Annotated in this window: 207 protein-coding genes and 1 riboswitch (2 of these 208 only partly in view); of the genes, 88 read left to right on the forward strand and 119 right to left on the reverse strand. The window is 62.1% G+C overall.

Annotation, left to right across the window (positions count from 1 at the left end):
* A protein-coding gene (locus tag AB8B02_RS15810; RefSeq protein WP_439064385.1) for a TonB-dependent siderophore receptor crosses the window boundary here: on the forward strand, positions 1-2,121 show its 3' portion. 207 nt of this gene lie to the left of the window's left edge; only the last 2,121 of its 2,328 coding nucleotides appear in the window; its start codon lies beyond the left edge, outside the window; the stop codon is at positions 2,119-2,121.
* 9 nt (positions 2,122-2,130) lie between these two features.
* Complete coding sequence (locus AB8B02_RS15815; RefSeq protein WP_439064386.1) at positions 2,131-3,168, forward strand: substrate-binding domain-containing protein; 1,038 nt, start codon at positions 2,131-2,133, stop codon at positions 3,166-3,168.
* Positions 3,169-3,363: 195 nt separating this feature from the next.
* On the opposite strand, the gene AB8B02_RS15820 is transcribed toward AB8B02_RS15815, so the two are convergent.
* On the reverse strand, positions 3,364-4,386 hold the full coding sequence (locus AB8B02_RS15820; protein WP_439064387.1) for an LLM class flavin-dependent oxidoreductase: 1,023 nt from the start codon (positions 4,384-4,386) through the stop codon (positions 3,364-3,366).
* A gap of 271 nt (positions 4,387-4,657) precedes the next feature.
* Between AB8B02_RS15820 and AB8B02_RS15825 the strand changes: the two genes are divergently transcribed.
* Complete coding sequence (locus tag AB8B02_RS15825; protein WP_439064388.1) at positions 4,658-6,658, forward strand: phospholipase D-like domain-containing protein; 2,001 nt, start codon at positions 4,658-4,660, stop codon at positions 6,656-6,658.
* A 33-nt stretch (positions 6,659-6,691) separates the two neighbouring features.
* On the opposite strand, the gene AB8B02_RS15830 is transcribed toward AB8B02_RS15825, so the two are convergent.
* Positions 6,692-7,756, reverse strand: coding sequence for an alpha/beta fold hydrolase (locus AB8B02_RS15830; protein WP_439064389.1), 1,065 nt, complete (start codon positions 7,754-7,756; stop codon positions 6,692-6,694).
* Positions 7,757-7,974: 218 nt separating this feature from the next.
* Here AB8B02_RS15830 and AB8B02_RS15835 point away from each other — a divergent pair, with 218 nt between their 5' ends.
* The gene (locus tag AB8B02_RS15835) at positions 7,975-8,640 is read left to right on the forward strand and encodes a hypothetical protein (RefSeq protein WP_439064390.1); all 666 of its coding nucleotides are present in this window, start codon (positions 7,975-7,977) and stop codon (positions 8,638-8,640) included.
* 114 nt (positions 8,641-8,754) lie between these two features.
* On the opposite strand, the gene AB8B02_RS15840 is transcribed toward AB8B02_RS15835, so the two are convergent.
* The 5 genes from AB8B02_RS15840 to AB8B02_RS15860 all read right to left on the reverse strand — a co-directional run bounded on the left by AB8B02_RS15840 (position 8,755) and on the right by AB8B02_RS15860 (position 17,752).
* Complete coding sequence (locus AB8B02_RS15840) at positions 8,755-13,323, reverse strand: NACHT domain-containing protein (protein WP_439064391.1); 4,569 nt, start codon at positions 13,321-13,323, stop codon at positions 8,755-8,757.
* Positions 13,324-13,704: 381 nt separating this feature from the next.
* Positions 13,705-14,193, reverse strand: coding sequence for a cyanase (cynS, locus tag AB8B02_RS15845; RefSeq protein ID WP_092146678.1), 489 nt, complete (start codon positions 14,191-14,193; stop codon positions 13,705-13,707).
* Between the two features lie 39 nt (positions 14,194-14,232).
* Entirely contained in the window at positions 14,233-15,120 is an 888-nt protein-coding gene (locus tag AB8B02_RS15850; RefSeq protein WP_439064392.1) for an ABC transporter ATP-binding protein, read from the reverse strand.
* 201 nt (positions 15,121-15,321) lie between these two features.
* Positions 15,322-16,161, reverse strand: a complete 840-nt coding sequence (ntrB, locus tag AB8B02_RS15855; protein WP_093756500.1) for a nitrate ABC transporter permease — start codon at positions 16,159-16,161, stop codon at positions 15,322-15,324.
* Positions 16,162-16,366: 205 nt separating this feature from the next.
* Positions 16,367-17,752, reverse strand: coding sequence for a CmpA/NrtA family ABC transporter substrate-binding protein (locus AB8B02_RS15860; protein ID WP_093756501.1), 1,386 nt, complete (start codon positions 17,750-17,752; stop codon positions 16,367-16,369).
* A gap of 166 nt (positions 17,753-17,918) precedes the next feature.
* Between AB8B02_RS15860 and AB8B02_RS15865 the strand changes: the two genes are divergently transcribed.
* From AB8B02_RS15865 to AB8B02_RS15875, 3 genes are all read left to right on the forward strand, one after another.
* Positions 17,919-19,823, forward strand: coding sequence for a sigma 54-interacting transcriptional regulator (locus AB8B02_RS15865; RefSeq protein ID WP_439064393.1), 1,905 nt, complete (start codon positions 17,919-17,921; stop codon positions 19,821-19,823).
* A gap of 116 nt (positions 19,824-19,939) precedes the next feature.
* Positions 19,940-21,085 (forward strand): tetratricopeptide repeat protein, encoded by a 1,146-nt coding sequence (locus AB8B02_RS15870; protein WP_439064394.1) that lies wholly within the window; start codon positions 19,940-19,942, stop codon positions 21,083-21,085.
* 65 nt (positions 21,086-21,150) lie between these two features.
* Positions 21,151-21,858: a hypothetical protein gene (locus AB8B02_RS15875; protein ID WP_439064395.1), complete on the forward strand. Its 708-nt coding sequence runs from the start codon at positions 21,151-21,153 to the stop codon at positions 21,856-21,858.
* Between the two features lie 224 nt (positions 21,859-22,082).
* Here the strand turns inward: AB8B02_RS15875 and AB8B02_RS15880 are convergent, their stop codons facing one another.
* From AB8B02_RS15880 to AB8B02_RS15900, 5 genes are all read right to left on the reverse strand, one after another.
* On the reverse strand, positions 22,083-22,943 hold the full coding sequence (locus AB8B02_RS15880) for a DUF3800 domain-containing protein (protein ID WP_439064396.1): 861 nt from the start codon (positions 22,941-22,943) through the stop codon (positions 22,083-22,085).
* 87 nt (positions 22,944-23,030) lie between these two features.
* A complete protein-coding gene (locus AB8B02_RS15885) occupies positions 23,031-23,357 on the reverse strand; it encodes a hypothetical protein (protein WP_439064397.1) in 327 nt (108 codons plus the stop codon).
* Between the two features lie 94 nt (positions 23,358-23,451).
* On the reverse strand, positions 23,452-24,216 hold the full coding sequence (locus AB8B02_RS15890; protein WP_439064398.1) for a hypothetical protein: 765 nt from the start codon (positions 24,214-24,216) through the stop codon (positions 23,452-23,454).
* A gap of 310 nt (positions 24,217-24,526) precedes the next feature.
* A complete protein-coding gene (locus tag AB8B02_RS15895) occupies positions 24,527-25,345 on the reverse strand; it encodes an isocitrate lyase/PEP mutase family protein (RefSeq protein WP_439064399.1) in 819 nt (272 codons plus the stop codon).
* 203 nt (positions 25,346-25,548) lie between these two features.
* Complete coding sequence (locus AB8B02_RS15900) at positions 25,549-26,763, reverse strand: TrmJ/YjtD family RNA methyltransferase (RefSeq protein ID WP_439064400.1); 1,215 nt, start codon at positions 26,761-26,763, stop codon at positions 25,549-25,551.
* Between the two features lie 288 nt (positions 26,764-27,051).
* Between AB8B02_RS15900 and AB8B02_RS15905 the strand changes: the two genes are divergently transcribed.
* From AB8B02_RS15905 to AB8B02_RS15930, 6 genes are all read left to right on the forward strand, one after another.
* Entirely contained in the window at positions 27,052-28,782 is a 1,731-nt protein-coding gene (locus tag AB8B02_RS15905) for an alpha/beta hydrolase (protein WP_439064401.1), read from the forward strand.
* Positions 28,783-29,033: 251 nt separating this feature from the next.
* Positions 29,034-30,758, forward strand: a complete 1,725-nt coding sequence (locus AB8B02_RS15910) for a carbamoyltransferase C-terminal domain-containing protein (RefSeq protein ID WP_439064402.1) — start codon at positions 29,034-29,036, stop codon at positions 30,756-30,758.
* A gap of 206 nt (positions 30,759-30,964) precedes the next feature.
* Positions 30,965-32,179: an NADP-dependent isocitrate dehydrogenase gene (locus AB8B02_RS15915; protein WP_068735892.1), complete on the forward strand. Its 1,215-nt coding sequence runs from the start codon at positions 30,965-30,967 to the stop codon at positions 32,177-32,179.
* A gap of 94 nt (positions 32,180-32,273) precedes the next feature.
* Positions 32,274-34,340 (forward strand): prolyl oligopeptidase family serine peptidase, encoded by a 2,067-nt coding sequence (locus tag AB8B02_RS15920; RefSeq protein ID WP_439064403.1) that lies wholly within the window; start codon positions 32,274-32,276, stop codon positions 34,338-34,340.
* A gap of 45 nt (positions 34,341-34,385) precedes the next feature.
* Positions 34,386-34,913, forward strand: a complete 528-nt coding sequence (locus AB8B02_RS15925) for a DUF3455 domain-containing protein (protein ID WP_439064404.1) — start codon at positions 34,386-34,388, stop codon at positions 34,911-34,913.
* Between the two features lie 140 nt (positions 34,914-35,053).
* Complete coding sequence (locus AB8B02_RS15930; protein ID WP_439064405.1) at positions 35,054-35,758, forward strand: SDR family oxidoreductase; 705 nt, start codon at positions 35,054-35,056, stop codon at positions 35,756-35,758.
* Positions 35,759-35,780: 22 nt separating this feature from the next.
* On the opposite strand, the gene ybaL is transcribed toward AB8B02_RS15930, so the two are convergent.
* Complete coding sequence (gene ybaL, locus AB8B02_RS15935) at positions 35,781-37,472, reverse strand: YbaL family putative K(+) efflux transporter (RefSeq protein WP_439064406.1); 1,692 nt, start codon at positions 37,470-37,472, stop codon at positions 35,781-35,783.
* Positions 37,473-37,730: 258 nt separating this feature from the next.
* A complete protein-coding gene (gene alaS / locus AB8B02_RS15940; RefSeq protein ID WP_439064407.1) occupies positions 37,731-40,412 on the reverse strand; it encodes an alanine--tRNA ligase in 2,682 nt (893 codons plus the stop codon).
* 272 nt (positions 40,413-40,684) lie between these two features.
* Positions 40,685-40,779, forward strand: a riboswitch (glycine riboswitch).
* A gap of 141 nt (positions 40,780-40,920) precedes the next feature.
* Here alaS and gcvT point away from each other — a divergent pair.
* The 3 genes from gcvT to gcvP all read left to right on the forward strand — a co-directional run bounded on the left by gcvT (position 40,921) and on the right by gcvP (position 45,373).
* Positions 40,921-42,069, forward strand: coding sequence for a glycine cleavage system aminomethyltransferase GcvT (gene gcvT / locus AB8B02_RS15945; RefSeq protein WP_439064408.1), 1,149 nt, complete (start codon positions 40,921-40,923; stop codon positions 42,067-42,069).
* Positions 42,070-42,080: 11 nt separating this feature from the next.
* A complete protein-coding gene (gene gcvH, locus AB8B02_RS15950; protein ID WP_439064409.1) occupies positions 42,081-42,446 on the forward strand; it encodes a glycine cleavage system protein GcvH in 366 nt (121 codons plus the stop codon).
* 62 nt (positions 42,447-42,508) lie between these two features.
* Positions 42,509-45,373 (forward strand): aminomethyl-transferring glycine dehydrogenase, encoded by a 2,865-nt coding sequence (gene gcvP, locus AB8B02_RS15955; RefSeq protein ID WP_439064410.1) that lies wholly within the window; start codon positions 42,509-42,511, stop codon positions 45,371-45,373.
* Positions 45,374-45,574: 201 nt separating this feature from the next.
* Here the strand turns inward: gcvP and AB8B02_RS15960 are convergent, their stop codons facing one another.
* Both AB8B02_RS15960 and AB8B02_RS15965 read right to left on the reverse strand, forming a co-directional pair.
* Positions 45,575-46,072, reverse strand: coding sequence for a YciE/YciF ferroxidase family protein (locus AB8B02_RS15960; protein ID WP_089265675.1), 498 nt, complete (start codon positions 46,070-46,072; stop codon positions 45,575-45,577).
* A 113-nt stretch (positions 46,073-46,185) separates the two neighbouring features.
* Positions 46,186-47,358: a M20 aminoacylase family protein gene (locus tag AB8B02_RS15965; protein ID WP_093756520.1), complete on the reverse strand. Its 1,173-nt coding sequence runs from the start codon at positions 47,356-47,358 to the stop codon at positions 46,186-46,188.
* A 165-nt stretch (positions 47,359-47,523) separates the two neighbouring features.
* On the opposite strand from AB8B02_RS15965, the gene AB8B02_RS15970 reads away from it, so the two are divergent.
* Positions 47,524-49,143, forward strand: coding sequence for a GMC family oxidoreductase (locus AB8B02_RS15970; protein ID WP_439064411.1), 1,620 nt, complete (start codon positions 47,524-47,526; stop codon positions 49,141-49,143).
* Positions 49,144-49,146: 3 nt separating this feature from the next.
* Here AB8B02_RS15970 and hpnO read toward each other — a convergent pair whose 3' ends face one another.
* Entirely contained in the window at positions 49,147-50,538 is a 1,392-nt protein-coding gene (hpnO, locus tag AB8B02_RS15975; protein WP_439064412.1) for an aminobacteriohopanetriol synthase HpnO, read from the reverse strand.
* A gap of 99 nt (positions 50,539-50,637) precedes the next feature.
* Between hpnO and AB8B02_RS15980 the strand changes: the two genes are divergently transcribed.
* Complete coding sequence (locus AB8B02_RS15980; RefSeq protein ID WP_439064661.1) at positions 50,638-51,345, forward strand: DUF2147 domain-containing protein; 708 nt, start codon at positions 50,638-50,640, stop codon at positions 51,343-51,345.
* On the opposite strand, the gene AB8B02_RS15985 is transcribed toward AB8B02_RS15980, so the two are convergent.
* Positions 51,335-53,923 carry an MMPL family transporter gene (locus AB8B02_RS15985; protein WP_439064413.1) on the reverse strand — a complete coding sequence of 863 codons (2,589 nt, stop codon included), beginning with the start codon at positions 53,921-53,923 and terminating at the stop codon, positions 51,335-51,337. The genes AB8B02_RS15980 and AB8B02_RS15985 overlap by 11 nt on opposite strands.
* A 394-nt stretch (positions 53,924-54,317) precedes the next feature.
* Here AB8B02_RS15985 and ispH point away from each other — a divergent pair, with 394 nt between their 5' ends.
* Both ispH and hpnH read left to right on the forward strand, forming a co-directional pair.
* On the forward strand, positions 54,318-55,283 hold the full coding sequence (ispH, locus tag AB8B02_RS15990) for a 4-hydroxy-3-methylbut-2-enyl diphosphate reductase (RefSeq protein WP_439064414.1): 966 nt from the start codon (positions 54,318-54,320) through the stop codon (positions 55,281-55,283).
* Between the two features lie 21 nt (positions 55,284-55,304).
* On the forward strand, positions 55,305-56,474 hold the full coding sequence (hpnH, locus tag AB8B02_RS15995) for an adenosyl-hopene transferase HpnH (protein WP_439064415.1): 1,170 nt from the start codon (positions 55,305-55,307) through the stop codon (positions 56,472-56,474).
* Between the two features lie 105 nt (positions 56,475-56,579).
* On the opposite strand, the gene AB8B02_RS16000 is transcribed toward hpnH, so the two are convergent.
* The 6 genes from AB8B02_RS16000 to AB8B02_RS16025 all read right to left on the reverse strand — a co-directional run bounded on the left by AB8B02_RS16000 (position 56,580) and on the right by AB8B02_RS16025 (position 62,783).
* Entirely contained in the window at positions 56,580-57,314 is a 735-nt protein-coding gene (locus AB8B02_RS16000) for a phosphorylase (RefSeq protein ID WP_093756529.1), read from the reverse strand.
* A complete protein-coding gene (gene shc / locus AB8B02_RS16005) occupies positions 57,311-59,284 on the reverse strand; it encodes a squalene--hopene cyclase (RefSeq protein ID WP_439064416.1) in 1,974 nt (657 codons plus the stop codon). The genes AB8B02_RS16000 and shc overlap by 4 nt, the downstream gene beginning before the upstream one ends.
* A gap of 42 nt (positions 59,285-59,326) precedes the next feature.
* Positions 59,327-60,577: a hydroxysqualene dehydroxylase HpnE gene (gene hpnE, locus AB8B02_RS16010; RefSeq protein WP_231079998.1), complete on the reverse strand. Its 1,251-nt coding sequence runs from the start codon at positions 60,575-60,577 to the stop codon at positions 59,327-59,329.
* Positions 60,577-61,431 carry a presqualene diphosphate synthase HpnD gene (gene hpnD / locus AB8B02_RS16015; protein ID WP_374725736.1) on the reverse strand — a complete coding sequence of 285 codons (855 nt, stop codon included), beginning with the start codon at positions 61,429-61,431 and terminating at the stop codon, positions 60,577-60,579. The genes hpnE and hpnD overlap by 1 nt, the downstream gene beginning before the upstream one ends.
* Positions 61,428-62,309 carry a squalene synthase HpnC gene (hpnC, locus tag AB8B02_RS16020; RefSeq protein WP_068735856.1) on the reverse strand — a complete coding sequence of 294 codons (882 nt, stop codon included), beginning with the start codon at positions 62,307-62,309 and terminating at the stop codon, positions 61,428-61,430. Before hpnC ends, hpnD begins: the two co-directional genes overlap by 4 nt.
* Positions 62,310-62,540: 231 nt before the next feature.
* Entirely contained in the window at positions 62,541-62,783 is a 243-nt protein-coding gene (locus tag AB8B02_RS16025) for a cysteine rich repeat-containing protein (protein WP_068735855.1), read from the reverse strand.
* A 439-nt stretch (positions 62,784-63,222) separates the two neighbouring features.
* Here AB8B02_RS16025 and AB8B02_RS16030 point away from each other — a divergent pair, with 439 nt between their 5' ends.
* Positions 63,223-63,723, forward strand: coding sequence for a hypothetical protein (locus tag AB8B02_RS16030; protein WP_184518503.1), 501 nt, complete (start codon positions 63,223-63,225; stop codon positions 63,721-63,723).
* A gap of 83 nt (positions 63,724-63,806) precedes the next feature.
* Here the strand turns inward: AB8B02_RS16030 and AB8B02_RS16035 are convergent, their stop codons facing one another.
* The 13 genes from AB8B02_RS16035 to AB8B02_RS16095 all read right to left on the reverse strand — a co-directional run bounded on the left by AB8B02_RS16035 (position 63,807) and on the right by AB8B02_RS16095 (position 84,415).
* Positions 63,807-66,146: an efflux RND transporter permease subunit gene (locus AB8B02_RS16035; protein WP_231079997.1), complete on the reverse strand. Its 2,340-nt coding sequence runs from the start codon at positions 66,144-66,146 to the stop codon at positions 63,807-63,809.
* 247 nt (positions 66,147-66,393) lie between these two features.
* Complete coding sequence (gene eutC / locus AB8B02_RS16040; RefSeq protein WP_439064417.1) at positions 66,394-67,179, reverse strand: ethanolamine ammonia-lyase subunit EutC; 786 nt, start codon at positions 67,177-67,179, stop codon at positions 66,394-66,396.
* A 16-nt stretch (positions 67,180-67,195) separates the two neighbouring features.
* Entirely contained in the window at positions 67,196-68,779 is a 1,584-nt protein-coding gene (locus AB8B02_RS16045; protein ID WP_439064418.1) for a B12-binding domain-containing radical SAM protein, read from the reverse strand.
* A gap of 225 nt (positions 68,780-69,004) precedes the next feature.
* The gene (locus tag AB8B02_RS16050) at positions 69,005-70,387 is read right to left on the reverse strand and encodes an ethanolamine ammonia-lyase subunit EutB (RefSeq protein ID WP_439064419.1); all 1,383 of its coding nucleotides are present in this window, start codon (positions 70,385-70,387) and stop codon (positions 69,005-69,007) included.
* A gap of 32 nt (positions 70,388-70,419) precedes the next feature.
* A complete protein-coding gene (locus AB8B02_RS16055; protein WP_439064420.1) occupies positions 70,420-71,619 on the reverse strand; it encodes an NAD(P)/FAD-dependent oxidoreductase in 1,200 nt (399 codons plus the stop codon).
* The gene (locus AB8B02_RS16060; RefSeq protein WP_439064421.1) at positions 71,616-72,494 is read right to left on the reverse strand and encodes a transglutaminase family protein; all 879 of its coding nucleotides are present in this window, start codon (positions 72,492-72,494) and stop codon (positions 71,616-71,618) included. The genes AB8B02_RS16055 and AB8B02_RS16060 overlap by 4 nt, the downstream gene beginning before the upstream one ends.
* Positions 72,491-74,998: a circularly permuted type 2 ATP-grasp protein gene (locus tag AB8B02_RS16065; protein ID WP_439064422.1), complete on the reverse strand. Its 2,508-nt coding sequence runs from the start codon at positions 74,996-74,998 to the stop codon at positions 72,491-72,493. Before AB8B02_RS16065 ends, AB8B02_RS16060 begins: the two co-directional genes overlap by 4 nt.
* A 31-nt stretch (positions 74,999-75,029) precedes the next feature.
* Entirely contained in the window at positions 75,030-78,317 is a 3,288-nt protein-coding gene (locus AB8B02_RS16070; protein WP_439064423.1) for a DUF2126 domain-containing protein, read from the reverse strand.
* Positions 78,318-78,551: 234 nt separating this feature from the next.
* Positions 78,552-80,075, reverse strand: a complete 1,524-nt coding sequence (locus AB8B02_RS16075; RefSeq protein WP_231079989.1) for a UxaA family hydrolase — start codon at positions 80,073-80,075, stop codon at positions 78,552-78,554.
* Positions 80,076-80,955: 880 nt separating this feature from the next.
* Positions 80,956-81,954, reverse strand: a complete 999-nt coding sequence (locus tag AB8B02_RS16080; RefSeq protein WP_231079988.1) for a Bug family tripartite tricarboxylate transporter substrate binding protein — start codon at positions 81,952-81,954, stop codon at positions 80,956-80,958.
* 174 nt (positions 81,955-82,128) lie between these two features.
* A complete protein-coding gene (locus tag AB8B02_RS16085; protein WP_439064424.1) occupies positions 82,129-83,079 on the reverse strand; it encodes a polysaccharide deacetylase family protein in 951 nt (316 codons plus the stop codon).
* On the reverse strand, positions 83,058-84,218 hold the full coding sequence (locus tag AB8B02_RS16090) for an FAD-dependent oxidoreductase (protein ID WP_439064425.1): 1,161 nt from the start codon (positions 84,216-84,218) through the stop codon (positions 83,058-83,060). The genes AB8B02_RS16085 and AB8B02_RS16090 overlap by 22 nt, the downstream gene beginning before the upstream one ends.
* Entirely contained in the window at positions 84,167-84,415 is a 249-nt protein-coding gene (locus AB8B02_RS16095) for a hypothetical protein (RefSeq protein ID WP_439064426.1), read from the reverse strand. Before AB8B02_RS16095 ends, AB8B02_RS16090 begins: the two co-directional genes overlap by 52 nt.
* 101 nt (positions 84,416-84,516) lie before the next feature.
* On the opposite strand from AB8B02_RS16095, the gene AB8B02_RS16100 reads away from it, so the two are divergent.
* From AB8B02_RS16100 to AB8B02_RS16115, 4 genes are all read left to right on the forward strand, one after another.
* Complete coding sequence (locus AB8B02_RS16100) at positions 84,517-85,485, forward strand: ABC transporter substrate-binding protein (protein ID WP_439064427.1); 969 nt, start codon at positions 84,517-84,519, stop codon at positions 85,483-85,485.
* Entirely contained in the window at positions 85,485-86,306 is an 822-nt protein-coding gene (locus tag AB8B02_RS16105; protein ID WP_439064428.1) for an ABC transporter ATP-binding protein, read from the forward strand. The genes AB8B02_RS16100 and AB8B02_RS16105 overlap by 1 nt, the downstream gene beginning before the upstream one ends.
* A 1-nt stretch (position 86,307) precedes the next feature.
* Positions 86,308-87,057, forward strand: coding sequence for an ABC transporter permease (locus AB8B02_RS16110; protein ID WP_439064429.1), 750 nt, complete (start codon positions 86,308-86,310; stop codon positions 87,055-87,057).
* Between the two features lie 67 nt (positions 87,058-87,124).
* Positions 87,125-87,655 carry a MarR family winged helix-turn-helix transcriptional regulator gene (locus AB8B02_RS16115; protein ID WP_439064430.1) on the forward strand — a complete coding sequence of 177 codons (531 nt, stop codon included), beginning with the start codon at positions 87,125-87,127 and terminating at the stop codon, positions 87,653-87,655.
* Positions 87,656-87,742: 87 nt separating this feature from the next.
* Here the strand turns inward: AB8B02_RS16115 and AB8B02_RS16120 are convergent, their stop codons facing one another.
* The 7 genes from AB8B02_RS16120 to hpaR all read right to left on the reverse strand — a co-directional run bounded on the left by AB8B02_RS16120 (position 87,743) and on the right by hpaR (position 95,289).
* On the reverse strand, positions 87,743-88,519 hold the full coding sequence (locus AB8B02_RS16120; protein WP_068735824.1) for an HpcH/HpaI aldolase family protein: 777 nt from the start codon (positions 88,517-88,519) through the stop codon (positions 87,743-87,745).
* A 163-nt stretch (positions 88,520-88,682) separates the two neighbouring features.
* Positions 88,683-89,768, reverse strand: coding sequence for a malate/lactate/ureidoglycolate dehydrogenase (locus AB8B02_RS16125; RefSeq protein ID WP_089265089.1), 1,086 nt, complete (start codon positions 89,766-89,768; stop codon positions 88,683-88,685).
* Positions 89,769-89,819: 51 nt separating this feature from the next.
* Positions 89,820-90,563, reverse strand: a complete 744-nt coding sequence (locus AB8B02_RS16130) for an ABC transporter ATP-binding protein (protein WP_068735820.1) — start codon at positions 90,561-90,563, stop codon at positions 89,820-89,822.
* A complete protein-coding gene (locus AB8B02_RS16135) occupies positions 90,563-92,341 on the reverse strand; it encodes a branched-chain amino acid ABC transporter ATP-binding protein/permease (RefSeq protein WP_093756549.1) in 1,779 nt (592 codons plus the stop codon). Before AB8B02_RS16135 ends, AB8B02_RS16130 begins: the two co-directional genes overlap by 1 nt.
* On the reverse strand, positions 92,338-93,213 hold the full coding sequence (locus tag AB8B02_RS16140; RefSeq protein WP_089265092.1) for a branched-chain amino acid ABC transporter permease: 876 nt from the start codon (positions 93,211-93,213) through the stop codon (positions 92,338-92,340). The genes AB8B02_RS16135 and AB8B02_RS16140 overlap by 4 nt, the downstream gene beginning before the upstream one ends.
* A gap of 246 nt (positions 93,214-93,459) precedes the next feature.
* Positions 93,460-94,608 carry an ABC transporter substrate-binding protein gene (locus tag AB8B02_RS16145; RefSeq protein WP_439064431.1) on the reverse strand — a complete coding sequence of 383 codons (1,149 nt, stop codon included), beginning with the start codon at positions 94,606-94,608 and terminating at the stop codon, positions 93,460-93,462.
* 159 nt (positions 94,609-94,767) lie between these two features.
* Positions 94,768-95,289 carry a homoprotocatechuate degradation operon regulator HpaR gene (hpaR, locus tag AB8B02_RS16150; protein ID WP_175366493.1) on the reverse strand — a complete coding sequence of 174 codons (522 nt, stop codon included), beginning with the start codon at positions 95,287-95,289 and terminating at the stop codon, positions 94,768-94,770.
* A 137-nt stretch (positions 95,290-95,426) separates the two neighbouring features.
* Between hpaR and hpaH the strand changes: the two genes are divergently transcribed.
* The 6 genes from hpaH (at position 95,427) to AB8B02_RS16180 (ending at position 101,877) form a co-directional block, all read left to right on the forward strand.
* Complete coding sequence (hpaH, locus tag AB8B02_RS16155) at positions 95,427-96,233, forward strand: 2-oxo-hept-4-ene-1,7-dioate hydratase (RefSeq protein WP_175366494.1); 807 nt, start codon at positions 95,427-95,429, stop codon at positions 96,231-96,233.
* A 16-nt stretch (positions 96,234-96,249) separates the two neighbouring features.
* Positions 96,250-96,648 (forward strand): 5-carboxymethyl-2-hydroxymuconate Delta-isomerase, encoded by a 399-nt coding sequence (locus AB8B02_RS16160; protein WP_175366495.1) that lies wholly within the window; start codon positions 96,250-96,252, stop codon positions 96,646-96,648.
* The gene (gene hpaE, locus AB8B02_RS16165) at positions 96,641-98,182 is read left to right on the forward strand and encodes a 5-carboxymethyl-2-hydroxymuconate semialdehyde dehydrogenase (RefSeq protein ID WP_175366496.1); all 1,542 of its coding nucleotides are present in this window, start codon (positions 96,641-96,643) and stop codon (positions 98,180-98,182) included. The genes AB8B02_RS16160 and hpaE overlap by 8 nt, the downstream gene beginning before the upstream one ends.
* Positions 98,183-98,354: 172 nt before the next feature.
* Entirely contained in the window at positions 98,355-99,338 is a 984-nt protein-coding gene (gene hpaD, locus AB8B02_RS16170; protein ID WP_439064432.1) for a 3,4-dihydroxyphenylacetate 2,3-dioxygenase, read from the forward strand.
* Between the two features lie 28 nt (positions 99,339-99,366).
* On the forward strand, positions 99,367-100,236 hold the full coding sequence (locus tag AB8B02_RS16175; protein ID WP_175366498.1) for a fumarylacetoacetate hydrolase family protein: 870 nt from the start codon (positions 99,367-99,369) through the stop codon (positions 100,234-100,236).
* Positions 100,237-100,251: 15 nt separating this feature from the next.
* Entirely contained in the window at positions 100,252-101,877 is a 1,626-nt protein-coding gene (locus tag AB8B02_RS16180; protein ID WP_439064433.1) for a thiamine pyrophosphate-dependent enzyme, read from the forward strand.
* Positions 101,878-102,002: 125 nt separating this feature from the next.
* On the opposite strand, the gene AB8B02_RS16185 is transcribed toward AB8B02_RS16180, so the two are convergent.
* From AB8B02_RS16185 to AB8B02_RS16215, 7 genes are all read right to left on the reverse strand, one after another.
* Positions 102,003-103,220 (reverse strand): ABC transporter substrate-binding protein, encoded by a 1,218-nt coding sequence (locus tag AB8B02_RS16185; protein WP_439064434.1) that lies wholly within the window; start codon positions 103,218-103,220, stop codon positions 102,003-102,005.
* Positions 103,221-103,330: 110 nt separating this feature from the next.
* On the reverse strand, positions 103,331-104,575 hold the full coding sequence (locus AB8B02_RS16190) for an MFS transporter (protein WP_439064435.1): 1,245 nt from the start codon (positions 104,573-104,575) through the stop codon (positions 103,331-103,333).
* A gap of 235 nt (positions 104,576-104,810) precedes the next feature.
* Entirely contained in the window at positions 104,811-105,461 is a 651-nt protein-coding gene (gene alkB, locus AB8B02_RS16195; protein ID WP_439064436.1) for a DNA oxidative demethylase AlkB, read from the reverse strand.
* A 21-nt stretch (positions 105,462-105,482) separates the two neighbouring features.
* Positions 105,483-106,229 (reverse strand): 2OG-Fe(II) oxygenase, encoded by a 747-nt coding sequence (locus AB8B02_RS16200; RefSeq protein ID WP_439064437.1) that lies wholly within the window; start codon positions 106,227-106,229, stop codon positions 105,483-105,485.
* A gap of 317 nt (positions 106,230-106,546) precedes the next feature.
* Complete coding sequence (locus tag AB8B02_RS16205; RefSeq protein WP_439064438.1) at positions 106,547-107,236, reverse strand: DUF2848 domain-containing protein; 690 nt, start codon at positions 107,234-107,236, stop codon at positions 106,547-106,549.
* An 82-nt stretch (positions 107,237-107,318) separates the two neighbouring features.
* On the reverse strand, positions 107,319-108,683 hold the full coding sequence (locus AB8B02_RS16210) for an amidase (RefSeq protein WP_439064439.1): 1,365 nt from the start codon (positions 108,681-108,683) through the stop codon (positions 107,319-107,321).
* A gap of 40 nt (positions 108,684-108,723) precedes the next feature.
* Positions 108,724-109,056, reverse strand: a complete 333-nt coding sequence (locus tag AB8B02_RS16215) for an AtuA-related protein (RefSeq protein WP_068735784.1) — start codon at positions 109,054-109,056, stop codon at positions 108,724-108,726.
* A gap of 214 nt (positions 109,057-109,270) precedes the next feature.
* On the opposite strand from AB8B02_RS16215, the gene AB8B02_RS16220 reads away from it, so the two are divergent.
* The 4 genes from AB8B02_RS16220 (at position 109,271) to AB8B02_RS16235 (ending at position 113,437) form a co-directional block, all read left to right on the forward strand.
* Complete coding sequence (locus tag AB8B02_RS16220) at positions 109,271-109,684, forward strand: Zn-ribbon domain-containing OB-fold protein (RefSeq protein ID WP_120291263.1); 414 nt, start codon at positions 109,271-109,273, stop codon at positions 109,682-109,684.
* A gap of 4 nt (positions 109,685-109,688) precedes the next feature.
* On the forward strand, positions 109,689-110,828 hold the full coding sequence (locus AB8B02_RS16225; RefSeq protein ID WP_439059239.1) for a thiolase C-terminal domain-containing protein: 1,140 nt from the start codon (positions 109,689-109,691) through the stop codon (positions 110,826-110,828).
* 149 nt (positions 110,829-110,977) lie between these two features.
* Positions 110,978-111,901, forward strand: coding sequence for an SDR family NAD(P)-dependent oxidoreductase (locus AB8B02_RS16230; RefSeq protein ID WP_093756564.1), 924 nt, complete (start codon positions 110,978-110,980; stop codon positions 111,899-111,901).
* A gap of 234 nt (positions 111,902-112,135) precedes the next feature.
* Entirely contained in the window at positions 112,136-113,437 is a 1,302-nt protein-coding gene (locus AB8B02_RS16235; RefSeq protein WP_439064440.1) for an MFS transporter, read from the forward strand.
* A gap of 60 nt (positions 113,438-113,497) precedes the next feature.
* Here the strand turns inward: AB8B02_RS16235 and AB8B02_RS16240 are convergent, their stop codons facing one another.
* Positions 113,498-114,730 carry a tetratricopeptide repeat protein gene (locus AB8B02_RS16240; RefSeq protein WP_439064441.1) on the reverse strand — a complete coding sequence of 411 codons (1,233 nt, stop codon included), beginning with the start codon at positions 114,728-114,730 and terminating at the stop codon, positions 113,498-113,500.
* A gap of 306 nt (positions 114,731-115,036) precedes the next feature.
* Between AB8B02_RS16240 and AB8B02_RS16245 the strand changes: the two genes are divergently transcribed.
* Entirely contained in the window at positions 115,037-116,152 is a 1,116-nt protein-coding gene (locus tag AB8B02_RS16245; RefSeq protein WP_439064442.1) for an SMP-30/gluconolactonase/LRE family protein, read from the forward strand.
* Between the two features lie 154 nt (positions 116,153-116,306).
* On the opposite strand, the gene ppc is transcribed toward AB8B02_RS16245, so the two are convergent.
* From ppc to AB8B02_RS16275, 6 genes are all read right to left on the reverse strand, one after another.
* The gene (gene ppc / locus AB8B02_RS16250) at positions 116,307-119,084 is read right to left on the reverse strand and encodes a phosphoenolpyruvate carboxylase (RefSeq protein ID WP_439064662.1); all 2,778 of its coding nucleotides are present in this window, start codon (positions 119,082-119,084) and stop codon (positions 116,307-116,309) included.
* Between the two features lie 239 nt (positions 119,085-119,323).
* Entirely contained in the window at positions 119,324-120,247 is a 924-nt protein-coding gene (locus AB8B02_RS16255; protein ID WP_439064443.1) for a DUF1932 domain-containing protein, read from the reverse strand.
* Between the two features lie 5 nt (positions 120,248-120,252).
* A complete protein-coding gene (locus tag AB8B02_RS16260; protein WP_439064444.1) occupies positions 120,253-121,251 on the reverse strand; it encodes a tripartite tricarboxylate transporter substrate binding protein in 999 nt (332 codons plus the stop codon).
* A 60-nt stretch (positions 121,252-121,311) separates the two neighbouring features.
* A complete protein-coding gene (locus tag AB8B02_RS16265; protein ID WP_439064445.1) occupies positions 121,312-122,118 on the reverse strand; it encodes a transporter substrate-binding domain-containing protein in 807 nt (268 codons plus the stop codon).
* Positions 122,119-122,128: 10 nt separating this feature from the next.
* Positions 122,129-123,673 (reverse strand): acyl-CoA synthetase, encoded by a 1,545-nt coding sequence (locus tag AB8B02_RS16270; RefSeq protein ID WP_439064446.1) that lies wholly within the window; start codon positions 123,671-123,673, stop codon positions 122,129-122,131.
* A gap of 177 nt (positions 123,674-123,850) precedes the next feature.
* Entirely contained in the window at positions 123,851-124,660 is an 810-nt protein-coding gene (locus tag AB8B02_RS16275) for a crotonase/enoyl-CoA hydratase family protein (protein ID WP_093756571.1), read from the reverse strand.
* A 112-nt stretch (positions 124,661-124,772) separates the two neighbouring features.
* On the opposite strand from AB8B02_RS16275, the gene AB8B02_RS16280 reads away from it, so the two are divergent.
* Positions 124,773-125,645, forward strand: a complete 873-nt coding sequence (locus tag AB8B02_RS16280; RefSeq protein WP_089265117.1) for an SDR family oxidoreductase — start codon at positions 124,773-124,775, stop codon at positions 125,643-125,645.
* Positions 125,646-125,711: 66 nt separating this feature from the next.
* On the opposite strand, the gene AB8B02_RS16285 is transcribed toward AB8B02_RS16280, so the two are convergent.
* Complete coding sequence (locus AB8B02_RS16285; protein WP_439059253.1) at positions 125,712-126,005, reverse strand: hypothetical protein; 294 nt, start codon at positions 126,003-126,005, stop codon at positions 125,712-125,714.
* 240 nt (positions 126,006-126,245) lie between these two features.
* Here AB8B02_RS16285 and AB8B02_RS16290 point away from each other — a divergent pair, with 240 nt between their 5' ends.
* From AB8B02_RS16290 to AB8B02_RS16305, 4 genes are all read left to right on the forward strand, one after another.
* A complete protein-coding gene (locus tag AB8B02_RS16290; RefSeq protein ID WP_439064447.1) occupies positions 126,246-127,049 on the forward strand; it encodes an AraC family transcriptional regulator in 804 nt (267 codons plus the stop codon).
* A 109-nt stretch (positions 127,050-127,158) separates the two neighbouring features.
* Positions 127,159-128,736, forward strand: coding sequence for a fatty acid--CoA ligase (locus tag AB8B02_RS16295; RefSeq protein ID WP_439064448.1), 1,578 nt, complete (start codon positions 127,159-127,161; stop codon positions 128,734-128,736).
* Between the two features lie 212 nt (positions 128,737-128,948).
* Complete coding sequence (locus tag AB8B02_RS16300; protein ID WP_439064449.1) at positions 128,949-130,481, forward strand: SUMF1/EgtB/PvdO family nonheme iron enzyme; 1,533 nt, start codon at positions 128,949-128,951, stop codon at positions 130,479-130,481.
* A gap of 27 nt (positions 130,482-130,508) precedes the next feature.
* Positions 130,509-130,934, forward strand: coding sequence for a DUF4399 domain-containing protein (locus tag AB8B02_RS16305; RefSeq protein ID WP_089265122.1), 426 nt, complete (start codon positions 130,509-130,511; stop codon positions 130,932-130,934).
* Between the two features lie 102 nt (positions 130,935-131,036).
* Here the strand turns inward: AB8B02_RS16305 and AB8B02_RS16310 are convergent, their stop codons facing one another.
* Entirely contained in the window at positions 131,037-131,525 is a 489-nt protein-coding gene (locus AB8B02_RS16310; protein ID WP_231079957.1) for a phasin family protein, read from the reverse strand.
* 491 nt (positions 131,526-132,016) lie between these two features.
* Here AB8B02_RS16310 and AB8B02_RS16315 point away from each other — a divergent pair, with 491 nt between their 5' ends.
* The 4 genes from AB8B02_RS16315 (at position 132,017) to AB8B02_RS16330 (ending at position 139,047) form a co-directional block, all read left to right on the forward strand.
* A complete protein-coding gene (locus AB8B02_RS16315; protein WP_439064450.1) occupies positions 132,017-133,558 on the forward strand; it encodes a WS/DGAT/MGAT family O-acyltransferase in 1,542 nt (513 codons plus the stop codon).
* 9 nt (positions 133,559-133,567) lie between these two features.
* Positions 133,568-134,563, forward strand: coding sequence for an alpha/beta fold hydrolase (locus AB8B02_RS16320; RefSeq protein ID WP_439064451.1), 996 nt, complete (start codon positions 133,568-133,570; stop codon positions 134,561-134,563).
* 109 nt (positions 134,564-134,672) lie between these two features.
* The gene (locus AB8B02_RS16325; RefSeq protein ID WP_439064452.1) at positions 134,673-137,903 is read left to right on the forward strand and encodes a bifunctional cytochrome P450/NADPH--P450 reductase; all 3,231 of its coding nucleotides are present in this window, start codon (positions 134,673-134,675) and stop codon (positions 137,901-137,903) included.
* A 166-nt stretch (positions 137,904-138,069) separates the two neighbouring features.
* Complete coding sequence (locus AB8B02_RS16330) at positions 138,070-139,047, forward strand: alpha/beta fold hydrolase (RefSeq protein ID WP_439064663.1); 978 nt, start codon at positions 138,070-138,072, stop codon at positions 139,045-139,047.
* A 6-nt stretch (positions 139,048-139,053) separates the two neighbouring features.
* Here the strand turns inward: AB8B02_RS16330 and AB8B02_RS16335 are convergent, their stop codons facing one another.
* Complete coding sequence (locus tag AB8B02_RS16335; RefSeq protein ID WP_068735746.1) at positions 139,054-139,305, reverse strand: DUF6489 family protein; 252 nt, start codon at positions 139,303-139,305, stop codon at positions 139,054-139,056.
* A gap of 116 nt (positions 139,306-139,421) precedes the next feature.
* The gene (locus AB8B02_RS16340; protein WP_439064453.1) at positions 139,422-140,675 is read right to left on the reverse strand and encodes an NAD(P)/FAD-dependent oxidoreductase; all 1,254 of its coding nucleotides are present in this window, start codon (positions 140,673-140,675) and stop codon (positions 139,422-139,424) included.
* Positions 140,676-140,928: 253 nt separating this feature from the next.
* Between AB8B02_RS16340 and AB8B02_RS16345 the strand changes: the two genes are divergently transcribed.
* The 5 genes from AB8B02_RS16345 to AB8B02_RS16365 all read left to right on the forward strand — a co-directional run bounded on the left by AB8B02_RS16345 (position 140,929) and on the right by AB8B02_RS16365 (position 146,671).
* Entirely contained in the window at positions 140,929-142,536 is a 1,608-nt protein-coding gene (locus AB8B02_RS16345; RefSeq protein WP_439064454.1) for an ABC transporter substrate-binding protein, read from the forward strand.
* Positions 142,537-142,717: 181 nt separating this feature from the next.
* Positions 142,718-143,698 carry an ABC transporter permease gene (locus AB8B02_RS16350; RefSeq protein WP_439064455.1) on the forward strand — a complete coding sequence of 327 codons (981 nt, stop codon included), beginning with the start codon at positions 142,718-142,720 and terminating at the stop codon, positions 143,696-143,698.
* A 9-nt stretch (positions 143,699-143,707) separates the two neighbouring features.
* Complete coding sequence (locus tag AB8B02_RS16355) at positions 143,708-144,646, forward strand: ABC transporter permease (protein ID WP_439064456.1); 939 nt, start codon at positions 143,708-143,710, stop codon at positions 144,644-144,646.
* A gap of 25 nt (positions 144,647-144,671) precedes the next feature.
* Positions 144,672-145,661, forward strand: coding sequence for an ABC transporter ATP-binding protein (locus AB8B02_RS16360; RefSeq protein WP_439064457.1), 990 nt, complete (start codon positions 144,672-144,674; stop codon positions 145,659-145,661).
* Positions 145,658-146,671 carry an ABC transporter ATP-binding protein gene (locus AB8B02_RS16365; RefSeq protein ID WP_439064458.1) on the forward strand — a complete coding sequence of 338 codons (1,014 nt, stop codon included), beginning with the start codon at positions 145,658-145,660 and terminating at the stop codon, positions 146,669-146,671. Before AB8B02_RS16360 ends, AB8B02_RS16365 begins: the two co-directional genes overlap by 4 nt.
* Positions 146,672-146,855: 184 nt before the next feature.
* Here the strand turns inward: AB8B02_RS16365 and recA are convergent, their stop codons facing one another.
* Positions 146,856-147,959, reverse strand: coding sequence for a recombinase RecA (recA, locus tag AB8B02_RS16370; protein ID WP_439064459.1), 1,104 nt, complete (start codon positions 147,957-147,959; stop codon positions 146,856-146,858).
* 205 nt (positions 147,960-148,164) lie between these two features.
* Here recA and AB8B02_RS16375 point away from each other — a divergent pair, with 205 nt between their 5' ends.
* The 5 genes from AB8B02_RS16375 (at position 148,165) to AB8B02_RS16395 (ending at position 150,344) form a co-directional block, all read left to right on the forward strand.
* Positions 148,165-148,572 carry a nuclear transport factor 2 family protein gene (locus AB8B02_RS16375; RefSeq protein ID WP_309948110.1) on the forward strand — a complete coding sequence of 136 codons (408 nt, stop codon included), beginning with the start codon at positions 148,165-148,167 and terminating at the stop codon, positions 148,570-148,572.
* A 262-nt stretch (positions 148,573-148,834) separates the two neighbouring features.
* Complete coding sequence (locus AB8B02_RS16380; protein ID WP_309948111.1) at positions 148,835-149,026, forward strand: hypothetical protein; 192 nt, start codon at positions 148,835-148,837, stop codon at positions 149,024-149,026.
* A gap of 139 nt (positions 149,027-149,165) precedes the next feature.
* A complete protein-coding gene (locus AB8B02_RS16385) occupies positions 149,166-149,579 on the forward strand; it encodes a hypothetical protein (RefSeq protein ID WP_439064460.1) in 414 nt (137 codons plus the stop codon).
* 73 nt (positions 149,580-149,652) lie between these two features.
* A complete protein-coding gene (locus AB8B02_RS16390) occupies positions 149,653-149,952 on the forward strand; it encodes a hypothetical protein (protein ID WP_439064461.1) in 300 nt (99 codons plus the stop codon).
* Between the two features lie 164 nt (positions 149,953-150,116).
* Positions 150,117-150,344, forward strand: a complete 228-nt coding sequence (locus tag AB8B02_RS16395; RefSeq protein ID WP_068735728.1) for a hypothetical protein — start codon at positions 150,117-150,119, stop codon at positions 150,342-150,344.
* 40 nt (positions 150,345-150,384) lie between these two features.
* On the opposite strand, the gene AB8B02_RS16400 is transcribed toward AB8B02_RS16395, so the two are convergent.
* Positions 150,385-150,822: an acyl-CoA thioesterase gene (locus AB8B02_RS16400; RefSeq protein ID WP_309948116.1), complete on the reverse strand. Its 438-nt coding sequence runs from the start codon at positions 150,820-150,822 to the stop codon at positions 150,385-150,387.
* A 103-nt stretch (positions 150,823-150,925) separates the two neighbouring features.
* A complete protein-coding gene (locus tag AB8B02_RS16405) occupies positions 150,926-151,243 on the reverse strand; it encodes a hypothetical protein (protein WP_439064462.1) in 318 nt (105 codons plus the stop codon).
* A 295-nt stretch (positions 151,244-151,538) separates the two neighbouring features.
* On the opposite strand from AB8B02_RS16405, the gene AB8B02_RS16410 reads away from it, so the two are divergent.
* Positions 151,539-151,748: a DUF6894 family protein gene (locus AB8B02_RS16410; RefSeq protein WP_068735723.1), complete on the forward strand. Its 210-nt coding sequence runs from the start codon at positions 151,539-151,541 to the stop codon at positions 151,746-151,748.
* Positions 151,749-151,837: 89 nt separating this feature from the next.
* Here AB8B02_RS16410 and AB8B02_RS16415 read toward each other — a convergent pair whose 3' ends face one another.
* Both AB8B02_RS16415 and AB8B02_RS16420 read right to left on the reverse strand, forming a co-directional pair.
* On the reverse strand, positions 151,838-152,119 hold the full coding sequence (locus AB8B02_RS16415) for a hypothetical protein (protein WP_120291323.1): 282 nt from the start codon (positions 152,117-152,119) through the stop codon (positions 151,838-151,840).
* Positions 152,120-152,265: 146 nt separating this feature from the next.
* Complete coding sequence (locus tag AB8B02_RS16420; protein WP_414716866.1) at positions 152,266-152,559, reverse strand: HdeA/HdeB family chaperone; 294 nt, start codon at positions 152,557-152,559, stop codon at positions 152,266-152,268.
* A gap of 227 nt (positions 152,560-152,786) precedes the next feature.
* On the opposite strand from AB8B02_RS16420, the gene AB8B02_RS16425 reads away from it, so the two are divergent.
* On the forward strand, positions 152,787-153,026 hold the full coding sequence (locus AB8B02_RS16425; protein ID WP_120291857.1) for a PilZ domain-containing protein: 240 nt from the start codon (positions 152,787-152,789) through the stop codon (positions 153,024-153,026).
* A 7-nt stretch (positions 153,027-153,033) separates the two neighbouring features.
* Here the strand turns inward: AB8B02_RS16425 and AB8B02_RS16430 are convergent, their stop codons facing one another.
* Positions 153,034-154,434, reverse strand: coding sequence for a caspase family protein (locus AB8B02_RS16430; protein ID WP_439064463.1), 1,401 nt, complete (start codon positions 154,432-154,434; stop codon positions 153,034-153,036).
* Positions 154,435-154,608: 174 nt separating this feature from the next.
* Positions 154,609-154,848 (reverse strand): hypothetical protein, encoded by a 240-nt coding sequence (locus AB8B02_RS16435; protein WP_089265686.1) that lies wholly within the window; start codon positions 154,846-154,848, stop codon positions 154,609-154,611.
* A gap of 371 nt (positions 154,849-155,219) precedes the next feature.
* On the opposite strand from AB8B02_RS16435, the gene AB8B02_RS16440 reads away from it, so the two are divergent.
* On the forward strand, positions 155,220-156,374 hold the full coding sequence (locus AB8B02_RS16440) for a GNAT family N-acetyltransferase (protein WP_439064664.1): 1,155 nt from the start codon (positions 155,220-155,222) through the stop codon (positions 156,372-156,374).
* 18 nt (positions 156,375-156,392) lie between these two features.
* On the forward strand, positions 156,393-157,337 hold the full coding sequence (locus tag AB8B02_RS16445) for a JmjC domain-containing protein (protein ID WP_439064464.1): 945 nt from the start codon (positions 156,393-156,395) through the stop codon (positions 157,335-157,337).
* 8 nt (positions 157,338-157,345) lie between these two features.
* On the opposite strand, the gene AB8B02_RS16450 is transcribed toward AB8B02_RS16445, so the two are convergent.
* Together AB8B02_RS16450 and AB8B02_RS16455 are read right to left on the reverse strand one after the other, a co-directional pair.
* The gene (locus tag AB8B02_RS16450) at positions 157,346-158,011 is read right to left on the reverse strand and encodes a DsbA family oxidoreductase (protein ID WP_175366536.1); all 666 of its coding nucleotides are present in this window, start codon (positions 158,009-158,011) and stop codon (positions 157,346-157,348) included.
* A gap of 63 nt (positions 158,012-158,074) precedes the next feature.
* Positions 158,075-158,893, reverse strand: a complete 819-nt coding sequence (locus tag AB8B02_RS16455; protein ID WP_439064465.1) for a helix-turn-helix domain-containing protein — start codon at positions 158,891-158,893, stop codon at positions 158,075-158,077.
* Positions 158,894-159,009: 116 nt separating this feature from the next.
* Between AB8B02_RS16455 and AB8B02_RS16460 the strand changes: the two genes are divergently transcribed.
* Positions 159,010-159,408, forward strand: coding sequence for a hypothetical protein (locus tag AB8B02_RS16460; RefSeq protein WP_439064466.1), 399 nt, complete (start codon positions 159,010-159,012; stop codon positions 159,406-159,408).
* A gap of 232 nt (positions 159,409-159,640) precedes the next feature.
* Here AB8B02_RS16460 and AB8B02_RS16465 read toward each other — a convergent pair whose 3' ends face one another.
* Complete coding sequence (locus tag AB8B02_RS16465; RefSeq protein ID WP_439064467.1) at positions 159,641-160,270, reverse strand: SET domain-containing protein; 630 nt, start codon at positions 160,268-160,270, stop codon at positions 159,641-159,643.
* Positions 160,271-160,418: 148 nt separating this feature from the next.
* Here AB8B02_RS16465 and AB8B02_RS16470 point away from each other — a divergent pair, with 148 nt between their 5' ends.
* Complete coding sequence (locus AB8B02_RS16470) at positions 160,419-161,033, forward strand: hypothetical protein (RefSeq protein WP_439064468.1); 615 nt, start codon at positions 160,419-160,421, stop codon at positions 161,031-161,033.
* Between the two features lie 29 nt (positions 161,034-161,062).
* Here the strand turns inward: AB8B02_RS16470 and AB8B02_RS16475 are convergent, their stop codons facing one another.
* The 5 genes from AB8B02_RS16475 to AB8B02_RS16495 form a co-directional block, all read right to left on the reverse strand.
* Positions 161,063-161,440: a hypothetical protein gene (locus tag AB8B02_RS16475; RefSeq protein WP_439064469.1), complete on the reverse strand. Its 378-nt coding sequence runs from the start codon at positions 161,438-161,440 to the stop codon at positions 161,063-161,065.
* A gap of 83 nt (positions 161,441-161,523) precedes the next feature.
* On the reverse strand, positions 161,524-161,898 hold the full coding sequence (locus AB8B02_RS16480; RefSeq protein ID WP_439064470.1) for a hypothetical protein: 375 nt from the start codon (positions 161,896-161,898) through the stop codon (positions 161,524-161,526).
* Positions 161,899-162,000: 102 nt separating this feature from the next.
* Positions 162,001-162,306, reverse strand: a complete 306-nt coding sequence (locus AB8B02_RS16485; RefSeq protein WP_439064471.1) for a DUF6321 domain-containing protein — start codon at positions 162,304-162,306, stop codon at positions 162,001-162,003.
* Positions 162,303-162,470, reverse strand: coding sequence for a hypothetical protein (locus AB8B02_RS16490; protein ID WP_439064472.1), 168 nt, complete (start codon positions 162,468-162,470; stop codon positions 162,303-162,305). The genes AB8B02_RS16485 and AB8B02_RS16490 overlap by 4 nt, the downstream gene beginning before the upstream one ends.
* Positions 162,471-162,501: 31 nt before the next feature.
* The gene (locus tag AB8B02_RS16495; RefSeq protein ID WP_439064473.1) at positions 162,502-163,242 is read right to left on the reverse strand and encodes a TetR/AcrR family transcriptional regulator; all 741 of its coding nucleotides are present in this window, start codon (positions 163,240-163,242) and stop codon (positions 162,502-162,504) included.
* A 103-nt stretch (positions 163,243-163,345) separates the two neighbouring features.
* Between AB8B02_RS16495 and AB8B02_RS16500 the strand changes: the two genes are divergently transcribed.
* The 4 genes from AB8B02_RS16500 (at position 163,346) to AB8B02_RS16515 (ending at position 166,596) form a co-directional block, all read left to right on the forward strand.
* The gene (locus AB8B02_RS16500; RefSeq protein ID WP_439064474.1) at positions 163,346-164,749 is read left to right on the forward strand and encodes a carotenoid oxygenase family protein; all 1,404 of its coding nucleotides are present in this window, start codon (positions 163,346-163,348) and stop codon (positions 164,747-164,749) included.
* Positions 164,750-164,977: 228 nt separating this feature from the next.
* Entirely contained in the window at positions 164,978-165,301 is a 324-nt protein-coding gene (locus AB8B02_RS16505) for a hypothetical protein (protein WP_439064475.1), read from the forward strand.
* A gap of 90 nt (positions 165,302-165,391) precedes the next feature.
* Complete coding sequence (locus tag AB8B02_RS16510; protein ID WP_439064476.1) at positions 165,392-165,967, forward strand: hypothetical protein; 576 nt, start codon at positions 165,392-165,394, stop codon at positions 165,965-165,967.
* Positions 165,968-166,023: 56 nt separating this feature from the next.
* Positions 166,024-166,596, forward strand: coding sequence for an inner membrane-spanning protein YciB (locus tag AB8B02_RS16515; protein ID WP_184518720.1), 573 nt, complete (start codon positions 166,024-166,026; stop codon positions 166,594-166,596).
* Here AB8B02_RS16515 and AB8B02_RS16520 read toward each other — a convergent pair.
* A complete protein-coding gene (locus tag AB8B02_RS16520) occupies positions 166,593-167,294 on the reverse strand; it encodes an Ig-like domain-containing protein (protein WP_439064477.1) in 702 nt (233 codons plus the stop codon). The two genes, AB8B02_RS16515 and AB8B02_RS16520, sit on opposite strands and share 4 nt — an antisense overlap.
* Before the next feature lie 127 nt (positions 167,295-167,421).
* On the opposite strand from AB8B02_RS16520, the gene AB8B02_RS16525 reads away from it, so the two are divergent.
* Both AB8B02_RS16525 and AB8B02_RS16530 read left to right on the forward strand, forming a co-directional pair.
* The gene (locus AB8B02_RS16525) at positions 167,422-167,550 is read left to right on the forward strand and encodes a hypothetical protein (RefSeq protein ID WP_283805454.1); all 129 of its coding nucleotides are present in this window, start codon (positions 167,422-167,424) and stop codon (positions 167,548-167,550) included.
* A gap of 144 nt (positions 167,551-167,694) precedes the next feature.
* Complete coding sequence (locus tag AB8B02_RS16530) at positions 167,695-168,684, forward strand: SH3 domain-containing protein (protein ID WP_439064478.1); 990 nt, start codon at positions 167,695-167,697, stop codon at positions 168,682-168,684.
* A gap of 1 nt (position 168,685) precedes the next feature.
* Here AB8B02_RS16530 and AB8B02_RS16535 read toward each other — a convergent pair whose 3' ends face one another.
* Both AB8B02_RS16535 and AB8B02_RS16540 read right to left on the reverse strand, forming a co-directional pair.
* Positions 168,686-169,360, reverse strand: coding sequence for a DUF429 domain-containing protein (locus tag AB8B02_RS16535; protein WP_439064479.1), 675 nt, complete (start codon positions 169,358-169,360; stop codon positions 168,686-168,688).
* A gap of 115 nt (positions 169,361-169,475) precedes the next feature.
* Positions 169,476-171,128, reverse strand: coding sequence for a fumarate hydratase (locus AB8B02_RS16540; RefSeq protein ID WP_439064480.1), 1,653 nt, complete (start codon positions 171,126-171,128; stop codon positions 169,476-169,478).
* Positions 171,129-171,328: 200 nt separating this feature from the next.
* Here AB8B02_RS16540 and AB8B02_RS16545 point away from each other — a divergent pair, with 200 nt between their 5' ends.
* The 3 genes from AB8B02_RS16545 (at position 171,329) to AB8B02_RS16555 (ending at position 172,909) form a co-directional block, all read left to right on the forward strand.
* Positions 171,329-171,802: a hypothetical protein gene (locus tag AB8B02_RS16545; RefSeq protein ID WP_439064481.1), complete on the forward strand. Its 474-nt coding sequence runs from the start codon at positions 171,329-171,331 to the stop codon at positions 171,800-171,802.
* Positions 171,803-171,959: 157 nt separating this feature from the next.
* On the forward strand, positions 171,960-172,130 hold the full coding sequence (locus AB8B02_RS16550) for a hypothetical protein (protein WP_170849544.1): 171 nt from the start codon (positions 171,960-171,962) through the stop codon (positions 172,128-172,130).
* Positions 172,131-172,234: 104 nt separating this feature from the next.
* Positions 172,235-172,909, forward strand: coding sequence for a methyltransferase family protein (locus AB8B02_RS16555; RefSeq protein WP_439064482.1), 675 nt, complete (start codon positions 172,235-172,237; stop codon positions 172,907-172,909).
* Between the two features lie 24 nt (positions 172,910-172,933).
* Here AB8B02_RS16555 and AB8B02_RS16560 read toward each other — a convergent pair whose 3' ends face one another.
* From AB8B02_RS16560 to flgB, 10 genes are all read right to left on the reverse strand, one after another.
* Entirely contained in the window at positions 172,934-173,641 is a 708-nt protein-coding gene (locus AB8B02_RS16560) for a glutathione S-transferase (protein WP_439064483.1), read from the reverse strand.
* A 182-nt stretch (positions 173,642-173,823) separates the two neighbouring features.
* Entirely contained in the window at positions 173,824-174,492 is a 669-nt protein-coding gene (locus AB8B02_RS16565) for a lectin (protein ID WP_184519759.1), read from the reverse strand.
* Between the two features lie 211 nt (positions 174,493-174,703).
* Entirely contained in the window at positions 174,704-175,741 is a 1,038-nt protein-coding gene (locus AB8B02_RS16570; RefSeq protein WP_439064665.1) for a Tim44 domain-containing protein, read from the reverse strand.
* 215 nt (positions 175,742-175,956) lie between these two features.
* Positions 175,957-178,530 carry a cell cycle histidine kinase CckA gene (gene cckA / locus AB8B02_RS16575; protein ID WP_439064484.1) on the reverse strand — a complete coding sequence of 858 codons (2,574 nt, stop codon included), beginning with the start codon at positions 178,528-178,530 and terminating at the stop codon, positions 175,957-175,959.
* A gap of 160 nt (positions 178,531-178,690) precedes the next feature.
* A complete protein-coding gene (gene flhB, locus AB8B02_RS16580) occupies positions 178,691-179,764 on the reverse strand; it encodes a flagellar biosynthesis protein FlhB (RefSeq protein WP_439064485.1) in 1,074 nt (357 codons plus the stop codon).
* Between the two features lie 10 nt (positions 179,765-179,774).
* Positions 179,775-180,545 (reverse strand): flagellar biosynthetic protein FliR, encoded by a 771-nt coding sequence (fliR, locus tag AB8B02_RS16585; protein ID WP_068735671.1) that lies wholly within the window; start codon positions 180,543-180,545, stop codon positions 179,775-179,777.
* Positions 180,546-180,558: 13 nt separating this feature from the next.
* Positions 180,559-180,822, reverse strand: a complete 264-nt coding sequence (gene fliQ, locus AB8B02_RS16590) for a flagellar biosynthesis protein FliQ (protein ID WP_068735669.1) — start codon at positions 180,820-180,822, stop codon at positions 180,559-180,561.
* Between the two features lie 42 nt (positions 180,823-180,864).
* Entirely contained in the window at positions 180,865-181,191 is a 327-nt protein-coding gene (gene fliE, locus AB8B02_RS16595) for a flagellar hook-basal body complex protein FliE (protein WP_068735666.1), read from the reverse strand.
* Between the two features lie 16 nt (positions 181,192-181,207).
* Entirely contained in the window at positions 181,208-181,633 is a 426-nt protein-coding gene (flgC, locus tag AB8B02_RS16600) for a flagellar basal body rod protein FlgC (protein ID WP_089265171.1), read from the reverse strand.
* Positions 181,634-181,662: 29 nt separating this feature from the next.
* Positions 181,663-182,076, reverse strand: coding sequence for a flagellar basal body rod protein FlgB (flgB, locus tag AB8B02_RS16605; protein ID WP_093756616.1), 414 nt, complete (start codon positions 182,074-182,076; stop codon positions 181,663-181,665).
* A gap of 375 nt (positions 182,077-182,451) precedes the next feature.
* Here flgB and AB8B02_RS16610 point away from each other — a divergent pair, with 375 nt between their 5' ends.
* Both AB8B02_RS16610 and fliP read left to right on the forward strand, forming a co-directional pair.
* Entirely contained in the window at positions 182,452-183,537 is a 1,086-nt protein-coding gene (locus AB8B02_RS16610) for a flagellar biosynthetic protein FliO (RefSeq protein ID WP_439064486.1), read from the forward strand.
* Positions 183,534-184,286: a flagellar type III secretion system pore protein FliP gene (fliP, locus tag AB8B02_RS16615; RefSeq protein ID WP_439064487.1), complete on the forward strand. Its 753-nt coding sequence runs from the start codon at positions 183,534-183,536 to the stop codon at positions 184,284-184,286. Before AB8B02_RS16610 ends, fliP begins: the two co-directional genes overlap by 4 nt.
* A 13-nt stretch (positions 184,287-184,299) precedes the next feature.
* On the opposite strand, the gene AB8B02_RS16620 is transcribed toward fliP, so the two are convergent.
* The 5 genes from AB8B02_RS16620 to fliL all read right to left on the reverse strand — a co-directional run bounded on the left by AB8B02_RS16620 (position 184,300) and on the right by fliL (position 190,983).
* Entirely contained in the window at positions 184,300-187,974 is a 3,675-nt protein-coding gene (locus tag AB8B02_RS16620) for a tetratricopeptide repeat protein (RefSeq protein ID WP_439064488.1), read from the reverse strand.
* 98 nt (positions 187,975-188,072) lie between these two features.
* A complete protein-coding gene (locus tag AB8B02_RS16625; protein WP_089265175.1) occupies positions 188,073-188,843 on the reverse strand; it encodes a MotE family protein in 771 nt (256 codons plus the stop codon).
* Positions 188,840-189,277: a DUF6468 domain-containing protein gene (locus tag AB8B02_RS16630; RefSeq protein ID WP_089265176.1), complete on the reverse strand. Its 438-nt coding sequence runs from the start codon at positions 189,275-189,277 to the stop codon at positions 188,840-188,842. Before AB8B02_RS16630 ends, AB8B02_RS16625 begins: the two co-directional genes overlap by 4 nt.
* Entirely contained in the window at positions 189,274-190,473 is a 1,200-nt protein-coding gene (gene fliM, locus AB8B02_RS16635; protein ID WP_410001823.1) for a flagellar motor switch protein FliM, read from the reverse strand. The genes AB8B02_RS16630 and fliM overlap by 4 nt, the downstream gene beginning before the upstream one ends.
* Before the next feature lie 18 nt (positions 190,474-190,491).
* Positions 190,492-190,983: a flagellar basal body-associated protein FliL gene (gene fliL / locus AB8B02_RS16640; RefSeq protein WP_093756619.1), complete on the reverse strand. Its 492-nt coding sequence runs from the start codon at positions 190,981-190,983 to the stop codon at positions 190,492-190,494.
* Between the two features lie 363 nt (positions 190,984-191,346).
* On the opposite strand from fliL, the gene flgF reads away from it, so the two are divergent.
* The 4 genes from flgF to flgH are packed head-to-tail and all read left to right on the forward strand — an operon-like array spanning position 191,347 to position 194,830.
* The gene (flgF, locus tag AB8B02_RS16645) at positions 191,347-192,111 is read left to right on the forward strand and encodes a flagellar basal-body rod protein FlgF (protein WP_089265179.1); all 765 of its coding nucleotides are present in this window, start codon (positions 191,347-191,349) and stop codon (positions 192,109-192,111) included.
* Between the two features lie 12 nt (positions 192,112-192,123).
* Positions 192,124-192,912 (forward strand): flagellar basal-body rod protein FlgG, encoded by a 789-nt coding sequence (gene flgG / locus AB8B02_RS16650; RefSeq protein ID WP_089265180.1) that lies wholly within the window; start codon positions 192,124-192,126, stop codon positions 192,910-192,912.
* 11 nt (positions 192,913-192,923) lie between these two features.
* On the forward strand, positions 192,924-194,072 hold the full coding sequence (gene flgA, locus AB8B02_RS16655; RefSeq protein ID WP_439064489.1) for a flagellar basal body P-ring formation chaperone FlgA: 1,149 nt from the start codon (positions 192,924-192,926) through the stop codon (positions 194,070-194,072).
* Positions 194,073-194,077: 5 nt separating this feature from the next.
* Complete coding sequence (gene flgH, locus AB8B02_RS16660) at positions 194,078-194,830, forward strand: flagellar basal body L-ring protein FlgH (protein WP_068736258.1); 753 nt, start codon at positions 194,078-194,080, stop codon at positions 194,828-194,830.
* A gap of 127 nt (positions 194,831-194,957) precedes the next feature.
* Here the strand turns inward: flgH and AB8B02_RS16665 are convergent, their stop codons facing one another.
* From AB8B02_RS16665 to AB8B02_RS16680, 4 genes are all read right to left on the reverse strand, one after another.
* A complete protein-coding gene (locus AB8B02_RS16665; RefSeq protein ID WP_175366558.1) occupies positions 194,958-195,746 on the reverse strand; it encodes a 2-keto-4-pentenoate hydratase in 789 nt (262 codons plus the stop codon).
* Between the two features lie 139 nt (positions 195,747-195,885).
* On the reverse strand, positions 195,886-196,149 hold the full coding sequence (locus AB8B02_RS16670) for a hypothetical protein (RefSeq protein ID WP_120291376.1): 264 nt from the start codon (positions 196,147-196,149) through the stop codon (positions 195,886-195,888).
* Between the two features lie 202 nt (positions 196,150-196,351).
* Entirely contained in the window at positions 196,352-196,762 is a 411-nt protein-coding gene (gene dksA / locus AB8B02_RS16675; protein WP_068735634.1) for an RNA polymerase-binding protein DksA, read from the reverse strand.
* 248 nt (positions 196,763-197,010) lie between these two features.
* Positions 197,011-197,421, reverse strand: coding sequence for a flagellar assembly protein FliX (locus tag AB8B02_RS16680; protein ID WP_089265694.1), 411 nt, complete (start codon positions 197,419-197,421; stop codon positions 197,011-197,013).
* A gap of 325 nt (positions 197,422-197,746) precedes the next feature.
* Between AB8B02_RS16680 and AB8B02_RS16685 the strand changes: the two genes are divergently transcribed.
* The 4 genes from AB8B02_RS16685 to AB8B02_RS16700 all read left to right on the forward strand — a co-directional run bounded on the left by AB8B02_RS16685 (position 197,747) and on the right by AB8B02_RS16700 (position 200,281).
* Positions 197,747-198,871, forward strand: a complete 1,125-nt coding sequence (locus AB8B02_RS16685; protein WP_089265184.1) for a flagellar basal body P-ring protein FlgI — start codon at positions 197,747-197,749, stop codon at positions 198,869-198,871.
* Positions 198,871-199,218: a flagellar assembly peptidoglycan hydrolase FlgJ gene (flgJ, locus tag AB8B02_RS16690; protein WP_439064490.1), complete on the forward strand. Its 348-nt coding sequence runs from the start codon at positions 198,871-198,873 to the stop codon at positions 199,216-199,218. The genes AB8B02_RS16685 and flgJ overlap by 1 nt, the downstream gene beginning before the upstream one ends.
* Before the next feature lie 17 nt (positions 199,219-199,235).
* A complete protein-coding gene (locus AB8B02_RS16695; protein ID WP_175366560.1) occupies positions 199,236-199,730 on the forward strand; it encodes a hypothetical protein in 495 nt (164 codons plus the stop codon).
* Positions 199,731-199,894: 164 nt separating this feature from the next.
* Positions 199,895-200,281, forward strand: coding sequence for a hypothetical protein (locus AB8B02_RS16700; protein ID WP_175366561.1), 387 nt, complete (start codon positions 199,895-199,897; stop codon positions 200,279-200,281).
* 8 nt (positions 200,282-200,289) lie between these two features.
* Here AB8B02_RS16700 and AB8B02_RS16705 read toward each other — a convergent pair whose 3' ends face one another.
* From AB8B02_RS16705 to AB8B02_RS16750, 10 genes are all read right to left on the reverse strand, one after another.
* Positions 200,290-200,649 (reverse strand): hypothetical protein, encoded by a 360-nt coding sequence (locus AB8B02_RS16705; protein ID WP_068735624.1) that lies wholly within the window; start codon positions 200,647-200,649, stop codon positions 200,290-200,292.
* A 93-nt stretch (positions 200,650-200,742) separates the two neighbouring features.
* Positions 200,743-201,108, reverse strand: a complete 366-nt coding sequence (gene flaF / locus AB8B02_RS16710; protein WP_439064491.1) for a flagellar biosynthesis regulator FlaF — start codon at positions 201,106-201,108, stop codon at positions 200,743-200,745.
* 3 nt (positions 201,109-201,111) lie between these two features.
* Entirely contained in the window at positions 201,112-201,489 is a 378-nt protein-coding gene (flbT, locus tag AB8B02_RS16715; RefSeq protein ID WP_089265190.1) for a flagellar biosynthesis repressor FlbT, read from the reverse strand.
* 255 nt (positions 201,490-201,744) lie between these two features.
* Entirely contained in the window at positions 201,745-203,343 is a 1,599-nt protein-coding gene (locus tag AB8B02_RS16720) for a flagellin N-terminal helical domain-containing protein (RefSeq protein WP_439064492.1), read from the reverse strand.
* 377 nt (positions 203,344-203,720) lie between these two features.
* A complete protein-coding gene (locus tag AB8B02_RS16725; protein WP_439064493.1) occupies positions 203,721-205,310 on the reverse strand; it encodes a flagellin N-terminal helical domain-containing protein in 1,590 nt (529 codons plus the stop codon).
* Positions 205,311-205,592: 282 nt separating this feature from the next.
* Positions 205,593-207,215 (reverse strand): flagellar biosynthesis protein FlgL, encoded by a 1,623-nt coding sequence (locus AB8B02_RS16730; RefSeq protein WP_439064494.1) that lies wholly within the window; start codon positions 207,213-207,215, stop codon positions 205,593-205,595.
* 7 nt (positions 207,216-207,222) lie between these two features.
* Positions 207,223-209,124: a flagellar hook-associated protein FlgK gene (flgK, locus tag AB8B02_RS16735; protein WP_439064495.1), complete on the reverse strand. Its 1,902-nt coding sequence runs from the start codon at positions 209,122-209,124 to the stop codon at positions 207,223-207,225.
* A gap of 57 nt (positions 209,125-209,181) precedes the next feature.
* A complete protein-coding gene (locus tag AB8B02_RS16740; protein ID WP_175366566.1) occupies positions 209,182-211,038 on the reverse strand; it encodes a flagellar hook-basal body complex protein in 1,857 nt (618 codons plus the stop codon).
* A gap of 217 nt (positions 211,039-211,255) precedes the next feature.
* Positions 211,256-211,762: a peptide-methionine (R)-S-oxide reductase MsrB gene (gene msrB, locus AB8B02_RS16745; RefSeq protein ID WP_320445018.1), complete on the reverse strand. Its 507-nt coding sequence runs from the start codon at positions 211,760-211,762 to the stop codon at positions 211,256-211,258.
* Positions 211,763-211,891: 129 nt separating this feature from the next.
* Complete coding sequence (locus tag AB8B02_RS16750; RefSeq protein ID WP_439064496.1) at positions 211,892-213,265, reverse strand: NAD(P)/FAD-dependent oxidoreductase; 1,374 nt, start codon at positions 213,263-213,265, stop codon at positions 211,892-211,894.
* Positions 213,266-213,400: 135 nt separating this feature from the next.
* Here AB8B02_RS16750 and AB8B02_RS16755 point away from each other — a divergent pair, with 135 nt between their 5' ends.
* Together AB8B02_RS16755 and AB8B02_RS16760 are read left to right on the forward strand one after the other, a co-directional pair.
* Positions 213,401-213,937: a SixA phosphatase family protein gene (locus tag AB8B02_RS16755; protein ID WP_439064497.1), complete on the forward strand. Its 537-nt coding sequence runs from the start codon at positions 213,401-213,403 to the stop codon at positions 213,935-213,937.
* Between the two features lie 58 nt (positions 213,938-213,995).
* Entirely contained in the window at positions 213,996-214,421 is a 426-nt protein-coding gene (locus AB8B02_RS16760) for a universal stress protein (RefSeq protein ID WP_439064498.1), read from the forward strand.
* 63 nt (positions 214,422-214,484) lie between these two features.
* Here AB8B02_RS16760 and AB8B02_RS16765 read toward each other — a convergent pair whose 3' ends face one another.
* Together AB8B02_RS16765 and AB8B02_RS16770 are read right to left on the reverse strand one after the other, a co-directional pair.
* On the reverse strand, positions 214,485-215,357 hold the full coding sequence (locus AB8B02_RS16765) for a hypothetical protein (RefSeq protein WP_439064499.1): 873 nt from the start codon (positions 215,355-215,357) through the stop codon (positions 214,485-214,487).
* A 122-nt stretch (positions 215,358-215,479) separates the two neighbouring features.
* Positions 215,480-216,094, reverse strand: coding sequence for a hypothetical protein (locus AB8B02_RS16770; RefSeq protein WP_439064500.1), 615 nt, complete (start codon positions 216,092-216,094; stop codon positions 215,480-215,482).
* A gap of 70 nt (positions 216,095-216,164) precedes the next feature.
* On the opposite strand from AB8B02_RS16770, the gene AB8B02_RS16775 reads away from it, so the two are divergent.
* A complete protein-coding gene (locus tag AB8B02_RS16775) occupies positions 216,165-216,599 on the forward strand; it encodes a hypothetical protein (protein WP_089265199.1) in 435 nt (144 codons plus the stop codon).
* A gap of 74 nt (positions 216,600-216,673) precedes the next feature.
* On the opposite strand, the gene AB8B02_RS16780 is transcribed toward AB8B02_RS16775, so the two are convergent.
* Complete coding sequence (locus AB8B02_RS16780; RefSeq protein WP_068735594.1) at positions 216,674-217,180, reverse strand: YciE/YciF ferroxidase family protein; 507 nt, start codon at positions 217,178-217,180, stop codon at positions 216,674-216,676.
* Positions 217,181-217,582: 402 nt separating this feature from the next.
* Here AB8B02_RS16780 and AB8B02_RS16785 point away from each other — a divergent pair, with 402 nt between their 5' ends.
* Together AB8B02_RS16785 and AB8B02_RS16790 are read left to right on the forward strand one after the other, a co-directional pair.
* Positions 217,583-218,659, forward strand: a complete 1,077-nt coding sequence (locus AB8B02_RS16785) for a lysylphosphatidylglycerol synthase transmembrane domain-containing protein (RefSeq protein ID WP_175366570.1) — start codon at positions 217,583-217,585, stop codon at positions 218,657-218,659.
* 134 nt (positions 218,660-218,793) lie between these two features.
* A complete protein-coding gene (locus AB8B02_RS16790) occupies positions 218,794-220,698 on the forward strand; it encodes a hypothetical protein (RefSeq protein ID WP_439064666.1) in 1,905 nt (634 codons plus the stop codon).
* 53 nt (positions 220,699-220,751) lie between these two features.
* Here the strand turns inward: AB8B02_RS16790 and AB8B02_RS16795 are convergent, their stop codons facing one another.
* Positions 220,752-222,296, reverse strand: coding sequence for an MFS transporter (locus AB8B02_RS16795; protein ID WP_439064501.1), 1,545 nt, complete (start codon positions 222,294-222,296; stop codon positions 220,752-220,754).
* 158 nt (positions 222,297-222,454) lie between these two features.
* On the opposite strand from AB8B02_RS16795, the gene AB8B02_RS16800 reads away from it, so the two are divergent.
* Complete coding sequence (locus AB8B02_RS16800; RefSeq protein ID WP_068735591.1) at positions 222,455-223,312, forward strand: LysR family transcriptional regulator; 858 nt, start codon at positions 222,455-222,457, stop codon at positions 223,310-223,312.
* On the opposite strand, the gene AB8B02_RS16805 is transcribed toward AB8B02_RS16800, so the two are convergent.
* From AB8B02_RS16805 to AB8B02_RS16820, 4 genes are all read right to left on the reverse strand, one after another.
* Entirely contained in the window at positions 223,309-223,878 is a 570-nt protein-coding gene (locus AB8B02_RS16805; RefSeq protein WP_439064502.1) for a DUF4865 family protein, read from the reverse strand. The genes AB8B02_RS16800 and AB8B02_RS16805 overlap by 4 nt on opposite strands.
* A 262-nt stretch (positions 223,879-224,140) precedes the next feature.
* On the reverse strand, positions 224,141-224,776 hold the full coding sequence (locus tag AB8B02_RS16810) for a DUF2147 domain-containing protein (RefSeq protein WP_120291400.1): 636 nt from the start codon (positions 224,774-224,776) through the stop codon (positions 224,141-224,143).
* A gap of 71 nt (positions 224,777-224,847) precedes the next feature.
* Positions 224,848-225,012, reverse strand: a complete 165-nt coding sequence (locus AB8B02_RS16815) for a hypothetical protein (protein WP_175366574.1) — start codon at positions 225,010-225,012, stop codon at positions 224,848-224,850.
* 28 nt (positions 225,013-225,040) lie between these two features.
* Positions 225,041-226,069: an NAD(P)/FAD-dependent oxidoreductase gene (locus AB8B02_RS16820; protein WP_439064503.1), complete on the reverse strand. Its 1,029-nt coding sequence runs from the start codon at positions 226,067-226,069 to the stop codon at positions 225,041-225,043.
* Between the two features lie 200 nt (positions 226,070-226,269).
* Between AB8B02_RS16820 and AB8B02_RS16825 the strand changes: the two genes are divergently transcribed.
* Positions 226,270-226,722, forward strand: a complete 453-nt coding sequence (locus tag AB8B02_RS16825) for an acyl-CoA thioesterase (RefSeq protein ID WP_439064504.1) — start codon at positions 226,270-226,272, stop codon at positions 226,720-226,722.
* A 40-nt stretch (positions 226,723-226,762) separates the two neighbouring features.
* On the opposite strand, the gene AB8B02_RS16830 is transcribed toward AB8B02_RS16825, so the two are convergent.
* Both AB8B02_RS16830 and AB8B02_RS16835 read right to left on the reverse strand, forming a co-directional pair.
* A complete protein-coding gene (locus AB8B02_RS16830) occupies positions 226,763-227,083 on the reverse strand; it encodes a 2Fe-2S iron-sulfur cluster-binding protein (RefSeq protein WP_089265206.1) in 321 nt (106 codons plus the stop codon).
* A 145-nt stretch (positions 227,084-227,228) separates the two neighbouring features.
* Complete coding sequence (locus AB8B02_RS16835) at positions 227,229-227,699, reverse strand: Hpt domain-containing protein (RefSeq protein ID WP_309948202.1); 471 nt, start codon at positions 227,697-227,699, stop codon at positions 227,229-227,231.
* Between the two features lie 303 nt (positions 227,700-228,002).
* Between AB8B02_RS16835 and AB8B02_RS16840 the strand changes: the two genes are divergently transcribed.
* Positions 228,003-230,686, forward strand: the 5' end (the start) of a protein-coding gene (locus AB8B02_RS16840; RefSeq protein ID WP_439064505.1) for a hypothetical protein. 2,731 nt of this gene lie beyond the right edge of the window; only the first 2,684 of its 5,415 coding nucleotides appear in the window; the start codon lies at positions 228,003-228,005; its stop codon lies beyond the right edge, outside the window.

The following is a 230,686-nucleotide window of genomic DNA, read 5'->3' on the forward strand; positions in this document are numbered from 1 at the left end:
GCCACTCCGAGCCGGGCGCGAGCTGTCGCCGCACGCCGCAATGCCACGCCGCCGCCCGCCCCGCCGACACCGACCGAGCGCGCTATCGCTGCCGCCGCCGCGAAATACGAACAGATCCTCGGCTATCGCGCGATGCCGAATGCGACGACGCTGCGCGGCGCGACGTCGCCGCTCAACACGTCGCAGGTCGTCAACGTCGTGCCGCAGCAGGTGATCAGCGACCAGCGTCCGCGCAATCTCGATGACGCGCTGGTCAACATCAGCGGCATCACCCAGACTAATACGCTGGCCGGCACGCAGGACGCCGTGATCCGTCGCGGTTTCGGCGACAACCGCGACGGCTCGATCATGCGCAACGGCATGCCGATCGTGCAGGGCCGCTCGTTCAATCCTGCTGTTGAAAGTATCGAAGTGCTGAAGGGACCGGCGTCGCTGCTCTACGGCATCATGGATCCCGGCGGCATCGTCAACACCATCAGCAAGCGGCCGGAATTGTATCAGCACGGCGAGGTGACGCTGGAAGGCGCGACCTACGGTTCGCGCAGCGGGGCCAATGCGACCATCGATATCACCGGACCGCTGGGCAAGGACGGACTCGCCTATCGCTTCGTCGGTTATGGAATCAACGAAGACTACTGGCGCAACTTCGGCACCCGCAAGGAGACACTCTACGCGCCGTCGCTGGCCTGGTATGGCGACACGACCACGGTTCAGATCAACTACGAACACCGCGACTTCTATTCGCCGTTCGATCGCGGCACGGCCTTCAACAGCGTGACCAAGGCGCCATTCGCCATTCCGGCGACGCGCCGCATCGATGAACCCTATAACAGCATGTGGGGCACGTCGGATCTCGTCCAGGCGTCTGTGGATCAGAAGATCAATGAGGATTGGAAGGTCTATGCCGGCTACAGCTACAACGTCGAAACCTATAATGCCGCTCAGCTCCGCAATACGGTGGTCAATCCGACCACCGGCATCGCGACGCGCAGCAATGACGGCACCTACGGCGCACTGACGTCTTCAAGCTTCGGCACCGGTTATATCCAAGGCGGATTCTGGATCGGCGGCATGCGCAACGAAGTGCTGTTCGGCGGCGATGCCCAGTATCGCGTGATCTACCGCAAGGATCTGGTCCGGCAGGGGGCTGCGAATTTCAACATCTTCAATCCGGTTTATGATCGGCAATTGCCCGGCACCACCGTTGTCGCTACCGACAGCGACCAGACCGACAAGCTCAGCACGCAGTCCTTGTTCTTCCAGGACACGCTGCATCTGACCAATCGGGTCGCCGTGGTCGGCGGCGTGCGTTATATGACGTTCGACCAGCTGGCGGGGCGCGGGCGCAATCCGTTCATCGCCAATACGGATCTGTCCGGCAACAAGGCACTGCCGCTCGGCGGCGTGATCCTGAAGGTCACCGACGAAGTCTCGCTCTATGCCAGCTACACGGAATCGCTGAAGCCGAATTCGACCATCGCTCCCAACGGCGCGGTCTTCGACTCGCAGACGAAGCCCGAGGAAGGCGTGTCGTGGGAGACCGGCATCAAGTTCGATATCAACAAGCGCCTGTCAGGCACGGTCGCGCTCTACGACATCGACAAAAAGAACGTGATGCTGTCGCAATACAATACGGTCACCACGACCAACGAGGCACGCACCGCGGCTGCGGCGCGCTCACGCGGTGTCGAAGTCGACGTGACCGGCAAACTGACTGATAGCTGGAGCATGATCGCCAGCTATGCCTATACCGATGCGATCTTGACGCAGGACTCGCAATACACCGGAAACCACCTGCAGAATGTCGCCCTGAACACCGGGTCGCTGTATCTCGTCTATGATTTCGGCACGATGCTGCCGGGTCGTCTGCGCGTCGGCGCCGGTGCACATTATGTCGGCGATCGTCCCGGCGATGCTGCAAACAGCTTCGTGCTGCCGTCTTACACGGTGGCCGACGCCTTTGCGACCTACGAGACGAAATACCAGACTCTGCCTGTGATCTATCAGTTCAACATCAAGAATATCTTCGACAAGGTCTACTATCCGTCGGCAGTGAGCCTTCCCAACGTTGCCCTTGGCGATGCGCGGCGCTTCTCGCTGGCAGCGACGGTAAAGTTCTGAGGCAACAGAATGCGACCATCGCGACGACGCAACGTTCGGGCACTACCGCTGGCTCTGACGCTTGCGTCGTCGCTCCTCCTCTTCGGCTTGGCCACAAGCCGCGCCGAAGAGATCAATCTCTATTCGACGCGCGAACCGCAACTCGTCGAACCGGTGATCGCATCCTTCACGGCGGCGACCGGCATCACGGTCAAGCTCACTTACATCGAGGACAATCTCGTCACGCGCATGAAGGCCGAGGGCGACGTCTCCCCCGCCGACGTGCTGATGACCATCGGCCTCGACAAGACCTCGCAATTCGCCGCGAATGATCTGTCGCAACCGACCACCTCTCCGCTGCTCAAGAAGACAATCCCGCCACAACTGCGCGGCGCGGAGTGGATCAGCCTGTCGGTGCGGCCGCGCGTGGTCGTCGTACGCAATGACTCACCACTAAGCGCGATCCGCTATGAGGATCTCGCCGATCCCCGCTTTCGCGGCCAGCTCTGCATCCGCTCGCCCTTGCATCAAAACAATGTCGCGCTGATTGCGGCCTATCTCGTGCATCACGGTGCCGACGCCACCGAAGCCTGGCTGCACGGCATCAAGGCCAATCTCGCACATGCGCCCGAAGGCAAGGACAACGACGTCATCCGTCAGCTCGCGGAAGGCCGCTGCAGCATCGGGATCGCCAATACCGTGGCGCTGGCACAATTGCGCGACGGCCGCGAAGGCGCGGAGTGGACGGCCTGGGCGAACAAGGTGAAGACGGTGCCGACGACATTCGAGCGCGGCGGCACGCATGTGAACCTCACCGGCGCAGCGCTGGCGAAACACGCGCCGCATCGCGCGGCCGCGCTGACGTTTCTGGAGTTCCTGGTGACGCGGGCGGTGCAGAAAATCTACGCGGCTGCCGAACTGGAATATCCGGTCACATCAGATGCCGAGAGCGCGCCGCTGGTGGCGGCGATGGGAGCGTTTCCGAGCGATACGCTTGATATCGATGCGATCGCTGCCAGCCAGAAGGCGGCGATTGCACTGATCAGGAAGGTTGGGTTTGAGAAGTAAGGCCAAAGCGTGCCGTGATCTTACCCTCCCCCTTGCGGGGAGGGTGGCCGGCCCAATTCTTTCTTATTGGGCCGGTCGGGTGGGGGTGCCACAAACTCCGCCCTAGTGTGGGGCTACCCCCACCCCGGCTCACTTCGTTCGCCGACCCTCCCCGCCTAGCGAAGCTTCGCTTCGCGCGGGGGAGGGTAAGAAAGATCACCGCCAGCCCATGCCGGGCGCGACGTGTTTCAGGATCGCCTCGATCACATGGGCGTTGTAGTCGACGCCCAGCTGGTTCGGCACCGTCAGCAACAGCGTATCCGCCTCGGCAATCGCCTCGTCGCCCTTCAACTGCTTGATCAGTGCATCCGGCTCTGCTGCAAAGCTGCGGCCGAAGATGGCGCGCTCGGTGCCGTGCAGGTAGCCGACCTTGTCCTCGCCCTCATCGCCCCGGCCGAAATAAGCGCGGTCGCGGTCGTCCACCAGCGCGAAGATGCTGCGGCTCACTGACACGCGCGGGTCGCGCGTGTGCCCTGCCGCCTTCCAGGCGTCGCGATAGAGCCGGATCTGCTCGGCCTGCTGCACATGAAACGGCTTGCCACTCTCGTCGATCTTCAGCGTCGATGACTGCAGGTTCATGCCCTGCTTGGCCGCCCATTCCGCCGTCGCATTGGTGGAGGCGCCCCACCAGATGCGTTCGCGCAGGCCTTCGCTATGCGGCTCGAGCCGCAGCAGGCCCGGCGGGTTCGGAAACATCGGATTGGGATTCGGCTGCGCAAAGCCCTTGCCTTGAAGGACGTCGAGAAACACCTCGGTGTGCCGCCGCGCCATGTCGGCGTCGGTTTGGCCCTCGGGGGGCGCGTAGCCGAAGTAGCGGTAGCCGTCGATCACCTGCTCCGGCGAGCCTCTGGAAATGCCGAGCTGCAGCCGCCCGCTTGCGATGAGATCGGCGCTCCCGGCGTCCTCCGCCATATAGAGCGGGTTCTCGTAGCGCATGTCGATCACGGCGGTGCCGATCTCGATCTTCTTGGTGCGCGCGCCGACCGCGGCCAGCAGTGGAAACGGTGCGGCGAGCTGGCGCGCGAAATGATGCACCCGGAAATAGGCGCCGTCGGCGCCGAGTTCCTCGGCAGCAACGGCGAGATCGATGGACTGCAGCAGCGCATCGCCCGCCGAGCGCGTCTGCGACGAGGCCGACGGGGTCCAGTGGCCGAAGGAGAGAAAGCCGATGTTCTTCATGGGACGGATACTCAGGGTGGGTTTGCTGACCACCTATTTAGGCGTGAATGGGAGCAAGAAAAGGGAAACGATGGAAACGCATCGTTTCCAATGAGGCGACCATGTTCGCAGACTGCAGATCCGTGTCCACTTTCGCGCACCCGGCACGACGTCACACAGTCCCTCGCCCGCACCCCTTAAGCGTGCATCCTGTCACAAATCTTCTATAGGTTGACCAAAATACGGCGTTGGGCGAGCATCAGCGTCACATCGAAAACGGGGGGACAGGGCCATGCGCGTCACGACGTCTGCCGGAGCTTTCGAAGCGAGCGCGATCGCGGGCACGCGCGCCATCATGATCGCCCTCAATTGCGACGAGGCCGCGTGCAAGGGGCTGCTGGGATTTGCGTTCCAGCGCGCCAGGGGCGCCGGCAAGCCGGAATTCCTGCGATCGCTGAAGGTGTTCGAAGAGGTCGAGCCAGAGCCCGACACCGAGCACGGAGAGTATTTCACCGACAAATTTCCGATCCAGAGTTTCCTCTGGAGCGACTACACCGCGGAGCCCGGCACGACCTATCACTTCGAGGTCATCCCCGTATTTGGCGACCCGACCGCGCCCGAACTGCGCGACACCGAAAAGCTCGCCTTCACCGTCACGACGGAGAAGGAGGACGATGGTCAACACGGCATCTGGTTCAACCGCGGCGCCATCGCCAGCCAGGCCTATGCGCGCAAGTTCAAGAACCACAAGCCGACCGAAGCGGAGATGGACAACCCGAAGGACGAGCACACGGTCTGGCTCTCGCGCGGCCTGCTGGAGGCCTGCCTCGACTATATCGACACGACGAAGAAGAGCGAGGCGCTGCGCGCCTGTATTTACGAATTCACCTACGCCCCCATCATCGAAGCGTTGAAGACCAAGATCGATGACGGCTTCGATGTCCGGCTGATCGTGCATGACGACAAGAAGGGCAAGAACCGCAAGGCGATGAAGGCCGCCGGCCTCGACGTCAAGGCGAAGCACAATGGCGAGCCGGTCGTGATCTGGCGCACGCGGCCGCCGATCCCGCACAACAAGTTCATCATCAAGCTCGACGGCGACGCGCCGCAAGAAGTGTGGACCGGCTCGACCAACATCACGCCGTCCGGATTCCTCGGCCAGTCGAATGTCGGACACCTCGTCCATGACAGCGACGTCGCCGAACAATACCTGAAATACTGGACGATCCTGAGCGACAACCCGACCGGCAAGCCCGCGAAGGAAGGCGTCGCGGAGATCTCGCCCTACCCGCCCGCCCTCGTGAAAGAGGGATCACAGACCTGCATCTTCTCGCCGCGCCAGACGGCGTCGATGCTGAACTGGTATGCCGACCGGATGAGCGACGCCACCTCGTCGATCATGTTCACGGCGGCCTTCAACGTCGCCGCCGATTTCATCGAGCCGCTGGCGCGCGACCGCGACTTCCTGCGCTTCGTGCTCAAGGAGAAGCCGCCCACCGCCGACGAGCGCAAGGCGCTCAAGGGCGACCGCGACCTGCAGATCTCGTTCGGCGCCGTGCTGGGCGCCGAGTTCAAGGTGGTCGACGGCAAGCTGGTCGCCAAGCGCAAGGTGAAGGAGTTTCCGCTCGACCGCTGGTTTCTCAAGGAGGAGCTCACCCGCGACGAAGGCAATATCTTCTTCGTCCACACGAAATATCTGCTGATCGATCCCTTGAGCGACGATCCCCTGATCTGCACAGGTTCGGCGAATTTCTCGGAGGGATCGCTGACCACCAATGACGAAAACATGATCCTGATCCGCGGCTCGACCCGCGTGGCCGACATCTACATGACCGAGTTCGACCGGCTGTTCCGGCATTTCTATTTCCGCGATGTCGCCAATGACGTCGCCAGCAAGCGCAAGAAAGGCGAGAAGCCGGAAAAGGTATTCCTCGATCCGGACGACCGATGGACGGAGAGCTATTTCAAGCCCGGCGGATTCAAGTCGCGGCGGCGCGAGATGTTCTTCACGATCCCGGCGTCCAACTGGACCGTCAATGCCGCAACCCACAGCGATGACGAACCGGTGCGTCCGCCGAAGAAGAAAAAGGCGGCGAAGGCTGTAGCGAAGAAGGCGAAGACGAAGACAGCCAAGAAGAAAACAACGAAGAAGACGGCAAAGGCTGCGTCAGCCAAAAAGGCAAAAGCCAAGACAACCAAAACCAAGAAGGTCGCGAAGGCGAAGGTCAAAAAAGCGAAAGCGAAGACCAAGAAGGCCAAGACCAAGAAGTCAAAAGCCAAGTCGAAACGTTGAGCGGGGCACCACGCCGGAGCCCCGCGCCCGGCGCTAGCTCAGCACGCCCGTGCCGTCGCGGGGCGCGCCGCCGCGGGTAGCGGCGGCCTTGATGCCCCAGTCGGCCATGAATTTCGGCCGCGGTCTGTCCTGCAGCATCAGCGCGCCGCCGACCACCGCGCGTGTCGGGATTGCATCGCGGTCGATGGCGCCTTCGAGGGTCATCGCGAGGTCGCGCGCGAAGACGCGGTTGCCGATATGCCAGGAATGGGTGAAGTCGCCGAAGAAGGTGCTCTTCTTCGGATCGAGTGTGGTGAAATAGTCCCCGCAATTGACATTGGTGGCTTTCGAATGCGCGTCCGCCGGCAGGCCGACGCGGCCCGCGCGCGGCGCCACGCCAAGCCGCTTGGCATTGGAGGCCGCCAGCACGCTGTCATAGGGGTTTGAATAGTTGGTCAGGCGCAGGATGCGCTTGAACATCGGCCCCGACCAGGAATCATTCACCGACAGGCTCGACGACGCCACGTCGCCGGCGATGAAGGCGACCTGGCTGACGCGCCAGTTGCTCTTGAACAGCGCGCCGTCCTTCTCCGCCTGCACGAAGGCTTCCATGGCCACATAGGCGCCGGTGGAATGGCCGAGCAGATGCACATTGGTGACGCAGTCCTTTTCCTGCCCCTGCGCCAGCACGGTGATGCAATCGCTCACCAGCTTCACCGCCACTTCGGCGCCCTTGGAGCGATCCTGCCAATAGGCCAGCGTCTCGTTGTCGCTCGGCCAGTCGAAGCCGATGACGAGGCCCTTCCAGCCCTCGGCCTTGAGATCCTTCGCGAGTTGGCGCTGGCGCTTCATGATGATGTCGAGATCGTTGTTGTAGCCGTGGATGAAGACGAGGATGTCGCCGGCCACGCTGATCGAATTCTGGTTGGGATCGCCGTCGGCAATGTCGCGCACCTCCTTCACCCATTTGGCGAGATCGGTCTTGCTGGACGTCGCCATCGCCGGCGTCGGGATCGCCACATTGGTCGGCACCCGCAGATAGCGGATGGTGCCGACATTCTCGTTGAACGCAGCGCCCGAGATGCCGCGCGCGGTGATCAGATAATCGACACCTGCCATGAAATCCCCCTGCCGTTCCCGCCGGGTTTCCTCCGCATCGCGCCGCCCCCTCTTTGTGAGCCAGGCACGATCGACGTGTGCCAGCCTATCGCGCAATCACAGGTGCAGCCAAGTGACCGGATGCGCGCCTCCTACGAAATCGGCGACGACGGACGGCGATGCACGGGACGTCGCACGCCCGCTTGCGCAATTCCGCGCCTAGGTATATATTCTTTGGCATGACCCATCCTTTCTTCGGCCCCATCATCCGCCTTCGCGTCACGCCCGATGAGCCCGAGGCGCCGGATGCCTTTGTGGGCGGCCCGCACGTGCGCGGCTCAAGGCGGCCGCATGGGGATGCCAAATGCGCGCAGGTGCGCCGCCTGATCGAGACGACGGTGCTGACCTATGGCGAGATCGCGAAGCAAACCGGCGTCGGCCGCGCCTCGATCTGCCGCTGGACCCGCGACGGCGGCTGGAAGCGCCCGCTCTTCGCCCCGCGCGCCACCGACACGGTGCCTTCCGCCCGCGCCTCGCAGAAACTCAAATTGCGAAAACTCGCCGAGCGGCTCCACGCGCTGGCGGAGCGCGCCGTGCGCGAGCTGGAAGCGCAGCCCGATGTCGATATCGATCGTCTGATGCAGGCGCTGCAGGTGCTGAAGATGGCGCGGCTGGAGGCGATGGGCCGCCGGCGCCCGCGCCGCCACATCGACATGCCCGCGCGCACCGGCCGCGAGATGATGGCGCGCGACGCTGCGATCCGCACCGCGCTGAAGGAGATGCGCCGCGGCGGCGTCGATGTGACACAGATTCCGGACGACGCGATGGCGCTGCTCGAAGCGGCACATACGCCGCCGGAGCGTGATCACCCGGCGCTGCGACCAAGGGGCAGCAGGCGATATTAGCGTGCCACAACAGCGGAGTAGCTCAGCATAATCCGCCGTTGTGCTCGAGGTCGGGTGCGCCCCGTTAAGGAAAGCGGAAAGTGTTAAATAGCTACGCGCGGGTTGGGCGCACCACTATCTCTTCCCTGCACTTTTCGACTTCCGTTTCTTGACCGCAGCTTGTTTCTTATTTGCGGGGTTGTTCTTGGCCGTAGGGCGCTTCTTGGCCACGGGACGTTTCTTGACCGCAGAGCTTTTCTTTGCCGTAGAACCTTTACTGACGGTCGGATGCTTTGCGTTGCTCTTTGGAACCTTCCGCTTCGATGAAATTCGCTTTTTCGCTCTGCGCTCGGTTGATTCCGGCTTTATTCGCCTCATCCTTGCCTCTCGTTCGGTCAAGAGGCGCGGTCGCAAGTCCAATCCTTTAACCAAAAGGCACGCGCTTCCCCCAAGCTCAAACGACAATCGACTAGCTTCTAAGTCCAACATTTCAATGAGCTGCGAGAAATCAAGTCGCTTGGCCGTATCGGGATGGCTCCAAGTCTTATTGGACTTAATAGTGATAACAAGGCAACCCGCGCGGCACTCGTCGGCAGCCATATACTTCATTAACAACTGGTCTTTGATCGTCGCGCGTAACTCTGCTGCTGACCGCGGCTTTTCACCAATCTTAAGCTCAATTGTCCCCTGCTGTCCGGATCGCGTTGCCCGCATCCGGATATCTGTCTCCTTCTCATCAGCAGTCGCAGCCTCCTGATCAACAGTGTACAAATGATTCGAAGCGTTACGCAGCTCTCTAGCCAACTCCTTACGCATCACCCGCTCGTCGTGAATATTAGCCCAAGCTTCACGTGGCGACACATCTTGCAGCAGCAAATCTTCAATATCGTCCAATCGATCGCGCAAAACTGCAAACATGGCATCACGCGTCGATGGAGAAGCCTCACCGTAAGTATCGATAGCCACCACATCGACTTCGCTCAGCGCAACACCATCGACTTCTTCTGCTGCACCTTCGCGTGCAACAGCAACAGCACGATCCTTGAAGCTTTTGAAAAGCGGATCCGCAGCCATTTCGAGTTTGGCTGCCCAGCCTTCAGCGCCCTTGGTCGCTAGCAAAGCGCTGAGGAGCACGTCCCGCCCTCGCTCCGCATCATCTCTCTGGTCAGGTGAATAGGACCCTACGTGCTTAGCGTCCTCGGATCGCCGAACGTGCTGATAAGCAAGTCGCACCAATCGGAGCAATAACTTCGGCGTAAACTCAGGGCGCCGCAAATTGATCGTGAGGCCACCAACGTCACGACCAAACAACGTAGAAAACCACGCGACTCCCACCCCTCGCTTCGCTGGCTGTACCCCTTTTAGGGTTTCTTCCAACGCGATTACACCCGCCTCCGGCTTGAGCTGCATAAGTACCGGCAACCAAATTTTAGCTGACGGCCCTTGCAAATCGTTAGCAACCTCTTCGGAAGCCGCGGTCGCCAAGGCTCGTTGGAGATCTCCATTCTCCGATTGCATGAGTACAGCGATCGCCTGCCCGAGAAGATTAGCGCCCGTGTCACCATTGCCAACTTTATCAACGCGCGCTCTATCCAACCAGGCTTTTACTCGTGGCGAAAACAGCGATGCAACACGAGGGGAAGCATGACGGACATTTTGTAGCGATATTGAAGCGTTGCTGCTATCTTCCTCGTCCTGAAGCGAGAGACTGAGTTCAGCCCCCAAGACCTCGTCAACAGCCGCAGGATGCGATGCAACTAAAGCGTCCAACCAGGGTGGGAAGCCATTTAACTCGATTGGAGCATATCGTGCAGCCAAGCGCGCTTCCGCATCGGTAAGCTTCGTAGCCCACGCCGCGTCTTCTGACTCGGCGTAGATTGCCGCAAGGCCGAGCTGCCATTTAACTAAGAACGTGCTTTTATTTTCTGGTGCGCGCTCGCTTCGAAGAGTGGGCTTATCCTTGCGCCACATGCGCTGCAGTATTTCGCGGAGTCGATCAGCAGTTTCTTTACCGAATTGCTGTTCGATAAAGCGTCGATTCCATCCCGAGGCCCTGCTTTCACTCCCAGACCTCTCCATGGCTCGCCATAAATTCCACGCCGTATTGTTGGCGCGAGCCTTCGCGAAAACTGCTTCGGGATTGCTTGCCACCTCTTGCCAGAACTTCACCCAACTGACTCGTGCTTGAGCTTGCTGGTTCTCCTCTTTCTTCTTGCGCCTCGCACCCTGCTCTTCGAAACGTCGCAACTCAGCGTTTATAGGCGCCGGCTTCTGGCGATCTTTGACAATTGTGAGCAATGACTGACTATCCGCGACATGCGCCTTCAACACTTCAAACACTTTAGAGATATTATCTCCGGGCTCAATCAACTCGGTTATAGCTGCGTTGAGCATCATCTCTCGCTCGAGCAACGCGGAGTTCTTGTTGGATAGCCGTCGAATGACCCATGATCGATCCTTGCTCGTCAACCGAATGCCACCGTGGTGACTGAGATTGAACACACGGTTCCACGCGTCAGTGACAGGATGCAGCATCTGGAGAAAGGCGTCGTCTTCCCAAAATGCGGCCTCGCGCTGTTCGCTGGTCGCATCGGCCAGAAACCCACGCAAATCCTTAGTTGCTTGACTAGCTGAATCTCTATCCTCGACGAAGCGCAGGGCAATAACACTTGAACGAAACAGCTCCGGCGAAGCAACACCCTCTAAAAATTTCCTTACGCAAGATGCGACCAACGCCGCGACAAGATCGGGCCTGTTTGTCTGCGTATGCGGCCACTTGTCTTTGAGCCACTTGGCCCCGTCCTCGACAAGTGCTGTTAAGCCAATACGAAGTTCATCAAGCGCTGCAGGCAAAATTTTTCCGCCCGCAATTACCTGCGGCAGTCTCCAACTCAGATCACCGATTGTTTTCTTTGGCTCTTGCACATGAGGCAAGAGCTTACATAACTGAGCAACAGAGAGGTGTTTCGGGAAAAGACGCAGCGACGCGGATCGAGCGAGGCTCGGAGGCCATTTTCTCCTATGAGCGACGGATGCCGCAATCTTTGGAAGCCTTCCATCGTCCAGTGCAATCAAAGCGTCCAGCGCTTCAATTCTCTCCCGCTCCGACGCTTTTCCATCGACAATCACTTCATGAGCAATATTGGCACAATTAGCCAATTTTCCCGCTCCGATCAGCTCGAAGATAAGCTCCCGTACTTCGAAATTCTCAACACCTTTGGCCCATATGGAGTTGACTGTTTGAGATAGCTCCGTTGACGCAAAGCGATGAACTTGAATGGCTGGAACGCGCAGCCCGCGCCAACCACCTTTCCCAAAACGCTTTACGTACTCCTTCAGCACATCCGCGCGTTGTTGGGGTCGTAGCGATTGGGGATCGCCGTGATTGAGCAGAACCTCAGGTTCACGATGCATCGTCTCAACAAAGATCCCGTCATGCCAGATCGACAACCATGCAGCCACAGGTCGCATTGATGGACGCAAGACTTTGTCGCCCTGGATCGTCTCCGCAAAAAGAATACGCTTAATAGCCTTAATCGGCACGCGACGCTGCAGTAGCGCATCGAGCCTTCTTGCTGCCAAAAACTCAATTACAGATCGATGGTGAAAGCGCACCCGTCCATAGTTCGCGAACCCGAAGAGGGCACGCTCAAGAAGAGTATCACGCTCGTCTTGAGACCAGTTTGTGAGGATTTTACCTGCATCGAGCGCCGCCTCAGTTGACTCCAGCTTGTCAGACTCCGCGCTATAGCGAATAGTAAACTTCCGTGTTAGCAGCATCGCGAGCGCAAGCCGGGACGCACCTTCAAGAGCGCGTTCCGGCGATAGCTGAGCCTTCTCAAGTCGATCCGTTCGTGCCTTTAATTTGTTGACCGCATTCGTTGCTACTTGATCACCATGATTTCGGATACGCTGGTGATCTTTCCAATCTGAACACAGCTCAATCAGATCCTGAGGACGCTGCGCATATTCCCCCGCATCTCGCAGCTCTATATCCTGAAGAAGTGCGTCAGGGTCGGTGACTTTCTGAATCTCTGCAAACGCTCTAATTTGCTCTCGCGTGAGCGGCATCAATCCCACATTGCGCTTGAGCGCCGGTTGCCCAGGATTATCGGACCGAGTTTGCTTGCCGCTCATGGCCAAATCTGCAAACTCGTTCGCAGTGGCACTCGCCACTGCCGCAAGCGGTATTGGCAAGTGTCGTTCAATGAGCTGTTGATCGACCGGGATGGGGCGCGTGGTTATAACGATACGGGCGCGACCAAGATGCCCGGTCAGAGCCTTGCCTAGTCTCTTCAAGGCTTGTTCGAATGACTTCTGGCTGATCCTAAGTTCATCGATAGAATCGAGGAAGAACGTCGCGGTTTCGGATTGAGAGAGCAGCCAAGCGTCAAAGCGCACTTGCTCGTCTGCGGCTAGCATGTCGGCCACGTCCGTATCCGCAAGCACAGATAGCTCAAGAAAGAATGCGGGCTCGCCGTTTGCCCAAAGACGGTCGCGGCATGCACGGCATTCAAAAGTCTTGCCGACTCCGGCCTCAGAGACAATCAAGATGCGGCGGGCCGTCAGCAAGTCATCCCAAGTCGTGCCGTGGGATATCCCCAAGTGCGGAGCCAGTGAAGCAAAATCAATATTTGCCAAGTCCTTTTCGGACAAGTCGAGAAACGTTCGAGTGATACCGGTGGCGGACAACTTGGCAGTCATGGATTGCATGCTCAGTGCGATGTCTCAGCACCCCGACAGGCTAAATCCCGTTCGGTCGGACGACTCACGCACAAAAGCGTATCGGTATCGGGCCAAGAGTGTCGAGATTGCCCAGCATAAAACTGGCTGAAAGCCATAGCGCGTATGGTGATTTTGGAGCTGTATCCTCCATAACTACCTGAAAGAAAGCGTCTTTCGCACCTTCGGCGTCAAAATAACGCATAGGCTTTCAGGCATGTTGCGCCGATTACTCGCCCCATTTTGAGGAGCAGCGTGATGGCCGCTCCTCAGAGATTAGGTTAAACGTACCTCACGGCTTGAGGCGCGCTAGATGGCGCAGAGTACACTAGCGGCAGGCCGTGCTTATGGGGAGACTAATCCCTACCCTTCCTTGAACCCATATTCCGGCACGTTGCCCGTCGCGCCGTAATACTTGTACGGCAGGAACTTGCCGGACATCGTGATCTGCACGCGGTCGCCCTTGGGGTTAGCGATGCGCTGCATCACCATGTCGAAATCGATCGCCGACATGATGCCGTCGCCGAATTCCTCCTCGATCAGCGCCTTCCAGGCCGGGCCGTTCACCATCACCATCTCGTAGAAGCGATAGATCAGCGGATCCTGCGGCGGCATCTGCACGTTTTCGGCGCGCATCGGGATCTCGTTGAGCATCGCGGTCTCGCTCTTCGAGAGGCCGAACAGCTCGCCGGCATTGGCCGCCTGCGGCTTGGTCAGCTTCATGTTGCCGAGAATGGCGCCGACGATCAGCACTTCGCTGTAGCCGCCGATCTGCTCGCAGATATATTTCCAGGTCCATTCCTTCTCGCGCTTGATGTCGAGCAGCTTTTCGGTGAGGTCGGATCGCAGCATGATGGTTCTCCTTGGGTCGTGAGGTTTCGGTTGACGCGGCTAGCGCGTCGCGCTGTGAAGAGACGGCATCGTTGGCGCCTCGGGGAATGCGGGCCGGACCACCGGCACATGGCGCGGGTCGTGGTGCGGCGTGGTGGCGGTGAAGGTCTTGCTGCGCGTCACCAGGAAATCGATGATGTGGTTGCGCAGCGCGTAATAATGCGGGTGCTTGTGCAGATCGATGCGCGAGCGATCCCGCGGCAGCGGGTTCTCGACGATCTCCGCCAGCACGGCGCCGGGGCCGTTGGTCATCAGAAAAATCTTGTCGGCAAGATACATCGCCTCGTCGACGTCATGGGTGATCATGAAGGTGGTCTGGCCGGTCTCCAGCGTCACACGCCGCACCTCGTCCTGCAGCGTGCCGCGGGTCAGCGCGTCGAGCGCCGAGAACGGCTCGTCCATCAGCATGATCTTCGGCGTGATCGACAGCGCGCGCGCGATGCCGACGCGCTGCTTCATGCCGCCGGACAGTTCCGACGGCCGCTTGTGCTCCGAACCTGTGAGGCCGACCTTGTCGATATAGATCTGCGCATGGGCGCGGACTTTCGCCTTGTCCCACTTGCGCCATTTCGACGACACCGCATAGGCGATGTTGCCCATCACCGTGAGCCAAGGCAGCAGCGCGTGGCTCTGAAAGATCACCGCGCGGTCGAGACTGGTGCCGGAGATCGCCTGGCCGTCGACGATGACGGTGCCTTCGCTGGGGTCATCGAGCCCGGCGAGGATGTTGAGTACCGTCGTCTTGCCGCAGCCGGAATGGCCGATGATGCAGCCGAATTCGCCTGAGGGCATCGACAGCCAGAGGTCCTCGAAGATCGTCGTGCTGCCGCCCGCCGCCGCCGGATAGCGCTTGGCGATGCCTTCGATGGAGATGAATTTGGTGGTCATGACGATACTTTCAGCGACGCGCCACTCCTTCTCCCCGCTTGCGGGGAGAAGGTCGGGATGAGGGGGAGTCGCAGCGGGCTCGGAGCAAATGGAGAGCCCCCCTCACCCGCCCGGCTTCGCTGCGCTTCGCCCGGCGACCTCTCCCCGCAAGCGGGGAGAGGTAAGCAAGAAGCGCTCGTTAAGATTACAAATCGCATCGCATCACTCCGGAAACGTGACCATGCGGGTGAAGCGTGCCAATATCTGATCGAGCAACATGCCGACGATCCCGATCAGCAGGATCGCGATAATCACATTTGTGATCGATAAATTATTCCATTCGTTCCAGACGAAGTAACCAATCCCCGTCCCGCCGACCAACATTTCAGCCGCAACAATCACCAGCCACGCAATGCCGATGGAAATGCGCATGCCGGTGAGGATGGTTGGCGCGGCCGCAGGAAGAATGACGGTGAAGGCGCGGCGGAAGGTGCCGACTTCCAGCGTGCGCGCGACATTGATCCATTCCTTGCGCACGGCGGCGACGCCGAAGGCGGTGTTGAGCAGCATCGGCCACACCGAGCAGATGAAGATCACGAAGATCGCCGACAGGCTGGAGTCCTTGATGGTGTAGAGCGCGAGCGGCATCCAGGCCAGCGGCGAGATCGGCTTCAGCACCTGGATGAACGGATCGAGCGCCTTGTTCATCAGCGGCGACATGCCGATCAGGAAGCCGAGCGGAATCGCGACGATCACGGCGATGAGATAGCCGAGCCCGACGCGGCCGATCGAATAGGCGAGCTGGATGCCGAGGCCCTTGTCGTTCGGCCCGTTGTCATAGAACGGCCGCTTCAGGTGCTCCCAGAGTTTGGCGCCGACATCGAGCGGACCGGGCATCGCGGACTTGCCCGATGTCGCCGTGAGGCCCATCAGTTTTGCGTATTCCGGCGACATGGTGCCGACCGTTGCTGTCTGCCGCGTGGCGAGGTGCCACACGCCGATGAAGGCGAGAAAGATCGCGATGGACACGACGGCAGCGCGGAAGCGAAGGGATTGGATCATTGTGGTCCTTTCCTTCTCCCCGCTTGCGGGGAGAAGGTGGCGCGAGCTTGCGAAGCAAGTTCGCGACGGATGAGGGGGACTCTCCGCAAACTGCGGAGCGTGTGGAGAGTCCCCCTCACCCGACTTCCACGCGCTCCGCGCGTTACAGTCGACCTCTCCCCGCAGGCGGGGCGAGGTAAGGAAGCGGCGCTCGCGACAACCATTCTCACGTCGCCTTCCTGATCTTGAAGCTCGCCAGATACTCCTTCGGCTTCTCCGGATCGAAGGTCTTGCCCATCACCGCGAACGACTTGTAGCTCGTCGTCGGTGGCGTCAAACCCATCTCCTTCATCACCTTGGCGGTGTCGGTGGCGAGATAGATCTGTTCGGCGACGCCCTTGTAGTCGACATCACCCTTGATCTGGCCCCAGCGCTGCATCTGGGTCATCATCCACACCGCAAAGGACTGCCACGGGAACGGATCGAAATCGACGCGCTTGGCGTCGGTCTTGATGCCGCCGAGTCCGTCGGCATAGGTGCCGGTCAGCACCTGCTCCAGCACCACCGGCGGCGCGTTGAGATAGGCCGCGGGCGCGATGGCTTCCGCGATGGACTTGCGGTTCTCCGCCTTGGACGCATAGGCGGTGGCATCGACGATCGCACGCGTCAGCGCGGCGAAGGAATTCGGCGACGTGGTGATGAATTCCTTGGACGCTGCGAACGAACAGCACGGATGCCCGTCCCAGATTTCCTTCGACAGGATGTGCATGAAGCCGACGCCGTCATAGATCGCGCGCTGGCAGATATTGTCGGGCGCGAGGAAGCCGTCGATATTGTCGGCGCGGAGGTTCGCGACCATTTCCGGCGGCGGCACCGAGCGCAGCTGCACATCGGTATCGGGATCGATGCCGTGTTCGGCGAGATAGTAGCGCAAGAGATAGTTGTGCATCGAATAGTCGAACGGGATGGCGAGCTTGAAGCCTTTCCAGTCCTTCGGGTCACGCTTGTCCTTGTGCTTCATGGCCAGCGTGATGCCCTGGCCGTTGATGTTCTCGATCGCCGGCACGGTATAGGGGATCGGCTGCGAGCCGAGGCCGAGCGAGATCGCGATCGGCATCGGCGCCAGCATATGCGCGGCGTCATATTCCTTGTTGATGGTCTTGTCGCGGATGACGGCCCAGCCGGCGGTCTTCACCACTTCGACATTGAGCCCCTGCTTCTTATAGAAGCCGAGCGGATCGGCCATGATGATCGGCGTTGCACAAGTGATCGGAATGAAGCCGACCTTGAGATCGGTCTTTTCCAGTTTGCCCGCGCCCTGCGCGAACACTTCGGTCGCCGTCTTGATCGGGAAGAACTGCGACAGCGCCGCCAGCGCGCTGGACGCACCGACCGACTTCAGGAAGGCGCGGCGTGCGACCTCCTTCGGGAACACCGCGCGCATCACCGCCGAGGCGACGACGCCCTCGTAGCGTTTGTCCTCGGTCTCGGGAATGTCGCAGCGAAGCTGCAGCGTGGCCTCATGTTCGGACTGGCTGGCATGCTGGCCGCAGCTGCAGGCGCCAGCGCGCAAACGGCGGGCGGGATCGAACGGATTGTCGAATGTGGACATGTGACCTCCTCGGTGACGCTCCGGTCAATTACGCAAGGAGTGTGCCATCCCCGCTCCCGCCGGAATGTCCAATCGCCGCAGGCATTTCGGGCCTGCATTGGCGATTACGAGAATTCGTGCTACACGAAAATTCGTAGCCTGATTACGATTTTTCGGAGTTTCGCCGATGGATTTTGCAACGGCCCAGCCGCATGATTTGCGAACCATCGCCTTCGATTATTCGGTCGAGCCGACGCTGCTGCTCGATCCCCACGCCGACCAGATCATCGACGCCAATCCGGCCGCCTGCACCCTGCTCGGCTATGACCGCGCGCTGCTGCGCCAGATCAAGATCAGCGCGCTGCATGCGGGCCAGTTGCCGGCGCTGATCGTGTTCACCCAGGCGGTGCTGGCCAAGGGCTCCTACTGGACCAACACGCTGACGCCGCGTCACGCCACCGGCGAAGCGTTGCAGCTCGAATATGCGGGCTCGCTGGTGCCGCAAGGTGAACGCACCTTGCTGCTGCTCACCATGAGCGATCTCGAGCAGCGCCGCCGCCGTCATGTGGACGCCGCCGCCGAGGATCACATGCGCGGCGGCATTGCCGCCTGGCAGCGCGTCGAGCGCGTGTTTCAGGATATCGAGCGCGAGAACCAGTTGATCCTGCGCGCGGCGGGCGAAGGCATTTACGGCGTCAATGCCGATGGCAAGACCACCTTCGTCAATCCCGCTGCGGAGCGCATGCTGGGCTGGACCGCCGACGAACTCGTCGGCAAGGAAATCCACCCGATCGTGCATCACAGCCATCACGACGGCAGCCACTATCCGGATCACGACTGTCCGATCTATGCGGCGTTTCGCGACGGCGCCGTGCACAATGTCGACAACGAGGTGTTCTGGCGCAAGGACGGCTCGCCGGTCTGGGTCGAATACACCTCCACGCCGATCCGCGACCGCCACATGGTGGTCGGCGCCGTGATCGTGTTTCGCGACGTCAGCCAGCGCCGCGAGGCCGATGAAAAACTGCATGCCGCGCTGGCCGAAGTCGATCGCCTGCGCGAGCGTCTCGAACTCGAAAACGCCTATCTGCAAGAGGAAATCCGCATCGAGACCAATCCGCGCGGCATCATCGGCCAGAGCGCGGCGATCCAGAAAACGCTGCGGCAGGTGAAGCTCGTCGCGCCGACCACCGCGGCGGTGATGATCACCGGCGAATCCGGCACCGGCAAGGAATTGATCGCGCGCGCGATCCATGAAGCCTCCGGCCGCCGCGACCGACCGCTGATCCGCGTCAATTGCGCGGCGATCCCGCGCGAATTGTTCGAGAGCGAATTCTTCGGCCATGTGCGCGGCGCCTTCACCGGCGCGGTGCGCGATCGCATCGGTCGCTTCCAGCTGGCCGATGGCGGCACGCTGTTTCTCGACGAGGTCGGCGAGATCCCGCTGGAGCTGCAGGGCAAGCTGCTGCGCGTGTTGCAGGAAGGCAATTTCGAACGCGTCGGCGAGGAACGCACCCGCGCCGTCGATGTCCGCGTCATCGCCGCCACCAACCGCAACCTGAAACAGGAAGTGGCGCGCGGACGGTTTCGCGAGGACCTGTATTTCCGGCTCAACGTGTTTCCCGTGGAGTCGGTGCCGCTGCGCGACCGCCGCGAGGACATTCCCCTGCTGGCGCAGCACTTCCTGCTCAGCGAGAAGCTGAAATCGGATCTGCGCCTGTCCGAGGGCGACGCACGGCGGCTGTCGCGCTACGACTGGCCGGGCAATGTGCGCGAGCTGCAGAACGTCATCGAGCGCGCAGTGATCCTGGCGCAGAACGGAAGGCTGCGAATCGACCTGCCGGATGCGCCCGGCCCACATCATGCAACAGGCGCGCATCGCGTGAAGTCCGACGCCCGGCCGGCGGTGATGACATCAGCCGAACTGCGCGATCACGAGCGCAGCAACATCCTCGCTGCGCTTGCCGCGACATCCGGCAAGGTGTTCGGGCCCGGCGGCGCGGCGGAGCTGCTGGACATCAAACCGACGACGCTGGCGTCACGGATGAAGGTGTTGGGGATCGAGGGAATGCGGACAAGGACCGGCGCCTAGCGCAGCGTCAGTTGAGCGTCCCCCCGAAATCGGTACATATTACTTTCATTTCGGCGAGGGCACGTGAAACTATGCAGCGTAGTGATCCGCGCCACAACAGGTCAGGTCTTTGTCCAATGCATCCGCGGATCTGGCGAACGTCACTGGCATGGATCCTGTCCACGCAGCTCATAGTCGCAGGCGGAGCGGCACATCTCGCCCAAGCCGCCGATCCGCAGCCGGCGCTTGTTCTCTCAGCCTGCCACGGCATGGCCTCCGCAGCGCCGTTCGAGCCAACTCCGAATGCCAGCACGACAGCGGAAAGAGAAAGAGAGTTCGTTAGAACGATCACGGACCATATGTATGGCGAAGGTTATGAGCGTTCAGTGCAGCAACTGACCGACGCCATCAAGCGCAATCCAACTAACTCCATCTTCTATATCACGCGTGGCCAAGCCCATTATGGGCACCACGAATTCGCCCGCGCTGTGGAAGATTTCAATCATGCGATCATGCTCGATCCCGATTCCTGGATCGCTTACTCTGGCCGTGGAGAGGCTTATGAGCGCATGTTTGAACATGATCGCGCCATCGACGACCTCGACAGAGCTGTTCAACTCTCTCCTCGCAATGCCCGGGCGCTCACTTTCAGAGGGTCTGCTTACCTCAACAAACGGGAATATGACCGGGCGATCGACGATTTCAGCAGGGCGAACAAGCTCGATCCGCGATGCTCCGCTGTCCTTGTCGCCCGGGGCACGGTCTATGAGCTGCAGGGAGACCGAAACAGCGCAATCGCCGACCATGATGCGGCGCTTGAACTCAATGCGAGGTGGCTGAATCCTCGCGGCTTTACACTGCGCGCGAGCGCATATGGCAAGACAGGTCAGTACGACCTTGCAATACGGGACCTTAGCCAGGCTCGTGGACGTGATGCCAAAAACGTTAGCTTTTGGAATAACCTGTGTCTCTACCAGGCGATAGCGGGCGCTTTTGACAAGGCGCTCGCCAATTGCAACGAGGCGCTACGGCGTCAGCCAGACGACCCGCATGTTCTCGACAGCCGAGGCTTCACCTATCTCAAGATGGGCTCGCTCGACGAAGCTCTTTCTGACTATGAGGCCGCGCTTCGTAAGGATCCCAAGCTTGCAAATTCGCTATATGGTCGCGGCGTCGCGAAACGATTGAGGGGCGATTTCGCCGCTGGCGAGATCGACCTCGTTACAGCACAAGCCCTGAAGCCAAACATAGCAGAAGAAATGGCGCAGCTCGGCGTGAAGTAGGGCAACGAGGTTATGGAATCACGCGCCCGCTTGCATCTCCCGCAAATGGGTTTATATTCCAAACCATGCCATACCCCTTCGTCCCGCTCTTCGACCCCAGGATCCGCGTCATCGACTCCTCCGCGGACCCGGTGGCGCGCCTTCGGGTGACCGATGAGGTGGACAACGGACCGCCGCCGGTTGCGGGCGGACGTCCCAAGGGATCCAAGCGTCCGCATACGAATGCCACGGTCGCGGGGGTGCGCCGCCTCATCGAGGAGACCACGCTGACCCACAGGGAGATCGCGGCGAGGATGGGCGTTGCCAACGGCACCATCGCGAAATGGACGCGCGACTTCGGCTGGCAGCGTCACCCGTTTGCGCCTGCTGCCAACGACAAGATGCCCACCGCTCGCGCCGGGCGCCGGCTGAAGCTGCGCATGCTGGGCAACAAGCTCCATCTGCTGGCCGAGCGCTGCGCTGCCGAGCTGTGGAGCAGCCCCAGTGTCGATCTCGACCGGCTGATCCAGGCCATGCAGGTGCTGAAGATGGCGCGGCTGGAATATATGGGCAACCGGCGCCCGCGCCGCCACCGCGATGCGCCGGCGCGCACCGGCCAGGACTGGATCGACCGCGACACCGCGATCCGCACAGCGCTGAAGGAGATGCGCCGCGGCGGCGTCGCTATCGACCGCATCCCCGTTGAGGCGATGGCCCTGCTGGAAGACGCGCATACGCCGCCGGAGCGGGACCACCCGGCGCTCCGGCCGAGAGGGCCGCGGCGGAGGTTGTAGGGATCGAAGACCCGGGACTGCACTCTATGCAAATTAAAGCGCAACACCGCAGCCTATTGGGAATTGCACCTCATTGAGTTTTGCGTAATGTCGATCGTGGCGGGCTACGTCGGAACCCCCTCTAGGATTGCAGCACCGTTAGCCGCGACCAGACATCGATACGACTGTCCACTGGATGATAGTCTACGCGCTCGATGATCGAACGGAGGCCGAGGGCCCGCCACTTATGGCCAGAACCTGTAGCCATAGAATTCAAAAATTTCTTTTTGCTGATCTGTGAGCTTTGCCTTGGACGGCGGGGTCGGCTGCAAGGCAAGTCCATAATTCATATAATTCCCGTCGTCCTTCGCCATTATGGGTTTCAATAGCTTGGCATAACTATTGTCCCATTTGGTCGGAGGCAAAGTGTCAATGGCTTGATAAAACGAACTCGCAACTACGTCAGCGAGCTGAGCACCAGCGCTGGATTTGTGGGAAACCGCCTCCGCGAGGCGCCAGTCCAGTACCTCCCAAAAGATCCTGCGTTTAGTCAGAACCATAGTCCCGGCCTTGGACTGCGACTTTAAAAGTTCATGATAGGCAACTGTTTGGCCGTAGGAGTGACCACCGCGTTCGCTGTAAATGATCTTTAGCAGTCGGCCAGGCGCATTCTCGGATTTCGCATGTTCAAAGCAAAAATGTGTCACCCGCTCCAGCAGCATCCGAAGACAAAAGTTGTAGAACCACTGCTGCGATTTGAGACGTTCAGCTCGAAGATTGCGATACTGGCGCATGTTCTTTTTGTTCGATGCCAGAACAAATGCGCGGACGGGTAGCTTCGCGACAGCCGAGCAAGCGATTCGCTTGCGAAATTCTGGAAGATTGCGGAAATGAATGTCGGATGCTTTCGCGCCAGTTTCATTTAGAATCGAGCGGACCCACCCGACCGCATTCTGGCTCTGCTTTGCACTCGTAACCACCGCAGCAAGGCAAAGCCATTCCGTCCCTCCTACTGGATCTACGGGACGGACGGCTTTAAGACCGGGATCACCGGCCTCGTCAATGTAAGCGATGTAGTAGTGTTCTGGGGGATCGGCAGTCGCCATGGGAAAATCACAAGAAGAATACGAACCTCGAAACGTATCGCTCAAAGACGCAAAACCGACGCAAATTCCGCCAACTCGGGTGAATCCTTAACGGTGAGCCGGCTCGCCACCGTGCGATGCGCAAAATAGTCTGCGGTGACGCTTCTGCCACTCGCCCGCCCGCAATTGATACCCGCCCGTCATATTACGGCAGAGGTCACCCTTTTTGGTTCGGTGACCACATAGCGGCGCGCCATCAAGATCAATCCACTGCATGTACTCGATTTTGCTTAAACCAAAATGATCCGCAGCATATGCGTCAGGATCAGCGTTGTAACGTTCGGCTTTTTCGTTATCGAGATAAAGAAAATTGCCACCGCCCGGCACAGCGATGTTCGTTTGCCATATCGGTTTAGCTTGAGAATTTCGGCTCATAATTTTGCATCCGTTTTTGAGTAGAGAAACAGAGCGAACAGATTGCTCGCGACGACATCCGCATTCGTCGCCGCGAGAAATCTTAGAGTTTTAGCTATGCTGCAACTGAGCCGCGCGAATTGCGACCTCCCATCCAAGGCCTGATTTCAGCATCCAGTACTTTGATAGCCGCTTTTGACATATTGAATGCCGCATTTTGCGTGTTGTAGCCAAGATGATCAACGTCGGTCTTGTACTTGAAGCCGATGTGCAACGCAGCAGCGATCAGAATTCCATTCGAGACGTAATCGGGCCCCAATTTTCCGCCTTCTGGATAGGTGCAAGTGTAATTCTCAGCGAGATGCTTCAGCTTGTAACTTCCGGCCCCCGATCTCACAGTCTTCGTTTCTTTGACACGCCCCAGCAGTGCCAACGATCTCAAGAAGGCTTCGGCAGCACGAAGCCCCAAACACTCTTTGCGACGAACAACAAATTCGGCGTGCTGCTGTTTCGGCGTTTGCCGAGAGCCATCGAGATTAAGTCCCGGTCGCCCAAATCCGAAACCATGGAAATGCAGCTTCGGCGCATTTTCGAGCACATTCGAGATTGCGGCGAAGGCCACAGCGCGGTGAAAGTGCGCGGAGTCGGTCTCGTATGTCTGACCTCTGAGATATTCCAAGAAAGCCGCTCCTGAAGCTTCAGCAATCGGCGGCTCCGACGACCGCGATGCAGCCAACAGCGCCGCGTAAGTCCGAAACCCAAGGCCACGTCCGATCGCTTCAACGCGATGAGACGACTTCACCTCGGGCATGCATTTTGTGAGATTCGACTTGATACGCTCAACGGCGCTCGGAGAAACAGTAATGCGAAGCACAAACATGTGCATCCTCCCTAACGGGCATTGCTGTTCGCCGATTACGCAGCAGCCCACGGGGTGAGATGCGGTATCTATAAAACAATTTATGTGACGTTTGACCCGGCGACAGGTCTGAGGTGCCATAATCCCGAATCAAAGCTGCACCTGATTCGCTAAATACACAAGTATCAGCAATTCCTGCTCATGCTTTATTCACCGGTTGCCACAGTAAGCACCCTACCCTTGGGCATCGCCACTCGCGCGTAATATCGGTACGGCGAGAGTTTGTCGCTAATCATGACTTTGACGCGATAGCTCTTCGGCCAGCCCCTGCTCAACTACCAAACAGCTTATTCAACTCCCCGCCCTTCGCCCCCTGCGCAAAGGCGGTGAACGTCCCCTGCCCGGCGATCTCCTGTGCCGCGCCCATGAATCCCGCCCAGGCCACGCGCGCGAGCGCGCCGCCGACGCTGATGCGGCGGACGCCGAGAGATTCGAGATGCTGCACGGTCATGGTCGGCTGCACGGTCAGGACATTGAGCGGCTTGCCGCCGATCGCCCTCACCAGCGTGGTGATCTCCTCGTCCGAGGCGACGCCCGGCGCATAGAGGCAATCGGCGCCTGCCTCCGCAAAGGCTATGAGCCGCGCCGTGGTCTTTGTCAGGTCGCGCTCGCCATGCAGAAAGCCTTCGCAGCGGGCGACCAGCATCACCGCGGGATCGACGCTGTCGATGGCGGCGCGGGCGGCCTTGATGCGCTCGACGGCGAGCGTGTCGTCATAGAGCGGCTTGTCCGGTTTGCCGGTGGAGTTCTCGATGGACAGGCCGGCGATTCCACTTTTGACCGCGCGGGCGACATTGGCGCCGACGCCTGCGGGGTCATCGGCGAAGCCGGCCTCGAAATCGGCATTCACCGGGAGGTCGGTGGCGGCCGAGAGCAGCGCGAGATGCTCGATGACATCGTCTGCGGTGACCTTGCTGTCGGGGCGGCCGGTGGACCAGGCATAGCCGGCTGACGTCGAGGCCAGCGCCTTGAAGCCGAGATGCGCGAGATAGCGGGCGCTGCCGACATCCCAGGGATTGGGCAGCACGAAGCAGCCGGTCTCATGGAGCTTGCGGAAGTTGGCGCGCTTCTCGGCGGTAGAGATGGTCATGGGGCCTCCCTTTGTTTTTAGTTCGGATCGCGTTGCTCGCGGTCCGGACGAACCTCTCAGCCGTCATTGCGAGGAGCGCAGCGACGAAGCAATCCAGAAGCCACAAGGTACGGTCTGGATTGCTTCGTCGCCAAGAGGCTCCTCGCAATGACGGTTATTCAGGTTCGTAGCCCGGATCGCGCGAAGCGCCACCCGGTTTCAGATCAGCCCTGCCCCGGCATCCCGCTCGCCAGCAAAGCCTCAAGCCGATCCAGCTCCGCCGCGATATCGCTGATAACATCGTCCGCACGCATCGCGATCACGCGATAGCCGCGCTCCTGCAGCCAAGTCTGACGGGCGGCGCGGTCGCTGACAATCACCTCGGTCTCGCCGGGATTGACCAGCTCGATGGCGATGCGCTCCGGGAAGGAGACGAAATCCGGGATGTGACGGCCCACCGGGGTCTGGCGCTTGAACTGGCCGGCGAAGCGGCGGTCGGCGCGGAGCTGGTCCCACAGCAGCCGCTCGGCATCGGTCGGGTTGCGGCGGAGCATGCGCGCGAGGCCGCGGACGGTGCCGCTCTCATGCGCCTGCGCGCCCTGCCCGTGTTCCGCCAGCAGCGCCCGCAGCCGGGTCGCCTGTTCGCCGTCGAGCACGCCGCCCTTGGCCGGGCCCTTGCGGCCCTCGGCGATGGCCATGACCACGCCGTGCAAGGTGTGCATGTCCTGCTTGGTCGGCTCCATCCGGGTGAAGATGTTGCGCAGGTTGACCAGCATGGTGTCGCGCTTTTCCGGCGGGCGCAGGAATTCGACCTTGTCGAGCTCGCCGACGAGGTTGTCGAAAAAGGCCGACATCTGGTGCTGGGAGGCCGGCTCCGACCGCTCCGGCATCGCGTAGGGCAGCGCGTTGGAGGTCGCCTGCTTGAACCATTCATAGCCGCACAGCAGAACCGCCTGGGCGAGGTTGAGCGAGGCGAAGGCCGGGTTGACCGGGAAGGTGATGATCCGGTTGGCGAGCGCGACCTCCTCGTTCTGGAGCCCGTAGCGCTCGCGGCCGAACAGGATGCCGGCGGTGGCGCCGGTCGCCACATGGGCGATGGTCTCGGCGGCGGCGGCCTCCGGAGCGACCACCGGCTTGGCCTGATCGTGGGCGCGGGCAGTGGTGGCGAACAGCAAGGTGCAATCGGCGACCGCCGCCTCGACGGTGTCGAACAGCTCGACCTTGTCGAGGATGTGATCGGCGCCCGACGCTGCCCGGCGGGCATGGACGTTCGGCCAGCCATCACGCGGGTTGACGATGCGCAGCCGGGTCAGGCCGAAATTGCCCATGGCCCGCGCGCACATGCCGATATTCTCGCCGAGCTGCGGTTCGACGAGGATGACAACGGGGCCGACCAGGTCGGTATGCGCCTTGGTAGAGTCGGTGCCTGAACCGGACATCGCACTTCACTTTCTGATTCAATCTCTGAAGGTCTTGAATCAACCCGTGAAGGTTTTGATTCAACACCTCATCCGGGCGCTGCAAGTCACATGAAGCTGGACGGTTTTTGCCAGCCGGATGAGCGGCTTGCCGGGATTTAGTAGATTTCCCCTAAAACCGGCCCGCGTGGTCGCGCGCTCCGTTTGCTTTGGGTCTGGTTTCGGTTACCGGTAGCAATAACGTTCAAACGAAACTGCAAACGAACCCGGTCACCAGTATCACTGGCGCGGGATTATGGGAGGAATGCAATGCGCGCAAGATGGACATTGGCGATAGTTGGCGCCGCAATGATGGTTGCAGGCAGCCTGCTCGCCCATCTGACGCAAACCTCGGGCGGCATCAAGATCGAGGACATTCGCTTCAAGGGCGCCAAGGGCAACACCATGAGCGCCCTGCTCTACACCCCGCCAAACGCCACGCCGCAGACCCCGGCGCCGGGCATCCTCGCGGTCCATGGCTACATCAATTCCCGCGAGACCCAGGACGGCTTCGCCATCGAATTCGCACGCCGCGGCTATGTGGTGCTGGCGCTGGACCAGACCGGCCACGGCTATAGCGACGGGCCGGCATTCTCGAACGGGTTCGGCGGACCGGATGGCCTCGCCAAGCTCCGCAGCCTGGACATCGTGGACAAGACCAATATCGGACTCGAGGGCCACTCGATGGGCGGCTGGACCGTGCTCGCCGCCGCCACCGCCATGCCCAACGACTACAAGGCCATGGTGCTCGAAGGCTCCTCCACCGGCAAACCCTTCGCCGCCGACGGCACGCCCACCTGGCCGCGCAACCTCGCACTGGTGTTCGCCAAGTATGAGGAATTCTCGACCCTGATGTGGGGCGTCCCGAAGGCCCGCGACACCGTCAGCAGCCCGAAGCTGTGGGCGCTGTTCGGCACGAATGCGGCGGTCGAACCGGGCAAGGTCTATGGCGACCTCGCCGCCGGCACCGCCCGGGTGCTCTATACCCCGGCCATCACCCATCCCGCCGAGCACATCTCCCATGAGGCGATCGGCTACGCGCTTGACTGGTTCGGCAAGACGCTGACCGGCGGCACGCCGCTGCCGGCCTCCGACCAGATCTGGTTCCGCAAGGAGATCGGCACCGGCATAGCGCTGCTCGGTTTCGTCGCCTTCCTGATCGGCATCTTCGACGGGTTGCTGGAGGCCCGCATGTTTGCCCGGCTGATCCTGCCGGAGCCGGCGGATGGCTCGAAGCCTTTGGAGACCCCAGTCGACCGCAGCCGCTGGCTCGGCGCTCTGGTCCTCTCGGTTCTGATCCCGGCTTTGACCTATTATCCGGCCTTCACGCTGGCCGGGAATTGGGTCAAGGCCCAGCCCTGGCTGCCGCAGGCGATCACCAACCAGATCGCCGTCTGGGCCCTGATCAACGCCGCCATCGCGCTGGTGCTGATACCGTTCGCGCCAAAACGCGCCAGCCGCCGCGGGATCATCGGCCTGTCGATCGCCATCGCGCTCGCCACCGTCGCGTCAGGCTACCTGGCGCTGTGGCTGGCCGACCTGATCTTCACCGTCGATTTCCGGTTCTGGATCGTGGCGCTGAAGCTGCTCAACGGCAAGCAGGCGCTGATGGCCCTGATCTACCTCGCCCCGATCACCCTGTTCTTCGTGATCGCCCTGCACGTGATGCACCGGAATTTCTCGACGCTCAGCGCCAGCCGGTCCGCCGTCTACCTCACCAACATGACCGCGCTGGCCTTTGGCTTCGCTCTCTTGCTGGGCATCCAGTACGGCGCCCTGTTCCTGAACGGCCAGTTGATCGACCCGGCACCCGCGGTGATCACCTCGGTCCCGCTGAACACCATCGTGGCAATCCAGTTCGTGCCCCTGATGGCGATTGTAGCCGTGATTGCCACCTTCACCTGGCGGCGCACCGGATCGAGCCTGCCGGGCGCCCTGATCTGCAGCTTGCTGGTGACCTGGTACGTGGTGGCGGGCACAGCGACGCAGGCTGCATTTTAAGCAAAGATCAGCCTGCGTTTTGGGTTCAAAATTGGGCTGAAACCGCATAACGCCCCGGCTTTCGCCGGGGCAGGCGTGCGAGGCCGCGGACAGTGCCGCTCTCATGCGGCGACGATGCCTTGCCGCGTTCGCGGCCTGCCTGCCCCCTGACAATCCGGATGAAGGCGGGTTCCCGGCCAAGCGCTCGTGATTTGCCGGTCGTGGCAGGGGGTGGGTAATGTGCCACCCCCGGGAACGACCTTGCAGCCTTCATGCCCCAGCTTATCCTCAGCGTTCACTCCGGCGTCCATGACGCCGCCGTCGCCATTTTCGAAGATTACGATCTGAAGGCTGCCATCGCGCTGGAGCGACTGACCCGGCGCAAAAGCGATGGCAGCGCTCACCCCGATGCGGCCATCGACGAGGTGCTGTCGATCGCCGGCGCCACACGGCGCGATGTCGACGTCGTCGCCTATAGCCGTGCGATGTTTCCCAAGGCCTACTTTCCGCGGCTCGGTGGCCTCCGCTGGCTGCGCGAGCAGTATCGCAGCCGGGTCGGCAAGGACCGCCTGCTGCTCGGCGCCGAGCAGCATCGCTACCGCGCGCCGCGGGCAGAGGACGTCTTCGATGCCGCGGCGTGGCGGCGCGACGGCGGTTTCCGCGCCGACGCCGCGATCCATTTTTACAACCACCACGAAGCGCATGCGCTGCCCACTTTGTTCTACAGCCCGTGGCCGGATGCCCTGCTGGTGACGGCCGATGGCGGCGGCGACAATGTCAATTACAGCTACCGGCACTTCGCCGACCGCCGCCTGACGACGCTCTATGGCGACGACACCTGTCTGTTCCTGCCAAATCCCGTCGACAGTCTCGGCCGCGCCTATAGCGCGGCGACCAAGTCGCTCGGATTTCGCCCCAACCGGCACGAGGGCAAGCTGACCGGGCTCGCGGCCATGGGGAAACCGACCGTAGCCGATACGATCGCCGGGTATTTTTCGGTCGCCCCGGACGGACGTATCCAGTCCAGCTTTCGCAGCTATCACCAGATGAACGCGTTGATGCGCCGGCTGGCCAAACAGGCCGGACGGGAGGACTTTGCGGCGTCGATCCAGAAGGTGCTGGAAGACACCATGCTGCTATCGCTGCAGCGCCTGTTGCAGCGGCATCCGGCGCGACATCTCGGCCTGTCCGGCGGCGTATTCGCCAACGTCAAGCTCAACCGCCTGCTCGCCGAGCAATTGCCGATCGATGAACTCTTCATTTTTCCGGCGATGGGCGACGACGGCCTGCCGATCGGCGGTGCGCTGTCCTACCTGATGCAGCGCGACGGCCTCGTGCCATGGCTCGATCGCCGCCGCGAGCTCGGGACTGTCTATCTCGGCCGCGATTTTCAGGCCGGGCTGGACGACGGCATCGCAGCCACCCCGGGGATTCACCGCGTCGACGAGGCACCGGTCGATGGCGCGGTGACGCGGCTGGTGGCGGGCGAGATCGGCGCGATCTACAATGGCCGGATGGAATACGGCCCCCGCGCGTTAGGTGCCCGGACCATCCTCGCCAATCCGGCCCGGCGCGGCACCCACGACCTCTTGAACGAACGGCTGAGCCGTTCCGAATTCATGCCGTTCGCCCCCGTCATCACCACTGAGCGTGCCGCGGAGGTGTTCGACGTCAATCCCGTCAATGCGCGCGCCTGCCGCTACATGACCATCGCCTGCGACGTACGGCCGGAATGGCGGGACCGCATCCCCGCCGTGGTCCATGTCGATGGATCCGCGCGGCCGCAGGTAATCGCGCGTCCGGACAATCCGCTCTATTACGACATTGTCGAGGGGTTTGCAGAGGCCAGCGGATTGCCGGTGCTGGTCAATACCAGCTTCAACGTGCACGAGGAGCCCATCGTCAACAGCCCGGACGAAGCGCTGCGGGCGCTGCTCGACGGGCGGATCGATTTCCTGGTGACCACCGGCGGCCTTTACCGGCGCGACGCGGCGTAACGGCACGGCACGGCAGCCTGGCGGTGAGCTGGTACGCGGCGGCGGGCACCGCGGCGCAGGCTGCATTTTGAGCAAAAACAGCCTGCGTTTTGGGCTGAAAATTGCGCCGGAACTGCATGACGCCCCGGCTTTCGCCGGGTCCTGCGCGGTGCTATAGCCCCCCTACAAATCATCCCTCCCGCAACGCGCTAAAGGCCCGAACCACCATGGCAAAAATCAAGGTAGCCAACCCCGTCGTCGAACTCGACGGCGACGAGATGACCCGGATCATCTGGCAGTACATCAAGGACAAGCTGATCAACCCCTTCCTTGACGTCAACCTGATGTATTTCGACCTCGGGATGGAATACCGCGACAAGACCGACGATCAGGTCACCATCGACGCGGCCCATGCGATCAAGAAATACGGCGTCGGCGTGAAGTGCGCCACCATCACTCCCGATGAAGCGCGCGTGAAGGAATTCGGCCTCAAGCAGATGTGGAAGTCGCCGAACGGCACCATCCGCAATATCCTCGGCGGCGTGATCTTCCGCGAACCGATCATCTGCAGCAACGTGCCGCGCCTGGTCCCCGGCTGGACCAAGCCGATCATCATCGGCCGTCACGCTTTCGGCGATCAGTACCGCGCCACCGACTTCAAGTTCCCCGGCAAGGGCACCCTGACGATGAAGTTCGTCGGCGAAGACGGCGCCGTGATCGAGCGCGAAGTGTTCCAGTCCCCCGGCGCCGGCGTCGCGCTGGCCATGTACAACCTCGACGACTCGATCCGCGACTTCGCTCGCGCATCACTGAACTACGGCCTGTCGCGCGGCGTTCCGGTCTATCTGTCGACCAAGAACACCATCCTCAAGGTCTATGACGGTCGCTTCAAGGACATCTTCCAGGAAATCTTCGACGCCGAATTCAAGACCAAGTTCGAAGCCGCGAAGATCACCTATGAGCATCGCCTGATCGACGACATGGTGGCTGCCGCCATGAAGTGGTCCGGTGGCTATGTCTGGGCCTGTAAGAACTATGACGGCGACGTGCAGTCCGACACCGTGGCCCAGGGCTACGGCTCACTCGGCCTGATGACCTCGGTGCTGCTGACGCCGGACGGTTCGGTGGTAGAAGCCGAAGCTGCCCACGGCACCGTGACCCGTCACTACCGCGAGCACCAGAAGGGCAAGGAAACCTCGACCAACTCGATCGCGTCGATCTTCGCCTGGACCCAGGGTCTCGCCCACCGCGCCAAGCTCGACAACAATGCCGAGCTGGCGAAGTTCGCCAAGACCCTCGAAAAGGTCTGCGTCGACACTGTCGAAGCCGGCTACATGACCAAGGATCTGGCGCTGCTGGTCGGCGCCGATCAGCGCTGGCTCTCGACCACAGGCTTCCTCGACAAGGTCGCGGAAAACCTGACCAAGGAACTGGCGGCCTGATTTCCGCCCTCTCCTGACTGCACCATCCGAAAGTCCGGGTTGCCTCAGGCACCCCGGACTTTCTTTTTGAGACGTTCCGTTTTCGAGGTGACCCATGACTGCGCCAAATCCCGCCGACGGCAGCAATGATCCATATGTCTGGCTCGAAGAAATCGAGGGCGAGAAAGCCGTGGGCTGGGTCGAGGCACAGAACGCACGGACCGATGGCTTCCTCTGCGACGATAGCTACCAGCGCGACTTCGACGCAGTTATGAAGATCCTCGACGCCGACGATCGCATTCCCTTCGTCGGAAAGTCTGGCGACTATCTCTATAATTTCTGGAAAGACGCCGCTCATCCGCGCGGGCTTTGGCGCCGCACGACGCTGGAGAGCTACAAGACCGATACGCCTGAATGGGACGTGCTGCTCGACATCGATGCACTGAACCAAGCGGAAGGCATCTCCTGGGCCTTTGCAGGTGCTGCGCGTTCGCCGGACAAGACCCGCGCGTTGATCAGCCTGTCGTTCAACGGCACCGACGCCATCGAGGTTCGTGAGTTCGATATTCCCAGCAAGAGCTTCGTTGCCGACGGCTTCATCATCCCGAAAGCCAAGACGCAGGTGAGCTGGGTCGATCAGGACACGCTGCTGCTCGGCAGCGCGCAGACGCCCGAGGACAGCACCGAGGCCGGCTATACACGCACCGTACGCAAATGGACGCGCGGCTCGCCGTTAGCTGCCGCTGAAACCGTCTTCGAGGTCGAGAAGCAGGACGTCGCCGCCTGGTTCGGCGTCAACCGCCGACCGAGCCATGAAGGCGTGATGTACTGGCGCGCGCTGGATTTCACGCGCTCGCATATATCAGTCGAGCGCAAGCATGGCCCGCATGCCGGGAAGCGCCTGCGTCTCGAACTGCCGGAGGAGATCTCGGTCTCGGCCGAAGCCAATGATCTTCTGATCAGCCCGAAGCAGGACTGGACCGTCGGCGACCAGACGATCCCGACCGGCGCGCTCGCCGTCATCGACCTCGATCGCTTCCTGTCTGGCGCACGCGATTTCGAGATCGTGTTCACGCCATCGCCGACCCGCGCATTGCAGTCATGGTCGGAGACCCGGCACGGCATCGTGCTGGAAATCCTCGACAATGTCCGCGGCCGTCTCGCATTGCTGCAGCGAAGCGAGGCCGGCTGGCGCGAGACGGCACTTCCGGGATTGCCCGATAACGCCACGATCTCGGCGCAGAATTTCGGCGGCGAGGACGATCCCGATCTCGGCACCGACATGCTCTTCACCGTCACGGGCTTCGACCGGCCGACAACGACAGCGCTGTGGAATGGCCAAGGCGTGCCCGAGCCGCTGAAGAGCTCGCCGCCCAATTTCGATCCCGAGGGCATCGAGGTGCAACAACGCCATGCGGTGGCAGCGGACGGCACCAGGATCCCCTACTTCCTGATCGGCAAGAATCTCTCGGCCGGCGCCCCGCCCCGGCCGACGATTCTCTATGGCTATGGCGGCTTCGAGATATCGCTGACGCCCGCCTATATGGGCATCGCCGGCAAGCTGTGGCTCGAACAAGGTCATCTCTACGCCATCGCCAATATCCGCGGTGGTGGTGAGTTCGGCCCCGCGTGGCATCTGGCTTCGCGCAAGATCACCAAGCATGTGGCCCATGACGACTTCGCGACTGTCGCGCGAGATCTCGCTGCATCAGGTATAACAACGGCGCAGAAACTCGCCTGCCACGGCGGCAGCAATGGCGGCCTGCTCGTCGGCAACATGCTGACGCGCTATCCGGAACTGTTCGGCGCCATCTGGTGCAGCGTGCCGCTGCTCGACATGGCGCGCTATACCAAACTGCTCGCGGGCGCGAGCTGGATCGCCGAATATGGCGATCCGGAAATTCCCGACGAGTGGGCCTATCTGCAGAAATACTCGCCCTATCACCTGATCGCGCCCGGCAAGACCTATCCGCCGATCTTCATCACTACCAACCGCACCGACGACCGCGTCCATCCCGGCCACGCCCGCAAGATGGCAGCGAAGCTCGAAGAGCTTGGCTATCCCGTCTGGTTCAACGAGACGGTGGCGGGCGGACACTCCGGCGCCGTCGACAATACCAAGCAGGCACAGAGCCAGGCTCTGGGATTTGCGTTTCTACGGCGGACGATTGGAGCTGCGTAAAACGAACGACAGAGCAACTACCAACCAGAGCAAGAGAGGGTTCGCATGACCTGCAATACGCCCCATGTTTTCAAACGCCCGATCCTGACCACGATTGTCACGCTCTCGCTCAGTGTCGCGGGCGCATTCTCTGCTTTGGCGCAGGTGCCGGATGCGATTGCAGCCCCCGGCGAGACGCAGATCGCCAAGCTGCATGCTGAAGGCGCGCAGGTCTATGAGTGCAAGGTCGACGCTTCAGGAAAGCTGACATGGGCGTTCCGCGAGCCGATCGCCACGCTGATGGCGGATGGCAAGACCGTGGGGCGGCACTATGTCGGACCGAACTGGGAATACAGCGATGGCAGCGCGGTGGTCGGTAAGGTGACCGGCAACGCACCAGGCACCACTGCCAAGGACATTCCGTGGCTCCGCCTCGAAGCCGCCTCGCATCGCGGCAGCGGCATGTTGAGCGGCGTGACCACGGTACAGCGCATCAACACCGTTGGCGGCACGCTCGGCGGCACCTGCAGCGGCGCCGGCACTTTACAGAGCGAGCCCTATTCGGCCGACTACGTGTTCCTGCGCAAAGGCTAAGGACATTTCGCCGGTGGACACTCCGGCGCCGTGGACAATACCAAGCAGGCACAGAGCCAGGCTCCGGGATTTGCGTTTCTACGCCGAACGATTTGCCGCTAGAGCAAGACGACCAGAAAAACAGTCAGGGAGACCGCCTCATGTCATCTAACAAAGTCGCCATCATCACCGCGGGTGGAAGCGGCATGGGCGCCGCATCCGCGCGCCGCCTTGCCGCCGACGGCTTCAAGGTCGCGATCCTGTCTTCATCGGGGAAAGGTGAAGCGTTGGCGCAAGAACTCGGCGGCATTGGCGTCACCGGCTCCAACCAGTCGAGCGACGATTTGAAGCGACTGGTCGATGACACGCTGGAGAAATGGGGCCGGATCGACACGCTGGTAAACAGCGCCGGTCACGGCCCGCGTGCGCCGCTGCTCGATATCACCGACGAGCAGTGGCACACTGGCATGGATGTCTACCTGATGAACGTGATCCGGCCAACGCGGCTGGTGACACCGATCATGCAGAAGCAGAAGTCCGGCGCGATCATCAACATCTCCACCGCCTGGGCGTTCGAACCCTCGGCAATGTTTCCGACCTCAGCCGTATTCCGCGCCGGTCTCGCCTCTTACACAAAATTGTTCGCGGATAGTTTTGCCGCCGACAATGTACGGATGAACAATGTGCTGCCCGGCTGGATCGACAGCCTGCCCGCCACCGAAGAGCGGCGCCAGAGCGTCCCGATGCAACGCTATGGCAAGAGCGACGAGATCGCAGCCACGGTCGCATTCCTCGCATCGGATGGCGCTGGCTATATCACCGGCCAGAACATTCGCGTCGATGGCGGCATGACGCGGTCGGTGTGATGACCTGATCGCAACGGCGCGACTAAACGGCCGCCGTCGTGCCGATCTGCAGCAGCATCGCCTTGGCGATTTCCTGCTCGCCCATGATCACGACATTGGCGCCGTGATGCTTGAGATGCGCGATCTCTTCTTCGGAATGGGCGCGGGCGATGATCGGAAGCGTAGGGTTGAGCGCACGCGCCTTGGCGACGATCTGGCCACCTTCGAAGGCGTCCGGGATGGCGACGAGCAATCCCCTGGCGCCCATCACATTTGCAGCCTGCAACATGTCCGGCGCCGCGGCATTGCCGGTGACGACCTCAACACCTTCCTTCTGCAGACGCTCGACGACGCCCGGCGTGTCCTCGATCACCAGCAGCGGCGTGTTGTTCAGGCGCAGCGCCCTGCTGACGACGCTGCCAACGCGGCCGTGTCCGACCAGCACGACGTGGTCCTTGAGTTGCGTCTCCGGCAACGGGACGCGCGTGACCGCTTTCTCCTTGCTGTCCGCAGCGGCCGCTTCACTCGCTGCCGCCGCTTTCGCGTCCTTATCGGCCAGTAGGCGATCGAGCAATGCGAAGAACAGCGGGTTGAGCATGATCGAGATAATCGCGCCGGCGAGCACGAGATCGCGGCCGCGATCGGGCAGCAGGCCGAGGCCCACGCCAAGGCTGACGAGAATGAAGGAGAATTCGCCGATCTGCGCCAGCGAGGCGGAGATCGTCAGCGCCGTCGAGGTCGGATAGCCGAACAGCCGGACGATGCCGAAGGCAGCCGCCGACTTGCCAAACAGGATGATGAACACTGTGGCGAGCAGCGGCAGCGGTTCGCGCAGGATGATCGCCGGATCGACCAGCATGCCGACCGAGACGAAGAACAACACCGCGAACGCATCCCGCAATGGCAACGTCTCGTTGGCAGCGCGCTGGCTGAGTTCGGACTCGCTGAGGATCATGCCCGCAAAGAACGCACCGAGCGCGAATGACACGTCGAAGACGAGGGCTGCGCCGAAGGCGACCCCGAGCGAGATGGCAAACACCGCAAGGCGAAACAGTTCGCGCGAGCCGGTGTGCGCCACATAGTGCAGCAGCATCGGGATGACGCGGCGGCCGACCACCAGCATGAAGATCACAAAGCCCGCGACCTTGCCGAGCGTGATCAGCACCGGCATCGCAAGTGCTGACATGCTGGCACCATTGCCCTCGCCTTTAAGCAGGCCAGCGATCGCCGGAAGCAGCACCAGCGTCAGCACCATCGCGAGGTCTTCGACAATCAGCCAGCCGATGGCGATGCGGCCACGCTCGCTGTCCACCAGACGTCGTTCCTGTAATGCGCGAAGCAGCACCACCGTCGAAGCCACCGACAGCGCGAGGCCAAACACAAGGCCACCACCGAACGACCAGCCGAGCGCCTCGCCGAGACCGATGCCGAGCAGTGTCGCCACGGCGATCTGCACGATGGCGCCGGGGATCGCGATATTCTTGACCGACAGCAAATCCTTCAGCGAGAAATGCAGGCCTACGCCAAACATCAGCAGGATGATGCCGATTTCCGCGAGTTCATTGGCGATATTCTGGTCCGCCACATAGCCGGGCGTAAATGGGCCCATGAAGACGCCGGCGAGCAGATAGCCGACCAGCGGCGACACGCGAATGCGCTGTGCGATCAGGCCGAGGATGAATGCCAGTACGAGGCCGACGACGACGGTGGAAATCAGCGGGGTGTTATGCTCCATGCCGCTTTTTGCCGCATGGGCGCGTGGGATGCCACCCTTAACGAGGGCTACTCATGGTCGCAGGCGCGAGCGGTCACGTCATCGCGAGATGGGGTTGTGTGACCCACACTGCCATTCCGAGGTGCGATCTCAGCGAAGCTGAGAGCGTGAACCTCAGCCATTCCAGTTGGAATGGCGGGGAATCTCGACATAGTAAAACACTACGGGATTCCGGGTTCGCGCCCGCTTGGCGGCGTTCACGACACCGGAATGACGAGATTAGTTGCCGATCGCCGCTTCGATCGCCTTCAGCGCCGCATCGGCCTTGGCGCCGTCCGGACCGCCGGCCTGCGCCATGTCCGCCCGCCCACCGCCGCCTTTGCCGCCCAAGGCTTCAGAGGCGAGCTTCACCAGATCGACAGCGCTGAAGCGCTTGGTCAGATCCTCGGTGACGCCGACCACGACGCCGGCCTTGCCGTCTTCACCGACATTGATGATCGCGACCACGCCGGAGCCGAGCTGCTTTTTGCCGGCATCAGCGAGGCTCTTGAGATCCTTCATCTCGATGCCCGACACACTCTTGGCCATGAGCTTGACGTCGCCGACGGTCTTGACGTCTGCGGATGCGCCACCAGCGGCCGATGCGCCAGCCGCAGCACCGCCGCCCATCGCGATGGTCTTCTTCGCCTCGGAGAGCTCACGCTCCAGCTTCTTGCGCTCGTCCATCAGCGCAGCGATGCGCGCTGGCATGTCGTCGAGCGTCGTACGGAGCTCGTTCGCCGCGGTCTTCGCGAGAAGGATCGTCTCGTTGGCGTGATGACGTGCATGATTACCGGTCAGCGCCTCGATGCGGCGCACGCCGGAAGACACTGCGCTTTCGCCGGTGACCGAGATCATGCCGATGTCGCCAGTGCGCCGCACATGGGTGCCGCCGCAAAGTTCGACCGACCAGCCGAGCGCATTGCCGCCGCTATCGCGCGGCATCTTGCCCATGGAGACAACGCGAACTTCGTCGCCGTATTTCTCACCGAACAGTGCGCGTGCGCCCGCCTCGCGCGCATCGTCCACCGCCATCAAGCGCGTGGTGACTGCGTCGTTTTCCAGCACGACATTGTTGGCGATGTCTTCGACCCGGCGGAGCTCGTCGGCCGTGATCGGCTTCTGATGCACGAAATCGAAACGCAGCCGGTCCGGCGCCACGAGCGAGCCGCGCTGCGCGATGTGATCACCGAGCACCTGACGCAGCGCTTCATGCAGCAGATGCGTCGCCGAGTGATTGGCGCGGATCGATGAGCGACGGGCGTGGTCAACTTCCAGCGCGAGCGCTGCGCCAATTTTCAGCGTGCCCTGCTCGACCGTACCGATATGCACGAACAGATCGCCGGCACGCTTCTGGGTTTCGGTAACGCGGAAGGTTACGCCCTCGCCTGTCATGATGCCGAGATCACCGACCTGACCGCCGGACTCCGCATAGAACGGCGTCTGGTTGAGAACGATCGCACCGGTATCGCCGGTCTTGAGGCTATCGATTTCCTTGCCGTCCTTCACCAGCGCGGTAACTGCACCTTCGGCTGACTCAGTCTCGTATCCCAGGAATTCCGTCGCGCCGAGTTTTTCACGCAGGCCAAACCACACGGTTTCGGTCGCCGTATCGCCCGAGCCCGACCACGACGCGCGCGCCTTGGCCTTTTGCTTTTCCATCGCGTCGGTGAAGGACGCGATATCGACGGAGATGCCGCGGTTGCGCAGTGCGTCCTGGGTCAGATCGAGCGGGAAGCCATAGGTGTCGTACAGCGTGAAGGCGGTCTCGCCGTCGAACATGTCGCCCTTCTTCAGCGACGCGCTCTTGTCGTCGAGAATGCCGAGACCACGATCCAGCGTCTTGCGGAAGCGCGTCTCTTCGAGGCGCAGCGTTTCTTCGATCAGGCTCTCGGCGCGCACCAGCTCCGGATAGGCCTGGCCCATCTCGCGCACCAGCGCCCACACAAGGCGCCACATCAGCGGCTCCTTGGCGCCGAGCAACTGGCCGTGACGCATGGCGCGGCGCATGATCCGGCGCAGCACATAGCCGCGGCCTTCATTCGACGGCAGCACGCCATCGGCAATCAGGAACGATGAGGCGCGCAGATGGTCGGCGATAACGCGGAGCGAGGCCTTCATCGGGCCCTGCGGATCGGCGCCGGTGAGATCGGCGATGGCGCGGATCAGTGCGACGAACAGGTCGATGTCGTAATTGTCGTGCTTGCCCTGCAGCACCGCAGCGATGCGCTCGAGGCCCATGCCGGTGTCGATGGACGGCTTCGGCAGCGAGATGCGGTTGCCCGGCGCCAGCTGGTCGAACTGCATGAAAACGAGATTCCAGATCTCGATGAAACGGTCGCCGTCTTCATCTGGCGAGCCGGGAGGACCACCGGGAATCTTGTCGCCATGGTCGAAGAAGATTTCCGAACACGGACCGCACGGGCCGGTGTCGCCCATCTGCCAGAAATTGTCCGAAGTCGGGATGCGGATGATCTTGGAATCCGGCAGGCCGATCTTCTTCCACAGTGCAAAAGCTTCATCATCCTCGGAATAGACAGTGACCAGCAGGCGGTCCTTGGCGAGGCCGTACTCCTTGGTGATCAGGTTCCAGGCGAGCTCGATCGCGCGTTCCTTGAAATAATCGCCAAACGAGAAGTTGCCGAGCATCTCGAAGAACGTGTGATGGCGCGCGGTATAGCCGACATTGTCTAGGTCGTTATGCTTGCCGCCGGCACGGACGCATTTCTGCGACGTCGTCGCGCGCTGATAAGGCCGCTTCTCGACGCCGGTAAAAACGTTCTTGAACTGCACCATGCCGGCATTGGTGAACATCAGCGTGGGGTCGTTGCGCGGCACCAGCGGCGACGACGACACGATGTCGTGACCATTCGCCGCGAAGTAATTCAGAAATGCCGACCTGATCTCGTTAACGCCGCTCATATCAGTCCCATTGCGCCCAAGACTTGTTACGTTCAAGACTTGGCGCCTAAAAATCGCCCACGGCCAAATTGTTTGAAGATTTGCCGCCGGCCAATGCCACAACCGGTTGCTTTTAGACCGGCGGCACTAGGCCTGTCCAGAAACTGTGCAAGGGGATGACAAGGGATCATTCAAGCGGATCAGGGGCTTGCCGCAGCAGCACAGGGCCGTTGATAGGTGCCGGAACCGCGTTGACAGATTCAGGGAACGCATGCTCTTGTGCCGGCGTTGAAAGACGTCACGTCGGGAGAGATCGGCCCCCGTTTGGGCCGGCGCCGAAGGAGCAACCGCCCCGGAAACTCTCAGGCAAAAGGACCGCGTGACAGGTTAGCATCTGGAAAGAGATGCCTTTGAGCCCGAATGGGCCGATGGCGTCCGCCGACGGGATAATACTCTCAGGCACAGCGACAGATGGGGCTCGTATAGGCACTCCGGGAATGGTCCCGGGGAACCGCGAGGACCCGTCACCATGCTAGCGACTGATAAACCCTCAACCTTAAAACAAACGCCGCTGCACGCCCTCCACATCGCCCGTGGCGGCAAGATGGTGCCCTTCGCCGGTTATGACATGCCGGTGCAATTCGCCACCGGCGTGCTGAAGGAGCATCTCCAGACCCGCGCGGCCGCGGGACTGTTCGATGTTTCCCATATGGGCCAGCTCACCTTGCGGGCGAAGTCCGGCAAACTCGAAGATGCGGCCTTGGCGCTCGAGAAGCTGGTGCCGATGGACATTCTGGCGCTGGCACCGGGGCGTCAGCGTTATGCCCAGTTCACCAATGAGGGCGGCGGCATTCTCGACGACCTGATGGTGGCGAATTTCGGCGATCACCTGTTTCTGGTGGTGAACGCTGCGTGCAAGGATGAAGACGAGGCGCATCTGCGCGCGCATCTCTCCGACACCTGCATCATCGAGACCCTGCCCGAACGCGCGCTGATCGCGCTGCAAGGGCCAAAGGCCGCGGATGTGCTGGCAAAGTTCTGTCCTGAGGCACCGGCGATGAAGTTCATGGATGCCGGCCCGCATCAGGTGAACGGCATTGCCTGCTTCGTCTCACGCTCCGGCTATACGGGTGAAGACGGCTACGAGATCTCGATCCCGAACGATCAGGCCGAAGCGCTGACCTCCGCCTTGCTCGATCGTCCCGACGTCCTGCCGATCGGCCTCGGCGCCCGCGACAGCCTGCGTCTCGAAGCCGGGCTGTGCCTCTACGGCCATGACATCGACACGACGACCACGCCCATCGAAGGCGGGTTGAACTGGTCGATCCAGAAGAGCCGCCGCACCGGCGGCGCCCGCGCCGGCGGTTTTCTCGGCAGCGACAAGATCCTGGCGCAGCTCGATGGCGGCGCGCCGCGCAAGCGCATCGGCCTGCTGCCGGAAGGCCGCGCGCCAGTGCGCGAAGGTGTGCTGCTGTTTGCGGACGCCACCTCCACCGAATCGATCGGCAGCGTCACCTCGGGCGGTTTCGGCCCCAGTCTCGGCGCGCCAATTGCAATGGGCTATCTGCCCAGCGCGCAGGCAGCCGACGGCACCACCGTCTATGCCGAGCTTCGCGGCCAGCGCATGCCGATGAAAGTGTCACCCATGCCCTTCGTCCCCCACAGCTACAAGCGTTGAGGAACTGATCCATGACCACCCTGTACACCGAAGACCACGAATGGCTCCTGATTGACGGCGACGTCGTCACTGTCGGCATCACCGATTACGCACAGTCGCAGCTCGGCGACGTCGTGTTCGTCGAACTGCCCAAAGTCGGCCGCGCACTGAAGAAGGCCGAAGCCGCCGCCGTGGTCGAATCGGTCAAGGCCGCCTCCGACGTCTATGCGCCGATCACCGGCGAGGTCGTCGAGATCAACGACGCGCTCGCCGCCGAGCCTGCGCTGGTGAATTCCGATGCCGACGGCAAGGCGTGGTTCTTTAAGCTCAAACTCGCCGACAAGAGCGAGCTTGATGGCCTGATGGATGCCGACGCCTACAAAGCCCACACCGCCTAGTCGTCATGCCCGGGACAAGCCTGGCCATGACGAGCTTCTGAAATTCGTTCGAGGAACAACAGATGACCCTGAACAAATCTTCCGGCGACGTCGCCACCGATTTCGTCCGCCGCCATATCGGCCCTTCGCAAGCCGATATTCGTGTGATGCTTGAAGCGGTCGGCGCGAAAAGCCTGTCCGCACTGATGGGCGAGACGCTCCCTGCCTCGATTCGCCAGAAGACGCCGCTCGATCTCGGCCGCGCGCTCAGCGAAACCGAGGCGCTGGCGCATATGACCGAGATGGCGGCCAAGAACGCGGTGTTCACGTCGCTGATCGGCCAGGGCTATTCCGGCACGGTTCTCCCGACGGTGATCCAGCGCAATATCCTGGAGAACCCGGCCTGGTACACGGCCTATACGCCGTATCAGCCGGAGATCAGTCAGGGCCGACTCGAGGCGCTGTTCAACTTCCAGACCATGATCTGCGATCTCACCGGTCTCGACGTCGCCAATGCATCGCTGCTCGATGAAGCGACCGCTGCTGCGGAAGCCATGGCGCTGGCCGAGCGCGCCTCAAACGTTCAGACCAAAACCTTCTTCGTCGATCATGAAGTTCATCCGCAGACCCTCGCGGTGCTGCGCACCCGCGCCGAGCCGCTCGGCTGGAAGCTTCAGATCGGCAATCCGCTCACTGACCTCGACAAGGCCGATGTGTTCGGCGCGATCCTGCAATATCCCGGCACGACGGGCATCGTGCGCGATTTCAAGCCGGCCATCGCCGCCCTTAAAGCGAAGGGCGCGCTCGCCGTCGTCGCCGCCGACCTACTGGCGCTGACGCTTTTGGCCTCGCCGGGCGAACTCGGCGCGGACATCGCGATCGGCTCGGCGCAGCGCTTCGGCGTGCCGATGGGCTATGGCGGTCCGCATGCCGGCTACATGTCGGTGCGCGACGCGATCAAGCGCTCGATCCCGGGCCGTCTCGTCGGCCTCTCCATCGATTCCCGCGGCGAGCCCGCCTATCGCCTCGCGCTGCAGACCCGCGAACAGCATATCCGCCGGGAGAAGGCGACGTCGAATATCTGCACCGCGCAGGTGCTGCTCGCCGTCATCGCCTCGATGTATGCGGTCTATCACGGCCCCGAAGGTCTCAAGCACATCGCCCGCACGGTCCATCGCCGCACACTGGTGCTGGCCGCCGGCCTGAAGAAGCTCGGTTTCGCGCCGGAGAGCGAAGCGTTCTTCGATACGCTGACCGTGACCGTCGGCGACAAGCGCGACGGCATCATTGCCGCAGCCCAGGCCGAGAAGATCAACCTGCGCATCGGTGACGGCACCATCGGCATCGCGCTCGACGAGACCACGACGCCGGAGACTGTGGAAGCCATCTGGCGCGCCTTCGGCGGCAAGCTTGGCTATTCAGACGTCGAGCATGGCGTCAGCGACGCCCTGCCCGCCTCGCTGAAGCGCAGCTCGGCCTTCCTCACCCATCCCGTCTTCCACAGCCATCGCTCCGAGACCGAACTCCTGCGTTACATGCGGAAGCTCTCGGATCGCGATCTGGCGCTCGACCGCGCGATGATCCCGCTCGGCTCCTGCACCATGAAGCTGAACGCCACCACCGAGATGATGCCGTTGACCTGGCCCGCCTGGGGCTCGCTGCATCCATTCGTGCCCCGCGAACAGGCCGCCGGCTATCACCAGCTTTTCGCGACACTGGAAAAGTGGCTGTGCGACATCACTGGCTACGACGCTGTATCGCTGCAGCCCAATTCCGGCGCGCAGGGCGAATATGCCGGCCTGCTCGCGATCCGCGCCTATCACGCGGCGCGCGGCGACAGCCATCGCAATATCTGCCTGATCCCGTCATCGGCGCACGGCACCAACCCTGCGTCGGCCAGCATGGTCAATATGGATGTGGTTGTCGTCGCCTGCGACAAGCGCGGTGACGTCGACGTCAACGACCTTCGCGTCAAGGCGGAGAAGCATGCCGCCAATCTCGCGGCAATCATGATCACCTATCCGTCGACCCACGGCGTGTTCGAGGAACATATCCGCGAGATATGCGAGATCGTCCACGCCAATGGCGGTCAGGTCTATCTCGACGGCGCCAATATGAACGCGCAGGTCGGCCTGTCGCGGCCCGGCGATTACGGCGCTGATGTCAGCCATCTCAACCTGCACAAGACCTTCTGCATCCCGCATGGCGGCGGCGGGCCCGGCATGGGCCCGATCGGCGTCAAGGCGCACCTGGCGCCCTATTTGCCGGGTCATCCCTCGGCCAACGGCGATGTGCCGGTGGGTCCGGTGTCGGCCGCGCCCTATGGCTCGGCGTCGATCCTGACGATCTCCTATATCTACATCCTGATGATGGGCGGCGCGGGTCTCACCTCGGCCACCGAGCTTGCGATCCTCAATGCGAACTACATTGCCACCCGGCTGCATCCGCACTTCCCGGTGCTGTATCGCAACGAAAAGGGTCGCGTGGCGCATGAATGCATCATCGATCCACGCGCATTCAAGACGTCTGCCGGCGTTACCGTCGACGATATCGCTAAGCGCCTGATCGACTACGGTTTCCACGCACCGACCATGAGCTTTCCTGTCGTGGGGACGCTGATGATCGAGCCGACGGAATCGGAATCGAAACTCGAACTCGATCGGTTCTGTGAGGCGATGATCGCGATCCGCAAGGAGATCGCGGATATCGAGAGCGGCCGCTGGAACGTCGAGGCGTCGCCGCTGCGTCATGCACCGCATACGGTGCACGATATCGCGGATGACGACTGGAAGCGCGCTTATACACGCGCCGAAGGCTGCTTCCCGGCTGGGACCTCACGCACCGACAAATACTGGTGCCCGGTCGGCCGCGTCGACAACGTCTATGGTGATCGCAACCTCGTCTGTTCGTGTCCGCCGATGGAAGACTACGCACAGGCCGCAGAGTAAAGTTCAACGCCAAGCGACGGCCTCGAGCACCCTCGCCCCGCTCTTGCGGGGAGAGGGCTGGGGTGAGGGGCTCTTGCGATCCGCAAATTGTGTAGTCGAGGTGAGCACCTTGCCATGCCCCTCACCCGCCGCGAAGACGCGGCGACCTCTCCCCGCGCAGAGCGAGGAGAGGTTAAGCAAGCGCCACCGATGCAAATTAGTCTACGCCGCAGCAGCCAGATTGACTGCCGATTTCGCCAGCACCGACAATGACTCATCGGTCTTCTTTTCCTGATTGAGCGTCTCGTCGAGCAGCCGCACCGCGTCCTTCATGCCGAGTTCCGTGGCCCAGGCCTTCAAGGTGCCGTAGCGCGAGATCTCATAGTGTTCGACGGCCTGTGCCGCAGCAAGCAGGCCGGCATCGAGCGAACTCGTCCCCTTGTACTCGTCCATGATCTCCTTGCCTTCGTCGAGGATACCCAGGATGGCGTCGCAGGTCTTGCCGCGGGCGGGTTTGTCGAGCAGCTCGAATATCTGTTCCAGGCGCTCGACCTGGCCTTCGGTTTCGTCGTGATGCTTTTCGAAAGCGGCGCGCAATTTGTCTGATGTTGCGGCCTTGGCCATCTTCGGCAGGGCCTTCAGGATCTGCTTTTCCGCGAAGTAGATATCCTTGAGCGTATCGAGAAAGAGGTCATTGAGGTCTTTGTCCTTAGTCGCCATGACGCGCACTCCGTTAAGCCAGGGGGTGTTTCCCGCGGCTCAACGTCACCTGTTGTGTCTTGTTCCTGAGGTTGTGACGCAGCTATTAAAAATCATTGCGTGGACGCCCGCTGTCAGGCCGCCAGCGTGGTCTCCACCAGCTTCACCCAATAGGACGTGCCGTAAACGATGGCGTCGTCGTTGAAATTATAGGCGGGGTGGTGCAGCCCGGCGCTGTCGCCGTTTCCGCAGAAGATGAAGGCGCCGGGGCGCGCTTCCAGCATATAGGCGAAGTCTTCGGCGCCCATCACCGGCGGCATGTCGATATTGACCTTCTCGGCCCCGGATATTTCGCTGGCGACGCGCACCGCCATGTCGGTCTCGGCGCGATGGTTGACCACCACGGGATAGCCGCGGTCATAGTCGAGCACGATCTTCGCGCCGGTCTGCAGCGCGACGCCGTTGACCACCTCGTTCATGCGCTTCTCCATGAGATCGCGCACTTCGGCGTTCAACGTTCGCACGGTGCCGCGCAGTTCAGCGGTCGCCGGGATGACGTTGCTGGCATGCCCGGCATGGAATTCACAGATCGACAGCACCGCGGATTCCAGGGGATTGACGGTACGGGAAACGATCGTCTGCAGCGCCATCACGAGCTGCGAGCCGACCAGCACGGAATCGATGGTCTTGTGCGGATAGGCGGCATGGCCGCCCTTGCCCTCGATCTGGATCGAGATGCGGTCCATCGCCGCCATGATCGGGCCCGGACGCAGCGCGAAGGAGCCGACGGGCATGCCGGGATTGTTGTGCATGCCATAGACCTGATCGATCTTGAAACGGTCCATCAAGCCGTCCTTGATCATCGCCGCAGCGCCCGCACCGCCCTCTTCGGCCGGCTGGAAGATGACGACGGCATCGCCGGCGAAATTGCGGGTCTCCGCGAGATATTGCGCCGCTCCCAGCAGCATGGACGTGTGACCATCGTGACCGCAGGCATGCATCTTGCCCGGGGTCTTCGAGGCGTAAGGCAGATTGGTCTCTTCCTCGATGGGCAGCGCGTCCATGTCGGCGCGCAGCCCGATCACCTTGTGCTCGCCCGAGGCCGGCTTGCGGCCCCTGATGACGCCCACGACACCCGTTCGTCCCAAGCCCGTCACAACTTCGTCGCAACCGAACTCCTTCAGTCGTTCCGCCACGAAGCCCGCGGTCCGGTGCACGTCATACATCAGCTCGGGATGGGCATGCAGGTCACGGCGCCAGGCCATGATTTCCGGTTGCAGATCGGCGACACGATTGATGATGGGCATGGGTCAAGGTCTCGATGCGGTGGAACGGCGATATCCTTGTCTAGCATGTCGCGTGCCAACGGCCCACCCCACCGGCCCCATCACACGCTGTACAGACGCCCGCCGCCTCGTTAATCCCTTTCGGCACGGCAGGTGAGACCGTGAAACGGATGCGGCAGGGAAACGATGACGACACGGCTCGAGGGTGATTTCGATTATATCGTGGTTGGTGCAGGTACCGCCGGTTGCATCGTCGCCAATCGACTCTCGGCAGATCCCGCCAAGCGCGTCCTCATCCTGGAGGCCGGCGGCAACGACAACTGGATCTGGTTTCACATTCCGGTCGGCTACCTCTTTGCCATCGGCAACCCCCGCTCCGACTGGATGTTTCGCACCGAGCCGGAGCCCGGCCTCAATGGCCGCGCGCTGGCCTATCCGCGCGGCAAGGTGATCGGTGGCTCCTCCGCGATCAATGCCATGATCTCGATGCGCGGCCAGGCGGCCGACTACGACCACTGGCGACAGCTCGGCCTCAATGGTTGGGGTTATGACGATGTCCTCCCGGCGTTCAAGACATTGGAAGATCATTTCCTCGGCGCTAGTGAACATCACGGCGCGGGTGGCGGTTGGCGTATCGAAGAGCCGCGGCTGTCGTGGAAAGTACTCGACGCCGTCGGCGATGCAGCGGCCGAAATGGGCATTCGCAAGACCGCCGATTTCAACACCGGCGACAATGAAGGCATCGGCTATTTTCACGTCAACCAGAAGCGCGGCCGCCGCTGGTCGTCGGCGCGTGGCTTTCTCAAACCGGCATTGAGCCGCCCGAACCTGCGGCTTGAAACCAAAGTGATGGTCGATCGCCTGATCGTCGAAAACGGCCGCGCCGTCGGCGTGCGCTTCACCCAGAACGGCCAGGAGATCGAGGCACGCGCCAGGGGTGAAGTCGTCCTGTGTGCTGGCGCGGTTGGCTCACCGCATCTGTTGCAGCGCTCCGGCATCGGGCCCGCGGAGTGGCTGTCCGCCGCTGGTGTCGACATCACACTCGATCGTCAGGGCGTCGGTCGTAACCTGCAGGACCACCTGCAGCAGCGCGCGATTTACAAGGTCTCCGGCGTGCGCACGCTGAACGAGACCTACTACAATCTGTTCCGCCGTGGCTGGATGGGCGTCGATTACGCGCTTCGCCGCCGCGGACCGTTGACCATGGCGCCATCGCAGCTTGGCATCTTCACGCGCTCCGATGCCCATCGCGAACGCGCCAACATCCAGTTTCACGTGCAGCCGCTCTCGCTCGACAAATTCGGCGATCCGCTACATCGCTTTCCGGCGATCACCATTGCTGCCTGCAATCTGCAGCCCACATCGCGCGGCGAAATCAAACTGCGCTCGGCGAAGCCCGATGACGCCCCGGCCATCGCCCCTCACTACCTCTCGACGGACGACGACCGTCAGGTTGCTGCCGATGCGATCCGCGTGACACGCAGGTTGATGAAGCAGCAGGCGCTCGCCGCCTATCATCCCGAAGAATATCTGCCGGGGCCATCGGTTGGCGACGATGCGGCGTCGCTGGCCAAGGCCGCCGGCGATATCGGCACCACCATCTTCCATCCTGTCGGGACCGCGAAAATGGGCACAGCCTCGGACCCGATGGCCGTGGTGGACGAGCGGCTGCGCTTCTACGGGATCGCCGGATTGCGCGTCGTGGACGCCTCGGTCATGCCAACGATCACGTCGGGCAATACAAACACGCCGACCGCGATGATCGCGGAAAAAGGCGCGTCGATGATCGTGGCGGATGGACGGTAGGGTTTAAGCTGACTTCCGCACGGCGTTGTCGACCAGCGTCTTGCCGAGCGACCAGATCGCACCAGGAACCTTATGGCTATCGGCGATCACGGTACGGAACGAGTTCTCGATCCACTTTCCGTCGTCCTCGGTGACCACCAGCGGCGGCAGCAGCTTGATGGTGTGACTGCCGTGGCCGGAGACCTGAGTCAGAATCTTCTGCTCCTTGAACAGCGGTACGGTGATCAACTGGCAGAACAGGCCTTTGCTGGCCGACTCCAGGATGTTCCATGATGCCTTGAGGCGCAGCGACTTCGGCGGGCCGAATTCGACACCGATCATGAGACCTTTGCCGCGCACTTCCTTCAGAAGCTCGAATTCGGGAATCATGTTCTGCAGAGCGAGCCGCAATTCGGCACCGCGCTTAGCCGCGTTCTCGACCAGCTTCTCATGCTTCATGATTTCCAGCGTGGCGATACCGGCGGCCATCGCCAGATCGTTCTTGCCGAAGGTCGAACCATGGACCAGCGAGCGATCCATCCGGTTGAAGATCTTGTCGAAGATGCTTTTTCGCGTCAGCAGTGCGCCAACAGGAACATGACCTCCCGACAAGGCTTTTGCGAGAAGGATCATGTCGGGCTCGACATTCCAGTGCTCGATCGCCAGAAATTTTCCGGTGCGTCCGAGGCCGGTCTGGATTTCATCGGCGATGAACAGCGTGCCGTATTTGCGGCACAGCGCAGCGGCGCCCGACAGGAATTCGTCGGTGGGCAGGTTGACGCCTTTGCCCTGGATCGGTTCGACGATGAAGCCGGCAACCTGCTTGGACGACAGCGCCTTCTCCAGCGCTTCGAGGTCGTTGAATGGCACCGTGGTGCAGCCCGAGAGCAGCGGGCCGAAGCCGGTGCGGAAATTGGTGTCGTCGGTCAGCGACAGCGCGCCATAGGTCAGTCCGTGATAGGCGTGATCGCAATATACGATCCCGTCGCGGCCGGTCGCATTGCGAGCAAATTTGATAGCCGCCTCGACGGTTTCCGCGCCCGAGTTCGCGAAAAACACCTTGTCCATATAGGGGACGTTTTCCAGCAGCTTCTCTGAGAGAATACCTGCGAGTGTGGAAACATCCATTTGCACCAAATTGGGCATGTCGGCGTCGAGCACGCTTTTGAGCGCATTCCGCATCACCGGATGGTTCCGGCCAATCGCAAAAACGCCAAATCCGCTCAGTAGATCGAGATAACGGGCGCCGTCCCGGTCGAACAAATACTGGCCGGTGCCTCGCTGAAAGCCAACGTCATATCCGATGGTCTTGAGGACTCGAACGAGCTGTTCATTAAGATGGCGCGTATGCATCGAGCTACGCTGCGCCTCCCGTTCAACAAACATCTCGGAAACGTCTAGATTCGGATATACCATGAGTTACATACGTCGGTTGATGGTCGCTTCGTCAACTGAAAACCGTAAATGCGGCGATTTGACTTCGCCGAGAACCGCTACTTAAGCATAGGTCTAAACATGTTGCAGCGCCCACGCATTACTACGCGTACTCTTACATATTGCGGAATCCTTTTTTCGGCAGGCTTGTTTTCGGCAGGGCTGGCTCCCGCATTTGCAGCTGATCCGACCGGCGATTGGAAGGTCGAGGACGGCGTCGCGCATATTCGTGTTGCTGAATGCGGTGGCAGCATGTGGGGGGCCGTAGCCTGGGAAAAGACCCCCGGCGGGATCGACAAGAACAATCCCGATGCCACCAAGAAGGCGCGCCCCACTCTGGGCATCGTGACATTGCTGGACATGAAAAAGAATGCCGCAAACGACAAGTGGGCGGGTCAGGTTTACAATGCCAAGGACGGAAAATTCTATAAATCGACGATCAAGCTCGGTGATACAGCTGACGAACTTGAAATCGAAGGATGCGTCCTCGGTTTCCTGTGCGGCGGTCAGACCTGGACGCGCGTAGGCCCGTCGATTCCATCGAGCCCCTCGAACCTCACCGCCAAGGGCGCCCTGCCCAAGGCGGGCGCTGCCACCGGTGGCAAGATGGCCCCAGCTACTACTCCGACAGTTGCTGCTGCACCCAAGGCTGCACCGGCTCCTGCGGCCGGCACACCCAAGGCCACGGCTCCTGCCGGTCAAAAAACCGCTGCGGCAACAGTGCCGGGACAGCCAGCCGATATCGGCGATATCTGCCTGCTGCCCGAGATCAACAAGGTCACTCACTAGTCTCGCGCGGCTTACCCATGAGAGCCGGCTGGAATAGCAGCACGGCCGCCAGCGTCACGACAAAGGACATCGCGAGCAGTTTACCCATGCTCGCGGTGCCCGGATGGTTCGACAGCCACAGGCTGCCAAACGCCGTGGCAGTCGTCAGCGCGCTAAAGAAAATCGCGCGTGTCAGTGATGACTGCAGCAGGTTCTTGTAGCCTGCCCGCCACGCCGTCACATAGTATATCTTGAACGCCACGCCGACGCCGAGCAGCAGCGGCAGCGCGATGATGTTGGCGAAGTTCAGCGGCAAGCCGATCAGCACACAGATCTCCAGCGTGACCGTTCCCGCCACCAGCAAGGGCACGATCGTCAGCAACACGTCGCTGATGCGCCGCAAAGCCAGCCACAGCAACAACGAGATCGAAAGGAGCGCCCAGATGCCCGCATGAATGAAGGCGGTGACAATGGTGTCGCCCGACTTCAGGATCGAGATCGGACCACCGACGGCGAGCGGCTCGGACTTCAGCACGGCATCGGCGAACTTGCGCAACGTGTCGTTATCGTTCGGATCGCCGTTGGGCTGCGCCTCGACGCGGATCTGGCCATCCTTGGTCTTCCACGAATTCACCAATTCGGCTGGCAAGGTCTGCAAACTGATCGGGCTCGCCTGCATCAGATTACGCAACTGCCCCAACGCAAGCTTGAGCGGCACCACAAAGGTCGCCTGCACCTGATCGCGCACAGGCTGGCTAGCATCAGCGGTCTTGGCCAATGCATCCGCCAGACGCTTCGCGGCGACAGCGCCGGGACTGGTCTGCGTTCCCGCAAGTTTGCGCAGGCTCGCCGCGGAGTCCTTCAGAGAGGTGACATTTTCCGCATCGGTTGGCGCCTTGTCGATCGACTCAGGGTTCAAAGCCGGCTCGAGAATCTTCGCACCCTCCTGGATCGCCTTTAGCTTGGCGGGCTGATCCTCAGGCACGAAGCTGCCGAGCGAAATCGTACGAGCCACTTCCGGGACCTTAGAGAGACGTTCTTCGACCTGCTTCGCAGCGGCCTCGTTTGGCGCCATGATATTGACGGCATTGGCGCCGGTGTTCGGATCCTTGCGCAGATCGAGGAAGGTCGCGATCGACTCGACATTCGGATTGCGCAGGTTGATCGGATTGAAGTCGAACTTCAGGAAGTAGAGCAACGGCAGACCGGCGATCGTGAGCGCCAGTGTGATGCCGATAATCCAGAAACGCTTCTCTTCCAGGAAACGGTCGACAGGCGCCAGGAACGCATAACCGACGGGCTCCTTTTCGCCCGCGGGATTCAAAAGGTCGAGCAATGCCGGCAGAACGGTGATGCTGGTCAGGAACGCTATCATCATGCCGGCGCCGGCGATCTTGCCGAGTTCGGACACGCCTTTGTAATCGGTCGGAAGGAACGACAGAAAACCGGCAGCCGTTGCGAAAGCGGCGAGCGACAGGGGCACGGCACAATATTCGGCGGCCTTCGTCAAAGCCAGCGGCAGGTTGTCATTCTTGTAGCGCTCGGAGCGGTAACGCACGCTGAACTGAATGCCGAAGTCGACGCCGAGGCCGACGAACAACACGGCAAATGCAATCGACAGCAGATTCAGCGAGCCAACCATCATAAGACCGACGGCGGTCGTTGTGACGAGGCCGACGAACAGAGTTGCGAACACGGCAACGATGATCTTGGCCGAGTGCAGCGCCATCCAGAGGATGACCAGCACGATCAAAACCGTACCGATCCCGTTGACGATGGCTCCATCCTGCACGGTGGAGAATTCCTCGTTTGCGATGGGGACCGGGCCGGTCAACCGCACGCGGGCGCCGTATTCGCCAGCGATGTTCAGGTCGATGGCAGCCTGCCGGATCGCATCTGTCGCGGTCTTGCCGGGCTCAAGCGCGTTGAAGTCGAGGATAGGCTTGATTTCGATGAAGCCGCGCTTGTCGCCATCCGTCAGAGGCTTGTCGCTGACCAGCCCGCGCCATGAGAAGGTGCCCTTGCCGTTTTTCAGCACGTCCTCGATGGTTTGCGAAACGGCGTTGAAGGTCGGCGCTGCAGCGTCGAGCTGAAGCTGCCCGCGGCGAATGCCGGTGAGGCCGGTCTCCAGCGCGCCGGTGAGACCGCGCAGACTGGGATCGCCGGCCATGATTTCAATCAAGGGAGCGGCTTGCTGGAACTGGCCCGTCAGTTGCACAACTTCCTTGGTCGGCAGGAACAGCAAGCCGTTTTTCTCGAAGAACGCTCCGCCATCCAATCGGCGAACCGAGTCGAAATCCGTCTTGTTGGTCACCAGCTTCGCTTCCATCGCATTGGCTGCAGCATTGGCGAATTCAGGCGTGGGCGCCTCAACCACCGCGATGATCAGGCGCTCCTGGTCGAAGGCCTTGTCGAAGGCAATGTCGCGCTGACGCCAATCGAGATTGGGCGAGATCAGCTTGTTGATGTCTGTATTGATCGAGAAATTCTTCGCTGTGTAATAGCTCGCGCCAATCGAAAGAAGCACACAAACGAGCACCACCGGCAGGGCAAACCGGGTGCAGAAGTTCACGATCGAGACGACAACTCTTGTCAGCACGCTTTTTCTTTCTATTTGGACGAGGCTCGCAAAGAATGCGGTTCACGAGTGAGGGTTCCGCAAACCATTACTTTCGCATTGGATGCGCTTTGCTTTCAGCAATGTGATGGGATGGCATAAAACGTGCTGATCACCGTAGCAACGGCCGTGTTAGCGACGCCTCGTCGCGCCGTAAAGTGACGAACAAGTGAGAGTTTTCAGGTTCTTGTGGCGCAACCGCAAGATATTACCGCAACCCGGCCAGTCGTCGCAAACCACGTTTTCGGTTCGTGATTGCATACTGAGTGATTTTTGTCACACAGAACGGCTCAAATATCCAGCTGGGCTGGATATGTGCCTGATTGTGGTACAGAATTAAGGATTATACCGGAATCAATTATGGACTTTGTACCACGTGCTTGATCGTCGTCCCCTTGAAATCTTTCTGGCTCAGCCGCGCGGCTTCTGCGCGGGCGTCGTGCGTGCCATCGAGATCGTAGAGCGTGCTCTCGAACGCTACGGGGCGCCGGTCTATGTCCGCCATGAGATCGTCCATAACAAATACGTAGTCGAGAGCCTGAAGGCTAAGGGCGCCATTTTCGTCGAGGAACTCTCCGAAGTACCTCCGAATGCCATGACCGTCTTCAGCGCCCATGGCGTCGCCCGGAGCGTCGAGGAAGAAGCGGCTACCCGTGGCTTGCCTGTTTTGAATGCAACTTGCCCGCTTGTTACCAAGGTCCACAACCAGGGCAAGCGGTACATGTCCAAGGGCCGTAAGGTCATCCTGATCGGCCACGCAGGCCATCCGGAGGTCGACGGTACCATGGGACAGGTACCCGGCCCGGTTTACCTTGTTCAGAGCGTTGAGGACGTGAAGACGCTAACGCTGCCACCGCAGGAACCGGTCGCCTATATCACCCAGACGACCCTCAGCGTGGATGACACCAAGGACATCATTTTGGCCCTGGAACAGCGTTTCAGTGACATTGAGGGCCCCGATACCCGCGATATCTGCTATGCAACACAAAACCGCCAATCTGCGGTAAGAGACCTCAGCAAACTTGTGGACGTCATCCTGGTCGTCGGGGCGACCAACAGTTCCAACTCGAACCGGTTGCGCGAAATCGGCACCGAAGTCGGTGTCGCAAGTTACCTCATTGCCGATGGCAGCGAACTCAACCCCGCCTGGTTGAAGGATGCGCGTGCCGTAGGCATCACGGCTGGCGCATCCGCGCCAGAAGTGCTTGTAGATGACGTGATCGAGACCTTACGGCGGATCGGACCGGTTGCGGTGTCGGTGTTGCCCGGACGTGAAGAGAATATCGAATTCAAGCTACCCGCCGAACTGACCGCGGTTCGATCCACCTTCGTCACGATGTGATGCGCAGAGAGAAAATTCGAAATGGCCATTCCGTTTTTTAAAGAAATGAAGATCGGCTCCTATCTGTTGAAGAAGAAGCTGACTGGCCAGAAGCGCTATCCGCTGGTGCTGATGCTGGAGCCACTTTTCCGCTGCAACCTGGCCTGTGTCGGCTGTGGCAAGATCGACTATCCGAACGCTATCCTCAACCGCCGCATGTCGGCGCAGGAATGCTGGGATGCCGCCGATGAGTGCGGCGCGCCGATGGTTGCGATCCCGGGCGGCGAGCCGCTGATCCACAAAGAAATCGGCGAGATCGTGCGCGGCCTGGTCGAGCGCAAGAAGTTCGTCTCGCTCTGCACCAACGCGCTGCTGCTCGAGAAGAAGCTCGACCTGTTCACCCCATCGCCCTACCTGTTCTTCTCAGTGCATCTCGACGGTCTCAAGGATCATCACGACAAGGCCGTGTCGCAGGAAGGCGTGTTCGACCGCGCCGTGTCCGCGATCAAGGCTGCCAAGGCGCGCGGCTTCGCCGTCAACGTCAACGCGACCATCTTCGACGGCCATGCGGCCGAGGACATTGCCAAGTTCCTCGACTACACCGTTGAGCTCGGCGTCGGCGTCTCGATGTCGCCGGGCTATGCCTATGAGCGCGCACCGGATCAGGAGCACTTCCTGAACCGCACCAAGACCAAAAAGCTGTTCCGCGACGTCTTTGCACTCGGCAAGGGCAAGAAGTGGAACATCATGCATTCCGGCCTGTTCCTGGACTTTCTCGCCGGCAACCAGGAATACGAGTGCAAGCCGTGGGGCATGCCCGCACGCAACATCTTCGGCTGGCAGAAGCCCTGCTACCTGCTCGGTGAAGGCTACACCAAGACCTTCAAGGAATTGATGGACACCACCGATTGGGACACCTACGGCACCGGCAAGTACGAGAAGTGCGCCGACTGTATGGCCCATTGCGGCTACGAGCCTACCGCCGCGGACGAAGCCATCAGCAACCCGTTCAAGGCCATGTGGGTGGCGATGCGCGGCGTGAAAACGTCGGGCCCGATGGCGCCGGAAATCGACCTTACCAAGCAGCGTCCGGCACAGTACGTGTTCTCGTCGGAAGTGCAGAAGCGCCTGTCGGACATCCGCAAGGAAGAAGCTGTCGCCGCTGCCGCCAAGGCAGAGGAAAAGGCGCAGAAGGCTTCGACCGCCGCCTGAGCAATTTCAAGCTGAATATAAAAAAAGGGCGCGATGCAGATCGCGCCCTTTTTCTTTGAAAGATTGAATTCGCGAGACGCCCGGCAAACACCGCCAGAGTAGCGCTCAGACGTCCGCGGAAACGAGGTTCGTGTGCCCGAGCAAATAGCTGCGGCAGTCCCGCAGGCTGCGTAGCGCGCGATTGAAGTCGCGCCCGGTCGAAACCAGCGCCCGAATCACCAGCGGATTGCGGGCAATGCCGCGCAGCACCTTGCGCAGATCGACATCACCATTGGGTTTGATCGCAGTGGTGGCGATTTCCGGCAGGGCGCGATGGGCGGGATCGCTGACGACGCGCAGTGCGGCGAACGGCAGTCCGGCCATGGCGGCAAATTCAGCGGCGATGTGGCTTTCCATATCGACGGCAGCGGCGCCGAATTCCGAGCGCAGTGCGGCCTTGCCGGCCTGCCCCGTCACGACCTTCTCGACACCAACCAGCCCGCCACGAAACACCTTCTGGCGGCCGACGCCGGCACCGGCGATCAGTTCGTCGCTAAGGATCTCAGACGCTGACCAACGGCTGTTGCCGGCCACCACTTCCGTGGCCACAACGACAGCGCCTGATTTGAGATCGGGATCGAGACCGCCGGCGACGCCGAAGCTGATGACGCCGCGGATGGTGGCAGGGTCGAAGTCAGCCAGCAGGCTGCGGAGCTGGACAGGGTCACTTGAACTGCAAATCACGGTCATTCCCGGCCCGGCAGCGATCTTCGCTTCCTGGACCAGCCCCGTGACGATCAATACCGGCCGCGGGTCGGTTGTATCGCCCGCGGTCGAAATGCCCCCATCGCCCAAAATCACATCCCAACCCCTACCGTCTTGCTGTTGGTGCTCTTCAAATTCCGGAACCGCGCCAACGCCCAGAGCGGAAAGAATTTCGAGTAGCCATGATAACGCAGATAAAACACGCGGGGGAAGCCGGTAGCCGTGTAACGGGCCTCCTCCCAGAGTCCTTTTTCCGTCTGTGTGTCCATCAGGTACCGCGTTCCACTGGCGACAGCCGGATTATCGACCTCGCCTGCCGCCATCAGGGCAAGCAAGGCCCATGCCGTTTGCGACGACGTGCTCGGGGCCGCCTCGAATCCCTTGTAATCGAGTCGGTAGCTGACCGCATCTTCGCCCCAGCCGCCGTCCTCGTTCTGGATCGACAGCAGCCAGGCCACCGCCTTGCGGAACGCCGGATCCTGGTGGTCGATGCCAACAGCATTGAGAGCGCACAGCACCGACCAGGTGCCGTAGATGTAGTTCAGGCCCCAGCGGCCATACCAGGAGCCCTCCGCGAGCTGGGTACGGCGCAGATATTCCACACCGTCTGCCAGCGGCTTCGAGGTTTCGACGGTGTCGCCAAGCTGCGCCAGCATTGAGACGCAGCGCGCGGTGACGTCCTCGGTCGGCGGATCGAGCAGCGCGCCATGGTCCGAGAACGGGATGTTGTTGAGGTAATATTCGAGGTTATCGACCTCGAACGCCGCGAAACCGCCGTCGCTGCTCTGCATGCCCAGGATCCACTCCCGACCGCGATCGAGCGCAACGTCGTATTCCTTGCCACCAGTCTGACGGCGCGCGCGGTCCATCGCCATCATCACCACGGCCGTATCGTCGAGATCCGGGTAATAGGCGTTGTTGTACTGGAACGCCCAGCCGCCCGGACGCAGGTCCGGCCGCTTCACCGCCCAGTCGCCCTTCACGTCGAGCACCTGCTTCGTCGCCAGCCAGTCGAGCCCTTCTTTCGCCGGACCGAACGCTTCATCGCCGCCGGTCTCCAGCATCGCATGCGCGGTCAGCGCGGTGTCCCACACTGGCGATACGCAAGGCTGGCAATAGGCTTCGACCTCACCGACAATCAGAAGTTTGTCGATACCGCGGCGCTGGATGGCGCGGGGCGGATAGTCGGCGGGGAAGCCGAGCACTTCATACATCATGACCATATTGGCCATCGGCGGATAGATCGCGCCGAGACCGTCTTCGCCGTTCAGGCGCTCCTCGCAGAACTCGACGGCTTTCGCGATCGAATGGGCGCGGAGTTTCTTTGGGAAATACGGTTCGGCGGCGCGGAGCAGAATATCGATACCGGTGAAGAAGGCGAACATCGCGCGTCTCTGATGCGGCGCGCGTTTAATGCCACCGATCCTGGATGGATCTTCCAGGAACAGCTCGTCGATGCCGACGCCCTTCTTGTTCTGCGCGCGCGGCTTCAGCGCTGCGAGCACCATGAGCGGCACGATCGTGGTGCGCGCCCAGTAGGACATCTTGTTGAGGTGGAACGGAAACCACATCGGCAGCAGCATGATCTCGACCGGCAGCACCGGAGTGGCGCGCCACGAGAGGATGCCGAACATCGCCAGCAGGAAGCGCGTGAAGACGTTGACGTTGACGGCGCCGCCGCGCGAGCGGATCGCTTCGCGGGCGCGGACCATATGCGGCGCGTCGGTCGAATCGCCGATCATCTTCAGCGCGAAATACACTTTCACGCTGGCGCTCATATCGAAGTCGCCGTCCTGCACCAGCGCCCAGCCGCCATGCTTGCCCTGGGTGCGGCGCAGATAGTTGGCGATCTTGCCTTCAAGCTCGGCATCGACGGGCTCGCCGAGGTAGTGCCGCAACAACACGTATTCTGACGGGATCGTGCCGTCGGCTTCGAGCTCAAATACCCAATGGCCGTCAGGCTGCCGGAACTTCAGCAGGCCCTGCTTAGCCGAAGCGATGCTCGTCTCGAGCGCCGCGTTCTGAATTGTGATCTCTGGACTGACCGAATGCATCTCGCTCGCCATATCTCCGTACTCGTCGTGAATGATCGTCTGGCTGCGCAACGGTCAGCGCATCGCCAGAACGAGATCGGCCGCGCGGTCACCCGACCGCACCGATCCCTCAATAGTCGCCGGCAGACCGGTATCGGTCCAATCGCCTGCAAGAAACAGGTTCTTGAAATCGGTGCGCGTGCCCGGACGCAGGGCATCTTGGGCAGGCGTAGCCGCAAAAGTAGCACGGCGCTCGCGCACGATCTGCCAGGCGGGCAGCGGCGCCTGGATATTCGAAATCTTGCAGATCTCGTCCCAGATCTGTTGCGCAAACTGTTCGCGCGGTGTGTTCACGAAGCGGTCGCCATTGCTGATCGTGATCGACAGGCGATTGTGGAAAGCAAACAGCCATTCCACCACACCGCCGACAACGCCAATCAGCGGCGCGTGGCCTGCTGGCGGAACATAATTGAAATGCGCATTCACGATCGCGCGGAATTCGGTCGGCGTCTTCACACCTGGCAATAGCGACTTCGCGGCCCATGGCGGAACAGCCATCACGACGACATCGTCCGCGCTAAGCGTGATGACGTCTTCAGCGCCAAACTTCAGCTCGGTGACGCGATCACCACTCATGGTGTAACCGCGCAACTCATGGCCAAAATGAACGCCTGCGCCCTTGGCACGCAGCAATTCGATCGCAGGCTCGACCAGAACATCGCTAAGACCAGCGCGCGCGATCAGCGGGCGGCACGCCTGGCCGCCTGCCAGCAGCGTTTCGCGCACGATGGCGCCGGCCAGACCAGCCGACCCTTCCGGCGGATCGACATTGAGCGCGGCCAGCAACAGTGGCTGTACCAGACGATCGTAGAGGACGCCTTCACAGCGAATGGTATCGCCGACCAGGCGACTATTCGATGACCAGATCAGCGGCGACAGCGCGAGATAATCGGCAACTGATGTGTCCGGGACGCGGCGCGTCTTGTCGAACAACCATGTCGGGATCTTGCCATCGCCGAGATCGAGCTGCCAGCGCTTGCCGGTTTTGGCATCGGCAAATGCGAATTGTGCCCGCTGCGGACCAACGAGCCCGGCTTCGGTGCCGATCGACTTTACATAAGCGACGACATGGCTGTTGCCCGACAGAACCAGATGGTTGCCGTTGTCGATCTGGAGCTGTGTCTGCGCGTCGAAATACGACCGGCAGCGGCCGCCGGCCTGCTGCGTCGCCTCATGGACGTGGACCTTGAAGCCGGCATTGACGAGACGCACGGCGGCCGACAGGCCGGAAACGCCGGCACCAATGATATGAGCGGTCTTTTGCATCAGATGATCGCGTATCGCAGCAGGATCGCTATCTTGGAGGCCTTGCCGAGACGAACGGGGTCGCGCGGCAAAGCAAAGCCGCGCGCCACCAGCAATTCCAGGATGGCGTGATAATATTTCGACATGATCCGCGGCGCGCGCACCACGCGGCGCTTGTTACGCGCCATGATCTCGTCGGATTTTTCGAAATGCGCCTGCGCCCGCTTCACCAGCGGCACACAGACCTTCGGCAATGCCGGGCTGGCGCGCACCACGTCGGGATCGCTCGACGTGATGCCGGCGTGATAGAGCAGCTCACGCGGCAGATAGAGACGACCGATACCGGCGTCTTCGTCGATATCGCGCAGGATATTGGTGATCTGCAGCGCACGGCCGAGATGATGCGCAAGCAGAATGCCATCTTCGTCCGGCATGCCGAACACCTTCACCGACAGGCGTCCGACGGCACTGGCAACACGATCGCAATACAGATCGAGCGTTGCGTCATCGGGCGCGCGAATATCTGCAGGGATATCCATCTCCATGCCGTCGATGACGGCGATGAAATCCTCCTTGCGCATGCCGAATTGCTTGATTGGCCCGGCATAGTCGCGCACACGCGCCGGCGGATTGCCTGCATAGAGCGCATCGATATCTGCGCGCCACTGCTGCATGTCGGCGAGCCTGACGTCGCGCGGACCATCGGAATCCGCGATATCGTCGACCTGACGGCAGAAGCTGTAGATCTGGAACATCGCATCGCGCTGGGCACGCGGCAGAATGCGCATCGCGGCATAGAACGAGCTGCCGGCAGCAACGCCCTGAACCTCGCTCTGAGATTCGCTATTATTCACCTGGCTCGTCATCTGGTTCATGCGCCCGGCGTCGTCGAACGAGGCATCGGCGCGCTGGTGGTGGCGCGGCGCCACAGCCCGCCGGCAATGCCGGCTAGCGCGTAGCCAGCCATGCTGGCCTTCGAGAGATGGACCTTCTCACTCAGCGGATCGCGCAACTTCAGCATCTTCAGGATCTGCCAGGCAAAAGTCTCGATGACGGCCACATCACAGCCCAGCCGGACGTCGGCGATATGGACCGTCAGTGTCTCGCTCTCATGCATCAGGGTCTCGGTCTTGGCGACCAGCTCGCGAATACAGGCCAGCAGCGCCGGCGACGCCTTCGCCTGCTTGAGATCTTCCACCGAGGCCCCGTGCCGGTCCAGCGTGTCCTGCGGAATGTAGACCCGATCGAGATCGCGATAGTCGTTGCCGCAATCCTGCAGGTGATTGTTGATCTGCAAGGCCGCGCACAGCGCATCCGACGCCGGCCAGGTGGCTTTGCTTTCGCCGTGCACGTCGAGCATGAAACGTCCGACCGGCATCGCCGAGAACGAACAATAATGAATGAGCTCATCCCAGTCGGCGTAGCGCAGCTTGGTCACGTCCATCCGAAAAGCTGTCAGGACGTCGAGCGCATGACGCGGGGGCATCTCGCGCATCTGGAGCGCCTCGCGCAGGACGACGGCTTCGGCCTGGCCGTCACCCTGACCGAGCAGGTCGGCCTCCAGCTCGTCGAGCAGGGCCAGTTTCGCCGGCGCATCGAGCAGCGCGTGATCGGCAATGTCGTCTGCGGTCCGGACGAAATTATAGAAGGCAAGAATCAGCGCCCGGTGGCGCGGATGGATAATCCACGACGCGACAGGAAAATTCTCGTCACGATCGGTCTTGCCGGATCGCAGTTCGCTCGCAGGGGTCATCCAGAACTGGCTACGTTGGATTTGAACAGGGTGGCTCGGGGGCCGCCAAGGTCCGGTAATACCGGCAGGCGGGGTCGGCCGCGAGCCCCCATATAGGGCAAATTGGCCGGTGAAACCAATGCCAATATGCCACTTTCGGCCGCAGCCAGTGCCGGGCCGGATCACGTCTTGGCGGGCTCGCGGCGAGACCAAAACGGCGCCACGAGCCCGGAATCTCGCATTAGGGCGGGGTTATTGGCCGTGGCTGACCAGCACGTCGTTGCAGGCCTTGCTGATCTTGGGGCGGTTTTCCTTCAGGCAGGACAGAACAACGAGGTCGCCCTGATCCATGACGGCGCGGCAGAGCTTCTGCACGTCGCGGGTACAGGCCTTCTGCTCCGCGTCGGTGCCGCTGCGGGGCTGGTTTTGCTGGGCCAATGCACCGGTCGAGGCAGATGCGGAAAGCACGGACAGTACCAGGAGAAATTTACGCATTGTCTTCCTTCAGTATGGTGACGAGATCACAGCCCGTGTGGTGCATAGCATAAACTGAAACATTCGCATCGCCGGGAAGGCTTTATCTTCAGGCACATCGGCGAATTCGCGGCGATGGATGCAATCAGGACACAGAACATTCCCGCCCCCACAGACACGAATAAATGCGGCGAAAACTTGCGCATATGGCCGCACTGGCTGCTGGACCGGCCGATGCCACCCCCGCAGGACAAGATAAGGTTTTAGGACAATTGTTCAGACGCGCATCACCTCCGCCCGTTCCGCTCCGGGAACCTTCGCGCTTGTGGGCGGTGACATGTTACTTTTACAATCGTCCAATTATGATCGCTCTATTGAACCTAAAGATGTGCAGCGACACTTAAGCTTCGATGAGGCGCGGCATAACTCGGTTACACAGCGCTATTTTGGGAAAACTTACATGACATTCCATTCTGCAAAGCGGTTCGGGCACGCCTTCAAGGCCGCTGGCGCTGGCGCGATCCTGCTGCTGTCGGTATCCGCAGGCCATGCCCAGTCCGGACCGTTCGCCGGCTTCGACGGGGCCTGGAGCGGTACCGGAACGGTCTCCATGTCGGACGGCTCCTCGGAGCGCATTCGCTGCCGGGCGACCTACAAGGTGGATGGCGGCGGCAGCGCCCTGGCGCAGACGCTGCGCTGCGCCAGCGACAGCTACAAGTTCGACCTCTCCAGCAATGTCACCAGCCAGGGCAACAACGTGTCCGGCAGCTGGAGCGAAGCCAGCCGCAACGTCTACGGCAATCTGGTCGGCAAGGCGGGCGGCGGCCAGATCGACGTCTTCGTCGAGGCCGCGGGCTTTGCGGCCAACATCACGCTGACGACCCGCGGCAACAAGCAGTCGGTGTCGATCAGCTCCAAGGGCGAAATTCGCGGCGTTTCGATCAATATGGTCAAGAGCTGACGCCGGCTTGCACACCTTCACAAAAAAGCCCCCGGAGCGATCCGGGGGCTTTTTTGTTGATCGTCCTGCTGGGGCGTAGCTGACTACTTCTCTTGCTTCGCCAGAACCGAGCTGCCGGTGAGACGCTGCTGCAGATTGATCAGCCACATCGCGGTCGGGCGCAGGATGAACAGGTCGGCCACCAGTGCCGCGACCATCGAGAAGGCGCTGAGCCAGCCGAACAGCCGCAGCGACGGCAGATCCGAGAACACCGTCACCACGAGGCCGCAGGCCAGCACCACCGTCGTCAGAATCAGCGCGGGACCAACGAGCACAGTCGCACGCTCGACGGCGATCGCGGGATCGGTGCCCGGCGTGTCTTCCAGCCGCAGCCGGTTGAGGAAGTGAATCGTCGCGCTAAGGCCGAGGCCGAATGACACCGTGAGTGCCACCACACTAGCGAATTGCAGCCCCTCCCCGAGCAGCCACAGCACGAAGCCGGCCAGCACCACCGGGAAGATGCCCGGCAGAATACAGGCCAGCATCACCACCCACGAGCGGAATGCGAGGCCGATGAAGACCGCGACCAGACCGAACTCGATGGTCAGGCCGTGATTGAGCTTCTCGATCATGCCGGCGCTGTTACGCGCCGCGATCGCCGAGAGGCCGGTCACCGCGATCTCATAGCCCGGGTGCTTGGTGCGAACGGCATTCAGCGCATTGTCGAGCTTGTCGACCACCGGCAGGATCTTGCTCGAATCGCTGTCGGGCACACGGCCAGACACCACCACCGCCGTCTGATCCGCGGAGATGAAGCGGCGCACCAGATGCTCAGGGATGACGCTGACATATTCCTTCAGCGTCGCGACATCCGACGAACCGGCCTTTTCCGCCAGCCAGCGCCGCAGCGTTTCCAACGACCAGACATTGCCGACACCCGCCTGCTTCTCGACCATGGCGTGGACTTCGGCGATGGTTGCCAATGTGTCCGGCGAATAAAGATCCGCGCCCTTCGGAAACTCGATCAGCACGTCGATGGGATTGGCGCCGGTCAGCTTGGCGTCGAGCCGTCCGCTGGCCGCAACCGCCTGCTCCTTGTCCGGCACCTGATCGGCCAGCCGATAGCGCGGCTCGAGATTGGCGTAAACGATCCCGAGACCAACGACGACGACGAGCGAGATCAGGCTGAACAGACCAGGACGACCGACCATGCGCACCGCGATCCAGTAACAGAAGGCGCGCAGCGCCTGCACGCCGGCATCGGCGGTCTGAAACTTGGCGGCGAAGATCTTCTCGTTACGCACCAGCAGCACGCCGAACACCGGCACCAGCGACAGCACCGCGACCAGCGCGATGATGGTCGCCGTGAGACCGGCCTCGCCGAAGGCGCGGATCAGGTCCGAGTCGGAGAACTGCAACGCCAGGAACGAAATGCCGGCGGTGCCATGGGTGAGGACGCAGGCCGGACCCACGACACGAACCGCATTCGTAAATGCCGAATACTTGTCCTCGCCTGCAATCAACCGGTCACGCGCCGCGAAAGTGAGCTGCATCGAGTCGGCAAAACTGATCACCATGATCAGCGGCGTCATCACATTGAGGAACATGTTGAGGCTGAAGCCGGCCCAGCCGAGTGCGCCGAGCGACAACAGGATCGCCAGCAGCGGCGGAAACGCCGCGATGATCATGAACGAGATCTTGCGGAAGAAGATGATCGCAATGACGCAGCCGGCGAGAATACCGGCGATGTTATAGATCAGGCCGTCGCGCTCGACCGCATTGCGGATTTCGAGCTGCATCACCGGCACGCCCGACAATTCCTTGGTCAGACCGCTATTGGCCAGGTCCTCATTCATGGTCTTGCGGATATCGGCAACTACAGTGCTGAGCTTGCTGTTGCTGACCACGGCCGGGTCGAGCGACAGCACCACCAGCGCCAGAGTTCCATCGTCGGACAAAAGCTTGCCGCGGATCAGCTCGTTCTGCTTCACCGTCTCGATGAACTTGTCGTAGTCGGCGCCTTCAGGAAGATCGTTGGGAAACAGCGCTGCCGGCAACTTGCCGGGGGCCGGCGTCTGACGCGCCGAGAAGATCGAGATCAGCCCCCGCACGCCATCGACCAATTGCAGGTCGGTGACAAGGTCGCGCATCTTTCCAAGATTGTCGCGCGCAAGCAGCGTCTTGCCTTCGAGCACCACAAGCACGTCGAACTCGGTGGACGGGAAGCGCTTCGTCACTTCCTCGTATTGCTTGTATTCCTTGCTGTCAGAACGAAATAGCTGGCTCAGCGAATCGTCGATCTTGATGCGCTGGATGCCAAAGATCGCACCGATCACCAGCGCGAGCAGGATCACGCAAGACAGCACCGGTGCCTTCACCGCGATCAGACCGATGCGCTCGAGCCCGAAGGCGATGCTGATCGGCCCCTTGCGCAATTTATTCATATCCGCGTCGTGGGGGGGAACCGTATCGTGCATACCCTGTCCAGTCCTGTCGTCAGCGGCGTCTGCCTAGCAAGCGTCGCGGGCAGTAGTAAGGCTGGAATCGGCGAGACCGAACAGCGCTAGCCCTTGAAAACATGCGGTAAATTTGCCGCGGGCAGATGTAGCAGGTCTGTATGACACATCGCAAGGCGGCGAGCGCGCCGAGGTTGCGTTTCAGGTCACAAAATGGAGCGCAGAGGCTGTTGTTTCATGCTGGTGCAACGAGCGGTGCTACCAGTTGCAGACCGCTTTCGTCTTTCAAAGCCACACCGGTCATGTTGCGATTCAGCCCTTCGCGCGCCAGCCAGGCAATCTTGCTCGCTGCCTCCTCGAAGGACAGACCGGCCACCTGGATGTTCGACACGCAGTTGCGCGCAGCGTCCGTCAGACCCGGACGCGGTGCGAAGGTCAGGTAGGCGCCGAGACTCTGCGGCGCCGAGAGACCCGGACGTTCGCCGATCAGCATGATCGTCATCCGGGCCCTCAATAACGCACCGATCTCGTCGCCGAGCGCGACTCTGGCGCCGCCGGCAACCACGACAGCGCCGATCCCGACCCCCGCCAATTTGGGCATTAAGGCACCCAGCAGGCCAAGCGCGTGCGCATTGACCGCAGCCGGAGACAGGCCGTCCGCAATCACGATCACCAGATCGCACGCGGCGCTGTCGCGCCCTTCAAGCAACTCCCGTGACTCGCGAGACAGTCGACGGCCGAGATCGGGGCGCTTGAGATAATCGGCCCGATCCGCGACCTGGCTCGTCACGACCCGCGCATTCGTCCCCTGCCCGGCCAATACGGCCGCGATGGCTTCAGCCTCAAAGGGCGCATGGACCGCGTCACGTGCGCGGGCATGATCGAGCGTGAAATCAAGCAGGGCCCGCGTGGTCAGACTGGCTCCGGCCCGGCCGAGCCCCACACGCGCCGGGGTCAGCACCCGCAGCTCCGCGAGAGAACGCTGCGGCACTGGCGGCGTCACGTCATTCTGATCTGTCATGACGCCAGTCTATCGCTCATTCGGCCGGAACGGCAGCGTCCTGCAGTTTCAGCGAATAATAGGACGCGTTGGTCTGACCACCGGATGCATCGCGGGCAAAGTTGATCAGGTGGTGCGCCACCATGATCCCGCTGATGAGATACTCGATCTCGCCGCGCGCCAGTCGCCGGAATGCGAATTTCCAGAACGCCCGCTTGTAGTCGCCGAGCACGCCAACCTTCCAGAAGATGTTGCGCAGCATGACCAGCCCGAGCCGGATGCTCTTCCAGGTGAGCATGGCGCCGATCGGCGGCTTGATGCGGTTCGGATAGGTATGGCGGATCTGGTATTCAAAGCGTTCGAGCAGTTTCTCCGGCACATAGGCGCTGCCCATGGCGCGCCGCCAGCTTTTCACAACGTCTTCATAAGGCAGCAGGAAATCGACGTTGGAATCGCGGCCTTCGTCCTCGTTCAGGCGTCCTTCCTTCTTCAACCTGTCCCAAAGCGGCGTCTGCGGCAGCGCCTGCAGCAGGTTGATGGTCAGAAGCGGAATCTGCGACGTTTCCACGAACTCGAGCAAATGCTGGCCGGTCTCGGGCTTGTCGGTATCGAGGCCGAGGATGATGCCGGACACGACTTCCATGCCAAAGCTGTTCAGCGTCTCGATCGCCTCCATGATGGGGACCATCATGTTGTGATCTTTCTTCATCGCCTTGAGGGCGACGGGATCGGGCGTCTCGATGCCGCAGAAGATCGTGCCGAACCAGGCTTCACGCATCAGCGAAAGGATTTCCGGCCGCTTGGCGATGTTCAGCGTCGCCTCGCAGGACAGGCGCAAGACAAAACCGGTCCTCTTCTGCCATTCGACCAGATGCGGCAGCAGATCGAGTGCGGCCTTGCGGTTGCCGATGAAGTTGTCATCGACGAAATACACCGAGCCCATGATGCCGCATTCGAGCAGCTTGTCGAGTTCGGCGGTGATCTGCTCAGGCGACTTCAGGCGCGGATTACGACCGTACAGACCGGGGATATCGCAGAACTCGCACTGATATGGACAGCCCGAAGAATACTGGATGCTGCCGAGGAAGTAGCGCGGAATATCAGCCAGTTCATAGGCCGGAATCGGAAACCTGGTCATGTCCAGACGGTCGGTGGTCTTCAGCACGACCTGCTGGTCCGGGCGCGACGTATCCTTTTCCAGGATATCGATCAGTTGATCGGTGGCATCACCGAGTTCGCCGATATGGAGATAGTCGAAAGCCGGGTAGTAATCGGGGCATGACGAGACCGACGGCCCTCCGATCGCCACCGGAAGATCGTAGGAATGCGCGCGGTAGCAGATGTCGTTCATCTGCGTACGCTGGATGTGCATGCCTGACACCAGCACCACTTCGGCCCACAGGAAATCATTAGGCGTGGCGGCGCGAATGTTCTCGTCGATAAAACGGACGTCCCAGTTCTCGGGCATGTAGGCGGCAATCAGCAGCAAGCCCTGGGGAGGCATGAAGGCCTGAACGCCGTCGGTCAGAGGATATGAATATTCAAACGTGCCAAATGAAGACGTGTATCGCGGAAAGACGCACAGAATGCGCCGGACCGTCTGCCTGCCCTCAGCTCTCATCAAAATTCCTCTGTGAATGCATCAGCGGTCCCCATAAGCGCTGAACCTTCAATAACGTCGCCGAGCTAAAACCGTTCCACTCCTGCCGAATACTTTGAGCGATCTAATCACGACGTCTGAATCTGGGCCAGAATTTCTTCAAGATTGTGGCAGGCGGTGACAAGGTCGTGACCAGCTCCGCGCAAGTGCACACAAAGCGCCAAGCCTTATGACGGTTTATTGACGTCAGGCGATCAGACGTGCGGCCAGATCGGGCAGCAGGCCTTCGCGGTCGCAAATGCGAAGGTCCGCTCCGGAGAGCCCGACCCGTTGCAGCCAGTCGTCGAATTCCGGTGCGCGTTTGAGCCCAAACAGGTCGCGGATATAGAGCGCATCATGAAATGACGTCGACTGGTAGTTCAGCATCACGTCGTCGGCGCCCGGCACGCCCATCACGAAGGTCACACCCGCCGCAGCCAGCAGCGTCAGCAAATTGTCCATGTCGTCCTGATCGGCTTCGGCATGGTTGGTGTAACAGACGTCGACGCCCAGCGGCAGGCCGAGCAGCTTGCCACAGAAATGATCCTCCAGGCCGGCACGGATGATCTCCTTGCCGTCATAGAGATATTCGGGGCCGATGAAGCCGACGACGCTGTTCACCAGGAGTGGATCGAACGCCCGCGCAACTGCATAGGCCCGTGCCTCCAAAGTCTGCTGATCGACGCCGTGATGGGCGTTGGCCGACAGAGCCGAGCCCTGCCCGGTCTCGAAATACATGACGTTCTGGCCGAGCGAGCCACGTTTCAGCGAGAGCCCGGCGGCATGAGCTTCTTTCAAGATCGCCAGATCGATGCCGAAACTTTTATTGGCGGCTTCGGTCCCGGCGATCGACTGAAACACCAGATCGACCGGGGCGCCCTGGTTGATCAGATCAAGGCTGGTCGTGACATGGGTGAGCACGCAACTCTGGGTCGGAATATCCAGCTTGGTGATGACATCGTCGAGCAGCCGCACCAGCCCGCCCAGCACTGCAGGATCGTCGCTTGCCGGATTGATGCCGATACAGGCATCGCCGGAGCCCAGCATCAGCCCGTCGAGAATGGATGCCGTGATGCCCCTGATATCGTCGAATGGGTGGTTCGGCTGCAACCGCACGCTCATGCACCCGCGCAACCCGATGGTATTGCGAAAGCGCGTGATCACCTCGCACTTCCTGGCCACCAGGATCAGGTCCTGATTGCGCATCAGCTTCGAGACTGCCGCCGCCATCTCCGGCGTGATGCCGCGGGCGACGGTCTGAAGGACTTGCGGCGTGGCCGCGTCTGACAGCAGCCAGTCACGAAAGCCGCCGACGGTCAGCAATGAGATCGTGGAGAATGCGGCGGCATCATGCGTATCGACGATAAGACGCGTGACCTCATCGTCCTCGTAGGGAACGACCATTTCCTGCAGGAATTGCGTGAGCGGCACATCCGCCAGCGCCATCCGCGCCGCGATCATCTGCTCGGCGGTCTCGGCTGCAATTCCGGCCAACCTGTCGCCGGATCGCGGCGGCGTTGCCTTGGCCATGAGGTCGCGCAGATCCGCGAAGACATGCGTATGGTCACCGATGGCGTGGCGATAGATCATGGCCGGATTGTTGGATATTCGCCGGAGGCTGTCTAGACGTGCCGCCCCGCGGCAACGCCGGAAGACCACGCCCACTGGAAGTTGAAGCCGCCGAGATGGCCGGTGACATCTATGACTTCGCCGATGAAATATAGCCCCGGCACCGATGTCGCTTCGAACGTTTTTGATGACAGTTCTGTGGTGTCCACACCGCCAAGCGTCACCTCGGCCGTGCGATAGCCCTCGGTACCGTTCGGACGCACGCGCCATTCCTTCACTGCCGCGGCCACGGAGGCCAGCAGCTTGTCCGAAAAATCCGCCAGCCGCGGTGGGCCGGCGATCTTGTCGGCGATCATCTGGGCCAGTCGCTTGGGCAGGAGATCGCCGAGCACGGTCGCCAGTTCCTGCCGCGGTCGTTCGCGGCGTGCGTCCTTCAGGGCGGCGAGCACATCGCGCGTCGGCGCCATGTCGATGACGACATCGAGCCCGTCGCGCCAATAGGACGAGATCTGCAGGACTGCCGGACCGCTGAGACCGCGATGGGTAAACAGCAGCGCCTCGTCGAATTTGGTCTTGCCGACGCTGACCACGGCATCGACGGCAACGCCAGCGAGGTCCTTGAATTGTGCAAGCGCCGCAACGTCGAAGGTCAGCGGCACCAGCGCGGCGCGCGGCGCAATCATCTTCAGCCCGAACTGCTGCGCCAGCTTGTAGCCGAAGGCACTGGCGCCCATTTTCGGGATCGACGGCCCGCCGGTGGCGACAACCAGCGACTGACACCGGTACTCGCCCTGATCGGTGGCGACGACAAAGCCGCTGTCGTTCTTCGTCACGCCGAGAATGCCGACGCCAAGCCGCATCTGCACATCGCTGCGGCGGTTTTCGTCCAGCAGCATGTCGATGATCTGCTGGGACGAACCATCGCAGAACAATTGCCCGCGGGTCTTCTCGTGATAGGCGATACGATATTTCTCGACCAGCGCGATGAAGTCTTGCTGCGTGAAGCCCTTCAGTGCGGATTTACAGAATTGCGGGTTCTGCGACAGGAAATTCGCCGGCGCCGTATGCAGGTTGGTGAAATTGCAGCGCCCACCGCCGGAGATACGGATCTTCTCGCCCGGCGACCTCGCCTGCTCCAGCAGCATCACCGAGCGACCGCGTTGCCCCGCAATGCCGGCGCACATCAGGCCGGCCGCACCGGCACCGAGAATGACGATGTCGGCCGTGTTATGCGCGCGACGGACGATGGTCATTCCAGCAGCAGCACATCGACGGCGACGGCGAGCTTCTGCTTGCGCGCGCCGACGATCACGCCATCGACCGGCGACACGTCGGAGAAATCGCGGCCGATCGCCAGTACGATATGATCGTTCTCGACCAGGATATCGTTGGTCGGATCGAATCCGATCCAGCCGAGCTCCTCACCGCACCAGACGGACACCCAGGCATGCGTTGCGTCGGCACCCTGCAGGCGTTCCTTGCCTGGCGGGGGGATGGTACGCAGATAGCCGCTGACATACGCCGCGGGCAAACCGAGCCCGCGCATGCCCGCAATCATGATATGCGCAAAATCCTGACAGACGCCGTGGCGCTTATCCAGCACCTCCTGCAACGGCGTCGAGATCACCGTGGCCTTCGGATCGTATTTGAACTCGGTGCGGATGCGATGCATCAGATCGACGGCGCCCGCGAGAATCCCGCGGCCTTCGGTAAAGCTCACCGCCGCATAGTCCGTGACGGCATCGATGATCGGCACCAGCGGACTGGCGAAGACATAACCAATCGGCGAGGCACCGCTGAGGTCGCTGGAATCGAACGCCGCCTCGCGCACGCTTTCCCAGGCGGGGCTGTCATCACCGCGACCCGGCGCAAAACGTTCGACATAGACGCGCGACCGGCTGTCGATCCGCAGCACCCGATGCGGGGTTTCGATCAACACGCTTTCCGTCGGCGTGCCGAAGAAATCCGTCCGCATGGCGCGGGCCGCCGGCAGCGGCTTGATATCGACGCTGTGCGAGACCAGTTGCTGCCCGGCGCTGCTGTTGGGCTGCAGCCGCAGCGAGCAGCGCGCATAGCTCACAGGGCTTTCATAACTATAGGTCGTGACATGGCGGATTTCGTAGATCACGCCAGCCCCGTCAGCTTTTCAGGACGCGATGCGCTGGCGCCGTGCGGGAAGTAATGCAGGCCGATCGAATCCGCGAGCGTCAGCAGATCCTGCTCCAGCGCAAACAGTGACTTGGTATGAATCTCGGATGCCTCGCCGGTGACCAGCGACGAGCGCAGCGCCACCGCCAGCCGCTGCGGCCGTTCCATCAGGCCGTTCTCCTTCAGCGTCGGCAGGCTGGCGATGTGATCGTTCAGTGCCGAGACCTGGAATGCCACCGAGCGCGGGTTATAGGGATCGAGCACCACGAGATCCCGCACCGGCGCAAGTAGCGGGCCGACCAGATAGCGCGAACGATAGGTGATCTGGCAATCCACCAGCGTCAGCAGGATATCGAGATCGTCACTCGTCGCGTCGTCGGACGCGAATTGCCGCGCAAAGCGCGTGGTGTTGATGGCACGTTCGGCGCGGCGCCCCATTTCGAGGAAGCGCCAGCCGGCAGCACGGTTCATGTTTTCCTGCGCGAGACCGGCGAAGCTCGCCAGTTCCTGCAGGGTCAGTTCGGCCGCGCTGACGACGTCATCGTCATCTTCGACTTCATGCGCAAGCCGCTCGGCCATTTCGGTGATGACCTGCCAGGCGTCGGGCGACAGCCGCTCGCGCAGCGAAGTGGCGGTCCGCAATGCAGAGCGCACCAGCGATAGCGCTGAGCCAAACTGCTCCTCGCCCTGCAATGCCTGAGCCGCGATCTTGGCCGGCTGGGAGCGCGAGGTGAGCGATGTCGCGCCCCAGGTCATCAGCATGCGCTGGATGCGCTCGATCGATTGCTGCCCGGTGGCGCCGCCTTTGCCGGGATCGCGCTGCGGCACGCTGAGCGCGCGGATCAGACGCAGTGTGGATTCGGCGCGCTCGAGATAGCGCCCGAGCCAGAACAGATTGTCGGCGGCGCGGCTCGGCACCCAGCCGGCGATGCGGCGGATACGCACATTGTCGACGGCTGGCAGTAGCGTCGATGCAGCAACGGCCTTGTCGGCCACGACCCAGACGTCGGCTGCGCGCGCGCCGGCGCCCATGGAGACTGCTCGGGCATCTGGTTGATCCGCAATACGGCAGAAGCCACCGGGCATAATGGTCCAACCGTCCGGCGTCGCCGCCGCGAAGACGCGCAGCACGAACGGACGCGGCGCGAGCCGGCTATTGTCCCAGACCGGCGTGGTCGAGAGCTGCACCAGCTCCTGCCCGACATAATCGACGCCGCGATTGGCAATCGCCGCCTTCAGACGCTCGCGCTCGCTTGGCGAGAGCTGCGACGGCAGCACCGGCGAGTAGCCAGGGAAACCGGGCACCGCTCCGCCATAGGCGCCTTCGATGGCAAAGTCGTCGAGCCGCGCCAGCACTTCTTCGCGCGCCGATTTCTGGCCACACCACCAGGTCGCGATATGCGGCATCTTGAGTGGTTCGCCGAGCAGCTTCCGGCTCAAGCTTGGCAGAAAACCCAAAAGAGCGCGCGCTTCCATCACGCCGGAGCCAGGCATGTTGGCGACGACGACGCCATTCTTTCTGACAACGTCGATCAGCCCGGGCACACCGAGTTGCGACGAGGCATCCAGCTCCAGCGGATCGAGCGAATTGGCATCCACGCGGCGCAGCAGCACATCAAGGCGCTTCAAGCCGGCCACAGTGCGGATGTGCACGCGGTCGCCGGAGACTGCGAGGTCATCGCCTTCCACCAGCAGGAAACCGAGATAGCGCGCCAGTGTCGCGTGTTCGAAATAGGTCTCGCTGAACGGCCCGGGCGACAACAGGCCGACGCGCGGTTCGTCACGATCGGCCGACGCGCGCAGACTGTCGCGAAAGGCTTCGAAGAACGGCGCGACGCGCTCGACATTCATCGACTTGTAGAGGTCGGTGAAGGCGCGCGACAGCACCAGTCGATTTTCCAGCGCATAGCCCATGCCGGACGGCGCCTGCGTGCGATCGCCGAGCACCCACCAGCGGCCATCGGGACCGCGGCCGAGATCGGCGGCATAGACGTTAAGATAGCGGCCACCGGGCGGCTTCACACCGCGCATCGCCCGCAGATATTCCGAACTGCCGGCAATCGCCGCCGCCGGGATCGCGCCGGACGCGACAAGGCTGGCATCGCCATAGAGGTCGCCGAGAATCTTCTCCAGCAACTCGGCGCGCTGGGTCATTGCCGCTGAAATCTGCAGCCATTCGGATTCGTCGATCAGGAGCGGCACATGGCTGAGTGGCCAGATCCGGTCGGCGATTTCGCCGGGCGCGCGGTAGGTGACGCCGGCTTCCCGGAGATGACGGTCGGCAGAGCCGAAGCGGCGTTCGATCTCAACGGGCGCCATGGCGCCGAAGGCCTCGAAGAACCGCGTCCAGACCTCCCGCGGCGTGCCATCCTGGGCGATGAATTCGTCGGGAATCCCGGGCAGCCGCTCGTAGTCGCGGGTCCATTGCGCGACCTTACGATGTCCCGGACGGGGCTTTTTCCCCTGACCGGCCTGTCCCGTCATTCCGACTCTCCAGCCCAAACTGCCTGCATTCTCAATGCAGGAGAGGCGTTCGCAAGTCGAGGGTCAATGGGAATTCAAGTGTGCGTTCTGCCCTTGGCGGAGCGATTTCGCCGGGCGTGTGGCCGATCTCCTCGAAACGGGCCAGCCGGCGAGCTTCCGCCTCGTAGGCATTGACCGGTTTTGTCTCGTAATTGCGGCCGCCGGGATGCGCCACATGATAGACGCAACCGCCGAGCGACCGCCTATTCCAGCTGTCATAAATATCGAACACCAGCGGCGCATGGACCGGAATCGTCGGGTGCAGGCCCGAGGCCGGCTGCCATGCCTTGAAACGGACGCCAGCGACCACCTCGCCGGCCCGGCCGGTCTCGGTCATCGGCAGCGCCCGGCCGTTGCAGGTAATGATGTGCCGGCCCGGCGTGAAACCGTTGGCCTTGAGCTGCAACCGCTCCACCGAGGAATCCACATAACGGACGGTGCCGCCGGCAGACCCCTCCTCGCCCAGCACATGCCACGGCTCCAGCGCCTGACGGACTTCCAGCGTCACGCCGCCATAGGTAACGTGGCCGAACACGGGAAAGCGGAATTCGAGCTGCGCCTCGAACCATTCCTTGGAGAATTCGTAACCGGACCGGCCGAGTTCACTCAGCACGTCCTGGAAATCCTCCCAGAGGAAACGCGGCAGCATGAAGCGATCATGCAGCGCCGTGCCCCAGCGGACGAATTTGCCGTCCTGCGGCTCGCGCCACATCCGGGCGATCAGCGCGCGGATCAGGAGCTGCTGCGCCAGCGACATCCGCGGATCGGGCGGCATTTCGAGCGCACGGAATTCGACGAGACCGAGGCGACCTGTCGTACCATCGGGCGAATAGAGTTTATCGATACAGATCTCGGCGCGATGGGTGTTGCCGGTGATATCGACGAGGATATGCCGGAACAGCCGATCGACCAGCCACAGCGGCGCCTTTCCACCGGGTGGCGGCACCTGCGCCAGTGCGATCTCCAATTCATAGAGACCGTCATGCCGCGCTTCATCGATACGCGGTGCCTGACTGGTCGGACCGATGAACATGCCGGAGAACAGATAGGACAGCGACGGATGGCGCTGCCAATACAGCACAAGGCTCTTCAGGAGATCCGGCCGGCGCAGGAACGGCGAGTCCGCCGGTGAGCTGCCGCCGACCACCACGTGATTGCCACCACCGGTGCCGGTGTGACGGCCATCAAGCAGAAACTTGTTGGCGCCGAGCCGTGTCTTCGCGGCCTCTTCATAGAGAAATGTCGTGGTATCGACGGCTTCGCGCCAGCTCGAGGCGGGATGAATGTTGATCTCCAGCACACCGGGATCGGGCGTCACCTTGATGACCTCGACGCGCGGATCGAACGGCGGCGGATAGCCTTCGACATGTACCTGCATCTGCAGTTCTTCGGCCGTCGCCTCCAGCGCCGTCACCAGTTCGAGATAATCTTCAAACTTCTCGACCGGCGGCATGAAGGCACAGAGAATGCCATCGCGAATTTCAATCGACATCGCCGTGCGTACGCCGCCGGACCGAATCTGCTGCTCCTGGACGTATTGTGCGGCAGGCTGGTTTTCCGCCGACGCGATTTCGTCGAACACCGGCATGTCGCCGCGCGGCTCCAGCGGATCCTGCTCCACGATGAACGGATATTCCTCTTCGGTGAGGTGCGGCAGCGACGACAACGGCAGGCGCAGGCCCATCGGTGAATCGCCGGGTGTCAGGAACAGGTTGCCACGGCGCAGCTTCCAGCGCTCGGAGCGCCAGCGCCTGTCCGCAGCCGCCTCCGTATTCCAGCGCTGGATCGGCAGCACGAACCCCTTCGGCCTGTCGAGTCCATGTTCGAAGACCCGCGCCATGCGCGCACGCTCCTCCGGATCGGGCAATTTGGAGTCGCCGGGCACGACATTGTTCGGCAGGTTCGATTCCTTCTGCTCCCAATAGACGGGATCCTCGAAGGCCGGAATGACATAGTCCTTCGGCAGGCCAAGCCGCCGCGCCGTGCCTTCGGCAAAACGCTCGGCGCCGCCGATATCGGCGCTGCGCGGACCTTCGATCCGTGAGATCAGTGCGTCGTTCTTCCAGATCGGCACGCCGTCCTTGCGCCAATACAGGCCGAACGCCCAGCGCGGCAGGCTCTCGCCGGGATACCATTTGCCCTGCCCGTAATGCATCAGGCCGCCCGGTGCAAAGCGCGTCCGCAACCGGCGGATCAGATCGTCGCCGAGGCCGCGCTTGGTCGGCCCGACGGCAGCCGTATTCCACTCCGGCGATTCCATATCGTCGACAGACACGAATGTTGGCTCGCCGCCCATGGTGAGACGCACGTCATGGGCTTTGAGATCGGCATCGACCTTTTCGCCGAGCGCATCGAGTCTTGCCCAGGATTCATCCGAGAACGGTTTGGTGATCCGCGGCGCCTCGCGAATGCGTTTGACGCCCATAGCGAACGCGAACTCGACTTCGGCAAAGCCGGCCATGCCGGAGATCGGCGCGGCTGAGCGGAAATGCGGCGTCGCCGCCACCGGGACGTGCCCCTCGCCTGTCAGCATGCCCGACGTCGCATCGAAGCCGACCCAGCCGGCGCCGGGGATATAGACTTCGGCCCAGGCGTGCAGGTCCGTGAAATCAGCCTCGACTTCAGGCGGTCCTTCGATCGGATCGATGTCCGGGCGCAACTGGATGAGATAGCCGGAGACGAAACGCGCGGCAAGGCCGAGATGGCGCAGTGTCTCGATCAGGAGCCACGCAGAGTCGCGGCATGAGCCCGCGCCGGACAGCAGCGTCTCTTCCGGAGACTGCACGCCGGGCTCCATGCGGATGATGTAGTTGACCTTCTCGCGCAGGCGCGCATTGAGATCGACGAGGAAGTTCACCGTGTTCGGCGCTTCCTTCGCGATCTCCGCCATATAGGCCGTGAAGCGCGGCCCTGGCTCGGTCGTCGCCATGTAAGGCGCGAGTTCGCTCTTCAGATCGTCGGTATAGGCGAAGGGAAATGTCTCGGCATAGGGCTCGACGAAGAAGTCGAACGGATTGATCACCGTCATTTCGGCGGTGAAGTCGACCTCGATCTTCAATTCGTTGGCCGGTTCCGGGAAGACGAAGCGCGCCAGCCAGTTGCCCTGCGGATCCTGCTGCCAGTTCACGAAATGATTGGTCGGCGTGACCTTGAGCGAATAGCTCAGGATTGGCGTGCGCGCATGCGGCGCCGGTCGCAGCCGGATGGTCTGCGGCCCCAGCGTAATCGGCCGATCATATTTGTAATGGGTGACGTGGTTCAGTGCGACGAAGATCGACACAGTGGCGCAACTCCAGCAGCTTTTTTAAGCAGAACACCGGAGGTGCCAGGGATCAAGCTCTAACAACGGGCACGATGTGCCTCGATTGGGGGCGCTTCACCTAACTCTGCCCTCATGGTGAGGAGCGCGCCGCTTGGCGCGCGTCTCGAACCATGAATCGGAGTGCTGGGCCATCCTTCGAGACGCGGCGCAAGTGCGCCGCTCCTCAGGATGAGGACGGAGCAGCGGTCACCCTCACATCGTCGCGCCGAGCACCCAGGGCGCGAACTCCGCGCCGCCGAAATCGAAGCTTTCGCTCTTGGTCGGCGCGCCGGAGGCGGTCTTGAGCATCAGCTCAAAGATGCGCTGGCCGCATTCCTGCACTGTCTCGTCGCCATCGAGGATGGTTCCGCAATTGATGTCCATGTCCTCTTCCATGCGCTTGAACATCGGCGTGTTGGTGGCGAGCTTGATGGACGGCGCCGGCTTGCAGCCGAACACGCTGCCGCGGCCGGTGGTGAAGCAGACGAGATTGGCGCCGCCGGCGACCTGCCCTGTCGCCGCAACGGGGTCGTAGCCGGGCGTGTCCATGAACACAAAACCCTTCTTGGTGATCGTCTCGGCATAGTTCAGCACATCGACGAGATTGGTCGAGCCGGCCTTGGCCATCGCGCCCAGAGATTTTTCGAGAATGGTGGTGAGGCCGCCGGCCTTGTTGCCGGGGCTCGGATTGGCGTTCATCTCGGCGCCCTCGCGTTCGCAATAGGCGTCCCACCAGCGCATCAGCCCGACCAGTTTCTCGCCGACCTCGCGCGACACCGCGCGGCGCGTCAGCAGATGTTCGGCGCCATAGGTCTCCGGCGTTTCCGACAGCACCACGGTGCCACCGTGACGCACGAGCAGATCGCTCGCGGCGCCGAGCGCGGGATTGGCGGATATTCCGGAATAGCCATCGGAGCCGCCGCATTGCAGGGCCACCGTCAACTCGCTGGCAGAGACTTCCTCGCGCGTGACGTTGTTGGCATCGGCCAGCACTTCATTGACGAAGGCTACGCCGGCCTCGGTGGTCTTGCGGGTGCCGCCGATCTCCTGGATCTGCATCTCGCGCAAGCGCCCGGCGAGCTTCTGCTCCTGCATCAAGCCGCCGATCTGGTTGATCTCGCAACCGAGGCCGAGCACGACCACGTGGGAGAAGTTCACGTGCCGCGCGTAGCCGCCGAGAGTTCGTCGCAGCAGCGTCAGCGGTTCGTCCTGCGTCATGCCGCAGCCGGTCTTGTGGGTGAGCGCGACGACGCCATCGACATTGGGATAGTCGGCGAGCGGATTGTGGCCGGTGAAGGGATTCTTCTTGAATACATCGGCGACCATGCTGGCGACATGGGCGCTGCAATTCACTGACGTCAGGATGCCGATATAGTTGCGCGTGGCGACGCGGCCATCGCTGCGCCTGAGACCCATGAAACTCGCCGGCAGATCGAAATTCGGCGTCGGCTTGACGTCCACGCCATAGGCATAGTCGCGATCGAAATCGCCCATGCCCATGTTCTGCGTATGGACATGCTGGCCGGGCGCGATCGGCTGCGTGGCAAAGCCGATGATCTGCCCGTAGCGGCGGATTTCCTCGCCGGTGGCGATAGGCCGGATCGCGACCTTATGGCCCGCGGGGATGCGCTCCGACGTCACGACGCCTGTCGTCACCTCGATACCGGGCAGCAGCGTGGTACGCGCGATCAATACGGCGTCGTTGTCATGCAGACGAATGACGGGAGATGGAATCATCGGGATTTCCTCGCGCGCGTTTTGTGGTCTGGCAGACCTCTTGTTTGGAATGACTCTAGCTGAAAGAAGTAGGCGGCGTCAGCCCTGCTTTGGCTCATGATGACGCCGATCAGACATGCGTCATCGCCCCCATTGTTTGCGGCGCGGGGGCGCCGTCGTCCTTTGCATTCCCTGCCCCCTGTGAGAGGGCGTGCGGAACGCCGGGTGCCCGTTGCACCCTTGGGCCTGATGCGAATGCGGTCTTCCGCAATTTAGAGTGCATCAGGACTTTCGGAGGCGCCGAGCAAGTGCCCGACGTTCCGCCTGCGGTGTTTTTTCGGTTGCTTGCACTTTGCCTCGACGAACGCTCCGATCGCGAATTAAAGTCCCAGGGCGATGGGAAGGGAGCCTCAAGCGAGTAAGCCGGACACGTTTCGATTTGGTCGTCCGTCACACTGTCCAGGGGGTCTGTCCATCTGAAGGCCGGCCGTCTCCTTGCCAGTGGCAGTGCTGGCGCAGATCCGTCCTGCCCGAAGACAGACGTTCCCCCATGAACCGCGTGACGCCGCATCTCCGGCGTCCACCGCATCCCACCCCGCGAACGTGACGATCGCGATCGCCCCTCTCGGCGGGGCAGGACAACGGGGAATATAAACCTGATGGAGATCTTGTCAACGGGATGTAGGAATAAATGTTTAGGGATGAGCTTACCGCCCCCACTCGTCATTCCGGGGCGTGCGCGCATCTTTGCGCGCGCGAACCCGGAATCCCAGCATGGGAGTCTCCGATCACGCCGAACACTTCGAGATTCCGGGTTCGCACTACGCGGCTGCGCCGCTTCGTGCGCCCCGGAATGACGAGTGTGTGGCGGGCCGGACTGCCAGAGTGCCTCCAGACCCAACTACTGCGGCTGCGGCCCCAGACTCGCGGCGAGTTCGGCCCAGACCGGTGCCTCTTCCTTGTAGAGCGCCTGGCTCGCTTCCAGTGTCATCGGGCCCTCGTCGATACCCTGGCTCTTGAGGAGTTCACGCACGCGATCGCTCTTGCCGGCGCCAACGAACAGCGCGGACAGTTTTGCGACCACCTCCGGCGGCGTCTTCGCCGGAGCCACACATCCCTGAAAGGTCAAAAGGCTGTGCGCGCGTGAGGTTGCGCCCTGTTCGAGGAATGTGCCGACGTCGGGAAGATCCTTGATGCGGCGGCGCGACACCGCGACAGCGCGGGCCTTGCCGGTTTGCAGCACCGGCAGCGCCGCAGCGTAGCTGCCGATGCCGGCATCGATCGACCCACCGGCGAGATCCTGCCACATCGGCGCCTCACCGCGATAATGCACCGCCTCCATCTTCAGCCCATACTGCTTGTTGAGCTCGACGATAACCATATGCGCGAAGGAGCCGGACGCATATGTGCCAACATTCACCTTCTCGGCCTTGCGCGCATAGTCGATGAAGTCCTTGAGCGTCTTCGCGCCGACCTTTTCGCTCACCATCAGCGGCAGGCTTCCGCCCGGCATCACCGCGACCCAGGCGAAGTCCTGCGGGACACTGTACTTGATGTCCTTGATGAGAACGGGATTGAGCATGTAGGCGGTGGTGTTGCAGATCATCAGCGTGTGGCCGTCGGGATCGGAGCGTTTCAGCTCCATCGCTGCAACGGCGCCGCCGGCACCGGCCTTGTTCTCGACCACCACGGTCTGCCCGAGTTCACGCGACAGATACTCGCCATAAACGCGCGAGAACTGATCGGTCTGGCCGCCGGCCGCGGAGCCCGCGAGAATCTTGATCGGCTTGGTTGGCCAGCTATTGGCGCGGACGAGTGACGGCGCACTCAACAATGCAGCAGCGCCTGCGCCCGCGGTGACGAATTGGCGTCGGTTGAGCAGACGCAAGTTGTTTCGCACGATCATTCTCCCGATTTGATCTTATCTCTGCGGATAAGTGTATCGAGTATGACCGGCTTCGCCCGCGAAGGCAAAGCAGGGTGACACGCACAGGCGTTCGGAGAACACATCCGGCAACGCCGCCTCGGGCGTGCATGCCATCAGCCGGAATATTGCCCGGCCGTCAGCGGCGCGTCATGGCTTCGGCGGAAAATGCGTTCGCCAATGCTGCGCGACATCGATGCCACGGCAGAACCATACGTCATCATACGCGCGCATGTGTTCGAGCATCTTGATGAGCCCGCCAACACGGCCAGGACGGCCGATCAAACGGTCATGCAGACCGATGGACAGCAGTTTCGGCGCGCCGGCGACGCCTTCCGCGTAGAGAACATCGAACGCGTCGCGCATGTAAGTGAAGAACTGCTCGCCGGTTGCGAAGCCGGAATTCTCGTTGAAGCGATTGTCGTTGGCTTCATAGGAATACGGCACGACGAGAAACGGGCCGTGCTCGGTCTTCACCCAGTAGGGCAGCTCATCGGCGAGCGAGTCGCGGTCATAGAGAAAGCCGCCCTCCTCCGCGAGCAGGCGCCGCGTGTTCGGACCGGGACGTCCGGTCATCCAGCCGAGTGGGCGGCTACCGGTCAGCTCAGTGAGTATCTCGATCGCCTTGCGGATATGCGCACGCTCGGTCGCTTCATCTACATGGCAATAGTCGATCCAGCGATAGCCGTGGCTGACCATCTCGTGACCGCGCGCGACACACGCCTTGGCGAGCTCCGGATTCTGCTCCATCGCCCGCGCGACGCCGAGGATGCTCACCGGCACCTTGAAACGATCGAGGACATCGAGCACGCGCCAGGCGCCGCGACGGCTGCCATATTCGAACACGGACTCCACCAGCGGAACGCGAACGCCCTCTTTCGTCGGCACGCCAATGTCATTCAGCATGCCTTCGGAGACTGCATCGCCGTTCACCAGCGTGGACTCGCCGCCACCTTCGATATTCAGGCTGATGCTGACCGCGATCTTCGCGCCATTCGGCCAGCGCGGATCGGGTGACGTGGCGCCGTAACCGACGAGATCGCGCGCCTGCATCGGTTCAGGACGGATGTCGCCGGGCTTCATCGCTGCAAATTCGGACATAGGGCCTCCGGAATGGCTCGGTCGAGCGGCACGGTGCAAGCATCATAACCGAAGAACCAGTCGGTCTCGGTCGGGCCATGCATCCACGAATTGGCGATGGAAATCTGCTGGATGTCGGCGACGCGCGGGATGCGGATCATCGTGTAATGCGCAAACGCCGTAGCGGGATCGCCGAATTCGGCGATGCAGCGGCCGAGGATCGCGGCGTCCTCGATGGCCGCCGAGCCGCCGGCCGCCATGAACGGACGCACCGCATGGCAGGCATCGCCCATCAGCACCACGCGGCCCTTGTGCCAGGTGTCGTTGCGGGGCCGGTCGAAGATCGGCCACACGGTGACGTCTTCGGCTGCCTCCACTGCGCGTTTCAGATCGGGATGCGCATCGTCGAAAGCGGCGATGAATTCGTCGCGGTCGCCCTTCACCGGTGAACCGTCGCCATCCCAGCGCGCCATCGGCAGCGCGGCCATCACATAGACTTCCTGGCGGTCGGGCGTCATGTAGTAAGCGAGCGTATGCCGGTCGGGCGCCCACCACTTGGTACAGTCGTCGATGGGGTCACCCGTGATCCGGCTCGCCGGAAACACCGCGCGCGGTGCAGAACGCCCGATGAAGCGCGGCTCTTCCGCGCCAAGGATGAGTTCGCGGGTGATGGAGCGAATGCCGTCAGCGCCGATGGCGATATCGGCTTCCGCGCTTGTGCCGTTCTCGAAGCGCAAGGTGAGCGCGTCGCCGCGCTCCGCGATGCCGGTGAGCTTGTGGCCGAAACGGATGGTGCCGGGCGCGAGCGGTCGCTGCAGCAACTGATGCAGATCGGCGCGATGGATATTGACAAAGGGGCCGCCGAAACGCGCTTCGCATTCCGCGTCGAAATCGAGCCTGTAGAGCTGTTCGCCCGTATCCCATGCGCGGCTGAGAAACGCATCGGGGCGAATACCGGTGGCGGCAAAGGCGTCTTCGAGATCGAGCCGGCGCAGTACTTTGGAAACGTTGGCGCCGAGAATGATGCCAGCGCCGATGCGCGAAAAACGCGGCGACTGCTCATAGACCGCGACCGGGAAGCCGGCGCGCTGCAGCAGCCCCGCCACCGTCAATCCGGCGAGACCCGCGCCGAGAACGGCGATCCGTGTTCCGCGATCCATCTCTCACCTCGTTCCAGCGGCGCCACAGCATCCGGGCCGCATATCATTCGATAGCGAATGATTTCGCTTAGAACGGGCTGCTCGCGGCTGTCAAGCAACGGCACGAGCCGCCTCAGAAACGAGCGATATGCGCGGATTTTGCGCGATTTTTCGTTATTCACGGTGAGTTTTTGGGCAGCGCCGCCGTTGATCTTCATCAACGCCGCCCTTAGCATTTATTCGATTGCGAACGAATTTGGATGCGCCGCTTGCGCACCGAAAGCCGGCCTCCTCCTCACCCGTCACTGAAGGTCAGACCATGAAATTCCGCGCTCGCCTCACCGCCGCCCTGCTTGCGACCCTGGCCACAGTCGGCGTCTCCAGCGCGCAGTCTGCCGAGATCAATTTCATCACCGATTTCGGCTTCAACGGCCGCCACGCTTATTTCTACGTTGCCCGCGAGAAGGGCTACTACAAGGCCGAGGGCTTCGATGTGACCTTCGTGCGCGGCCAGGGCTCGGCCGACGCCATCAAGAAGGTTGCTGCCGGCGTCGCCACCTTCGGCTTCGCCGATGCCGGTTCGCTGGTGCTGGCGCGCGGCAATGACGGCGTGCCGGTGAAGCTGGTCTCGGTGGTCTATGCGAAGCCGCCGCAGGCGATCTTCGCCATCAAGGGCAGCGGCATCAATTCGCCGAAGGATCTCGAAGGCAAGACCGTCGCTGACACCGCATCAAGCTCGGTGCGCCTGCTGTTCCCGGCTTTCGCCAAGGCGGCCGGCATCGACGCCAGCAAGGTGAAGTGGGTGGTCGCCGAAGGCTCGGCGCTGCCGTCGCTGCTCGCCAATGGCCGCGCGGATGCGATCTGCCAGTTCTCGGTCGGCGAGCCGTTGATTGCAGCAGCCGTGGCGCCGAAGGAAGTCACCCGCATCAACTACGCCGACTCCAATCTCGATTATTACGGCAACGGCCTGATCGCTTCCGAGGAGATGATCGCGAAGAGCCCGGATCAGGTGAAGGCCTTCGTCCGCGCCACCATCAAGGGCATGAAAGACGCCTTCGCCAATCCGGCGGAAGCCGCCACCATCATGGCGAAGTATCAGAAGGAACTGCAGCCGGCGGTGATCGAAGGCGAGACCAGGCTGGTGAAGGAACTCGCCGAAGTGAAGGGAGCGCTCGGCCATATCGACCCGAAGAGCATCGCCAGCACCGTCGATGTGATGTCGGCCAACTTCACGCTGAAGAATCCCGTGAAGCCGGAAGACCTGTTCGCACCGGGCTTCATCGACTGATGACGGCGATTTCCGCACACAATGATGCGCCGTCGCGGACTGCCGCGCCGGTGGTTCCTGCGATCGATCTCAAGGGCGTCACCAAGACCTATCCCGGCAAAGGCGGCAAGGCGACCCATGCACTCGGCCCGGTCGATCTGCGCATCGATCCCGGCAGTTTCGTCTCGGTGGTCGGCCCATCGGGCTGCGGCAAGTCCACGCTGCTGCGCCTCGTTGCCGGGCTGGAAATGCCGGACACGGGCACCATGCAGCGCTATGGCACGCCGCTCGACGGCCCGTCGCATGAAGTGGGCATCGTGTTTCAGGAGCACGTGCTGTTTCCATGGACCAGCGTACTCGACAACGTATTGCTTCCCGCCGACGTGCTGGCGCTGCCGAAAGCCGCCGCGCGCGAGCGAGCGCTGAAGCTGCTCGAACTCACCGGCCTGAAGGATTTCGCCCATCAGCGCCCGCAGGCACTGTCCGGCGGCATGAAGCAGCGCGCCGCCTTCTGCCGCGCCATGATCTCCGATCCGCGCCTGCTACTCCTCGACGAACCTTTTGGCGCGCTTGACGCGCTCACCCGCGAGGAATTGTCGCTCGAACTCTCGCGCCTCTGGCAGGAACTGGGCCGTGCCGCGCTGCTCATCACCCATGACATCGAGGAGGCGATCCTGCTCGGTGACCGCGTGCTGATCATGTCGGAACGCCCCGGCACCATCCGTGCCGACATCACCATCGATCTGCCGCGTCCGCGCGATGCCGACACGGTGAAGCTGCCGCGCTTCCAGGAGATCAAGAACCAGATCCGCGACATCATCTTCAACCGGACGGGTGACTGACATGATCTCGCGCTTCATCGACCGCGCCGCCACGCCGCTGATCTATCTGGCGCTATTGATCGGCTGGGAGTTTGTCGCTGACGTCCTGAAGATTCCGACCTGGATCCTGCCGGCGCCTTTGGAGATCTATCATTCAGCCGTGAAGTGGGCGCCGGAGCTGGCCTCGAACACCATCGTGACATTGCGCGAGACCGTGCTCGGCTTCGTGCTGGCGATCGCGCTGTCGCTGCCGCTAGCGATCCTGATCAGCCTCAATCCACTGGCGCGCCGGATCATCTATCCGATCCTGCTCGGCCTGCAGTCAGTGCCGAAGGTCGCCGTGGCGCCGCTGATCATCCTGTGGTTCGGCCTCTCGGAATGGCCGAAGATCCTGGTCGTGGTGCTGGTCTGCTTCTTCCCGATCCTCGTCAACATGGTCGCCGGCTTCGAGGCTGCGCCGAAGACCATGCTCGACCTGATGCGCTCGCTCGGCGCCTCGCCGCATATGGTGTTCCGCCGGCTGCGCGTTCCCGTGGCGCTGCCGCACTTCTTCACCGGCTGCAAGGTGGCGGTAACCTTCGCCGTGATCGGCGCGGTGATCAGCGAATTCGTCGCCGCGCAGGACGGGCTCGGCTATCTGATCCTGACCTCCACCGCGCAGTCGCAGACGCCGCTCGCTTTCGCCGCCATCGCGCTGCTCACCGTGCTAAGTATTGCGCTGTTTCACGGCATCGAGTTTATCGAACGACGTGTGATCGACTGGACGCCGTGACGCCATGACTGACGAGACATCTGGATCGAAACCACCCTCGCGTCGCCCGACGCGCGCGCGCGCGGCAATGCGCGAACAGGTCGATGCCATTTTTGCGCAGTGGCAGACGGAGCGGCCGGATATCGACCCCAGCCCGGTGCACATCTACGGCCTGATCGGCCGGATTCAGATGCAATGCACAGCCCTCATCGACGAGGCGCTCGCGCCCTTCGAACTGACGCGCGGCACCTATGACGTGCTGACCGCGCTGCGCCGCGCTGGCGCGCCCTACAGCCTGTCGCCGAAGCAGATCGCCCAATCGCTGCTGCTGTCAGGCGCCGGCCTGACCAGCCGGCTCAACAAGCTGGAAGCGCAGAACTACCTGGCGCGGCTGCCGGAGCCGAATGATCGCCGCACGCTGCGCGTCCAGCTTACTTCGGCGGGCGAAACCGTGATCAACGAAGCGATTCCGCGGGTGTTCGACGTGCAGCGGGAGTTGTTGGCACCGCTCGGACTCGAAGGACAGCAGCTCTTGATGCACGAACTCACGCGCTTCGCCGACGTGATCGACGGCCGGCAGAGCGAGGCGAAAACGGACGCCGGATCGTCCGAGCAATGATCGTCAATCTCTAACACCGTCATTCCGGGTTCGCGCGCATTGCGCGCGCCCGGAACGACGAGAGTGTGGCGGCGCGCGCCTTCCGCTTTACGCCTTGCCGCCCGAGCCCTTGCGGGTGTCGTTGACCCAGCTCTTCGCGCCGGTGGCGAGAATGCCGCTGTCGTTGAGCAGTGTCACCAGCTTGAAGCCCATGCCGATGTTTTTCGCAGCACCCACGGGGCCCGAGCAGTGGATGCCCGGGTTGAGGCCGCGCTTGTCGCATTCCTTGATCAGCTTGTCGTAGATCTTGAGGATCTCCGGCTCCTCGCGGTCGAGCTTCGGCACGAGGCCATAGGAGAAGCCGAGATCGCTTGGGCCGACATAGACGCCGTCGATGCCTTCGACATCGAGGATCGCTTCCATGTTGTCGACCGCAGTCTTGGTTTCCAGCATCGGCAGGCAGATGATGTCGGCATTGGCGGTCTTCTGGTAGTCGCCGGCGCCGCCATACATGCCCGAGCGGATCGGGCCGTTGCTACGGGTACCACGCGGCGGATACTTGCAATACTGCACGAAATTCTCGGCTTCTTCCTTGGTGTTGACCATCGGACAGATCACGCCATAGGCGCCGCCGTCGAGCACTTTGCCGATGATGCCGGGCTCGTTCCATGGCACGCGGACCATCGGCGTCACCGGATGCGCGCCCATCGCCTGGAAACACTCGACCATCGACATGTAGTCCTGCACGCCATGCTGGATATCGACGGTGACGCTGTCGAAACCGCACTGCGCCATCACTTCGGCAGAGAAGCCCGACGGAATCGCGAGCCAGCCGTTGACGGCGACCTTGCCCGCCTTCCAGATTTCCTTGACCTTGTTTGCCATCGGTATTCCTCCGCTTTTCATGAGACGTCATGGCCGGGCTTGTCCCGGCCATCCACGCCTTTTCAGTGATTGATAGTAAAGACGTGGATGCCCGGGACATCAAGCGAAGTCCTCGCCTCGCGTTGGCCGGGCATGACGACGGTGAGTGTTGCGTGACGCATGACTACGACGTCGCCTTCTTCACGGCGTCTTCGCTGACGCCGACGTCGCGGGCGGTCTGCACGATGGCAGCCCAGGTCTCATCCGGCAATGGCACGCCATTCGCGGTGCGCTCGGCGCGAGTCTTGGCTTCGTTGTCGCCGGGGATCAGAACCGCATCGACGCCGGCGGCCGGCTTGGCGCTCTTGAAGAAGTCGACATAGCGCGCGACTTCGCCGTCGAAGAAGTTCGCGGGGTCGATCACCTTCGGATCGATATAGATCGAGAACATGCCATTGGCGAATGGCCGATCATACTTGGTGGCACCGTTGCCGGTGAGCGCTCCGCCGAGCAGTTCGCAGATCAGCGCGAGGCCCGAGCCCTTGTGATCGCCGAAGGCGCGGATCGCGCCGGTGCCCTTGGAGTGATCGCGCGGACCTTGCATCTCATGCGGGCCGTAAAGCAGCGCCGGGTCTTCGCTCAGCGTGCCGTCGGGAGCAATCAGCGCGCCCTTCGGCAGCTTCTTGCCACCACGCGAGGCGACCAGCACCTTGCCTTCGGCGACAACCGAGGTCGCGAAATCCAGCACCACCGGCATCTGTCCGGGACGCGGAATGCCGACGCAATAAGGCGCGGTGGAGAGACGACGCTCGACGCCGCCATAGGGTGCGACCAGCACGGAGCCAGCGGCCGTGACGAAATGGATCGAGACCAGGCCTTCGGCTGCGGCCATTTCCGCCCAGTCGCCGATGCGACCGATGTGACCGGAATTCTTGGTGGCGATGGCGGAGAGACCGGCCGCCTTGCACTTCTCGATGCCGAGCTTCACCGCCTGCGGGCCGACCGTCTGGCCATAGCCGAAGCGGCCATCGACGACGGCGAGCGACGGCGTATCGACAGGGATTTCGATGGTCTGGTTCGGGGTGATCATCCCGTTATTGCGCCAGCGGATATAGACGGGAACGCGGATGACGCCGTGGCTGTCATGGCCGGTGAGGTTCGCGGTGGTGAGATAGGTCGCGATGCGCCGGGCTTCTTCCGGAGAAGAGTCGGCATGGGCGAACACGTCGGCAACGAAATCGATGAGCTTGTTGACTTGAACTGTAACCATGGCGGGACATTCGTCCTTGTTGATGGGCAGCGAGGCCGTCAGTGCAAGCCCTCAATGGGCCGCAAGACCTGCTGCAGGTTTACCATGACCGCCGAGATAGGCGGCCGCGATGGCCTCGTTGGCCCAGAGATCCTCCGGCTTGCCGCCAAGCACGATACGGCCGGTTTCCAGCACGTAACCCTGATCGGCGACGGATAGTCCCATGCGCGCATTTTGCTCCACAAGCAAGACCGTGGTGGACAGCCGAATTTCCGTGATGATGCGGAACACCGCCTGCACGATGACCGGCGCGAGGCCGAGGGAGGGCTCGTCCAGCAGTAGCAACCGCGGCTTGGCCATCAGGCCGCGGGCGACCGCCACCATCTGCAACTGACCACCGGACAGCGTCCAGCCGAGCGCACCAGAGAATTTCCGTATGTCGGGAAACAGGTCGAACATCGCGTCGGCTTCACCAGACAATTCGGCCTTGCTCGCTTTGCGATTGGAGCCGCCAAGCATGATGTTCTCTTTCACCGTCAGGCCGGGAAATACCCGCCTGCCCTCCGGCACATGGGAGATGCCCATCCGCACGATGGCTTCCGGGCCCAAACCTGCGATCGACTTGCCGTCGAACAGGATGTCGCCCGAGGCCGGCTTGGCGAGACCGGAGATCGCACGCAGCGTGGTCGACTTGCCGGCGCCGTTGGCACCGAGCAGCGTCACCACCTGCCCTTCCTCGACATTGAACGACACACCGCGGAGCGCGACGATTTCGCCGTAACGGACATTGAGATCGTTGATTTCAAGCAGCGGCATCAGTCTGTTCCGAGATAGGCCGAGACGACGTCGGGATGGCGGAGCACCGCCATCGACTCGCCATCGGCAATGCGCCGTCCGAAATTCAGCACGGTGATGTGCTGCGCTGCTTCCGACACCAGCGTCATGTCGTGATCGATGATCAGGATGGTCAGCCCCTGCGCGGCGATGCGCTTGAGCAGTTCATGCAGTTCGAGCTTCTCGGTCGAGTTCAGACCGGCGGCGGGCTCGTCGAGCAACAGCAGCGTCGGGTTCGCCGCCAGTGCGCGCGCGATCTCGATGAGGCGCTGATGGCCGTAGGAGAAGCTGGAGATCAACTCCATGGCGCGCGGGCCGAGGCCAACGAAAGTGAGTGCCGCCAGCGCCCGCTCGGTCAACGCGGCTTCATCGCCCTTGCCGGTGAGCGTATTGCCCGGCCGCTCGGCGCCGATGATGACGTTTTCCAGCGCGGTCATCGAGCGGAACAGGCGGATGTTCTGGAAGGTGCGGCCGAGCCCCGCCGCTGCGCGCAGATGCGGCGGCATCGTGGTGACGTCGGTGCCGTCCAGCACCACCTTGCCCGAGGTCGCATTGTAGAGACCCGACAGCACATTGAGCGTCGTGGTCTTGCCGGAGCCGTTGGGGCCGATCAGCGCATGCACGCCGCCGCGGCGCACGGATATGTCGACCTGATCGACGGCTTTCAAACCGCCGAAGTGTTTCGACAGGCCGGTGACTTCGAGCACCATGTCACCGCCGGTCGCCGCCGGCCTGAGCTGCAGCGGCGCGCTGGTCACAGCCACCTTCTTGCTGCTTCGCATGCGATCATAGGCCGCGGTGACGAAGCCCCAGATGCCGTCGGGCATGAAGCGGATGATCAGGATCACCGACAAGCCGTAGATCGCCAGATAGAGGCCCGGCACGCTCTTGAGGAAGCGCAGCCATTCCGGAATGAGGATCAAGAGACCCGTGCCGATGGCCGAGCCGATCGGCGACGCCACGCCGCCGAGTAGCGACATGGTCAGGAACACGATGGATTCGGCGAAGGAGAACTGATCCGGCGAGATATAGGCGAAGCCGCCGGCGAACAGACCGCCGCCGAGCCCGCCGAGCACGGCCGATATGGCGAAGGCATAGACCTTGGTGCGGAACACATCGATGCCGTTGACGCCGGCGGCGAGTTCATTGTCGCGCACCGCGCGCATGGCGCGGCCAAGCCGCGTCTCCGGCAGATGCCAGACGATGTAACCGACCAAAGCGAGCATCGCGACGCAGAAAGCGAGATAGGACTGCGACGACAGGAACAGCGACGGACGCCCGATCTTCGACACGCCGTCCGGCCCCTTGGTGAGCCAGATCGCATTGATCATCACCAGCGTGACAATCTGCTGAAACGAGATCGTCACCATCGCGAGGTAATGGCCGCCGAGCCGTAGCGTCGACAGGCCGAGCACCGCGCCAGCGACCAGCGCCATCACGCAGCCCGCCACCAGACACAGCCAGTAGCTGAGCTGATAGTCCGTGGTGCCTATGCCGACCGCATAGGCGCCGAAGCCGAAGAACGCTGCCTGCGCCAGATTGATCTGCCCGCACAGGCCGAGCACCACCGACAGGCCGAACACGGCGATGGCGAAAGTGGTGGCCTGCATCAGGATGTTGAGGATGTAGCCGTCGAACTGCATCGACGCGGCGAGGAAGACCACGATAGCCGCGCCGATGAAATACGGCGCGTGACGCAGCAGCAGCGGCTTCGGACGCGTGATGACCACTGCCGGGATATTGTCGCTGGAGGTGCTCATGCTTTCTCCGCGACACGTTCGCCGAAGATGCCCTGCGGACGGAACACCAGGAACAGCACCAGCACGAGGAAGGCGAAGCCGTCCTTGTAGGGTACGGAGATATAGGCGGCGCCGAATGTCTCGATGATCCCGAGCGCAAGGCCGCCGATGATGGCGCCGGTGACATCGCCGAAGCCGCCGATGATGGTAGCAGCAAACGCCTTCAGCGCGATGGTGGAGCCCATCTGGATCGAGACGAACAGGATGGGCGCAACCAGAAGCCCGGCGAGACCGCCGAGTACGGCCGAATAGATGAAGGTGACCATGATCATGGTGGAGACGGAAATGCCGAGCAGCGACGCCATCTCCTTGTCCTGCGAGGTCGCCTGCAGCTTCTTGCCTATCATCGTGTGTTCGAAGAACCAGTAATTGAAGATCACCAGCGCGATGGTGACCACGATGATCAGGAGATACTGGCTGTCGAGATAGACCGGACCGAGCTGGATGCCGGGCGTATCGAACCAGCCCGGCAGCACCTGTGGCTGCGGGCCATACAGCGCCAGCACGCCATTGGCCATCAGGATCGAGGCGCCGATGGTGGCGATGATCACAGGCAGATAGGTGCGGTGGCGCAGCGGATAATAGACGCCGAGATTGAAGATGACGCCGATGACCGCCATGCCGGCGAGCGCAATGATGAAGGACAGCCAGTAAGGCAGTTCCAGATCGACGGCGCAGACCACCATGAGATAGGCGGCAACCATCGAGAACTCACCCTGCGCGAAATTGACGACATTGGTGGCGCGGAAGATCAGCACGAAGCCCAGCGCCACCAGCGCATAGACGGCGCCGATGCCGATTCCCGTAAACAGTAACTGCAGTACCAGATCCATCAGGCGTGCTCGGTGGGAGGTGATTTTGCCAAGAACTCGTCATTCCGGGATGCGCCCGCTTGGGCGCAGACCCGGAATCTCGACATGGTGAGCGCGGCAACAGGCGCTGAACATTTCGGGATTCCGGGTTCGCGATCGCCTGACGGCGCTCGCGCCCCGGAATGACAATTGTGTGGCGGGTTCACGCGCGGAAGACGCGCGTGCCCCGGGATGACGATTTAGGCCGTCGGAAGACGGCCATCACCGTCAGTTATCGAATTCGATGTGTTTGTCGAAGACGATGTTGCCCTTCTCGTTCTTCACGATGTTGTAGCCGTGCAGGCCGTCGCCGTTCTTGTCGAAGTTGTATTCGCCTTCGGCTCCCGGATATTTCTTGACCGTGAGGATCGCCTCGCGGATCTTCTGAGGATCGGTCGAGCCGGCATTCTTGATCGCCGTTGCCAGCACGTTGATCGCATCATATGGCCAGGAGCTCTGGTTATCCGGTGCAACCTTGTAGGCATCGCGATAGGCCTTGCCGAAGGCCTTCGACGCCTCGGAGGAATCTTCCGCGTAATCGGCGACGCCATAGGTGCCGTAGAGCGCGGGACCGGCGAGCTTCAATGCGGTGACGTTGACGATCGAGGGCGAGCCGACCCACGGAATGTTGACACCGAGCTGGCGCAGCTGACGGGCAAAAATGCCGAGATCGTTTTCGAAGGTGAAGTATGAGCCGAGAATGTCGGCGCCCGACTGCTTGATCGCCAATACGACAGGCGTGAAGTCCTGGCTCTGATTGGCATAGCCCTGATCAAGCGCGACGGTGGCACCCAGCGGCCCGAGCGCTTCGGTCAGTGCCTTGCCGCCTGCCGTGCCGAAGGCATCGGTCGAATGCAGCACGGCCCACTTCTTCTTGTCGAGATTCTTGACGCCATATTCGGCGATGACGCGGCCGGAATAGCTGTCATTCGGGCGGAAGCGGAACAGCCAGGGATTGCCGAGCTTGGTGAGGTTGGGATCGGTGCCGCCGAACATCACCGGCTTGCCGAGCTTGAGCACGTCAGGCGCCATCGCATGCACTTGAGTCGAACGGATCGAGCCGAGGAAACCGACGATTTCGGGATTGGCAGCAAGCTTGGAGAAGGCCAGCACGATGCCGGGATTGGTGGTCTGGTCGTCCTCGATGATGAGTTCAATTTGTTTGCCGAGGATGCCGCCTGCCTTGTTGATGGCCTCGACTGCGAGCTTGGCGCCGCCGGTGGCATATTTGCCCGCTTCGGCGGCCGGCCCCGTAATCGGCGCGCACATGCCGATCTTGATCGTTCCGCCGCCCTGGGCGCGCGCGCTGCCAATGATGTAGGGGGCGGTCAGACCAGCGGCCAATCCTGCCGTGAATCCACGTCTCGTGAGCGTCATCGTTCTCTCCCTAAGAGGCCGGACTTGAGCGCCAGCCTTCTTTTGATGGCGGGAGTTGAGCGAAAAATTCTCCTCCTGTCTACAGCCCAGCGAAATTCGTACGACGAATTAACGCTCGCGTGACGTGCTGCGGCCTTGCCGCAAAAATATGCAGATCAGCTATTCACCAGCGTCATCGTCTTCCGCCCCATCGGCAGCAGGCATGGCCAGCAGCGCAGCTTCCAGCTCATGCAACAGGGCCTGCAGGTCCGACAATTTGCGCGCGCCGAAGCGCTTCGTCATCTCGGCATAGATTGCCTCCGATGTGGGCGCGACGGCCTCGATCAATTTCAATCCCTTTGACGTGATCGAAACAATGCTGCGGCGCAAATCGGCCTTCAGCAAGCGCCGCTCGATCAGCTTGCGCCCTTCGAGATCACGCAGGATGCGCGACAGGCTCGGCCCCAGCAGGAAGGCGACCCGCGCGAGTTCCGTCACCTCGATCTCGCCCGACGCCGCGAGCGCGCGCAGGATGCGCCATTGCTGTTCGGTGAGATCATGCGCGCGAAGCGATGGTCGAAAATGTCGCATCACCGATTCCCGCGTTCGCAGCAGCGACATCGGCAGCGACTGCGAGAAGTCGCGCATGGGGATTTTCGCGGCGGCCCTGGCGGCGGTCCGTGGCTTTGATGCTGTCGTCATGGTCGCCTCTATAGGATGATTCTGGCGCACCGCAGTGTGCAACGCACAATCGAATTGTCACGTCCAGGGTTTGATCGCAACAACTTAACATGTTAATCGGTTTTCCGCGCGGCTTTTCTGCGCGGGATGACGACGCGATGGCACTCACCTCTTCAGACATATCAAGCGCGGCGCAGCGCCTGCATCACGCCGAGAAGACGCGGACGCAGATCCGGCAACTGTCGCTGGATCATCCCGGCATCACCATCGACGATTCCTACGCGATCCAGAAAGCCTGGATTGCAATCAAGACCGGCGAAGGCCGTATCGTGCGCGGCCACAAGATCGGCCTCACCTCCAAGGCGATGCAGAGCGCGCTGAATATCGACGAGCCGGATTCCGGCGTGCTGCTCGACGACATGTTCTTCGCCGACGGCGGCATCGTTCCCACCGACCGCTTCATCGCAACACGCGTCGAGGCCGAACTGGCTTTCGTGATGAAGACACGGCTCGCGGGCCCGGATTGCACGATGTTCGATGTGCTGAATGCCACCGACTTCGTGGTCCCGGCGCTGGAGATCCTCGACACGCGCGTCGAGCGCGTCGATGCGGCGACGAAAGCCACGCGAAAGATTTTCGACACCATCGCCGACAACGCCGCCAATGCCGGCATCGTGCTCGGCGGGCGGCCGATGCGTCCGCTGGACACCGATCTGCGCTGGGTCGGCGCCATGTGCCATCGCAACGGTCAGCTCGAGGAAACGGGCCTCGCCGCCGGTGTGCTGAATCATCCCGCCACCAGCGTCGCCTGGCTGACCAACAAGATCGCGCCGCATGGGCTAGCGCTGGAACCCGGTCAGGTCGTTCTCGCCGGCTCGTTCATTCGCCCCATCGAGACCCGCAAAGGCGACACGATCCAGGCGGACTATGGCCCGTGGGGCACCGTGAGCTGCTACTTCGGCTGAACAGGGATCACGCACCATGCCGCATTTCACCATCGAATATTCGGCCAATCTCGACGGCGCGATCGATATCAGCGCGCTCTGCGAGGTCATCCGCAACGCTGCGGTGCAGACCGGCATCTTCCCGCTCGGCGGCATTCGTGTGCGCGCGATCCGCTGCGAGCATTACGCCATCGCCGACGGCCGCGCCGGCCTCAGCTTTCTCGATATCCTGCTGCGGATCGGCGAAGGCCGGTCGGTCGAGGCTCGCCAGACGGCTGGTGCGCATATCTTCGATGTGGTCTCGACCCATCTCGACAACGTCTTTGCGTCCGGCAGATTCGCATTGTCCTTCGACATGCAGATCAATGACAGCGCGACGAGCTGGAAGCGCAATCCCATTCACGACCTGCTGAAAGCCGAGGCCAACAATGGCTAAGACCCCTGCCGATCCCGCCGCCGTCTTTGCTGCCAATCAGGAACGTGCCGCGCCGCTGCTGAAAAAGCTCACGGCCGACGGCATCGGCAATATCATCGACGGCCAGATCGTGCCGTCCTCGTCGGGTGAGGTGTTCGAGACGACGTCGCCGATCGATGGAAGCGTGCTTGCGCAGGTCGCGCGGGGCACGAAAGAAGATATCGACAAGGCCGCCAAGGCCGCACAGCGCGCCTTCAAGGAATGGCGCGACATGGCGCCGACCACGCGCAAGAAGCTGCTGCATCGGGTTGCGGATGCCATCGAGGACAATGCCGACGATATCGCGGTGCTGGAATGTATCGACACCGGCCAGGCGCATCGCTTCATGGCCAAGGCCGCGATCCGCGGCGCCGAGAATTTCCGCTTCTATGCCGACAAATGCCTGGAGGCGCGCGACGGCCTGAACATGCCGGCCGATGAGCACTGGAATGTCTCGACCCGCGTGCCGATCGGCCCGGTTGGCGTCATCACGCCGTGGAACACGCCGTTCATGCTGTCCACCTGGAAGATCGCACCGGCGCTGGCCGCCGGCTGCACGGTGGTGCACAAGCCGGCCGAATGGTCGCCGGTCACGGCTGACCTGCTGGCGAAGCTCGCCAAACAGGCCGGCCTGCCCGACGGTGTGCTCAACACCGTGCACGGCTTCGGCGAAGAATCCGGCAAGGCGTTGACCGAGCATCCCGCCATCAAGGCCATCGCCTTTGTCGGCGAAAGCGCCACCGGCTCCGCGATCATGGCGCAGGGTGCGCCGACGCTGAAGCGCGTGCATTTCGAACTCGGCGGCAAGAATCCGGTGATCGTGTTCGACGATGCGGATCTGGACCGCGCGCTCGATGCCGTGGTGTTCATGATCTACTCGCTGAATGGCGAGCGCTGTACCTCGTCCAGCCGGTTGCTGGTGCAGGCGAGCATTGCCGATACATTCATCGAGAAGCTCACGGCCCGCGTGCAGGCACTGAAGGTCGGGCATCCGCTCGATCCCAGAACCGAAGTCGGCCCGCTGATCCATGAGCGGCATCACGCCAAGGTCTGCAGCTATTTCGACATCGCACGGCAGGACGGCGCGACCATCGCCGTCGGCGGCAAGCCTTATGACGGCCCCGGCGGCGGACATTACGTGCAGCCGACGCTGGTGACTGGCGCGCACAAGGACATGCGCGTGGCACAAGAGGAAGTGTTCGGCCCGTTCCTCACGGTGATCCCGTTCGGCAACGAAGCCGAAGCCATCGAAATCGCCAATGCCGTGCAATACGGCCTCACCGGCTATGTCTGGACCAATGATGTGGGCCGCGCGCTGCGCGTGGCCGACGCGCTGGAGGCCGGCATGATCTGGCTCAATTCGGAAAATGTCCGCCACCTGCCGACGCCATTCGGCGGCATGAAAGCCTCCGGCATCGGCCGCGACGGCGGCGACTATTCGTTCGAGTTCTATATGGAGACAAAACATGTCTCGCTCGCGCGCGGGACGCATAAGATACAGCGCCTCGGTATCTAGACTGTCATTCCGGGGCGCGTGCGCCCTTACGCACGTGACCCCGGAATCTCGTGCGGTTCATCACCTCTGAACCGCACGGCATCGAGAAGTGATGAACATATCGGGATTCCGGGTTCACGTGCGCTAGTGCGCACGCGCCCCGGAATGACGAGATAAAAACACAGGAAACGCCATGCCCGTGCCGACCCACGTGTTCGATCCGCCCTTCAATATCCTGCGCTCCAGCCACGTCGTGCTGGACGTCACTGATCTCAAGGCCAGCCGCGCCTTCTATGAGAATGCGGTCGGCCTGCATGTCGAGGATGCCGACAGCGACACCGTCTATCTGCGCGCCGTCGAGGAGCACCAGCATCACTCGCTGGTGCTGCGCAAGGCGGCTACGGCCGCCTGTCATCGGCTCGGCTTCCGCGTCGCCAGCGAGAACGATCTCGACAAGGCCGCCGCCTGGTTCGCCGCCAACGGCGTCACCTATTCCTTCGTCGAGCGCCCGTTTCAGGGCCGCACGATGCATGTCACCGATCCGTTCGGCTTCCAGATCGAACTCTATGCGACCATGGAGAAGCGCCCGCATCTGCTGCGCCGCTTCGATCTTTACAAGGGTTGCCATCCACAGCGGCTCGATCACTTCAACGTCTTCGCCGCCGAGGTGCAGGACACCGTCGACTTCTATGCGCGGCTCGGCTTCCGGCTGACCGAATATGGCGAGGAGGACGGCGACAATGGCCGCATCGCCGCTGCCTGGATGCATCGCAAGGGCAATGTCCATGACTTCGCCATCACCAATGGCAAGGGGCCGCGGCTGCACCACTTCGCCTATTGGGTGCCGACCGCGATGAACATCCTGCATCTCTGCGACGTGATGGCGTCATCGGGCTATCTGAAGAACCTGGAGCGTGGCCCCGGCCGTCACGGCATCTCCAATGCGTTCTTCCTCTATGTGCGCGATCCCGACGGCCATCGCCTCGAACTCTACACGTCAGACTACCAGACCATGGACACCGACCACGAACCGCTGCGCTGGTCGCTGAAGGACCCGCGCCGCCAGACCCTGTGGGGCGCCCCTGCGCCAAGGTCATGGTTCGAACAGGGCTCGCCATTCAATGGGCAGGCAGTGCGCGAGCCGGCTTTCGTGGCGGATGTGACGATTGCGGATTGATGACAACAGAGTGTGAGGAACACGCGCGATGACCCATCCCCGCCTCGCCACCTTCACCGTCAACGGAGCCCTGAAATACGGCGCCGTCACCGACGATGGTCTCGTCGATCTGTCCGCGCGCTACGGCGGGGATTATCCGACGCTGCGCGAGGCCATCGCCCATGGGGCCTTGCACCGGCTCGCAGATGCCGCTGCCAACCAGCCTGCGGATTTCGCACTGGACGCCATCACCTGGCAGCCGCCGATCCCCGCCCCGGAAAAGATCATCTGCATCGGCGTCAACTATCCGGACCGCAACGCCGAATACAAGGACGGTCAGGACGCGCCGAAATATCCTTCGATGTTCATGCGCACGCCGCGCTCCTTCGTCGGGCATGAGGCGCCGCTGGTGCGGCCGCGCGTATCCAGGCAGCTCGACTATGAAGGCGAAGTGGTGCTGGTGATCGGCAAGGCCGGGCGACACATCGCCGAGGGCGATGCGCTGGACCACATCGCTGCGCTGACGCTCTGCAACGAAGGCACCATCCGCGACTGGGTGCGGCACGCCAAGTTCAACGTCACGCAAGGCAAGAATTTCGACTCCACCGGCAGTCTCGGGCCATGGATCGTGCCCTATACCGACGAAAGCCAGATCGCTGACATCCGCCTCACCACGCATGTCAACGGCGAGCTGCGGCAGGACGATCGCACCTCGCGGCTGATGTTCGGCTTCCGCTATCTCCTGAGCTATATCTCGACCTTCACGACCCTCGTGCCCGGCGACGTGATCGTGACCGGCACGCCGACCGGCGCCGGCGCACGCTTCGATCCGCCACGCTATCTTACCCCCGGCGATGTGATCGAGATCAAGGCGGACGGCATCGGCACGCTGCGCAATGGCGTCGTCGACGAACACTAACGGATTGGAATACGCATGACTGTTCTCACCGGTGGCGAAGCCATCGTCAGCGGGCTCAAGGCACATGGCGTCGACACGATCTTTGGCCTGCCGGGCGCGCAGGTCTATGGCCTGTTCGACGCCTTTCATCAGGCGAAGCTGAACGTCATCGGCGCGCGCCACGAACAGGCCTGCGGCTATATGGCGTTCGGCTATGCCCGCGCCTCCGGCAAGCCCGGCGTGTTCAGTGTGGTGCCCGGCCCCGGCATTCTCAATGCCAGCGCGGCGATGCTGACCGCCTTCGGCTGCAACGAGCCGGTGATGTGCCTCACCGGTCAGGTGCCGAGTGATTACCTTGGCAAGGGCCGCGGTCATCTACATGAGATGCCGGACCAGCTTGCGACACTCCGCAGTTTCGTGAAATGGGCCGAGCGCATCGACTATCCAGCGGACGCACCGACAAAAGTGGCGCGCGGATTTCAGGAAATGATGTCCGGCCGCCGCGGCCCGGTGGCGCTGGAAATGCCATGGGATGTGTTCACGCAGCGCGCGGAAACCGCTGCAGCGACGACGCTTGAACCGTTCGCCGCTCCCTCGCCCGATCCTGATCGCATCAAGGCCGCCGCCGCGCTGATCAAGGGGAGCAAATCGCCGATGATCTTCGTCGGCGCGGGCGCGATGGACGCAGGCGACGATATCCTCGCACTCGCGGAGATGATCGACGCGCCCGTGGTCGCATTCCGCTCCGGCCGCGGCATTGTCAGCAATGCGCATGAGCTCGGCCTCACCATGGCCGCCGCCTATAATCTGTGGCCGCAGACCGACCTGATGATCGGCATCGGCTCGCGGATGGAGTTGCCGACCACGTTCCGCTGGCCGTTCCGGCCGGAGGGGCTGAAGTCTATTCGTATCGATATCGATCCCATCGAATTCAGACGGCTCACGGTCGATGCGCCGATCGTTGCCGATGCGACAGAAGGAACGCGCGCGCTGGTCGCCGCCGTAAGCAAGGTCGGATACACGAAGACATCGGGCCGCCGCGAGACGATCCGCGCAGCGTCGGCGAAAGCGCAGAAAGACATCCAGGCGATCCAGCCGCAGATGGCCTATCTCGACATCCTGCGCGACGTGCTGCCCGACAATGCGATCGTCACCGACGAGCTGTCGCAGGTCGGCTTCACCTCATGGTTCGGCTTTCCGGTCTACCAGCCGCGCACCTTCATCACCTCAGGCTATCAGGGCACGCTCGGTTCGGGCTTTCCCACCGCGCTCGGCGCCAAGGTCGCGCAGCCGGACCGGCCTGTCGTTGCGATCACCGGCGATGGCGGCTTCATGTTCGCGGTGCAGGAACTAGCGACGGCTGTGCAGTTCAAGATCGGCGTGGTGACGCTGGTGTTCAACAACAATGCCTATGGCAATGTGCGCCGCGACCAGTTGCAGGTGTTCGACGGCCGCGTGGTGGCGGCGGATCTGGTCAATCCGGATTTCGTCAAGCTCGCGGAATCCTTCGGCGTCGGCGCTATCAGGGTGACATCACCTGCGGAGTTCAAGCCGGCGCTGGAAAAGGCACTGGCAGACGGTGGGCCGTATCTGATCGCGATCGACGTGCCACGCGACTCGGAAGTCAGTCCGTGGGCGTTCATTCATCCGAAGAAGCCGTAAGGACCTCCACTCTCTCGATCGTCATGGCCGGACTTGTTCCGGCCATCCACGTCTTGGTCTGAGCGAAGAAGGCGTGGATGCCCGGGACGAGCCCGGGCATGACGGTGCGGGGTGAGAGTGTGTTATTACTGCTTCACCGGCGGATCCAGCAGCATGCAGCCGCCATCCGCGATCGGCCGCATGATGTCTTCGGCCTTCACCTTGCCCTTGATGGTGAGCAGGTCCCACTCGCCCTTGACCTCCGACGGCTTCTTCACTTCTGCCAGCAGCATGTCGTTCATCAGCCGGCCGTCCTCGCGCACGCGGGCGCCCGGCGCGAAGAAATCATCCACCGGCATCGCCTTCATCTGACGCATTACCGTGAGGCCGTCATTGTTGTTCGCGGCTTCCGCAGCGCGCAGATAGTGCTTCACGGCGCTATAGACGCCGGCTTGCGCGTGGGTCGGCATCTTGCCGTGCTTGGCCATGAAGCGCTTGCCGAATTCGCGGCTCTTGTCGTCATTGTCCCAGTAATAGCCCTCGAGATATTGCACGCCTTGCGTGGCTTCGGAGCCGAGCGCTTTCACCGAGGTGAGATAGAAGATCAGCACGGCGAGCTTCTGCTTGCCCTCGCCGATCTGGAATTCGCGCGCCTGCTTGATATTGGTGACGGTGTCGCCAGAGGCATTGGCGAGCGCGATCACCTTGGCGCCGGAGGATTGCGCCTGCAGCAGGAAGGACGAGAAATCCATCGTACCGACCGGATGCTTCACCGCGCCGAGGACCTTGCCGCCGGCAGCTTCGACCACTTTCGAGACTTCCGCCTGCATGGCGATGCCGAACGCGTAATCCGCCGTGATGAAATACCAGGTGTCGCCGCCCTGCTTGACCACGGCCTTGGCGATGCCCTGCGCCAGCGAATAGGTGTCGTAGAGCCACATCGCAGCGGTCGGCGCGCATTGCTTGCCGAACACGTCGGCCGTGGCCGAACCCACATGCACCAGCACCTTGCCGCGCTCCCGCGCCATGTTCTGCACCGCCAGCGAGATCGCGGAATTGCCGATATCGAAGATCGCATCGACGCCCTGCTGATCGTAGAGATCGCGCGCCAGCGATACGCCGATATCGGTCTTGTTCTGATGATCCGGGCCGAGCAGCTTCACCGGCAGGCCACGCACCTTGCCGCCGACATCGTCGATAGCGAGCTGCGCCGCAACCACACTGCCGGTGCCGCCGGCATCGGAGAACACCGAACTCTTGTCGTTCAGCACCGCGATGGTGAGAGGTTTGGTGATGGGTTCGGCAAGCGCCGAACCGTTCAGGCAAGCAACAGCAATGGCAGCCAAGATGCCCATTCGGGTCATTGTCGTTTCCTCGTTCTGGTTTTTATTGAGGAAAGCGTAGCGAGGGCCAAACAACTTGACCAGCAGATTTTAATCGCGCGATTAAATCGAATTCCGACGCGCGGAAAGCGTCAGATAAGCGGTATCGATGCGCTCCGCCGCTGCAGCCGAACGGCAGCGAGTGCCAGTAGTCCCGCACCGGCAACGGCCCAGCACGCGACGGGCGCCCAGTGCAGCAGCGGCGCATAGTCGGGCAGCTTCTGCAATCCACCGGCGACCGCGGCCATGCGTGCGAAGGTTGCGAGCGCGAGTGCCGAGAAGACAAGACCGATGACCTTGCCTTCCGCGCCGGTCTCGCCGATCGCCATCGCCGCCGACACCGCGCTCATCATCATGCAGCCCCATGCGGCGCCGGCGATGAACTGCGCCGCGATCAGCATGTTGAGATTGACAGCGAACTCCGCGCCGATCACCGCACCGGCGCCGAGCAATGCGGCTACGCCCATGACGAAAATCCCGCCCTGACGCTTGACCACCGCGCTGGCCGGAAACATCGCGATGTTGAAACCGATCCAGAATATCGGCATCAGCCATTCCAGATCGGCCGGTTTGGCGAAGCGCAGGAACATCGGCGTGCTGTTGATGCTGAAATGCAATTGGAAACCAAGCGCGAGAATGACCATGGCAGCGATGAACAGCATGGGCATGCGGCCGAGCGCCTTGCCTTGCGCCGGCGAAGCCTTTGCCTCACGGGCGCTGACCTGCACGAGGCCACGCTCGACGCGCGACAGCGCCAGCGTCACGATCAGCAAAACCACGCCGGCAACAACGAAAGGCAGCCGCGGATCGACGCCGCGCAATGTCGCGCCGAGATAGGGCGCGAGCGCACCCGCGACGCCATAGCCGAGCATGGCCAATGCCGCGAGAAACGGCCGCGACGGGCGTGCCGCATATTTGCCGAGCAATGTCAGCGGCGGCGCGCGCAAGGCGGAGGATGTCGCCGACCAGATCACGATCAATGCGATCAGCGCGACTTGCGCCTTCGGCCCTTGCCCGGCAACGAAAGGCAGCGCGACGAAGGCTGCGCAGGACACTGCGGTCAGGATGCCCACAATGAGACCGAGCCGCCCGACCACGCGCGCGATCCTGTCAGCGACCAGGCCCATCGCCGTATCGGTGACGGTGAAGATCGCCTGATCGAGCATCAAGATGAAGATCACGACGGTCGGCGCAATGCCTACATCGGCGGCGAGCTTCGGCAGATAGATCACATAGGTGACCCAGCCGAGCGTGAAGACCAGTTGCAGCACGGCGAGATAGACGCCCGCAGCATTGCTGGTGGCGGCCTGTGTGCCGGTTCGTTCCTGCTCGCTCATGGTCCCCTCGCGCCGCCCGACCATAGAATGGTCGCGGCAGCCAAGGAAAGCGTTCAACGCTTCTCTTCCTTCCCTTCTCCCCTTGCGGGAGAAAGTGGCGCGGCCGAAGGCCGTGCCGGATGAGGGGTAATGCTGGAGCTCCGCTGCTACCCCTCTCCCGTCTTCGCTGCGCGAAGCCACCCTCTCCCACCCTGCACAGCTTCGCTGTGCGTGGGGAGAGGGGAAAATCAGCGCGTCACTGCGTCTTGCGGAAGGTCAGATTGATCCGCTGGCCGCCCATCACCGGATGCTCGCCGTCCGGCAGCGGCGCGACGCCGTGATAGGCCAGCCGCGCCGGGCCGCCCCAGACCACGACGTCGCCATGGGTCAGACGATAGCGCTTCTGCGGCGCGCTCCGTGTGAGACCGCCGAACAGGAAGGTCGCCGGCAGGCCGAGCGAGACCGAAACGATGGGGGCGTCGAGATCGAGCTCGTCCTTGTCCTGGTGCAGCGAGAGTTTGGCGCCGGGCTTGTAGCGGTTGATCAGGCAGGCATCGGGCACGAAGGCATCGAAGCCGGCACGAAGCGCCGCGCGCGCGGCGAGATCGCGAAACGGCACCGGCATCGCGGGCCATCGCTTACCGCTGTCGGGATCGACGGGGTCGTAGCGATAGCCCCGGGGATCCGACACCCACCCGACACGGCCGCAATTGGTCATCGCGACCGACATGGTGTGACCGCCCGGCGTGACCAGATGGCGGAACGGCGCCGCCTTCACGATCATACGCAGCGCGGCGATTACATCCGGCTGTTCGGCGGCGAAGAAGTTGCGCAGCAGAACGGCTCCCTCGGCGAGCTCTTCGCACGCAGGCTGGTCATCCCTGATATCGGCGAACAGGTCGGTCATCGCGGTTATTCAGTCGTCCCGTCACTTCGCATCGTGAAAGATCACCCCGAGCGTATGGCGCCGGCCCGACTTCACGCGGCTGACGCCATGGCGCAGATTGACGCGATAGCTGCCGCGCGTGCCGGCAACCGGCCGGTGATGCACGGCGAACACCACGGCATCGCCCTGCCGCAAGCCTACCACTTCGGCGCGCGACTGCATGCGCGGCCGCTGCTCCGTCAACACGAATTCTCCGCCGGTGAAATCCTCCGATGGTTCCGACAGCAGGATCGCGACCTGCAGCGGAAACACGTGCTCGCCATAGAGATCCTGATGCAGGCAATTGTAGTCGCCGGCCTCATACTGCAGCAACAGTGGCGTCGGCCGTGTCTGGCCCGCCTCATGGCAGCGCTTGAGGAACGCAGCGTGATCGGTGGGAAAGCGCACGTCGATCCCCATCGCCTCGTTCCAGCGATTGGCAATCGCGCTCAATGGTCCGTAGAGCGCGGGGCGCAGACCGGCGATCGGATCTGGCAGCGGATAATTGAAATACTTGTATTCGCCGCGGCCAAAGCCGTGGCGGTCCATGACGATGCGGTTGCGGAAACGGGAATCGTCGGGATAGAGCGATGCGAGATGACGGCACTCATCGGGCGTGAGCAGTTTCCCGAACACGGCGCAGCCCTGGGCGTCGAGATCGGCAGAGATGCGCTGCCAGTCGATGGCGTCGATGCGCGCCTGCGGCGTGGCGTCATTGTTTTCTGGGCGCTTCTTCACGAGTGAAACCATGTCATCGCCTCCGTCATCCGGCCGCGATCATGTTGTCATGGCCTGTTGGCCATTTTGGGGAGACAGGCGGGTGAAGCCACCCGATTTCCGGCCCCTAACCTCTCCCCGCTCTTTGCGGGGAGAGGTCGGACGGCGAAGCCGGCCGGGTGAGGGGCGAGCAGGAGAGAAAAGACAGGCGCAGAACCATCGGATCGAAGGACGGGAGACCCGAGAGCGCGCGCGCGTGGTGACGACGGTGACCGCCCCTCACCCGCTCCGGCTGCGCTGCGCTTCGCCGGATCGACCTCTCCCCGCAATGCGGGGAGAGGTTAAGAACCTCAGCCCACCACCGGCAATGTCTTCACATCATACCCATGGCTGATCTTGCGCTTCAGCACGGGGTCCTCAATCTCGTAGTCGAAACGATCGGCCGGACGGATGCCGCCCTTGGCGGCGAAGGTGCCGCCGAACATGGCGGTGCCGTCTGGCAGCTTGTCGCTGTCGAAACCTTTCTTGATCAGTTCGGCCACCGGCAGCATGCCGCTCAGCAGGCCCTCCTGATACAGCACCTTCTCGCCCTTGATGGTGGCCCAGGAGCGCAGAATGATCTGGTCCCAGTGCGGAAGCAGTTCGGAGAGCTCCCACACGACAGGTGCGATCGGCTTGTCGCACATCTGCTTCGACACGGTGATGTTGTAGGTCTCGACCTTGCGGTCGGTATGGTCGGAGCCGACGCCGACATAGGTCTTGCCGCCTGACGCGATCAGGCAGAATTCGACTTCGCCCGACGAATTCTCGTCGGTGCATTCGATCATGCCGTCGGTGGTGAAGCGGCGCGCCGAGCAGCGGTAATAGATCGGCGTCGAGGCCGGAGGCGCGATACCGAGCGCTTCGAGTTCCTTGATGTGATGATCGCGCGCGACGGGATCGCGGCCGGTCCAGCCGGCGATGACGCCCTGGGTGATCTTGAGCGTCAGCGGCGACTTGGTGCCTTTTGCGTCCAGCGTGAACGCGATCTCGGTGGTCATATGGTTCTTCCTTGCTTGCAATTGAAAGTGAGCTCCGGCGTCGCGCTCCCTCTCCCCGCCTGCGGGGAGAGGTTAGAAAACATCAGCCACGAACGAGCGTCTCCATCCCCGCGGCGAGTTCGAAGATGCGACGGTCGGAGCCGCCGGCGGCTGCCAGCATCAGGCCGACAGGCGCTTCGTCCGGGGCCGAGATCGGCAGCGAGATGGCGCAGCCGTCGATCATGTTGATCAGCGTGCAGTTGCGCAGCGCCATCAGGTTCTGCTTCGAGAACACCTTGTCGTCGGCCATGTCGGCAATCGACGGCGGCGTGATCGCGCAGGTCGGCAGCACCAGCGCATCGTAAGGAGCGATGCGCTTTTCGGTGCGCGCGATCAAAGAACGGCGCATCGGCAGGAGATCGAGATAGTCGGCGGCGTTCTGGGTCTCGCCGCGCTGGATGCGCAGCGCGACTCTGGGATCATAGACGTCACCCTTGCTGGCCAGGAGATAGCGATGCCAGGCGTAGCTCTCAGCCGCCGTAAAGCCGCCCTTGGTGCTCATCGGCGCGATGTCGTTGAACTCAGGCACTTCGATGCGCTCGATGATCGCGCCCTTCTCGGCGAGCTTCTTCAGCGCACGCTCGAACGCTGCTGCGACAACAGGATCGAGATCGTCCATCGCCATGGTGGTCGGTACAGCAAGGCGCATGCCCTTGATCGGGCGCGGCGTGAGCTCAAATTCCGGTTCGCCGGCCAGCACAGCATCCATCACCGCGCAGCAGGCGACCGAGCGTGCGAGCGGGCCGATGCTGTCGAGCGTAAAGGACAGCGGCACGGCGCCATCGAGCGGCACGCGGCGCTGCGTCGGCTTGTAGCCAACGATGCCGTTGAAGGCTGCCGGAATACGGCAGGAACCGCCGGTGTCGGTACCCAACGCCGCATGCGCCATGGCATCGAGCACGGAAACGGCGGCGCCGGAGGACGAGCCACCCGGCACATGGCCGACCTCGCGCTTCCACGCGCCTTTGGGCGTGCCGTAATGCGGATTGGTGCCGATGCCCGAATAGGCGAATTCGACCATGTTGGTGCGGCCGATCACCACGAAGCCGGCGCGGCGCAGACGCGCGACGGTGGGCGCGTCGGCATCGGCCGGCGCGGAATCGTCCAGCGCGCGCGAACCGGCGCGGGTCACCTGACCCTTGATGTCGAACAGGTCCTTGATGGAGACCGGAATGCCGGCGAAGCGCGACGGCGCGGCATTGGCCTTGCGCAGCGCGTCCATGGCATCGGCGGCGGCCAGAGCCGCATCCTTGTCGACATGGATGAAGGTGCGCTCACCCTCGCCGTTCGGATCGGCGATTTTGGCCAGACAGGCTTCGACCAGTTTGCGCGAGGTGGTGCGGCCGGCGGCGAGGTCGTCGGCCAGGCTGGCGAGGGTCGGTGCGGTCTGGTGGAAGTCGTTGCTCATGGTCGCGGCATCCTGTGTGTCTTGCCGGACCCGCAGGTGGTCACGGCGCCCGGTCGGTATCGCCGAAAGTGTCCTCGATTTCCAGATCGAGCAGCGCGGAGCTGAGCGATTTGCCATGCGCATCGAGCGCGAGCGATCGCGTCACCCCGCCGCCAAGCGCCTGATCCATCACGAAGTTCAACGCTGCGAGATTGGGCAGCTCGTAGCGGACCACCTCGCCCGCGACGATGCCCGCAAACAGGGCCTTCACGCGCGCGGCGGTCACCTGGGATACTATCAACGGATATAGCTTTGCGTCAAAGGCAATTACCGAGATGTTGGAAATGTTGCCTTTGTCACCTGTGCGGGAATGGGCGATCTCGCGCAGCTTCACGTCATACTCCCTGAACCATCCGTACCAACCTACCCTGCCTGGTTGCAGCGGGACAAGCCTCGCACGTATTTCAACCGGAATTCCACGTCGTCCCGCAGTGAGCAGATACGGCCATGCAGCACGCGCGCTGGACCGCCCCCGGTGGAATGTGGAATGTCCATCCAGAGGACAACGAACGGGGCCAAATCCCCGTCCAAGGGAGAGAACACGACACATGGCTGAACCAGCCCGCGCGCGGCCGAAACCGACACCGGAAACCCAGCATTATTGGGACGGCGCCAAAGCCGGCGAACTCCGCCTGCAGCGCTGCGACGATTGCAGCAATGTGTATTTTCCGCCGCGACCGTTCTGCCCCGGCTGCGCCTCGCGCAAGGTGTCGGTGTTCAAGGCCTCGGGCAAGGGTTTCCTCTACAGCTACGTCATCAATCATCGCCCCGCTGCGCCGGGCTTCACGCCGCCTTACGCGATTGCCGTGGTCGAGCTTGAGGAAGGTCCGCGGCTGATGAGCAACATCATCGATTGCCCGCAGACGCCCGAAGCGCTCGAACTCGACATGAAGCTCGAGGTCGCCTTCGAGAAGCTCGACGACGCCATCACCCTCCCCGTATTCCGTCCGGCGAAGGGCTGAGATCATGCGCAGAAACGCAGTCGCCGTTGTCGGCGCAGCCGAGACCACCGAGCTCGGCGTCATCCCGAACATGTCGCAGCTCCAGCTTCACGCGGATGCGGCGCTCAACGCCATCAAGGATGCCGGGCTGAAACTGTCCGACATCGACGGCATCGCCACAGCCGTCGAGACACCGCAGCAGATCGCGCATTATCTCGGCATCACGCCGACCTGGGTCGACGGTACATCCGTGGGCGGTTGCTCCTTCATGCTGCATGTTCGCCATGCGGCCGCCGCGATCGAAGCCGGCCTGTGCAAGACCGTGCTGATCACACATGCCGAGTCCGGCAAGTCGATGATCGGCAAATTGCCGCGCTCGATTCCGGCCGACAGCCTGCAGGGCCAGTTCGAGGCGCCTTATGGCGTCTACGGTCCGCCAAGCATGTTCCCGATCCCCGTGCTGCGCTACATGAAGACGCACGGCATCACCCACGAGCAGATTGCCTCGGTCGCGGTGTTCCAGCGCGAATGGGCCGCGAAGAATCCGCGTGCGATGATGAAGGCGCCGATCACGGTCGAGGACGTGCTGAACTCGAAGATGATCGCCTATCCGTTCCGCATCCTGCAATGCTGCCTCGTCACCGATGGCGGCGGTGCGCTGATCCTGACCTCGGCCGATCGCGCCAAGGATTTCCCGAACAAGCCGGTCTATATTCTCGGCACCGGCGAGAGCGTGGAAACGCCCATGGTCAGCCAGATGAAGACGTTCGATTCATCGCGCGCCTTTACCGTGGCCGGACCAACCGCGTTCCGTGAGGCGGGGATCGCGCACAAGGACGTCGATCATCTGATGATCTACGATGCCTTCGCGCATCTGCCGCTGTATGGTCTCGGCGATCTCGGCTTCATGCCGCATGAGGAAACCGGCAAGTTCATCGCCGACGGCAACACCCGCCCCGGCGGCAAGCTGCCGATGAACACCAATGGCGGCGGCCTCAGCTATATGCATTCCGGCATGTACGGCATGTATGCGCTGCAGGAGAGCGTGCGACAAATGCGCGGCATCGCACCGGCGCAGGTGCCGGGCGCGAAGATTTCAGTCTGTCACGGCGTCGGCGGCATGTTCGCCGCGTCGGGCACGGTGATTTTTACGAACGAGAAGTAACTCACCCTCGGTGTCATTGCCGGGCTTGACCCGGCAATCCATCTTCTTCGGAAAAAGGCATCTCGCGAAGACAGATGGATACGCGGGTCAAGCCCGCGTATGACGACTGAGAATATTTCGCCAGAATTCACCACCAAAGGAAAACCCACATGGCATCTACCAAATCACTCGACGGCAAGGTCATCGTCGTCACCGGCGCGGGTCGCGGCATTGGCCGGGGCATCGCGCTGCTCTGCGCCGCTGAAGGCGCCAAGGTCGTCGTCAACGATCCCGGCGTCGGCACCGACGGTTCGGGCGGCGACGGCGCGGCACCGGCCGAACAGGTCGTCGAGGAAATCAAAGCAGCCGGTGGCACCGCCGTTGCCAACTTCGAGTCGGTCGCCGAAGCGATCCCGGCCAGCAAGATCATCAAGCAGGCCGTGGACACCTACGGCAAGATCGACGGCGTGGTGAACAATGCCGGCATTCTGCGCGACGCGATCTTCCACAAGATGTCCATCGATGCCTTCGAGATGGTGATCAAGGTCCATCTGATGGGCTCGTTCTACACCTCGCACGCCGCCGCACGTTACTTCCGCGAGCAGAACTCCGGCTCGTTCGTGCACTTCACCTCGACCTCCGGCCTGATCGGCAATTTCGGCCAGGCCAACTACTCGGCCGCCAAGCTGGGCATCGTCGGCCTGTCGAAGTCCATCGCGCTCGACATGGGACGCTTCGGCGTCAATTCGAACTGCGTCTCGCCCTTCGCCTGGAGCCGCATGATCGGCAGCATCCCCACCGAGACCGAAGCCGAGAAGGCCCGCGTCGAGCGCATGCAGCGCATGGGTCCGGAAAAGATTGCACCGCTGGTGGCGCATCTGCTCTCCGACGACGCCAAGGAAATCTCCGGACAGATCTTTGCCGCCCGCATGAACGAGATCTTCCTGATGGGCCAGTCGCGCCCGCTACGCTCCATCCACCGCGCCGAAGGCTGGACCCCGCAGACCCTTGCCGAGCACGGCATGCCGGCGCTGAAGTCGTCGTTCTACAAGCTCGACCGTTCGGCTGACATTTTCAGCTGGGATCCGGTCTAAGCGTCTAATCGGCTCGCGGGAGCATCAGTCCCGCGAGCCGATTTCTACAACCCAGAATTTAAAACGAAACAATATTACTCAAATAGCTATGCATAGCGGTCTTATCTGACCCGAGATCGCGCTAATTTCGTCATAAAGAATTCAAACGCCGGCCAAGACCGGCTATGTCACCAGCAATCAACGGGTTTGACGTCACGCATGTGCGGACGAAACCGCATTTGCTGGACGAACATCATGACAGATCACGCGGGCGCGATGCCCTCCGCGGCCATGCCGCATTCCAAGCCGCTGAATTCTCCCGCCCGCGTTTTGCTGGCGAGCCTGATCGGCACCACGATCGAATTCTTCGACTTCTACGTCTATGCCACCGCCGCAGTGCTGGTGTTTCCAAAACTGTTCTTCCCGGCCGGCAACGACACCGCCGCGCTGCTCGCGTCCTTCGCGGTGTTCTCGATTGCGTTCTTTGCGCGTCCGTTCGGCGCGGTCGTGTTCGGCCATTTCGGCGATCGCGTCGGCCGCAAGACCACGCTGGTCGCAGCATTGCTCACCATGGGCATTTCGACCGTGCTGATCGGCCTGCTGCCGACTCACGCGCAGATCGGCCTCGCTGCGCCGCTGCTGCTGGTGCTGTGCCGTTTCGGTCAGGGCTTTGGACTCGGCGGCGAATGGGGCGGCGCAGTGCTGCTCGCCACCGAGAATGCACCGGAAGGCAAGCGCAACTGGTACGCCATGTTCCCGCAGCTCGGTGCGCCGCTCGGCCTGTTCCTGTCGTCCGGCACGTTCTTCATTCTGCTGCACTTCGTCTCGCCGGAAACGTTCCTGAGCTGGGCGTGGCGCGTGCCGTTCCTCGCCTCCATCGTGCTGATCGCCATCGGCCTGTGGGTGCGCCTGTCGATCACCGAGACGCCGGAATTCCAGAAGGCCATCGAGAAGGCTGAGCGCGTTGCCGTCCCCAGCATGGAGCTGCTGCGCAAGCACAAGCGCAGCCTCGTGCTCGGCACGCTGGTCGGCCTGATGACCTTCGTGTTCTTCTATGTCTGCACGGCCTATCTGTTGTCCTACAATGTCGGCGTCGTGAAGATGACGTTGCTCGATGCGCTCAAGGTGCAGATTGCCGGCGCCGTCGCTTTCGGCACCACCAACATCCTGGCCGGCCTGCTCGCGGACAAGATCGGTCGCCGCACGCTCCTGATCACCAATTGCCTGATGGTGATCGTGTTCTCGTTTTTCCTGGCACCGCTGCTGTCAGGTGGCGTGGCGGGCATCTATGCCTTCGCGCTGATCGGTCTGGCGATCTTCGGCGTCAATTATGGCCTGATCGGCGCCGCGCTGGCGGCACCGTTCCCGACCGCCGTACGCTATACCGGCTCGTCGATGACGTTCAATCTGGCGAGCATCTTCGGCGCCTCACTGGCGCCCTATATCGCCACCTGGCTGCAGGCAAATTACGGTCTCGCTTACATCGGCTATTACGTGCTCGCCGCCGCGACGATCACGCTCATCGCGATCTTCGCTTCGGACAAGCACGAGGTCTGAGCGCGCTTGCCGGCAAACGTCAAAAAAGGGGCAGTGCCAACGCTGCCCCTTTTTTATTGATCAGCGCGCCGCCTGCTGCCGCCTGAGCTCGGCGCGAGCCGCGTCACGCTCGAATTCGCCATCGCCCCGGCACACTTCAGCTGCCTGTTTCAGATAGGGCAGCGCCTCCTGCGGCTTGTGCTTCACCATCAGATACTGGCCGAGATAGAACGACACGCCGCAATCGCCGAAGTCGTCCTCCAGCCGCATGTTCTTCATTTTGGCGAGCATCTCCTCCCGACTCATCTGGCCGAGATAGACCGCGACCATCGGCCATGGCCAGCCCTTGCGATCGAGCTTGTCGGTATTGCGTTTCAGCTCGCCGATGTCGTTGTCGCCGCTGCGCGCCCGCGCGATGTAGCGTAGCAGCTTGCCCAGCTCGTATTCCGGCGTCTTCTCGACCACGTCGCCGAAATCGGCGGCAGCCTCGGCGAAATGTCCCTCGATGAAGTTCATATGCGACCGCCGGTTGCGGGTGTCGGGATCATCCGGCCTCAGCTTCAGCGCCGCATCCAGGTCCGGGATCGCGCCGGCGAAATCGCCCTTGCGCGCGAAGGCGATGCCGCGGTCAACATGGGCGCCGACGTCGTTCGGATTGCCGGCCAGAACGACATCGAAATCCGCGATCGCGCCGTCATTGTCGCCGCGTCGAATCCTGATGTCGGCGCGACCACGGTGGGCATAGCTGTCGCCGGGCTCGATCTGTAGCGCAGCGTCATAGTCGGCCAACGCCCTCTCGTAGTCTTTCTTGGCGGCACGGCTGTTGCCGCGCAATGCAAACGCCGCATAGTCTTTCGGATCGAGGCGGATGGCTTCCGAGAAATCCGCGATCGCGCCATCGATGTCGGCCAATCTCTTCCGCAACATTCCGCGTCCGCGGTGGTAGGACGAATTGCCCGGCTGCAGGCGAATCGCCTTGTCATAGTCGGCGCGCGCCCGCACGAAATCGCCCTTGGATTCATAGGCGCTCGCCCGCGAGCCGAAGCCCGAGGCGTAAGTGGGATCGAGGGCGATCGCCTTGTTAGCATCCGCGATAGCCAGATCGAATTCGTCCAGGCGGTTGTGGACCATGGCGCGCGCGCCATAGCCTTTCGCAAAATCAGGATTGAGTGCGATGAACGCAGTAAAATCCGCGCGCGCCGCCTCCATATGGCCGAGTTCGAAGTTCCCGATGGCGCGAAGGCGAAGCGCTTCGGAGCGCTCGGCATCCGTTGCGCCGGGACGATCGATGACATCGCTACAGCCTGCGATCATCCGCTGATCCTTCGGCGGGCGACATCCATTATCCGCGTGCGCTGACAATGATGTGGCAAACAGCAATGCTGCAGAACCGACTGCAACGCGCATGTGACAGCGAAACAACGACATGGGGAACCGCGCATCAAATGAGAGCTTTGGTGTTGGTCGCATGGAACTATCAAAACGTTCACTGCGCTGCGATGCGCGCTTGTGCACCGCCATGACCGCGCGGCAGCATCGAATTGTGTAGCATCGACGTCGCAACGGTATTTAGACTGCTGGCAACGGCTGGAGAAAACCAGAAAAGCCGGGAGGACGACGATGCCAACTCAGCTCACGCAAGACTCTGCTCACCCCGCCGCACCATCCCACTCACTCAGTCGCAGAAATATCCTAGGCAGCGCCGCTGCATTGGCAGCGACGACGCTGATCGCACCTGATGCACTCGCGCGCAACTTCGGTCGCGGTGCGGAGCCGCAGCGCTATCCCGATCCTGATATTGTCGTCATCGACGCCAATCGCTTCAAGGCGAGAGTCGGCAACACCGTCATCAAGCGGCTCTATACGGGCTGCCTCTGGGCGGAGGGACCGGCGTGGAATGCACAGGGTCAGTATCTGATCTGGAGCGATATCCCTGCCAATCGCCAGTTGCGTTATCTCGACGATGACGGCCACATCTCCGAGCGCTTCCGCTATCCATCCGAGGAGAGCAACGGGAATTCGTTCGACAACGAGGGCCGCCAGCTTTCCGCGCAGCGCACGCGCCTTGTCCGCTTCGAGCACAATGGCAGCGTCACGACGCTGGCTGAACAGGCAAACGGCAAGCCGCTGAACGGGCCGAACGACATGGTGGTCAATCCGATCGACAAGGCGATCTGGTTCACCGATCCCGGCTACGGCGCCATCAATCTCTATGAGGGGCAACGCGCAGCGGCGGGCGTCACGCAGCCGCACCAGAAGGAAGCGGTGTATCGCATCGATCCCACGAGCGGCCAGATCAGCAAGGTCGCGGACGATCCGTTCAAGCCGAACGGGCTCGCCTTCAGTCCGGATTACAAGAAGCTCTATGTCTGCGACACCGGCATCACGCATTATCCCAATGCCAAGAATGTCGTCTGGCAGTACGACGTCGACGGCGGCAAGCTCTCGAATGGCAAGCCGCTGATCGACATGACGCTGGACGGCAAGTCCGGCTTCCCTGACGGGCTGCGCGTCGATACCGAAGGCAATATCTGGGTCGGCGCCGGCTGGGTCGGCGAGGGCTATGACGGCGTGCAGATTTTCGCGCCGGACGGCCAGCGCATCGGCCAGATCAAACTGCCGGAAACCTGCGCCAATGTCTGTTTCGGCGGCAAGAAGCGCAACCGGCTGTTCATGACGGCGAGCCAGTCACTCTATGCGGTCTATGTGGAAACGCAGGGCGCGCATTTCTGTTGAGGGACCCACGTCGCAGCCAGCCGCTTCGCGCGACTCTCTCCACGTCATGCCCGGGCTTGACCCGGGCATCCAGCTTTGCGGCAAGCAACGGAGAAGATGGATGGCCGGGTCAAGCCCGGCCATGACGTAGGGATAGGACGTAGCGTCTCCACGACTACCCGCTATTCCGCAGCCCCGCCGAGATGCCATTGATCGTCAGCTGAATCCCGCGCAGCACCTGCTCGTCCGGATTATTCGCACGGTGCTCTTTCAGCAGCTCGACTTGCACGTGGTTGAGCGGATCGAGATACGGGAAACGGTTGCGGATCGAGCGATCGAGCAGCGGGTTGTTTTGCAGCAAGCGCTCCTGCTCCATGATATCCAGCAGCGTCTCGATGCACAGATGCCATTCGCCGCGGATGCGGCCAAAGATGGTCTCGCGCAGCTTTTGGTCGGCGACGAGCTCAGCATAGCGCGAGGCGATGGCGATGGAGCTCTTGGCCAGTACCATGTCCATGTTGGACAGCAGCGTGCGGAAGAACGGCCATTCGCGGTGCATCTCCTGCAGGAAGACCATGCCCTTGTCGGGATGATTGGCGAGCCACGCCTCGATGGCGCTGCCGAAGCCATACCAGCCCGGCAGCATCAAGCGGCACTGCGCCCAGGAGAACACCCACGGGATCGCGCGGAGATCCTCAATGGCGCGGGTCTTCTTGCGCGAGGCCGGACGGCTGCCGATGTTCAGCGTCGAGATTTCATTGATGACGGTGGATTCCCAGAAGTAATCGACGAAGCCCTCGGTCTCATAGACCAATCCGCGATAGGCCTTAAAGGCCAGCTCGGAAATCTCTTCCATGGCTTCGAGATATTCGCGGCGCGGCGCGCTGTGCTTTGGCGCCAGCAGGCTCGCTTCCAGCGTCGCGGCGGCGAGGATTTCCAGATTGTTGCGGCCGACCTCGGCGTTGGAATATTTGCTGGAGATGATCTCGCCCTGTTCGGTGATGCGGATCTGCCCGTCCACCGCGCCGCCGGGCTGCGCCAGAATCGCATCGTGGCTCGGCCCGCCGCCGCGGCCCACAGAGCCGCCGCGGCCATGGAACAGCCTGAGCCGGATGTGATGCCGCTCGAACACTTCGATGAGCTCGATCTCCGCCTTGTACAGCTCCCAGCCGGAGGTGACGAAGCCGCCATCCTTGTTGCTATCGGAATAGCCGAGCATGACTTCCTGCACCGCGCCGCGGCTGTCGACCAGCTTGCGATAGTCGTGCAGCGAGAACATGCGGTCCATGATGGCTGCAGAGGCCTGCAGATCCTCGATGGTTTCGAACAACGGCACGATATTGATGCCGCTGCGGCCGGAGCAATCCACCAGCCCGACTTCCTTCAGCAGCACCGCGACTTCGAGCATGTCGGAGACGCCCTTGCACATGGAGATGATGCATTGGGGGATTGCCGCCGCGCCGAATTTCGCATGAACCTGCGCCGCCATGCGAAACAGCGCCAGTTCGCCCAGCGTCTCGTCGCTGTATTTGACGAACAGCGAGCCGAGCGGCCGCGCGTTCTTCAATTCATTCGTCAGCAGCGCGATGCGCGCTTCCTCGCCGAGCGCGAGATAGGACGTGCCGGGCATCGCGGCGTCGATCAGTTCGGCGACGGTGCGCTCATGCACGGCCGAGTTCTGCCGGATGTCGAGACTGGCGAGATAGAAGCCGAAACAATCCACCGCGCGGCGCAATTGCCGCAGCCGGCCGCGGGCGATGACAGCGGAATTATCAGCGATCAGCGAGCGATCGAGCACGTCGAGATCGGCCTTGAACTCCTGCGCCGATGCATAGGCCGGGGCATCGCCCACGGCCGCGCGGCGGTTCGGCAATTCGAGCGCATGGGCCGTTGCCGCCATGCGGGCATAGACGCCGGAGATCGCCAGACGATAGGGCTCCCCGGCGCGGTGCGGCGATGGATCAGGGGAGCGTTCGGCCAATGCGCGCAGCTCATCGGAGACATCGGCGAGATGCGCCGCCATGGACAGTTCCGCGCCCAGCGCGTGAAGTTCGTCGAGATAGAAGCTGAAGGCGCGCCTGCTCTGCAGCATCATGGTGCCGCGCATCACATCTGCCGTGACGAACGGATTGCCGTCGCGGTCGCCGCCGATCCAGCTGCCCATGCGCAGGAACGAGCCGAGTTCGGCCGCGCCGCCCTGCGCGCGCAGACTGTCTTCCAGCACACAATGCAGCCGCGGCACTTCACGCAAAAACGTATAATCGTAGAACGACAATCCGTTGGCGACCTCATCGAGCACCGTCAGCTTGCTCCGGCGCAACAGATTGGTCTGCCACAGCGTCACGACGGCGCGGCGCAGCTGTTCCTCGGACGCCTCGATCTCCTCGGCGGTGAGCTGCATGCGCTCGCGCCGGTCCAGCAATGCCGCGATTTCCATTTCGCGGTCGATGGTGCTCTTGCGGCGCACTTCGGTGGGATGCGCGGTCAGCACCGGCGAGATCAGCGCCTGGCCGAAGAACTTGCTGAGCAGCGCCGCATCGATGCCGGCTTCGCGCGCGCGCTTCACCGCATGAGCCAGCGTGCCCGATGCGTTAGCCGCATTCGCGCGCTGCGCCCGCATCCGGCGGATGTTGTTCTGGTCCTCGGCGATATTGGCGAGATGGGAGAAATAGCTGTAGGCGCGAACGATGCGCACGGTCTCGGCGATCGACATACCGTCGAGAATGGCTTCGAGTTCACGCCGCGCCAGCTTGTCCTCGTCGCGGTGAAAACGGACCGAGGTCTGCCGGATATTCTCGACCAGGGCGAATACCGCCTCGCCTTCCTGATCGCGCACGGTGTCGCCAAGGATACGGCCGAGCAGCCGGATGTCCTCGCGCAGCCGGGCATCGGCCTCCTGGTGAGCAGGATCGTCACCACGCTGGGATGCGGGTTCTTCGGTGGACAGGGTCAGGGACACAAGGACGCTCCAGGAAGTTGCCGGCGCCCCATTTGGTCGCAAGTCATGCTGCGACGCAAGACGAAGTTGGGGGGATGGACGACGCCTCCTCAGGTGTCGTCCCCGCGAAGGCGGGGACCCATAACCTCCGACAAAGAAATATAGACGGCAGAGCCGCGGCGATCCCGCTTCAACTATAGCCTCGGTGTGTATGGTCCCCGCCTGCGCGGGTACGACGCCATAAATCGCGGAACTCAGCCCTTCGGCTTGACCTTGCCGAGAATGCGATCCGCCTCGGTGCGCCAGTCGGCGCTGCGCGCGAAACCCGCCTCGCCCTTGGTGCCGAACAGGCCATCATCGGCGAGATCCGCGACCCAGCCCTGCCGCTCGGCCGTGCCTTCGGCCGACCATGGCGCGAGGCCGATCTCACGCACGGTCTCGGCGACCTCGCGGACTTCCTCGCTGCGGCGGCGGCCGTGCTCGATGACACGTTGGAAGAGATAGGCGCCCTGCTTCTCCCAGTCGATGCTCGGAAACGTCTCGACCAGCGAGGCGATCACCGCGTCCTCGACGCCATAGGCGCGTGCGGTCGTAAAGCTCTCGATCACCATGGCCTCGAGGCCCTTGATCATGATGCTGCGGCACATCTTGGTGGCCGAGGCGACGCCGAGCTTGTCGCTGGCGACTTTCGCATCGAAGCCGATGGCATTGAGCAGCGGCGCGAGATCGCGCGCGCCGGTGCCGCCGAGCAGCAGCGGCACCCTGATGCGGTATGGCGGGATCGAGGTCATGACCGCGCCCTCGACATAGCGGCCGCCGGCGCCATCGATCAGCGCAGCCGCACGTTGCTTCGCGCCGGGAGATGCCGAGTTGAAATCGAGAAACCATACCTGCGGCTTCAGACCGGGCACGCAGGCCTGCGCGGCTGGCACTGTCTGGCTTGCGGTCACCGCACAGACGATGAAATCCGCGCGTGAGGCGAGATCGGCATGCGAGGATGCGAGCGTGACGCCATGGGTCTCCGCATGGTCCCTCAACGGCCCGGCATCTGCGCCGTCGAGTTTGAGATCATAGGCGCTGACTGACATCTCCTGCTTGCGCAGGTCTTCGGCGAGAATGCGCCCGACTTCGCCATAGCCGATCAGGCCGACGTGCCACTGGTTCGAACGTTCAGTCATATTGCTTACTGGACCTTGATGTTTGCCGCCTTCAGCACCGGCCCCCATTTGTCCGCTTCGGCATGCATGAACTTGTCGAAGTCGGCGGGCGAGGAACCGACCGGCGTGGCATCGATCTTCTTCAACGCCGCCAGCACCACCGGATCCTTCAACGCCGTCACCAGATCCGCATGGATCTTCGCCACGACATCGGCCGGCATGCCGGCAGGTCCGAGGAATCCCCACCACACCGCCGTATCATAACCGGCGACGCCGGATTCGGCGACCGTCGGCACATTGGGCAGCGCCGCCGAGCGCGTCGCCGTCGTCACGGCCATGGCACGCACCGCGCCGCCTTCGAGCTGGCCGACGATCTCGGGCAGCGGATTGATGCTCATGGGAATGTCGCCGGCAATCACCGCGGTGAGCGCTGGCGCACCGCCCTTATAGGGGATCGAGACGATCTTGGTGCCGGCCATATGGTTCAGCAATTCACCGGCGAGATGCGCCGAGGTGCCATTGCCGGACATGCCGTAGGACAGCGAGTCCGGCTTGGCTTTCGCCTGCGCCAGCAACTCCTGCAAATTCTTGGCTGGATTGTCCTTCGACACCACGATGGCCAGCGGCGAATAGGCGACTTCGCTGATCGCGGTGAAATCCTTGAACGTGTCGTAGGGTAGCTTCGGATAGAAGAACTGATTGAGCGGGTGACCCGATGCGACAAGGATCAGCGTGTAGCCATCGGGCGGCGACTTCGCGAGCGCCTGCGAGGCGATGATGCCACCGGCGCCCGGACGGTTGTCCACCACGGGCTGCTGGCCCCAGGTCTTCGACAGCGACTGCGCAAAGGTCCGCGCCAGCACGTCGACGGCGCCGCCTGCCGCATAGGGCACCAGGATCGTCACCTGCTTGCTCGGAAACGTCTGGGCGTGCAGCGACGGGCTGGTGAAAGACAGCAGCGCAGCCGCCGTGGCGATGGCCAGTTTCATGGGCGCAAGCAAGGAAACAGGCAAAGACACGGGCATGGATGGTCGTCCCTCTTGTAATATCGCGCAACAATCTCGTGTCGTTGCTACTTGATATGGCTACTTGGCTGTGGTCGCAGCGCGCAGTCCGGATCGTGCGATGGCCGCATCGACCAGTCCCTGCGCCTTCACATCCGCGGTGAATTTGCGGACAAATGCCATCCCCTCGTCGCGCCCCTTGGGGATCGCGATGGCATGCCGCTCGACGCCCCAGCGTCCCTCCAGCACCTTCGCCCCCGGCGCCTGTTCTGCGAGTTCAAACAGCGTCGCCTTGTTGGTGGCGAACACATCGATGCTGCCGGCCATCAGCAGGCCGGGCGCAAGCCTGATGGCCGGCACGCGAACGACCTCGGCATTCTTCAAATCGCGTGACAGAACCGCGTCGGATGAACTTCCGGCGGTGACGCCGACATGGACGCCTTTGACATCGACATCATCGGGCCCCGCAACCCTGGACTCTTTCGCGACGAGATACCCAAGATCACTTTCCAGATAAGACGGGCCGAAATCCATGTCCTTCGCACGCGCGGCCGACGCATTGGTGAAGGCGGCATCGACGGCGCCTGTCTTCACCGCTTCGAGAACCTCGGCATTCCTGGAGAACACCACCGGCTCATAGGGCACGCCCAATTGCCGCGCGAGCTCCTTGCCGAGATCGTAACCGACACCACGCGGGCCTTCGGTTTGCGATACGAGAATAGACGTCGGTGTTCCCGGATAGAGCCCGACACGCAGCTTCCCGCTTGGAGCGAGGATCTGCTTCGGTTCGAGATCGACGGCGACTGCAGGACCGACAAACGCTGCCACCAGGAGAGCGATCGCCGCGATCTGCGCGGCAAGTTTGTTTCCAATCATTGCCACGCGCATCATCACCCTCCTAGATCGTCCGCCCAGCCTTGGCCCAATAAGGATCGCGCAGCCGGCGCTTGAAGATCTTGCCGGAGTCTTCGCGCGGCAGATTGCTCTGGATCTCCATCTGCTTCGGCACTTTATAGTCGGCCAGCGCCTTCTTGAGGTCCGCGCGCACAGTCGCAAGGTCGAGCACCACACCCGGCTGCGGCTCGATCACCGCCATCAGGGACTCGCCGAATTCCTCGTCGGGAATACCGAACACGGCACAGTCATGCACACCGGGCACGGCATGCAGCGCGGCTTCGATTTCGGCGGGATAAATGTTGACGCCGCCGGAGATCACCATGTCGCGCTTGCGGTCGCAGATGAAGACATAGCCGTCGGCATCGAGATAGCCGACGTCGCCGGAGGTGATGAAGCCGTCGCGGTCGATCTCGGCGCGCTTTTCGGGTTTGTTGTGATAGGTGAAATCCGGATTGCCTGATATGCGCGAATAGATCTCGCCGATCTCGCCCTGTGGCAGTATCTGGCCGTCATCGCCGAGAAAACGCAGTTCGGCGCCGGGCGCGATCTTGCCGACGGTGCCGGGCTTCTTCAGCGCGTCCTCGGAATTGGCGAAGGTCACCGCGCCCGATTCGGTCGAACCGTAGAATTCATAGATCACCGGGCCCCACCAGTCGATCATCGCGGTCTTGACGTCGGCCGGGCACGGCGCGGCGGCATGGATGATGTGGCGCAGCGACGACATGTCGTATTTCTTACGGACGTCTTCCGGCAGCTTCATCAGCCGGATGAACATGGTCGGCACCATGAAGATGGTGTCGATCTTCTCGTCCTGCACCACGCGCAGGAATTCTTCGGGATCGAAGCGCGGCATCATCACCAGCGCGCCACCGAGGCGCCCGGCGCGCAGCGCGAAGGCATTGGGGGCCGAGTGATAGAGCGGTCCGGGCAGCAATGCGCGCGCGCCAGGCTTGAGGCCATAGACGCGTGCGCGCATCTGGTCGGCGGACGCCGCCTGCTCCGGCGTCGGCGCGAAACGGCGCACACCCTTTGGATGGCCGGTGGTGCCCGATGTGTAGATCATGTTGTGCGGCTGCGGCAGCGCGGGGCCGTCATAGGGCGCCTGTTCGGTCAGCCAGCTCTCCAGATCGATGGCGCCGTCCGGGGTGCCGAGCCGTGCCGGATCGACCTTGTAATTGGCAATGATCTCCGGTGGCGTCGGCACGCTCAGCGATACGATGCCCTGCGGGATCGCCTCGCGCAGCTGATGCAGCATGTCGGCATGGGCGATCAGGATATTGCTGCCGGAGTCCTTGATCACATAAGTGATCTCTTCCGGCTTGAAATGCCAATTCACCGGCACGCCGTAAGCGCCGAGCTGCGCCACCGCATAGGCCGCTTCGAGAAACGCGATGTCGTTGCGCATCAGGATGCTGACGCTGTCACCCTGCTTGACGCCAAGCCGCGACAGCCCGCCGGCGATGCGGCTCGCACGTTCGGTCAGTTCGGCAAAGCCGCGGCGGCGATCGCCTGAGATGACGCCTTGAAACAGGGAATTTGTCGACATGGATACGTTTCCGGATTTTTGTTTTTGATTTTTGATGAACTCTTCGCCGTCATTGCGAGGAGCCCTTGCGACGAAGCAATCCAGTCTTCGTTTGTGACTTTCTGGATTGCTTCGCCCAAAGAAAGTTGGAAGTCCAACTTTCTCAGGGCTCGCAATGACGGCTGAGAATGTCGCGGGCTAATCCACAAATTTCGGCGCACGCTTCTCGATATTCGCGCGCACGGCTTCGGTCTGGTTCGGTCCACCCATCAGCTTCATCTGCTCGACGGATTCGGCGAGCAGCGCCGGGCCGGGATCGACCGTCAGATTGTTGAGCATGCGCTTGGCGGCGCGGATCGCGTCGGGGCTCTTGCCGGCGATCTCGCGCGCGGTCTCGAGCGCCGCGGCGCGCGGGTCGTCACAGATGCGCGTGGCGAGACCGTAGCTCAGGGCTTCCTGTGCCGAGAAGATGCGGCCGGTATAAGTGAGGTCGCGCAGGATATCGTCGCGCACGAGGCTGGCGAGGATCGGCGTGCCCGCCATGTCGGGCACCAGGCCCCATTTGATTTCCATGACCGACATGCGCGTGTCCGGTGCGAGAAAGCGCATGTCGGCACCGAGCGCGACCTGGAAGCCGCCGCCGAAGGCGACGCCATGCACTGCGGCAATCACCGGCACCGGCAATTGACGCCAGCCCCACACCGCCTGCTGGGAGTGATTGCAAAGACCGTGCGTGCGCAGCGCGAGGTCACGCTTCTGACCGCCGCCGATACCGTCGCCGCCGCTCTCATTCATCGCGGCGAATCGTCCCATGTCGAGGCCAGCGCAGAAGGCGCGGCCCTCGCCCGACAGCACCACCGCGCGCAGGCCCTTCTCGTGGCTCAGGCGCTCGGCGGTATCGACCAAGGCCGCAAACATCGCCGCATCCAGCGCATTCATCTTGTCCGCGCGGACCAGCCGAACATCGGCAACGCCATCCGTCATGGACACAGAGATGCGGTCTTCCATGGGTGGTTTCCTTCCTAGACTTGTTTTTCTTCCCGCTTTACACGCAAGCGGTATCGGGTTTAGTCAATCAACTAATTAACCCGTCCGCATCCTCTTAAAGCAGGACCCTCCCATGTTCAATCAGCAGCTCCTCGCAGGCCGAAAAATCCTCGTCACCGGCGGTGGCACCGGTCTCGGCAAATCGATGGCGGCGAAATTCCTCGAACTCGGCGCCGAAGTGCATATCTGCGGTCGCCGCAAGGCTGTATGCGACGAGACCGCAACCGAGCTGATGGCGGAATTTGGCGGCAAGGTCTCCAGCCACGGCGTCGACATCCGCGACGCCGCGGCGGTCGATGCGATGATCGAAGGCATCTGGGCCGACGGCCCCCTCACCGACCTGATCAACAACGCCGCCGGAAATTTCATCTCGCGGACGCAGGACCTGTCGGCGCGCGGCTTCGACGCGGTCGCCAATACCGTGATGCACGGCACGTTCTACATGACCCATGCAGTCGGCCGGCGCTGGATCGCCGACAAGGTGCCGGGCAACGTGGTCTCGATCACCGTGACCTGGGTACGCAACGGCAGCCCCTATGTGGTGCCCTCCGCCATGAGCAAATCGGCGATCCATGCCATGACCATGTCGCTGGCCACCGAATGGGGCCGCTACGGCATCCGCCTCAACACCATCGCGCCCGGCGAAATCCCCACCGAAGGCATGAGCAAGCGCATCAAGCCCGGCGACGAGGCCGGTGCGCGCACCCGCGCGCAGAACCCGATGGGCCGCGTAGGCAAGATGGAAGAGCTGCAGAACCTCGCCGTGTTCCTGATCTCCGGCGGCTGCGACTGGATATCAGGCGAGACCATCGCCATGGACGGCGCACAGGCGCTCGCCATGGGCGGCAACTTCTATCAGCTGCGCGACTGGTCCGATGCCGAATGGATCCAGGCACGCGATAGCATCAAGGCGCAGAACGAAAAGGACAAGGCGCAGCGGGGGTAAGGGCCGCAAAATAATTCGACCGGCAGCGAGGCTCTCCCATGCGGGAGGCCTCGCTTTGTTTTTTGATCAACGCGCAACCTGCAACCGCTCGCGCGCAACCCTCATGGCCTCGTCTTCGGATGCGACCACCGCGGAACTGATGCCGAACGCCTTCGTCGCAAGTGCCGACTGGGCCTCCACGAGAACGCGTGTGACGGCATTCGGCTCGACGGCAATGATGGCACGGCAAAGCAGCGCGAGCGTCGCTTTGTTGCGCTTGAGCCAAAGCCCCCTCGCTTTGCGATCTTCATGCGCCTCATCATGATGATGACTGGCCATGATCATGACGAAAGGCTGCTTGCGGCCGATGAGATCGTCCATCTCGACCTCCCATTGCGCCGCACTTCCCGGCTGAAGCTCATCATGCCGGACCCACACGATCGGGAAGGCCGCTACATCGTGAATGAGAAAGGCACCGCTATCGAGGCTCATCGTCGTCTCCTGACTGTTTGTTGATCTGTATGCGGAGATAGACCCGGTCGCTCAAACCCGTTAACGACATTCGGACGCAAAATAATGAGAACCGGCCAGGCTGGAGCGGTTCTGAAAAGGCATGGTGTCATGACCTCGCTCACCGAGCGCCTCGACGGACCATCCGCAATCGCCATCTGGGGCAGCGATGAGCCCGGCGATGCATTTCGGCTCGGCACCCGCGAACTTGACTGGCATCATCACCGCCGCGGCCAGTTGTTCTGTATCGAAAGCGGATTGATCCGCCTGCACACGAAACAGGGCTCGTGGCTACTGCCGCCGCAGCGCATCGGCTGGCTGCCGCCCGGGCTCCATCACAGGGTGACCCTGAGCGGTGTACTGAGCGGATGGGGCGTACTCCTGACGCCGGCCGCGAGCCGGACATTGCCGTCGCAGCCCTGCGTCATGGGCGTCAGCGATCTGCTGCGCGCGCTCGTCAGGCGCGCTGCGGGTTGGACGAATGCGGATCGGCTCACGCCGGCGCAGACGCGCGTCGTGGCCGTGCTGCTCGACGAAATCCGCGGTGCGCCGCAGGAGCCGCTGCATCTGCCGATGCCGACGGATGTCCGCGCCTTGCGTATCGCCAATGCGCTGATCAGGCGGCCGCATGACGCGCGCACGCTGCATGAGCTTGGCGAATGGGCTGGCCTGTCGGAACGAACGGCACGTCGCATCTTCATGACGGAGACCAGCATGGGCTTCACGCAGTGGCGGCAGCAGGCGCGTCTCACGCTGGCGTTGGAACGGCTGGCCGCCAATGAACCCGTCGCGGATGTCGCCGAAGCGCTCGGCTATGCCACGTCCAGCAACTTCATCGCGATGTTTCGACGGGCGTTTGGCGAGCCGCCCGCGCGCTATTTTGCAAAACAGCGTAGGACGCGCAACGTCGGCTGAACGACCTCCCGGCACCTGTCTCACCGCACCGCAGCACCTTTCCCATCTTGTCAGCACAACCGGACGCCCTCACACTCGCCGCAACTAATAAACTGCGGGAGGGAGACACATGTCCGTTGCGGAAGCGGCCACGCTGGCCGATGTCATTCGCGTGCAAGCACAAACGCGCGGCGATTCAATTGCGCTGGTGTTCGAGGGCCGCGAGACCAGCTACAGATCACTCGACCGCAATGCCAACCGCGTCGCCAACGGGCTGATCGCGCTCGGCGTAAAGCCGAACGAGCGCATCGCCTATCTCGGCAAGAACAGCGACCTCTTCATCGAGCTTCTTGCCGGCGCCGTGAAGGCCAAGGTGGTGACGGCGCCGGTGAACTGGCGGCTCGCCGGACCGGAGATCGCCTTCATTGTCGACGACGCCAAGGCAAGCGTCCTGTTCGTCGGACCGGAATTCGTCGATCTCGTTCGCAGCCTCAAGCCACAAATGCCGGGCGTGCGCATCGTCATGACCATGGAAGGCGGCGCAACCGAGTGGCAGGATTTTACGGCCTGGCGCGACGCGCAGAGCGAGCGCGACCCGAACCTCACCATGACCAAGGACGATGTCGCGATCCAGCTCTACACGTCGGGCACGACAGGCAAGCCGAAAGGCGCGATGCTGTCGCATCAGAATTTCCTGTCACTGCTGCGCATCGGCGGCACCGACGAGAACCCTGACTGGAATGTCTGGACCGCCGACGACGTCTCGCTGGTGGCGATGCCGGTATTTCATATCGGCGGCGTCGGCTGGGCGGTGTTCGGCCTCTATCACGGCGCCAAGAGCGTGATCGCGCGGGAGTTCGATCCCAACAAGGTGCTCGATTTCTTCCGGGACTACGGCATCAGCAAACTGTTCCTGGTGCCGGCAGCGATGCAGTTCATCGTGCGGCAGCCGCGTGCGCGGGAGATGGATTTCAGCAAGCTGCGCTACATCATGTATGGCGCATCGCCGATTCCCGCCGCCCTGCTCAAGGAATGCATCAGCGTGTTTGGCTGCGGCTTCGTGCAGATGTATGGCATGACCGAGACCACCGGTACCATCGTGGTGCTGGCGCCCGAAGATCACGTCGAGGGCCGCGATTGCATGCGCTCCGCCGGCAAGGCGCTACCGGGAATCGAGATCGCCATTCTCGATGTCGACGGCAAGCCGCTTGATGTGGGCGAAGTCGGCGAGATCGCAACGCGCTCGGCATCTAACATGGTGGGCTACTGGAATCGGCCGGATGCGACCGCGCGCACACTGGGTCGCGACAACTGGCTGCGCACCGGCGATGCCGGTTATCTCGACAAAGACGGATTCCTCTACATCCACGACCGCATCAAGGACATGATCATCTCCGGGGGCGAGAACATCTATCCCGCCGAAGTGGAGAGCGCGATCTGCGATCATCCGGATGTGGCGGAGGTCGCCGTCATCGGTATTCCCGACGATACATGGGGCGAAGCGGTGAAGGCCGTGGTGGTGCTGAAGCCCGGCAAGGAGCTCAGCCCAACCGATCTGATGAAGTTCACGCGCGAGCGCATCGCAGGATTCAAGGCGCCGAAGACGATCGACTTCATTGCAGCATTGCCACGCAATGCGTCGGGCAAGATCCTGCGACGGCAGTTGCGCGATCCCTATTGGGTGGGGAAAGAGCGGCAGGTGAACTGAGAACCTGTGTAGCTGCCGCCTTATTCTGTCGGCGCTGGGTATATCGATACAGCGAAGACGAGGAACTTCGTCATCTCGCTACCGCGCGGCTCCTCCGGGATCATCCGATAGCGCTTTCAGCTAATTGTCTGACGGAGACGTTGAGCGTAGCGTCATGACGGTCAGCCGAACGGCTAGTGAACCTCGTGTGTCCGTTGTAGAGGCGCGAAGTCATGCGCGGCGAGATTCGTGACATCAGTTCAGGCAGGGGTAAGGACCCTGCCACCCCGCGCGTCGGAACGCCGCGTCGCCTTGCGGCGATCGTTGTGGGGGACATCTGCGGATATAGCCGCCTCATGGAACTCGACGAGGAAGAAACGCATGCGCGCGTCAAGCGCATCGAGCGTGACCTCATCGAGCCGAGCATTGCCGAGCACGACGGCAAACTCGTCAAAAGGACTGGCGATGGGTTCATTGCGATATTCGACAGTCCGGTCGAAGCCGTTCGATGCGGCATCGTCATCCAGCAAAGCATGATCGGGCGCAACGCTGCGCTGCCAAAGAGTTCCTGGATCGAATATCGCATTGGCGTCAATCTGGGAGACGTGATCATCGAGCCTAATGATGTCTTCGGCGATGGCGTCAATATCGCCGCGCGCCTCGAGGGGATCGCCGACCCCGGCCAAGTGTACATCTCGGGTGGCATCTACGAGCAGATCAAGCACAAGCTCGTCTGCGGCTACGAGTCGCTTGGAGACCGCAAGATCAAGAACATTACCGATCCTGTGCGCGTTTACCGGGTGCTTCCTGATCCCGCGGCATTCAACAAGGCGCGGAAGCGGCGTGAACATGTTCTGATCATTTCGTTTTGCGCCATCCTGCTGGCTCTCGCAGGCGCCGGCGTCTGGTACATGAGGGCTTACCCGCGCGGTGAAATCGGCAATCAGGCGTCAGCTCCCGCGGCGCCTCCACAAGAGACAGGGAATGCAAGCACCCGATCAGCGCCCGCGCCCGCCGCCAAGCAAGCCCGGCCTGAACCTGCCCCGGCGGTGACGCCTGCCCCGCCCCCGCCGCCAGCACCACCAAAGCCGGTCATAGAGCCCGTCATGGTCCCGCTCCCTGGCGGGACCTTCGCGATGGGCAGCAATGACGACATATCGGAAAAGCCGATACACCAGGTCACGATCAAGCCTTTCGCTATCAGCAAGTATCCGGTGTCGGTTCGGGAGTGGAACGCGTGCGCTGCTGCGAATGCATGCCCGTTCCTGGTAACTGGGCGGGACGACATTCCAGTCACGGATGTGAGCTGGACCGATGCCAAGCAGTTTGTCGCATGGCTCACGAAGGAAACGCAAAAAGCCTTCCGGCTCCCGAGCGAAGCTGAATGGGAGTATGCCGCGCGTGGCGGCACGCAAACGAAATACTGGTGGGGCGATCAGCTGCAGTCCGGCATGGCCAATTGCAAGAACTGCACGGACGCCGCCGCCGAACAGCCGCTCAAGCTCGGCAGTCTGAAGCCAAATCCATTCGGGCTCTACGATATGGGTGGCGGCGTCAATCAATGGACAGAGGATTGCTGGCATAAGAACTATCAGGGTGCCCCACAGAATGGCTCGCCATGGGTCGAGAACGACTGCGTCTCGCACGTCATTCGATCCGGCTCCTGGAAAAACGATGCGCGTTACGTCCGACCCGCAAGCCGCGATGGCTACGACACCAATGTGCGATATCCGACCCACGGCTTCCGGATTGCCATTTCGTCCTGAGACCGCCCCCGAAGGAAAGGCTGCGTCATGAGGATCACCGGGCTCATCGTGTTGTCCGCCATGCTGTCAACGGCGCCCCTTGCAGTCCATGCGCAAGGAAAGTCCGCACCGAAGGATGCGGTCCTCTATTTCGTGTGGCCACAGGACAAAGCGGTGATCAAGGGCGGGTTCTGGTGTCGTTTCGGTTTGCGCAACATGGGCGTCACTCATGCAGGCGATAATTTCCAGAACAGCGGCCATCATCATTTGCTGATCGATGTGAATGACCCGCTCGATCCGAAGGAGCCGATCCCGCAGGACAAGTCGCATCTCCATTTCGGAGCCGGCCAGACCGAAGCACGCATCGAATTGCCCCCCGGCAAACATACGCTCCAGCTCGTGCTGGGAGACGGCGCTCATTATCCCTTTAACCCGCCCATCGTCTCGAACAAGATCACCGTGACAATCAAGTGAGCGTGCTTCCGATGCCGGGACGCACGGCCTGCTCTGCCAGAACAACAAAAAAGGCCCGCTTGCGCGGGCCTTTCGAATTCATGTCGCTTGATCGCGTGTGGATCAGGCGGTCTTAGCGAACGACGTCGCCTTCGAGAAGTTGTCCTGCGCGCTCTTGGCGCCTTCCGACACGAGCTTGCCGAGATATTCGGTCGACGCCTTGGCGCGCGAGCTCAAAACTTCGCCATGGGCACGCACGAGATCGGTCTGCACCTGGAAGGCTTCGGTCAGCGATTTCGCCGAAGCGAGCTTGTCGATACCAGCGAAGAACGACTGGACGTCGGCATAGAACGCGTCCTGAACGTTGCGGCTGATCTTGGTCGCCTCGGAGACCGAGTTCGACACAGCGGTTTCGATGGCGGAGGTCACCTTTTCGGAATTGGCCTGGAAGTCGGCGGCCTTGTCCTTGGCAGTGCCGGCAGCGCGCTTGACGAAGTCACGGGTCGCTTCGGGCACTTCCAGATTCTGCAGCTTGGTGAACGCCTCGGTGACGGGCGCGAAAGCCTGCTTGACGTTGTTCAGCACGGAATTGGTTTCGGTTTCGATCGTCATGTTCGTCTCCATCCTCGGGTTGGGCCGCCTCTGCAAAGCTCATGCTTGCACTCAGGCTCGGCTCACCCCGTCCCGCCGTTGTGGGCCCGGGGTGCAACTTCTATGACATAGTAAATAATGCACTGCAACATCGATGGTGCATCGCAACATCACAAACCCGTGATCTGCCCTGTAATCAGGCGGCGCCTGATGCATTAACGGGCTACCGCCAGAGCCCAGAAGAGAAAGATCAACCGACGTGTTGATTTAGCTTTATAATTTAGCCTTTCGAGCCACGGATTCTCCGGATATCCAACTGGGCAAGGCAAATGGCATCTGCCCTTTAAGTCGGCAAACCGACTTCCCAGCGCCTCGACGACCCCAGCCTTAAGTCGTGGGCCTAGCCGGTCTCCGGCCTCGCCTTTGCCATTGCATATTCGCCTCGCGCGCAGGCACACTCATCGGTAGAGCGCCGCAAAGGCGTCGGTGACCATGCGAGGGAGGGACGTATCATGGCGGAAGCCAGCAGGAAGCTGTCCTCAATGGACGCGTCGTTTCTGTATCTGGAAACGCCGGAGATGCCGATGCATGTCGGCAGCATGGCGATCTTTCGCCTGCCCGACGACTACAAGGGCGACTTCTTCGAGGACTTCAAGGCGATGATCGCCTCGCGCCTGCATGTGGCGCCGATCCTCAAGGCCCGGCTGGAAAAGGCCCCGCTGGATATCGATCACCCCTCCTGGGTCGAGGACGACCAGTTCGACATCGACCGTCATATTTTTCGCGGCAGCCTGCCCGCGCCCCATGACCGTCCCACGCTGGAGCGCATCGTCGGCTGGATGCATGCCAAGCTGCTGAACCGCGCCCGGCCGCTGTGGGAGTTCTATGTTTTCGAGGGCATGAAGGACAACGAGATCGGCCTGTATTCGAAGATGCACCATGCCTGCATCGATGGCGGCGCAGGCGCCGCACTCACCAGCATGATCTATGACGTGACACCGATCCCGCGCGAGATCGAAAAGCCGGAAGTGCGCGCCAAGCAGCGTCAGGAGCCGCGCGATATCGCAGCGAGCTTCATTGACTCCTACCAGCAGCTCTGGCGTCAGCCGCTGGAGAATTCCGGAAAAGGCATCGAACTGCCCCGCTCCGGAAAGAGCGATATCGGCTCGATCCTGTTCGACAACGCCATGTTCCAGATCGAGAGCGCGGTGAAATTCGCCGGCTCGATCCCGACCATGGTGAAGAGCGCCTCCGACGTGATGGCCAAAATCGCCGATCCGAAATCGCGCGACAGTCTCAACAGCATGTTGTCGCCGCCGACGCTGCTCAACAAAACCATCTCCTCGGAGCGCAGCTTTGCCGGCGTGTCGGTGCCGCTGTCGGCGGCCAAGGCAGTGGCGAAGCAGGCAGGCGGCAAGCTCAACGACGTTGTGCTGGCGCTCTCATCAGGCGTGGTCCGGCGCTACCTCAAGGAAAAGGGCGCCCTGCCCGCCAAGTCCCTGACTGCCGCAGTGCCGATCTCGCTGCGTGAGGAAGGCAACACCGATTCCAACAATCAGGTGTTTGGCATGATCTGCTCGATCGCCAGTAATATCGAGAACCCGAAGGAGCGGCTGGAAGCGATCATCGCGCAATCGACAAAATCCAAGGAGATGTCGCATCCGCTGCGCGCATTGATGCCGCAGGTCTCCAACATCTCGATGCTGGGCGCACCGATCATGGTGCAGATCCTGGCGCTGCTCTACAGCCGCACCAATCTCTCCGACGTGCTGCCGCCGGCGGCCAACATCACGGTCTCCAATGTGCCCGGGCCGCGGCAAACGCTCTACGCGGCCGGGGCCGAACTGCTGCACATCTTCCCGGTCTCCATCGCCACCCATGGGCTGGCGCTGAACATCACCGTGCAGAGTTATCGCGACCAGCTCGATTTCGGCTTCATTGCCGGCGCCAACATCATCCCGCATGTGCAGGTGCTCGCCGACATGATGCCGGACGAATTCGCGCTGCTGCAGGCGGCGTTTGCGCCGCCCGACGTTCTCAAGACCGCCAGCTAGGGAATAACCATGATTGAGATGCCCCCGTTGCAGTTCGCCAAGCTGAATGGCATTCGCATGGGATATTACGATGCCGGCCCCATGAGCGACACACCACCGATCGTGTTGTGTCATGGCTGGCCGGAAATGGCGTTCTCCTGGCGGCATCAGATCAAGGCACTGGCTGCCGCCGGCATCCGTGTCATCGCGCCGGACCAGCGCGGCTATGGCGCGACGTCGCGGCCCAACGCGGTCGAGGACTACAGCATCGAACATCTCACCGGCGATCTCGTCGCATTGCTCGATCATCTCAAGATCGACAAGGCGATCTTCGTCGGCCACGACTGGGGCGGCTTCATCGTCTGGCAGATGCCGCTGCGGCATCGCGACCGTGTCGCCGGTGTGGTCGGCGTGAATACGCCGCATACCGACCGCGCGCCGGTCGATCCGTTGCAGATCTACAAGAAGCGCTTCGGCGAGACGATGTATATCGTCCAGTTCCAGGATCCCGCGCGCGAGCCGGATCGCATCTTCGGCGAGAATGTCGACAAGGCGTTCGACTTCTTCATGCGCAAGCCGATGCCACGCAAGCACGCCAACGTTGGCGAAGCGCCGGTCGGCGGCATCGGCGCGTCGTCGAAGACCAATCTGGCATTTCCGCAGATGGTCGCTGCTTACGATCCCGCGAAGGACCCGCGTCAGAAGATTCTCTCCGACGAGGAAAAGAAAATCTTCGTCGACGCCTTCAAGGAATCCGGCTTTACCGGCGGCATCAACTGGTATCGCAACATGAGCGCCAACTGGGCGCGCGCCGAAGGGCTCGATCACACCGTGCGCGTGCCCTCGCTGATGATCATGGCAGAGAACGACGCGGTGCTGCCGCCCTCCTCCGCCGACGGCATGGAGAACATCATTCCCGATCTGGAGAAATATCTGGTGAAGGACAGCGGCCACTGGACCCAGCAGGAAAAGCCCGACGAGGTCAGCCAGGTGCTGATCGACTGGCGGCGAAGACGGTTTGGATGATCCGTAGGATGGGTAGAGCTCTTGCGAAACCCATCACGGCCGGGTGCAGGATTTTGATGGGTTTCGCGAAGACGCTCTACCCATCCTACGCAACAGGAAACGCTTAAGAATGTCCTCCACCAACAAACTCGCCCCGATCCCGCATCCGCCGAAGAAGCCGGTGGTGGGCAACATGCTGTCGCTGGACGCCAATGCGCCGGTGCAGGATCTGGCGCGGCTGAGCAAGGAACTCGGGCCGATCTTCTGGCTGGACATGATGGGATCGCCCATCGTGATCGTCGGCGGCCACGATCTCGTGGACGAGCTCAGCGACGAGAAGCGCTTCGACAAGGCTGTGCGCGGCGCGCTGCGCCGGGTGCGTGCCGTCGGCGGCGACGGACTGTTTACGGCGGATACCAAGGAGCCGAACTGGACCAAGGCCCACAACATCCTGCTGCAGCCGTTCGGCAACCGCGCGATGCAGTCCTATCACCCGAGCATGGTGGATATCGCCGAGCAGCTGGTGAAGAAATGGGAGCGCCTCAACACCGATGAGGAAATCGATGTCGTCCATGACATGACGGCGCTGACGCTGGACACGATTGGCCTTTGCGGTTTCGACTATCGCTTCAACTCGTTCTACCGAAGCGACTACCACCCCTTCGTGGAATCGCTGGTGCGCTCGCTCGAAACCATCATGATGACCCGCGGCCTGCCGCTGGAAAGTCTGTGGATGCAGAAGCGCCGCCGCGATCTCGCCGGCGACGTCGCCTTCATGAATTCCATGGTCGACGAGATCATCGCCGAGCGCCGCAAGAATGCCGAGGCGACCGAGGCCAAGAAGGACATGCTCGGCGCCATGATGACCGGCGTCGACCGCGCCACCGGCGAACAACTCGACGACGTCAATATCCGCTACCAGATCAACACCTTCCTGATCGCCGGCCACGAGACCACGTCGGGCCTGCTGTCATGTGCGATCTACGCGATGCTGAAACATCCGGAGGTGCTGAAGAAGGCCTATGAGGAAGTCGACCGCGTCTTCGGCCCCGATGTGAATGCCAAGCCGACCTATCAGCAGGTCACGCAACTTCATTACATCACGCAGATCCTGAAGGAGTCGCTGCGGCTGTGGCCGCCGGCACCGGCCTATGGCATCGCACCGGTGCAGGACGAGACCATCGGCGGCGGCAAGTACAAGCTCCGCAAGGGCACCTTCGTCACCATCCTGGTGCTGGCGCTGCATCGCGATCCCTCGGTGTGGGGACCGAATCCGGATGCCTTCGATCCCGAGAATTTTTCGAAGGAAGCCGAAGCCGCACGGCCGATCAACGCCTGGAAACCGTTCGGCAATGGCCAGCGCGCCTGTATCGGCCGCGGCTTCGCCATGCACGAAGCCGCGCTGGCGCTCGGCATGATCCTGCAGCGCTTCAAGATGACCGACCACAAACGCTACCAGATGGTGCTGAAGGAAACGCTGACCATCAAACCCGACGGTTTCAAGATCAAGGTGCGCCCGCGCCACGATCATGAGCGCGGCGCCTATGCCGGACGCACGAGCGCAGCCGCTGCGGCCGCGCCGCTCGCGCCTGTCGCCACCGGCCGTGCGCGGCCGAGCCACAACACGCCGCTGCTGGTGCTCTATGGCTCCAATCTTGGCACCGCCGAGGAACTGGCGACACGCGTCGCCGATCTCGCCGAAGTCAACGGCTTCACCACCAAGCTGGCGCCGCTCGACGATTTCGTCGGCAAGCTGCCGACCGAGGGCGGCGTGCTGATCTTCTGCGCGTCCTACAACGGCGCGGCACCGGACAATGCGACGCAATTCGTCAACTGGCTCGGCACCGACCTGCCCAAGGGCGCCTTTGCCAAGGTGCGCTATGCCGTGTTCGGCTGCGGCAACAGCGACTGGCTCGCGACCTATCAATCAATCCCTAGATATATCGACGACAAGCTGCGCGAACATGGCGCGACCAACGCCTATGTCCGCGGCGAAGGCGATGCGCGCGACGATCTCGACGGCCAGTTCGAGGACTGGTTTGCGAAACTGCGTCCGCTCGCGGTGAAGGAATTCGGCCTCGACACCGGCTTCGAGCGCAGTGCCGACGACGCGCCGCTCTATCAGATCGAACCTGTCGCGCCGAGCGCGGTGAACACCGTCGTCGCCCTCGGCGGCGTGGTCCCGATGAAGGTGCTGGGCAACAGGGAATTACAGAACGGCGCGTCGGATCGCTCGACACGTCATATCGAGATCGAATTGCCCGCGGGAACGAGCTACCGGGTCGGCGACCACCTCAGCGTGGTGCCGCGCAACGATCCCGCTTTGGTCGACGCCGTCGCGCGCCGTTTCGGCTTCCTGCCGGACGACCAGATCCGGCTGCAGGTCGCGACGGGCCGTCGCGCGCAACTGCCGGTCGGCGACGTGGTCTCTGTCGGCCGATTGCTGACTGAGTTCGTCGAGCTGCAACAGGTCGCCACCCGCAAGCAGATCCAGATCATGGCAGAGAACACCCGATGCCCGATGACCAAGCCGAAACTGCTCGGTTATGTCGGCGACGATCCCGCGGCAAGCGAGCGCTATCGCAGTGACATCCTCGCCAAACGCAAATCGGTGTTCGACCTCCTCGAAGAACATCCGGCCTGCGAATTGCCGTTCCACACCTATCTGGAAATGCTGTCGCTGCTGGCGCCGCGCTATTACTCGATCTCGTCGTCACCGCAAGGCGAGACATCGCGCTGCAGCGTCACCACAGCCGTCGTTCAAGGCCCCGCGCATTCCGGCCGCGGTATCTATCGAGGCGTCTGCTCCAACTATCTCAGCGGCCGCCGCGCCGGCGATACCGTGCATGCGATCGTGCGCGAGACCAAGGCCGGCTTCCGCCTGCCCGCCGATCCCCTCGTGCCGCTGATCATGATCGGACCGGGTACGGGCCTCGCGCCGTTCCGCGGCTTCCTGCAGGAGCGCGCGGCATTGAAAGCGCAAGGCGCCGTGCTCGGCCCCGCGCTGCTGTTCTTCGGCTGCCGCCATCCCGATCAGGACTTTCTCTATGCCGAGGAGCTGAAGGGTTTCGCCGCCGATGGTATCTGTGAACTACACACCGCCTTCTCGCGCGGTGATGCACCGAAGACCTATGTGCAGCACCTCATCACCCAGCAGAAGAACCGCGTCTGGGATCTGATTGAGCAAGGCGCCATTACTTATGTCTGCGGCGACGGCGGCAAGATGGAGCCGGACGTGAAAGCGGCGCTGATGGCGATCCAGCGCGAACGCAGCGGCGGCGATGACGCTGCGGCGCTGACCTGGATCGACGATCTCGGCACACGCAATCGCTACGTGCTCGACGTCTGGGCCGGGAGCTAGCGAGAGGCTGATACCAGTTCCATTGTCACAATCGCTGTCACAAAAGCCCGCGCGCGCTGTCACAATTGCCATACGCGCAATCTCTCATTAATCGCTGCGACGATTTGTTTTGCGCATGACGCGGTTGTCACTTTTTCGCAGGGGCTTTCCGTGTCATATGTTTGACATGAGCCCACGTTCCGCCCGATCCCCCGAACCGATTGATGTCCCGTACGAGCCGCCACAGCTGGCGCGCGCGAACGGCATCGATATATGTTTCGACATCTTCGGCTATTCGGACGCGGAACCGATGGTGATGATCATGGGCCTCGGCGCCCAGATGATTCACTGGGACGACGACTTCTGCCGCGAATTGGCCAGCAATGGCTTTCGCGTGATCCGCTTCGACAACCGCGACATCGGCCTGTCCTCCAAGATGGCCGGCGGCAAGCCGTTCACTCTGTTCGAGCTGGCCAAGCTGCGCTTTCTCGGTACGCCCGTCTCCGCCCCCTACAAGCTGAGCGACATGGCGACCGATGTGGTGGCCCTGCTCGATGTGTTGCGCATCCGCTCCGCGCATGTGGTTGGCGCATCGATGGGCGGCATGATCGCGCAGGAAATGGCGATCGCCTATCCGGAGCGCCTGCGCTCGCTGACCTCGATCATGTCGACGACCGGCAATCCGCGCCTGCCGCAGCCGGGCCGCGCGGTGTCACTGCTGCTGCTGAAGCCACAGCCGACCGGTTACGAAGCGTTCCTCGAACGCTTCAAGCAGACTTGGCTGTTCCTGCGGGTCGGCAGCTTCCCGGATGACGAAGCCAGGGATCTCGACCGCGCCGAGCGGACCTATGCCCGCGGCTTGAGCCCGGCCGGCGTCGGTCGGCAACTCCGCGCGATTTTGGCTTCGGGCAGCCGTAAAGAAAGACTCGCCACGGTCACCGCGCCGACGCTGGTGATCCACGGCAAGATCGATCCCCTGGTGCATCCGGCCGCCGGCCGCGACACGGCCGCGTCGATTCCCGGCGCCAAGCTGATGATGGTCGACCGGATGGGCCATGCCCTGCCGATCTCGATGTGGTCCCTGGTGATCGACGCCATCTCCCGGCATGCGCACGGGGCAAAGCTGCAGCAGCCGCTGCAGGCCAACGCGCGCCGCGCGGGCTGAGCACGCCTACTTCTTGTCCTTCGGCTTCACACCGAGGCCGGCCATGTTGGCGAACATCTCCTGGAAGCGCTCGCCCATCTTCGGATCGAACGAGAACCAGCTCTGCATGATGGACTCCGGCGAGAACTTGTCGATGTTGTCCATCATCTTTTTCTGCATCTGATCCATCATCGCCGACTGCATCGGCTGCACATCAGGCAGCCCCAGGAATTCGCGCGCCTCAAGCGGCGTACAGTCCACGGTGACGATCACTTTCATTATCAGCTCCTGAGGCAAACCGGCCGCTCACGCGAACATGGCGGCGCAGCGGCAGTATCGCCGCTGACGCCTGCCCGATGCAAGCGATGTGACATCTACATTGCAGTTGCGAGATGTCAGCCGAAACGCTCGGCCGCGAAGGCCTTGGGATCGGTGAAGGGCGTGACGCCCGTCACCATGTCCGCAATTAGACGGCCGGTCACCGGCCCCAGCGTGAAGCCATGATGCTGGTGGCCGAAATCGAACCACAGGCCCTTGTGGCGCGGCGCCTTACTGATCACCGGCAGCATGTCCGGCAGGCATGGCCGCGCGCCCATCCAGGGCTTCGCCTCGACGGGATTGCCGAGCGGGAAGGTCTGCCGTGCGATCGGCAGCGCCCGCTCGATCTGCGCCGGCGTCGGCGGCGCATCGCGAAGCGCGAACTCGGCGCCGGTGGTCAGCCGGATGCCGCGATTCATCGGCGCCAGCAGATAGCCGCGATCGGCATCGAGAACCGGATGGCGCAGCACCGCATTGCCAGATGGCGCCAGATGGATGTGATAGCCACGCTTGCTCTTGAGCGGGATATTGTAGCCGAGCGGCCGAAACACCTGATCCGACCATGGCCCGAGCGCGACCACCACATCGCGCGCGACCAGCGCCCCGTTCGGCCCAGCCACGCGCCATTTGCCGTCGCTCTGTTCCAGCGTCCGCGCGTCGGCGGCAATGAAGCGACCGCCCTTGCGGATGAACAGTGCGGCATAGGCTTTCGCGAGGCCGCCGGGATCGGGCACGAAGCCCGGCGACGTCCAGTGAATGGCGCCGGCGAAATCGGTGGACAGGTTCGGCTCCTGCTCCGCAATGGCGGCGGCGTCCAGAACGTCGCCCGGCACGCCATAGGCGCGATGGCGTTCGAGATCCGCAATGCCTTTCGCCAGCGTAGCCTCGGAGCGAAATGCGTTGATCCATCCCATCCGGCGCAGCAGCTCCGGCACGCCGGCCTCCGCGATCAGCGCCTCGTGCTCGGTCAGGCTGCGCTGGATCAGCGGCAGCGCCGCCATCGCACTGCGGAGCGCTCCCTCAGGCGACGAGTTCAGGAAATATCTGACGATCCATGGCAGCATCCCGGGCAGCGCGTTGAGATGATAGTGCACCTCGGGCGCGCGGTTCAGCGCATATTTAAAGAGCTTTGTGAGGTCGCGCGGCAGCATATAGGGGAAAACCGAACAGCACTGGATCAGCCCGGCATTGCCATAGCTGGTTTCCTCGCCGGCCTTCTCATGCCGGTCGACCAGCACCACATTGCGGCCGCGCGCCTGCAGATGCAGCGCCGCCGACACACCGACCATACCTGCGCCGAGCACAAGCACATCAGCCTTGAGTTCCGCCATTCCTGCTCCGAAATCTTGCCGTTCTGGCGGTCCTGTTAGCGCTGTGTCGTGACCGAATGATACACGCACACAATGCGTAGAATTGCTTATACCCAATCCTAGCAAGGATTGCGCCAGCCACTTCATTGTGCAGCGCATGCCTGCCAAATGCCGCTTGCGTGGCGTGCAATCTCCGCCAACAATGTGACACTCGCTCAACTGTCGGGCGGCCGCGTGGTGATGCAATCGCGGTTATGCAATGGAGAAGCTCAGTATGTCGATCCGCCAGACGTTCATTGCCGCCGCTGCATCGCTGATCGCCTTCGCCACACTTTCTGCCCCCATACTGCCCGCCTCCGCACAAACGCTGCGCTATGCCAATCAGGGCGACCTGAAATCGCTCGATCCCTATACGCTGCGCGAGACCACGACGATCGCTCATCACGGCCAGGTCTATGAAGGCCTTGTCGGGCGCGGCAAGGATCTGCAGATCATCCCCGCACTCGCCGAGAGCTGGGAAACACCGGAGCCGACACGCTGGCGCTTCCATCTGCGCAAGGGTGTCAAATTCCACAATGGCGACCCCTTCACCGCCGATGATGTCGTGTTCTCCGCCGACCGCGTGCGCGCCAAGGGCTCCGACTTCACCACCGTCATTCCGGCCGATGCCAAGGTGCTCAAGATCGACGACTACACCGTCGATTTCGTGCTGACCAAGCCCAATCCCATCCTGACGTCGCAATGGGACGTCTGGTACATCATGGACAAGAAATGGGCGGAGGCGAACAATGCGAACGCGCCGACACCCGCCGCGGCGACCTCGCCAAGCTTCGCGTCGTTGAATGCGAATGGCACGGGGCCCTTCACCATCGAAAGCCATCAGCCGGGCGTGAAGACAGTCTTCAAGGTCAACCCGAACTGGTGGGGCAAGCCCGAGCATAATCTCAAGGAGATCATCTTCACGCCGATCGCCTCCGATGCCACCCGCGTCGCGGCGCTGCTGTCCGGTGAAGTCGATATCATCGAGCCGGTGCCGGTGCAGGACATCGCGCGCGTCAATGGATCAGCCAACGCCGCGGTGATGGCCGGGCCGGAGCTGCGCACTATCTTCCTCGGCATGGACCAGATCCGCGACGAGCTGTTGTTCTCCAACATCAAGGGCAAGAACCCGTTCAAGGACATCCGCGTCCGCGAAGCCTTCTACAAGGCCATCGACATTGAGCTGATCAAGAGCCGCGTCATGCGCGGTCTGTCGACACCATCCGCTTTGATGATCGCGCCGCCGCTGTTCAAGCTCTCCGGCGACTTCACGCGGCCGAAATACGACGCCGACGGCGCCAAGAAACTGCTGGCCGATGCCGGCTATCCCGACGGCTTCGAAGTCGGCATGGATTGCCCGAACGATCGCTATGTCAACGACGCCGCGATCTGCCAGGCGGTTGTCGGCATGCTCGCGCGCATCGGGGTGAAGGTGATCCTGAACGCGCAGCCGAAGGCGCTGTATTTTGCCAAGGTGTTCAAGACCGGCGGCTTCAACACCTCATTCTATCTGCTCGGCTGGACACCGGGCACGCAGGATTCGCACAATGTGATGCATGACATCATGGGCTGCCGCGACGATCCTGCGAGCCCGCGCGGCGCCACCAATCTCGGCGGCTATTGCAACAAGCAGTTCGACGCCCTCACCGATCAGGTGCTGCAGGAGACCGACACTGCGAAGCGCGACCAGCTCATCAAACAGGCCTATGAGATTGCCGCCAAGGACTGGGCCTATATCCCGCTGCATCAACAGGCGCTGGCCTGGGGCGTCTCCAAGAAGGTGAAGATCGTGCAGCGCCCGGACAACCAGGTGCTGCCATACTGGGCGGTGAAGTCGGAATAGGTTTGGCATCCGCGTGGAAGGCCAGGTCGCCCCGATCTCAGTCCTCATCCTGAGGAGCGGCGCCTTCGCCGCGTCTCGAAGGATGGTGGCCTGCATTATCTCATGGTTCGAGACGGCGCTGAAGAAGCGCCTCCTCACCATGAGGTCCCAGATGCTTCAATAACAGAAAGCGAAATAGCCCATGCTCGCTTTCATCCTGCGCCGCGCATTGCAGTCCATTGGTGTGATGATCGCCGTCGGCATCATCGCCTTCACCATGTTCCGCTTTGCCGGCGATCCGGTGAACCAGATGGTGGCCATCGACACCACGCCGGCGCAGCGCGCTGAGGTGCGCGCGTCGCTTGGCCTCGACGACGCCGTTCCGGTGCAATTCGCGCGCTACTTCATCAATGCCGTGCAGTTCAAGTTCGGCGTCTCCTACCAGTTTCGTCAGCCGGTCTCGGCGCTACTGAAGGAGCGCATGCCGGCGACGCTGGAGCTCGCCACCTGCGCCACCGTGATCGCCATGGTGTTCGGCATCCTGATGGGCATCTATTCGGCGCTGCGGAAGGATTCGTTCTTCGCCAAGGTGCTGCAGGCGGTGTCGCTGATCGGCATCTCGCTGCCGACCTTCCTGATCGGCATTCTCTTGATCTATCTCTTCGCGGTGACACTCGGCTGGCTGCCCTCCTTCGGGCGCGGCGATGTCGTGAAATTCGGCTGGTGGACCACCGGCCTGCTGACGATCTCCGGCCTGAAGGCGCTGATCATGCCATCGGTCACGCTCGGCCTGTTCCAGATGACGCTGATCATGCGTCTCGTCCGCGCCGAGATGCTGGAAGTGTTGCGCACCGACTATATCCGCTTCGCCCGCGCCCGCGGGCTCACCACGCGGGCGATCCATTTCGGTCATGCGCTCAAGAACACGCTGGTGCCGGTCATCACCGTGGCCGGGCTGCAATTCGGCTCGGTCATCGCCTTCGCCATCATCACCGAGACCGTGTTCCAGTGGCCGGGCATGGGGCTGCTGTTCGTGCAGGCCGTGCAGAATGTCGATATCCCGATCATGGCGGCCTATCTCCTGGTGGTGTCGCTGATCTTCGTCACCATCAACCTGATTGTGGACATCCTCTACACCATCGTCGATCCGCGTCTGCGCGCGACGATCAACCGGCCGGCGTGAGGGAGTGACATGACCGACGCGCCCATCCCCCGCACACCCTCCCTCCTCGCCCGCGCCATCGACAGCGACATCTTCTATTCGTTCCGCCGCTCCAAGCTCACAATGGTCGCGGCTGCGGTCGTGTTCGTGCTGCTGATGATGGCGCTGTTTGCGCCTTTGCTGGTGGTGCAGAATCCGTTCGATCCGGCGCAGCTCGAACTGATCAACTCGCGCATCGCGCCGCTCTGGACGGCGGAAGGCCAGAGGCCGTTTCTGCTCGGCACCGACGAACAGGGCCGCGACATCTATTCGGCGATCCTCTACGGCATGCGGATCTCGCTGGTGGTCGGTGTGCTCGGCGTCAGTTTTGCGGCGGTGCTCGGCATCGGGCTCGGCCTGATCGCTGGCTATGTCGGCGGCGCCGTGGACAGCCTGATCATGCGCATCGCCGATGTGCAGCTCACCTTTCCAGCCATCCTGATCGCGCTCTTGATCGACGGCGTGGTGAAGTCGGCGCTCGGCAATCATCTCGATGCCTCGACCACGCTGATCGTGCTGGTGGTGGCCATCGGGCTCAGTTTCTGGGTGCAATATGCCCGCACCGTGCGCGGCTCGGTGATGGTGGAGAAGAACAAGGACTATGTCGCCGCAGCGCGGCTGATCGGCCTGCCCGCCCGGGTGATCATGATCCGCCATGTGCTGCCGAACACTATGGGGCCGATCCTGGTGATCGCCACCATCAATCTGGCGCTGGCCATCATCACCGAGGCGACGCTGTCGTTTCTGGGCTCCGGCATGCCGGACACGATGCCATCGCTGGGCACGCTGATCCGCATCGGCAACAACTATCTGTTCTCCGGCGAGTGGTGGGTCATCGCCTTTCCCGGGCTCGCACTGGCCTCGCTGATCCTGTCGATCAATCTGCTCGGCGACTGGCTGCGCGATGCGCTGAACCCGAAGCTGCAATGATGCCTCACATCACACAGTGCCCGCTATGAGCGTGCCCGTCCTCTCCGTGCGCAATCTGCGCGTCGAATTCGCCAGCCGGCGCGGCGCGCTGCGCGCCATCGACGGCGTGTCCTTCGACATCGCCAAGGGCGAGGTGCTGGGCGTGGTTGGCGAATCCGGCGCCGGCAAATCGGTGACAGGACTCGCCGCTATCGGCCTGATCGATCCGCCCGGGCGCATAACCGGCGGCGAGATTCTGCTGTCCGGATTGCGCATCGACAATCTGCCGGCGGAGGCGATGCGCCGGATTCGCGGCAAGCGCATCGCCATGATCTTTCAGGATCCGCTGACCAGTCTCAATCCGCTGTATCGGATCGGCGACCAGCTGGTGGAGACAATCCGCACCCATCTCAACATGAACGAGACGCAGGCGCGCAAGCGCGCAGTGGATCTGCTCGCCGAGGTCGGCATTCCCGCCCCTGACAAGCGCGTCGATGCCTATCCGCATGAATTCTCCGGCGGTATGCGGCAGCGCGTGGTGATTGCGCTGGCGATCGCGGCCGAACCCGAACTGATCATCGCCGACGAGCCGACCACCGCGCTCGATGTCTCCGTGCAGGCGCAGATCATCGCGCTGATCAAGCGGCTCGGCCGCGACCACGGCACGGCGGTGATGCTGGTCACCCACGATATGGGTGTGATCGCGGAGACATCCGACCGCGTCGCCGTGATGTATTCCGGGCGCATCGCCGAGATCGGCCCGGTGCGCGACGTGGTGCAGAACCCGCTGCATCCCTATGCCAAGGGATTGATGGGCGCGATCCCGACACTGACCGGCGATGCCTCGCAGCGGCTGGTCCAGATTCCAGGCTCAATGCCGCGGCTGTCGGCGATTCCGCAGGGCTGCGCGTTCAATCCGCGCTGCAGTTTTGCGTTCGACCGCTGTCGTATCGAGCGGCCGGAGCCGATCCCTGTCGGCGCCCAGCAGGTCGCTTGTCATCTCTACGATCATGCCCATGCGGAGAGCGCGGCATGACGGCGCTGGTGCAGGCACGCAATCTCAAACGCGCCTTCGATGTCTCGAAGCCCTGGCTCAACCGGATGATCGAGCGCAGCCCGATGGAGTTTCTGAAAGCCGTCGACGGCGTCTCGTTCGAGATCAGGCGCGGCGAGACCTTTGCGCTGGTCGGCGAATCCGGCTCGGGCAAGAGCACGGTGGCGCGGATGGTGGTCGGACTGCTGCCGCCGACATCCGGCGACGTGATCATCGACGGCGTCTCGATGAGCGATCCCGCACAGGCCGGCGCGCGAAAACTGCTGCGCAAACGGATCCAGATGATCTTCCAGGATCCCTATGCCAGCCTCAATCCGCGGCTGCGCGTCGATGCCATCATCGCCGAACCAATCCGCGCCTTCGATCTCATTCAGGGCGAGCGCGACATTCGCGCGCGGGTCGGCGAATTGCTGACGCTGGTGGGCCTGCATCCCGATGACGGACAGAAATATCCGCATCAGTTCTCCGGGGGCCAGCGCCAGCGCATCGCCATTGCCCGCGCACTCGCATCGGAGGCCGAATTCATCGTCTGCGATGAGCCGACCTCGGCGCTGGATGTCTCGGTGCAGGCGCAGATTCTCAACCTGATGCGCGAGCTGCAGGACAAATTCGGCCTGACCTATCTGTTCATCAGCCACAATCTTGCTGTGGTCAGGCACATGGCTGACCGGATCGGCGTGATGTATCTCGGCCGAATCGTGGAGATTGCGGAAGGGCGCGAACTGTTCCGCGCGCCGCGCATGCCCTATACGCGCATGTTGCTCGGCGCCGTGCCGGATCTGGCCATGTCAGGCCGCGCACGCATCGCGGTCTCCGGCGAGATTCCGAACCCGATCGATCCGCCCTCCGGCTGCACGTTTCATCCGCGCTGCCCGGAAGTGTTCGATCTCTGTCGCAAAGTCGTGCCGGATCTGGTCGACGGCGTCGCCTGTCATGCGGTGAACAAACTGATCGCACCACCGATAGAGGCTGTCCCCGCCGCGCGGCGATAATTGCGATCAGCGCGCACCAAAATCAGAGCGCCCTGAAACGACAACGCGGCAGGCACCGCAGGGAATCGGCAACAGACCCCCACAGCACCCACCGCGAAATCATTCAGCCGACAATGTCGGCTGCAGGACCGGCCCGGCAAGATCACTGCGCATGAACGTCAGTGCGTCTCCGGACCCGATCCGATCAATCTTCTGCCGGCTCCTCGCCGTCACCGCCATCTTCGTCGCGCTCGATGGGACCGGCGAGAATCTGCTCGGCGATCAGGCCGGAATTCTGCCGGATCGAGGCTTCGATCTTGGCGGTCATGTCCGGATTGGCTTTCAGGAAGGTCTTGGAATTCTCGCGCCCCTGGCCGAGGCGCTGGCTGTCATAGGAGAACCAGGCGCCGGACTTCTCGACGATTCCCGCTTTTACGCCGAGATCGAGGATCTCGCCCATCTTGGAGACGCCTTCGCCATACATGATGTCGAATTCGACCTGCTTGAAGGGCGGTGCCAGCTTGTTCTTCACGACCTTGACGCGGGTCGAGTTACCAACGACCTCGTCGCGCTCCTTGATCGCGCCGATGCGGCGGATGTCGAGACGGACCGAGGCGTAGAATTTCAGCGCATTACCGCCGGTGGTGGTTTCCGGCGAGCCATACATTACACCGATCTTCATGCGGATCTGGTTGATGAAGATCACCATCGTATTGGATTTGTTGATCGAGGCGGTCAGCTTGCGCAGCGCCTGGCTCATCAGACGAGCCTGCAGGCCGGGCAGCGCGTCGCCCATTTCGCCTTCGAGTTCGGCGCGCGGCACCAGCGCTGCCACGGAGTCGATGATCAGCACGTCCACCGCGCCGGAGCGCACCAGCGTGTCGGCGATTTCCAGCGCCTGTTCGCCGTGATCCGGCTGCGAGATCAGGAGTTCATCGACATTGACCCCCAGCTTGCGGGCATAGACCGGGTCGAGCGCGTGTTCGGCGTCGATGAAGGCGCAGATGCCGCCCTTCTTCTGGGCTTCCGCGGCGCAATGCAGCGCCAAAGTCGTCTTGCCCGAGGATTCCGGTCCGTAGATCTCGATCACGCGGCCCTTGGGCAGCCCGCCGACGCCGAGCGCGATATCGAGGCCGAGCGAGCCCGACGAAATCACCTCGATATCCATCGACCGGTCGTTCTTGCCGAGCTTCATCACCGAGCCCTTGCCGAACTGGCGCTCGATCTGGGAGAGCGCGGCCGACAGGGCCTTGGTCTTGTCCATGGAGGATCCTTCAACGATACGCAGGGCAGTCGGAGTGGTAGCCATTGATCTAGCTCCTTATGAAGGGATTCGCGACAGGACAAACGGCAAGCGCCAAAGGATGGCGGCGCTGTTCGGGTTGAAAACAATGTACCCTATCTGTTCTATGTTCGCAATATGTTCTTTTGGGAATTTCGGTACTGGCCTGTTTCCGACCGCAGTGGCCTACTTTGAGAACGGCGCTGGCCTACTTTGATTCTTGGAGTGTTCGATGTCCGATACGGTGGGCGATCTATTCGACCGTTGGGAGAAGGTTTGGCACGAGTGCCAGTACGATTTAATTCCGAACTGCGTGGGATCGCATTACATCCGGCATGACGAAAAAGGTGACCGAACCGTCACTCAGGACGCCTACGCGACTGAATTAATGACGGTGCACAAAGAGCGGCCCGGGACGCGCGTCGTAGTCTACGACCATTCCTTCACGGATGACCGCGCGTGGTTTCGATTTGCGTTCGTCTGGCCCGATCCGGCGAGTGGTGAGCAGCGCAGCCGGGCGGGGATGCAGAGCTATCGGATCGAGGACGGCAAACTTGCCGAAACATGGATCACGCTGCTGGCCTTGGGCACCACATGGGCCGATGAGCCACAAGAGCGCTGGACCGTCCGTCGAGCATAAGAAAAGGGCGGCCTCTTTCTTAACCCGCTACGACTTCTTGAAAAGTGCAGGCTTCGGAGTAATCGATTCCCAAAGGCCCGTGATTTGCCTACAGGCTGCGCGTATGTCGCGTAGCCTGACGGCATGGTCTGGCGCTGGGCCAATTCGCTCACCGAGTCGGACATCCGCGACGAAGCAGACGTTTCGCTGCATCCCGAGCGGGCGGAATCTGGTCAGGTAGTCATCACCTGAAGTTGCCCCTTTTGCTTCGAGTGCCGGATTGATGAAGAAACTCACGACCATCATTCACTTCATCTGGGCAATCTCTGCGGTTACATTGGGTATGACAATCGGCGCTCTGTACGGGTGGGAGCATCAAGGGTGGATTGGTGCCATCGCCCTTGGCTTCGTTGGATTCTGTTTCGGCACGCTTGCTGCGGCTTCCCCTCAAATGGTCCTGCAAATCCTTCGCTAGCCTCAATGGCCTGGTTCGACAACGGCAGCGGCCCGATTGGGACTCATCGAGCCACTTTTGAACCTTCCTGCGCGTTTCCCGCACAACAGGATGTCCGCATCGCTCATGCGTTCAATCCGACATGGGAAGGTCACACGCCGTGAAGACGATCGCACTGCTCTCCGCCGCTGCCCTGTTGCTCGTCGAACTCAGCGGCGCGATGCCGAGGTCGAGCGTGGGTGGCCCGATGACCATCATGCTGATCATGTTTATCGCCATGCTGGCGGTGGGAATTCACGAGGCCTGGACAAAGAAGCACGGCCCGCTTGGATGGATCGCGAGCATTGTCGCTTCGGTCATCGGCGGCTTCGTGGCGGCGAGCCTGGTCAGCATGGTCATGGACATGATGCGTCCGCACCTGCACCTGAACGGGTCGCTCGCGTCCTCGCAACATCCTCTGCTCTATATCTCGCTCGCGGGCATGGCGATCCTCACGGTGCTCGGATCATGGATCACGCTGCAGATCCCAGGCTGGTTCGTGAAGCGCAGCGAAGCCCCCCATAGCGGTGCATGAGGCGAGTCCCCTTCTTTGAACCTTCGTGCAGCTTTCCTGCACAACAGGGGGTGAAGCCAGCGAGTAAAATCCGATGAACAGAAATCAGCGCATGGTCGTGGTAACAGCACTCTGCGTGATCGCAACCGTGCTGGCATTTACATTTCTCGTGTGGTCACATGGGCACATATCCAACGCCGCAAAATTTGTCGTCTTCTATACGAACACCGACCCCAGTTACCCCGGCCTCGTGAACTATTGGGGCATCTACATTCGGCACGGTCTTGCCGGATACCTGCTCGGTCTGATTGTGCCTATCTGCCTTCTGGCGGTCGCAGCATTCGTTGCCTTGGGCAGGCCTTCATCGGGCGATCTGGGGACGTTGCCAAGGTAAGGCCGCCTCGGGGCGCGGCCTCTTTTGGTCAGTGCAACGGCTGAACCGGCCGGACGCCCGGGTCACCCCAAGACAGGCAAGTCGGATCACACAAACTGCGAGCCCGGCACACTCTGGACAGTTCCCTGCCACCACTTTAGAACGCTTCTAGCCAGGGAGCGTGGATGCCCAAGCCAAAGAAAACCGCCGCCGAACTTCAGAAGATCATTCGAGAAGCCGCCGCAATCGCTGGGCCATGGCCCAAGAACATGAGCGTGATCATCTATTCGCTGGATGACAGCTGGCGCGTCATCGTCAGCTACTCGGATCCGGCGCAGACCCCCTTTCGCGACCGGTTGATGGAGATCTGCCGGGGCCTCGCCCATTTCTACGATCTGGACGAGCCAGCCTAGAGTCGCCCGGCGCCGCGCACCGGCCCACGTCACCTGTGCCTTATCCCGCGAGATGCGTTTCGCGCGTGGCGATCAAATCGCGGATCGGCTGCGCGATCGGTACCGGGCGATGGGTCTTCTGATCGGTATTGACCCAGACGATCTCACCCGTCGCAAACAGATCGTCGGCTGCGCGCGCGAAGATGCCGAGCTCGAACACCAGACTGGAATTGCCGATCCGCGCCACCCGCGCAGCGACATCCAGCTCCTGATCGAACAGGATCGGCGCCTTGTATTCGATCACCGATTTGACGACGTGAAAGTCGACGCCGCTCGCCTTGGCATCGGCAAACTGGTCATAGCCGAGCGCACGAAAATATTCGGTGATGGTCGTGTCGAAGTAAGTGAGATAGTGCGCGTTGAACACGACGCCCTGGCCGTCGATCTCGGAATAGCGCACCCGAAACGGGTGGAAGAACCAGAACCGGTCGCGTGACATATGCCCCTCGCCTATGACGGCGGCTTCGTTCTCCGCCCTGATGCTCCCCTAGCCTCTCTTGCGCGGCGAAGCCAGCCGCCGCAGGGAGACGACATGCCGCAACTCAGCTCCGCTTGATGGCCTTCAGCACAATGAAAATGTGCGACGCTGCGATGATCACCGACGCCAGCATGAGTCCGAGATTGGCGCCGTGAACCTTCTCCGGTGCGAAGGTCGTCGCCGTCCAGATGATCAGGCGCACCGTCAGCATGAAGACGACCATGCCCCACAGTGCAATCCGCTTCGGCGCATCCCATGTCGGCTTGCCGTCGAAGCCCCACTGCATCGCAACGCGCTCACCTGCAATCCGCGGCTCGCCATAGAGGTTGCACCCGATCATCACGACCAGAGCACACGCAAAGACGATATCGGCCGACAACATGATGGCCCCTATGTGAAACTGCGGCCGGATGACGCCTGCATCTCACCTAATCATACCGCAACGATCTATGGCGCCCGATACCATGGCCGCCTTCGATGACGACCCAGAGATGCATCACGGTTCCGAAAGCGGATCCCTGCACGAGAACTGCCTGCCAAAAAAAACCGTTTATTTGCCGCAAATTTTGCACATTTCTATCGACGCACGGAACAAGTTGGTTTAGCGGTATCATTGTCTTACAGCAACCTCAGGTGCTGCAAGCCATTTACACGCGCGCCAGATGTGGTCGTTTCCCGTGCCTCGATTTTTCTTTCATATTATCGCCGAAAACACGTTCCTCGACGATGAAGGGACGAGCTTCAAGGACGATCAGGAAGCGATGCTGCACGCACGTCAGCTTGCATCGGAGATGGTGCGCAGTATCGGCGTCGTGAAGGGCGCGATCGTCGTCGAGAACGAAGACAGCGGCGGATTGTTCGAAGTGCCGCTGTCCTGGAGCAACTGACACAGGCGCATATGTCAGTGGCCGCGCGCGGGCTTCAGTCCATTTGCGCGCCGGCGGCACGGGCCGCCGATGCCACGGTCATCACCTGATCAATTCGCAGCGCTGCCGGTCTTGGTGCGCGGCTGTTTCGCGGGTGCAGCCGCCTTCGGCGCATCGCTGCGCACATTGCCCCATGGATCGGCCGCGGCCTTGGTGTCGGGAATCTTGCGCAGCGACTCGCGATACGCCTTCTCGGTGATCGCGTCCTGCTCCTTCTCCTCCGCCGACTTGGACTTCACCTCCGGCATCAGGTTCATCATCTGCGCGGCGGCCGGGCCGGTCAAAAGCGCGAGCACTGCGACGACGCTGAATAGTTTGCTGGATCGTTTCATGGCACCAAAGCTCCGTGAATTTCGGAGGCGTTATACCACTGGCCATTCGGGCACGCCAAGCGCCTGACGCAAGGCACCCCGTCGTGCCTCACGCAGGTTGAAACCTTCGGAAACCGGGAAACCCGGGCGCTGGCCCGGACTGGAGCCTAGTCGCCCAGCACTTTCTCCGCGGCCGTCACGATGCTGATGGTCGGGTGCGCCGCGCAATAGGTACCGAATTTCTTGGCGTTCTCGACGAACACCTCGGTGTCGATGATCGCATCGTCCGAGTCGCCCTTGTACCAGCCATCCATCCAGGTCAGCACCATCTTGATCTCGTCGGGACCGGATTCGACGAATTGCTTGCAGGACATGGTGGACAGATCGAGCACGACGGCCTGGGCCGGCGCGGCAGAGAACATGGCAGCGGCAGTCAGAAACGCGCAGGCGAATTTCATCATGGTCCCCTTCCCCGAAAAATGACGCCGGCCGATGGCTGGCTGAGCGTCCAACGGCCAGACGGTATCATGGAGCCCATTTCCTTGATTTGATATTTTTATGAAATCTTCTGATCCTCCAGAACTTCACGAAGGATGAACAGGCGGGTCAGAATCTCTGCAATCGGCTTTATCGGCCGGCAAGATCGCGGTGCTAGGCATGGCGCATGCAGACGATGCGGACCACGACCATGATCGAGAAACGAGCGGCTCCACGACACCGGGTTCTGAAGCGCGGCACGCTGGCCTTTGGCGGCGGCGGGATCGATTGCACCGTCCGCAACCTCTCGGCCTCCGGGGCGCGTGTCGATATCGCAAGCCCGCTCGGCTTGCCCTCGAATTTCATGCTGGTGATCGAGGCGGATCACTTCATCCGCCGCTGCCGTCCGGTCTGGAATAACGACCGCCAGCTTGGCGTGGCGTTCGAGTAGACGCCCGTTAGTAGCGCCCGCGGCCGCCATAGTTGCCGCCTCCGTAACCGCCATAGCCTCCACCGCCGTAATAGACGCGCGGTAGCGGCTCGTAATAGACCGGCGGCGCACGGCGGATGATGACCTCTTCCTCCACGATCTCGCGGCCGCGCCGCGGTGGTGGCGATGGCTTGTCGGCGCGCTTCTTCGTGGGCTCGGTGGTTTTCTCCGCTTTCTTCGATGCAGGCGCTGCTGCGGGCGGCGTGCCGCACGGGCATGTCGGGCCCGGTCCGGCCAATGCGACATTGGTCGGTGCGTTCGCCGCCGTATCCGGCACCGGCTTGTTGCGCGTGCGCTCCTCGAGCTTCTGCGCGGTCGATGTCAGATCGCTGTCGGGATATTTCGCCAGGAAGTCGCGATAGGACGGCGCGGTGTTGGTGATGACGGCGTTATTCCACGCCACCATCTTGTAATGACGATCGAGCCATTCTTTCGCCTGCGGGCCGAGCGGCGGCTCGGCATAGAGGCCGACAAAGGCCTCATAGGCTTCCACCGAACCGTCCGACACGATCAGATTGTTGGCGTCCTGCACCGGCTTGCCCTGCAGCTCCTTGCGCCATTGATCGACGGTCTTCTTCGTCACGGCCGGCTTGGTGCCTGCATCAGTGCCAAAGAAGCGAAAATCATTGACCAGCGACGAGCTCTCCCACGGCGTTTGCCGCCCTTCGGTGGCCTGATTGACCGACAGCCGCACGCGCTTGAACGCATCCTCGATCGGCAGGCCCGGCTCGCGGCCGGCCTTCAGCAGTGCCGTCGTATAGGGGCTATTGCCGTCTTTGCCGTCTTCGGCTTCGGCGCCCGGCGACGTCGAGAATGATAACAGCGTGCCGGGCGTACCGAATTTCACGTCGACCTGGGCAAGCCCGCGGCCGGTCGTCTTGCTGATGGCCGGAAACGGGTTGTTGCGGCAGGCATCGAGCAGGATGATGCGGCTCTTGCTCGGCACGGATGTCAGTGTGTTCAGAATGTCGTTGAGGCGCACCGCCTGCAGTGGAATATCGGCTTCGCGCTTCGGATCGATATCGACCGGCACCAGATAATTCTCGCCATCGATCTGCAGACCGTGGCCGGCGTAGAACACCAGTGCCACCGTGTCGGGCCCCTTGGCGGACACATTGGCGGCGAAGCCGGCGATCCTGGCGCGCAGATCGGTCTGCGACAGATCCGTGGCCGACTGCACCTCGAAGCCGGCATCGCCGAGCATCTGCGCCATGGCCTTGGCGTCATTGACCGGATTGGGGAGCGGCGCGATGGACCGATAGGAGGACTGCCCGATCACCAGCGCCAGGCGACTCTCGGCCAAAGCGGCTGTTGAGCCGAGCATTACCGTGGCTGCAACGATCGCGCTGCGAATGACAGGACGAACCATCGAACAGTCTCCCCGGCCTGGGCCGGCTCGCGCGACGGATAATTCCCCGCCTGATTCAACTGAAATCAGGATGGCCGCACGCCAACAATGCGACGGCCTGCCGCTGCCCAAATTGGTCGCTGTCAACGCAAACGCGGTTCATGGGAACCGCGTGCGACATGTGCTGCCCGACGATTACTTTTTCTTCGCTGCCGTTGCGGGCGCGGGAGCTGGCGCGACGCCGCCCCACGGATCGTATTTTTCCTTGGGAGTCGGAACGCGTTCCAAGGCGGCCTTGTAGGCCTTCTCGTCGATCTTCGGCTTTTCGGGCGCGGGCGCATGATCGCTGCCGCCGCGTTTGCCGCCGCCCACCTGTGCGTTCGCCGGCGCAGCCAGAAGCGCCACTGCCGCGATCGCCAATACCAATGCTCTCATCATGGGTCCCTCCGGCGCCTTGATAGCCTGACGTAGAGGCCATTTTCCAGCCCCAACATGGCGAGGCCGCGACCATCGACCGCAGGTCCGCCCGTCCGCGGAAACGCGCGAATACTCCGGCACCCGTCACCCCGGCCGGCCCATATCCACTGAAAACACAGGCTTTTCAGCGACCGTTTGGTGAACGATCGGTTGCACATTCCCGTCAAATTTCGCGTCCGGAAAAACCGGATCTTGGAATGTTTCTCCTAGTCTCCGCAGACAGCAATGGAGAAGCGGCCTGCGCCGCCTTCCTTGCGACGGGGATCGGGGACGTGGTCGACATTGCAAACCCAGCCGGCATGCATGGCAGCAGAGCAACGGGCGCCGGGATGACCGCGGCGAACCGCCCAGCGTCTGCGCCCGATGCGCTTGCGCCGCTCGCAGCAATCGCGCCCGAGCCATGGCGCGCGCTCGCGCAGCAGGCCGTCGAGCCGAACGGCTATTATCTCGCCGATTGGGAACTGGCCGTAAATGCATCCGCGCGCGGCCGCACCGATGTCGCCGCGCTCAGCGCCTGGATGAGCGAAGCCGGAACACCCCGCTTGATCGGGCTGCTGCCAGTAATCACCGCCCGGCGCGCCTATCGCATTCCACTCCCGGCACTGGTCAGCGCCGATCCCTATGGCACGCTCTCCACGCCGCTGCTCGATCGCGACATGGCGCCTGATGCTGTCACGGGCCTGCTGGAACAGGCCCGCAAGGCCGGCGCGCATGCACTGATCCTCGAGAACGTCTCGCTCGATTGCGCCGCAATGCAGGCGATCCGCAAGTCGCTCGCCATGCAGGATCTTGTGCCGCGCATCCTGCAATCCCACGCCCGCGCCTACCTTGATGCCACGCGCGATGTCGATGACCTGCTGCGCGATGCGCTCGGCGCGAAGAAGCTGAAAGAACTGCGTCGCCAGCGCAATCGTCTCGCCGAACATGGCGGCGTGACTTTCCATGTCGCGCGTACGCCGGCCGAAATCGCGGCGACCATCGACACCTTCCTGACGCTGGAAGCAAGCGGATGGAAGGGCAAACGCGGCACCGCCCTGATGCAGGATGCCGGCGACAATGCCTTCATCCGCAGCGCCACCAAGGCGCTCGCCGAACACGGCCAATGCGAGATCGTCACGCTGCGCGCCGGCGACACACCGGTCGCTTCCGGCGTGCTGCTCAGGCATCTCGATCGTGCCTTCTACTTCAAGCTCGGCGTCGACGAGCGCTTCGCCAAACTGTCCCCCGGCGTGCAACTCACGCTCGACGTGACGCGGCATCTCTGCGCCGATCCCGTGATTGCAAGCGCCGACTCCACGGCCAATGCCGGTCACCCGATGATCGACCCGATCTGGCGCGGCCGCCTTGCCATCGGCGACGTGCTGATTCCGCTGCGCAAGCACGATCCGCTGGTATCGCTGATCCACGGCGCGCTCACCTTGCGTCGCTCGATCCGCGAGCCGCTGCGGCACGTCGTCCGCTCCATCCGCAACCGCCTCCGATAGATATCCAGGGGTTCAACCATGAACGCTGCAACTGACGTCGCGCCGGTGATCTCGGCCGCCAATCAATCGCTCAAGAATGATTTTCCGCTGAAGCCGTTCGCCATCAAGCACAAGCTCGCCGGACATCCGCTGCTGACGCTGCAGCGTATCGCGCAACTCGCATCCGAACTGCCGCGCGATCTCATCGAATACAATTCGGGAAAGGTCGCGATCAGCCAGGACCCCGACGCGATCCCGTCGGTGGATCTCGACCCGGTCGAAGTGGTCAAGCGCATCGAGACCGCTGGTGCGTGGATGGTGCTGAAGCGGATCGAGAACTCGCCGGAGTATCGCCAACTGCTCGAAGACACGTTGCTGTCGGTGGCGCGCGCCCGCGGCTTCAACAGCCTGCTCGATGCCGGTTTCGAACAGCTCGAAGGCTTCCTGTTCGTGTCGTCGCCGAATTCGACCACGCCGTTCCATCTCGACAGCGAGGATAATTTCTTCGTCCAGATCCATGGCGAGAAGTTTTTCACGATCTATGACAACAGCGACCGCGCCATCGTTTCCGACGACGAGATCGAACGCTCGATGACCAAGCATCGCAATCTCAAATTCGACGACAGTTTCGCACCGCGCGCCGTCGAGTTTCACATGTTCGATGGCGATGGCTGCTACGTGCCCTATCAGTGGCCACACTGGGTGCGCACCGCCGGCTCGTTCTCGATCTCGATGGCGATCACCTGGAAGACCAAGGAAGTGCGCCGCGTCAACGACCTGCACTTCTTCAACTCGATGCTGCGCGGCATTGGCTTCCCGCAGAAGCCGCCGGGACAGCAGCCGATGCTGGACACGTTGAAGCTCGCCTTCTACCGGCCGGTGACCACGGCGATCAAACCGCTGCGTAGCTCACTGGCCATGCGCAAACTGCTGCGCCGCATCGCGCTCGGCAAGAAGGCGAATTATTATTTGAAGGGCGCGTAAGGCGCGCCCTACTCCGCCGCCTCGGCGTTCACTTCCGCCGATACCTGACGGATCGCGCGCGCGAGCTTCTCCGCATCCTGCGCGCCAGAGACGGCATATTTGCCGGCGAACACGAAAGTCGGCACGCCGGAGATGCCTTTGTCCGCGGCTTCCTTGGCGTTGCCGGAAATCAGTTCGACATCCTCGTCGGTGGCGAGGCGCTTGCGGATATCGTCCGCATCGAGCCCGACATCGGCTGCGGCCTGCACCAGCGTCTCGCTTTGCGTGAGATCGCCGCCATCGCGGAAATACAATTCCATCAGACGCTGCTTGACCTCGGCCGACTTGCCGGAGGCTTCGGCCCAATGGATCAGCCGGTGGCAATCGATGGTGTTCGGCTGGCGCTTCACGCTGTCCGGCCGGTAGGTCAGGCCCTCCTGCTCGGCCGCATCGACGACACGGCCGGCAATGCCTTTGTAGGCTTCGACCGAACCGAATTTGGTCTCCAGATAGGTCGAGCGATCGATGCCCTCGCGCGGGATCCACGGATTAAGGAAGAACGGCCGCCAATTGACATGCACCGGCACGTCGGGGACCAACGCCAGCGCATTCTCGATGCGGCGCTTGCCGATATAGCACCACGGGCACACGACGTCGGAGACGATATCGATCTGAAGCGGCTTGATGGTGCTCATGGGCGGGCTCCCTGTATTTGTTCCGCCCACAAATAGGCGTCGTGGACATCGCGGACAAGGCCGTTAGTTCCCGTTTGAAGCGATCTCCCGGAGCCTGTTCGCCGTGACGTCATCCGCCGGAAAGAACGTCTCGATGGCGATTTCCGACAGGGTGATATCCAGCGGCGTACCGAAGGTCATGGTCGTCGACATGAAGCTCAGCACATCGTCGCCGAGCTTCATCCGGAACGGCACCACAACGCTGTCAGCCGCGATCGGCGCCGACCGCGCCGGTACCGGATAGGTCTTCAATTCCTGATACAGTTTGAGCAAGTCAGGATCGGCGGTTGCCTCGCATTGCCGGTGCAGGCGCTCCAGCAGATGCGCGCACCATTCACCAAGATTGACGGTGCGCGGGGCCAACGCCTCCGGATGAAAGCTCAGCCGCAGCACATTGAAGGGCTGCCCGAGCAAGCGCGGCGCGATGCCTTCCAGCAGCGGCATCACCATTCGGTTGGCGGACACGAGATTCCAGTGCCGATCGACCGCCAGCGCCGGACTGGGCTCATGGGCCTTCAGCACGAGGTCAATGGCCTGTCGCGCAGAATTCAGCGCGGGATCGTCCAGCGCACGCTGCGGAAAGGCCGGTGCGAAGCCAGCAGCCACCAGCAAGACATTGCGCTCTCGCAGCGGCACGTCGAGCCGCTCGGCCAGCCGCAACACCATCTCGCGCGACGGCGAGGCGCGGCCGGTCTCCAGGAAACTCAGATGACGCGTGGAAATCTCGGCATCGCCGGCCAGATCCAGCTGGCTCAGGCGGCGGCGCTGCCGCCATTCGCGCAAATGATGGCCGATCCCGGCGGGCCGGGATGTTGCGGAGGACGCTGCAAGCTGTGTGTTCATGGCAAAAAGCTAACACGCGAATTTCGCAGCTTCCATGACCTCACAGGTAATCGATTTGGCTCCGCGGCGCCGTCATGGTCGGGACATCCACAACGACCAACCGAAGGACAACGACCATGATCAATCCCTCTCTCCTGCTCCGCCGCGCCATCCAGATCGACGCTGTCGTCAGCGGCGCCATGGCGCTGCTGCTGACCTTTGCCGCGGCCATGCTGGCGCCGCTGCTGCATCTGCCTGAAGCACTGCTGCTGGAATCCGGCCTGTTTCTGATCGCCTATGCGGCGCTGGTCGGCTGGCTCGGCACCCGCGCGACCATGCCGAAGCTGCTGGTGCTGGTGATCATCGTCGGCAACGCGCTGTGGACGCTGGGCAGCATCGGCCTGCTGTTCTCGGGCGCGGTGACGCCGAACCTGCTCGGCCAGATCTTCGTGGCCGCGCAGGCGATTGCAGTCGGCGTGTTCGCGGAGCTGCAATATATCGGGCTGCGCCGGAGCGCAGCGGCACAGGCGGCTTGATACTTCGAGTAATGGAAGCGCTGGCCGTGCGCTCCCTCTCCCCGCTCTGCGCGGGGAGAGGGTCGGGGTGAGGGGCGAGGCAAATAGCCTCTCCCATGCACCTGCGTCGCAGATCCAAAATCAACCCGAGAAAGACGGATATCGCGTTGGCCGCATACCCCGCCCCTCACCCGCCGCGAAAACGCGGCGACCTCTCCCCGCGCAGAGCGGGGAGAGGTTAAGACAGAGCGGCTCAGGCCTTCTTTGACTTGCCCTTGGTGGTACGGCCCTTGGCCTTGGTCGCTGCGGAGGTCTTCTTCGCGGCGGCCTTGGTCGTTTTGGCTTTGCCCGAAGCCGCTTTGCCCGAAGACTTGGCCTTGGCCTTCGCCTTTTCTTCCTTCTTCAGCGCCTTGCGCTCGGCCTTCTCTTTGGCTTTCAGCTTCTCGGCACGCGCCTCGGCGCGCTTCTTCTTGCGCTTCTTCTCGCAGGAATCGCACTTGCAGCCGATCGGCTTCAGGTACTCCTTGAAATACTCCGTGCCGTAATCGTAGTTGATCTCTTCGCCCGGCTCGATCTTCTTGATCGAGCGGATGATGATCTTCTTCTTCGCCGCATTGACGTCGGACTCGGCGTTCGGCTTGCAGGCGTGGTTGATATAGCGCGCAATGTTCTTGCGGATCGAACCATCGACGGTCCAGCGCTTGCTGATCTGGAACAGATACTTGTTCTCGATCGCGTCGTGCTTCTCGTTCTTCGAATCCAGCAGGGGCCCGAAGTATTGGACGATCTTGACGCCCTTCTTGATCGGCTGGGTGGCGAAAAGACCGAGACCTGTTTTGGAACGGCCGATGCGATATGGCTTAGCGGAAGTCGAGGCGGGCATGGGATGAGGAACTGACGCTGCTGGAGACAAAATGAAGGCTGACCAAGCTGTCTAGCGCGATTCAACCAGCCCTGTCAGCCGCTTCCGTTGAACCTTCCCCAGCTTGTGAGCGTCAAAGCAGCACCTTTCCCGTGCTGGATGCCCTTGAATGCCCCGCCTGCCCGCCCTCGCCGCCGCCCTAACGATCCTGCTTGGCGCCACGTCGCTCGCCGCAGCCGACAATATCGGCAGCCTCTACAGCTCCGTGGCCGACAGGGATTGCCGCGGCGTCTCCAACTTCAAGATCGATGGCGACGACTATGCGCGAGAACAGGTCTGCAAGGGCCCCGCAGGCCTCGTCGTGTTCAAGAACGAAGATGATCTCCGCGAAACCATTTCGGCCGGCACCACGGCTGCGGCCGCCAACAGCGAGCCCGCAGCGTCGCAGGGCTTCGGCCCGTTCAATTCGACGACCAATACCATCGAATGGCGCACCATCGCCGGCAAACCATTCGCCATGATCCAGCGCTGGCACATCGCCGATAACGATGATCCCGAGAAAAATGGCCGGCCAAAATCCAAGCAGATGCTGGTGGTGACGCGGCTGCCGCCGGGCGCCGTCTGTCACGTCGCCTATATCGACGTGACGGCCAATCCGCAGGCCAACGAGCTGGCCCGCAAGGCGGCCGACGAACTTGCCCGCGGCTTCGATTGCAACACGGGCAAGGTCAGCGTGATCGGCACCGACGGCCGCGCCACGGCACTGGCGATGGCATCGCGCTAAGCACTACTGGGGACGCCTCTTTTTCTGTTCTATGAGTTAGGCGCCGGTTTCAATAATGAAAGAGCATGTTGGATATCTTTGAGGGTATGCACCCTGCTAGCGTCGCCATGGAACGTGAGCTCAAGTTGAGTAATCTTCCCAACAGCTGCCTCGATCGCACCCAAATAGGAAGACGCCTTACTTCCTCGTAACGCAATTAAAATCGATACCAATGCGTGATACTGTAAGAACGGTTTTTCAGAACCGACTCTTTCGGCCAGCCAATCCAGCAGATCATAATCGGATTCGACCTGCAGTGCTGCAATGACCATTAGGCGCTTGCCCGGCGACGACGAATTGGAGAATTCGTATCGCGCTGGAAAGAATGCCTGGCCTATAGTGCGCATTTTCGAAACGACAACTTCCATCGCACGCGTTCGATTGTCTCCGGGCAACATTGAGTCCCGTACTCGCTGGTACTCTGCGGCAAGCTTCTCCGCCTGCTCCTTGATCAGTGATATATTGCTATCTGACGGCTCTTAACAACCATGGCACGGCTTAGCTCGCCTGCTGAAGGCGCGGAACTCATTCCGGAATTCTGTTGGGCTTCTTTGGCCGACTGCTCAATTTGTTTATTAATTCTGCGCGAGATCTCGGCCCCGAAGAGCTTCACACTATCCACATCACCAATGAAGTTGGTCAGCTGCCGGCGAAACAGAAATACGCAAGTGACCGCAGCGCTGGGCCAAGCAACCGCTGTCACGAATTCCGTTGCGCCTTTCAAGTAATCGAGAAATGCAGGCTGATGTGATGACGCTGCGTTATAGCTGGCGGATCGCACCAAATCGGCCAGCTTGGCAATAACTTCGGGAGAGGCGTCTAACATGGGTCGATATCCTAGCGCCGCAACAATCAACTTTAAGTTGATTGCCACGACGCTACATTAGCAGCCCTACAGTATCAATGGTCCAAGGAGCCAACTTCAAGATCAATCGCGGGCACTAATATGCCGATAGCGCTCCAACAGCCGCTCGCCCTTCGCCGTGATCTTCCGCGCAGCCGCGATCGTCTTCGGCACCTGCTCGCCCCAGGCATGAGCGGACAGCGCGCGCCGTGTCGGCGCGCCATGGGCATCGGCGAGCGGCGGCAACTTGGCGCGGCCATAGAAGCGCACGGCCCAACTGCCCTTGCGGCGCATGTCGACGGGCGTCATCTCCGACGCCTTCTTCATCACGCCGGGCTTGAGATGCGAACCATCCTTGTTCGCAAAAGCCTTACGGCCGGCTGCGGTCAAACCACCCTTGGGGTCTTTCTCGGCAACCTTGCGCGCTTTTTGGTGGCCTTCTTTTTCGCTGTTTTCTTCTTGGCAGTCTTTTTAGTTGTTTTTTTCTTGGCGATTTTCTTCACCGCCTTTTTGGCTGATTTCTTCGTCGTCTTCTTTGTTGCTGACTTCGCCATGCGCAACAACGCCGCACGGCAAAGAGTTTCGCTACTTCGGCGTCTCCATCGCCCTGGCGACGGTGATCTTCAGCATCTCGACGAACAGCTTCTCTGCGTCGGTGCCATCAGGCAAGCGGCGCAGGATATCAGTGAGGCGGCCATCGAGGGTCAGCATGGTGAAACCATGCACCAGCGACCACGTCCGCGCGATCTGTGCGGCCTGCTCGATGGTCAGCGCATCGGTCGCGACATTGCCCGGATGATGTGCACCGACCACGCTGGCAAGACCGGCGAAGGATGCATTGGCTGCCTCGCGCAGATTCGGCCGCGTCATGTCGAGCCGCTCGGTACGAAACATCAGCTGATACATGCCAGGCTGCGCACGTGCATAAGCGAGATAGGCCTTGGCGCGGGCGAGCGCGCTTTCGAGCGGCGTCGTGCCGCTCGCACCAGCCGCAGTCATTGTGGCGTTGAAGTTGCGAAAACCGATGGCAGCGAGTTCGCTGACGAGGCCGGTGAGATCACCGAAGTGATGTGTCGGAGCCGCATGCGAGACGCCGGCCTCACGGGCGACGGCGCGCAGCGTCAGGCCAGATAGTCCATCGCGCTCCAGCACGATCTCCGCGGCTTTCAGCAGCGCGCCGTGCAAGTCCCCATGATGATAGGGAGATTCGGCGCCGGCGGTTTTTTTGGCCGCGCCCTTCGCTTGCGAATGTCCTGCGACCTTCTTGCGGCGGTCTTGCGGCACGGCGCGCGGTTTCGCGGTCTTGGTCTGCTTCGTCATGGTCATGTTATAGGTCGTCATTTTTACACTGTAAAGATTTTGCTTGACGGGCCGACCGCTCACATCTAGCAATCTAGACACCGTAAAGATAACGGCATGGGAGACGACGATGGCGCTGCTGGACCCGATCGAGGCTGCTCATGACAATCTTGCGCCGATCCCGATGGAGTGCGACGCGCCATTCCTGACAGTCGTCGGCGAATTGCCACGTGAGCTCAACGGCACGCTCTACCGCAACGGCCCCAATCCGCAATTCGAGACCAAAGGCTCGCACTGGTTTGTCGGCGACGGCATGCTGCATGCCTTTCACATCGAGGACGGCCGCGCGAGCTATCGCAATCGCTGGATCCACACGCCGAAATTTCTCGCCGAGCACGATGCCGGCCGCGCGCTCTATCGCGGCTTCGGCCAGAAAATGCCGGATGCCCCCGCTTCACTTGGCAATGACTCAGGCGCGGCCAATACCAACATCGTCTTTCATGCCGGCCGCCTGCTCGCGCTCGAGGAAGGACATCCTCCGACCGAGATCGAGCCAAGCACGCTGAAGACGCTCGGCTACCAGAACTATCGTGGCCGCATCGGCGGGCCGTTCACCGCGCATCCCAAGATCGATCCCGTCACCGGCGAAATGACCTTCTTCGGCTATAACGCCCGCGGAATCTTCAGTCCGACGATCTCGTTCGGCGCGATCGATTCATCCGGCATAGTGACGCGCTTCGAACGTTTCGATGCGCCCTATGCCAGCATGGTGCATGACTTCATCGTCACCGAACGTCATCTGCTGTTTCCGATCCTGCCCATCACCGGCAGCATGGATCGCGCGCGATCGGGCCGCCCGCCCTATGCCTGGGAGCCGGACAAGGGGTCTTACGTCGGCGTGATGAAGCGCGGCGGCAGCGCAGATGATATCAAGTGGTTTCGCGCCGAAGCCTGCTACGTCTTCCATGTGATGAATGCGTGGGACGAAGGCGACCGCATCATCGCCGACGTCATGCAGTCCGAGGAAGCGCCGCTGTTCACGCATCCTGATGGCTCGCCGACAGATCCTGCGAAATCCAATGCGCGACTGTGTCGGTGGATCTTCGATCTGTCAGCCAATACCGATCGCTTCACCCGCACCTATCTCGACGACGTCACCGGCGAATTCCCGCGCATCGACGAGCGCCGCTCCGGCCTCGTCAGCACGCAAGGCTGGTACGCCTGCGATAACCCGGCACCGGGTGCCAGCAAGGCCTTTTCCGGGATCACACATGTCTGGCGTGACGGCGTCAGGCTCGGCCAATACATGCTGCCACTCGGCGACAGCATCTCCGAGCCGGTCTTCGTCGCGCGCGGCAAGGATGCTGCCGAAGGCGATGGCTGGCTGCTCGCTGTGGTGTGGCGCGCCCGGCAGAACCGCAGCGATCTGGCAGTGTTCAACGCCACCGATGTCGCCGCGGGGCCGATCGCTCTTGTCCAGCTCGGTCACCGGGTACCGGCGGGCTTTCACGGCAACTGGGTTGATTCCTTCTAAGCCATTGATCTAATGACAGTTAAAGATCTCGCCTCACATAATTTTGACAGTGTAAAGATTTTTGTTGACGAGCCTGCGAGCAAGGCCTAGAAGAAATCTTGACAACGTAAAGATGGAGCGACGGGAAAACAGCATAGCGCCCTTTCTCATGATCGGCGCGGCTGCCACCGCCTCCTGAAGCACAACGACAAAAGTACTCATTCGACAACAAGCGCGCGGAACCACGCCATGATCAACGTCCTCGCCAAGCTGGCCATCGGCTTCCTTTCCACCATCGCCTTTTTCACGACCTTTGCGGTCGCCGGAGACGTGCTGATCGCGACTGCCGTCGCCATCGCAAGCGCTGCGACACAGTTCGTTCTCGCACGAACCGCATATCGCAGGCCGGACATGATGACCCGGACAGCAAGCTGGGGCAGCCTGGCCCTCGTGCTGGTTGTGACCGGGACCACGCTCGTCGGCATCGAACCATCCGGCGCGGCCGCCACGGCTTCTCATGACGTTTTCACGCCGGTCGGCAATGTCTGCCCGCTCTCACAACAAGACATATGATCGCAGGATAATGAGCAGCGACGCAACGACCTCGTAAGCGAGCCTGCAACTCACCTTCACAACGTCAAGATAGCCCGAACTGGAAACGCCATGGCTTCCTTTCTCATCATCGCCCCGTTCGGTGCTTTCGCCATACTGATGATGGTGTCATCGGTCGCGATCAGCCTCTTCGCCGCAGCCGCGCTGTCGCTCGGCATCGTGGTCTGGGACGTGATCCGCGGCGGCTCGCTGAAGATGCTCGCAGCAGGCTCGGTGCTGATCTTCAGCGCGCTCGGCTGCTACATCACGCTGGTCGACGGCAATTGGAGCGCGGTGGCCGTCCGCCTCGCCGTCGATGTCGGCCTGCTCTCAATCGTGCTGCTGTCGCTGGCGATCCGCCTGCCCTTCACGCTGCAATATGCCCGCGAGATGGTCGACGCCGAAACCTCGAAGCTGCCCGGCTTCATGAAGGCGAACTACATCCTCACCTGGGCCTGGGCCGGCGCATTTGTGCTGATGCTGGTGGCGGACATGCTGATCATCTACATGCCCTCGCTGCCACTGTGGATCGGCTTTGCGGTGGCCTTTGCCGCACGCAACTCTGCCGTTGCCTTTACCAAATGGTACCCACAGTATCGTCGCGCAAAATACGGCGCTGCGAAGCCGGCAGAAGCGCTGAAGCCCTGATCCACTTCGCCTGCAAATCTACGCCTGACCATCTCGACTGCATTGGGAGCACTGCGATGAAGGACGTATTCGCCAAACTTGGCCAGGATTTCTTCTCCACCATCGTCTTCCTGGTGCTCTATCTCGTCACCGGTGACGTCCTTCTGGCGACCTGCGTGGCGATTGCAGGTGCCGTCGCACAGTTCGTCTATGCCCGCGTCAAGGGCTCGAGGCTCGACGTAATGACCTATGCCAGTCTCGCGCTGGTGGTCGTGCTTGGCGGCGCGACGCTGCTGACCAAGGATCCGCGCTTCGTGCTGGCCAAGCCCAGCATTGGACATTTCGCCATCGGCGCGATCATGCTGCGCAAGGGCTGGATGCTGCGCTACCTGCCACCCATCGTCAGCGAGACGATCCCTGAATATGTGACCGCTGCGGGCTATGCCTGGGCTGCGCTGATGTTCGCGCTTGGCGCCGGTGTCATAGCTGTGGCCATGACCGGCGATATGAAGCTGTGGGCGTTCTATGTGTCGGTCGTGGCCATTGGCGCCAAGGTGCTGGCCTTCGCGATCCAGTATGTCGTGTTCCGGGTGATCGTCGGCCGCAAGCTTCGCGCAGCTGCAGCGACGGCGCCGCAGATGGGCGCCTAGTCGCCGGCGTGCAACTGCGAGCTTCGCAGACGGGCCACTCCGACATCCACGGTCAGCGGCGGCGATGCCGCGGGCGCATGAACCGTGTCGCCCTCATATTCAGCCGTGATCCAGCGCGTGCCATCCGCCAGCGCCGAGGTGGTGAACGACGCCGTGCCGGCGCGATCGAGGCCGACATGGGTCGCAAGAACCTGCTCGCCATCGCGAAAGGTGACGGCACCTTTCGGAATGCCAACACCGCCGGCAATCGCGGCCGTCAACGTGACCACCGCTCCAGACGGACAAGGATTCTCGGACGACGACAGCGCCACCGCCGGCGTGACGCGTATGGTTTCCTCCACCACCGCGGATTGGCTCGGCTGCACCACGACAGGCAGATAGTTGGACGTCCCCATATAATCCGCACGGAAGCGATGCGGACCCGGCGGCAGTCGCTGAACCACCAGCGACGGATGGGCCACATCGACCCAGCCAAGCACCATGAGCGTCGTCTCATCGACAAAGCGGACGATGCCGCCCGGGACGCCGCCACCGCGCTCGCTCATCACCGACGCCGTGAGCGTCGTGCGGCCGGTCGCATCGATGGATGATGCCAGCGTGGTGCGGGTCTGTTCGGAGTGGATGATGGATTGGGCGCGGACTGCGGTCGGACTTGCAAGCACACATGCAGTAACAACGACCAGATGAAAATTGTTCACCTGTTACACTCCGGTTTGCCACCCCTGGGATGAGGCGCGTGGCCGGCGAAAAGGTTCAAACACAAAAAACCGGATGCGGAGAGGCCGCATGCCGATGTGAACAATTCGTCACAGATACTGATAAAACATGATTCCGTTGACCGCGCTGGCCGCGGCCAACAACGTCACCACCGTCGCATTCAGCTTCAGAGCATCCAACATGGCGCGGCCTCAAATTCGTCTGCAGTCTGATCGCTATTGGAACAGCGCCGCCTGAGTCGTCACCGCTTTTCTTTTTCCTCCGCATCCTTGCGAGTCACCGGAGAATCGAGTCCCGCGCACAGACCGAAATTCAGCGGGGTTGCTGCAAGCCTGAGTCGCGTTTTGTCGAACCAAATCGCTGGTGCCGCGACACAAAACCATGACCCGAATCGCCATCCTGATCGCCGGCCTCATCACCTCCGGCACCGCCTTTGCGCAACCGTTGACGCCACCACCGGAGCTGCTATCGCAGGAGACACCGGAGTGGTTTGCGAGCGCCCGTGCGTTCGTGCCGCCGGACCGCATGGCCGGTCAGGCGTTTCATGTCGATATGTCCGATCCGCAGGAGCCGGTCGGATATGTCGCGATCTATCCAGCCGGTGCCAACGATCCGAAGACGCCAGCGAGCGCCTTCGATGCCGGTGAGATGCTGGTCGCCAAACTCGCGCGCAGCGACGGCAAGCTGACCACCCTGTCAGCCGAGCTGCGCCCGCGTGACGTCACGCTGAACAGCAACATCCCGCGTGTACTGAGCGCCGCGCATGACGATGCGGAATATCGCCAACTCCACGCCGAATTGCTGAAGACGCGCGGCGCGCTGCCGGATGGCGCCGTTCCCTGCGATATCCATGGCTGGTCGACCGAGCGCGATCCCAACGGATTGAACGTGCGCGCCGGGCCATCGACGAAGGCCAAGGTGCTTGGCACGCTGCCGCCGCCCTACAAATTCAAGAGCAAAGGCGAGAATGTCCCCGATGGTGGGTGGCTGACGGAATTTTCGATCATCGGCTTCAAGGATGGCTGGTTCCTGATCGAAGGCGCAACGCCGCCCGGCAAGGGATATGAGGACGAGAGCAGCTATCCGCGCAATCATCCAAAGCCCTATGGCGGCCGCGGCTGGGTCGCGGCCAGCAAGGTCGGCGCGCAATATGCGAATGGCGACACGCGGATGGGCGGACTGTTCCAAGCGCCGCATGTGGACGCGCAATGGACAGCGGCCAAAGGCGAAGGTGGCAGCGAGATCAGTGCCGATGGCGGCCCCAAGCGCGTTCTCGCCTGCAGCGGCTTCTGGGCGCTGGTGGAAAGCCACGACGGCGTCCGCGGCTGGTGGCGACGGCTATGCTCGAGCCAGGTGACGAATTGCAGTTGAGCTAGAACCAGATTTGCTGTGGCACGCCCAGCGCATCGCGCGGTGCATTGCCTTCCGGCAGACAGCCCACGCAATCGCGCGCGGCCAGCGCCACCGCGCACGCATCGAGCACATCATCCCGCTTTGCGCCGGTGCGCGTGCGCCTGGCAGTGAGCCAGTCGTCAAGGTCGCTGAAGCCATTCGCCAGCAACAGATGACGGCGGAGCGCCAGCCCCTCCTCAGTGTGTTTGGACGGCAGCGGTTGATTGTCGTTCAGGCGGAGAAAGACAAGTTCGGGATGGGCTTCGCGGATATCGAGATCGCGCTGTTCCCGCACGAAGCCGTCGACCTCCATGATCTTCGGTCCGAGATGCCAGAGCTGGCGCGAGACTTTCTTCTGCCCGCGCCTCTCGGCCTGCGCGTTGGCGAGGTCGGGATCGGTGAAGTCCTGCCACAGCCAGCGACGTCCGCCGGAGAATACGCGCGAACCGTGGGGGCTGAGCTTCTTGCGGGCGAGCTGATCGCAGCTCCGCACGCCGTCATCGCCAAGGCCGATGGGAATATCGATCGCCGCACGGGCAAAGCGCTGCGTCGCAAGCCAGGAGATATCGCTGATAAAATAGATGGAGCGCCGGTCGCCGTCGAGTGTGACGGCGACCCAGCCCTGATTGAAACCATCGAGGCCAATGAAGGTCACGACATCCTCTCAGCCGTCATTGCGAGGAGCATCTTGCGACGAAGCAATCCAGTCTTCGCTTGTAGCTTTCTGGATTGCTTCGCTGCGCTCGCAATGACGCCAAGAGGTCGCAGCATCAACCGAGGTTCAATTCCTTGAAGAAGTCGTTGCCCTTGTCATCGATAATGATGAAGGCCGGGAAATCCACGACGTCGATGCGCCAGATCGCTTCCATGCCAAGTTCGGGATATTCGACCACCTCGACCTTCTTGATGCAGTGTTCGGCGAGGTTGGCCGCCGAGCCGCCGATCGAGCCGAGATAGAAGCCGCCATGCTTCTTGCAGGCTTCGCGCACGGCGACGGCGCGGTTGCCCTTGGCAACCATCACCATGGAGCCGCCGGCGGCCTGGAACTGATCGACGAAGGAATCCATGCGGCCGGCCGTGGTCGGGCCGAAGGCGCCGGAGGCATAGCCTTCGGGCGTCTTGGCGGGGCCGGCGTAATAGACCGGGTGGTTCTTGAAGTAATCCGGCAGCGGCTCGCCCTTCTCCAGGCGATCGCGCAGCTTGGCATGCGCCGAGTCGCGCGCGACGATCATGGTGCCGGTCAGCGACAGGCGCGTCTTGGTTGGGTAGTTCGACAGCGTCGCCAGAATGTCCTTCATCGGCTGATTGAGATCGATCTTCACAACCTCGCCGCCGAGCGCCTGCTCCACCTGCGGCAGATACTGCGCCGGGTTATGTTCGAGCTCTTCGAGATAGACGCCGTCTTTGGTGATCTTGCCGAGCACCTGGCGATCCGCCGAGCACGACACGCCGAGCCCGATGGGCAGCGACGCGCCATGACGCGGCAGGCGGATGACGCGGACGTCATGACAGAAATACTTGCCGCCGAACTGCGCGCCGACGCCGGACGACTGCGTCATCTTGAGGATTTCCTGCTCCATCTCCAGATCGCGGAACGCATTGCCGTCCGACGAACCTTGCGTGGGCAGCGCATCGAGGTAACGCGCGGAAGCGAGCTTCACCGTCTTCATGCACAGCTCGGCCGAGGTGCCACCGATGACGATGGCGAGGTGGTAGGGCGGGCACGCGGCGGTGCCCAGCGTCATGATTTTTTCCTTCAGGAAGGCCAGCAGGCGATCCTTCGTCAGAACGGATGGCGTCGCCTGGAACAGAAAACTCTTGTTGGCGGAGCCGCCGCCCTTGGCCATGAACATGAACTTGTAGGCGTCGTCGCCCTCGGCATAGATCTCGCACTGCGCCGGCATGTTGTTGGCGGTGTTCTTCTCTTCATACATGGTCAGCGGCGCGACCTGCGAATAGCGCAGGTTGCGGCGCAGATAGGCGTCGCGGGCGCCTTCCGAGAGTGCCGCCTCATCGTCGCCATCGGTGATGACGTTACAGCCCTTCTTGCCCATGATGATCGCGGTGCCGGTGTCCTGGCACATCGGCAGCACGCCGCCTGCGGCGATGTTCGCATTCTTGAGGAAGTCGAAGGCCACGAACTTGTCATTCGGGCTGGCTTCGCTGTCGTCCAGGATGTTGCGCAGCTGCTGCAGATGGCCGGGGCGCAGATAGTGGTTGATGTCGCCGAACGCGGCCTCCGAGAGCGCCTTCAGCGCATCCCGCGACACCACCAGCATGTCCCTGCCCAGTACCTTCTCGACCCGCACGCCCTCGGTGGTGACCTTCTTGTAGGGGGTGGTGTCCGCGCCCAGCGGAAACAGCGGGGTGTGCTTGTAGGGCGGGACGGGCTTCGGATCAGGGAAAGCGGTGGGAGCGTTCATGGATGGGGCCTCAAAAAGGGAGGGGATTTGAGGCCCTTGTAGGCGGTTTCCGGACAGTTTTGAAGGGTTCAAAACAGGGGGACAGGCCCGCAATCGCGGGGATAATCCCCCGTTCCAGCAGTAACCGGCTGCGCCCGCCGCGCCTTGCATAAAGTGGCGTCCCGCGTTTCAGTGCGGCCGGGGATTGAGGAGAATCTGGAATGTCCATCGACCGCCTGCGCGGCATTTTTTCGGCTGTGGCGCTGCTCGCCACCGTAACCCTTGCCGCTTCGCCTGCCCGCGCCGACCGCTGCGATGATCTCGCGCGGCAGCTCAAGAGCCAGATCGACGGGCTCAGCGTCGGGCGCACCGCAGCCAATGTGATCTACCTGTCGCATCCGGCGGCCAAACAATTGCGGCTTGGCTGCGCCAGTCGCAATTTCAGCAACGAGCTCTATGCGGCCTCCGCGACCCGCAAGCCGGCGCCGGCTTTCACGGATCTCGTCGCCAGTGCGGCAGCCGTCATCTTCACGATCCCCAAATCGGATACGGTGAAGGGCACCACGCGATGTCTCGGCCGCATGGGGATTTTCCGCGGCGATGACGTCAAGCTCCGCTATCGCCGGCTCGACCTGCGCTGCACCCGCAACAAAACATCGGCGAACATCACGATCTCCCGCGGCAAGGACGAATGAGTATTTCGTTTCAATTGTAGTGAAGTCCTGGACGGCGCGTTTACCACCGTTTCCGATCCGCCCCGATTGCTGCAAATTGCAGCGCCTGATTTACCAACTCCTTGTTGGCGCACACCCCATTGTCCGACTGCAAGAGTTGTGAAACAGGGAATTTGTAATGAGCGTTTCAAGCGTGAGCAGCGCACCACCGGTCGCAGAGGTAAAGCCGATCGAGGCAAAGCCGCCGGAGCCGAAGAAGAACGACGACAACGACAGCCGCACCGCGCCGCCCCCACCGCGCGCAGCACTGCCGCCCGGCCAGGGCACCCGGATCGATCAGCTCGCTTAACTCAGCACCGTCGGACAGAGACCAGCCGCCGGTCGCGTTGACGCGAGGCCTGCCCCATCACTGCCGCGAATCTGGTATCGGATGCGGGCCGAAGGAGGCCCGACATGATCGCTCGCCTCGTGATACGTACGCTGGTCTGGTTCGGCGTGATCGGCGCCGTTTTGTTCACCGCCGCCGGGACCTGGCAATGGCCGGCGGCGTGGTCATTTCTGCTCTTCATGATCCTGCTCGGCCTTGGCGGCGGCCTATGGCTGATCCAGATCGATCCCGCACTGTTTGAAGAACGCATGCGCCCCATGGTACAGCAGGGGCAGCCCACAGCGGACCGCGTCTTCATGGTGGCGTTCTTTACCGTAGCACTGGTCTGGCTGATCGTTGCGGGGCTGGATCAGCGCTTCGGTCTTTCGCAAATGACCGTTGGCGTCCAGGTCGCGGGTACGGCACTCGCACTCACGGGAATGGCAATCTCATTCTGGGTACTGCGCGAAAACAGTTTCGCCGCACCGGTCATCAAGCTTCAACGCGACCGCGGCCAGCACGTCATCGATACCGGTCCGTATCATCTCGTGCGTCATCCCATGTATAGCGGCGCTATCCTGTTTTTCCTCGGCACATCCCTCTGGCTTGGCTCGTGGTGGAGTGCCGCGCTGACGCTGATCCTGGCCGTGCTGCTCGCATGGCGCACGACGGCCGAAGAGCGTACGTTGAGGGACGGTCTCCCCGGTTACACCGACTATACGACGCGCGTCCGCTATCGTCTGTGTCCGGGGCTCTGGTAACCTCGCCACGCGAGCTGCACGGCGCTATTTGTCCAGCGCCTTGTAGTGCCGGAAGATGCCGTCCTTGTTGAAGGCAATGCGGCGGTCGCTGTCGAGATAGGCCTTGATGTTCGGGCGAGCCGCCACGCGGTCATGCAAATCGATCAGGCACGGAATCTCCCGCTCGAATTTTTTCATGCGTTTCGGAAATGCGTAGCGCAGTCCTTCAACGATCTGGAACAGTGACAGGTCGACATAGGTCGCCTTGCGGCCGGTGACATAGGCGCCGTCGCTGGCTTTTAATATCCGCTCGAAATAGCCGAGATATTTCGGCACGCGCTCTTTCAGGAATTCAGCGCTGCGCTTTTTGGCCGGGCCTTTCTGATCCTCGTAATAGAGCGATACGCCGATCGGGTGATGGGTGTCATGCACCTCGGCGACGAAATCGGTGATGGTCAGTTGCAGCTCATCCAGTTGCAGGCGCGCCGCTTCCGACTTCGGCGCCAGACCGTGACGTGGGCCGAGATAGAACAAGATGTTGGCAGTCTGGCCGATCACCATATTGCCCGCCTTGAGGAATGGCGGTGCAAATGGCGGAATGCCTTTCTTGCCGTCGAGCATCCTCGTCATTGCGGCCATGCCGCCCTTGCCACGCGCCATATCGCGGTAGTCCGCGCCGGCATCTTCGAGCGCCAGGCGCACGAATTCGCCGCGGCCCTGGATCGTCGGCCAGTAATACAGCTCATATCGCATGCGGAACCTCGCCAAATGTCGCGTCAGGGGTGCCAGGGTAACTGCTCACCGCGGAATTCGTTCGCCGCGCTGGTCCGGCGAGAACTCCGCACCGTCGTCCAGCTACCGCCGCAAAACGCGCCACGGCCGGGACAGGCCCGGCCATGGCGGAGTGTGTTGCTGCTCGTCTATCGCAATAGAACTCAATTCGACGCGAAGCAGTACAACAGCCCGTCACCGCCGGTGCTCTTCAGGTCGTTCTGCGAGCAGCCGCCATCAGGGCCGCGCGATGGATGCGACGTGTTCCATGACTTCGCCGGCGGCTCTTCGTTCAACCCCGTACGATCGATATGGCCGACCATGGCCGCCCCCTGCGTGCTGCTCGTCCAGTTCTTGCAGGTGCGATCTTCACCAGCGGCAAAGGCTGTGCCGTCGGCCTGCGAGCCGGTCAGCACGTCATGGCGATTCGGCGTATCGCCGCGGCCATTGATGACCTCGCCCTTCTCGCTGAGCGAGGTCTGCTTGGAGAGGTTGTTGCTGGCGCCATGCAGATCGGCGACATCCTTGGCGACGACGACGCCCTTGGCATTCTTCCACGGCCCGTTGCCGATGCGATCTTTCGCATTGATCGCGGGCTTGCCATCGGCGGCCTGCGTCGAGAGATAAGCGCGCCATGTCTTGGCGCCCGCGCCTGCAGCCTGTGCCAGCGTCTGGCAGTGATTGTCAGCACCGGCGAGGCCACCGAGATTGCCGCCATTGCCGATGCCGTTGCTGGTGACGAAGAAGCTGGTATCCGCGCCCTGCGCGAATGATGGCGACGTTGCTGCGAGCGAGACGGCGACCGCACCGGCGCATAGGCCGAGACGGGTCATGGTCGAGAGAATAATGGGCATCGATTCCTCCAATTTGTTTTTGTAGCCACACAACGCCAGTCGCGATGGGACGCAACTGACCAACACGTCATCCGGCGGATTATTCCCGCTCTCTTATTGAGATCATCGCTTGGCAATGCACACGCATGAGGCCAACAAAAAGCGCCGCGGAATGATCCGCGGCGCTTGTCCGATTTCGATGACGCAAAGCTTACGCCTGCTGAATCGCCGACAGTTCCCAATCGGCGCCGCGCGGGCGCACGAAGGTCCAGATCTCGGTCGCTTCGATCGGCGTTTCACTACCAGCCACCAAGCGATTAGTGCCGCGCTCCAGCGTCTTGTCGACCAGCGAGAAGCGCATTGCGACGCTCGCATAGTCGGTGTCGCCTTCGCGCCAGGCTTCCGCCAGGTCGCCCTGCAGCAGCTTCACATCCGACACCTTGTTGATGTCGTTGCGGGCCTTGTTCTCGGCGAGGTCCTTGGCGAAGTACGACACCATTTCCGGCGTCGACAGCTTGCCGAGCTTCTCGACATCTTCGTTAGACCAAGCGGCCTGCACGTCGCTGAGCAGCTTCTCGAAAGCTTCGTAATCCTGCGGCACGATCTCGATCGGCTTGTCATTGTTCGAGCCGCCGAAACCGAAGCCACCGAGACCACTGCGCTGGGTCGGCTGTGCGCCATAACCCTGCTGCGCCTGGTTCATGTGTGCCTGGTTCTGGTCGGGACCATTGGCCGGGCCGGTATAGGCCGAGCTGGCCGGACCGGCATAGGCCGACGCCGTCTGGTTGCGACGCTGCCACCAGGACATTGCGAGGCGGACGACGATGATGATCAGGCCGACCTGCAGCAGCAGGCCGATGATCGAGGAGATGCCGCCGAGGCCGCTGAACAAGCCACCGCCGAACAGCATGCCGAGCAGGCCTGCACCGAGGAAGCCGGCAGCAAGGCCGCCGAGCATGCCCATGCCCGGACGGTTGAAGAAACCGCCCTTGCTGGCTGCGCCCGTGGTCGCGCTGTTCATGCCGGGCGAACCCGGCTGCTGCATGGTGCGGTTGAACGGCTGAGCCGCGTTAGGCGCCGTCGACGTGCTCGGCGGCGCCGAGAACGTGCGGTTGCCGCGCGAGCCCGAGCTGCTGCCACCGCCAACGCGGGCGTCGGCAGAGGAGATTGCAATTGTGAGCGGCATCGCCAGCGAAAGGACGACGGCCATCGTCTTGACGACGCCGCGCATGCTGAACGTGAAAGTCATGGTCATTCCCTCAATCCCCGGCAGGGGGAAAACACCCCTAACATGGCTACCCCAGCCTAAAAGGGAAGCACCGTTCGAGGGTAAACGCTGCGGCCCTCGGTCGCGGCTCGTCATTGAACCTTTGGCGCAAGAGTCATCTTGCTTTCAAACACTTATGCTGCATTGCGGGGTGAATGCGCATTAGAAGCCAGGATGGTATTGCCAGCGGCGCTCCGTTAATTCGGCGCCATGGTTTCCTTGACCTTGGCGATCAGCGCGCTCAGGGCGAACGGCTTGGCCAGGAAGGCGAATTGCTGGTTTTCCGGCAGGCTCTTTTCGAAGGCTTCCTCGGCGTAACCTGACACGAAGATGATGCGAATATCCGCATTGCGGGCGCGCATCTCCTTCAGCAGCGTAGGTCCGTCCATCTCCGGCATCACCACGTCGGAGACCACGAGATCGATGACGCCGTTCTGCTCGTCGAACAGCTCCATCGCTTCGACGCCGTTGCCGGCTTCGACCACCGTGTAACCGCGCGAGCGCAGACCGCGAGCATTCAGCGCGCGCAGGCCTTCTTCGTCCTCGACCAGCAGGATGGTGCCCTGCCCGGTCAGATCCGCACGTGGCTTGGCGTCGGCAGCGGCTTCCTTGGCGGCGACGGCGGCCGCAATCGCCGGATCGGGAGCGACTTCCTTTTCCTGATGATGGCGCGGCAGGAAGATGCGGAACGTGGTGCCTTTGCCCGGCTCGGAGTCGACATAAACGAAACCGCCGGTCTGTTTGACGATGCCGTAGACCGTGGAGAGGCCGAGGCCAGTGCCTTTGCCGACATCCTTGGTGGAGAAGAACGGTTCGAAGATCTTCTCGACGATGTCGGCGGGAATGCCGGTGCCGGTATCGCTGACATCGATGCGCACATAGTCCGATGGCGGCATACCCTTATAGGACAGCCGCCCGGCTTCCTCGGCCGAGACATTGACGGTGCGCACAGTCAACGCGCCGCCGTCCGGCATCGCGTCGCGCGCATTGACCGCGAGATTCACGATCACCTGCTCGAATTGCGAGATGTCGACCTTCACCGGCCACAGATCGCGGCCATGCACTACTTCGAGTTTGACCTTCTCGCCAATCAGGCGCTTCAGCAGCAGATCGATATCCGAGAGCGCATCGCCAAGATTGAGCACCGTCGGGCGCAGCGTCTGGCGGCGCGAGAATGCGAGCAACTGGCGCACCAGCGTCGCCGCACGCGTCGCGTTCTGCTTGATCTGCATGATGTCCTGGAACGACGGATCTGTCGGCTTGTGCGCGTTCAGCAGGAAGTCGTTGGCCATCATGATGGCGGAAAGCACGTTGTTGAAATCGTGCGCAATGCCGCCGGCCAGCTGGCCGATGGTGTCCATCTTCTGCGCCTGGTTGACCTGATTCTCGAGCGTGCGGCGCTCGGTGGTCTCCAGCATGTAGACGATGGCGGCTTCGGTCTCGCGCTCGTTCTCCTCCACGGCGGTGACGAAGAACTGTCCCCAGCGTTCCTTGGCGCCTTCCAGGAGCGCTTCCACCGGCGGGATATCGCCCTGCCCCTGGGCGGCGTGGCCGATGGCCGCGACGAGCTGGTTGCGGTCGCGGTCGCTGACGGCGGCGAGGATCGACTTGTTGACGGCGCCGGATGTGTTGAGGCTCTGCGCCAGTTTGGCGAAACGGGCATTGCCGCGCACCACGGTGCCGTCGCGGTCCACCGTCGCGATCGCCATCGGCGTATGGTCGAAGAAGCGCATGAAGCGCACTTCGGCGGCGCGTTGCGGATCCGAGCGCTCGTCGCGCGCGCGGCTGATGACGAGGGTGCGCGACGCACCCGGCACCCCATCGGCGCCGAAAGCGAGCTTATGATAGAGCCGCACCGGCATGGTCTTGCCGTTGCGCATGCGCAGGTCGATGTCGAAGACTTCGGTTTTGACCTCGCCGGGCATCGGCACGATCGACGTCAGCAACGAGGCGCCGTCGCCAGAGACGATGTCCGTGAGCTTCAGACCGCCGGAGCCGATCTCGGCAAGATCGTGATCGAGCCAGTTCGCCAGTGTGGCGTTGACATAGACCAGCTCGCCCTTTGGATTGACCGAGAAGAAACCGCACGGCGCGTGATCGAGATATTCGATGGCGTGCTGCAATTCCTGGAACACGTCTTCCTGACGCTGGCGATCGCGGGAGATATCGGCCACCGACCACACCGTGGATTTGGCTTCGCGCTTACCCTCACCCAGTGGACGCACGCGCATGCGCAGCCAGCGGCCGTGGCTGCCGTCGGGCGCTGCGACACGGACCTCCTCCTGCTGACGCTTGCCCTCGCGGGCAGCCTTGAGCAGGCGGAAGACGGCTTCGGAGACATCGGGATTTCCGATGAAGACGCGCTCGACCGGTCGCGCATCCTGCGCGGAGGCCGCGCCGGTCAATGTGAGATAGGCAGCATTGGCATAGACCACATGGCCCCGCGCATCGGTGACCGCGATACCGTCAAAGGCGTGATCGGCCACGGTGCGCATGATCGGATCGTCGGAGGTGCGATCGGCAAAGCGTACAATACCGGCGGCAAAGGCGAACAAAACGAACAGGCCGACCATCGCCAGCAGCGCCAACAGGCCCAGAATATAAGGCTGCGCCTGGGCGCGGCCGAGAGTCATGAATGCCACGGCGCAGGCGATGATCGCCGCGGCAATCAGCAGCACCAGCACGATGCTGCCGCTGCGCCGGGCCGGCTCGTGCAGAACCGGATTCTGCGCCGTCATCGATTGGCGATCGTGGTCGGTCTCGGCAGTCATCGGACGGTTCGTCGCCTGTTGGCAGTTGCGGCAGCGCGGGTTTGCGCGCCTCCTGAGTGCATCAATCGGCTGGCCTTACGCAAGCGCCGCGTCGGCCTATTCGCTTCCAATCCGCCGATTCGCAACACGTTCCCGGCCCCTTGCCCGGCCCTTCCCCGAATCATGACGGGCGCCCGGACAGGCCGCGCTTCAGGCCCATGACGTAGCCAATGACTTCGGCCACCGCATGGTAGTGTTCGCCCGGAATTTCCTCGTCGATCTCGACGGTGGCGTAAAGCGCGCGCGCCAGCGGCACGTTCTCGACGATCGGAATGTCGTGCTTGCCGGCAACTTCCCTGATCTTCAGCGCGATGTTGTCGACGCCCTTGGCGACGCAGATCGGCGCGGTCATGCCGCGCTCATAGGACAGCGCTACGGCGTAGTGCGTCGGGTTGGTGATGATCACCGACGCCTTCGGCACCGCTGCCATCATGCGCTTCTTCATGTTCTGCTGACGCAGCTGCTTGATCTTGCCCTTGATGTGGGGGTCGCCCTCGGACAGCTTGTATTCTTCCTTCACTTCCTGCAGCGACATCTTCAGCTTCTCGTACCAGGTGCGGTACTGGAAGAAGAAGTCGGCAATGGCGACGAAGGCGAGCATCGCCACCACCGAACCCATCAGCTGCAGTGTCAGCGATGTGGTGATGCCGAGGATCGCCGACGGATCGATATGGATCAGCGCATCCAGACGAAAACGCTCGGGCCACAGCACCGCGCACATCACGGTGCCGAGCAGGACGAGCTTGAACAGCCCCTTCAGAAAATTGGCCAGCGCCTGCTTGCCGAAGACGCGCTTGGCGCCTTCCATCGGCGACAGCTTGCTGAACTTGGGCACCAGACCTTCGGTGGAGAACACCAGCCGGTGCTGGATCAGATTGCCCGCGAGCGCGGCGATCACGAGAAACAGGATCGGCATGCCCATGGTGGACAAGATGGACATGCAGAGGCTCTTGGCCAGCAGCAATAGTCCGGGCCCGTCCGTCCGTATCATCCAGGAATTTTGCAGAAGGTTTTTAAGCGGCGTTTGCAGGCCGCCGCCGACCGAGCCGTTGAAGGTCGACAAGACCAGCGTCGCGCCCGCCAGCAGGAACCAGGTATTGACCTCCTGGCTTTTGGCTACGTCGCCGCGTTCGTGGGCATCGTCGAGCTTTTTTTGCGTGGGGTCATGTGTCTTCTCGGAATCGTCGTCGGCCATCCGCGCGCCCCTATATCCGCGGCATCATTTGTTGCATGACGCCGGTGACGTATTCGAGGTAGGTCCCCATCATGGTCGCGAGCACGACGGCGAAGATCAGGAATCCGATCATGATCGAAAGCGGTACACCGACGAAATAGACCTGCATCTGCGGCATCAGCCGTGCCAGCACGCCAAGCCCCATGTTGAAGACGAGGCCGAACACCAGGAAAGGCGCAGCAAGCTGCGTGCCGATCTTGAAGGCCGCCGCGAAGGCATTGGTCGCGAGCTTCGCCACATCGCCCGTCGACATGATCTCGCCGGGCGCGAAAATCTTGTAGCTGTCATTGATGGCGGCGATCACGAGGTGATGCGTATCGGTGGCGAACAGCATCGTGATGCCGAGCATCGTGAGAAAATTGCCGATCAGCACGCCCTGCTGACCCTGCGTCGGATCCACCGAGGTGACGAAGCCGAGACCGAGTTGCTGCGCGATGATCGATCCGGCGACCTGTAGCGCCGACAGCGTGACGCGCGCGGTGGCGCCGAGCACGACACCGATGATGATCTCATGCACCAGCAGAACCAGCATCGGCACGATCGATCCCATATCGACGTTATAAGCGCCGCGATGCGCCGGCAGCATGAGAAGGGTCAGTCCCAATGCGATCGACAGCTTGGCCCGTGCGGGAATGTTGGTTTCGCCAAAGCCCGGCATCAACATCACCATCGTACCGATGCGGGCGAAGGCCAGCATGAAGGCAGCGGCGAGAGCGGGCAGAAGCGAGACATCGATGCGCATACGGGATTGTGCATCACCCCCCGATGATTCGCGACGATATCCGCAACATGTAGCTCGACAATGCGTCCCCCATGAACGGGAGCGTCAGCATCATGGTGGCAAAGACCGCGAGAATCTTCGGCACGAAGACCAGCGACTGTTCCTGGATCTGGGTCAGCGCCTGCACCAGCGACACGACGACGCCAACCAGGAGGCCCACGACCATCAGCGGACCGGACACGATCACAATCGTCCAGATCGCATCACGGGCAACGTCGAGAGTTTCGGGGCCGGTCATTGCAGTAATCCTTGTGTTACGCGGTGTTCGTGATGAGGAGGATCAGATCGGCATCTTCATGATGTCTTCGTAGGACTGGATGACGCGATCGCGCACCGAGACCAGCGTCGACACGGCGACGTCGGTTTCCGCAACTGCCGTGACCACGTCCATCACATTGGCCTTGCCGTTGGCCATTGCGATGGTCTGCGCATCCGACTTGCGGCCGGAATCGAGCACGCTGCCCAGCGCGTCCTTGAGGACCGCGCCGAACGACTGACCACCACCGGCGTCCGCCGCCTTGTTGAGACCGCCACCGACGCCGCCGCCGGCGTCCATGATGCGCGAGAGGGCCGAGTAAGCATTGGCGGCGACAGAGGGAGTTGCCATGGTTCAGCTGTCCTGTTCAGGCCTTGAGGATGTCGAGCGTGCGTTGGATCATCCGGCGCGTGGCGCTGATGATGTTGAGATTGGCTTCGTAGGAGCGCTGCGCTTCCTTCATGTCCGTCATTTCCACCAGCGAGTTCACGTTGGGGTATTTGACGTTGCCGGCGGCATCCGCCGCGGGATTGCCGGGCTCGTAGCGCGTGGGAAATGCAGATTGATCCGGCCTGATGCGACCCAAGCCGACGATGCGGGCATCGAGCGAGCGATCCAGCTCGGATTTGAAGGTCGGCACCTTGCGGCGATAGGGGTCACCGCCCGAAGTCTGCGCTGTGGACTGCGCATTGGCGATGTTTTCCGAAATCACCCGCATGCGGCCCGCCTGGGCGCGCAGACCGGAGGTCGCGATGCCCATGGAGCGCGAGAAGTCGCTGATATCGTCTGCCATGATGAGCTCCCTTTATGCGCGCGGCGGCGTCAGCGCTTGCCGATAGCGGTCTTCAACAGACCGAGGCTGCGGGTGTAGAGCGAGGTTGCGGCGGCATAGTCCATCTGGTTGGCCGAGACCTTGAGCATCTCGTCTTCCAGATTGACGGCATTGCCGGCGGGCCGGGTCTCGTAGCCGACCCGGCTGTTCTGGTTGAAAGAGGCCGAGCCTCCGGTCGGCAGGATGTTGGTGCCGGCGGCGCGCATCATCGGCAGCGAGCCCATACCGCCGGCGGTGACGGACGTGTTCCCGGCCTTGTCGAATTTCGGTTCCACGAGATCGCGGGGGCGGAAGTTCGGAGTGTCCGAATTCGAGATATTTTCGGCCAGCACACGCTGGCGCTCCTGATGCCACTGCATCTTGGTGCGCAGCGCCGACAACATCGGCATGTCGCTGATCGCCATCGGCCTTCTCCGCCCGCCCGGACGGAGTGTCCTGAGCTAGGCAGAATTTGCCGCCTGCATGGTTAATACGAAGTTAATTTCCGGCGGTACTTGTTACCGAACCGTAAATGAATGCTGCAAAATTGACGTTTTTCGCAACTGCCAACGCTTTTTCGCCTGAATTGGCCGATTAACCATCCCCATCGGCCATATGACGGGGCGGCAGAAGTCGTTTTGGCTGCAGCGATTCATAGTTTATTATTAACCAACGGCAGGTTCTGCCGTGGGGCGTTAACAGATGGGGCGTGATTCACGCTGCGTACGGGGCGTGCGGGGGTATGACACCTCCGACTCTGGACGTGGACGTTGCAGCCACCCTGTCTGGCTGGGGACTTTATGATGCAATCATCGGTGCAATTTATCTTGGCCTTCGTTGTCGTGCTGGCGCTGATCGGGCTTACCGCCTGGCTGGTGCGCCGATTCGCCGGCAACCGGCTGGGCAACAACACCAGCCGCGGGCGCTTGCCGCGGCTCGCGGTGATCGACGCCGCCGCCGTGGACGGCCGCCGCCGCCTGGTGCTGGTCCGCCGCGACAATGTCGAACATTTGCTGATGATCGGTGGCCCGTCGGACATCGTCGTCGAGCCCAATATCGTCCGCGCCATACCCGGCCGTGAGCAGGCCCCGCAGCGCGGCGGCCTCGCCGCCGATGTGGCAAGCCGTGGCCCATCGCTGCCTGAAGCCCCGAGCTGGGCAGAGAGCAACGACTCCGGCTTCGATTCCGAACCGCATGTGCCGGAGCCAGCGCCGCGTCCCGCGCGCCCCTCCTTTATCGAAGAGCCACGCCGCCCGGCCGCGCCTTTGCCGGAGCGTCGGCCCGATCCGGTCGCCAGCCTCGCGCCGGAACCTGCGCCGCGCCCCGAACCGGCGCCACGCAATGACCTTTTTCCGCAGCGGCCGATTCCGCGAAGTGAAATGCCACGTGCCGAGATGCCACGTAGCGAGCCGATGATGCCGCGCCCGATGCGTGCCGATCCGCCGATCCGCACCATGCCGCAACCCCGCACGCCGGACCGTCCCGTCGCAGCAGCGCCGACCCCGCCTGCTCCGGTTGTTGCTGCCCCGGCTCCCGCCCCGGTCGTTGCGCCGCCCGTACCGACGCAAGCCCCTACACCTCCTGCTCCGGCAGTCGCCGTGTCGTCTGCCGATCAGAACCTTGCCGATATGGCGCAGCGCCTCGAAGCAGCCCTGCGCCGTCCTGCCGGCGAAACCCGTCAGGATGCGCCTGAGCCCCGGGTCGGCGCTCCGTCGGTGGCGCCTGAGGCACCATCGATCCGTCCGGCTTCGCGGTCGCCGGAAGTCTCGATCGCCAGCCCTGCCCGTGCGGAGGCGCCGCCCGTCGTCCCGCCGGTCAAATCGGGTTTTGAAAATCTCGAAGACGAGATGGCCTCCCTGCTGGGACGGCCAAAGTCCAGTTCGTGAGTTCGGCGAACCTCCCGCGTAGAGTATTTTTCCTTTCTGTTCTGATCGCCGCCGGGACCTTCGCAGGTCCCGCGATGGCGCAGGACATCAGCATCAATCTCGGCGGCGGTGGCGGCGGCGTCACCGAACGTGCCGTGCAGATGATTGCGTTGTTGACGGTGCTGTCGATCGCACCGTCGATCCTGATCATGATGACGTCATTCACACGCATCGTGGTCGTGCTGTCGCTGCTGCGCACCGCATTGGGTACAGCGACGGCTCCGCCGAACTCGGTGATCATCGCGCTGGCGATGTTCCTTACGGCTTTCGTGATGGGACCGGTGCTGCAACGTTCCTATGACGACGGTATCAAGCCGCTGATCTCCAACGACATCACCGTCGAACAAGCTTTGGTGCGCGCATCCATTCCGCTGCGCGGCTTCATGCAGAAGAACGTGCGCGAGAAGGATCTCAAGCTGTTCATGGATCTGTCGGGCGAGCCAGTTCCAGCGACGCCTGACGACCTGTCGCTCCGCATCCTTGTGCCGGCCTTCATGATCTCCGAGCTGAAACGCGCTTTCGAGATCGGCTTCCTGCTGTTCCTGCCATTCCTGATCATCGATCTCGTGGTCGCCTCTGTCTTGATGGCGATGGGCATGATGATGCTGCCACCGGCGGTGGTGTCACTGCCGTTCAAGCTGATCTTCTTCGTGCTGGTGGATGGCTGGTCGCTGGTGGCCGGCAGTCTGGTGCAAAGTTACGGACAGTAGCGAGGCTTATTCCCTACCGCGCCATCTCGATCTTGCGGACATTGACCACCGGCTGCGGCTTCAGCGAGCCGGTCGGCATCGGATCGGCACTGGCACCTGGCAGGATCGCCTTGGCGCTGCTTTCGGGGAAGCGCGTCTTCATCTCGCGCAGGAAGCCGTCGAGCGTATCGACGGATGCAGCCATCTTGGCAATGGCGGCGAATTCCGAAGAGTTGGTCGAGGTCGGCTTGCTCGCGGTGTCGAAGGCGATCTTGTCGGCGCCGACATTCATCAGCGGCGCATACTTTTCGCGGAAACGCGCGAGACCGAGGGCGTCTTCCGCCAGCGCATAACCCACGACAGCACGGATGATGTCACTCTTTTCGCTTGGCGTCAGCGGCGAGAAATCCCGCCAGCGGTCGCCATAATAGAGTTCGATCTGTTCGGAGGCTTCGCGCCAGCGCCGCGACGACCAGTAAATGTCCGAGCGGAGCCGGATCGCTTCGCGTCCGCTGACATGAGAGATGATGTCGAGCGCTAGCTCACGGCGGCCGATGTCACTCTGCGCCCGCGCCTCGAGCAGCAGCCGCTGTTGACGCAGCTCGCCATTGAGATCGGCGATCCGCGTAGTGCGCAGCGCGGCGATGGCGCGGTCCGGCTTGCGGCTCATCAGATAGACCATCGCCAGACGCGCAGCGACCTGCGAGCGTGCAGCGCCCTCGAGACGGTGATCGACCTGATACTGCAGAAGCTCGGCGGCCTGATCGAGCAGATCGACAGCTATGAGACGATCTGCAAGACGGCGGATCATCTCGTCACCGCGGCGGCCGATCGGGGTCAGCTCACGAAACTCGTAGAACATCGCCAGCGCATCGACCGGCGGCAGACTGTCGCCCTTTGGTGACAGATAGATCTGCGAGAACAATGCCTGGGCTTCGTCCTGCACCTGGCGCGCGGCTTCGCTGTTGGCCTGGCGCTCGGTGGCCGTACGGGCGGCCAGCAGCGAGTCATTGTAGCGGCCGAGTTCGGCATACATGCGCGACAGGATCTGCAGCACCTGCACTTCCGTGCCGTCGCCGCGCCAGGTCACTGCCAGCACTTCGAGATCATGCAGCGCGTCCTCGCTGCTGATCTCGTTGCGCTTCTGGCGCAAATTGATTTCGCGCAGCTTGGCTTCCGCTGCGGATTGACGATCCACCGAACCGGTGACGTCCTGATACTTCGACAGCGCGTCCTTCTCCCGGCCGAGCGCCTCATCGAGCCAGCCGCTGAGCAGCATGGCCGCGGGCTTGATCTCCGGCGAGATGCCGACCGTTTCGAGCTCACTGCCGCGCGACGACGCGCCGGCATAGTCCTTGACCTCGAGCGAGGCCCGCAGCGCGAGCATCAGGGCCGCACGCTGCAGATCGGCCGGCAGCGCGGCGAGCGTGAACTCGGCATTCTTGAAACGCTCGCGCGCCTCGACCCATTTTTCCTGCTTGGCGTAGGCGAGCGCCTTCCACAATTCACCATCGTAACCCGGCCCGAGCACCGGATTGGCGATATCCTTCAGGGTTTGTTCGGGACGCCCCATCATCGCGCTGGCCACCGCATGAACGATCAGCGCGACAGGGCTTTCCTCGCCGACCTTGGTGTCCGCGATCGCGAGATCGGCGACGCCCTTGGCCTCGTGGTACATGCCGCGCGCCATGTAGAATTTGGCCAGATCCATCCGCGCCTGCGGCAGCGAACTAGCTTCGGCCGATGACATCGCGTCGATCAACTCGTCGAAGCGCGCGTTGAACGGGCCTTCCTGATCCTTGCGCCACTGGCCGACATCGAAGATCGGCCGGGCGACCGTCGAGGCGCGCTGCGGCGCCGCATCGGCGGCAGACAGCGTCAGGCCGCCGGGCTTGGTGAGCATCACCTTGTCGATACTGGCTTCAACGGACACGTCGTCGGAGTTCACCTGAACCACCACGCCGTGAATCGATTCCAGCAACGAGAATTCAACGAAGTCCTGGCGACGGATGAAGCCGCGCGATGGTGGCAGCGCAGTGATGATATTGAGCGTATCGCCGGCATCCGGATCAACCAGGCGATGCTTGAGACCGGGCTTGGCCAATGGCACCTGCACGCTGGCGCGCGAGGGATCGGCAATGTTGCGCACGGCGGACAGCGGCTGCGACGGCGTCTGACGTGTATCGGCCAGCATCAGCGACCAGGCCTGTCCCGCGCCGGCAGGATCGTCGGTCGTGAGCGAAGCCAGTTGTGGGCGATTAAGGCGGATGCGGATCGCCTGCCCCTTCTCCAGCGGGATCGTGCTCACATCGGCAATGATCGATCCGCTGTCACGGCGGATCGGCGCGGTGTCGATGGGCCGCGTCGAATCTGCCACCAGCCACAGGATATCGCCGCGGCGAAACAAAGCGACCGGCGTTTGCGATGGAAAGGCAAAGGCTATGCGCACGCCGTCGCTGCTGCGCTTGACCTCAACCGGCATGCCCGCCGGTTCGGTCGACGCAGCAGCAACGGGTGCAGCAGCAGGGGCCGCCGCAACGACAGGCGCAGGCGGCGGTGTTTCTTTGGCAGGAGCTACAACCTCGGCTGCCGGCGCAGGCTTAGGTGATTCAGCGACCTTGGCCGTCTCGGGCTTTGGCTCTTCCGGCTTCGTTGCCGCGACGGGCGCTGCCGGTGCAGCCGTCACAACCTCGACCTTCTTCTCCGGAACGATCTCTTTCGCGATCATTTCGGAGGTCGGCGGCACGATCTCGCCGGAGCGCTGTGCCGGGACGCTGGCGGGCTTCTCGACCTCAGGAGGCTTCGCCGCAACCGGCGGTTTGTCGTCCTCAGGAGCAGCCGCCGGCAGCTTGGCCAGCGGCGACGGCTTTTCGTTCTGCTGGAAGCCGATGTCGACGACGTAGCTCTTGTCCTCGCGGAACGACTTCACATCGACGTCGCCGATCAAGCCGATCTCGACGGCGGTCCGGTTGCCGTCCATCGCCTGACCGATCGATGCGACATTGGCCGGTGCGGACAGTTTGGCATCGGCAAGATCGAACATCAGACCGGCATTGAAGGTCAGCGTCAGCGTCTTCTCGTTCAGCACCGACGACACACCGACGCCGCCGGTCTCGAACACGAAGCGCACAAAGGTCGGCTGCACGGATGCGCGTACGCGGATCGGCGGCTTCTTCTGGCTTTCCGCGGCAGCGCGTTGCTGGCGCAAGGCGCGCTCTGCCGCGCGCGCGCGCTCCGACAATTCCTTGACCACATCCTGCGGCAAACCGGGCGGCATGCCCTTCCAGGTGTCGGGCAACAGATCGATGAAGATGCGCTCGCCCGCCGTCATCGAATTGACGGTCACCCTGCGTGACAACGCGAGACGGATCGCCGTGCCATCGGGATCGCGGCGTGCGGAGCCTATATAGTCGGGGGCGGCGTCGCCGAGAATCTCGACAGGAATATCGACCGGCCGCTTGAAGCGAATGACGAGAATGGTGCCGGCCTGCGTCACCTCGGACTCCACGTCCTCGGCAAGCTTCAGCACGATGCGGCCATAGCCGCCCGACGTGCCCATGCTGGCGGTGCCCCTCACCGCTTGCGCAGATGCGGCATCCGGGAACGACAGCGCAAGACAGACAATGCCCGCGAAGACCGCACAACGTCGAACGGCCCGCGTCCATGCGCGAGCTTGCGTCCAACATGCAACGGCAGCCGTCCGTGCCATTCAGAAGTGTCTCTCAGCCCGATGCTCGAAGGACGACCGATCGTTCGCCCTGTGTCGAATCTAGATTCCGCGCTCTAAGGATTTGTTAATTAATTTCTTTAATTCCGGCCCTGCTGGATCGGCCTGCCTTCGATCTTGGGCAGTTCGACCGCCGCGGCAGATCGTTCGCCGCCCGAGGCGCGGCGCGCCAGTTCAACGGTGAGGCGTTCGGCGGCTTCCGGCTGCATCAGACCGAGAATGTCGGACATCTTCCGAGGCGCAATCTGCGAGGCGATCTCGAACAGCACCGGCATTTCCAGCCGGTCGAAGATCTTCGCCGCGTCCTTCGGCTTCATGCTTTCATACATGGTGACGATACCCTTGAAGCGGGCGGCATCGACCTCGCTCTTCTGGTCGTTCGCAGTCTTGATACCGGCTTCGACGCCCTTCAATTCATCGACGCGGGTTTCGATGCGCTTCTCTGCGGCCTTCAGCAGGCTCTCGCGAATGTCGATCTCGCGTGCACGCGCTTCCAGTTCCTGACGGCGCGCTTGCAGCCGTTCGAGGATCGCCCGTTCGGCCGGCGAGATTTGAGGAGACAGTTCGACAGGCGGGTTGCTGGTCGGTTCGATCGCTGCAGGCGCCGCTACCGCGGGCTTCGGCTCTTCCTTCTTGGCTGACACCGAGCCGGTAATATCGCCGTCCACTGGCTTGCCGCCCGGGAAGTTGAACATCTCCTGCGCCCACGATCCTTTCGTAGGCTGCGGCTGCGGATCGTAGTTGAACACGTAGCCGCCATCGATCACCAGGCCGGCGATCTTGAGAATCGCCAGCCCGAAAACCGCCACCAAGACGACAGGAAGAATACGAACGTCCCTAAAAGCTTTCATGCAGCGATGCCGTCAGGCCTCCTCCGTTCGGCAAACGCCTGCGCTGCCGCGGCATTGGCCCGCGCTGCGGATACCCGCGGCGCATCAGGGTCGGTTTCGGTGAGCGGCCGTGCCGCCACCGCGATCTTCGACAGCCGGCGCACGACGGCATCGCTCTCGGCGAGCTGGGCTTTCAGTTGATCGGCCAGCGCCGTTGCCGCCGAAATCTGGCTGCCGAGATTCTCGTTGACGTCCCGCACGGTAAGCTTGAGTCCGCCGATCGCACGCTCGGCGATCTCGGTCACGGTGATGAGCTCGCCGATCGTGGCCTTCAACGACTGCTCGTCCGCCTTGAGGCGCTTCAGGCGCTTATTGAGCAACATGCAATAGGCGATGGTCAGGATCAGAAGCACCGCAACCAGGCTCTCGATCACAATTCCTAATGAATGACTCATTGTGCCTCCATCAATTTAGTTTGCTCATCAGCCTTCTCAAACATGGCGAAGGTTGTGTTAGGCTTGCGTAATTGTTTCGTGACTCGAATGGCAACGCGGTCGCCGACACGGCCCATGCGACCTTCAGTCAAGGTCACGGCTCCGCAACGCACGGCAACAAGGGCATCCGCACGCATTTCCAGCGGCAGCGTATCGCCCACTTTGAGAAGCATCAGCTGCTTCAACGGGATCTCCGCCTCATACAGCACGGCGTCGACGGCGATCTCGGCCTGAGCAATTTCAGTGGCGAGATGGCTTTCCCAGATCGGATCACGGCCGAATTTTTCGCCCATGAACATCTGCATGAGCACGGCGCGGATCGGCTCGATCGTCGCATAGGGCAGCAGCAATTCGATATTGCCGCCGCGATCTTCCATGTCGATATGCAGGCGCACCAGGATTGCGGCATTGGCTGGACGGCTGATGGCGGCAAAGCGCGGATTGGTCTCAAGCCGGTCGATGGTGAAAGCCACGGGCGACAGTGGCCGGAACGCCTGTTCTGCGTCGGCCAGCACGACTTCGATCAGGCGCTTCACCAGATTGGTTTCGATGGTGGTATAGGGACGGCCCTCGATGCGCAGCGAGGCCTGACCACGACGGCCGCCGAGCAACACGTCGATCATCGAATAGATCAGGCTGGAATCGACGGTAGCGAGGCCAAAATTCTCCCACTCCTCTGCCTTGAACACGCACAGCACGGCTGGCAGCGGAATCGAATTCATATAGTCGCCGAAACGCACCGAAGTGATGCGATCGAGCGAGACTTCGACGTTGTCGGAGGTGAAATTGCGCAGGCTCGTGGTCATCAACCGCACCAGACGGTCGAACACGATTTCGAGCATCGGCAGACGCTCATACGACACCATCGAGGAATCGATAATGGCGCGAATGCCGGAATTCTCGTCGAGATGGACCTCGTTGACGCTGAAGCCGAGGAGGTTGTCGATTTCTTCCTGCGAGAGAACGCGCTCGCCGCCGTTCTTGCCGCCGCCGATATCGCGACCGCCATCCTCGACCATGGCGGCCCATTGCTCCGCCATGGTGCCGGTGAGTTCGTTTTCGGCAGCCGCTTTCGCCGCCTCAACGGGATCCTCTGAATCCAGAGACGCTTCCCATTCGGCGGCAATTGCGTCCTGATCGACCTGTTCGGTAGACATCAGCCTAAATCCAATTCCTCACTGAATGAGGATTTCCTTGAACAGCACAGCATTCACGTGATGAGGAGAGATCGCGGCATTGACGCGCCGCGTCAGCTCTTCCTTCAGCCGGAACATGCCAACGGAGCCGTTCAGATCGGTGGTGCGCAGTTCGCGCAGGTAAACCTGGAACATGTCGGTGATACGCGGCATCGACGGCGTGATCTGCGCCACGAGCGGCGCTTCCTTCACCTCGAGCACGATCTTGGCCTTGAGATATTGCACGCGCTCGCCGGGCTGGCCGGCAAGGTTCACCAGGATTTCCGGCACATCAATGAAGGCGAGCGGCTTCGCAGCCGGCGCGGCCTCTTTCTTCTCTTCCTTGGGATGTCCCTTCAGGAAGAACCAGCCGCCACCGCCCGCTGCAAGCACCAGCACGCCCGCGACGATTGCGATCAGCTTGAATTTGCTCTTGGGAGCTGCCGCCTCGTCCCCGGTCGGGGTGCTTTCTGAAGTTTCCGTATCCGCCATCGCCTGCCCGTCCGGGGTTGGGATGAGCTCGATGCTGCAAAGCAGGCTTTAAAGACGCGATACAAATGCTGCCAGCGCCCAAGGCCCTGTGTGATCGTGACGCTAGGTCGCAATGGTTAACGGAATCTTTCTTTTGACGCTCAACTAGGAAAATTCTGCCGGCAAATATGGTCAACAAGACCTTTCTGCCGCCCGTTTTCGCGCCTCTAAAACTACCAACAAACTGAAAAATATCATCTTTTTGACTTGGCACGGCTTTCGCTACTCACCTTAGCGAACCGCGGCTTGGGAGAGCTGTGCGGTTTACGGGATCCGCGGCGAGCTTGGGAGAGCGATCCGCGCGAACTTAGGGGAGAACCACCGATGGAGAATATGCTTCTCGTCGGACTGTCGCGGCAGATGACGCTTCGGCGTCAGATGGACGTCGTGGCGAACAACATTGCGAACATCAACACGAGCGGCTTCAAGGCCGAGCGGACGATTTTCGAGGAATATCTGAGCCCGGCCGCCCGCGAAGACAACTTCGTCGGCCGCGACCGCCGCGTGTCCTTCGTGCAGGACCGCGCCACGATGCATGATTTCACCGGCGGCGCGACCGAGCAGACCAAGAATCCGCTGGATGTCGCCATCGACGGCAACGCCTTCCTCGCGGTGCAGACCCCGAACGGCGAGCGCTACACCCGCGACGGCGGCATGCAGATCAATTCGCAGGGCCAGCTCGTGACTGCGTCGGGCGCACCGGTGCTCGGCGCCAATGGCCCGATCGTATTCCAGCAGACCGACCACGACATCAACATCTCGCAGGACGGCACGGTCACGGTGCTCGAAGGCATCAACCGCATCGACTCCGTGCGCGGCAAGATTCGCATGGTCAATTTCGCGCAGCCCCAGCGGCTGGTGAAGGAAGGCTCCAACCTGTTCTCGGCCGGTCCCGGCGCCAATCCGCAGCCGTCCACCACGTCGAAGCTCAACCAGGGCTTCATCGAAAAGTCGAACGTCAGCTCCGTCGTCGAAATGACCCGGATGATCGACGTCACCCGCGCCTATACCGAGCTGTCCAACATGCTGCAGTCGCAAGGCGACGCGCGGCGCTCCGCCATCGAAAAACTTGCCGACGTTCCGGCTTAAGGAATCTGACCCATGCGCGCTCTTTACACTGCAGCGACCGGGATGGCGGCCCAGGAACTCAACGTCCAGGTCATCTCGAACAATATCGCCAACATGCGCACGACCGGCTTCAAGAAGCAGCGTGCCGCATTCCAGGACCTCATCTACGATCACGTTCGCCGCGTCGGTGCGCAAGCATCGGATCAGGGCACAGTCATTCCGGTCGGCGTCGATATCGGCGGCGGTGTGAAGACCGTCGGCACTCCGCGCATGATGACCCAGGGCACGCTGTCGGCGACCGGCGGCGATCTCGATATCGCGGTCCGCGGTGAAGGCTTCTTCAAGATCCAGCTCACCGATGGCACCTTCGCCTATACCCGCGATGGTACGTTTTCAACTGACCAGCAGGGCCGGATCGTCAACCCGCAGGGCAACCTGCTGCAGCCAACGATCTCGATTCCCCAGGCATCGTCGCAACTCTCGATCAATGCGCAGGGCCAGGTCTCGGTGATCGTACCGGGCTCGACGACCCCGACCGTTCTCGGCCAGATCAGCCTCACCCGCTTCATCAACAAGGCCGGTCTTAATTCGATCGGTGACAACCTGTTCACCGAAACACCGGCCTCCGGCCCACCGCAGGACGGCGTCGCCAATGCCGACGGCTTCGGCGACATGCAGCAGCGCAACCTCGAAATGGCCAATGTCGAAGTGGTCACCGAAATCTCGGACCTGATCGCCGCGCAGCGCGCCTATGAGATGAACGCCAAGGTCATCAGCGCTGCCGACCAGATGCTGCAATCCACCGCCGGCATGTTCCGCTGAGGAGAATGATCATGACATCAGCCATGCGTTCGCTTCTCCTCGCCACCGCCCTGCTCGCTGCAGCGGCCACTGCTGCGCTCGGCCAAGCGCAGCGCGACGAGGTCATCGCATCGCCAACGCTGCGCGCCAACGTCACGGTGTCCAGCGACGTGGTGCGGATTGGCGATGTCATCGACAATGCCGGCCCCACCGCGCAGATCGCAATCTATCGGGCGCCCGATCTCGGCACCGTCGGCACGCTGTCAACCGCGCAGGTCATCGCGGCGTTGCGGCAGCATCAGGTGATTGGCGTCGATACACGCGAGCTCAAGTCCATCACCGTAACGCGGCTGTCGCGCAGCATCGAGAGCAAGGATATCGAGAATCAGGTCGCGCAGGCGTTGGAGAACCGCCACGGCCTTGGTGCCGCCGCCAATCTGAGCCTGACCTTCGATCGCGAAGTCCAGGGCCTGCAGCTTGACGCCAGCAATACCGGCGCGCTGCAGCCTGTCGCGGTCCGTTTCGACGCGCGCAGCGGCCGTTTCGACGTCACCTTTGCGATCGGCAACGACTCCAACGTCTCTGCCACCAAGCTGCGCTTCACCGGCAGTGCCGTTGAGACCGTGGAAGCGGCGGTGCTGGTCCGCGGCGTCGAACGCAATGAAGTGCTGAAATCTTCCGATGTTGTCGTCGAGCGTCGCCCGAAAGCCGAAGTCGGCAACGATGGCGTAACGCGCGACCGCGCCGTGGGCATGCAGAGCCGCCGCCAATTGCGCGCCGGTCAGGCAATCCGCAATGCCGACCTCGCCAAGCCTGACCTCGTCACCCGCGATCAGGCGGTGACGCTGATCTACGAAACCGCCGGGCTCTACCTCACGCTCCGCGGCAAGGCCATCGAAGGCGGCACCGAAGGCGACGTGGTCAATGTGATCAACCTGCAGTCCAAGCGCACCGTCTCCGGCGTCGTGGTCGGTCGCGGCCAGGTCGCCGTTTCCGCTCCGTCGCCGCGTCTCCCCGCGCAAGTAGAAGCTCCCGCGCCAACTATTGCCCCAACCCGCGAGTCTCTCCCGTCCGAAAAAATCTCCCAGGCCAGACCTCCCCTGGCCGACTCTCCCGCTGCCAACTCTCCCGTCGCGCTTGCTGCCAACGACCACGTGCCTGTTTCTCGAAAAGCTGAGTAAAGTTGATGTTCCAGTTCCATCGTCCCTTCGCCACCGGCGCTGCGCTTCTGACGGTCGGCCTTGCTGCCAGCGGCTGTTCATCGATCGACCGTCTCGCGTCCATCGGCGAGAAACCGGCGCTCACGGCGATCGAAAACCCGACGACACAGCCCGGCTACAAGCCGGTGCAGATGCCAATGCCAAAGCCGGAGGTCGCATCCTACAACGCCAACTCGCTATGGCGCAGCGGATCACGCGCGTTCTTCAAGGATCAGCGCGCGCGTCAGATCGGTGACATTCTCACGGTCACCGTGAATTTCACCGACAAGGCCAATATCGCCAACGAGACCCAGCGCAGCCGCACCAATACGGAGAACTCGGGGATCACCGACTTTGCGGGCAGCAAGCTGCTGACAGGTTCGGCCGCCTCGGTCTTGCCCGGCCGTCTGCTGACGGCTGATGGATCGTCGTCGAGCGACGGCAAGGGATCGGTCGCACGGCAGGAAGCGTTGCAAACCAGCGTCGCCGCTGTCGTCACCCAATTGCTGCCGAACGGCAATCTCGTGGTCGAGGGCAAGCAGGAAATCCGCGTCAACTACGAGATCCGCGAACTGATCGTCGCCGGCATCGTGCGCCCGGAAGACATTCAGAGCGACAACACCATCGACAGCGCCAAGATCGCCCAGGCCCGCATCGCCTATGGCGGTCGCGGTCAGATTTCGGACGTCCAGCAGCCGCGCTACGGCCAGCAAGTGATGGACGTGCTGCTGCCCTTCTAACGTTACGAGCTCCCACATCTCATCGTGCTCCCACGCGATGAGGTGTTCACGCGCGGCCTTCCGTCAGCTCCCCTGGCGGAAGGCCGTCGTCGTTCTGGACAGACTCGAAACGCGGCGCAATCATTCGTCAGCTCTTGAAATCCACCTCGACGCTGCCCAGTCCGAGCAATTCCATTCGGACGTGATCTCCGGCACTGAGCCACGCCGTTTGCACTAGGCTGCCCGTCAGTACGAAGTCTCCGGCGCGCAATATCTTGTCTCGGGCCGCGAGATGGTTGGCAAGCCAAGCCAGTGCATGATGTGGATGACCAAGAACATCGGCGCCATTGCCGCGCCCCACTTCCGTGCCGTTAACGACGGCACGTCCAATCACCGACAGAAGATCAGGCGCCTTGCCACGAGTAACAGGCGCACCCAGAACACATCCTGCCGCAAAGAAATCATCTGCGATCAGTGTCGGCGCATCCATACTGCGCCAGTCCGCATAACGATCATCGACGATCTCGATAGCCGGATGGTAGGCATCGATCGCTGTTGCGACGTCATCAGCTGTGAACGGCTCGCCCGACGGCATCAGATCGCTCGCGAGCTGGACCGCAATTTCACACTCCACGCCGACATGTACATAATCGTTGTAGCGCAGCGACGTTCCGGCGGCATGAACACCGCTCATATAGAGTCCGCCGGCGCAAGGATGCGAAATACCGAGATATTGCTGCATCACCGCGCTTGTGCAGCCGATCTTGTAACCGACCTGCAAGCCGAAATCGGGCGACAGCAAATTGTGAAGCGCGTCCTGTACGCGATAGCCATCGGCCTCGTCATGCGGGACCGCGTCTGGCGGCAATACGGCGAGCGGCGTGCGGTTATGGCGGACGTAAGCCAGGATTTCGGCGATCGCGAGATACTTTTCCATCGGCGGTCCCTTCGCTCGTCACACGGCTCATGCCGACATATGACTAACGGGTAGCGACCACCATCCTGCTTGGCAACGGTGCGCAGCGTTGCTAGCGCGAACCGACGCTCGCGCCACTGCAACTCCTCGATTCTGGAGTTCAGCCGAAGACCCTGGTCAGGTCTTCATGAAGTCGCCTCATCCCGGCGGGTCCGGTGAATATCTCCTTCACCTCGGCAAGAGCCTCTGTGGTCAGGACGTCTTCAGAACGCCGGCCCTGCGCAGCAGTCGCAAGGATGCGCGAGGCGATCGCGGCCTGATTGCAGGAGGTGCGGTGCTGCTCCGGCACCCTTGCGACGACCTTTTGAAGAACATTCCGCATCAGCGCGATCGTATCGGGATCATAAGAGGCAGGCGCAGCCATTGTTCATCCTCCCGTTTTTTTCTGGAGCAAGCCTACGTCCTATCGGCGAATGATGACGTTCATATTCCCGTGTTTAAGAATGTCGCCGTGCTGCAGTGCAGTCATCGCAGATCACTGCATCGCACAGCATGCGTGATTGCCTTCCGGAACTCCGAAATGAAAAACGGCCGCCCGATGGGGCGGCCGTTTGGCATCTGAAAGACTATTCGTCGCGATAGACCTTTTCGCGCTTCTCGTGGCGCTCCTGAGCTTCCACGGAGAGTGTTGCGATCGGGCGGGCTTCTAGCCGCTTGAGCGAGATCGGCTCGCCGGTCTCCTCGCAATAGCCGTAGGTATTATCCTCGATGCGCAGCAGCGCGGCGTCGATCTTGGAGATCAGCTTGCGCTGCCGGTCGCGCGCCCGCAGTTCGATGGCGCGGTCGGTTTCCGACGATGCACGGTCGGCGAGGTCGGGGTGATTGACGTTCTCCTCCTGCAAAGCCTGCAGGGTGAGTTTCGATTCACGGAGGATTTCTTCCTTCCAGGCCAGCAATTTCGCGCGGAAATAGTCGCGCTGCCGGTCGTTCATGAAAGGCTCTTTTTCGGAGGGGCGATAGCTTTTCAACTTGTCCAAGGCCAATCCATCTATGCGTGCAAGGCGCCGGAAATGACCGGCCGCGCCGCAGCTTATATAGCGACGTCATGTGACAGACAATAACGTCAGGATACCTCCAGAACCGCCGTCCACCGCCCGGTTTCATGGTCGGAACCGTGCTGCTGCAGCGCACCACAACCCCGGCGCGGTCCATTGGTCCAAGAGACATCCGAGCAGCCATACGGCTTATGCGGGTTTCAGGCGCGCTTGGGGCCGGCCTCGCCGACTTAGACTTGGCCGGCCTTGGCCAGCTCAACTTCGACCCGGAGCTCGATCTCGGAGAGCACGGCGTCCAGACCGGGTTCGCCGGATGATTCCTTGAGGTTGGCTGCCGCACTGCGCAACCGCGCCACCATGGCCGGATTGATCGAGCCCGTGAGCAGGCCGATCTTGAGTTCGTCGAGGACATCGAGCGCACCGCGGCCGCGCTTCACCGAGCGCTTGCGACGCTCCATGGGATCTTCGACGCTCTGCATGGCCAGAAGCGCATCGATGCTGTTGGCCGCCCGAGGCGCTACGGTCGGTTTGGTCTCGGAGGTCGGTGTCGCATCAGGCAACGAAAACCCGGTCGAACTGGTTTTCTTCGCTCCTGACGACGGGGCTCCGAATGTAGTGCCGTTCGGTCCGTAAATGCGCATCGGCGTGTCCAGCGAGGGTGATGGCCAATCCCGGCCCACGGCGGCTTGCCGTTCGCTCAGTACCATCGCGAGCGTAAACGGACCTCCATCCGGAAAGGTCGTCTTTTATGGTTAATCAATCGTAAACAGCCCGGCAAAATCTGCCGCGGGCGGCACATTCGCCGGGGCGCAGGCCGCCATGCAGCCCGCGCGCTTTTATTATTCCTATTATAAATCAGCATCTTAAGAACGAAACACCACTGGCACGGCACTCGCATAGTGAAGGCTGGATCGTCGTCATGGGAGTGGCGAGCGGTCCAGTGAAGACCTCAGCGGGGAGCAGAGGATGCCGAGCCTACCTTCGATCCGATTCTGTCAGACGGCCTGTGCGGTGCTGCTCGTGCTGCTCGTGCAGGCGGTGTCGGCACATGCGACGTCGCGAATCAAGGATCTCGCCAATATCGAAGGCGTCCGGCAGAACCAGCTGATCGGCTACGGCCTCGTGGTCGGCCTCAACGGCACCGGCGACACCCTCAACAACATCCCGTTCACCCGCCAGTCGCTGCAGGCGATGCTGGAACGCATGGGCGTCAACATTCGTGGCCAGACGCTGCGCACCGGCAACGTGGCCGCCGTCATGGTGACCGGCAACCTGCCCGCCTTCGGCACACAGGGCACCCGCATGGACGTCACCGTCTCGGCGCTTGGCGATGCCAAGAACCTGACCGGCGGCACCCTGCTGGTCACCCCCCTGCTCGGCGCCGACGGCAATGTCTACGCCGTCGCCCAGGGCTCCCTCGCCATCAATGGCTTTGCCGCCGAAGGCGCTGCCGCCAGCATCACCCGCGGCGTGCCGACCGTTGGCCGCATCGCCAATGGCGCCATTATCGAGCGCGAGATCGAATTCGCGCTGAACCGCCTGCCCAATGTGCGCCTCGCGCTGCGCAACCCCGACTTCACCACCGCCAAGCGCATTGCCGCCGCCGTCAACGACTTTCTGGGATCCAAGACCGCCGAACCGATCGATCCTTCCACCGTGCAGCTATCGATCCCGCCGGAGTTCAAGGGCAACGTTGTTGCCCTACTCACCGAGATCGAGCAGTTGCAGGTCGAACCGGATCTGGCCGCCAAGATCATCATCGACGAACGCTCCGGGATCATCGTGATGGGCCGCGACGTCCGCGTCGCCACTGTCGCCGTGGCCCAAGGCAATCTCACCGTGACGATTTCGGAGAGCGCCAATGTCAGCCAGCCCAATGCATTCTCCAACGGCCGCACTGTCGTCACGCCAAGCACGCGTGTCGGCGTCACCGAGGACGGCAAGAAATTCGCTCTGGTGAAAGACGGTGTGTCGCTGCAGCAGCTCGTCGACGGTCTCAACGGACTCGGCATCGGTCCGCGCGACCTGATCGGCATCCTGCAGGCCATCAAGGCCGCAGGCGCCATCCAGGCCGACATCGAGGTGATGTGATGAACGTCAACACCGTCGTCGCCGCCTATCAGGCCAAGCACCCGACCATCAACGGCCGCCCCGATCAGAACCTGATCGATGCGCTGCAGAAAGTATCGCCGCAAGCTCAGGCCAAGACGCGCAAGCAGTCCGAAGATTTCGAGGCGATGTTCATCAACACGATGTTCTCGCAGATGACATCAGGCATCAAGGGCGAAGGCCCGTTCGGCGACACCACCGGCACCGGTGCCTGGCGCTCGATGCTGACAGACGAATATTCGAAGTCCTTCGCCAAGGCCGGCGGCGTCGGCATCTCCAACGAAGTCTTTCGTTCACTCATCATCCAGCAAGCCAATCGCGCCAGCTGATCGCAGAGGACACCGCCATGAACAATGCGCAACGCCAGCAAGCCGCCCCGATCGCCGCACCGCGTTCGGTCGCAACGCTGATGGAAGCCCGTCAGCTCGCCGACGAACTCATGAAGGTGATGAACGAGCTGCTCGCCGTCATCGAACAGGAGACGACGCTGGTCCGCAACGGCCATATCCGCGAGGCCATCAAGCTCGAAGCTCCGAAAGCGGACATTTCGCGTCGTTACATTGCGATGATCTCGCTGCTCAAGATCAGCCAGACATATCTCGCGCAGACGACGCCCGACCTGCTCTCGGCCTTGCGCAAGCACCATGACGTGTTCCGTGCGATGCTGCAGGTCAATCTGACCGTGCTCGCCACCGCGCATGCGGTTTCGGAAGGCATTGTCCGCGGCGTCAATGCCGAGGTTCAGAAGCGCAATATCCCGCAGACCTATACGGCGGCCGGTCGGCAGGCTCAGCCGGGCCGGGTCAACATGACGCCCATTGTCGTCAGTCGGTCACTTTGATCGTATAACCGATCATACCGCCGCGGGCGCATGTGATGCGCCGCGGCATTGCTATCTTTTGACTTAAATTGCAGCGCGCAAGTAAGCACCGGATTCAGCCGTCCGGTGCATAATGTCGTTTGGGAACGGGTCGGGATTTATCGAATGGAGCCAGGAGGGCTGCCATGGGTGCCGACTTCAATATCAAACCGGTGGGGGCGCCGGTTGCTACGCCGGTGATACGACCCGCACCAGAAGCGGTGCGCGAAGCCGTGCCTACGCAACTCCCTCCCGACAAGACCGTGTCAGCAGCGCCCCGTGTACTGCAGCCGAACATTTCTGCGGCGAACTACCAGCAGATGGACAGCGAACGCATCTCCAAGGAAGTCATCATCGACAAGGGTGCAGGCGAGATCGTCTTCGTATCTGTGGACAAGAAGTCCAATCAGGTGATCGATCAGTATCCCGAGGAATCGCGACTACGCTCCCGCGCCTATCTGCGCGCCATGGACACGCTCAACCAGGACGCAAAGCTGCAGAATCGACGTATGGAGACGGATCGCAGGATCTAATGCGCTGATCAGACGTTGCGCGTTGCAAAGGCCGTATCGAGATAGGTGCTGCCGGTGGCGGCATCGGTCACGACGTTCTTGATCGTCGCCTTATTGTTGGCCGTCATTTGGAACTTGGTGTCGCCGACCCGGAACGAATTGTCCTTGATCAGGACCTGCTGATACTTCACCGTTCCTTCGCTCTGATACTTCACCTGAGCGCGGAAGCCTTCGACCTGCGAAATCGCGACCTCGAACTTCTTTCCATTAGCGTAGGTGCCCTGCCAACTGCCTTTGTAGGCGTCGGCATCCACCGCCACATACTTGCCTGCCGTGACCGGCGTGGTCGTCTTGTAAGCCGTTGCAAGAATGCTGAGTGCGTCTGCCATCGTGCCTCGTCGCACGCGGCTTCGAATCGCCGCGCCTGTCGGGCCCCATTAGGCCGCGCCAAACATTAAGCTAAAGTTACAGTGTCGATACGCTCACGGGCGACCGGACAGTCCCGCCGCAATATTGCGGTTGATGTCGATGAGCGCTTGCAGATGTTCGACCTGGCGGACCTGCTGAAGCGCGGTGCACTGCGTCAGAACAAAAATGCCGATATTGGCGATATTCTGCCGGATCTCGATCGATTCCGGATTCTGATCATTGATGGCATCGCCGACGAAGATGGACCAGAGCTTGCGATTGAACAGGAGAGCGTCGTCGAGACCTGCGTCAGTATGCTCCCAATTCTCCACAACGTCCTGAAGCTTGCGCGCTGCTTTCAGAAGGGCTTGGGCTTCGATGTCTCTCGGTGTCGCCGTGGTCTGCGCAGTACGCGCGTATGCTTGAGCACCGATCGACATTCGCTACCTCAAAAACTCTTCTTCCCGCTTGATTAGCGGACGTAATTCCTTGAGTGCTTTGTAAAGCGCGCCGCTTAAAATAAGCTTACTGACGTCCTCGATCGTTTCACGAAAACTCGGAACCGCTTCGATCAATTCCTTGATGAAACCGAGATATAGCTCCTGATAGGCCGGGATATCGTTTTCCAGATACATCATCTGTACGCAGAGATAGACGCGTTTCACCGGTGTCGTAGCAGTCTCTGCCGTGAGAATGTCCTTTTCACGCATGATCGGCGCATCGCCATCAATCAGGAACGCCGTGCGCGTATCGGAATTGGTGATCACGCTCTGACCGATGATGATTCGCTCACCCGGCTTCAGTTCGACTCGCAAAGGCATTCAGCTCTCCTTCCCCGCAGCGGCCGTGAGGCCACATGCAAAGCCAATGGTATCTGGTGCCACGTTTCGGGCGGGCATGCACTATCCAGGAACCCCGAAAATACGCCTGTGATTCGAATAATACCAGCATTCAGCCGCCGCATCTTCAGTCTCGGGAAAGCCAGGATGCCTAGCGACGCGCCGCTGACTACCCCGACCAACGAAAAACGGCGGGATTTCTCCCGCCGTTCGATAATCTTGGTGCGACCGCCAGACTTACTGGAGCAGCTTGAGTACGCTCTGCTGCGACTGGTTGGCTAGCGCCAGCGCGGACACCGCGATCGACTGCCGGGTCGACAGTGCCTGGCTGTTCGCAGCTTCCTCGTTGGTGTCGGCCAGCGTCAGGTTGGACGAACCGGTCTGCAGCACGTTGATCAGGTTCTTGGCGAATTCCTGACGGATCTGCACGATCGACAGGTTGGAGCCGAGCGCCGAGGCCTGCGCGCGGAGAACCGAGCTGGAGATGTTGAGCGCTGCCAGCGTGTTGTTCGCCGAGGTATTGTCGAGGAAGTCCGCGCCCTTGGCGAGCTTGCTGAGACCCAGACCTGCCGGCGTCAGGGTCGTGCCGGCGATGTTGAGCGTCGACTTGCCGGTCTCGTTGAACACCAGTTTGAGCTGATCGCCACCGAGCAGGTTGATGCCGTTGAACGAGGCATCCTGCGACGTGGTCGTGATCTGATCGATGATGTTGTTGTACTGCGCGACGAGATTGGCGCGCGAGGTCTGCGACGCGAAGTCCTGAACCGGGGTGCTCGGCACCAGGCCATTGAACAGCTTGCCGACGGCCGCGGCTGTGCCGCCAATGGCGCCGATGGTCGACGAGGCCGCATCGTTGGACGTCTGGATGGTCATGAAGCCGGCGGGATCGATGACGGCTTGCAGGTTGTTCGGCGCCAGCGCGGCGTTGAGCTGCGCCAGGGTAGAGACCTGGCCGCTCGCGGTACCGAAGGTGATGTTCGTCGCGGTGCTCGACGGATTGGTCGCCGCAATCGTCAGCGTCAGCGCCGGTGGGCCACCCAGGGCGGTCGGACCTGAGGTCCGCGCCTGGGTCACCGACGTACCCAGGCCGAGCCCGGCGAGCGCGGCGGTGTTCGAGCTCGTGATCGACAGATCGGAAGCCGCACCCGTGTGCAGCGTGATCGCCCCGATGGGCGCTGCCGTGTTGACTGCAGAGCCAGCACCACCCGACAGCGCATCGATCTTGCCCAGCAGCGTAGCGACGGTGTCCGTGATGTTGATTTCGTTGGCGCCCGACGCGCCCGAAGCTCTGAAGGTCAGGCTCTGACCATTGACGGTGATAGTGTCGTTCGCCGCAAAGCTGGTAGCAATCGAGTCGGTGGCGGCAAGACCCGACAGCACCGTGGCGCCGGTGATGGCAGCGGCATTCTTGTTATTCGCGACAGTGCCGACATAGGTGTTGTCGGTCTTCGTGGATGTACCCAACAGGTTGTCGGCGGTCGCACCGGGATTGATCGGCGTCGTGAACGACGACTTGGCGTTATAGCCGACCGGAATCTGCAGCGCCTGGTTGGCGATCGATTTCGCGGTATCGACCAGCTTCTGCAGCGAGGTGATGCCGGTGTTGGCCGCCTGCAACACCTGCACGCCGTTGCCTATGCCATCGAGCAGGCTGTTGATGTCGCCGGCGCGGCTGTCGAGCCCTGCTGCCGTGAAGAAGTTCGTGGGGTTGTCGAGCGCGGTGTTGACCTTCTTGCCGGTCGCAAGACGGTTCTGCGTCGTGGACAAGAGGTCCGCGGTCGACTGCAACGACAGCAGGTTCTGGCGAACCGAAGCCGATAGAACGATGCCTGACATATGGAAACCTTCCTGTTCCCCGCGCAGTCGACCTTCAGGTCGCGCAAGCGCATGGTGCATCTGACGAGACCCGTCTCGCCGCGATGCTGTCGGTTGAATTTGACGCCCTTCTGGAAGAGGAATCTCGGTCCGCCTTGCGGCGATGCCCGGATTAACGCGGCCGATTCTCGGCCTACCTTCTTCCTACTCAGGCCGAATATGACCGACCACCATTTAAGATATGGTTAACAGCGGATTAAGGCTTTCGTAAAACTGTCCCAAAACGGCAAAGGCCCGGAAAGCTTGAGCTTTCCGGGCCTCATGCGACGATCGGACAACGAAAAACGGCGGGGCTTTCTGCCCCGCCGCCTGGTTTTCGTATGATCAGTGCGCCGAAATTAACGGAGCAGCTGGAGAACGCCCTGCTGCGACTGGTTGGCCAGCGACAGCGCGGAGACGGCGATCGACTGACGGGTCGACAGCGCCTGGCTGTTGGCGGCTTCCTCGTTGGTGTCGGCGAGCGTGAGGCTCGACGCACCGGTCTGCAGCACGTTGATCATCTGCTTCGAGAAGTCCTGACGCATCTGCACGACCGACAGGTTCGAACCGAAGGCCGAAGCCTGCGAACGCAGCTTGGAGCTGGCGTCGTTCAAACCGGTCAGCAGCTTGTTGGTCGCAGCATTGTCGAGGAAGTCGGTGCCCTTGGTCAGCGACGCCAGACCGAGGCCAGCCGGATCGAAGGTCACGCCCGCGATGCTCAGCTTGGACTTGCCGGTTTCGTTGAAGGTCAGGGCAAGGGTGTCGCCGTTGAGCAGGTTGACGCCGTTGAACGACGAGTCGGCCGCGGTCGTCTTGATCTGATCGATCACCGTGTTGTACTGGGCAACCAAGCCAGCGCGGGTGTTCTGCGCGTTAGCGTCGGCCACTGGAGCACTGGCGGTAATCGAGGCACCGAACAGGCCAGCACCAGCCGCAACGGCTGTACCACCGAACGCACCAATCGTAGACGAAGCATAATCGTTCGTCGTGGTAAACGTAAGCTTGCCATCCGTGCTGATAGACGCCGACATGTTGTTCGCCGCCAAGGCGGTGTTCAACTGGTCAAGCGTATTGACCTGGCCAGTACCGGTACCGAAGGTGATGTTGGTAGCGGTGCCGCCACCAGTAGCACCAATCGTCAGAGTCTTGCCGCTCAACGCCGGAGGAGTACCAGGGGTCAACGCGGTGGTGCCTGCGGCCAAACCGAGCTTGGCCAAGCCCGAACCCGAAACAACGAGGTCCTGCGTGGTGCCGGTGCCGAGGGTGATCTGGCCAGTGGCGACCGAAGAGGTGCCGCCAGTGATCGAGTCGATCTTGGCCAACAGTGCATCGACGTCGTCGGTGATGTTGATCTGGTTGCCGGTCGCGCCGGAAGCGACGAAGGAGATCGTCGTGCCGTTGACGACAATCGTATCCGCGGTCGTAAACTTCGACGCTGCCGTCAAGTTGTCCGAGCCGGCGCCAGCTGTACCTGACAGCTTGGTTGCGCCAGTGATTGCAACAGCCGTGCCGGTGTTGTCGTTGAGAACAGCGGTACCCTGAACGGTGTTCGCCGTTGCTGCGCCGGTGGGGCCGAGCAGGTTGGCGGCGGTCGCACCAGTAACGGCAGCGGTGACGCCCTGAGACTTCGTCGAATAGCCCGTGGTCGCCTGCAGCGCCTGGTTGGCAATCGACTTGGCGGAGTCAACGAGCTTCTGCAGCGAGGTGATGCCGGTGTTGGCAGCCTGCAGGATCTGCACGCCGTTGCCGATACCATCGAGCAGGTTGTTGATGTCGCCAGCGCGGTTGTTCAGGCCCTGCGCGGTGAAGAAGTTGGTGGGATTGTCGAGCGCCGAGTTGACCTTATTGCCGGTCGCGAGGCGGTTCTGGGTGGTGGAGAGAAGATCCGCGGTCGACTGCAGCGAGAGCAGGTTCTGACGAACGGAAGCCGAGAGTGTAATGCCGGACATGTTTGGTTACCTTCCTGGTAGACACAACGAACGACCTTCTTGGTCGGTATCGGGAAGATGACGCTGAGGTTCTAAAATTGCGTAAAGGGAACTGCGCGGATTCGATGCTCCTTATGCGTGTATTTAATTACCTACACGCGTCCTGAAAATGACAAAGCCCAACTCGTGAAAGTCGGGCTTTGTCATTTGTTATCAGTGCTTTTTGTGTAGCTGGGAGGTTGGCTTCCCGGACTTTGGCGAGGTGGCCAAAACCCGGTGAAGTTGTAAACACGAAGCTACCCGTTAAAGAAACTTAACCAAGCTCATCTGATAAAGATTTGACGTTGTCTGATACGAGGCCTGCAAAGCGGTCTGCAGCGCCAGAATTTTGGTCGCGACCTCGTCGTCATTGATGCCCTCGATGGAGTCGAGCATCGTCTGGGCCATCGCCTTGGTCTGGACCTGACGATCCGTGGTCGACTTGATCGATGCCTGCGCGCCGGCAAAGTCGGCCTGGATGTCCTGAATCGTCTGCTGACCGGGGACATTCGCCAGGTTCTGCGCCACGCGCTGGTTCAGCGCCGCGATCTGCGCATTGGCGCTCTTTGCATAGGTCGCATTGCTGAGTTGTGCCGGATCGACGGCCACGGCCGCGAACACCGCGACTGTCTGTAGTTGCGCGCGCAGGGCCTGCTCGTCGGCGCGCGCGCCATATTGCACCTTGATCGATGTATCGACCTGGGAGACCGCCGATCCGCGGGCCGAGCCGTTGGCGGCCGTGTTCTGCTCGCCCTGATACCAGATCACGGTATTGTCGGCCGTGCCGGCAACGAGCGTGGTCGCAGAGCCGAGCGGCGTCGAGCCGACGCGCAGCGGCGGCTGGTCGAAGAAGTTGTCGCCGGCCTCGATCGCGGATGCCGCCACCATCGGCCCGTTGGCGAGATCCTTCATGGCTGTGCCGAGCACGGCATTGAGATTCGCTGCGGTGACCGTCGATGACGGCGCCACCGGCGGAACAGCGTTCGGCTGACCGGGATCGATCAGGAACGAATTGGCCGGCAGCGGCGTCTGGTCCGACGCCGTCAGAACGATGTCTTCCTTCGTGCCATCCGGCATCGTGAAAGTGAACTTCACCTGATCGCCGACATTCGGATTGGTCGCCCCGAGATCGACCGACATCGATTTCGCCACGGGCGTCGCCGGCAGCGCAGGCGGGATGGTCGCTGGCAGATCGACCGGCTGGGTGACGGTGGCACCGGCGATCGTGGTAGACACGCCAGTGACCTTCATACCGAAGGGCTGAGCTTCCAGCGGTGGGGCTGGCGTCGCGTCTTCTTCGGAAATCACCACCGAGGTCACCGGGGTTCCGACTGCGCTGCCAACGCGCCCGTTTGCGTTGACACCGAGATCAGCCGTCTTGCGCTCGGCGATCACCTGCTTGAGGCCGGCGACGAGCGCACCATTGCCATTCATGATCTGATCGGCCGGCGCGACCGGCGCCGTATCGGTGGCGCGGCCGGAGAACAGGTAGCGGTCGCCCGACCGCGCATTCAGCATATCGACGGAATCGAAGAAGCCGAGCGACGCCGTCTTCTGCCCTGGCGTCTGACCGGTATTGTCGAAATTGCCGCCAGCGCTGACCGCGGCGCCTTTCACATCGGATCCGATCGCCACCAGCCGCTGCAGCGACAGATTTGCGACGCCGATGCGCGTGTTCAGATTGACGGCAGTATCGGCATAGGCCGCAACATTGCTGATCTGCGCGCGCAGCGCGATCGCGAGACTGCGACCGCTGCCCTGCCCTGCATAGGTGTTGGAAATCTTGCCGCTCGACAGCTGCTGCGTCAGCGCGTCGAGCTGATCGCGCAGATTGGTAATTCCGGATCCGATATAGGATGTGCGTGAGCCGACACCGCTGATCGTCATGATTACCTCAGAATGCCTGCATCAGGGTTTTGTACAATTCGTTGACCGTCGACATCACGCGCGCATTGGCCGAATAGGCGTTCTGCAACGACAGCAGATGCGCCATCTCGTCATCCATATTCACGCCGGACGCGTCTGCCATCTTCTTGTCGAGTGTATTGAGAACGACGTTCTGGCCATCCGCGAGTTGCTTGGCGGAATCCGCCGCAGCGCCCTGTTGCCCGACGAACTGGCGCATATAGCTCGACAGCGTCCCCTTGAACGGTGCCGTATCACTGCCCGTTCCCGTCGCCGGCGAGTAAGTGAAACTGGCATTGTTCAACTGGTTGAGCAGGAGGGCCGACCGCGTCGTGTCGCCTGCTGCCGTCGACCCGCTATAAACCACCAGCTTGGACGGGTCGGCGACGATCGCATTGTTGATCGTCAGCCGGCCGGCGAGACCGGCCATCTGCGAACCGTTCTTGCTGATGCCGCCGCTATAGGCGGCACCGTTGTCGGTGAACAACGCCAGCTCCGGGCTCCCGTTGCTCAAATCGGTGGGACCTTGCGTGACCGTCACCGACGCCGCGTTGATGTTGGCGAATGCGGGATTATTGACGACGGTGAGCGCGCCAGCCGTGCCGGAGAACGTAGCCTGGCCGCCAAGCGCCGCGTTCAACTGATTCAGAACCGAGCCGAAGCCAGAAGAAAAATCGAGGCCGATGACGGTATCATTCGGATTGGTTGTTGCCGTGTTCGGCAGCGGCAGCACGCTGGGATCATCGACTCGCATGAACGAAATTTCGCGCTGCGTGTTAGTCGCCGTATCCGTATACGTGAAGTGAATGACATTGCCCGGCTTCATTTGCGATACGTCGAGCGTGAAGCCGGTCGGCGTTCCCGGCGGCAGCGTCGTCGGCGGCACCGTCGGTGCCGGGAACACGCTTCCCGCCGTCGTCTTGTCCGAGAGCGCGCTCGAGATCGATGCTGCGAACTGATCGAGCTGGTTCTGCGCCTCGACAAGCGTCTTGTCGCGAAGTTCGGTATATGCGGCGATCGTGCCCGACTTGATAGCGCCGGCAGCAGTCAGGTCGATCGATCCGCCGTTCGGAAATTCGATCACCACCGAGCCGAGATTGCTCTTGCTGGGATCCGCGCTCCACGTCGTGCCGGCCGATACTGTGCCTTGGGCATTAAACGCCAGTGTCGCCGCTTCGTTGCCCACCAGCTGCACACCGGAACCGGTGAAGATGGTGACCTGATTGGCGCCATTGGTGGTGACGCGAATATCCATCAGCTGCGACAGCTGCGTGACGTATTGATCGCGCTGATCGAGCAGCGCGGCGGTGTTGGAATCCGTCGATGTTCCGCCTTGCGGATTGGCCGTCAACTGATTGTTGATCTTGGCAATCTGCTTCATCAACGTGTTGGCGGTCGTCACGGAATCCTTGATGCCGTTTTCCGCCGAGCTGCGCAGGTTCTGAATGCCCTGCGTCATCGAATTCAATTGCTGCGCAAGTGTCTGCGCGGCGTTGAGCACGCCGATCCGCGCCGACTGACTGTCGGCGCTCGTGGACAGCGCCTGCACTGCCGTCGTCAGGGCGTTGAAGGAATATTCGAGCGAGCCGACTGAACCAGGATCGCCATAGAGGCTCTGCATCTGCTGCAGGAAGCTCGAACGGAGCGAGGCATAGCCCGCGCCCGACGTTTCGGTGCGGAGCTGCGCCTGGATGTACTGATCGAGTTCGCGATTGACGCCGACGGTGCGGACGCTGCTGCCGTTGCCGGAATTGACTGCGACCTGATCCGTCGATTTACGAATGTAGCCAGGCGTTTCCGCATTGGCCACATTCGAGGAGACCAGCGACATCGCGGCCTGATTGGCGCGCAGGCCGGACATGGCGATGGAGAGTGCGTCGTTCAGACTCATACTAACTGTCGCTCTCAAGGTTCACGCGGGAAGAAGGCCGCAGATGCGGCCTTGCGATTAACGCATCACGTTCAGCAGATCCTGAACCATGGTGTTGGTGGTCGTGATCACCTTGGTATTGGCCGAATAGGCCTGCTGGGTGACGATGAGCTTGGTGAATTCGTCGGCGATGTCGGTGTTCGACGACTCCAGCGACGAGCCGGAAATACTGCCACCCTTGCCGTACAGCGCCTCGCCGGATTCGTTGGTGGTCTCGAACGCGCCGCCATCGATGCGCTTGAGGAAGTTGGCGCCGTTGAAGGTGGCAATGCTGACTTCGGCAAGATCGATGTTGCGGCCGTTGGAGTAGCTGCCGACCACACGTCCTTCGTTGCTGACCGATACGCTCTGGAGCTGACCCGCAGCATAACCGTCCTGCTCAAGCTGATTGACCTGGACGTTGCCGTTGGTGTCGGCGAATTGCGTGAGACCGCCCGTGCCGAACGCCATGGTGACATTGCCAAGGCTCTTGCCGCTGACGGTCAGGCCGGTCAGCGTGATCTGGCCGACAACGGGCTGCATCTGGCCGTTCGGGCCGAACTTGAAGTCGGTGCCGACATTCTGCCAGGCAGGGCTTGCACCCGTGGCCGCTGGATCGGTCTGGTAGAACAGGTTCCAGGTATCCGTTCCGCCCTGCGTGGCGGACTCGACCTTCGCCCACCTGAATTGCAGGCTGACCGGTGCACCGTTGCCATCATAGACCGTCTTGGCGCCACCGCTGATCGATTCATCGAGGAAGGTCTGGGAGTCACTGCCGATCACGACGCCGGTGCCCGCCGTGCCGCCGCCCGAACGAAGGCCGGTAACGGTGCCGGTGAAACCCAGGGCCTGGAATGCGGCGACCGCCGTGGTCGTCGAACCTGCCGCCAGCGTAAAGTCGTTCGCCGTACCGGAGTTCAACGTGATCACGCCGGTGGCGGACACGCTCGATAGCGGCGACGCATTGCCGGTCGCGGTGTCGATGGCGGTGAGCACGTCGCCGACAGTGGCCGTATCGATAGGGATAAAGGTCGTGCCTGGTACAGCCGCAGGAGCAACGGCGCCCGTGTAGAACGAAAGCGTCTTGGTCGTGGTGACACCGGCACTGGTGGTCTTCAGCACGAGCGTATCGCCGTTGGCAAAGCCGACCGGCAGCGTATCGCTGCCGGATACGGGCGCGAGTTTGGTATTCGCCGAGATCGGCGCCGGCGTCGTCGCGAAATTGTTGCGCGCGTTGCCGGGAACAGCCGTATTCCCGAAGGGCGTTGCCGCAGTGCCCAGCACGCGCGGGTTCGACACGAAGTCGGCCGATCGCAGCAATTCGGAACCGGGCACCGACGTCTGATGCTTGGTGGTCAGCGGATAGCTGGCGAGGTTGGCGCGGTAGTCGATCTTGGTGGTGGCCTGCGACGGCAGGAAGTCATTCTGGAAGCGCAGCACTTCCGGCGTACTGCCGGCCGGGTTGCCGGTCGAGGGATCGATCTTGACGCCCTGCAGATAGTAGCCTGCGCCGTTGACGAGATAGCCGTTCTTGTCGAGCGAGAAGTCGCCGCGACGGGTGTATTTGTTGACACCGTCAAAGATCGGCGTGGAGTCGGAGACGTTGCCCGGCTTCTGCACCGCAAAGAAACCGTCGCCGTTGATGGCCATGTAAGTCGCCACCGAAGACGACTGCACCGAACCCGCGATGGTGTTGGTGCTGCGCGATTGCGCCGTCACGCTGCCAGCCACCTGCGCGGATGTGCCGGCATCGGGAATGAGGTCGAGGAAGCTGGTATCGATCCGCTTGAAGGCGGTGGTCTGCGAGTTCGCGATGTTGCCGGAAATGTTTTCCAGCGCATAGGAGTTCGCCCGCAGGCCCGCAACGGACGTGGTGAGAGCGCCGAAGATACCCATTACATCGTCTCCAACTTCGATCCGGGCGGCCCGCCGGATGGTGCCAAATTCACAGCCGCTGTCGGAGGAGATGTCGCAAGCCCCGTGCCAAGGGGATAAATTCAACGAATTCAACGCACTAAAAAAAGAACCCCGGTCCATGGACCGGGGCACAATTGCCTAGCAGGGAAATAATTGCCGGATCGGCGCCTGATTTCGCCGGGTTCTGCGTAGTTGCTCAGGTCGCCGACGGCGCGGCCGGTTTGAAGATCATCGCGAAGCCGTCCATGCAGTAGCGCAGGCCGGTCGGCTTCGGGCCGTCATCGAAGACGTGACCAAGATGGCCACCGCAGCGACGGCAATGGATCTCGGTGCGGACCATGCCGAGCGTCGAATCCTTGCGCTCGCCCACGGCATTCTGCAGTGGCTGCCAGAAGCTCGGCCAGCCGGTACCGCTCTCGAACTTGGTCTCCGACGAGAACAGCGGATTGTCGCAGCCGGCGCAGGCGAAGGTGCCCTTGCGCTTTTCCTTGTTCAGCGGACTCGAATACGGCCGCTCGGTGCCTTCCTTGCGCAGGATCTCGTATTGCTGCGGCGTCAGCTGCTTGCGCCATTCCTCATCGGTCTTCATGACTTCGAACTTCTCGTCCGAGGCAGCCCGCGCCGACGAAGCCGTCAGCCATTTCAGCGACAGCAATCCTCCCAGGCCAGCAGCGGTCGTCAAAAGAAAGCGGCGGTCGATCATGGTTGGTCTCCCTGACAATCGAGACAATCATCTCGTTCGCTTGAAATACGGGCGGACGAGCCGGAAGTTACACGCCGGTTCCGAAATATTACTCACGTTTTGTTGCGCGCCCAAACCGGGCGGATCGGCCTAGCCCGGCCGCGGGCCCCGCGTTCCCGCGCGCAGATTGGCCTCGGCCAGCCGGGCCTCACGGATCCGCTCCCGCGCCCGGGCCCGTTCGCGATACCGCGCCAGCGTACCGGCCAGCGCCGAGCCCTGCCGCTCCCATAGCCCGACCGCGTAGCCGACGGCCCGCCCGGTCGTGCCACCAGCCCAGACCAGTTCGAACGGCGCGAACAGCTTGAAGCGATCGTCATAGGCATACATGCCACGGGCGATCAGTTGCCCGGCCATGGCCGTCGTGTTCAGGCCCCGATGGCTGAAGCCGCTGGCGACCCACAATCCCTGACGGAGTTGCCCGATCTGCGGCATGCCGTGCACGGTCTGGCCGAGCGCGCCGCCGAAGGTCTCGGCCACGGCAACCTTGCCCAGCGCCGGAAACACGGTGCGAATGCGCCGCGCGATGGCGCCGGCATAGCGCTCCGGCTGCCCGGCCCATGTCGTTTCCGGGCTCGACCACATCAGCCGATCGCCATCGACAATACGGAAATGGTCGACGCCGTCGCTGTCACTCACCGAGCCCTGAAACGTCACCGCCTCGGCGAGACGCTCACCAAGCGGTTCGGTGATGCCTGCATAGCGCCACATCGGCAACAGCGTGTCCGACAGCTTTTGGGCAGGCGCACCGAGATGGATGTTGCCGGCCAGCACGATGTGTGTGGCACGCATCCGCGCTGACGGCGTTACGATGCGCTTGCGGATGCCGCCGGCATCGATGCTGACCACCGGCGTGTCCTCGAAGATCCGCACACCGGCCTGTTTTGCCAGCGCTGCGAGACCCAGCAGATATTTGCGGCCATCGATCTGGAACGCCTTCGGATAGTGCACGCCGTGAAAGTAGCGTTTCGTTTTCAGCACATCGCGGACGCGGTCGATCTGCCAGCCGTCCACTTCAGTATCGAAATCTTCGCCGAGCATCTGCAGGCGTGCGATCAGGCGATCGCCGACATCGACATTGGAGACTTCCAGCGCCCCCTCGGACAGGCCGAGACCGGGGATCAGGTCGTCTGATGCCTGGGTCCGGACATACTCTGCGCCCTGCTTCGACAGCGCCCACAACTCACGAGCGTCCTCCAGGCCAACACGCGCAATCAGATCGGCGAGCGGCAGGCCAAAGCCCGGCATCACGGTTCCCAACTGGTTGCCGGACGCGTTCCAGCCGACATAACGTCCTTCGAGCACCGCGACGCTTGCACCCAGACGAGCCGCTTCCAGCGCAATACTGAGCCCGGCGAGCCCGGCCCCGACCACGCAGACATCGACATCGAGGCTGAAGGTCAGCCGCGCGCGGTCGGCGTCGGCGACCTCAGGTCCAAATGTCACGCTTGCGGAAGGGGCGGTCATAACGTTTTCTTACGGACAGGTGGGGCGCTTGTCACCTTGTCCTCACGGTTCATGTCCATTAATCCGCAGACCTGACGTCTGGCGCGACCGCGCCGCCCGCCTCGCTACTACCTCTTGCCGAATCGAGATCGCGCCATGCGCCGTTTACTGCTGCTGCGTCACGCCAAGACTGAAACGGACGCGCCGAGCGGCAAGGATTTCGATCGCAGGCTGGATGACCGCGGCCGGCTGGATGCGGCTCTCATGGGCGCCTGGCTCAGCAGAAATCCGCCCCTGCCCGATCTGGTCTGCGTCTCCACGGCGGTACGCGCGCAGCAGACCTGGAGCCTCGTGGCCGCGGCGATGCCGGCGGCGAAACCGATAGTCGCCAGCCTCGATGAACTCTATGGCGCCGGCCTCTCCGAATTGCTGGCGGTGATCCGCGGCGCAGCCGTGGAAGATCCAGAGCAGCTGATGCTGGTCGGCCACAATCCCGGCCTGCATGAAATGGCGCTCAGCCTGATTGGCAGCGGCGATGCCGCAGGCAGGAAAGCCGTCGCCGACAATCTGCCGACCGGCAGCATCGTGGTGATCGACTTTCCCATCGAGGACTGGAACGACGTTGCCTTCCGCGATGGAAAACTCGTGCAATTCGTCAGTCCGAAACTGCTGAAGGGCGCCGCGGGCGAATAAGCCGCGCCCATCGGAACCGGTTTGTGCTATCCTTCTCCGGACGACGATGGAGGTGCGCATGTACAAATCCATTCTGGTCCCGATCGATCTGGCCGAAACCGATGTGGCCAAACCCGCGATTGCCCAGGCCGCGACGCTGTCGCAAACCTTCGGTGCCACCGTCCGGCTGCTCAACATAATGCCGATGACCCCGGTGATGCTGGCCGAATATGTCCCGGCGGATTTCGATACTCAGCAACTAGAATCGGCGCAGGCCGCTCTTGCTGCGGTGGCACGCGATTGCGGCATCGACAGCAGCCGCGTCTCCAGCGTGGTGCGACAGGGCGGCATCTATCACGAGATTCTCGAAGAAGCCTCGGCGATCAAGGCCGATCTCATTGTGATGACCTCGCACCGCCCGGCGATGCGCACTTACTTTCTCGGCTCCAATGCCGGCCATGTGGTGCGCTATGCGAAATGTTCGGTGCTGGTGGTACGGCCTTAGGACAACCCTCTCTTTCACCACTTTTGGTCGTGCCGTCAAAAGCAAACTCAGTTGCTCGACATGTCACCGTCTTGGCAATAGCGTTTCCAATTGAAGACGCTGCAACGTCGAGTCTAGTCTCTGTCGGGTGTCGAGCGAAACACCGCCGCGGTAAGTGATTGCTGGTGGTGAACCGGAACGTCCTTGACGTACTTTCGGCACATAGTCCGAAGCGGGTGCACTTACTCCACCGCGAGGAAAATTTGTCACCTCGACTAGCATAGGCCTCTTGGGAGTTGCATCGGAAAAAGCAATATCGAGTATATGGGTCGTCTCGCTTGAAGCCCCCATATTGAAGCCTGCACCTGGAATGCGCGTCAGTATCCACGATGGGGAAATGCCGCCTCCAGCCTTTATGGAAAAATCAATTCTATATCCGAGGTCATCCGGCTCCACCCCGATAACATCGTCCGATCCTCGTTCCCGCAACGAATCACCAAGCGATTCAATTAGTCCGAGTCGGCCTGTCATAATCGAGCCGAACGCTTCCTTCTTGCAAACGTACCGCGGCAGATCTCTTAACAGCAGCGTTCGCTTTGTTGTGAGTGTTTTGATTCCATCAATGACAAATTCGCCGGAAGCACCAATTCCGAAGACATCAGGGTTGAGATAATCAACCTTCGGACCGAAACTGCCTCGATCTTCTCTCTTCAACGTAATGGTGAAGCTTGCAGCCCAATGATGGAGCCAAGGATAATCTGCCTTGTACTTAGATAAGGCTTCCTGCAACTCGCATTCCACATTGTCGACGACTTGCTCCATAGAGAAATGAGGAGCAATTCTTCCGCGGAAATCTGTGCACCCCAGCATGGCTCCGATTGATATAAAGCACACGAAAAGTCCCATTTTTTGAACTATCATTTTGCCCCCCGGCCAGTTCAAAACAACGATCAACAAGAAAATACAACCTAAAGTATAATCATAAATGCGCTACAGCCAGATTAAATGCAACAAGAATTTCGATGCATACTCCCGCGGAAAAGCGCGCGCGATGCGCGCTTCTTGCAGAGGAACCATTTCTACGACAACAGCTCGGCCGGCACACTGTCGAATGTGTAGTTGCGCGGCTTGTTGCGGCGGATGAAGCCGCTGATCTGCCAGCCGAAGAATATTGCGAAGCCAATGATAAAGACCACGCCGGCAAACTCCCCGGTGAACAGTGCACGCAGGAGCAGCGCGGTCATTGCGAGACCGACAAAGGCCAGTGCCGCGACAATCATTGTGTAGATGCCTGGTCGCAGGCCGGAGCTGAGCTTGGCCAGACTACCTGCCACAGCGAGGCGGCGATGCAGCTCCAGGATAAACGCGCTGAAGCCCGACTGCGGCTCCATCAGCGCGACGGTTTGTTTCGACGTCGAGAAGATCGTGATGTGACGACCGTCGGCATGATCGATATCGGCGCGAAAGCGGCGGTGCTGCATACCCATCGGCCGATAGGACAGCCGGATCGCCGCGATATCCGCATAGGCCCAGACACCAGAGCGACGACCTGTGCGCCATAACAAACCTTCATCGGTCAATTCATAACGATGCGCGGCGCCAATCAGGGAGGCCTTGTAGGCATAGGTGTGCCCCGGCCCTGCCGCTTCTGCGGCAGACGATGCGTCTCTGCGCCTGAAGAGGGTCTTGAGCAAACAGAAGTCCCCTGCGCTGTTCGATCTCGCTTGCTTGCGCGATCGCCTGCATGTCCCTTACAAGCTTGCCATGGCCGAGACGACCACTTTTCCGCGCCGCCTGATTCTGGCCGGCGCGATGATTTCAGGATTGCTGCTGGCGCTGGCCGTACACATGCTCGGCCAGCGATTCGGCCTCGACCTCGGTGGCCTCTGGCGCAACGATCCCGACAATTTCATGCCGATCGGATCCGCCTTCGCCTGGTGGCTGATCGCGGCGATGGCCTTTGTCGGCGGCTATGTGACCGCTAACCTGCTGCACAGCGCAGCATCCGGTCGCATCCCGCAGCGCATGCGGCAGTTTCTGATCACCATTGGCGTGCTGTTTCTGGCCGGCGCCGGTCAGGCGGCCTCGGCGCCCAACGCTATACCGACGGCATCGGGTGTTCTGGCCAGTCTTGCCGCCCTCGGCCTCGGCGGCGTCATGGCGTTCTGCGGCGCCCATTTTGCGCTGCGAAAGGCATAGGCGAAGCCCAAAAAAAATCGCGCAGGCTTTCGCCCGCGCGATTGTTCTGTGCCGTGTGATCGCTGGTACCGCGATCAGCTTGCGGCGCGCATATTGACCTTGCCTTCGGCCAATGACGTCAGCTTCTTGTCGGTGGTCTTTTCCTCATCGAGCGTCTTCTGCAGCACGGCCGCGCAATCGTTGCGGCCAAGCTGGCGCGCCCACGCGATCAGGCTGCCGTAACGCGCGATCTCGTAGTGCTCGGCGGCCTGAGCCGCATTGATCAGCGCGGCGTCGAGTACCTTCTTGTCCTCGACTTCCCCGGCGGTCTCGTCGGCTTCCTTGATGATACCGTCGATTGCCGGGCAGGTAACCGCCTTCACCTCGGCGCCGTGCATGGCGAAGACCTGCTCAAGCCGCTGCACATGCACTTCGGTTTCTTGCAAATGCGTCTTGAAAGCCTGCTTCAACAGTGGTTCTGCAGCCTTGTCAGCCATTTTCGGCAGCGCCTTCAGAAGCTGCTTCTCCGCGTAATAAATGTCCTGCAGCTGGTGCACAAACAGGTCATCCATCGTCTTGATGTCCTTGGTGAACAGTCCCATCGTTTCAATCCCGGTGTTCTGGAACGGGGTGGCCGCTGCGGCGCATTGTCCCGCTCGGTTGCGATAGGCCGGTAACCATCGATATTGGGACGTGTTCCGGGACCGTCTTGATTTGCCGCATGGAACATTCGACTTGCCCGCCTATATGAAATGCGGGACGAATGGCTCGGAATTGTCTGTGCGATTGTCGTGCAGGGTCAGGGCTTTGCAGCCGGCGCGGGTATGTGGCGACCTTGCGGCGCGGTATTAACGCTGGCGCTGTCAAGGACTGCACAACGAAACGTTTTTGCCGTAAGGGTTTGGGCTTGATGAGTGAACTTCGCGTATGAGTGAATTGGTCGCCGCTTGCCGCCTGTTACCCCGATCGGCTTTCCACCTGTTCGCGCTCCGCCGGGAGGACGAATGCAACGATTGCTGACCGCGCTCGGGCGCGGCTTCAAGCAACACGTCGGCTGGAAACGGCTGGGTGTTGTCGCAAGCCTGATCGTCATCGCCCTCGCCATCTCCCATCTGGTGCATACGCTGAAGGGCCTCGATACCGCCAAGATCCTGGCGGCGATGGCCGCAAAATCGACGATGCAAATCGCCATGGCGACGCTGTGCGTGATCGGCGCCTTCTGCACCCTCACCTTCTACGATTACTTCGCGCTCAGAACGATCGGCAAGAAACATGTGCCGTATCGGATCGCGGCGCTGTCGGGCTTCACCAGCTACACCATCGGCCACAATATCGGGGCCACCGTGTTCACAGGGGGCGCCATCCGCTTCCGTATCTATTCGGACTACGGATTGAATGCCATTGACGTCGCCAAGATCTGCTTCATCTCCGGACTGACTTTCTGGCTTGGCAATCTGTTCGTGCTGGGCATCGGCATGGTCTGGCATCCGCAGGCCGCCTCGGCCATCGATCTCCTGCCCAATGCCATCAATCGGCTGATCGGGTTCGGCTGTCTGGCCGGCATCATCGGCTATCTGATCTGGCTGTCGATCGGCAAGCAACGCCGCGAGCTCGGTCAGAACGGCTGGAAGGTCGTCCTGCCCTCCGCCCAGTTGACGCTGCTGCAGATCGCCATCGGCGTTGTCGATCTCGGCTTCTGCGCGCTGGCTATGTATCTGCTGATGCCAGATCAGCCCTATATCGATTTCGTCTCACTGGCTGTGGTGTTCATCCTGGCCACCCTGCTGGGCTTCGCCAGCCATGCGCCGGGCAGCCTTGGCGTGTTCGACGCAGCCTTGCTGGTGGCGCTGCCGCAGTTCCGCCAGGAGGAGCTGGTCGCCACTGTGGTCATGTTCCGGATCCTGTATTTCATGATCCCGTTCGCCATCTCGATCTGCATCATGGGCACCCGCGAAATCTGGCTCAGTGTCATCCAGCCATGGCACAGGCGCCGCCTGGATGACCGCAATGAACGTCGCGAGACCGAGCCCGCCCCGGTCGTGGTGCATGAGCAGCCATTGAAGCGTCAGTCACAGGGTTGAATCAGTCGCGGGCGCGCCACATCGCGCGTCCGGCCAATCGATTTCTTACTTCCGCCCCATACGTGACGTTCAACACCGCCATGGCCCCCATTTATTTCAGACGTTCATTGATCAACTTCGCCTTGCTGCTCGGCATGCTGGGCGCGCTGCCGGTTGAACCGGCCGCCGCGCAGGGCGTGGCCAACAGTTCGATCCAGATTTCCTGGGAAGTGCGCAACCGCTTTCGACTGTTCCGCGAAGAACGTGACTTCCAGCTCCATGTCGACGCCATGCGCAACCGCAGCGTGCTGGGTGCCGAACAGGCTTTGGGCGTGCAGAGCGATGGCCGCGGCTGGGCGCGCAACACCGTCAACCGGCTGTGCATCGATCTGGCCGGAAAGGTCAGCGAGCCCTGCACCCGTGACACCGTCAAGGAAAGCTACCTGACGCCGACCGAGCACCCGATCACCGTCCGCCTCACCGGCGAAGTGCCGGTCGGTGCGATCTGCGCCTGGACCTTCGAGGACGGCGAAGGCCCGCGTCAATCCACCCTCGACTGCGCCGAGCCGATCAATTTCCGCGCCATCTATGGTCGCCGCACGGTCGCGGCCGTGGAGGTCACCAGCGGCGCCGAGGCGCCTGTGCGGGTCAGCGCCGACATCGCCGTGCGCGACATCCTGATTGCGGGCCTCGGCGATTCCATTGCATCGGGCGAAGGCAATCCCGATCGTCCGGTCGCGCTGTCCGATGACGGCTTCTGCTTCCGCTCTTATCTCGGCGGCCCCAGCGGGCAGTTCTATCGGCCGAGCCGCGCCGGCTTCAAAGGCGGCCGTTCCTGCGACTCCTATGAGTCGCTGCAGGCCTGGCAGCGCGCGGGCGCGCAGTGGTTCAACGCCGCGTGCCACCGCTCGCTCTATAGCTACCAGACCCGCGCCGCGCTGGCGCTCGCCGTGCAGTATCCGCACATCGCCGTCACCTATCTGCCGCTGGCCTGTTCCGGCGCGACCATCGCCGAAGGATTGCTGGGTGGCCAGCGCGCGCGTGAGTGCCTCACCACGAAGAATGCGAGCACCTGTGCGGGCAGCGTCAACGCGCAGATCGCCGAACTGCGCGAAGCCATCGCTGCCGCCAAGCGCCGTCAGCCGGCTCGCCGGCTCGATCTCGTGCTGCTGTCGATCGGCGCCAACGACATCAACTTCTCCGGGCTCGTTGCCGACGTCATCGTCGAGAACGCCACCGAACGCGCGCTGTTCAAGCGCGGCGGCATCCTAGGCTCGGTCGAGGACTCCCGCAGCGCGCTGGTCCGCGAACTGCCCTCCAGCTTCGGCAAGGTGCGGGAAGCCCTGAAGCCGCTGCTCGGCGGAGACATGTCGCGCGTGGTGTTTGCCGCTTACGCCAACCCGACTTTCGCCAATGGCGCACCCTGCCCCGGCGGCCCGGCCGGCTTCGACGTGCATCCGTCATTCTCAGCCGATCCGCAGCGGCTGGCCAATGTCGCGAATTTCGTCGAGTCCGAATTCCTGCCGCAACTGAAGTCCATCGCACTGTGCCAGGGCGGCGTACTGTGCCGCAATCCCGAAGCCGACCGCATGACCTTCGTCGATCAGCATCAGGCGAGTTTCGCCAATCACGGCTTCTGCGCACGCTCCTCATCCGATCCCGAATTCGATCGCGCCTGCTTCTCGCCCAAGGGCGACAGCTTCGAGACCAGTCTCGTCGAAGCGGCGGCGCAGCCGATGGTGTGCGGTCGCGGCGCCAGCGAATTCCGCCCCTATTTGCCGCGTGGCCGCTGGATCCGCGACGCCAATGACAGCTACTTCGCGGCGATGACCTATCCGCAGGGCTATTCGGCGGCGATCCAGCCGGCCGATATCCATGACGCGACCTGGGGCATTCTCTCCGCCGTCTATGGCGGTGCGATCCATCCCACCGGCGAAGGTCATGCAGCAATGGCCGATGCCGTCGTGCCGGCAGCGGCGAGCGTATTGCGGCTGGGCGCGGAAGCTGATGTCACGCAGGAGCCACTGGCACCGATGGTGCTGCAGCCGGCCGCGCGATAGGACGATCAGCTCAGCTATCCATCGAGGTCCCGGCAGAAGGAAAGCGGTCCGGACTACGCCCGACCGTCGCCTTCGACACAGCTTTGACCATGTGGCGCGCGTCTCGGCAGTCCATGGCCGAAGACAACAAAGCTGATGCCCGCGAGAATCCACACGCTCATTCCGCCATAGAGCATGACCCAGCCGAACCCTTGGGTCAGGGCGTCTTGAATGACGGCTCCGCCGGGATTGTATTCGGACGCGAGCGCCGTGCCGGCGGCGACGCTTTCTGCCAGCGAGCGTAAGAGCTCGGCACTGGTACCGCTCGGCAGCGCGGCCTTCAAAGACGCACGAACTCCCTCGACGAGAATGAGGCCCATGAGCGCGATGTTGATGGCAAGCGCAATCATGCGGGCGCTCATATCGATGCCTGACGCCATGCCCGCGCGTTCCTGCGGCACCGATCCGGTCGTCGTGTTGGTCACGGGCGTATTGGTCAGCCCCAATCCGATGCCGGCAAGGACGCATCCCGGCAGCATCGTCAGCCAGCTCGCATGCGCGACCGAGCTGCCGATCTTCATGGCGAAGAACCCCGCTCCGATCGTGAACAGGCCGAGCGGGATGACCAGACCCGGATGGAAACGTAGCACGAGCCGTTCGGCCACCGGCGGCACGACCAGCGTCGGCAACGTATAGGCCAGAAGCGACAGTCCGGCGCCGACGCTGCTATAACCCAACCCTGCCTGGAAATAGATCGGCAGATAGATCATGAACGGCCAGAAGCTGAAGTTCATGGCCATCGAGCCGACCAGCGCGCCGGAAAAATTACGGATCCGAAAGACGGTGAAGTCGAACATCGGCCTCGGGCTGAAACGCTCGGCGAAGACAAAGCCGATCAGGCTTGCAGCGAACACGCCGACGACCGCAAACGCCGTCCAGCTGTCGAAGCCGATATCCGGGCCTTGCGTAATGAAGAATGCGAGGCAGAAGACTGCAAGCGAGAGCGTGATGATCCCTGCAAGATCAAGGCTGCTGGCCTCCGGATCGCGCGACTCGCGAACTCCGCTCCCGGCGAGGATCAGGGCGATCACGGCAAGCGGGACATGGATGAGGAAGGCCCATTCCCAGCTCGACAAAGCCACGATCGCACCACCGATGATCGGGCCGAAGCCCAGACCGATGCCAAAGATGATCCCCCACCAGCCGAATGCAACGGCGCGTTGCCGCCCTTCCGGAAATTGATGGGATAGCACCGCGACCTGGCAGATCAGCATCGCCCCGCCGCTCATGCCCTGGAGAAATCTGGCAACGATCAGCACCAATATATTTTCGGTCAGGCCGCAAAGCAGCGATGCAGCGGCAAACGCGACGATCGCAATCAGATAGACGCACTTGCGCCCATAGCGATCCGCGAGCGTGCCGGTTGCCATCAGCACCGTCGTCACCGCGATCGTATATGCATTCATGACCCATTGGAGCTGTTTGAAATCGGCATGAAGCACCCGCTCCAGTGTTGGCAGGACCGCGGGAATGCTGGAAATCTCCAGACCGAACATCAGGGAGGTGAGACAGGCAGCCGCCAAAGCCAATGTGCTTTGTCGTGTCGATTCGGAGAGCATGGGAGCCTTTCGGGATAATAACGCGCCACAGTGAAGCCCGACGACAGAGGACGAGGTCCACCCGGTCCGCGTTGTGATGAACGCAACATAGGCAGAGGTTGACCATTTCAGAATTGGATGATTGATTATTTCAGAGACAACAAATCTGGATAATTCAAATGAGCGCCCTGGACGTGGATGCCGTGCAGGCATTCGTGACCATCGCCAATCTTCAGAGCTTCACCCGCGCGGCGGAAGCGCTCGGCACGACGCAGGGCGCGATCAGCGTGAAGCTGAAGCGGCTGGAAGACCGCCTCGGCCATAAATTGATCGAACGAACCCCGCGAATGGTGCGCCTCTCGGCGCAAGGCGCGCTATTCGTCGATTCAGCCCGCGACTTCCTGGCCGCGCATGATCGCGCTGTCGCAGCGTTGTCTGCGACCCGTCGCCGTTTCGCACTCGGCATTGCGGCCCATGTGGCCGGGCCGGAGGTTCCGACGCTGCTGGCTCGCCTGAATGCCCATGACCCCACGCTCACGATCGAGGTTCGCCTCGATAATTCACGCAATTTGCTGGACGCATTCGACCGCGGCGAAATCGATGCGGCCATCGTCCGGCGTGAGGATGACCGACGCGACGGCGAAGTGCTTGCACCCGAGCATTTCGGCTGGTTCGCAGCACCAGGCTTTGTGCACCGGCCGGGCGAGGCATTGCGACTGGCGGCGCTAACGCCAGTATGTGGCGTGCACGACGTTGCCATTCATGCGCTGGACGCGGCCGGCATCGCATGGACGGAGGTGTTTCTCGGTGGCGGCTCTTCAGTCGTGTCGGACGCTGTCTCGGCCGGCCTCGCCACGGCGGTTTTCTCCTGCCGGCTTGCACCGGCCGGCACCATCGAAGTCAGCCAGAAGTTTGGCCTGCCACCGCTGGCGTCGTCGGAAATCGTACTTCTCTCGACACTGTCGGATATGCAGTCTCGCCAAGCGCTGCGAACCCTCGCGGCTGCGTTCCGCGAACACCGCGCGCATACGAGCTAGGTAGCGTATGGAAGGCGATCCAGCAGCGGCTGCGCCAGATGCAGGATCTGGTAGCAAGCGCCAGCATCGGTGCATTCATTCTCCGAGAGCAGGACGCGGGTGAAGACCCACTTCTCGGCATCCAATCCGATCACGGCTGCAACAATTCCGGCGCGAACCGAGAGATCCGCGTTGCGCTCGATCTCCCCTCTTATCGTTGTTTCAAGATCGGCGTCGGGCGGTATGGCGATATCTTGCCGATAAGCAAAGCGCGCCTCCCGTCCAGCCCCCTTCCGGGCATCGAGGGCAACGCGTGTTTCGATCCGCGCCCGACCGAACATATCGACGACGATCTTGTATCCGCCGTTCACGAGAAAATCGCGAAACGCCTCGTCGTGCCGCCACAGATAAAGCGAGGAATAGCTAGACGTCATTGCACCGAAGCGCCCGCTCTCTCGCAAGAGAAATCCCTTGAAATAGAGCTCCGGCTTTGCATCCCAGAGCGGCCCACGCTCCTGTGCGCGTGAGCGGATCAAGCCGAGATCATAGTCGGCGGGCAAGCGATGCTCGTAATGCGCAACGATCATCGTGATGGGCTCCTTCAGCAGCCATTGTCATTGAAGCGATGCACGATATCGATCGACGGGCCGCGAAGAACAGACGTGGAATCATATTTCTATGATCCGGTATTCAAATGAATCCGGAGAGAGCCGACAAGCAACGTTGGAAGCTGGCGCGCCACGGTTGAATTGGCAACGAAATGGCCGACGCGCCATGGCGTCGGCTTCCAGAATGCGGGGTGTTGGACAGTCTTCGCTTGTGGGGGAGCCACAAGCAAGTTGGCAGCGATCAGCGCGCGACGTTGCTACCCGGGGTCACATTGCTGGCCTTCTTCATCGGCGCGACGGGGGCCTTCGCGGCGGCATTACCGACGGTTGGCGGCTTCACGGCTGCTGCCGCGAGCGTCGGCACATATTTCGCGATCACCGTCGGATCAAGCGAGGCCATTTCGGTATCGGGCAGACGGTACCAGGTCTCGTCCTTGCCGAGCAGCGCAATGCCCCAATAGCCACGCACGGTGAGCGCCCGACCATCGGCGCTGACGCTCATCTTGGCCTTGTAGACCTTGCCATCGCGCGGATCGAGAATGTTGCCGTTTTCGTATTTCAGTCCCTGCTGCTGCATGTTGCGGATGAAGGAGATGCCCAGCACTGGCTGGCCCTTCCGGTCATCGACGCACTTGCCGCAGAAGTCGTCGCCCGGCTTGTCATCGGGGCTCGGAAACGTCTTGGCGATCGCGCCTTCGAATACGCCGCCGCCATGGTCAACCACCAGAACCCAGACGACAGGCTTGTTATTCTCAACCTTCTGCCAAAGCCCGGCAGCAGTCGGTTCCGCTGCGTGGAGAGGGCCGGCGAACATCGCGCATGCGGCCAGACCTGAAGCGACTGTGAGCGCCAGACGTCGGGATCGAAGTTGTGCCATCGCCTTCCCCAGTGCAGTTCGTCGTCCAGGCATCCGCCGAGTATCCGCACTCGATCCGATTGCATAGACTATCAATCTTCCGCGACGAGAGAGTGACTGCGGTTGATGGCTTTTGCAAGATTGCCGATCGCGCGCCGGATGTCCGATTGTGTCAGCGGCCACAGCTTTGCCACAAGCTGCCCCACCGAACCCGACGCGGTTACCGGCGATCCGAACCGCCTTTGCATCTCCGTCATACAAGATGATTCCAACAACTAGCCGAAGTTAGTTAACGCCGAGCTTCTTCTGCAGGCTGGAGGAGGACGTCGTGTATTGAAACACCAGCCGCTTGTCCGGATAGACGTAGTGATACGCTTTCTGTGCCATCAGCGCGCCCTCGTGGAAGCCGGACAGGATGAGTTTCAGCTTGCCGGGATATGTATTGATATCGCCGATGGCGAAGATGCCGGGGACATTGGTCTCGAACGACGCCGTCTCCACCGGGATCAGGTTGTTCTCCAGCGTGACGCCCCAGTTGGCGACCGGACCGAGCTTCATGGTCAGGCCGAAGAACGGCAGGATCGTATTGCAGTTGATCCGGACACTTTCGTTGTCATTGCCCTTGATGACAGCCCCAGTGAGATGGCCTCCCTCGCCTTCGAGCGCTGTGACCTGACCGATCTGCAGGTCCATCTGACCGGCTGCCACGAGCTTGCGCATCTGCTCGACACTGTGAGGCGCAGCACGAAAATCATCGCGCCGATGCAACAGCGTGACGCGCCGCGCGACCGGATGCAGGTTGAGCGTCCAGTCCAGTGCACTATCGCCACCGCCGACAATCAGCAGATCCTTGTCTCGGAATTGCTCCATCTTGCGCACCGCGTAGAACACCGACGTGCCCTCATAGGCTTCGATGCCCGGCACCGGCGGACGCTTCGGCTGGAACGAGCCGCCGCCGGCGGAGATCACCACCACCTTGGTTTCGAACACCTGGCCGGCATCCGTCGTGACATGAAACAAGGGGTCGCCGATCTTCTCGATGGTCTCGATCATTTCATTCAGATGAAAGGTCGGATGGAACGGCTTGATCTGCTCCAGCAGTGCTTCGGTCAGCCCCTGACCGGTGACCAGCGGAATCGCAGGAATGTCGTAGATCGGTTTTTCAGGATAGAGCTCGGCGCATTGGCCACCGATCTTGTCCAAGATATCGACGAGGTGGACCTTCATATCGAGCAGACCAAGTTCAAAAACGGCGAACAGTCCGCAGGGGCCGGCGCCGATGATCAGCACGTCCGTCTTGATCGTTTCGCCCATAGTGTTTTTTCTCGGTTGAACCAGCCCTGCGAGATCGCAGAGCCCGGCGCCATCCGGCAATTGCGTCCAGCCTAGCGGCGCCACACGGGGAAAGCCACAGCGGCTCGGCCTGAAATCAGCATGTGCCCCGCCCTTGCCTGGGCTGTGCAACTGCGCTGTAACAGGCGCAAACCTGCCAAGCATTGCTGGAGATCAATTTCGTGAACGCCCCTGCCCGCGCCCCGGCGCCCGTCCTCGACGACTATCCCTATCGCCTGTCGGACAATGTGCGCTTTGCGGATCTCGATCCGAACAACCACGTCAACAACGCGGTGTATTCCAGCTATTTCGAGACCAGCCGCGTGTTGCTGATGCGGGACCCGGCATGCGGGCTGATCGCGCCGGGGCAAAGCTGGGTGCTAGCGCGGCTCGATATTCACTTTCGCGCCGAATTGCACTGGCCCGGCAAGATCGAACTCGGGCTCGGCGTTACCAAGATCGGCCGGACCTCGGTGACCTATTCGCAGGTCGTGTTTTCGGAAGGCAAGTGCATGGCCTCGGCGATTGCAACGACCGTGATGGTCGGCCTCACCAGCCGCCAGCCGACGCCGATCCCGCCCGAGGTCATCGAACGGTTTCAGCCATGGATGCTGCGCGGCTTGAACACGCAGTAAATAACAGGGCTTGGAAAGCTCAGAACAAGTCTTGGGAAGCTCAGGCCTGGCGTTCCGGCGTGATCACGACAAGGCCGTCGAGCGCATCGGTGATCTTGATCTGGCACGACAGCCGGGAGTTCGGCTTGATGTCGTAACCGAAGTCCAGCATGTCCTCTTCCATCGGCGTCGGCGCACCGACGCGCTCCTGCCAGGCTTCGTCGACATAGACGTGGCAGGTGGCACAGGCGCAGGCGCCGCCACATTCGGCTTCGATACCCGGGATGGCATTGCGAATGGCCGCCTCCATCACCGTGGAGCCGATCTCGGCGTCAATGCTGCGGGTCTCACCGGAGTGATCGACAAAGTTTATCTTGGCCATGATGCTCGCGCTGCCGAAAGGAAGATACCGGCTGTCCTATAACGGGTCGATCTGGATCGCGCCAGCGCCCCGCAGCAAAACCGTCATCTAGAAAAGCCGTGCCAAGCAGGACCCCTTTGGGGAATCAAAAACGATCCCTTGGGGATCAGGACCGCTTCAGAAGGACGTCGATCTCCGCCCGCGCTTCGAGAACGGCGTCGGTGAGCGTCATCAGGGCCTCAGCGGTATCGCTGCTGTCGCGCAGCGTCGTTTCCAGCCATTCGGCGGCTTCCGTGATGCGGAACGCGCCGACCGCCTGCGCGGAGCCCTTCAGCTTGTGCGTGAGTTCAGCCGCATCCGCCGGCATTTTGACGATCTTCTCGATCAACTCGCTCGACTGGGCCGCGAACATCGCCAGAACTTCACGTTCCAGGCTGCTATCGCCCATAGTCATACGTTGAAGGTGGGGGAAATCGATCGGTCCGTCATCGGGAACCAGCGGCGGTGACGGCATCCATTGAACCCGTTCGAAGTGAAGCGGCATTGATGATGGCCCAAATTCCCGCCAACCGAACGATCCGGCCGCGATTTTTTGCAGCCAAACACGGAATTGGTTAACGGAACGTTCTAGGTACAATCCGCTGGGTTGACGCAGTTTTGACGCAAACTCGCCACGATTGAGGGGCCATTCCGTTTATTTGAGGCGCCACAAGAAGTTACCGGGGGAAGCCGTTAACTATCATTAAGAATGTCTTAACCAGAACCATTTCATTCGCGCGACCAAGCCAATAGGATGTTTGCGGAAGTAGCGGACAAGCCGAGCGACCGGCAGTCCGAAATTCGTCCCGCGGGGTGCACATGGCCAGTCGCCATGCTGCAGGCGGGAACGAATCATGGGGACTTCTGTGTCAGTTGCGTAATCAGGGGGCGTGGAACGAGCATGGCAAACAACACCAAAAAGGCCAAGGATCCGACCGAAGTCGCGCTCTCTGCCATCCAGGAAGCTCTCAACATCAGTGACCCCGCGCATGTCGATCGCGATCAGCCCGCGATCCGTGCCGACAACGCCCCCACCAATCCATCTTCCCCCGTCGACCTCGACGACAACGCCTTCGACGCACGCATCGCCAATGATCGCCCGAGCTTCGAGCCGCAGGACGATCAGCGCTTTGCGCGCCGTCCCGCAAACGATGACCGCGAAACCATCGGCCAGATCCTGCAGGCGCTGCAGAAGAACCGCCCCGCCCGCAACGTCTATACGCTCGCCACCCTGTTCGCCGGCTTGTGGATCGTCGGCGCAGGCCTGTTGACCGTTGCGTTCCTGCCGTCGCTGCAGGCCCTGATCGGTCAGGGCTCCGGCGGCACGCTGGCTCTGGCTGGCCTTGCTGCGCTGCTGTTCGCTCCAATTTTGCTGTTTTACTTCCTCGCCAGCCTCGCCTGGCGCGGCCAGGAAATGCGCCTGATCGCCCAGTCGATGGCACAGGTTGCGATCCGCTTCTCCGAGCCCGAAAGCACGGCCAGCGACTCGATGGTCACGGTCGGCCAGGCGATCCGCCGCGAAGTCGCCGCGATGGGCGACGGCGTCGAGCGCGCGATTGCGCGTGCCGGCGAACTCGAAACCCTCGTCGCCAACGAAGTTTCCGCGCTCGAGCGCGCTTACTCTGACAACGAAGTCCGCATCCGCGCGCTGCTGCAGGACATCGCGCATCAGCGCGACAACCTGGTCGGTCAGGCCGAGCAGGTTCGCTCCGCCATTTCGGGCGTGCAGATCGATCTCCGCCACGACATCGCACTGATTTCGGACGCCATCGCATCACGCGTCGATGAAGTCGCCAAGAGCATCACCGGCGCCCTCGAAGAGCGCGGTGAACACATCACCCGTGCGCTCGGCAATGCCGGCGACAACATGATCCTCGCGCTCGGCGAGCGTGGCGGCGACCTGCTCGACCGCCTCGAAGAGGCCAGTGCCGAGACCACCCGCGCGGTGCTCGACGCCAGCGAGCGTCTGACGACGAGCCTCAACTTCAAGACCGGCCACGTACACGACGAGTTCGTCGATCTGGCAGACCGCGTCCACGAAATGCTCAACGAGCGTATCGACCGCATCACCAGCGAATTCGAACAGCGCTCCTCGACCATCGTCGATCGCGTGTCGGACCGCACCGAGCAGGTCCACGACTCGCTTAAGAATTCCAGCGATAGTCTGCTGCTCGAACTCGAGCTGCGCAGCGGCGACCTCGTCAGCAAGATCGACGATGCCGGCAACCGCCTGGCCAACCAGATCCTCACGTCAGGTGACAAGGCGGGCGAGTCCCTCGACGCCACCGTCAACGCACTGGTCGCCAAGGTCGCGAGCCAGACCGAAACCGCGCACGACACCCTCAGCCTGCAGATGAACGCCTTCGACGAACTGGTGAAGGAACAGGGCAGCGAGCTGGCCGAGCGCTTCTCGCGCGACAGCGGCACGCTGGGCGCACTGATCACCAAGCACATCTCGGAATTCGACCGCACCGTGAAGACCTTCGGCGGCGAAGTCGTCGATCGCCTGGGTCAGCGTACGCAGGACATCTCGGAAACGCTGAAGACCTATGTCGATAATTTCGACACCCGCGTCGCGTCCAATGTCGGCGGCATCACGTCGTCGCTCGACACCCGCCTCGCAGAATTCGAGACCAAATTCGAAGGCCGCGTCGTCAATCTCGATGCGTCGCTCGACACCAGGATCAAGTCGTTCGACGAGACCGTCGATGGACGTCTCAAGAGCCTTGAAGAAACGTTTGACGCGCGCGCGCAGTCGGTCACCGCGACCATCGATACGCGCCTTGAGAACCTCGCATCGACGCTCTCGGAAGGTGCCAATCAGGCCGTCCAGTCGGTCGACGCGCGCCTGACGCATCTGACCACCGCCCTGACCGAAGGCGCGAATCTCGCAGTCAGCTCGGTCGACGGCCGCCTGACCCACCTGACCACCGCGCTCACGGAAGGCGCCGTGCAGGCGATCCACTCGATCGACGACCGCCTTTCCTACTTCACGAGCTCGCTCACCGAAGGCACGACGCAGGCGATCACGGCCATCGACAGCCGCATCAACAACGTCACCGATGCCATCGACAGCCGCAGCACACAGTTCGCGGATACCATCACTGCGCGCTTCCAGACGATCCACGAAGGCATGGAAGGTCGTATCGGCATCGTCGCCGGCGGGATCGAAACCCGCGTCGAACAGTTCGAGGAACTGCTCGGCTCGCGCATTGAGGCTGTTGCCGGCCGTATCGAAACCTCCGGCCGCACGGCCAGCGACTCGCTCATGGCCCGCGCCGAAGAACTCTCGATCGGCATCAAGACCAATGTCGAGGACGCCGAGCGTTCGCTCACGCATCTCATGGTCAATACGAGCGAGACCATTCAGGCTGGCGCCCGCGCCGCGCAGGAATCCCTCGTGTCGGTCTCGACCGATGTCGGCGCGCAGCTGAAGCTGACGGCGTCCGATATCGAGAGCTCGCTGACCGCTGTCGGCACCACTGCCGCCACGGCCATCGTCAACAGTGCCCGCGATGCGCAGGCCACGCTGGTCAATGCGTCTTCGGAAGCCTCGCTGCAGGTGAAGTCACTGTCGGCCGATGT

The sequence above is a fragment of the Tardiphaga sp. 862_B3_N4_1 genome, from assembly GCF_051811085.1.
Lineage (GTDB): Bacteria > Pseudomonadota > Alphaproteobacteria > Rhizobiales > Xanthobacteraceae > Tardiphaga > Tardiphaga robiniae.

Bases quoted from the DNA above. Each gene is read 5' to 3' on its own strand.
- AB8B02_RS15815 (WP_439064386.1), top strand. From the start codon at position 2,131: ATGCGACCATCGCGACGACGCAACGTTCGGGCACTACCGCTGGCTCTG.
- AB8B02_RS15820 (WP_439064387.1), bottom strand. From the start codon at position 4,386: ATGAAGAACATCGGCTTTCTCTCCTTCGGCCACTGGACCCCGTCGGCC.
- AB8B02_RS15825 (WP_439064388.1), top strand. From the start codon at position 4,658: ATGCGCGTCACGACGTCTGCCGGAGCTTTCGAAGCGAGCGCGATCGCG.
- AB8B02_RS15830 (WP_439064389.1), bottom strand. From the start codon at position 7,756: ATGGCAGGTGTCGATTATCTGATCACCGCGCGCGGCATCTCGGGCGCT.
- AB8B02_RS15835 (WP_439064390.1), top strand. From the start codon at position 7,975: ATGACCCATCCTTTCTTCGGCCCCATCATCCGCCTTCGCGTCACGCCC.
- AB8B02_RS15840 (WP_439064391.1), bottom strand. From the start codon at position 13,323: ATGACTGCCAAGTTGTCCGCCACCGGTATCACTCGAACGTTTCTCGAC.
- cynS (WP_092146678.1), bottom strand. From the start codon at position 14,193: ATGCTGCGATCCGACCTCACCGAAAAGCTGCTCGACATCAAGCGCGAG.
- AB8B02_RS15850 (WP_439064392.1), bottom strand. From the start codon at position 15,120: ATGACCACCAAATTCATCTCCATCGAAGGCATCGCCAAGCGCTATCCG.
- ntrB (WP_093756500.1), bottom strand. From the start codon at position 16,161: ATGATCCAATCCCTTCGCTTCCGCGCTGCCGTCGTGTCCATCGCGATC.
- AB8B02_RS15860 (WP_093756501.1), bottom strand. From the start codon at position 17,752: ATGTCCACATTCGACAATCCGTTCGATCCCGCCCGCCGTTTGCGCGCT.
- AB8B02_RS15865 (WP_439064393.1), top strand. From the start codon at position 17,919: ATGGATTTTGCAACGGCCCAGCCGCATGATTTGCGAACCATCGCCTTC.
- AB8B02_RS15870 (WP_439064394.1), top strand. From the start codon at position 19,940: ATGCATCCGCGGATCTGGCGAACGTCACTGGCATGGATCCTGTCCACG.
- AB8B02_RS15875 (WP_439064395.1), top strand. From the start codon at position 21,151: ATGCCATACCCCTTCGTCCCGCTCTTCGACCCCAGGATCCGCGTCATC.
- AB8B02_RS15880 (WP_439064396.1), bottom strand. From the start codon at position 22,943: ATGGCGACTGCCGATCCCCCAGAACACTACTACATCGCTTACATTGAC.
- AB8B02_RS15885 (WP_439064397.1), bottom strand. From the start codon at position 23,357: ATGAGCCGAAATTCTCAAGCTAAACCGATATGGCAAACGAACATCGCT.
- AB8B02_RS15890 (WP_439064398.1), bottom strand. From the start codon at position 24,216: ATGTTTGTGCTTCGCATTACTGTTTCTCCGAGCGCCGTTGAGCGTATC.
- AB8B02_RS15895 (WP_439064399.1), bottom strand. From the start codon at position 25,345: ATGACCATCTCTACCGCCGAGAAGCGCGCCAACTTCCGCAAGCTCCAT.
- AB8B02_RS15900 (WP_439064400.1), bottom strand. From the start codon at position 26,763: ATGTCCGGTTCAGGCACCGACTCTACCAAGGCGCATACCGACCTGGTC.
- AB8B02_RS15905 (WP_439064401.1), top strand. From the start codon at position 27,052: ATGCGCGCAAGATGGACATTGGCGATAGTTGGCGCCGCAATGATGGTT.
- AB8B02_RS15910 (WP_439064402.1), top strand. From the start codon at position 29,034: ATGCCCCAGCTTATCCTCAGCGTTCACTCCGGCGTCCATGACGCCGCC.
- AB8B02_RS15915 (WP_068735892.1), top strand. From the start codon at position 30,965: ATGGCAAAAATCAAGGTAGCCAACCCCGTCGTCGAACTCGACGGCGAC.
- AB8B02_RS15920 (WP_439064403.1), top strand. From the start codon at position 32,274: ATGACTGCGCCAAATCCCGCCGACGGCAGCAATGATCCATATGTCTGG.
- AB8B02_RS15925 (WP_439064404.1), top strand. From the start codon at position 34,386: ATGACCTGCAATACGCCCCATGTTTTCAAACGCCCGATCCTGACCACG.
- AB8B02_RS15930 (WP_439064405.1), top strand. From the start codon at position 35,054: ATGTCATCTAACAAAGTCGCCATCATCACCGCGGGTGGAAGCGGCATG.
- ybaL (WP_439064406.1), bottom strand. From the start codon at position 37,472: ATGGAGCATAACACCCCGCTGATTTCCACCGTCGTCGTCGGCCTCGTA.
- alaS (WP_439064407.1), bottom strand. From the start codon at position 40,412: ATGAGCGGCGTTAACGAGATCAGGTCGGCATTTCTGAATTACTTCGCG.
- gcvT (WP_439064408.1), top strand. From the start codon at position 40,921: ATGCTAGCGACTGATAAACCCTCAACCTTAAAACAAACGCCGCTGCAC.
- gcvH (WP_439064409.1), top strand. From the start codon at position 42,081: ATGACCACCCTGTACACCGAAGACCACGAATGGCTCCTGATTGACGGC.
- gcvP (WP_439064410.1), top strand. From the start codon at position 42,509: ATGACCCTGAACAAATCTTCCGGCGACGTCGCCACCGATTTCGTCCGC.
- AB8B02_RS15960 (WP_089265675.1), bottom strand. From the start codon at position 46,072: ATGGCGACTAAGGACAAAGACCTCAATGACCTCTTTCTCGATACGCTC.
- AB8B02_RS15965 (WP_093756520.1), bottom strand. From the start codon at position 47,358: ATGCCCATCATCAATCGTGTCGCCGATCTGCAACCGGAAATCATGGCC.
- AB8B02_RS15970 (WP_439064411.1), top strand. From the start codon at position 47,524: ATGACGACACGGCTCGAGGGTGATTTCGATTATATCGTGGTTGGTGCA.
- hpnO (WP_439064412.1), bottom strand. From the start codon at position 50,538: ATGGTATATCCGAATCTAGACGTTTCCGAGATGTTTGTTGAACGGGAG.
- AB8B02_RS15980 (WP_439064661.1), top strand. From the start codon at position 50,638: ATGTTGCAGCGCCCACGCATTACTACGCGTACTCTTACATATTGCGGA.
- hpnH (WP_439064415.1), top strand. From the start codon at position 55,305: ATGGCCATTCCGTTTTTTAAAGAAATGAAGATCGGCTCCTATCTGTTG.
- shc (WP_439064416.1), bottom strand. From the start codon at position 59,284: ATGGCGAGCGAGATGCATTCGGTCAGTCCAGAGATCACAATTCAGAAC.
- hpnE (WP_231079998.1), bottom strand. From the start codon at position 60,577: ATGCAAAAGACCGCTCATATCATTGGTGCCGGCGTTTCCGGCCTGTCG.
- hpnD (WP_374725736.1), bottom strand. From the start codon at position 61,431: ATGAACCAGATGACGAGCCAGGTGAATAATAGCGAATCTCAGAGCGAG.
- hpnC (WP_068735856.1), bottom strand. From the start codon at position 62,309: ATGACCCCTGCGAGCGAACTGCGATCCGGCAAGACCGATCGTGACGAG.
- AB8B02_RS16025 (WP_068735855.1), bottom strand. From the start codon at position 62,783: ATGCGTAAATTTCTCCTGGTACTGTCCGTGCTTTCCGCATCTGCCTCG.
- AB8B02_RS16030 (WP_184518503.1), top strand. From the start codon at position 63,223: ATGACATTCCATTCTGCAAAGCGGTTCGGGCACGCCTTCAAGGCCGCT.
- AB8B02_RS16035 (WP_231079997.1), bottom strand. From the start codon at position 66,146: ATGAATAAATTGCGCAAGGGGCCGATCAGCATCGCCTTCGGGCTCGAG.
- eutC (WP_439064417.1), bottom strand. From the start codon at position 67,179: ATGACAGATCAGAATGACGTGACGCCGCCAGTGCCGCAGCGTTCTCTC.
- AB8B02_RS16045 (WP_439064418.1), bottom strand. From the start codon at position 68,779: ATGAGAGCTGAGGGCAGGCAGACGGTCCGGCGCATTCTGTGCGTCTTT.
- AB8B02_RS16050 (WP_439064419.1), bottom strand. From the start codon at position 70,387: ATGATCTATCGCCACGCCATCGGTGACCATACGCATGTCTTCGCGGAT.
- AB8B02_RS16055 (WP_439064420.1), bottom strand. From the start codon at position 71,619: ATGACCATCGTCCGTCGCGCGCATAACACGGCCGACATCGTCATTCTC.
- AB8B02_RS16065 (WP_439064422.1), bottom strand. From the start codon at position 74,998: ATGACGGGACAGGCCGGTCAGGGGAAAAAGCCCCGTCCGGGACATCGT.
- AB8B02_RS16075 (WP_231079989.1), bottom strand. From the start codon at position 80,075: ATGATTCCATCTCCCGTCATTCGTCTGCATGACAACGACGCCGTATTG.
- AB8B02_RS16085 (WP_439064424.1), bottom strand. From the start codon at position 83,079: ATGTCCGAATTTGCAGCGATGAAGCCCGGCGACATCCGTCCTGAACCG.
- AB8B02_RS16090 (WP_439064425.1), bottom strand. From the start codon at position 84,218: ATGGATCGCGGAACACGGATCGCCGTTCTCGGCGCGGGTCTCGCCGGA.
- AB8B02_RS16095 (WP_439064426.1), bottom strand. From the start codon at position 84,415: ATGAAGATCAACGGCGGCGCTGCCCAAAAACTCACCGTGAATAACGAA.
- AB8B02_RS16100 (WP_439064427.1), top strand. From the start codon at position 84,517: ATGAAATTCCGCGCTCGCCTCACCGCCGCCCTGCTTGCGACCCTGGCC.
- AB8B02_RS16105 (WP_439064428.1), top strand. From the start codon at position 85,485: ATGACGGCGATTTCCGCACACAATGATGCGCCGTCGCGGACTGCCGCG.
- AB8B02_RS16110 (WP_439064429.1), top strand. From the start codon at position 86,308: ATGATCTCGCGCTTCATCGACCGCGCCGCCACGCCGCTGATCTATCTG.
- AB8B02_RS16115 (WP_439064430.1), top strand. From the start codon at position 87,125: ATGCGCGAACAGGTCGATGCCATTTTTGCGCAGTGGCAGACGGAGCGG.
- AB8B02_RS16120 (WP_068735824.1), bottom strand. From the start codon at position 88,519: ATGGCAAACAAGGTCAAGGAAATCTGGAAGGCGGGCAAGGTCGCCGTC.
- AB8B02_RS16125 (WP_089265089.1), bottom strand. From the start codon at position 89,768: ATGGTTACAGTTCAAGTCAACAAGCTCATCGATTTCGTTGCCGACGTG.
- AB8B02_RS16130 (WP_068735820.1), bottom strand. From the start codon at position 90,563: ATGCCGCTGCTTGAAATCAACGATCTCAATGTCCGTTACGGCGAAATC.
- AB8B02_RS16135 (WP_093756549.1), bottom strand. From the start codon at position 92,341: ATGAGCACCTCCAGCGACAATATCCCGGCAGTGGTCATCACGCGTCCG.
- AB8B02_RS16140 (WP_089265092.1), bottom strand. From the start codon at position 93,213: ATGGATCTGGTACTGCAGTTACTGTTTACGGGAATCGGCATCGGCGCC.
- AB8B02_RS16145 (WP_439064431.1), bottom strand. From the start codon at position 94,608: ATGACGCTCACGAGACGTGGATTCACGGCAGGATTGGCCGCTGGTCTG.
- hpaR (WP_175366493.1), bottom strand. From the start codon at position 95,289: ATGACGACAGCATCAAAGCCACGGACCGCCGCCAGGGCCGCCGCGAAA.
- hpaH (WP_175366494.1), top strand. From the start codon at position 95,427: ATGGCACTCACCTCTTCAGACATATCAAGCGCGGCGCAGCGCCTGCAT.
- AB8B02_RS16160 (WP_175366495.1), top strand. From the start codon at position 96,250: ATGCCGCATTTCACCATCGAATATTCGGCCAATCTCGACGGCGCGATC.
- hpaE (WP_175366496.1), top strand. From the start codon at position 96,641: ATGGCTAAGACCCCTGCCGATCCCGCCGCCGTCTTTGCTGCCAATCAG.
- hpaD (WP_439064432.1), top strand. From the start codon at position 98,355: ATGCCCGTGCCGACCCACGTGTTCGATCCGCCCTTCAATATCCTGCGC.
- AB8B02_RS16175 (WP_175366498.1), top strand. From the start codon at position 99,367: ATGACCCATCCCCGCCTCGCCACCTTCACCGTCAACGGAGCCCTGAAA.
- AB8B02_RS16180 (WP_439064433.1), top strand. From the start codon at position 100,252: ATGACTGTTCTCACCGGTGGCGAAGCCATCGTCAGCGGGCTCAAGGCA.
- AB8B02_RS16185 (WP_439064434.1), bottom strand. From the start codon at position 103,220: ATGACCCGAATGGGCATCTTGGCTGCCATTGCTGTTGCTTGCCTGAAC.
- AB8B02_RS16190 (WP_439064435.1), bottom strand. From the start codon at position 104,575: ATGAGCGAGCAGGAACGAACCGGCACACAGGCCGCCACCAGCAATGCT.
- alkB (WP_439064436.1), bottom strand. From the start codon at position 105,461: ATGACCGACCTGTTCGCCGATATCAGGGATGACCAGCCTGCGTGCGAA.
- AB8B02_RS16200 (WP_439064437.1), bottom strand. From the start codon at position 106,229: ATGGTTTCACTCGTGAAGAAGCGCCCAGAAAACAATGACGCCACGCCG.
- AB8B02_RS16205 (WP_439064438.1), bottom strand. From the start codon at position 107,236: ATGACCACCGAGATCGCGTTCACGCTGGACGCAAAAGGCACCAAGTCG.
- AB8B02_RS16210 (WP_439064439.1), bottom strand. From the start codon at position 108,683: ATGAGCAACGACTTCCACCAGACCGCACCGACCCTCGCCAGCCTGGCC.
- AB8B02_RS16220 (WP_120291263.1), top strand. From the start codon at position 109,271: ATGGCTGAACCAGCCCGCGCGCGGCCGAAACCGACACCGGAAACCCAG.
- AB8B02_RS16225 (WP_439059239.1), top strand. From the start codon at position 109,689: ATGCGCAGAAACGCAGTCGCCGTTGTCGGCGCAGCCGAGACCACCGAG.
- AB8B02_RS16230 (WP_093756564.1), top strand. From the start codon at position 110,978: ATGGCATCTACCAAATCACTCGACGGCAAGGTCATCGTCGTCACCGGC.
- AB8B02_RS16235 (WP_439064440.1), top strand. From the start codon at position 112,136: ATGACAGATCACGCGGGCGCGATGCCCTCCGCGGCCATGCCGCATTCC.
- AB8B02_RS16240 (WP_439064441.1), bottom strand. From the start codon at position 114,730: ATGATCGCAGGCTGTAGCGATGTCATCGATCGTCCCGGCGCAACGGAT.
- AB8B02_RS16245 (WP_439064442.1), top strand. From the start codon at position 115,037: ATGCCAACTCAGCTCACGCAAGACTCTGCTCACCCCGCCGCACCATCC.
- AB8B02_RS16255 (WP_439064443.1), bottom strand. From the start codon at position 120,247: ATGACTGAACGTTCGAACCAGTGGCACGTCGGCCTGATCGGCTATGGC.
- AB8B02_RS16260 (WP_439064444.1), bottom strand. From the start codon at position 121,251: ATGCCCGTGTCTTTGCCTGTTTCCTTGCTTGCGCCCATGAAACTGGCC.
- AB8B02_RS16265 (WP_439064445.1), bottom strand. From the start codon at position 122,118: ATGCGCGTGGCAATGATTGGAAACAAACTTGCCGCGCAGATCGCGGCG.
- AB8B02_RS16270 (WP_439064446.1), bottom strand. From the start codon at position 123,673: ATGTCGACAAATTCCCTGTTTCAAGGCGTCATCTCAGGCGATCGCCGC.
- AB8B02_RS16275 (WP_093756571.1), bottom strand. From the start codon at position 124,660: ATGGAAGACCGCATCTCTGTGTCCATGACGGATGGCGTTGCCGATGTT.
- AB8B02_RS16280 (WP_089265117.1), top strand. From the start codon at position 124,773: ATGTTCAATCAGCAGCTCCTCGCAGGCCGAAAAATCCTCGTCACCGGC.
- AB8B02_RS16285 (WP_439059253.1), bottom strand. From the start codon at position 126,005: ATGGACGATCTCATCGGCCGCAAGCAGCCTTTCGTCATGATCATGGCC.
- AB8B02_RS16290 (WP_439064447.1), top strand. From the start codon at position 126,246: ATGACCTCGCTCACCGAGCGCCTCGACGGACCATCCGCAATCGCCATC.
- AB8B02_RS16295 (WP_439064448.1), top strand. From the start codon at position 127,159: ATGTCCGTTGCGGAAGCGGCCACGCTGGCCGATGTCATTCGCGTGCAA.
- AB8B02_RS16300 (WP_439064449.1), top strand. From the start codon at position 128,949: ATGCGCGGCGAGATTCGTGACATCAGTTCAGGCAGGGGTAAGGACCCT.
- AB8B02_RS16305 (WP_089265122.1), top strand. From the start codon at position 130,509: ATGAGGATCACCGGGCTCATCGTGTTGTCCGCCATGCTGTCAACGGCG.
- AB8B02_RS16310 (WP_231079957.1), bottom strand. From the start codon at position 131,525: ATGACGATCGAAACCGAAACCAATTCCGTGCTGAACAACGTCAAGCAG.
- AB8B02_RS16315 (WP_439064450.1), top strand. From the start codon at position 132,017: ATGGCGGAAGCCAGCAGGAAGCTGTCCTCAATGGACGCGTCGTTTCTG.
- AB8B02_RS16320 (WP_439064451.1), top strand. From the start codon at position 133,568: ATGATTGAGATGCCCCCGTTGCAGTTCGCCAAGCTGAATGGCATTCGC.
- AB8B02_RS16325 (WP_439064452.1), top strand. From the start codon at position 134,673: ATGTCCTCCACCAACAAACTCGCCCCGATCCCGCATCCGCCGAAGAAG.
- AB8B02_RS16330 (WP_439064663.1), top strand. From the start codon at position 138,070: ATGAGCCCACGTTCCGCCCGATCCCCCGAACCGATTGATGTCCCGTAC.
- AB8B02_RS16335 (WP_068735746.1), bottom strand. From the start codon at position 139,305: ATGAAAGTGATCGTCACCGTGGACTGTACGCCGCTTGAGGCGCGCGAA.
- AB8B02_RS16340 (WP_439064453.1), bottom strand. From the start codon at position 140,675: ATGGCGGAACTCAAGGCTGATGTGCTTGTGCTCGGCGCAGGTATGGTC.
- AB8B02_RS16345 (WP_439064454.1), top strand. From the start codon at position 140,929: ATGTCGATCCGCCAGACGTTCATTGCCGCCGCTGCATCGCTGATCGCC.
- AB8B02_RS16350 (WP_439064455.1), top strand. From the start codon at position 142,718: ATGCTCGCTTTCATCCTGCGCCGCGCATTGCAGTCCATTGGTGTGATG.
- AB8B02_RS16355 (WP_439064456.1), top strand. From the start codon at position 143,708: ATGACCGACGCGCCCATCCCCCGCACACCCTCCCTCCTCGCCCGCGCC.
- AB8B02_RS16360 (WP_439064457.1), top strand. From the start codon at position 144,672: ATGAGCGTGCCCGTCCTCTCCGTGCGCAATCTGCGCGTCGAATTCGCC.
- AB8B02_RS16365 (WP_439064458.1), top strand. From the start codon at position 145,658: ATGACGGCGCTGGTGCAGGCACGCAATCTCAAACGCGCCTTCGATGTC.
- recA (WP_439064459.1), bottom strand. From the start codon at position 147,959: ATGGCTACCACTCCGACTGCCCTGCGTATCGTTGAAGGATCCTCCATG.
- AB8B02_RS16375 (WP_309948110.1), top strand. From the start codon at position 148,165: ATGTCCGATACGGTGGGCGATCTATTCGACCGTTGGGAGAAGGTTTGG.
- AB8B02_RS16380 (WP_309948111.1), top strand. From the start codon at position 148,835: ATGAAGAAACTCACGACCATCATTCACTTCATCTGGGCAATCTCTGCG.
- AB8B02_RS16390 (WP_439064461.1), top strand. From the start codon at position 149,653: ATGAACAGAAATCAGCGCATGGTCGTGGTAACAGCACTCTGCGTGATC.
- AB8B02_RS16395 (WP_068735728.1), top strand. From the start codon at position 150,117: ATGCCCAAGCCAAAGAAAACCGCCGCCGAACTTCAGAAGATCATTCGA.
- AB8B02_RS16400 (WP_309948116.1), bottom strand. From the start codon at position 150,822: ATGTCACGCGACCGGTTCTGGTTCTTCCACCCGTTTCGGGTGCGCTAT.
- AB8B02_RS16405 (WP_439064462.1), bottom strand. From the start codon at position 151,243: ATGTTGTCGGCCGATATCGTCTTTGCGTGTGCTCTGGTCGTGATGATC.
- AB8B02_RS16415 (WP_120291323.1), bottom strand. From the start codon at position 152,119: ATGAAACGATCCAGCAAACTATTCAGCGTCGTCGCAGTGCTCGCGCTT.
- AB8B02_RS16420 (WP_414716866.1), bottom strand. From the start codon at position 152,559: ATGATGAAATTCGCCTGCGCGTTTCTGACTGCCGCTGCCATGTTCTCT.
- AB8B02_RS16425 (WP_120291857.1), top strand. From the start codon at position 152,787: ATGATCGAGAAACGAGCGGCTCCACGACACCGGGTTCTGAAGCGCGGC.
- AB8B02_RS16430 (WP_439064463.1), bottom strand. From the start codon at position 154,434: ATGGTTCGTCCTGTCATTCGCAGCGCGATCGTTGCAGCCACGGTAATG.
- AB8B02_RS16435 (WP_089265686.1), bottom strand. From the start codon at position 154,848: ATGAGAGCATTGGTATTGGCGATCGCGGCAGTGGCGCTTCTGGCTGCG.
- AB8B02_RS16440 (WP_439064664.1), top strand. From the start codon at position 155,220: ATGACCGCGGCGAACCGCCCAGCGTCTGCGCCCGATGCGCTTGCGCCG.
- AB8B02_RS16445 (WP_439064464.1), top strand. From the start codon at position 156,393: ATGAACGCTGCAACTGACGTCGCGCCGGTGATCTCGGCCGCCAATCAA.
- AB8B02_RS16450 (WP_175366536.1), bottom strand. From the start codon at position 158,011: ATGAGCACCATCAAGCCGCTTCAGATCGATATCGTCTCCGACGTCGTG.
- AB8B02_RS16455 (WP_439064465.1), bottom strand. From the start codon at position 158,893: ATGAACACACAGCTTGCAGCGTCCTCCGCAACATCCCGGCCCGCCGGG.
- AB8B02_RS16460 (WP_439064466.1), top strand. From the start codon at position 159,010: ATGATCAATCCCTCTCTCCTGCTCCGCCGCGCCATCCAGATCGACGCT.
- AB8B02_RS16465 (WP_439064467.1), bottom strand. From the start codon at position 160,270: ATGCCCGCCTCGACTTCCGCTAAGCCATATCGCATCGGCCGTTCCAAA.
- AB8B02_RS16470 (WP_439064468.1), top strand. From the start codon at position 160,419: ATGCCCCGCCTGCCCGCCCTCGCCGCCGCCCTAACGATCCTGCTTGGC.
- AB8B02_RS16475 (WP_439064469.1), bottom strand. From the start codon at position 161,440: ATGGAAGTTGTCGTTTCGAAAATGCGCACTATAGGCCAGGCATTCTTT.
- AB8B02_RS16480 (WP_439064470.1), bottom strand. From the start codon at position 161,898: ATGTTAGACGCCTCTCCCGAAGTTATTGCCAAGCTGGCCGATTTGGTG.
- AB8B02_RS16490 (WP_439064472.1), bottom strand. From the start codon at position 162,470: ATGGCGAAGTCAGCAACAAAGAAGACGACGAAGAAATCAGCCAAAAAG.
- AB8B02_RS16495 (WP_439064473.1), bottom strand. From the start codon at position 163,242: ATGACCATGACGAAGCAGACCAAGACCGCGAAACCGCGCGCCGTGCCG.
- AB8B02_RS16500 (WP_439064474.1), top strand. From the start codon at position 163,346: ATGGCGCTGCTGGACCCGATCGAGGCTGCTCATGACAATCTTGCGCCG.
- AB8B02_RS16505 (WP_439064475.1), top strand. From the start codon at position 164,978: ATGATCAACGTCCTCGCCAAGCTGGCCATCGGCTTCCTTTCCACCATC.
- AB8B02_RS16510 (WP_439064476.1), top strand. From the start codon at position 165,392: ATGGCTTCCTTTCTCATCATCGCCCCGTTCGGTGCTTTCGCCATACTG.
- AB8B02_RS16515 (WP_184518720.1), top strand. From the start codon at position 166,024: ATGAAGGACGTATTCGCCAAACTTGGCCAGGATTTCTTCTCCACCATC.
- AB8B02_RS16525 (WP_283805454.1), top strand. From the start codon at position 167,422: ATGATTCCGTTGACCGCGCTGGCCGCGGCCAACAACGTCACCACCGTC.
- AB8B02_RS16530 (WP_439064478.1), top strand. From the start codon at position 167,695: ATGACCCGAATCGCCATCCTGATCGCCGGCCTCATCACCTCCGGCACC.
- AB8B02_RS16540 (WP_439064480.1), bottom strand. From the start codon at position 171,128: ATGAACGCTCCCACCGCTTTCCCTGATCCGAAGCCCGTCCCGCCCTAC.
- AB8B02_RS16545 (WP_439064481.1), top strand. From the start codon at position 171,329: ATGTCCATCGACCGCCTGCGCGGCATTTTTTCGGCTGTGGCGCTGCTC.
- AB8B02_RS16550 (WP_170849544.1), top strand. From the start codon at position 171,960: ATGAGCGTTTCAAGCGTGAGCAGCGCACCACCGGTCGCAGAGGTAAAG.
- AB8B02_RS16555 (WP_439064482.1), top strand. From the start codon at position 172,235: ATGATCGCTCGCCTCGTGATACGTACGCTGGTCTGGTTCGGCGTGATC.
- AB8B02_RS16560 (WP_439064483.1), bottom strand. From the start codon at position 173,641: ATGCGATATGAGCTGTATTACTGGCCGACGATCCAGGGCCGCGGCGAA.
- AB8B02_RS16565 (WP_184519759.1), bottom strand. From the start codon at position 174,492: ATGACCCGTCTCGGCCTATGCGCCGGTGCGGTCGCCGTCTCGCTCGCA.
- AB8B02_RS16570 (WP_439064665.1), bottom strand. From the start codon at position 175,741: ATGACTTTCACGTTCAGCATGCGCGGCGTCGTCAAGACGATGGCCGTC.
- cckA (WP_439064484.1), bottom strand. From the start codon at position 178,530: ATGACTGCCGAGACCGACCACGATCGCCAATCGATGACGGCGCAGAAT.
- flhB (WP_439064485.1), bottom strand. From the start codon at position 179,764: ATGGCCGACGACGATTCCGAGAAGACACATGACCCCACGCAAAAAAAG.
- fliR (WP_068735671.1), bottom strand. From the start codon at position 180,545: ATGCGCATCGATGTCTCGCTTCTGCCCGCTCTCGCCGCTGCCTTCATG.
- fliQ (WP_068735669.1), bottom strand. From the start codon at position 180,822: ATGACCGGCCCCGAAACTCTCGACGTTGCCCGTGATGCGATCTGGACG.
- fliE (WP_068735666.1), bottom strand. From the start codon at position 181,191: ATGGCAACTCCCTCTGTCGCCGCCAATGCTTACTCGGCCCTCTCGCGC.
- flgC (WP_089265171.1), bottom strand. From the start codon at position 181,633: ATGGCAGACGATATCAGCGACTTCTCGCGCTCCATGGGCATCGCGACC.
- flgB (WP_093756616.1), bottom strand. From the start codon at position 182,076: ATGGCGATCAGCGACATGCCGATGTTGTCGGCGCTGCGCACCAAGATG.
- AB8B02_RS16610 (WP_439064486.1), top strand. From the start codon at position 182,452: ATGATGCAATCATCGGTGCAATTTATCTTGGCCTTCGTTGTCGTGCTG.
- AB8B02_RS16620 (WP_439064488.1), bottom strand. From the start codon at position 187,974: ATGGCACGGACGGCTGCCGTTGCATGTTGGACGCAAGCTCGCGCATGG.
- AB8B02_RS16625 (WP_089265175.1), bottom strand. From the start codon at position 188,843: ATGAAAGCTTTTAGGGACGTTCGTATTCTTCCTGTCGTCTTGGTGGCG.
- AB8B02_RS16630 (WP_089265176.1), bottom strand. From the start codon at position 189,277: ATGAGTCATTCATTAGGAATTGTGATCGAGAGCCTGGTTGCGGTGCTT.
- fliM (WP_410001823.1), bottom strand. From the start codon at position 190,473: ATGTCTACCGAACAGGTCGATCAGGACGCAATTGCCGCCGAATGGGAA.
- fliL (WP_093756619.1), bottom strand. From the start codon at position 190,983: ATGGCGGATACGGAAACTTCAGAAAGCACCCCGACCGGGGACGAGGCG.
- flgF (WP_089265179.1), top strand. From the start codon at position 191,347: ATGGAGAATATGCTTCTCGTCGGACTGTCGCGGCAGATGACGCTTCGG.
- flgG (WP_089265180.1), top strand. From the start codon at position 192,124: ATGCGCGCTCTTTACACTGCAGCGACCGGGATGGCGGCCCAGGAACTC.
- flgA (WP_439064489.1), top strand. From the start codon at position 192,924: ATGACATCAGCCATGCGTTCGCTTCTCCTCGCCACCGCCCTGCTCGCT.
- flgH (WP_068736258.1), top strand. From the start codon at position 194,078: ATGTTCCAGTTCCATCGTCCCTTCGCCACCGGCGCTGCGCTTCTGACG.
- AB8B02_RS16665 (WP_175366558.1), bottom strand. From the start codon at position 195,746: ATGGAAAAGTATCTCGCGATCGCCGAAATCCTGGCTTACGTCCGCCAT.
- AB8B02_RS16670 (WP_120291376.1), bottom strand. From the start codon at position 196,149: ATGGCTGCGCCTGCCTCTTATGATCCCGATACGATCGCGCTGATGCGG.
- AB8B02_RS16680 (WP_089265694.1), bottom strand. From the start codon at position 197,421: ATGCGCATTTACGGACCGAACGGCACTACATTCGGAGCCCCGTCGTCA.
- AB8B02_RS16685 (WP_089265184.1), top strand. From the start codon at position 197,747: ATGCCGAGCCTACCTTCGATCCGATTCTGTCAGACGGCCTGTGCGGTG.
- flgJ (WP_439064490.1), top strand. From the start codon at position 198,871: ATGAACGTCAACACCGTCGTCGCCGCCTATCAGGCCAAGCACCCGACC.
- AB8B02_RS16695 (WP_175366560.1), top strand. From the start codon at position 199,236: ATGAACAATGCGCAACGCCAGCAAGCCGCCCCGATCGCCGCACCGCGT.
- AB8B02_RS16700 (WP_175366561.1), top strand. From the start codon at position 199,895: ATGGGTGCCGACTTCAATATCAAACCGGTGGGGGCGCCGGTTGCTACG.
- AB8B02_RS16705 (WP_068735624.1), bottom strand. From the start codon at position 200,649: ATGGCAGACGCACTCAGCATTCTTGCAACGGCTTACAAGACGACCACG.
- flaF (WP_439064491.1), bottom strand. From the start codon at position 201,108: ATGTCGATCGGTGCTCAAGCATACGCGCGTACTGCGCAGACCACGGCG.
- flbT (WP_089265190.1), bottom strand. From the start codon at position 201,489: ATGCCTTTGCGAGTCGAACTGAAGCCGGGTGAGCGAATCATCATCGGT.
- AB8B02_RS16720 (WP_439064492.1), bottom strand. From the start codon at position 203,343: ATGTCAGGCATCGTTCTATCGGCTTCGGTTCGCCAGAACCTGCTGTCG.
- AB8B02_RS16725 (WP_439064493.1), bottom strand. From the start codon at position 205,310: ATGTCCGGCATTACACTCTCGGCTTCCGTTCGTCAGAACCTGCTCTCG.
- AB8B02_RS16730 (WP_439064494.1), bottom strand. From the start codon at position 207,215: ATGACGATCAGCGGTGTCGGCTCACGCACATCCTATATCGGATCCGGA.
- flgK (WP_439064495.1), bottom strand. From the start codon at position 209,124: ATGAGTCTGAACGACGCACTCTCCATCGCCATGTCCGGCCTGCGCGCC.
- AB8B02_RS16740 (WP_175366566.1), bottom strand. From the start codon at position 211,038: ATGGGTATCTTCGGCGCTCTCACCACGTCCGTTGCGGGCCTGCGGGCG.
- msrB (WP_320445018.1), bottom strand. From the start codon at position 211,762: ATGATCGACCGCCGCTTTCTTTTGACGACCGCTGCTGGCCTGGGAGGA.
- AB8B02_RS16750 (WP_439064496.1), bottom strand. From the start codon at position 213,265: ATGACCGCCCCTTCCGCAAGCGTGACATTTGGACCTGAGGTCGCCGAC.
- AB8B02_RS16755 (WP_439064497.1), top strand. From the start codon at position 213,401: ATGCGCCGTTTACTGCTGCTGCGTCACGCCAAGACTGAAACGGACGCG.
- AB8B02_RS16760 (WP_439064498.1), top strand. From the start codon at position 213,996: ATGTACAAATCCATTCTGGTCCCGATCGATCTGGCCGAAACCGATGTG.
- AB8B02_RS16775 (WP_089265199.1), top strand. From the start codon at position 216,165: ATGGCCGAGACGACCACTTTTCCGCGCCGCCTGATTCTGGCCGGCGCG.
- AB8B02_RS16780 (WP_068735594.1), bottom strand. From the start codon at position 217,180: ATGGGACTGTTCACCAAGGACATCAAGACGATGGATGACCTGTTTGTG.
- AB8B02_RS16785 (WP_175366570.1), top strand. From the start codon at position 217,583: ATGCAACGATTGCTGACCGCGCTCGGGCGCGGCTTCAAGCAACACGTC.
- AB8B02_RS16790 (WP_439064666.1), top strand. From the start codon at position 218,794: ATGCTGGGCGCGCTGCCGGTTGAACCGGCCGCCGCGCAGGGCGTGGCC.
- AB8B02_RS16795 (WP_439064501.1), bottom strand. From the start codon at position 222,296: ATGCTCTCCGAATCGACACGACAAAGCACATTGGCTTTGGCGGCTGCC.
- AB8B02_RS16800 (WP_068735591.1), top strand. From the start codon at position 222,455: ATGAGCGCCCTGGACGTGGATGCCGTGCAGGCATTCGTGACCATCGCC.
- AB8B02_RS16805 (WP_439064502.1), bottom strand. From the start codon at position 223,878: ATGATCGTTGCGCATTACGAGCATCGCTTGCCCGCCGACTATGATCTC.
- AB8B02_RS16810 (WP_120291400.1), bottom strand. From the start codon at position 224,776: ATGGCACAACTTCGATCCCGACGTCTGGCGCTCACAGTCGCTTCAGGT.
- AB8B02_RS16815 (WP_175366574.1), bottom strand. From the start codon at position 225,012: ATGACGGAGATGCAAAGGCGGTTCGGATCGCCGGTAACCGCGTCGGGT.
- AB8B02_RS16820 (WP_439064503.1), bottom strand. From the start codon at position 226,069: ATGGGCGAAACGATCAAGACGGACGTGCTGATCATCGGCGCCGGCCCC.
- AB8B02_RS16830 (WP_089265206.1), bottom strand. From the start codon at position 227,083: ATGGCCAAGATAAACTTTGTCGATCACTCCGGTGAGACCCGCAGCATT.